Annotated in this window: 209 protein-coding genes, 2 tRNA genes, 1 other RNA gene and 1 riboswitch (2 of these 213 cut by a window edge); of the genes, 152 read left to right on the forward strand and 60 right to left on the reverse strand. The window is 50.6% G+C overall.

Translation table 11 applies throughout. From position 1 onward, the window contains the following. The 4 genes from secD (P1U47_RS00725) to P1U47_RS00740 all read right to left on the reverse strand — a co-directional run. Positions 1–1,875, reverse strand: partial view of a protein translocase subunit SecD gene (secD, locus tag P1U47_RS00725; protein ID WP_301026593.1) — the 5' portion only. Its footprint begins 642 nt before the window's first position; 1,875 of the gene's 2,517 nt are visible here — the first part of the coding sequence; its start codon is at positions 1,873–1,875; its stop codon lies off the left edge, out of view. Positions 1,876–2,428: 553 nt separating this feature from the next. After that, on the reverse strand, positions 2,429–2,734 hold the full coding sequence (locus P1U47_RS00730) for a DUF2149 domain-containing protein (protein ID WP_301026594.1): 306 nt from the start codon (positions 2,732–2,734) through the stop codon (positions 2,429–2,431). Continuing rightward, positions 2,727–3,185: a MotA/TolQ/ExbB proton channel family protein gene (locus P1U47_RS00735; RefSeq protein ID WP_301026595.1), complete on the reverse strand. Its 459-nt coding sequence runs from the start codon at positions 3,183–3,185 to the stop codon at positions 2,727–2,729. Before P1U47_RS00735 ends, P1U47_RS00730 begins: the two co-directional genes overlap by 8 nt. Positions 3,186–3,197: 12 nt before the next feature. After that, a complete protein-coding gene (locus tag P1U47_RS00740) occupies positions 3,198–7,613 on the reverse strand; it encodes a cobaltochelatase subunit CobN (protein ID WP_301026596.1) in 4,416 nt (1,471 codons plus the stop codon). Between the two features lie 127 nt (positions 7,614–7,740). Further along, positions 7,741–8,006, reverse strand: a riboswitch (cobalamin riboswitch). Positions 8,007–8,405: 399 nt separating this feature from the next. Here P1U47_RS00740 and P1U47_RS00745 point away from each other — a divergent pair. The 4 genes from P1U47_RS00745 to P1U47_RS00760 all read left to right on the forward strand — a co-directional run bounded on the left by P1U47_RS00745 (position 8,406) and on the right by P1U47_RS00760 (position 11,614). Beyond that, entirely contained in the window at positions 8,406–8,591 is a 186-nt protein-coding gene (locus tag P1U47_RS00745) for a hypothetical protein (protein WP_301026597.1), read from the forward strand. A gap of 14 nt (positions 8,592–8,605) precedes the next feature. Further along, positions 8,606–9,229, forward strand: a complete 624-nt coding sequence (locus P1U47_RS00750) for a Fic family protein (protein ID WP_301026598.1) — start codon at positions 8,606–8,608, stop codon at positions 9,227–9,229. A gap of 426 nt (positions 9,230–9,655) precedes the next feature. Beyond that, entirely contained in the window at positions 9,656–10,906 is a 1,251-nt protein-coding gene (locus tag P1U47_RS00755) for a hypothetical protein (protein WP_301026599.1), read from the forward strand. A gap of 63 nt (positions 10,907–10,969) precedes the next feature. Beyond that, complete coding sequence (locus P1U47_RS00760) at positions 10,970–11,614, forward strand: hypothetical protein (RefSeq protein ID WP_301026600.1); 645 nt, start codon at positions 10,970–10,972, stop codon at positions 11,612–11,614. 290 nt (positions 11,615–11,904) lie between these two features. Here the strand turns inward: P1U47_RS00760 and P1U47_RS00765 are convergent, their stop codons facing one another. Next, positions 11,905–12,501, reverse strand: coding sequence for a tRNA-uridine aminocarboxypropyltransferase (locus P1U47_RS00765; RefSeq protein WP_301026601.1), 597 nt, complete (start codon positions 12,499–12,501; stop codon positions 11,905–11,907). Positions 12,502–12,513: 12 nt separating this feature from the next. Further along, positions 12,514–12,987, reverse strand: coding sequence for a thioesterase family protein (locus P1U47_RS00770; protein ID WP_301026602.1), 474 nt, complete (start codon positions 12,985–12,987; stop codon positions 12,514–12,516). A gap of 211 nt (positions 12,988–13,198) precedes the next feature. Between P1U47_RS00770 and P1U47_RS00775 the strand changes: the two genes are divergently transcribed. The 4 genes from P1U47_RS00775 to eda all read left to right on the forward strand — a co-directional run bounded on the left by P1U47_RS00775 (position 13,199) and on the right by eda (position 16,979). Beyond that, positions 13,199–14,146, forward strand: coding sequence for an HlyD family efflux transporter periplasmic adaptor subunit (locus P1U47_RS00775; RefSeq protein WP_301026603.1), 948 nt, complete (start codon positions 13,199–13,201; stop codon positions 14,144–14,146). Positions 14,147–14,155: 9 nt separating this feature from the next. After that, entirely contained in the window at positions 14,156–15,085 is a 930-nt protein-coding gene (locus tag P1U47_RS00780) for an ABC transporter ATP-binding protein (RefSeq protein WP_301026604.1), read from the forward strand. Continuing rightward, a complete protein-coding gene (locus tag P1U47_RS00785; protein WP_301026605.1) occupies positions 15,082–16,221 on the forward strand; it encodes an ABC transporter permease in 1,140 nt (379 codons plus the stop codon). The genes P1U47_RS00780 and P1U47_RS00785 overlap by 4 nt, the downstream gene beginning before the upstream one ends. Positions 16,222–16,352: 131 nt before the next feature. After that, the gene (eda, locus tag P1U47_RS00790; protein WP_301026606.1) at positions 16,353–16,979 is read left to right on the forward strand and encodes a bifunctional 4-hydroxy-2-oxoglutarate aldolase/2-dehydro-3-deoxy-phosphogluconate aldolase; all 627 of its coding nucleotides are present in this window, start codon (positions 16,353–16,355) and stop codon (positions 16,977–16,979) included. Between the two features lie 4 nt (positions 16,980–16,983). Here the strand turns inward: eda and edd are convergent, their stop codons facing one another. Genes edd through zwf form a run of 3 tightly spaced genes read right to left on the reverse strand, consistent with a single transcriptional unit; the run spans position 16,984 to position 20,964 of the window. Continuing rightward, complete coding sequence (gene edd / locus P1U47_RS00795; protein WP_301026607.1) at positions 16,984–18,816, reverse strand: phosphogluconate dehydratase; 1,833 nt, start codon at positions 18,814–18,816, stop codon at positions 16,984–16,986. After that, positions 18,816–19,511, reverse strand: coding sequence for a 6-phosphogluconolactonase (gene pgl, locus P1U47_RS00800; protein WP_301026608.1), 696 nt, complete (start codon positions 19,509–19,511; stop codon positions 18,816–18,818). The genes edd and pgl overlap by 1 nt, the downstream gene beginning before the upstream one ends. Further along, entirely contained in the window at positions 19,504–20,964 is a 1,461-nt protein-coding gene (zwf, locus tag P1U47_RS00805; RefSeq protein ID WP_301026609.1) for a glucose-6-phosphate dehydrogenase, read from the reverse strand. The genes pgl and zwf overlap by 8 nt, the downstream gene beginning before the upstream one ends. Before the next feature lie 331 nt (positions 20,965–21,295). On the opposite strand from zwf, the gene P1U47_RS00810 reads away from it, so the two are divergent. Further along, on the forward strand, positions 21,296–21,928 hold the full coding sequence (locus tag P1U47_RS00810) for a GNAT family N-acetyltransferase (RefSeq protein WP_301026610.1): 633 nt from the start codon (positions 21,296–21,298) through the stop codon (positions 21,926–21,928). Between the two features lie 28 nt (positions 21,929–21,956). Here the strand turns inward: P1U47_RS00810 and flgN are convergent, their stop codons facing one another. The 3 genes from flgN to flgA all read right to left on the reverse strand — a co-directional run bounded on the left by flgN (position 21,957) and on the right by flgA (position 23,509). After that, entirely contained in the window at positions 21,957–22,373 is a 417-nt protein-coding gene (gene flgN, locus P1U47_RS00815; RefSeq protein WP_301026611.1) for a flagellar export chaperone FlgN, read from the reverse strand. Between the two features lies 1 nt (position 22,374). After that, entirely contained in the window at positions 22,375–22,674 is a 300-nt protein-coding gene (flgM, locus tag P1U47_RS00820) for a flagellar biosynthesis anti-sigma factor FlgM (protein WP_301026612.1), read from the reverse strand. 103 nt (positions 22,675–22,777) lie between these two features. Next, positions 22,778–23,509 (reverse strand): flagellar basal body P-ring formation chaperone FlgA, encoded by a 732-nt coding sequence (gene flgA / locus P1U47_RS00825; RefSeq protein WP_301026613.1) that lies wholly within the window; start codon positions 23,507–23,509, stop codon positions 22,778–22,780. A 341-nt stretch (positions 23,510–23,850) separates the two neighbouring features. Here flgA and flgB point away from each other — a divergent pair, with 341 nt between their 5' ends. The 27 genes from flgB (at position 23,851) to P1U47_RS00960 (ending at position 51,897) form a co-directional block, all read left to right on the forward strand. Next, on the forward strand, positions 23,851–24,267 hold the full coding sequence (gene flgB / locus P1U47_RS00830) for a flagellar basal body rod protein FlgB (RefSeq protein ID WP_301026614.1): 417 nt from the start codon (positions 23,851–23,853) through the stop codon (positions 24,265–24,267). Between the two features lie 3 nt (positions 24,268–24,270). Continuing rightward, positions 24,271–24,672, forward strand: coding sequence for a flagellar basal body rod protein FlgC (gene flgC, locus P1U47_RS00835; RefSeq protein WP_301026615.1), 402 nt, complete (start codon positions 24,271–24,273; stop codon positions 24,670–24,672). Between the two features lie 11 nt (positions 24,673–24,683). Continuing rightward, positions 24,684–25,349 (forward strand): flagellar hook capping FlgD N-terminal domain-containing protein, encoded by a 666-nt coding sequence (locus P1U47_RS00840; RefSeq protein WP_301026616.1) that lies wholly within the window; start codon positions 24,684–24,686, stop codon positions 25,347–25,349. 57 nt (positions 25,350–25,406) lie between these two features. Beyond that, positions 25,407–26,624: a flagellar hook protein FlgE gene (flgE, locus tag P1U47_RS00845; RefSeq protein ID WP_301026617.1), complete on the forward strand. Its 1,218-nt coding sequence runs from the start codon at positions 25,407–25,409 to the stop codon at positions 26,622–26,624. Between the two features lie 38 nt (positions 26,625–26,662). After that, the gene (locus P1U47_RS00850; protein WP_301026618.1) at positions 26,663–27,406 is read left to right on the forward strand and encodes a flagellar basal body rod protein FlgF; all 744 of its coding nucleotides are present in this window, start codon (positions 26,663–26,665) and stop codon (positions 27,404–27,406) included. Between the two features lie 13 nt (positions 27,407–27,419). Beyond that, positions 27,420–28,205 carry a flagellar basal-body rod protein FlgG gene (gene flgG, locus P1U47_RS00855; RefSeq protein WP_301026619.1) on the forward strand — a complete coding sequence of 262 codons (786 nt, stop codon included), beginning with the start codon at positions 27,420–27,422 and terminating at the stop codon, positions 28,203–28,205. Between the two features lie 27 nt (positions 28,206–28,232). Continuing rightward, positions 28,233–28,937 (forward strand): flagellar basal body L-ring protein FlgH, encoded by a 705-nt coding sequence (gene flgH / locus P1U47_RS00860; protein ID WP_301026620.1) that lies wholly within the window; start codon positions 28,233–28,235, stop codon positions 28,935–28,937. A gap of 11 nt (positions 28,938–28,948) precedes the next feature. Continuing rightward, positions 28,949–30,079, forward strand: a complete 1,131-nt coding sequence (locus P1U47_RS00865) for a flagellar basal body P-ring protein FlgI (RefSeq protein WP_301026621.1) — start codon at positions 28,949–28,951, stop codon at positions 30,077–30,079. A 13-nt stretch (positions 30,080–30,092) separates the two neighbouring features. Further along, positions 30,093–30,539: a rod-binding protein gene (locus P1U47_RS00870; RefSeq protein WP_301026622.1), complete on the forward strand. Its 447-nt coding sequence runs from the start codon at positions 30,093–30,095 to the stop codon at positions 30,537–30,539. A gap of 18 nt (positions 30,540–30,557) precedes the next feature. Then, entirely contained in the window at positions 30,558–32,447 is a 1,890-nt protein-coding gene (gene flgK / locus P1U47_RS00875) for a flagellar hook-associated protein FlgK (RefSeq protein ID WP_301026623.1), read from the forward strand. Positions 32,448–32,528: 81 nt separating this feature from the next. Then, positions 32,529–33,722, forward strand: a complete 1,194-nt coding sequence (gene flgL, locus P1U47_RS00880) for a flagellar hook-associated protein FlgL (RefSeq protein WP_301026624.1) — start codon at positions 32,529–32,531, stop codon at positions 33,720–33,722. 312 nt (positions 33,723–34,034) lie between these two features. Next, positions 34,035–36,734 carry a polysaccharide pyruvyl transferase family protein gene (locus tag P1U47_RS00885; RefSeq protein WP_301026625.1) on the forward strand — a complete coding sequence of 900 codons (2,700 nt, stop codon included), beginning with the start codon at positions 34,035–34,037 and terminating at the stop codon, positions 36,732–36,734. Positions 36,735–37,123: 389 nt separating this feature from the next. Beyond that, positions 37,124–38,614 (forward strand): flagellin, encoded by a 1,491-nt coding sequence (locus P1U47_RS00890; protein ID WP_301026626.1) that lies wholly within the window; start codon positions 37,124–37,126, stop codon positions 38,612–38,614. A 140-nt stretch (positions 38,615–38,754) separates the two neighbouring features. Further along, the gene (locus P1U47_RS00895; RefSeq protein WP_301026627.1) at positions 38,755–39,297 is read left to right on the forward strand and encodes a flagellar protein FlaG; all 543 of its coding nucleotides are present in this window, start codon (positions 38,755–38,757) and stop codon (positions 39,295–39,297) included. A 149-nt stretch (positions 39,298–39,446) separates the two neighbouring features. Then, complete coding sequence (gene fliD, locus P1U47_RS00900; protein ID WP_301026628.1) at positions 39,447–40,802, forward strand: flagellar filament capping protein FliD; 1,356 nt, start codon at positions 39,447–39,449, stop codon at positions 40,800–40,802. Positions 40,803–40,937: 135 nt separating this feature from the next. Continuing rightward, the gene (gene fliS / locus P1U47_RS00905) at positions 40,938–41,366 is read left to right on the forward strand and encodes a flagellar export chaperone FliS (protein WP_301026630.1); all 429 of its coding nucleotides are present in this window, start codon (positions 40,938–40,940) and stop codon (positions 41,364–41,366) included. Between the two features lie 94 nt (positions 41,367–41,460). Continuing rightward, positions 41,461–41,811 (forward strand): flagellar protein FliT, encoded by a 351-nt coding sequence (locus P1U47_RS00910; RefSeq protein WP_301026631.1) that lies wholly within the window; start codon positions 41,461–41,463, stop codon positions 41,809–41,811. A 460-nt stretch (positions 41,812–42,271) separates the two neighbouring features. Further along, positions 42,272–43,306: a sigma-54 dependent transcriptional regulator gene (locus P1U47_RS00915; protein ID WP_366943103.1), complete on the forward strand. Its 1,035-nt coding sequence runs from the start codon at positions 42,272–42,274 to the stop codon at positions 43,304–43,306. A 342-nt stretch (positions 43,307–43,648) separates the two neighbouring features. Further along, entirely contained in the window at positions 43,649–43,831 is a 183-nt protein-coding gene (locus P1U47_RS00920) for a hypothetical protein (protein WP_301026633.1), read from the forward strand. Beyond that, positions 43,824–44,813: a sigma-54 dependent transcriptional regulator gene (locus P1U47_RS00925; RefSeq protein ID WP_301026634.1), complete on the forward strand. Its 990-nt coding sequence runs from the start codon at positions 43,824–43,826 to the stop codon at positions 44,811–44,813. The genes P1U47_RS00920 and P1U47_RS00925 overlap by 8 nt, the downstream gene beginning before the upstream one ends. 12 nt (positions 44,814–44,825) lie before the next feature. Next, on the forward strand, positions 44,826–45,170 hold the full coding sequence (gene fliE / locus P1U47_RS00930) for a flagellar hook-basal body complex protein FliE (protein ID WP_301026635.1): 345 nt from the start codon (positions 44,826–44,828) through the stop codon (positions 45,168–45,170). An 87-nt stretch (positions 45,171–45,257) separates the two neighbouring features. Then, positions 45,258–46,913 carry a flagellar basal-body MS-ring/collar protein FliF gene (fliF, locus tag P1U47_RS00935; protein WP_301026636.1) on the forward strand — a complete coding sequence of 552 codons (1,656 nt, stop codon included), beginning with the start codon at positions 45,258–45,260 and terminating at the stop codon, positions 46,911–46,913. 1 nt (position 46,914) lies between these two features. Continuing rightward, positions 46,915–47,922, forward strand: coding sequence for a flagellar motor switch protein FliG (fliG, locus tag P1U47_RS00940; protein WP_301026637.1), 1,008 nt, complete (start codon positions 46,915–46,917; stop codon positions 47,920–47,922). 46 nt (positions 47,923–47,968) lie between these two features. Further along, positions 47,969–48,757: a FliH/SctL family protein gene (locus P1U47_RS00945; protein ID WP_301026638.1), complete on the forward strand. Its 789-nt coding sequence runs from the start codon at positions 47,969–47,971 to the stop codon at positions 48,755–48,757. Between the two features lie 38 nt (positions 48,758–48,795). Continuing rightward, positions 48,796–50,097: a flagellar protein export ATPase FliI gene (gene fliI / locus P1U47_RS00950; protein WP_301026863.1), complete on the forward strand. Its 1,302-nt coding sequence runs from the start codon at positions 48,796–48,798 to the stop codon at positions 50,095–50,097. Between the two features lie 15 nt (positions 50,098–50,112). Then, positions 50,113–50,574: a flagellar export protein FliJ gene (gene fliJ / locus P1U47_RS00955; RefSeq protein ID WP_301026639.1), complete on the forward strand. Its 462-nt coding sequence runs from the start codon at positions 50,113–50,115 to the stop codon at positions 50,572–50,574. Positions 50,575–50,652: 78 nt separating this feature from the next. Further along, complete coding sequence (locus P1U47_RS00960) at positions 50,653–51,897, forward strand: flagellar hook-length control protein FliK (RefSeq protein WP_301026640.1); 1,245 nt, start codon at positions 50,653–50,655, stop codon at positions 51,895–51,897. Positions 51,898–51,983: 86 nt separating this feature from the next. On the opposite strand, the gene P1U47_RS00965 is transcribed toward P1U47_RS00960, so the two are convergent. Then, positions 51,984–53,126: an acyl-CoA dehydrogenase family protein gene (locus P1U47_RS00965; protein ID WP_301026864.1), complete on the reverse strand. Its 1,143-nt coding sequence runs from the start codon at positions 53,124–53,126 to the stop codon at positions 51,984–51,986. Between the two features lie 133 nt (positions 53,127–53,259). Here P1U47_RS00965 and P1U47_RS00970 point away from each other — a divergent pair, with 133 nt between their 5' ends. Both P1U47_RS00970 and trmH read left to right on the forward strand, forming a co-directional pair. Then, positions 53,260–53,679 carry a hotdog fold thioesterase gene (locus P1U47_RS00970; protein WP_301026641.1) on the forward strand — a complete coding sequence of 140 codons (420 nt, stop codon included), beginning with the start codon at positions 53,260–53,262 and terminating at the stop codon, positions 53,677–53,679. A gap of 228 nt (positions 53,680–53,907) precedes the next feature. Beyond that, positions 53,908–54,603, forward strand: a complete 696-nt coding sequence (trmH, locus tag P1U47_RS00975; protein ID WP_301026642.1) for a tRNA (guanosine(18)-2'-O)-methyltransferase TrmH — start codon at positions 53,908–53,910, stop codon at positions 54,601–54,603. Positions 54,604–54,726: 123 nt separating this feature from the next. Here trmH and P1U47_RS00980 read toward each other — a convergent pair whose 3' ends face one another. Continuing rightward, on the reverse strand, positions 54,727–55,611 hold the full coding sequence (locus tag P1U47_RS00980; protein WP_301026643.1) for a LysR family transcriptional regulator: 885 nt from the start codon (positions 55,609–55,611) through the stop codon (positions 54,727–54,729). 200 nt (positions 55,612–55,811) lie between these two features. On the opposite strand from P1U47_RS00980, the gene cysC reads away from it, so the two are divergent. Together cysC and sat are read left to right on the forward strand one after the other, a co-directional pair. Then, positions 55,812–56,423 carry an adenylyl-sulfate kinase gene (cysC, locus tag P1U47_RS00985; RefSeq protein WP_301026644.1) on the forward strand — a complete coding sequence of 204 codons (612 nt, stop codon included), beginning with the start codon at positions 55,812–55,814 and terminating at the stop codon, positions 56,421–56,423. 107 nt (positions 56,424–56,530) lie between these two features. Beyond that, positions 56,531–57,727, forward strand: a complete 1,197-nt coding sequence (gene sat / locus P1U47_RS00990) for a sulfate adenylyltransferase (protein ID WP_301026645.1) — start codon at positions 56,531–56,533, stop codon at positions 57,725–57,727. 92 nt (positions 57,728–57,819) lie between these two features. On the opposite strand, the gene P1U47_RS00995 is transcribed toward sat, so the two are convergent. Next, positions 57,820–58,800: an AraC family transcriptional regulator ligand-binding domain-containing protein gene (locus P1U47_RS00995; RefSeq protein WP_301026646.1), complete on the reverse strand. Its 981-nt coding sequence runs from the start codon at positions 58,798–58,800 to the stop codon at positions 57,820–57,822. A 171-nt stretch (positions 58,801–58,971) separates the two neighbouring features. Between P1U47_RS00995 and P1U47_RS01000 the strand changes: the two genes are divergently transcribed. After that, on the forward strand, positions 58,972–61,116 hold the full coding sequence (locus P1U47_RS01000) for a molybdopterin oxidoreductase family protein (protein WP_301026647.1): 2,145 nt from the start codon (positions 58,972–58,974) through the stop codon (positions 61,114–61,116). A 121-nt stretch (positions 61,117–61,237) separates the two neighbouring features. Here P1U47_RS01000 and P1U47_RS01005 read toward each other — a convergent pair whose 3' ends face one another. From P1U47_RS01005 to P1U47_RS01015, 3 genes are all read right to left on the reverse strand, one after another. Beyond that, positions 61,238–61,561, reverse strand: coding sequence for a VF530 family protein (locus tag P1U47_RS01005; RefSeq protein ID WP_366943093.1), 324 nt, complete (start codon positions 61,559–61,561; stop codon positions 61,238–61,240). After that, complete coding sequence (locus tag P1U47_RS01010; protein ID WP_301026648.1) at positions 61,494–61,799, reverse strand: RNA-binding protein; 306 nt, start codon at positions 61,797–61,799, stop codon at positions 61,494–61,496. The genes P1U47_RS01005 and P1U47_RS01010 overlap by 68 nt, the downstream gene beginning before the upstream one ends. Positions 61,800–61,892: 93 nt before the next feature. Continuing rightward, the gene (locus P1U47_RS01015) at positions 61,893–63,326 is read right to left on the reverse strand and encodes a M48 family metalloprotease (protein WP_301026649.1); all 1,434 of its coding nucleotides are present in this window, start codon (positions 63,324–63,326) and stop codon (positions 61,893–61,895) included. Positions 63,327–63,484: 158 nt separating this feature from the next. Here P1U47_RS01015 and P1U47_RS01020 point away from each other — a divergent pair, with 158 nt between their 5' ends. The 10 genes from P1U47_RS01020 to P1U47_RS01065 all read left to right on the forward strand — a co-directional run bounded on the left by P1U47_RS01020 (position 63,485) and on the right by P1U47_RS01065 (position 79,977). Beyond that, positions 63,485–63,715 carry a sulfurtransferase TusA family protein gene (locus tag P1U47_RS01020; RefSeq protein ID WP_301026650.1) on the forward strand — a complete coding sequence of 77 codons (231 nt, stop codon included), beginning with the start codon at positions 63,485–63,487 and terminating at the stop codon, positions 63,713–63,715. Positions 63,716–63,751: 36 nt separating this feature from the next. Further along, on the forward strand, positions 63,752–64,834 hold the full coding sequence (locus tag P1U47_RS01025; RefSeq protein WP_301026651.1) for an AI-2E family transporter: 1,083 nt from the start codon (positions 63,752–63,754) through the stop codon (positions 64,832–64,834). Positions 64,835–64,879: 45 nt separating this feature from the next. Beyond that, a complete protein-coding gene (locus P1U47_RS01030; RefSeq protein ID WP_301026653.1) occupies positions 64,880–67,717 on the forward strand; it encodes an insulinase family protein in 2,838 nt (945 codons plus the stop codon). Between the two features lie 384 nt (positions 67,718–68,101). Next, complete coding sequence (aceE, locus tag P1U47_RS01035; protein WP_301026866.1) at positions 68,102–70,747, forward strand: pyruvate dehydrogenase (acetyl-transferring), homodimeric type; 2,646 nt, start codon at positions 68,102–68,104, stop codon at positions 70,745–70,747. Between the two features lie 21 nt (positions 70,748–70,768). Further along, on the forward strand, positions 70,769–72,403 hold the full coding sequence (aceF, locus tag P1U47_RS01040) for a dihydrolipoyllysine-residue acetyltransferase (RefSeq protein ID WP_301026654.1): 1,635 nt from the start codon (positions 70,769–70,771) through the stop codon (positions 72,401–72,403). 334 nt (positions 72,404–72,737) lie between these two features. Further along, on the forward strand, positions 72,738–74,225 hold the full coding sequence (locus tag P1U47_RS01045; protein WP_301026655.1) for a circularly permuted type 2 ATP-grasp protein: 1,488 nt from the start codon (positions 72,738–72,740) through the stop codon (positions 74,223–74,225). Further along, positions 74,222–75,154, forward strand: a complete 933-nt coding sequence (locus P1U47_RS01050) for an alpha-E domain-containing protein (protein WP_301026656.1) — start codon at positions 74,222–74,224, stop codon at positions 75,152–75,154. The genes P1U47_RS01045 and P1U47_RS01050 overlap by 4 nt, the downstream gene beginning before the upstream one ends. Before the next feature lie 221 nt (positions 75,155–75,375). Then, positions 75,376–77,907, forward strand: a complete 2,532-nt coding sequence (locus tag P1U47_RS01055; RefSeq protein WP_301026657.1) for a circularly permuted type 2 ATP-grasp protein — start codon at positions 75,376–75,378, stop codon at positions 77,905–77,907. Next, a complete protein-coding gene (locus P1U47_RS01060; RefSeq protein WP_301026658.1) occupies positions 77,904–78,971 on the forward strand; it encodes a transglutaminase family protein in 1,068 nt (355 codons plus the stop codon). The genes P1U47_RS01055 and P1U47_RS01060 overlap by 4 nt, the downstream gene beginning before the upstream one ends. 250 nt (positions 78,972–79,221) lie before the next feature. Beyond that, a complete protein-coding gene (locus P1U47_RS01065) occupies positions 79,222–79,977 on the forward strand; it encodes an SDR family oxidoreductase (protein ID WP_301026659.1) in 756 nt (251 codons plus the stop codon). Between the two features lie 38 nt (positions 79,978–80,015). On the opposite strand, the gene P1U47_RS01070 is transcribed toward P1U47_RS01065, so the two are convergent. Continuing rightward, positions 80,016–80,492 carry an Lrp/AsnC family transcriptional regulator gene (locus P1U47_RS01070; protein WP_301026660.1) on the reverse strand — a complete coding sequence of 159 codons (477 nt, stop codon included), beginning with the start codon at positions 80,490–80,492 and terminating at the stop codon, positions 80,016–80,018. Positions 80,493–80,847: 355 nt separating this feature from the next. Here P1U47_RS01070 and P1U47_RS01075 point away from each other — a divergent pair, with 355 nt between their 5' ends. From P1U47_RS01075 to P1U47_RS01090, 4 genes are all read left to right on the forward strand, one after another. Then, complete coding sequence (locus tag P1U47_RS01075; RefSeq protein WP_301026661.1) at positions 80,848–82,365, forward strand: DUF3336 domain-containing protein; 1,518 nt, start codon at positions 80,848–80,850, stop codon at positions 82,363–82,365. Between the two features lie 219 nt (positions 82,366–82,584). Continuing rightward, positions 82,585–83,025 (forward strand): YeeE/YedE family protein, encoded by a 441-nt coding sequence (locus P1U47_RS01080; RefSeq protein ID WP_301026662.1) that lies wholly within the window; start codon positions 82,585–82,587, stop codon positions 83,023–83,025. Continuing rightward, positions 83,022–83,432 (forward strand): DUF6691 family protein, encoded by a 411-nt coding sequence (locus tag P1U47_RS01085; protein WP_301026663.1) that lies wholly within the window; start codon positions 83,022–83,024, stop codon positions 83,430–83,432. The genes P1U47_RS01080 and P1U47_RS01085 overlap by 4 nt, the downstream gene beginning before the upstream one ends. Positions 83,433–83,527: 95 nt before the next feature. Further along, entirely contained in the window at positions 83,528–84,004 is a 477-nt protein-coding gene (locus P1U47_RS01090) for a DUF2505 domain-containing protein (protein ID WP_301026664.1), read from the forward strand. Positions 84,005–84,028: 24 nt separating this feature from the next. Here P1U47_RS01090 and P1U47_RS01095 read toward each other — a convergent pair whose 3' ends face one another. After that, positions 84,029–84,997 carry a tRNA-dihydrouridine synthase gene (locus tag P1U47_RS01095; RefSeq protein ID WP_301026665.1) on the reverse strand — a complete coding sequence of 323 codons (969 nt, stop codon included), beginning with the start codon at positions 84,995–84,997 and terminating at the stop codon, positions 84,029–84,031. A 128-nt stretch (positions 84,998–85,125) separates the two neighbouring features. Here P1U47_RS01095 and P1U47_RS01100 point away from each other — a divergent pair, with 128 nt between their 5' ends. The 16 genes from P1U47_RS01100 (at position 85,126) to glpK (ending at position 99,386) form a co-directional block, all read left to right on the forward strand. Continuing rightward, positions 85,126–85,890, forward strand: coding sequence for a hypothetical protein (locus tag P1U47_RS01100; RefSeq protein ID WP_301026666.1), 765 nt, complete (start codon positions 85,126–85,128; stop codon positions 85,888–85,890). 167 nt (positions 85,891–86,057) lie between these two features. Further along, positions 86,058–86,231 carry a rubredoxin gene (locus P1U47_RS01105; protein WP_301026668.1) on the forward strand — a complete coding sequence of 58 codons (174 nt, stop codon included), beginning with the start codon at positions 86,058–86,060 and terminating at the stop codon, positions 86,229–86,231. A 92-nt stretch (positions 86,232–86,323) separates the two neighbouring features. Then, positions 86,324–86,494 (forward strand): DUF3012 domain-containing protein, encoded by a 171-nt coding sequence (locus P1U47_RS01110; RefSeq protein WP_301026669.1) that lies wholly within the window; start codon positions 86,324–86,326, stop codon positions 86,492–86,494. Between the two features lie 177 nt (positions 86,495–86,671). Beyond that, on the forward strand, positions 86,672–87,544 hold the full coding sequence (gspC, locus tag P1U47_RS01115) for a type II secretion system protein GspC (RefSeq protein WP_301026670.1): 873 nt from the start codon (positions 86,672–86,674) through the stop codon (positions 87,542–87,544). Beyond that, positions 87,541–89,688 (forward strand): type II secretion system secretin GspD, encoded by a 2,148-nt coding sequence (gene gspD / locus P1U47_RS01120; RefSeq protein WP_301026671.1) that lies wholly within the window; start codon positions 87,541–87,543, stop codon positions 89,686–89,688. The genes gspC and gspD overlap by 4 nt, the downstream gene beginning before the upstream one ends. A gap of 1 nt (position 89,689) precedes the next feature. Further along, positions 89,690–91,174 carry a type II secretion system ATPase GspE gene (gene gspE, locus P1U47_RS01125; protein ID WP_301026672.1) on the forward strand — a complete coding sequence of 495 codons (1,485 nt, stop codon included), beginning with the start codon at positions 89,690–89,692 and terminating at the stop codon, positions 91,172–91,174. Then, positions 91,161–92,381 carry a type II secretion system inner membrane protein GspF gene (gene gspF, locus P1U47_RS01130; RefSeq protein ID WP_301026673.1) on the forward strand — a complete coding sequence of 407 codons (1,221 nt, stop codon included), beginning with the start codon at positions 91,161–91,163 and terminating at the stop codon, positions 92,379–92,381. The genes gspE and gspF overlap by 14 nt, the downstream gene beginning before the upstream one ends. Before the next feature lie 15 nt (positions 92,382–92,396). Further along, a complete protein-coding gene (gene gspG / locus P1U47_RS01135) occupies positions 92,397–92,864 on the forward strand; it encodes a type II secretion system major pseudopilin GspG (protein ID WP_301026867.1) in 468 nt (155 codons plus the stop codon). After that, complete coding sequence (gspH, locus tag P1U47_RS01140) at positions 92,839–93,363, forward strand: type II secretion system minor pseudopilin GspH (protein ID WP_301026674.1); 525 nt, start codon at positions 92,839–92,841, stop codon at positions 93,361–93,363. Before gspG ends, gspH begins: the two co-directional genes overlap by 26 nt. Next, on the forward strand, positions 93,360–93,725 hold the full coding sequence (gene gspI, locus P1U47_RS01145; RefSeq protein ID WP_301026675.1) for a type II secretion system minor pseudopilin GspI: 366 nt from the start codon (positions 93,360–93,362) through the stop codon (positions 93,723–93,725). The genes gspH and gspI overlap by 4 nt, the downstream gene beginning before the upstream one ends. Further along, positions 93,722–94,348 carry a type II secretion system minor pseudopilin GspJ gene (gspJ, locus tag P1U47_RS01150; RefSeq protein ID WP_301026676.1) on the forward strand — a complete coding sequence of 209 codons (627 nt, stop codon included), beginning with the start codon at positions 93,722–93,724 and terminating at the stop codon, positions 94,346–94,348. The genes gspI and gspJ overlap by 4 nt, the downstream gene beginning before the upstream one ends. Beyond that, on the forward strand, positions 94,345–95,364 hold the full coding sequence (gspK, locus tag P1U47_RS01155; protein ID WP_301026677.1) for a type II secretion system minor pseudopilin GspK: 1,020 nt from the start codon (positions 94,345–94,347) through the stop codon (positions 95,362–95,364). Before gspJ ends, gspK begins: the two co-directional genes overlap by 4 nt. Beyond that, positions 95,361–96,554 (forward strand): type II secretion system protein GspL, encoded by a 1,194-nt coding sequence (gspL, locus tag P1U47_RS01160; RefSeq protein ID WP_301026678.1) that lies wholly within the window; start codon positions 95,361–95,363, stop codon positions 96,552–96,554. Before gspK ends, gspL begins: the two co-directional genes overlap by 4 nt. Continuing rightward, positions 96,551–97,033: a type II secretion system protein GspM gene (gene gspM / locus P1U47_RS01165; RefSeq protein ID WP_301026679.1), complete on the forward strand. Its 483-nt coding sequence runs from the start codon at positions 96,551–96,553 to the stop codon at positions 97,031–97,033. Before gspL ends, gspM begins: the two co-directional genes overlap by 4 nt. After that, the gene (gspN, locus tag P1U47_RS01170) at positions 97,030–97,752 is read left to right on the forward strand and encodes a type II secretion system protein N (protein ID WP_301026680.1); all 723 of its coding nucleotides are present in this window, start codon (positions 97,030–97,032) and stop codon (positions 97,750–97,752) included. Before gspM ends, gspN begins: the two co-directional genes overlap by 4 nt. Positions 97,753–97,904: 152 nt before the next feature. After that, positions 97,905–99,386 carry a glycerol kinase GlpK gene (glpK, locus tag P1U47_RS01175; RefSeq protein WP_301026681.1) on the forward strand — a complete coding sequence of 494 codons (1,482 nt, stop codon included), beginning with the start codon at positions 97,905–97,907 and terminating at the stop codon, positions 99,384–99,386. Between the two features lie 42 nt (positions 99,387–99,428). On the opposite strand, the gene P1U47_RS01180 is transcribed toward glpK, so the two are convergent. The 4 genes from P1U47_RS01180 to P1U47_RS01195 all read right to left on the reverse strand — a co-directional run bounded on the left by P1U47_RS01180 (position 99,429) and on the right by P1U47_RS01195 (position 104,741). After that, positions 99,429–102,269 (reverse strand): GGDEF domain-containing phosphodiesterase, encoded by a 2,841-nt coding sequence (locus tag P1U47_RS01180; protein ID WP_301026682.1) that lies wholly within the window; start codon positions 102,267–102,269, stop codon positions 99,429–99,431. Positions 102,270–102,271: 2 nt separating this feature from the next. Further along, positions 102,272–103,429, reverse strand: coding sequence for a hypothetical protein (locus tag P1U47_RS01185; protein ID WP_301026684.1), 1,158 nt, complete (start codon positions 103,427–103,429; stop codon positions 102,272–102,274). A gap of 3 nt (positions 103,430–103,432) precedes the next feature. Then, a complete protein-coding gene (locus tag P1U47_RS01190; RefSeq protein WP_301026685.1) occupies positions 103,433–103,873 on the reverse strand; it encodes a hypothetical protein in 441 nt (146 codons plus the stop codon). Between the two features lie 124 nt (positions 103,874–103,997). After that, positions 103,998–104,741, reverse strand: coding sequence for a DUF1499 domain-containing protein (locus P1U47_RS01195; RefSeq protein ID WP_301026686.1), 744 nt, complete (start codon positions 104,739–104,741; stop codon positions 103,998–104,000). 327 nt (positions 104,742–105,068) lie between these two features. On the opposite strand from P1U47_RS01195, the gene ung reads away from it, so the two are divergent. Beyond that, positions 105,069–105,776 carry a uracil-DNA glycosylase gene (gene ung, locus P1U47_RS01200; protein WP_301026687.1) on the forward strand — a complete coding sequence of 236 codons (708 nt, stop codon included), beginning with the start codon at positions 105,069–105,071 and terminating at the stop codon, positions 105,774–105,776. Here the strand turns inward: ung and P1U47_RS01205 are convergent. Further along, positions 105,766–106,599 carry a MerR family transcriptional regulator gene (locus tag P1U47_RS01205; RefSeq protein ID WP_301026688.1) on the reverse strand — a complete coding sequence of 278 codons (834 nt, stop codon included), beginning with the start codon at positions 106,597–106,599 and terminating at the stop codon, positions 105,766–105,768. The two genes, ung and P1U47_RS01205, sit on opposite strands and share 11 nt — an antisense overlap. A gap of 259 nt (positions 106,600–106,858) precedes the next feature. Here P1U47_RS01205 and P1U47_RS01210 point away from each other — a divergent pair, with 259 nt between their 5' ends. The 6 genes from P1U47_RS01210 (at position 106,859) to P1U47_RS01235 (ending at position 114,494) form a co-directional block, all read left to right on the forward strand. Continuing rightward, the gene (locus tag P1U47_RS01210; protein WP_301026689.1) at positions 106,859–109,333 is read left to right on the forward strand and encodes a TonB-dependent receptor; all 2,475 of its coding nucleotides are present in this window, start codon (positions 106,859–106,861) and stop codon (positions 109,331–109,333) included. A gap of 62 nt (positions 109,334–109,395) precedes the next feature. Next, positions 109,396–110,058, forward strand: coding sequence for an START domain-containing protein (locus P1U47_RS01215; protein WP_301026690.1), 663 nt, complete (start codon positions 109,396–109,398; stop codon positions 110,056–110,058). A 173-nt stretch (positions 110,059–110,231) separates the two neighbouring features. Beyond that, positions 110,232–111,098, forward strand: coding sequence for a metal-dependent hydrolase (locus P1U47_RS01220; RefSeq protein WP_301026691.1), 867 nt, complete (start codon positions 110,232–110,234; stop codon positions 111,096–111,098). Further along, the gene (locus P1U47_RS01225; RefSeq protein ID WP_301026692.1) at positions 111,095–112,084 is read left to right on the forward strand and encodes an alpha/beta fold hydrolase; all 990 of its coding nucleotides are present in this window, start codon (positions 111,095–111,097) and stop codon (positions 112,082–112,084) included. The genes P1U47_RS01220 and P1U47_RS01225 overlap by 4 nt, the downstream gene beginning before the upstream one ends. 14 nt (positions 112,085–112,098) lie before the next feature. Further along, positions 112,099–113,631 carry an NAD(P)/FAD-dependent oxidoreductase gene (locus tag P1U47_RS01230; RefSeq protein ID WP_301026693.1) on the forward strand — a complete coding sequence of 511 codons (1,533 nt, stop codon included), beginning with the start codon at positions 112,099–112,101 and terminating at the stop codon, positions 113,629–113,631. A 23-nt stretch (positions 113,632–113,654) separates the two neighbouring features. After that, complete coding sequence (locus P1U47_RS01235; RefSeq protein ID WP_301026694.1) at positions 113,655–114,494, forward strand: SDR family NAD(P)-dependent oxidoreductase; 840 nt, start codon at positions 113,655–113,657, stop codon at positions 114,492–114,494. Between the two features lie 3 nt (positions 114,495–114,497). Here the strand turns inward: P1U47_RS01235 and P1U47_RS01240 are convergent, their stop codons facing one another. Beyond that, entirely contained in the window at positions 114,498–115,535 is a 1,038-nt protein-coding gene (locus tag P1U47_RS01240) for a folate-binding protein (protein WP_301026695.1), read from the reverse strand. A 134-nt stretch (positions 115,536–115,669) separates the two neighbouring features. Here P1U47_RS01240 and P1U47_RS01245 point away from each other — a divergent pair, with 134 nt between their 5' ends. Both P1U47_RS01245 and P1U47_RS01250 read left to right on the forward strand, forming a co-directional pair. Continuing rightward, complete coding sequence (locus tag P1U47_RS01245; protein ID WP_301026696.1) at positions 115,670–115,930, forward strand: succinate dehydrogenase assembly factor 2; 261 nt, start codon at positions 115,670–115,672, stop codon at positions 115,928–115,930. Then, positions 115,902–116,339 carry a protein YgfX gene (locus tag P1U47_RS01250; RefSeq protein WP_301026697.1) on the forward strand — a complete coding sequence of 146 codons (438 nt, stop codon included), beginning with the start codon at positions 115,902–115,904 and terminating at the stop codon, positions 116,337–116,339. The genes P1U47_RS01245 and P1U47_RS01250 overlap by 29 nt, the downstream gene beginning before the upstream one ends. Here P1U47_RS01250 and nadB read toward each other — a convergent pair. Next, on the reverse strand, positions 116,336–117,928 hold the full coding sequence (nadB, locus tag P1U47_RS01255) for an L-aspartate oxidase (RefSeq protein WP_301026698.1): 1,593 nt from the start codon (positions 117,926–117,928) through the stop codon (positions 116,336–116,338). The two genes, P1U47_RS01250 and nadB, sit on opposite strands and share 4 nt — an antisense overlap. Positions 117,929–118,144: 216 nt before the next feature. On the opposite strand from nadB, the gene rpoE reads away from it, so the two are divergent. The 10 genes from rpoE to recO all read left to right on the forward strand — a co-directional run bounded on the left by rpoE (position 118,145) and on the right by recO (position 126,430). Continuing rightward, entirely contained in the window at positions 118,145–118,741 is a 597-nt protein-coding gene (rpoE, locus tag P1U47_RS01260; protein ID WP_301026699.1) for an RNA polymerase sigma factor RpoE, read from the forward strand. Beyond that, complete coding sequence (locus P1U47_RS01265; RefSeq protein ID WP_301026700.1) at positions 118,738–119,316, forward strand: RseA family anti-sigma factor; 579 nt, start codon at positions 118,738–118,740, stop codon at positions 119,314–119,316. The genes rpoE and P1U47_RS01265 overlap by 4 nt, the downstream gene beginning before the upstream one ends. A gap of 1 nt (position 119,317) precedes the next feature. Then, positions 119,318–120,271, forward strand: a complete 954-nt coding sequence (locus tag P1U47_RS01270; protein ID WP_301026701.1) for a MucB/RseB C-terminal domain-containing protein — start codon at positions 119,318–119,320, stop codon at positions 120,269–120,271. Then, positions 120,268–120,759 carry a SoxR reducing system RseC family protein gene (locus tag P1U47_RS01275; protein WP_301026702.1) on the forward strand — a complete coding sequence of 164 codons (492 nt, stop codon included), beginning with the start codon at positions 120,268–120,270 and terminating at the stop codon, positions 120,757–120,759. Before P1U47_RS01270 ends, P1U47_RS01275 begins: the two co-directional genes overlap by 4 nt. A gap of 89 nt (positions 120,760–120,848) precedes the next feature. Beyond that, the gene (gene lepA / locus P1U47_RS01280; RefSeq protein ID WP_301026703.1) at positions 120,849–122,648 is read left to right on the forward strand and encodes a translation elongation factor 4; all 1,800 of its coding nucleotides are present in this window, start codon (positions 120,849–120,851) and stop codon (positions 122,646–122,648) included. A gap of 14 nt (positions 122,649–122,662) precedes the next feature. Beyond that, on the forward strand, positions 122,663–123,718 hold the full coding sequence (gene lepB, locus P1U47_RS01285; protein WP_366943095.1) for a signal peptidase I: 1,056 nt from the start codon (positions 122,663–122,665) through the stop codon (positions 123,716–123,718). An 18-nt stretch (positions 123,719–123,736) separates the two neighbouring features. After that, positions 123,737–124,108, forward strand: a complete 372-nt coding sequence (locus P1U47_RS01290; protein WP_301026704.1) for a DUF4845 domain-containing protein — start codon at positions 123,737–123,739, stop codon at positions 124,106–124,108. Continuing rightward, complete coding sequence (gene rnc / locus P1U47_RS01295; protein WP_301026706.1) at positions 124,105–124,788, forward strand: ribonuclease III; 684 nt, start codon at positions 124,105–124,107, stop codon at positions 124,786–124,788. The genes P1U47_RS01290 and rnc overlap by 4 nt, the downstream gene beginning before the upstream one ends. Beyond that, positions 124,785–125,714 (forward strand): GTPase Era, encoded by a 930-nt coding sequence (gene era / locus P1U47_RS01300; protein WP_301026707.1) that lies wholly within the window; start codon positions 124,785–124,787, stop codon positions 125,712–125,714. The genes rnc and era overlap by 4 nt, the downstream gene beginning before the upstream one ends. A gap of 2 nt (positions 125,715–125,716) precedes the next feature. Beyond that, positions 125,717–126,430 (forward strand): DNA repair protein RecO, encoded by a 714-nt coding sequence (recO, locus tag P1U47_RS01305; protein ID WP_301026708.1) that lies wholly within the window; start codon positions 125,717–125,719, stop codon positions 126,428–126,430. A gap of 1 nt (position 126,431) precedes the next feature. On the opposite strand, the gene P1U47_RS01310 is transcribed toward recO, so the two are convergent. Continuing rightward, positions 126,432–129,029, reverse strand: a complete 2,598-nt coding sequence (locus P1U47_RS01310; protein WP_301026709.1) for an ATP-binding protein — start codon at positions 129,027–129,029, stop codon at positions 126,432–126,434. A 209-nt stretch (positions 129,030–129,238) separates the two neighbouring features. Here P1U47_RS01310 and cysM point away from each other — a divergent pair, with 209 nt between their 5' ends. The 3 genes from cysM to mazG are packed head-to-tail and all read left to right on the forward strand — an operon-like array spanning position 129,239 to position 133,233. Then, positions 129,239–130,144 (forward strand): cysteine synthase CysM, encoded by a 906-nt coding sequence (cysM, locus tag P1U47_RS01315; RefSeq protein WP_301026710.1) that lies wholly within the window; start codon positions 129,239–129,241, stop codon positions 130,142–130,144. A 39-nt stretch (positions 130,145–130,183) separates the two neighbouring features. Then, entirely contained in the window at positions 130,184–132,421 is a 2,238-nt protein-coding gene (relA, locus tag P1U47_RS01320; RefSeq protein ID WP_301026711.1) for a GTP diphosphokinase, read from the forward strand. Between the two features lie 2 nt (positions 132,422–132,423). Further along, positions 132,424–133,233, forward strand: coding sequence for a nucleoside triphosphate pyrophosphohydrolase (mazG, locus tag P1U47_RS01325; RefSeq protein ID WP_301026712.1), 810 nt, complete (start codon positions 132,424–132,426; stop codon positions 133,231–133,233). 97 nt (positions 133,234–133,330) lie between these two features. On the opposite strand, the gene P1U47_RS01330 is transcribed toward mazG, so the two are convergent. Beyond that, positions 133,331–133,666, reverse strand: a complete 336-nt coding sequence (locus P1U47_RS01330) for a type 1 pili tip component (protein ID WP_301026713.1) — start codon at positions 133,664–133,666, stop codon at positions 133,331–133,333. A gap of 460 nt (positions 133,667–134,126) precedes the next feature. Here P1U47_RS01330 and adk point away from each other — a divergent pair, with 460 nt between their 5' ends. From adk to P1U47_RS01345, 3 genes are all read left to right on the forward strand, one after another. Continuing rightward, complete coding sequence (gene adk, locus P1U47_RS01335) at positions 134,127–134,774, forward strand: adenylate kinase (RefSeq protein ID WP_301026714.1); 648 nt, start codon at positions 134,127–134,129, stop codon at positions 134,772–134,774. A gap of 109 nt (positions 134,775–134,883) precedes the next feature. Further along, the gene (gene hemH / locus P1U47_RS01340) at positions 134,884–135,879 is read left to right on the forward strand and encodes a ferrochelatase (RefSeq protein WP_301026715.1); all 996 of its coding nucleotides are present in this window, start codon (positions 134,884–134,886) and stop codon (positions 135,877–135,879) included. A gap of 67 nt (positions 135,880–135,946) precedes the next feature. Further along, entirely contained in the window at positions 135,947–136,906 is a 960-nt protein-coding gene (locus P1U47_RS01345; protein WP_301026716.1) for a hypothetical protein, read from the forward strand. A 59-nt stretch (positions 136,907–136,965) separates the two neighbouring features. Here the strand turns inward: P1U47_RS01345 and mobA are convergent, their stop codons facing one another. Next, on the reverse strand, positions 136,966–137,565 hold the full coding sequence (mobA, locus tag P1U47_RS01350) for a molybdenum cofactor guanylyltransferase MobA (RefSeq protein ID WP_301026717.1): 600 nt from the start codon (positions 137,563–137,565) through the stop codon (positions 136,966–136,968). A 98-nt stretch (positions 137,566–137,663) separates the two neighbouring features. On the opposite strand from mobA, the gene tsaB reads away from it, so the two are divergent. The 4 genes from tsaB (at position 137,664) to P1U47_RS01370 (ending at position 141,439) form a co-directional block, all read left to right on the forward strand. Continuing rightward, positions 137,664–138,347 carry a tRNA (adenosine(37)-N6)-threonylcarbamoyltransferase complex dimerization subunit type 1 TsaB gene (gene tsaB, locus P1U47_RS01355; RefSeq protein WP_301026718.1) on the forward strand — a complete coding sequence of 228 codons (684 nt, stop codon included), beginning with the start codon at positions 137,664–137,666 and terminating at the stop codon, positions 138,345–138,347. 24 nt (positions 138,348–138,371) lie between these two features. Next, on the forward strand, positions 138,372–139,172 hold the full coding sequence (locus P1U47_RS01360; RefSeq protein WP_301026719.1) for an undecaprenyl-diphosphate phosphatase: 801 nt from the start codon (positions 138,372–138,374) through the stop codon (positions 139,170–139,172). Positions 139,173–139,244: 72 nt separating this feature from the next. Then, the gene (locus P1U47_RS01365) at positions 139,245–140,123 is read left to right on the forward strand and encodes an NAD(P)-dependent oxidoreductase (protein WP_301026870.1); all 879 of its coding nucleotides are present in this window, start codon (positions 139,245–139,247) and stop codon (positions 140,121–140,123) included. A 14-nt stretch (positions 140,124–140,137) separates the two neighbouring features. Continuing rightward, positions 140,138–141,439 carry a M18 family aminopeptidase gene (locus tag P1U47_RS01370; protein WP_301026720.1) on the forward strand — a complete coding sequence of 434 codons (1,302 nt, stop codon included), beginning with the start codon at positions 140,138–140,140 and terminating at the stop codon, positions 141,437–141,439. A gap of 49 nt (positions 141,440–141,488) precedes the next feature. Here P1U47_RS01370 and P1U47_RS01375 read toward each other — a convergent pair whose 3' ends face one another. Next, positions 141,489–142,280, reverse strand: coding sequence for an enoyl-CoA hydratase-related protein (locus P1U47_RS01375; RefSeq protein WP_301026721.1), 792 nt, complete (start codon positions 142,278–142,280; stop codon positions 141,489–141,491). A 113-nt stretch (positions 142,281–142,393) separates the two neighbouring features. Here P1U47_RS01375 and P1U47_RS01380 point away from each other — a divergent pair, with 113 nt between their 5' ends. Then, positions 142,394–143,515, forward strand: coding sequence for a DUF3524 domain-containing protein (locus tag P1U47_RS01380; protein WP_301026722.1), 1,122 nt, complete (start codon positions 142,394–142,396; stop codon positions 143,513–143,515). A 127-nt stretch (positions 143,516–143,642) separates the two neighbouring features. After that, entirely contained in the window at positions 143,643–144,650 is a 1,008-nt protein-coding gene (locus P1U47_RS01385) for a tryptophan--tRNA ligase (protein ID WP_301026723.1), read from the forward strand. Positions 144,651–144,682: 32 nt separating this feature from the next. On the opposite strand, the gene P1U47_RS01390 is transcribed toward P1U47_RS01385, so the two are convergent. From P1U47_RS01390 to P1U47_RS01400, 3 genes are all read right to left on the reverse strand, one after another. Continuing rightward, positions 144,683–144,976: a hypothetical protein gene (locus P1U47_RS01390; protein ID WP_301026724.1), complete on the reverse strand. Its 294-nt coding sequence runs from the start codon at positions 144,974–144,976 to the stop codon at positions 144,683–144,685. A gap of 135 nt (positions 144,977–145,111) precedes the next feature. After that, positions 145,112–147,160 (reverse strand): TonB-dependent receptor, encoded by a 2,049-nt coding sequence (locus tag P1U47_RS01395; RefSeq protein WP_301026725.1) that lies wholly within the window; start codon positions 147,158–147,160, stop codon positions 145,112–145,114. Positions 147,161–147,472: 312 nt separating this feature from the next. Next, a tRNA-Leu gene (locus tag P1U47_RS01400) sits at positions 147,473–147,557 on the reverse strand. Positions 147,558–147,725: 168 nt separating this feature from the next. On the opposite strand from P1U47_RS01400, the gene queA reads away from it, so the two are divergent. The 5 genes from queA (at position 147,726) to P1U47_RS01425 (ending at position 151,065) form a co-directional block, all read left to right on the forward strand. Beyond that, positions 147,726–148,793, forward strand: coding sequence for a tRNA preQ1(34) S-adenosylmethionine ribosyltransferase-isomerase QueA (queA, locus tag P1U47_RS01405; RefSeq protein WP_301026872.1), 1,068 nt, complete (start codon positions 147,726–147,728; stop codon positions 148,791–148,793). After that, positions 148,790–149,965, forward strand: coding sequence for a tRNA guanosine(34) transglycosylase Tgt (gene tgt, locus P1U47_RS01410; protein WP_301026726.1), 1,176 nt, complete (start codon positions 148,790–148,792; stop codon positions 149,963–149,965). The genes queA and tgt overlap by 4 nt, the downstream gene beginning before the upstream one ends. Further along, entirely contained in the window at positions 149,958–150,269 is a 312-nt protein-coding gene (locus P1U47_RS01415) for an NGG1p interacting factor NIF3 (RefSeq protein WP_301026873.1), read from the forward strand. Before tgt ends, P1U47_RS01415 begins: the two co-directional genes overlap by 8 nt. A gap of 68 nt (positions 150,270–150,337) precedes the next feature. Continuing rightward, complete coding sequence (locus tag P1U47_RS01420; RefSeq protein ID WP_301026727.1) at positions 150,338–150,874, forward strand: gamma carbonic anhydrase family protein; 537 nt, start codon at positions 150,338–150,340, stop codon at positions 150,872–150,874. Further along, a complete protein-coding gene (locus P1U47_RS01425; protein WP_366943097.1) occupies positions 150,871–151,065 on the forward strand; it encodes a DUF1289 domain-containing protein in 195 nt (64 codons plus the stop codon). The genes P1U47_RS01420 and P1U47_RS01425 overlap by 4 nt, the downstream gene beginning before the upstream one ends. Positions 151,066–151,077: 12 nt before the next feature. Here the strand turns inward: P1U47_RS01425 and P1U47_RS01430 are convergent, their stop codons facing one another. Together P1U47_RS01430 and ccsA are read right to left on the reverse strand one after the other, a co-directional pair. Then, positions 151,078–152,346 carry an HlyC/CorC family transporter gene (locus tag P1U47_RS01430; RefSeq protein ID WP_301026728.1) on the reverse strand — a complete coding sequence of 423 codons (1,269 nt, stop codon included), beginning with the start codon at positions 152,344–152,346 and terminating at the stop codon, positions 151,078–151,080. Between the two features lie 84 nt (positions 152,347–152,430). Beyond that, positions 152,431–153,216 (reverse strand): cytochrome c biogenesis protein CcsA, encoded by a 786-nt coding sequence (ccsA, locus tag P1U47_RS01435; protein WP_301026729.1) that lies wholly within the window; start codon positions 153,214–153,216, stop codon positions 152,431–152,433. A 212-nt stretch (positions 153,217–153,428) separates the two neighbouring features. Between ccsA and ffh the strand changes: the two genes are divergently transcribed. The 6 genes from ffh (at position 153,429) to P1U47_RS01465 (ending at position 158,323) form a co-directional block, all read left to right on the forward strand. Then, positions 153,429–154,802, forward strand: coding sequence for a signal recognition particle protein (gene ffh, locus P1U47_RS01440; protein WP_301026730.1), 1,374 nt, complete (start codon positions 153,429–153,431; stop codon positions 154,800–154,802). A gap of 326 nt (positions 154,803–155,128) precedes the next feature. Next, the gene (gene rpsP, locus P1U47_RS01445; protein WP_301026731.1) at positions 155,129–155,377 is read left to right on the forward strand and encodes a 30S ribosomal protein S16; all 249 of its coding nucleotides are present in this window, start codon (positions 155,129–155,131) and stop codon (positions 155,375–155,377) included. Then, positions 155,378–155,923 carry a ribosome maturation factor RimM gene (rimM, locus tag P1U47_RS01450; RefSeq protein WP_301026732.1) on the forward strand — a complete coding sequence of 182 codons (546 nt, stop codon included), beginning with the start codon at positions 155,378–155,380 and terminating at the stop codon, positions 155,921–155,923. It begins immediately after the preceding gene. A gap of 66 nt (positions 155,924–155,989) precedes the next feature. Beyond that, positions 155,990–156,745, forward strand: coding sequence for a tRNA (guanosine(37)-N1)-methyltransferase TrmD (gene trmD, locus P1U47_RS01455; protein WP_301026876.1), 756 nt, complete (start codon positions 155,990–155,992; stop codon positions 156,743–156,745). 48 nt (positions 156,746–156,793) lie between these two features. Further along, the gene (gene rplS / locus P1U47_RS01460; protein ID WP_301026733.1) at positions 156,794–157,156 is read left to right on the forward strand and encodes a 50S ribosomal protein L19; all 363 of its coding nucleotides are present in this window, start codon (positions 156,794–156,796) and stop codon (positions 157,154–157,156) included. A gap of 396 nt (positions 157,157–157,552) precedes the next feature. After that, positions 157,553–158,323, forward strand: a complete 771-nt coding sequence (locus tag P1U47_RS01465; protein ID WP_301026734.1) for a DsbC family protein — start codon at positions 157,553–157,555, stop codon at positions 158,321–158,323. Positions 158,324–158,383: 60 nt separating this feature from the next. Here P1U47_RS01465 and mltF read toward each other — a convergent pair whose 3' ends face one another. Next, positions 158,384–159,835 carry a membrane-bound lytic murein transglycosylase MltF gene (gene mltF / locus P1U47_RS01470; RefSeq protein ID WP_301026735.1) on the reverse strand — a complete coding sequence of 484 codons (1,452 nt, stop codon included), beginning with the start codon at positions 159,833–159,835 and terminating at the stop codon, positions 158,384–158,386. Between the two features lie 141 nt (positions 159,836–159,976). Between mltF and purL the strand changes: the two genes are divergently transcribed. The 3 genes from purL to secF all read left to right on the forward strand — a co-directional run bounded on the left by purL (position 159,977) and on the right by secF (position 166,799). After that, positions 159,977–163,864 (forward strand): phosphoribosylformylglycinamidine synthase, encoded by a 3,888-nt coding sequence (gene purL / locus P1U47_RS01475; RefSeq protein ID WP_301026736.1) that lies wholly within the window; start codon positions 159,977–159,979, stop codon positions 163,862–163,864. A gap of 127 nt (positions 163,865–163,991) precedes the next feature. After that, on the forward strand, positions 163,992–165,866 hold the full coding sequence (gene secD, locus P1U47_RS01480; RefSeq protein WP_301026737.1) for a protein translocase subunit SecD: 1,875 nt from the start codon (positions 163,992–163,994) through the stop codon (positions 165,864–165,866). Positions 165,867–165,875: 9 nt separating this feature from the next. Continuing rightward, positions 165,876–166,799: a protein translocase subunit SecF gene (gene secF, locus P1U47_RS01485; protein WP_301026738.1), complete on the forward strand. Its 924-nt coding sequence runs from the start codon at positions 165,876–165,878 to the stop codon at positions 166,797–166,799. 83 nt (positions 166,800–166,882) lie between these two features. On the opposite strand, the gene P1U47_RS01490 is transcribed toward secF, so the two are convergent. After that, the gene (locus tag P1U47_RS01490; protein WP_301026739.1) at positions 166,883–167,686 is read right to left on the reverse strand and encodes an inositol monophosphatase family protein; all 804 of its coding nucleotides are present in this window, start codon (positions 167,684–167,686) and stop codon (positions 166,883–166,885) included. A 186-nt stretch (positions 167,687–167,872) separates the two neighbouring features. On the opposite strand from P1U47_RS01490, the gene P1U47_RS01495 reads away from it, so the two are divergent. The 11 genes from P1U47_RS01495 (at position 167,873) to rpoS (ending at position 178,006) form a co-directional block, all read left to right on the forward strand. Next, a complete protein-coding gene (locus P1U47_RS01495) occupies positions 167,873–169,498 on the forward strand; it encodes a CTP synthase (RefSeq protein ID WP_301026740.1) in 1,626 nt (541 codons plus the stop codon). Between the two features lie 51 nt (positions 169,499–169,549). Further along, positions 169,550–170,401, forward strand: a complete 852-nt coding sequence (gene kdsA / locus P1U47_RS01500; protein ID WP_301026741.1) for a 3-deoxy-8-phosphooctulonate synthase — start codon at positions 169,550–169,552, stop codon at positions 170,399–170,401. Between the two features lie 39 nt (positions 170,402–170,440). Then, on the forward strand, positions 170,441–171,724 hold the full coding sequence (eno, locus tag P1U47_RS01505) for a phosphopyruvate hydratase (protein WP_301026742.1): 1,284 nt from the start codon (positions 170,441–170,443) through the stop codon (positions 171,722–171,724). 85 nt (positions 171,725–171,809) lie between these two features. Further along, positions 171,810–172,088: a cell division protein FtsB gene (gene ftsB, locus P1U47_RS01510; protein ID WP_301026743.1), complete on the forward strand. Its 279-nt coding sequence runs from the start codon at positions 171,810–171,812 to the stop codon at positions 172,086–172,088. Positions 172,089–172,131: 43 nt separating this feature from the next. Then, entirely contained in the window at positions 172,132–172,848 is a 717-nt protein-coding gene (gene ispD, locus P1U47_RS01515) for a 2-C-methyl-D-erythritol 4-phosphate cytidylyltransferase (RefSeq protein ID WP_301026744.1), read from the forward strand. Continuing rightward, entirely contained in the window at positions 172,841–173,332 is a 492-nt protein-coding gene (ispF, locus tag P1U47_RS01520) for a 2-C-methyl-D-erythritol 2,4-cyclodiphosphate synthase (protein WP_366943098.1), read from the forward strand. The genes ispD and ispF overlap by 8 nt, the downstream gene beginning before the upstream one ends. Beyond that, positions 173,322–174,347, forward strand: coding sequence for a tRNA pseudouridine(13) synthase TruD (locus tag P1U47_RS01525; protein ID WP_301026745.1), 1,026 nt, complete (start codon positions 173,322–173,324; stop codon positions 174,345–174,347). The genes ispF and P1U47_RS01525 overlap by 11 nt, the downstream gene beginning before the upstream one ends. A 77-nt stretch (positions 174,348–174,424) precedes the next feature. Beyond that, complete coding sequence (locus P1U47_RS01530) at positions 174,425–175,063, forward strand: protein-L-isoaspartate(D-aspartate) O-methyltransferase (protein ID WP_301026746.1); 639 nt, start codon at positions 174,425–174,427, stop codon at positions 175,061–175,063. Between the two features lie 51 nt (positions 175,064–175,114). Beyond that, positions 175,115–176,020, forward strand: a complete 906-nt coding sequence (locus P1U47_RS01535) for a DUF368 domain-containing protein (protein ID WP_301026747.1) — start codon at positions 175,115–175,117, stop codon at positions 176,018–176,020. Between the two features lie 163 nt (positions 176,021–176,183). Next, complete coding sequence (locus tag P1U47_RS01540) at positions 176,184–176,945, forward strand: peptidoglycan DD-metalloendopeptidase family protein (protein WP_301026748.1); 762 nt, start codon at positions 176,184–176,186, stop codon at positions 176,943–176,945. 71 nt (positions 176,946–177,016) lie between these two features. After that, a complete protein-coding gene (rpoS, locus tag P1U47_RS01545) occupies positions 177,017–178,006 on the forward strand; it encodes an RNA polymerase sigma factor RpoS (RefSeq protein ID WP_301026749.1) in 990 nt (329 codons plus the stop codon). A gap of 80 nt (positions 178,007–178,086) precedes the next feature. Here rpoS and fdxA read toward each other — a convergent pair whose 3' ends face one another. The 3 genes from fdxA to P1U47_RS01560 all read right to left on the reverse strand — a co-directional run bounded on the left by fdxA (position 178,087) and on the right by P1U47_RS01560 (position 182,046). Continuing rightward, a complete protein-coding gene (gene fdxA / locus P1U47_RS01550) occupies positions 178,087–178,410 on the reverse strand; it encodes a ferredoxin FdxA (RefSeq protein WP_301026750.1) in 324 nt (107 codons plus the stop codon). A 164-nt stretch (positions 178,411–178,574) separates the two neighbouring features. After that, positions 178,575–181,157: a DNA mismatch repair protein MutS gene (gene mutS / locus P1U47_RS01555; protein WP_301026752.1), complete on the reverse strand. Its 2,583-nt coding sequence runs from the start codon at positions 181,155–181,157 to the stop codon at positions 178,575–178,577. 166 nt (positions 181,158–181,323) lie between these two features. Beyond that, positions 181,324–182,046, reverse strand: a complete 723-nt coding sequence (locus P1U47_RS01560) for a hypothetical protein (protein WP_301026753.1) — start codon at positions 182,044–182,046, stop codon at positions 181,324–181,326. A gap of 242 nt (positions 182,047–182,288) precedes the next feature. On the opposite strand from P1U47_RS01560, the gene recA reads away from it, so the two are divergent. Further along, positions 182,289–183,323, forward strand: a complete 1,035-nt coding sequence (recA, locus tag P1U47_RS01565) for a recombinase RecA (protein WP_301026754.1) — start codon at positions 182,289–182,291, stop codon at positions 183,321–183,323. A gap of 59 nt (positions 183,324–183,382) precedes the next feature. On the opposite strand, the gene P1U47_RS01570 is transcribed toward recA, so the two are convergent. Together P1U47_RS01570 and P1U47_RS01575 are read right to left on the reverse strand one after the other, a co-directional pair. Then, positions 183,383–184,555 (reverse strand): PilT/PilU family type 4a pilus ATPase, encoded by a 1,173-nt coding sequence (locus P1U47_RS01570; protein ID WP_301026755.1) that lies wholly within the window; start codon positions 184,553–184,555, stop codon positions 183,383–183,385. A 134-nt stretch (positions 184,556–184,689) separates the two neighbouring features. Then, a complete protein-coding gene (locus P1U47_RS01575; protein ID WP_301026756.1) occupies positions 184,690–185,784 on the reverse strand; it encodes a phosphatase PAP2 family protein in 1,095 nt (364 codons plus the stop codon). Between the two features lie 1,137 nt (positions 185,785–186,921). On the opposite strand from P1U47_RS01575, the gene P1U47_RS01580 reads away from it, so the two are divergent. After that, complete coding sequence (locus P1U47_RS01580; RefSeq protein ID WP_301026758.1) at positions 186,922–188,073, forward strand: hypothetical protein; 1,152 nt, start codon at positions 186,922–186,924, stop codon at positions 188,071–188,073. An 81-nt stretch (positions 188,074–188,154) separates the two neighbouring features. Here the strand turns inward: P1U47_RS01580 and P1U47_RS01585 are convergent, their stop codons facing one another. The 11 genes from P1U47_RS01585 to P1U47_RS01635 all read right to left on the reverse strand — a co-directional run bounded on the left by P1U47_RS01585 (position 188,155) and on the right by P1U47_RS01635 (position 197,828). Continuing rightward, positions 188,155–190,119: a pilus assembly protein TadG-related protein gene (locus P1U47_RS01585; RefSeq protein ID WP_301026759.1), complete on the reverse strand. Its 1,965-nt coding sequence runs from the start codon at positions 190,117–190,119 to the stop codon at positions 188,155–188,157. A 5-nt stretch (positions 190,120–190,124) separates the two neighbouring features. Further along, on the reverse strand, positions 190,125–190,394 hold the full coding sequence (locus tag P1U47_RS01590) for a DUF3613 domain-containing protein (RefSeq protein WP_301026760.1): 270 nt from the start codon (positions 190,392–190,394) through the stop codon (positions 190,125–190,127). Next, positions 190,391–191,092: a hypothetical protein gene (locus tag P1U47_RS01595; protein ID WP_301026762.1), complete on the reverse strand. Its 702-nt coding sequence runs from the start codon at positions 191,090–191,092 to the stop codon at positions 190,391–190,393. The genes P1U47_RS01590 and P1U47_RS01595 overlap by 4 nt, the downstream gene beginning before the upstream one ends. A 16-nt stretch (positions 191,093–191,108) precedes the next feature. Next, positions 191,109–191,978 (reverse strand): type II secretion system F family protein, encoded by an 870-nt coding sequence (locus P1U47_RS01600; RefSeq protein ID WP_301026763.1) that lies wholly within the window; start codon positions 191,976–191,978, stop codon positions 191,109–191,111. 10 nt (positions 191,979–191,988) lie between these two features. After that, positions 191,989–192,849, reverse strand: coding sequence for a type II secretion system F family protein (locus P1U47_RS01605; protein WP_301026764.1), 861 nt, complete (start codon positions 192,847–192,849; stop codon positions 191,989–191,991). A 19-nt stretch (positions 192,850–192,868) separates the two neighbouring features. Then, positions 192,869–194,122: a CpaF family protein gene (locus P1U47_RS01610; RefSeq protein ID WP_301026765.1), complete on the reverse strand. Its 1,254-nt coding sequence runs from the start codon at positions 194,120–194,122 to the stop codon at positions 192,869–192,871. A gap of 21 nt (positions 194,123–194,143) precedes the next feature. Beyond that, entirely contained in the window at positions 194,144–195,454 is a 1,311-nt protein-coding gene (locus P1U47_RS01615) for a type II and III secretion system protein family protein (protein WP_301026766.1), read from the reverse strand. Between the two features lie 38 nt (positions 195,455–195,492). Further along, the gene (gene cpaB / locus P1U47_RS01620; RefSeq protein ID WP_301026767.1) at positions 195,493–196,422 is read right to left on the reverse strand and encodes a Flp pilus assembly protein CpaB; all 930 of its coding nucleotides are present in this window, start codon (positions 196,420–196,422) and stop codon (positions 195,493–195,495) included. Between the two features lie 179 nt (positions 196,423–196,601). After that, the gene (locus tag P1U47_RS01625; protein ID WP_301026768.1) at positions 196,602–197,093 is read right to left on the reverse strand and encodes a TadE/TadG family type IV pilus assembly protein; all 492 of its coding nucleotides are present in this window, start codon (positions 197,091–197,093) and stop codon (positions 196,602–196,604) included. A gap of 57 nt (positions 197,094–197,150) precedes the next feature. Then, on the reverse strand, positions 197,151–197,606 hold the full coding sequence (locus P1U47_RS01630) for a prepilin peptidase (protein WP_301026769.1): 456 nt from the start codon (positions 197,604–197,606) through the stop codon (positions 197,151–197,153). 18 nt (positions 197,607–197,624) lie between these two features. Then, positions 197,625–197,828, reverse strand: a complete 204-nt coding sequence (locus tag P1U47_RS01635) for a Flp family type IVb pilin (RefSeq protein WP_301026770.1) — start codon at positions 197,826–197,828, stop codon at positions 197,625–197,627. Positions 197,829–198,015: 187 nt separating this feature from the next. Here P1U47_RS01635 and P1U47_RS01640 point away from each other — a divergent pair, with 187 nt between their 5' ends. Further along, positions 198,016–198,444 carry a regulatory protein RecX gene (locus tag P1U47_RS01640; protein ID WP_301026771.1) on the forward strand — a complete coding sequence of 143 codons (429 nt, stop codon included), beginning with the start codon at positions 198,016–198,018 and terminating at the stop codon, positions 198,442–198,444. A gap of 187 nt (positions 198,445–198,631) precedes the next feature. Then, positions 198,632–199,072 (forward strand): Spy/CpxP family protein refolding chaperone, encoded by a 441-nt coding sequence (locus P1U47_RS01645; protein WP_301026772.1) that lies wholly within the window; start codon positions 198,632–198,634, stop codon positions 199,070–199,072. 93 nt (positions 199,073–199,165) lie between these two features. Here P1U47_RS01645 and P1U47_RS01650 read toward each other — a convergent pair whose 3' ends face one another. The 3 genes from P1U47_RS01650 to mnmC form a co-directional block, all read right to left on the reverse strand. Further along, the gene (locus P1U47_RS01650) at positions 199,166–202,144 is read right to left on the reverse strand and encodes an insulinase family protein (RefSeq protein WP_301026773.1); all 2,979 of its coding nucleotides are present in this window, start codon (positions 202,142–202,144) and stop codon (positions 199,166–199,168) included. 82 nt (positions 202,145–202,226) lie between these two features. Continuing rightward, complete coding sequence (locus P1U47_RS01655) at positions 202,227–203,087, reverse strand: glutaminyl-peptide cyclotransferase (RefSeq protein WP_301026774.1); 861 nt, start codon at positions 203,085–203,087, stop codon at positions 202,227–202,229. Positions 203,088–203,162: 75 nt separating this feature from the next. Then, the gene (mnmC, locus tag P1U47_RS01660; protein WP_301026775.1) at positions 203,163–205,223 is read right to left on the reverse strand and encodes a bifunctional tRNA (5-methylaminomethyl-2-thiouridine)(34)-methyltransferase MnmD/FAD-dependent 5-carboxymethylaminomethyl-2-thiouridine(34) oxidoreductase MnmC; all 2,061 of its coding nucleotides are present in this window, start codon (positions 205,221–205,223) and stop codon (positions 203,163–203,165) included. A 74-nt stretch (positions 205,224–205,297) separates the two neighbouring features. Here mnmC and P1U47_RS01665 point away from each other — a divergent pair, with 74 nt between their 5' ends. The 14 genes from P1U47_RS01665 (at position 205,298) to P1U47_RS01730 (ending at position 222,399) form a co-directional block, all read left to right on the forward strand. After that, on the forward strand, positions 205,298–206,911 hold the full coding sequence (locus P1U47_RS01665) for a peptide ABC transporter substrate-binding protein (protein ID WP_301026776.1): 1,614 nt from the start codon (positions 205,298–205,300) through the stop codon (positions 206,909–206,911). Positions 206,912–206,914: 3 nt separating this feature from the next. After that, positions 206,915–207,865: an ABC transporter permease gene (locus P1U47_RS01670; RefSeq protein WP_301026777.1), complete on the forward strand. Its 951-nt coding sequence runs from the start codon at positions 206,915–206,917 to the stop codon at positions 207,863–207,865. Continuing rightward, positions 207,865–209,175, forward strand: coding sequence for an ABC transporter permease (locus tag P1U47_RS01675; RefSeq protein ID WP_301026778.1), 1,311 nt, complete (start codon positions 207,865–207,867; stop codon positions 209,173–209,175). The genes P1U47_RS01670 and P1U47_RS01675 overlap by 1 nt, the downstream gene beginning before the upstream one ends. Then, the gene (locus P1U47_RS01680) at positions 209,172–210,155 is read left to right on the forward strand and encodes an ABC transporter ATP-binding protein (RefSeq protein ID WP_301026779.1); all 984 of its coding nucleotides are present in this window, start codon (positions 209,172–209,174) and stop codon (positions 210,153–210,155) included. Before P1U47_RS01675 ends, P1U47_RS01680 begins: the two co-directional genes overlap by 4 nt. Then, positions 210,152–211,135: an ABC transporter ATP-binding protein gene (locus P1U47_RS01685; protein ID WP_301026781.1), complete on the forward strand. Its 984-nt coding sequence runs from the start codon at positions 210,152–210,154 to the stop codon at positions 211,133–211,135. Before P1U47_RS01680 ends, P1U47_RS01685 begins: the two co-directional genes overlap by 4 nt. 75 nt (positions 211,136–211,210) lie before the next feature. Further along, the gene (locus P1U47_RS01690) at positions 211,211–211,690 is read left to right on the forward strand and encodes a hypothetical protein (protein ID WP_301026783.1); all 480 of its coding nucleotides are present in this window, start codon (positions 211,211–211,213) and stop codon (positions 211,688–211,690) included. Positions 211,691–211,804: 114 nt separating this feature from the next. Beyond that, on the forward strand, positions 211,805–213,511 hold the full coding sequence (locus P1U47_RS01695) for an AMP-binding protein (RefSeq protein ID WP_366943099.1): 1,707 nt from the start codon (positions 211,805–211,807) through the stop codon (positions 213,509–213,511). A 66-nt stretch (positions 213,512–213,577) separates the two neighbouring features. Next, the gene (gene hrpA, locus P1U47_RS01700) at positions 213,578–217,516 is read left to right on the forward strand and encodes an ATP-dependent RNA helicase HrpA (protein WP_301026784.1); all 3,939 of its coding nucleotides are present in this window, start codon (positions 213,578–213,580) and stop codon (positions 217,514–217,516) included. Positions 217,517–217,656: 140 nt separating this feature from the next. Then, entirely contained in the window at positions 217,657–218,178 is a 522-nt protein-coding gene (locus P1U47_RS01705; protein ID WP_301026785.1) for a hypothetical protein, read from the forward strand. A gap of 43 nt (positions 218,179–218,221) precedes the next feature. Further along, complete coding sequence (locus P1U47_RS01710) at positions 218,222–219,094, forward strand: DUF692 domain-containing protein (RefSeq protein WP_301026786.1); 873 nt, start codon at positions 218,222–218,224, stop codon at positions 219,092–219,094. Further along, positions 219,094–219,840, forward strand: a complete 747-nt coding sequence (locus P1U47_RS01715) for a putative DNA-binding domain-containing protein (RefSeq protein WP_301026787.1) — start codon at positions 219,094–219,096, stop codon at positions 219,838–219,840. The genes P1U47_RS01710 and P1U47_RS01715 overlap by 1 nt, the downstream gene beginning before the upstream one ends. An 83-nt stretch (positions 219,841–219,923) precedes the next feature. Then, on the forward strand, positions 219,924–220,643 hold the full coding sequence (locus tag P1U47_RS01720; RefSeq protein ID WP_301026788.1) for a VacJ family lipoprotein: 720 nt from the start codon (positions 219,924–219,926) through the stop codon (positions 220,641–220,643). Positions 220,644–220,724: 81 nt separating this feature from the next. Beyond that, positions 220,725–221,906 carry a PP2C family protein-serine/threonine phosphatase gene (locus tag P1U47_RS01725; protein ID WP_301026789.1) on the forward strand — a complete coding sequence of 394 codons (1,182 nt, stop codon included), beginning with the start codon at positions 220,725–220,727 and terminating at the stop codon, positions 221,904–221,906. A 4-nt stretch (positions 221,907–221,910) separates the two neighbouring features. Continuing rightward, on the forward strand, positions 221,911–222,399 hold the full coding sequence (locus P1U47_RS01730) for an STAS domain-containing protein (RefSeq protein WP_301026790.1): 489 nt from the start codon (positions 221,911–221,913) through the stop codon (positions 222,397–222,399). Here the strand turns inward: P1U47_RS01730 and P1U47_RS01735 are convergent. From P1U47_RS01735 to dusA, 3 genes are read right to left on the reverse strand one after another with little or no spacing between them, the layout of a single operon-like run. Next, complete coding sequence (locus P1U47_RS01735) at positions 222,396–222,839, reverse strand: TerB family tellurite resistance protein (protein ID WP_301026791.1); 444 nt, start codon at positions 222,837–222,839, stop codon at positions 222,396–222,398. The two genes, P1U47_RS01730 and P1U47_RS01735, sit on opposite strands and share 4 nt — an antisense overlap. Then, positions 222,832–223,788: a transaldolase gene (gene tal, locus P1U47_RS01740; RefSeq protein WP_301026792.1), complete on the reverse strand. Its 957-nt coding sequence runs from the start codon at positions 223,786–223,788 to the stop codon at positions 222,832–222,834. The genes P1U47_RS01735 and tal overlap by 8 nt, the downstream gene beginning before the upstream one ends. 27 nt (positions 223,789–223,815) lie before the next feature. Continuing rightward, complete coding sequence (gene dusA, locus P1U47_RS01745; protein ID WP_301026793.1) at positions 223,816–224,799, reverse strand: tRNA dihydrouridine(20/20a) synthase DusA; 984 nt, start codon at positions 224,797–224,799, stop codon at positions 223,816–223,818. Positions 224,800–224,931: 132 nt separating this feature from the next. Between dusA and gltX the strand changes: the two genes are divergently transcribed. From gltX to dnaX, 7 genes are all read left to right on the forward strand, one after another. Continuing rightward, a complete protein-coding gene (gltX, locus tag P1U47_RS01750; protein ID WP_301026794.1) occupies positions 224,932–226,425 on the forward strand; it encodes a glutamate--tRNA ligase in 1,494 nt (497 codons plus the stop codon). A gap of 149 nt (positions 226,426–226,574) precedes the next feature. Further along, a tRNA-Ala gene (locus tag P1U47_RS01755) sits at positions 226,575–226,650 on the forward strand. A gap of 195 nt (positions 226,651–226,845) precedes the next feature. Further along, the gene (locus P1U47_RS01760; RefSeq protein WP_301026795.1) at positions 226,846–227,124 is read left to right on the forward strand and encodes a polyhydroxyalkanoic acid system family protein; all 279 of its coding nucleotides are present in this window, start codon (positions 226,846–226,848) and stop codon (positions 227,122–227,124) included. Between the two features lie 117 nt (positions 227,125–227,241). Beyond that, a complete protein-coding gene (locus P1U47_RS01765; RefSeq protein WP_301026796.1) occupies positions 227,242–228,645 on the forward strand; it encodes a DegQ family serine endoprotease in 1,404 nt (467 codons plus the stop codon). 31 nt (positions 228,646–228,676) lie between these two features. Beyond that, positions 228,677–229,297 (forward strand): DUF4136 domain-containing protein, encoded by a 621-nt coding sequence (locus P1U47_RS01770; protein ID WP_301026797.1) that lies wholly within the window; start codon positions 228,677–228,679, stop codon positions 229,295–229,297. Between the two features lie 113 nt (positions 229,298–229,410). Further along, an RNA gene (ffs, locus tag P1U47_RS01775) (signal recognition particle sRNA small type) lies at positions 229,411–229,507 on the forward strand. 112 nt (positions 229,508–229,619) lie between these two features. Then, positions 229,620–230,686 carry the 5' portion of a DNA polymerase III subunit gamma/tau gene (gene dnaX / locus P1U47_RS01780; protein ID WP_301026798.1) on the forward strand. Its footprint extends 961 nt past the window's final position, so 1,067 of the gene's 2,028 nt are visible here — the first part of the coding sequence; the start codon lies at positions 229,620–229,622; its stop codon lies beyond the right edge, outside the window.

The raw sequence follows: 230,686 nt of genomic DNA on the forward strand, positions 1-230,686 counted from the left end.
GTCAATTTCGTTGGCGCTTAATTGCTTGTCGCCGCTATGCGCGGGTAGCCGAACCAGAAACTGCTTGTCGTCACCAAACTCCTGAATGCTTGCCCGATCAAAGTCGTGGGCCAGCAGATTGCTGCGCAAACCCTGTACCGAGAGTTGCTCAGTTTTCACATTCACCAAGGTTCCGCCAGTGAAGTCGACGCCATAATTTAGGCCTGCGCCAAAAAATAACGCCACCGAGCCCAGCGACAATATTGCGGACAAGGCCAGGCCCATAAACCGGCCACCGAGGAAGTTTGTATTGCGTTTGCTAAGCCGGTCCAGCATCGCAAAGCCAGAGAAAGACAGCACATCTCTTTGGCGCTTGCGTATATGCCATTTAATCAATACGCGAGTCACCGCAATAGAGGTAAACATTGATGTGACTAAGCCAATGGCAATTGTCACTGCAAAACCGCGAACAGGGCCATTGCCGAACATAAATAACAGGCTAACCGCGATAAGAGTGGTGACGTTGGCGTCGATAATCGTTGCATAGGCTTTATCAAAACCGGCGTTGATGGCGGCCATTGCGCGCTTGCCGCGTGCCGATTCCTCGCGGATGCGCTCGTTAATCAGAATATTGGCATCAACGGCCATGCCGATGGTTAGAATAATACCGGCAATGCCTGGCAGGGTGAGTGTGGCGTTTAGCAGGCTTAATATGCCGAAGATTAGGCCAATATTAATGGTCAGGCTCGAGCAGGCAATTAAGCCCCAGCCACGGTAGATGACCGTCATAAATAGTAAGACCAAAGCGGCGCCGAGCACGCCGGTGAATAAGCCCATTTGAATGGCATCGCTGCCAAGGTCTGGGCCAACGGTGCGCTCTTCAACAACCGCCAAGGGCGCAGGTAAAGCGCCTGCGCGGAGTAGCAGGGCAAGATCGCTCGCTTCACTGGATGTAAAATTGCCCGTTATTTCACCGCGACCGCTGCCAATAACACCTTGTATTACCGGTGCCGTAATCACCTCATTATCAAGGACGATTGCCAGTGCTCTACCAATATTTTTGCGGGTCATGTCGCCAAAGAGTTTGGCGCCGACATTGTCGAGTGCAAAGGTGACTACTGGCTCGCCGGTATTTTGGTGAAAGCCCAAACTCGCGTCGCTAATATGCTCGCCTTTCATGGCGACTTGTTTTTCTAAGGTATAGGCTTGCTGGTCTTGACTGCTTAGCACGGTCATTGTCGGTATTGTGCTTTGCGGGCGCGCTACCCAGTGAAAAGACATTTGCGCCGTTGTGCCCAATAGTTGGCGGATATAAGCGGGGTCGCTGACACCTGGCATTTGAATTAGCACGCCATCGTCGCCTTGCTTGCTAATACTTGGCTCAACCAAGCCGGTTTCATTAAGCCGCCGCCGAACCACTTCTAGGCTGCGGTCTAGGGCGTCTTTTCTGATTTGCGCAATATATTCTTCCGTTAGTGTGATGCTCAAGGTATTTTCTTGGCCAGCGACTTTAAACATTCGCACGCCGGCGGGGGTTCTATTGTGCTCAGTGGCCAGTGCCTTGGCTTTTTCTAAGTTTGCAGCATTGCGCAAACTTAGCTGCCAGCGTGTGCCGTCGGTCTGTGGCTTTGCATAGGCAATCTTGTTTTCTCGCAGCTGCGCCAATAGCTGCTCGGCAGCGCGCTCTACCGCGCCGTTAATGAGTGGGGTGGTATCCGCGCTCATAAGCAGGTGTGAGCCGCCCTGCAAATCTAAGCCCAGTTTTAAGGTGTTGTGCGTGAACCACGCTGGTAAGTTTTCTTGCGCCTTGGCATTTAAAAAGTTAGGCGCCGCGCTGCACAAACCAAGCAGTATGAGCAGCAAATAAATTACCGCCCGTGTATTAAAGAATCGCATGAATAATCCTTTCAAATTAATGAAATAAAAATCGAAGTACAAAAATTAAGGAGGATTATTTAAACGGGGGTGCGCGCAGGGGCGGTCGCAGATGAACTAGCGTTTGTAGTGCGGGAGCCCAGTTAGCCGCTGATTGTACAAGGCCAATAAAGCGCCAATTTAGTTGGCTAGTAGTAAAAACATTCGCGCTTGGTGTATGAAAGCGATGATCATTGTCATCACGCCCAGATAAAAGGGCGGCATTGCTGCCATTGGAAAAAACGAAAACCTGAGCCGAGTCATGCTTATTAAAATTTTTGTCGGTATCCAGCGCTGCGGCTTGTAAGTTAACGCCAGTGGCGAGCATCCCAATAAGTGCAAAAAACCAAGCAAGCATTGGCGGTGCCGCGCGCTTGTCTAGTTTTGTACAAAGTGACGGGGTGAGCATGGTGTTTAAATACAGTGTCTGCAGTTCGCGGATTATTGGGGCGAATCAATCTTTAATCAAGGCAAATAATACAGCTTCTATTGAGCGGCCTATTTGAGTGGCAATAGGCCGCTGGGGGGTGTGAACTTAGCCACCAATCAAGATCAATTTTCCGGTTTTGGGGTCGCGGTAGACCTGCCCCAGCGCCTCGTAGCCGTCACCATTTTGAATTTGTTGCTGAACAGTCGTTGGCACACTGGGCAGTTCTTTGCCTAGGGAAATATCCTGCTGTTGTGGCTCGGCCTTAAAATGTTGCTGTAGGTCGGGGCTCATTGATACCAAGGCGGCAATTAAGCCGCAGGCAAACACCAAAATAATATCGACCAGATTGGCCATGGGGCCGAGGGGGTCGTCGTTATTGTCGAGAAATTCACTGTCGCGCCACTTATCCATGTTGCGTAGTTTCCAAGGCGGCAAGCTGGTGCAGAGCTTGGTCGTACCAGCGGCGGCGCAGGCGGGCGAGAACAAAGCCGATCATTCCAGCGAGCAGGCCAATCACTGTGGTGTCGAAGGCCACGGTCATAGCGGTGGTGAGAATGCGCAACTCGCCTTCGCCAAGTGCCGCTAGGCCTGGCCCTAGCGGAATTAAGGTACCCATCAAACCCAGCATGGGGGCGAGGCGGGTAATAAAGTCGGCGCGCTCAATACGGCGTTTACCGGCGAGTACCAGTGCGTCGCGGTTGCCAAGGTCGCGGAGTTTTTTAATGCCACTCCAGCGCTCGCCAATGCAAATGCCCACCTCGTAAATGGCCAGTGCGACAAAAAATAATAATGCCCAAATCACCGGCTCTAAGAGCAGTGAGGTGATCTGGTGCATTAGCCCTTGAGATAATCCAGTAACCATAGTGAACTCCATTTAGAATTTAGGCTGACGACCGCGCCACAGACCGCTGACGAGCAGTAATATCCCAGCCCCGAATAGCCAGGGCAGATAGGGGCTAATGGCGCTGGCTGATGTTTTTTGTTCAGCTGACGCTGCTTCTGATTCCTGCTTAGACGCGGTCGCCTGTTTGCTAATTTGCGCTGCAGTATTCGCGTCTAGCTGCACTTCCTGAATATGGCTTGGCGAGCTAGTGTTTGGCGCTTCCGGCGTAACTCGGCTCTTGGCCAACACTGCCTCAAGTTGCTGGGCGCGCTCGGGGCTGAGCTGCTTTTTTACCAGCGCATACATGGGGTGATTGGCGTGGGTGTGGCCACTGCCAGGGTTGCCGTGGTCAATAATATTGTCGCTAAATTGCGCGGCCAATTGTTTAACGGTGGCAGCGTCGGCTTGCCAAAAGCCTTTGTCGATGGCGACCAGCATCACCGCCAGAATATTGCTCTGCACATAGCGGTTATTGTCTTGAGCCAAAAACTCCGCCAGCCCGAGCTGCATGGCATCGTCCACGTAAATGGCTTTCACTTCTTCCCACACGCGGTCATTGATTATGTCTGGGCTAGTCACCTGCCAGCCCCAGAGGTATTCAATAAATTCGCTGCCCATGGTGCGGGCGCCGGAATAGCCTTCGTCCATAAGGGGTTTAATCCACTGGGGATTAAAAAAGCGGCCACGCAATTCCGACAGTAGGGCCTCGGGCAGGGTGTCGATGTGCAAATTGCGGTTGTCGGCGTGGTTGATCACCGCGCTGGCGGGCACCTTGCCGCTCACGGTTTCCACCGCCAAATTAAAACCGCCGAGGTAGTCGAAGGCGTCGTTATTGTCGATTAAACCGTAAAGATGGCTGGCGCGGCCCAGATAGGTTTGCGATACCCCCGTGAGCTGGCGACGGAACAGGGTTTGCGCAGATTCGCCCTGCAAACCCACTCCGTAGGCGTGGCCCATGCGCTTAACAAAGACCTCGGCCAATTCACTGCGGTCCTGCCACGAGCCGCTGCGTTCAACCATGCGGTTAACCCCTGCGCCGTAAGCGCCTGGCGCAATACCAAATACCCGCACACTGGCTTGGCGGCCAAGGTCTTGGGCCGAGATTGCGGGGCTGGCGGCGAGTAATTCCCGCGCCTCGTTCACCCAGTTATTGGCAACTTGGTTTTTGTCCAGCGGTTCGCTGCCGCCTTTGTGAGGTTCGTCTAGGGGCGCTAGCGCAGCGTTTAGGGCCAAACTCAATGCGGGGTAGTCGCGACGAATTAAGTCGCGGCTGGCATCCAATGCGAGTAATCCCGCTTTGTCGAGCAGTAGTAAATGTTGTCCGTAGAGATCGCGGAATAAGCCCGAGGTGGTAAAGACCACATCGAAACGGCGGGGCTGGTCGGGGCCAAGGGGCAGGCGCTCTAAACCTTTAATAATGCCGCGACTATTCCAAATGGGCCGCACGCCGAGCAGCTTCATGCCAAAGGCAATCATCGCGCCCTCGTCGCGCACGGCGTCAGAGGCCCATAAAATAATGCCCTGCTTATTATTGGCGATATCGGTATTGGCAAGGGCGACCCCAGACTCGCCAGCCAGTACTTTCGCGGCCAGTGCCGTGCCGACTTCAACCCCAACGCGGGTGGGTAAGAGGCTGCCGTCCAGTGCATAAAAATTGCGGCCGGTGGGCAGGGCCTCTGGGGTGCGAATGGGGTCATTGCCTTTGCCGGGCGCCACAAACTGGCCGTTAAGGCCGTTGAGCAGGGCGCGCATTTCGGCGGCGGGTGAGGCGCTGAGTTTACTCAGCCAGTCGCTGCGTTTGCTGCTGTCGGCGGTTTCGCCCTGCAACATTGAATTGAGCATGGTGTCGATGGCCTTGGGCTGCCAGTCGCGGCCAAACACATGCAGGCCCAAGGGCATAAATTGCTCTTGGAGCTTGGTGAGGTAGTGGCCAATTTCGTGGAGCAAAAAGTCGTCGTCAATCTCATCAAAGCCCACGCCGCGCACTTGCAGCTCTTCGTCCATGCTGGCGATAAGTTCGTCGCGTAAATTAAACTCATCTACCTTGCGGCGCAGGGTTTCTATGGCGCGGGCTTTGGTGCTGCCATCGCTAGCCGCTTCGGCGCTTTCAATTAATTGCCGCAGTTCGAGCAGCTTGTCGTATAGCTCGGTGGCAGCAAGCGGCGGCGTAAGGTGATCGACCATTACCGCTAAGCCCCGGCGCTTGGCCTGAATGCCTTCGCCAACGCCGTCGACAATATAGGGGTAAATGCCAGGTAAATCGCCTGCCGCAATACTGGGGTAGTCACTGGCAGAAAGCCCCACGCTGCGTTTGGGCAAAAATTCATAGGTAGAGTGGCGACCAAGGTGAACAAGGGCGTCGGCTTTAAACACGTCCTGCAAATAATGGTAAAAAGCCAAATACTGGTGGGGCGGCGGGAACGACATATTGGCGTGCAGCAGTTCTTCGTTTAACTCCCAGCCCCGCGGTGGCTGGGGGCCAAGAAAAACATTGCCAAACTGCACGCCGGGAATCAGCACCTTGTTATTCCAGACCATTACCTTGCCGGGCGCTTTGCCCCAGCCGCGAATACCTTCAATAGCCATGTCGATTAAGGCGCGGTTGAGTTCTTGGCTGGCTTGCCAGTCTAGGCTTTGGCCGCTGGCCGCCTGTGCTAATAGCGTTTGATATTCGTCGCCCAGCTGGGCGAGTAAATCTAAGGCGCGGCTGCGGCCAGTGTGGCGCACGCCATCTAAGGCGTGGTGTAAATCGGTGAGGGTGTTTTCCATACGGGCGCGAATTAGCGCTAACTGATCTTGGCGCTCGGTAACCGAGCTGAGCTCGGCCAGCGCGGCCAATTGGGTCTGTAAGCTTTGCTGTAATTCCCCGAGCGGGCCGTTGACCATTTCTGCGCGCACCGCTGGCGGCAGGGTGTTAAACCACTGCTGGTAGGCGTGGCTAGAGACGGAATTAATTTGCCCAGACATGGCTTCTAGCGCTGCGGCGTCTTCGGGTAAATTCACGCCTTTGGCTTGGAGTAGGTCGAGTAGTGCTTCAGCATCGGCGGGCAGTTCGCCGGTGTTATAGCCTGCCGTGCGCAGGGCTTGGAGTATTTCGAGCAGGCTCTCTGGCACATTGAGATTGTCGGCGCCAATATTGTGACGGCCAGGGGGGTGGTTGTAATACACCACGGCAATGCGTTTGTCGGCATTGGGTTTTTCTTGCAGGTTTAGCCAGCGGGCTAGCCGCCGTGTTTGGCGCTGGATTTCATCGGCAAGGGGTTCGCTGCGGTAAACACTGGCGCCGGTGAGCGGGTCGATTTTGGCGGTGGCGGCTAGCGCTAACACTTGGGGTTGCGACACGCCTTGCAGCTCGGGCATGGCGACGCGGTAGTGTACTGAGTCGCGGGGAATACCCTCGGCAGAGAGCTGCCACTGGGCGCTAGACCACTCGCTGATGCGAATGCCTTTTAATATTGGCAGCTTGAGTTCTTCTAAAATCGCGGTTACCGCTTCGCGACCCTCGCCGCCGCCAATCACAAAATCTTGCAGGGCGATAATGGCCGCAGGGCAATTTTTAAGCGGGCCACGCATGGCGGTTTGAATGGTTTCTAACGCCGCGACACTGGCCTTGCCCCAAGCGGCTAACACCGAAATACACTGCCATGTTTGCGCTGCGCAAAGCTGCTGGTGCAAGGCCCAGTCGCCGCTTAAGTCGGCGGTGTCGTGGTCGATAATCCACACGGTGCGCTGCGCGGGCTTGAGTTGAGCATTTAACTCGGCGGCACTGAGCCAGTCGGCGTCATCGCCGTCGTGCAGGGCAAAGCGCAGGGGCGCAACTTCTTCTAGGCGGGGATATTCTGCGCTGCTGTTGGCCAGTAATTGTAAAAGGCTGGCGGCATTATTCACCGAGCGGTTTAGCCAATAGGCGCGTGCTTGTAACCAGTCGGCGAAGCGGGGCGCTTGCTTTTGGCTTTCGGCTAGCGCTATTGCGATTTGCACGCCAGCTTTGTCGCCAAGAATATCCTCTGGCAGACCCTGACTAAATATCTCACCGTGACGATCGCGTTGCAGGGGCATGAGCGCACGATCACTGTGTAACACCGTGCGCAGCTGCTGGGCAGGGTAATTCATGGCCAATAAACGCGGCACGTCTTCGCCAAATATCGCCACTAATAAAAGCCGGTCGCTGGCGCTGATCAAGGTTTGCAGCTCTTCGTCGCTCAGGCTGCTAATTTGTTGAACGGTGCGAATTTGAATTGTTAAATCTTGGCGCTGCTCTAGCAGCTGGTGAGCGCCTGCTATCAGGGTAGGTGCCGAGCGATCTGAAACAATTGCGGTGATATTCATTGCCATAGCACTGGCGGCGTTAAGTAGCAGGAGCAAGGCAAATAGATTTCGGACTAGATTTTGAATACGGCCAGACATAGCATTTCCCCGCCGTAGCTCGCCCGCATACGGCTATTGAACAAGGTGGAAATAAAACGCGGGCAGGGGGCTTGGCAGACTTTTGGCTATGCGCCAAAAAGCGAATCTGGTGTGACACCCCGCCACGTTCTATTCTTGGGTTTCGGGCCGGTCTCCGGACTCACAGAGTGCGTATGAATTACGCAGTGCTATTTATAGCAACTATTCGCCTTCCCACGGTTTACGCAGTGGCTGTCAGCACCTCACTGGCCTGACGGAATAGTGTTCTCTGTTTACCGTTGCGGGGGCAGTACAGGCATTGCTGGTTTAAAAATTGAACGCAGCGCACCTGTTTCCCGTTTAAGTTGCGCGCAGTGATTATGCGACGCAAGCACCTGAAACATCGGTGCCAAGGATACGCGCTAGGGGTGGGGAGTCAAGGTTTAGCCAACATTGTTGGCTGATTGCGCCGAGTGGAGTTTGTTGGTTCACCCATAAACTGGCCAAGCATGTGAAACCTATATTGGCCAAAAACTTGGATATACGCCCTGAGTCTTTATTTTAGGCGATTTTTTATCCAGCAGACGGCTGGAAAGTCACATTACCGGTCAGTCGCTGAATTTGGTACTTTTGATGGCGGCGCTGTGCCAGAGCGCCTGGCTACTCAACAAACGCTTTGGCTACTTTTTGATCATCCTGTCTTTGTATCTTTCTTACGGAACCAGCAACATATTGATATTACTAGACAATCCCGTTGCTTGTGATCCTCGTAGATAAGTAGAGCAGAATAACGATTCGTGCTATGCTTACATCATGAAAAAGTTAAATTTGACAACAGAATTCCGTGTAACTCAGGCCGTAGGTTCATTGGCGATTGAGGGTATTCGTGTGTCTCCCGAGCTACGAGCAAACATGACTCGGGTCATTAATGGCGAGGTTAAAGGCGAAGACCTACGTCGCGAGCTTGTGAAACGCTATCGCCAGCGCGTCGCCATATAAGAACACCCTCAAAATTGTCCTACGATAATTATGACCCTTCCGAACTCGACCCATACTGTATCCCAGGCTCGACCTGTCTCAGCAACAAACTTGGCTTTACCGATACGCAAGCTCTAAATGAGGCTGAGGCGGAGATCAGCTCTATTGCCATGGCTGAGCTAGAGATCAATCCATTATTCGGCGCCTACGATCTAACCCACTTGAAAGCCATTCATTATTATCTATTTAATGACGTATATCAGTGGGCCGGTGTTGAGCGCCAGACTGAAATCAGTAAAGGGGGGCAGCTATTTCTTCCTTACAAAGAAATCCCTGGGAAGGCTGCGGAAGTTTTTAGTGAGTTCCACGCAGAGGCAAATCTGGTCGGCCTACCTAAATCGGAATTCGTCGAAAGAGCAGGATACTATTTCGGCATAATTAACTGCATACACCCCTTCAGGGAAGGTAATGGACGGGTACAACGCATTCTGTTCAATCAGCTCGCAACTGATGCCGGTTTTGCCATTCAGTGGTCTGCTATATCAAGCGAGGCCATGGCGAATGCATGCCGAAAAGGCCGGACAACGACGCCTGACTACCGCGATTTAATTAAGCTTTTTAGGCTTAATACCATTGAGCCAGATTCCATGCCCGACTAACCCCTGAGCGTGAACTGTAGTGGCATAGTGAATTTGGCCATCTGATCAGAGGTGATATGATCGCCTCTAAAGCAACCTACGACCTACATCGGAATGCGTGTGTTTGGCCGTCCGCTTATTACCAGATCAGGAAGCGGCCCTTAGATACTGGGTGTGTTTGGCTCTAGCGTCACAATAGCGGACATACAAAACTGATGCTCCGCGCCCCTAAAGAGCCATGTCGGGTGAATTTTAATACGCTTTAGGCACTTATAAGACTCAGGGATGACACCATGCTGTTGATTTGCACTTAGTACATCCCCTGGCTCCCAATTCAGTGCAATTCAACATGTTAATAAAGTTTATTGTTGAAAAAGACGCTTTAGGGCTCTCTAAAGCCTGTTCTCCAATTGTGACGTAAAGCGGCATCATTACTGGAGGAATAAAATGGCAATACGGTATAACAATCCAACATTACCCTGCCGTGCGATTCAGTGGGATGGACTTCAGAAGGAGTTAATTCTCGACTGGAGTATCCCCAAGGGGCGAAAAAGATATCAAACGCTATCTTCGTGGGATCAGGGCCTCAAATCGCGGTATAACCGAGACGAAAAATTAGTATACCAAGCTGGAGCTATACCGGGTGATTGGTTGTATCACTCAGAGCTTGAGCCGGTTAATGCCTGGAAAGAGACTATTCCAACGAAGGTGCGTCGGTTTGTTGAGTGCGTGCCGACGGGGAAAATGAAGATCCTTAAATTAACATTCAAGTGTCCGCCATTTGCGGATGTGCTCCAGATCAACCCAAAACTTGCTTGGATGATCTTTGTCCACGGCAAGCGGAATAAACTAGATATCTCCCAAATCGAGGCGCTGTGCAGCTTAAAGCAACATATCATTCTCGGCGAGCTGGGATTCTGTGGCTCAAAAAGCATTGTGCGAATTTTAAGAAAATTTTCGGAATGTAATGCCCGTCCTGAGTATATTTATGGTCTTGTGGAGATGCTGGCAGCTCCTGAGCCAAGAAAGTTCTTTTCACATGTTAAATACATGTCGGGTGAGCAACTTTCTCTATTCCTAAATATTCCTTGGTTGTTAATGGTGCCATTTGGAAAACTCGTGTCAACGCTTGATTCTAGCTGGGAAATAAGTCGTGTAAAATTTTTGTATGAGAAATACGCAAGCTTCGACATGCTCCCCTTTCTAGGAAGAGTCAAGTCAATCCCTGAAATGAATGCACGGTATGACGCATTCTTCAATTGTGATGCGGATAAATCTAGGAAGACCCTGACTCGAATGTGGGGGTTAGAGAGGCTGTTGAATTTACCACTTCCTGAGGGACGATATGTGAAAGCATTGCGGACGTTGAAGGCGATAGATACACAATCTATGAAAGGTGGTCTCTGTCTTAGGCTTTACACTGTAGACTCAATTAACGGTACTATTTCGTTTTATGTAATTCCAACCACACCGACGCCGTTAACTATAAGCGTAGTTAAGCATGATGGTGGGGAACTAAGGATTGGAGATGCAAAGCATTTCAATAATGTTTTGCCTAGTGAGGAAGAATATGCCTACGTCCAAACATGGTTTAAAAGTGCATTGGAGCTTAAAAAGCATGGAAGTTGTGATGCAGATCTCGCGAGTGTCATTGTCAGTGAGGCGCAGCTATGCTCAATAGCGAGGGGAGATACCTGAAATGTCGTTTTTAAACTGGTAGTAAATTATATTCTGTTATTCAAAAATACGGAGAGACATAAAATGAAAATGGAGCTTGAAGGTCTTCTTAGAACGCTCGAAGCGATATATCCACATACTCAAATAGCTCGTTTCTGTGCAGAAAATGGTGAAGAATGGTACTACTCGCTTTGCCAGACAAATCTTCAGCGACACGGTACTTTAATTGTCGGATTCAACTGGGGTGCTGGAAAGAATGTAAAATATAGTGCCCAAGAGCAGATTACGAAAACAGATTTTTATAGTGAAGATGTGGGTTCTCTTTCGAGAACATTTAGTTACTTAGATAAGTATCTGGGAATTGTAGCCCGCAATAATGTCTCGCAAACTAACTATTGTTTTTTTAGATCGCATACAGAGTCGCAGATTTCACCTCAAGATATTGAAGTTTGTAAGCCAATATTTGAGGAGCTGATATCCATCCTTAAACCAACGAATATAATATGTCTTTCTGCAACTTTGCGTGATTATTGGCTGAGTGGAAACGAGCTTCTTGACCAAAAGCGTAAGGATATAGTTTATCCATTTGGCGAGGGTTGCCGGACAAGTTATGTAGTGAAGGGTATGTTGTATGGCAATACTGCTACTTATTGCCTACCGCATCCAAATTCCAAAATACCCGGTCGAGTGAGAGATGAAGCGTGGGAGTTTTGTTTTAGTGATCAGTAGCTTGGCTACGATTGATTTTAATGGTTTATTAGTTAAATGCCCGCAGCATGTATGTGCTAGTGGTATAGTAAACTTGGCCTCCTGACTAAGGCGGATATGGGGGTTGAGCCTGCATAAAAGCCTACGGCCTTCGTCGGATTACGTTGTTCTGAACGTCCGCTTTTTACCAATACCAGCCCTCGGCCGCGCATTCAAAAAGCGGCTATGTCATTATGTGGTCAGTGCGAATTAATACTGTTGTTAGATTTTTGTTTTAAGACTGAAGTGAGGGTTTCGGTTTTTGCGGGAGTTCAGCGCTTGCTATAGTTGTTATTGAATGTTTCTGGTCCCATGGCCGAAATTTGTAGATCAATCATTTTATTAAATGCCAATAAAATATTTGAGAAATCCTCCGGCGTTTGTAATTCATTTAGCGCACAGACTCCCGCTTCTATTGTCGATAAGCCGTCTGCGCGGGGCGAGCGTCTTATTTTGTATTGGCTATTATTATTGGCGGCAATAGCAAAACGGGGGAGGGTGTTCAGCCACGGATTTATGTGCATCAAGCGCGCAACCTTTCGCCAGGTACCGTCTAGCAAAATAAGATTTTTAATCTTGCATTGGCGCATGTCGGCGACTTTTAGGCTGTTGTCACTCGGAAAAATTAACACGCTATTGGTTTGCCAGTCGCTGCCGAGGATTTGCTCCGGCGCAAAAATCTCACCAACAATAAGTTCGGCGCCCGCAATCGATTTGGCAAGTAGTGGCGCAGACGACAGTGCATGCTTGGCCTCTTTGGGGTCTTGCAAAATTACTAGGCGGTAATCGCAGTTGCGGACCACCATTACATCGCATAGACAGGTGCGCTGGGGGCGGTCGCAGTGCAGGCAATGTTGTCGTTTTGTCATGGCGTGGGCTGGTTAATTACTGGCAATTGGCTTGTTGGTGAAATCGGCAATACGCTGCAACTCAAGCTTTTGGCGCATATCGCTGGGAATGGTGGTAGGTTTGCCATGCAAAGTGTAAATCATTACGGTTTCGCATAAGCCGATGCAGTGGCTATGTTGAAACAGTGCTTGGTATAGGTGGTAAGCGCTATTGCCAATATGGCCTATGCCGGTGCGGATCTCGACCGGCTCTGGGTAGTGGCCTTCGGCGAGGTATTGGAGGCGAGCTTCGATTAAGAGCATTTTATCGGCAGCATCAGGTTTGAAAAAATCTTTGCGACCAGTAATGTCGAGCTGGATACGGGCGCGGGCACTCTCATAAAAGCGGGCTATTGCGAGGTTGTTGAGGTGGGCGTAGGCGTCCATATCGCCAAATTGAGTATCTATGTTCAATACAAAAGGGTAGGTTTCTGCTTGCAGCAACCTCGGGTCGGGTTTTTTCGCCATAGTCAGAGTGTGCTCGTCGGTAAAATTTAATGGGGCAATTTTACCCTGACTGAGACATATAGCTATGCCGATTTTAAAATGGCTACTTGTTATATAATTTCTGCGTTAGGGCGGTTTAGGTGTGATATACGCTAGAATTGTTTGCGGTTGCGCGATCTTGTTTATTGGATGCTAGTTGGCAGCTTGCGCACAAACAATAAGGAGTGACACGGTGATAAAACGTGAAAGCGTGCTTGTGCTGTTTGCAATGTTACTTTTCGGATGCAGTGGCGGCAGCGCGCAAAATGGCCTTACCGGATATGTAGAGGCTGAGTATGTTTATATTAGCGCCCTAGAAACCGGCTGGATTATAAGCAGTGCGGTAAACGAAGGTGATCGCGTAAGCGCCGAGCAAGTACTGCTGAGCTTAGACAGTGAACGACAGACGCTTGACGTGGCAGAAGCTGCTCAGCGTGCGGCGGCGGCGCAAGCTCAATGGCGAGATTTACAGCGCGGCGCGCGTCCAGAAGAGCTAAATCGTTTGCAGGCTCAGCTTGCAGAAGCCAAAACCAGTTTAACGCTCGCTAATCTAGAGTTGCGCCGCCAGCGCGATTTGCGAAGTAAAGGCGCGACGTCTGAAGCGGCGCTCGACAGGGCCAATGCTGAGTATTCGGCGGCCAACGCGCGGGTAGAAAGCGCTGCGGCAAGTATTAGCGTTGCTAAGTTAGCCGCCCGTGAAGAGATGCTAAATGCTGCCAAAGCGGCTGCCGAGGCTGCCGAGGCGGTATTGGCAAAGGCGCAGTGGCGTTTGGCGCAGCGTAGTCTCGTTGCCCGCCAAGCAGGTTTAGTTACAGCGCTATATTATCGCCAGGGAGAGCAATTACCCGCAGGCGCGCCAGCGCTGTCGCTATTGCCAGATGACGCATTAAAAATTCGTTTCTTTATTCCCCAGTCGCGCGCCGCTGAGTTTGCGCCAGGCACTACCGTGAGTATTCATCAAGACGGCGGCGCTGAGACGGTTAACGCGACGGTGTCGTATTTGGCGGAGCAAGTAGAATTTACGCCACCGGTAATTTACAGCGTTGCCAACCGCGAGAAGCTGGTGTTTATGGTGGAGGCGCGTCTGCCCCCCAATAGCCATTTACACGCTGGGCAGCCGGTTGATGTGAGCTTGCTATGAGTTGCTGCCATGAGTGAATTGGCCATCGATGTGCGGGGCTTAAGTAAGAATTTTGCCAACAAAGCCGCGGTGAGCAATGTCGATTTACAAATGCCCCGTGGTCAAGTCTGGGGCTTTTTAGGCCCCAATGGCTCCGGTAAAACCACCACCATTCGCATGCTCTGTGGCTTGTTAAAACCCAGTGCCGGTGAGGGTACTTGCCTTGGTTTTGATTTGCGCCGCGACGCCGAAGCCATTCGCCGTCAAACCGGCTATATGACCCAGAAATTTTCTTTTTGGGCCGATCTTAGTGTGCGTGAGAACTTAGATTTTGTCGCCCGTATCTATCAGCTCGACAATCGCCGGCAGTGCGTAGATGAAACCTTGGCAGTGCTAGGCCTTACCCATCGTCAGCACCAATTGGCGGGCGCCTTGTCGGGCGGCTGGAAACAGCGCTTAGCGCTGGCCGCCGTTACCATGCATAAACCCAAGTTATTACTTTTAGATGAACCTACCGCTGGGGTAGATCCGCAGGCGCGGCGGGATTTTTGGGATCAAATTCATCGCTTGTCTAACGAGGGCATGACGGTGCTGGTGTCTACCCATTATATGGACGAGGCCGAGCGCTGTGATCATATTGTGTATTTGGCTCACGGCAAGTTAATTACCGAGGGCAGCGTGCCAGATATTATTGACCAGTCGGGCTTGCTGAGTTTTAGGGCCGAGGGCAAGGGTGTGCGAGTATTGGAACCGCTAATGGCGGGCCAGCAGGGAATTGAACACGCCGCTTATTACGGGGCGGCGCTGCATATTAGTGGTCACGACCGCGCCGCGCTGGAAGCGGCGGTGGCCAAGGTTGCCGACCAAGGCTATAGCTGGCAGGAAGTTAAGCCCAGTTTAGAAGATGTGTTTATCGCGTTAATGGAGCAGAGCGGTGGCGACAAGAGGGCCCACGGATGATGCGTTTGGGCCATAGACTGGCGCGGATTAACGCGGTATTTATAAAAGAACTCATTCAAATGCGCCGTGACCGGCTGACCTTTGCGGTGATGCTGGCAATCCCCATTTTAGAGCTAGTGTTATTTGGCTATGCCATTAATACCGACCCCAAACATTTGCCCACCGCCGTGCACGCCGAAGAGTATACTCCGGTGGTGCGCAGTATTCTTAGCGGTTTGGAAAACTCCGAATACTTTGATGTGAGCACTAGTCATAGCGACCCCCGCGCCAGTGACTATTTGTTGGCCAGCGGAAAAGTGGTGTTTGTTGTTGAAATTCCGGCGGGCTTTACCCGCCAATTAATTCGCGGTGAGCGGCCGCAATTATTGGTGTCGGCGGATGCGACCGACCCCGTTGCGGCGTCGAATGCCTTGGGGCGATTAAGTACCATTGTTAATCAGGCGTTGGCCAAGGATTTGACTGGCCCGTTGGCGCATTTGCGGGCCGGTAAAGGCGCGGTAGATTTGGTGGTGCACCCCCGCTACAACCCCGAGGGCATAACCCAATACAATATTGTACCGGGCTTGCTGGGGGTGATTTTAACCATGACCCTAGTGATGATTACCGGTATGGCGATGACCCGCGAGACGGAGCGGGGCACCATGGAAAATTTGCTCGCTATGCCGGGTTCGCCCTTTGAGGTAATGATTGGCAAAATTTTACCTTATGTTGGGGTGGGCTTGGTGCAAACCGTGGTTGTGTTAGTGGTGGCGCACTGGCTGTTTGCGGTGCCCTTTATTGGCAGTATCGCCTTGCTGGTGTTAAGTGTGGCAATTTTTATTTTGGCTAATCTCGCCTTAGGTTTTACCTTTTCAACCATTGCTCAATCGCAAATTCAATCTATGCAGCTGACCTTCTTTTTTTTCTTACCGTCCATTTTATTGTCTGGCTTTATGTTCCCATTTCGGGGTATGCCGCACTGGGCGCAAATGATTGGCGAGGTGCTGCCACTAACGCATTTTTTGCGGGTGGTGCGGGGTATTATGCTTAAAGGCGCGGGCTTGCAAGAATCAGTTTACGACTTGGCGGCAATCTTGGCGTTTATGCTGGTGGTGAGCACTGTGGCGATGCTGCGCTATAAACGTACTCTTGATTAGCCGGCGAGGTGTTGTATATTTTTGGCCTTTTTTATATTGGTCTCGTGCTTTAATTCAGCATCGACCCTAGCTCAGTAGGCGTGTAGAGTATTAATACGCTTAGCAATACAGCTGTAAAAGGGACGCGCTAGATGAACAATGCACTGACCATAGTTAAAAAAACCGCGCCGGTGATGCCGGTAGCGCAGTTTAAATCACTGGATCACGCCAAAGCCTGCGCAGAATTATTTGCCGAAGCGGGGGTGCCAGCGGTAGAGGTGACACTGCGTCATGCCGACGCGTGGCAAATGGTTAAAATTTGCCGAGACCTAATGCCCAATGCACGTATTGGCGTGGGTACCGTACTCACTCGCAGGCAGATGCTGCGCGCCGCCGACGAGGCCGATTTTGTTATTAGCCCTGGGTTCTCGCGGGAGCTGTCGATGCTGGCCAACAAAACCCTCACCACCTATATTCCCGGGATTGCGACCGCCACCGAGTTAATGGCGGCAATGGCCGAAGAGCACCGCGTATTTAAATGTTATCCGGCAGAGGCCATTGGCGGAGTGGCGCTGTTAAAAGCGCTGTCTGGCCCTTTTCCCGAGGCGGTGTTTTGCCCCACGGGTGGGCTCACCGAGGCGAATTACCAAGAGTATCTGGCTCTGCCCTGCGTGCATTGCGTGGGTGGCAGTTGGATTGTGCCCAGCGAAGAGGCCTTGGCCAAGGATCGCGCAGGTTATTTGGCCGCCTTGAAAAGCCTTTATCAGCGGCCACTTTGATAGGTTAATTTCCTAAAAACGTCGCAGCACCTTCTTCCGCCGTGCTCACATTGGCGCGCATGCCGCCAAATAAATCTCGGCCATAGCTGTCGGTGATGGATTTTGGCGAGTAGCTGGCGGGGCTGCGTTGCTGCCACTCTTTCTCATCAATCAAAATATCCAATAGATGGTTGTCGGCATCGAGAATGAGCATGTCGCCGTCTTGTATTTTTGCAATGGGGCCACCGGCGATGGCTTCGGGGTAAAGGTGAATAGCCGCGGGGATTTTACCCGAGGCGCCAGACATTCTGCCATCGGTGACAAGGGCGACTTTAAACCCGCGCTCCTGAAGAATGCCAAGATAGGGCGTGAGTTTGTGCAACTCGGGCATGCCGTTGGCCTTGGGACCTTGGAAACGCACCACCGCAATAAAGTCGCGTTCTAATTCACCGCGCTCAAACGCCGCTTGCACATCTTCTTGTTGCTCAAATACCACGGCGGGCGCTTGCACAACGCGATGTTCGGGTTTTACTGCCGAGACTTTAATAATACTGCGGCCGAGCTTGCCGGTGAGCAAGTTCATGCCGCCTTGGGTGTCGAAGGGTGCGCTGGCGGGGCGCAGCACACTGTCGTCGGCGCTAATGGCAGGGGTGTTTTGCCACTGTAATTGTTGGTGGAGCAAACTCGGCGCGGTAGTGTAGTGATGCAGCCCTTGGCCCCACGCAGTATTTACGTCGCCGTGAATAAGACCGGCGCCGAGCAATTCGGCAATAATAAAGCCGGTGCCGCCCGCTGCATGAAAATGATTAACATCGGCCTTGCCATTGGGGTAAATCCGGCACAGCAGCGGGGTGACGGCAGACAGCTCGGCAAAGTCTTGCCAGTCAATAATAATCCCTGCGGCGCGGGCAATGGCGATCCAGTGAATACTGTGGTTGGTCGAACCACCGGTGGCCAGCAAGGTGACGATGGCATTCACTAAACTGCGTTCATCAACAACATCGCAGAGCGGCGTGTAGTGGGGGCTGAGGGCAGTGATTTTACAAATCTGCTCAGCGGCGGCAACCGTGAGCTGTTCGCGCAGCGCGCCATTGGGGGGAACAAAGGCCGTGCCCGGCACGTGCAGGCCCATGGCTTCCATTAACATTTGATTGCTATTGGCGGTGCCGTAAAAGGTGCAAGTGCCTTCGCCGTGGTAGGCGCTGGCTTCGGCGTCGAGCAGGGTTTCGCGGCCCACTTTGCCCTCTGCATACAACTGCCGAACGCGGGCTTTGTCGTCATTACTCAAGCCGCTGCTCATGGGCCCAGCGGGCACCATAATCATTGGCAGGTGGCCAAAACTCAGGGCGCCAATTAATAAGCCCGGTACAATTTTGTCGCACACGCCAAGGCACAATACGCCGTCAAACATATTGTGGCTCAGGGCAATGGCGGTGCTCATGGCAATGGTGTCGCGGCTGAATAAACTCAGCTCCATGCCTTCGGCGCCTTGGGTTACGCCGTCGCACATGGCGGGTACACCGCCAGCAAATTGTGCGGTGCAGCCCATGTTTGCCGCCGTTTTCCGAATCAGCTCGGGGTAGTGCTCTAGCGGTTTATGGGCCGAGAGCATGTCGTTGTAGGCGCTAACAATGGCGATATTACCCGCTTCTTGTAGGCGGATGCGGTCTTTGTCTTCGGGGCCGCAGGCGGCAAAGCCGTGGGCTAAATTACTGCACGACAAATGCCCTCGCAGCGGGCCCTGCTCGCGCATGCTCTGGCACTTGGCCAGGTAGCTGGCGCGGCTGCTAACACTGCGCTGTTTGATGCGTTCAGTTACTTGCTTAACAGTGGGGTGTAGCGGAATGGCTTTGCTCATTACGGGGCCCAGTATATGTCGACGGGTACGCGCTGCTGGTGCAGTACCAATGAAATGGGAAAGTCGGCGTCTTTCGCCAGTGCGGCTTCCAGCACATCGCGCTTGGCCTTGCCAAAAATCTGAATCACAATTCTTTCGCTATTCAATACCGCTGCAGGGGTGAGCGAAATACGGGAGTAAGGCGTGGCACTGGGGTGAACGGCGGTGCAGTGCTGTTCGTGGGCAGCGGTTAGCATTGGGTATTCGGGGGCGTCGTGAAACCACGAGGCGGTGTGGCCGTCGTTGCCCATGCCAAGGTGAACAATAGTCAGTGGCCACGCCAGCTCGGCAAGCTGTTCTTCGCAGGCGTATTGGCCATCATTCACATCGGCGGCCTCGTTTTTTAGGGGCAGGTAGCGGCTATTGGCGGCAAGGCCGCTAAATAAGGTTTTGTTGAGCATGGCTTGGTTGCTGTCGCTGTGGTCGGCATTTACCCAGCGATCATCAACCAGCAGGGTTTGAATTTTGGCCCAGTCCAAGTTTTGCTTGCCTAGTAGGGTGAGCATCTCGGCAGGGCTTGAGCCGCCAGATACCGCAAGACTGGCGGCGCCTTGTTTAGTCAGTGCGGTCGTTAAATATTTGGCAATATCATTGTTTAATACTGTGTTTAGTTCGTCGCGATTGGGTAATAAAATCAGGGTGGGTTTATTATTCATGCCAGCTTCTCCCGTGTTTTTCTGGTAGCGCTAGGGCGGCATTTGGCCCCATAGAGCCGGCCGCGTAGGTCTTTGGCTTAATGCCGGCTTCCTGCCAAGCGCTAATAATACTGTCTACCCACGCCCAACAGGCCTCCACTTCGTCGCGGCGCATAAACAGGGTTTGGTCACCTTCTAATACATCTAATAATAGTCGCTCATAGGCTTCGTGGGCCTGTAGTTCATCGTGTAAGTCGGCATCCAAATTTAACTCAACTTGCTCCAGCTTTAACTGGCGGCCTAAGCCTGGCTTTTTGTTGACCTTGTACAGGGTAATGTTTTCTTCTGGCTGCAGGCGTATTACCAGCTTATTGGGCAGGTCGTTGGGGTCGCCCTCAAATAAGCTAAAGGGATGCTTTTTAAGCTCTACAATAATTTCTGAAAAGCGGCGGCTCAGGCGTTTTCCTGTGCGCAAATAAAAGGGCGTGCCCTCCCAGCGCCAGTTGTGCACATCGGCTTGCAGGGCAACAAAAGTCTCGGTGTTTTCGCTGTCTTCAAAACCCGTTTCGTCAAGAAAGGCGGCGACGGGGGCGGAGTTTACGGCACCGGCTAAATACTGGCCGCGCACGGTTTTGGCCTTTACATTGGCGGCGGTGATGGGCCGCAGGGCTTGCAGTACTTTGACCTTTTCATCGCGAATCGTATCAGCACGCAAATTTGCTGGGGGTTCCATGGCCACCAAACACAACAGCTGCAACATATGGTTTTGCACCATGTCGCGCAGGGCGCCAGTTTTGGCGTAAAAGTCGCCACGGCCCTCAACGCCAATATCTTCGGCCACGGTAATTTGAATATTGTCGATATATTGGCTATTCCAGAGCGGGCCAAATAGGGCGTTGCCAAAGCGCAGCACTAGTAAGTTTTGTACGGTTTCTTTACCAAGATAATGGTCTATTCGAAAAATGTTTTTCTCGGGAAAGACTTGCAGCACTTCGTGGTTAATCTCGGTGCAGCTGGCTAGATCGTGGCCGAGTGGTTTTTCTAAAACAACTCGGGACTGGGGACTAACAACGCCGATGCTGTGCAAGTTTCGGCAAATGCTGGTGTATAAGGTAGAGGAGGTTGCCAGATAAAAAACCGTGGTCGCCGCCGCGTACTGCTTAACCGCGTCGCTAAGGTGGTGATAATCTTTGAGGGTGTTCACGTCTAAGCTGACAAAGCTGAGCTTGGCGGCAAAATCTTGCCAGTGTTGTTCATCCCAAAAATGCGCAGGCAAAAATTCGCGCATTTTTGTTTTTACCAGTTCGCAGTAGTCTTCTCGGCTGCTGTGGGCGCGGCCCAGCGCAACAATAGAGCAGACATTATTTAAAAAGCCTTCGCGCTGTAATTTGTAAAGGGCGGGTTGCAGCTTGCGCAGGGCAAGATCGCCGGTGCCGCCAAAAATCACGAGCTGTGCAGTTTGGTTTTGGGTCATTCGCAACACTCTTTAATTGGGCTTAGGTCAATTAATAACAGTTTCAATAGACGGTAGCTTGAATAAGGCTGAGCGAATTTTCCAGGCTGACACTAAATAAGCGGTGGCAGTGATATTGGAAAACTTGCCGTGGCGCGGAGTATCTTGGTGTTTTTAGCATAGAGCTTTTTAAGGGGCATTCATACTGCTAGTGAGCCTTAAAACCGACGTGCGCTCGGTAAGTATGGTATGGAAGGAGCCGATTCACCCATAAACGGATAAAGTTGCTAGTTTGTGACTGAAATTATAAAAGCGACCTTGCTAGGCTTGGCCCATATTGTTGGAGAGTAAAATGGCAAATACAGCGGTAAGTAAAGCGGGTATAAGAGCAGCGCAGAGTGGCGATAGCGCAGACGCCGCAGGATTGGTTTTTTCGTCGGGGCCAGTGGCCTTTAACCATATTTTTAATTGCACCCATGGCCCAGATATCCGCGATTTTTTAGCCGATCAATTTGCAAAAGCAGCGACAATGTTTAGCTATCGCCATCATTACGTTTACGAACAAGCGGGACAGGTGATTGCCACCATTGCAGGTTTTGATAAACCTAGTCACAACACTACCTTCATTGGCAATGCTAAGGCTATTTTTAGTCACTATGGATGGCGAGGGATTGTAAAAGGCCTACGCTTTGAAATGAGTTTGGTGAAGCCGCCTCGTAAACGTTGCTATTACTTGTGCCATATCGCTGTTGATCCGCAGTGGCGGGGCCGAGGCATAGCTGCGCAGCTTATAAATTTTATGGCGGCCCGCGCTAAGGCTCAGGGATACTCGGTTTTGAGTTTAGATGTGGCAGAATCGAATGCTGCGGCTTTGCACTTGTATCAGCAGATGGGTTTTAAAATTGTTAAGTGCAATCGAAGTTACAACGGGATTTTAGATAACCACCTTTATATGGAAATGTCTCTTATAGAGGGTGTGTGCTAAAACCGGTGTATGAAACGAGTAGTGCAGCTCAGGCCTTGCCGAGCCGCTGGCCACCGAGCGCGCTGGGGGTTTCGCCGCCGGCGCTGTAAATAGGGGTGTCGTTATTGCTCGCGCCAAGAATTTCTAGCGCACGTTTGCCGTATCTCGACTGGCTGGCAATATCGGCGCCAGCTTGAGAATTAAGTGCTTGGCAGCGGCTGAGGGTGTTCAGGGTTTCCTGCCACAGCGTTTCATTGTGCGCAGCACCGCTGGCGCTTAATTGCCGGCGGCGTAATTCCAGTAGATCGAGATTCTGAACCAAGTCCATTTTTTGCTGCACTACCGCTTCCAGTCGCTCGGGTTCCCTCGCTAACTTTAGAATTTGGGTTTCTTCGCCCAGCAGTGATTCTAAGCGCAGGGCTTCGCTGTGAATGGTTTGCAGTACTTCGCTCAGTTCATCACTCATATTAGCTGCCGGTTAGGGCTTCCATATTGACCAGTGCCGCCGCCACTTTATTGGCGTCAATGGTGAATTCGCCATTGCGAATTGCGGTTTTAATGGCCTCGACCTTTTGACGGTCAATACCGTCGCTGCTATTTACTTGGGCGCGGGTTCGCTCCAATAGTGGGGTTTCCACCTGTGGCGCTTTCGCGGTGTTGGCAGCAGCAGGGCTGGCTACGGTGCTGTCTGATTTGCTGGCACCGGTACGCCCACTGTCTAGCTTGCGGGCCTGACTCAGAGACGAGCCATCTATACGGTCAACCATCTTTATATCCTCTTTAAATAGCTTTCGCCTGTTATATCGACACTATCTAGCAAAACTTTAGCACGATTTTACTTTGTCGCGCATGGGGCTTATCCCTATGACGTTAATTCAATACCACGCTGTTTTCGGATGTTACTACACCCTCTAGCTGCTTACCGGAATTGAGGTTTTTAACCAGTATCCGGCTGCCGAGGGCGCCGCTTTGCAGGGCGATCCCCATCATGCTCACGCTAACGGGGCCATCGCTACTATTAAGTTGAACGCGCTGGCCTTTATTAACAATGCTGCTGGCGCTAACCATATTGGGGGTGAGCACGGCGCCTTGGGCAATACTCTGGCGGCTTTGGTAGCCGCCGTTATCGCCTAAAGACTGCAAATAGCCATAGCCAAGACTGGTGATGTCGCGTTTTCCCCAGCTTACATCGTTGGCGCTAATGGTGGTGCCCGGCGCAATAGGGTGGCGGGCAACCATTACTTTGGCGTAGGCCTCTACGGTAACAGGCAAATAAATTTTCCACGGCTTGGCGCCTGCGGTGCAGCGCACGCCAACGGTTGTTCTGCGCTTGATCTTGGCACCGTTTGATAAAAAGGCTTCGAGCTTACCTGGACAGCTGCTGAGCTTGGTGCGGGGGTCGAGCTTTTGCACGGTGATGGTGGTGCTGAGCTGCTGCCAAGGATGACGGCTGGCGATATAGGCTTTGGCGGTAGCGGCAATTCGGCTGTGGCTTTCGGTAGACGCACTGGCACTCGTCGCACTGAATACACTTAGTGCAGCGCTAAGCAGCACAAATTTACTCAAGGCGGCATTTTTGCTTAAGGCAGTGCGTTTGCGCATGACTTTACTCGCGTCAAAGATTTGTCGGTAAGGCGGTAACTGCAATGCTTGTGCCAGTCTTGTTTGCGGTGTGCGCTACTAAATTGGGGCTTACATAGAGGGGTAGGCTGCGGGGCTGAAATAAATAAGGCGGATGGGGGCTGCCGGATTTTTGCCGATCAGCGGCAAAGGCTTGCCGTTATTTTGGCGGTGGCGCAATTTGATGGTTTTAACTTATTGAAAAATAACAATTTAATTAAGTGGCACGGCCTTTGCCTTGATCCATTGCAAAAGCGGCACAAAGCCTAGCTTAAACCGATTAGCGGCTGCAAACCGAATAACTTTAGCGAAATGGTAAGAAAATGGCGATTAATTTTGATAAAGCCTTAGGCGTTCACGAGCAAGCACTGCTGTTGCGGCAAAAGCGCAATGAAGTTTTGGCCGCCAATATTGCTAATGCTGATACCCCTGGCTACAAGGCGCAGGATATTGATTTTCGCACGGCTTTATCGAATTCAGCGGCAGCGGGTGACCAAGCTATGCTCGCGCTTAAAGTGACCAGTGCTGGCCACCAGCACCGCGCCGATGGCAGCGCAGATGCCTTGTCGGCGTCTTTGAAATATCGCCAACCTTATCAGCCATCGCTCGACGGTAACACGGTAGAAGCTCATATCGAACAAGCCGAGTTTGCCGACAACGCCATGCGTTATCAGGCTACGTTGTCATTTTTAGGCAGCCGCCTCAGCGGGCTTAAATCCATTCTTCAGGGAGGCCGATAGATCATGGCTAATCCACTCGACATCGCCGCTTCGGCAATGAATGCGCAAATGCTGCGCCTCAATACCGTGGCCAGTAATATGGCCAACGCCGACTCGGTGGCGGGTAGTGAGGCCGAGGCCTACCGCTCGCGTCAAGCGGTGTTCTCTACGGTAATGGATCAGCAGCGCGAAGTGGCGGGGGTGGCGGTAACTGGCATCGTTGAAAGCAATGCGCCGGTGATGAAGCGCTACGAACCCGGTCATCCCCAAGCGGATGTAGACGGTTATGTGTACGCCTCTAACGTAAACACCATGGAAGAGATGGCCAATATGATGTCGGCGTCGCGCTCGTTTCAGAATAACGCCGAAGTTTTTTCTACCACCAAAACCCTGATGCTGCGCACCCTGCAGCTTGGCCAGCAGTAGGAGTCTGACTAATGGAAATACGGACGCTTGAGCAGTTACAAACACAAAACGCAGCGAGTGCGGCAAAGAAAGATGCGTCGTCCTTAGACCAAAACGATTTTATGAAATTGATGCTGCAACAGCTAAAAAGTCAGGATCCGTTTAAACCAACGGACAATACTGAATTCATCAGCCAAATGGCCCAGCTAACCTCGGTTAGCGGCATCAGCGAGATGAACGAAAATCTCAGCGCACTGACCGGTTCACTGTATTCGGCTCAGCTTCTAGATTCTTCTTCGTTGATCGGTAAAGACGTGTTGGTGGAATCCAGTGTTGCGGCCCTGCCTAGCAGCGGCAGTGTTCGCGGCCAGGTAAATCTGCCTACCAGTACCACCGCCTTAGATATTGAAATTTTGGCGCCCAGCGGCGAGGTCATTGGCAAAGTGCCAATGGGGCCTCAAGCTGCGGGCACCAGTGCTTTTGAATGGAATGGTATTGGTTTGAATGGCGAGCGGATGCCGCCAGGCACCTACCAAATCCGCGCCAATTATTTGAACGGCACTAAAGTTGAGGCCTTGACCACTGAAATGCGCAGTCCGGTATTAAGTGTGAGTGTGCCCGTGGGCGGTGGCAGCCCGCAGGTGCAAATACAGGGGCTGGGCAGCGTTAGCCTGTCACAAATTAAAGAGATTAGCTGAGTTGCGATTGCGCTATTCAGACAATGACAACACTCAATCCTTAGCAGGAGTTACATTATGAGCTTTCGTATCGCACTCAGTGGTTTAAACGCAGCGCAATCGCATTTGGACGTGACCGCGCAGAATATTGCCAACGTCAACACAACGGGCTTTAAAAGCTCGCGTGCCGCATTTGCCGATGTATACGCCACGGCGAATAACGACGTGACCAAAACTACGCCAGGCGCCGGTGCGCGTCTTGCCACCATTACCCAGCAGTTCTCCCAGGGCAATGTTGATTTTACCGACAACAACTTAGACCTTGCGGTAAGCGGCGAAGGCTTCTTTACCATGAAGGGCTCAGGTGGCGTAACGTACACCCGCGCTGGGGCGTTTAGCGTCGACCGCGAAGGCTTTGTGGTAAACAATAATCTGGAGCGTCTGCAGGTGTTTCCACCAACAGGCAATGGCGACTTCTCCACTGGTTCGCTAAGTGATCTGCAATTGGAAGTTAATGAAAATGCGCCCAAAGAAACTACGCGTGGCGATATTGGCATCAACTTGCCTGGTAATGCACCGGTGCCAACGGTAACGCCCTTTGATCCAAGCTTGCCCGCGAGCTACAACCACGCCACCTCAATGACCGTGTACGACTCACTGGGTACCCAGCACACCGCTACGATGTACTTTGTGCGCGACGCGGCAGCAAACACGTGGAATCAGCAGCTTTACGTCGACAATAACGCCGTAGGCGGCCCCAACGCACTGTCTTTTAGCAATGCTGGGGTATTAACCGTACCGGCGAATGGGCTAGTAACGTACCCAGCTTACGACCCCGGTACTGGCGCGGCCGATATGAATTTGTCCTTCGACTTTAATTCTAGCACCCAGTACGGCCAAGAGTTTGGGGTGAATAGCCTTCAGCAAGACGGTTTTACCACTGGCCGCTTGACGGGCATTGAAGTGTCGTCAGCCGGTGTGGTGTCGGCGCGTTACACCAATGGTCAGTCTACCCAGCTGGGTAAAATTGCCATGGCCAGTTTCACCAACCCCAATGGCTTACAGCAGCAGGGCGACACTTCTTGGGCAGAGACGTTCTCGTCTGGCAGTCCACGAGTTGGCGAAGCGGGCACCTCTAACTTTGGCTTGCTGCAATCTGGCGCCCTAGAGAGCTCCAACGTGGATTTGACCGAGCAGTTGGTTGAGATGATTACCGCGCAGCGTAACTTCCAGGCCAATACCCAGATGATCTCCACCGCCGACGCGGTAACCCAAGCGATCATCAATATCCGTTAATTGAGGGCGGCTTGGGCCGCCATTAATCGGGAGTTTTTATGGACAGATTACTGTATATCGGCATGACAGCGGCGAAGAACACGCAGCTGGCCCAAACCACTAATGCCAATAATTTGGCTAACGTGAGCACGGCGGGTTTTCGTGGCGATTTTCAGAATGTTCTGTCTCAGCAGGTTGAAGGCCCTGGTATGGCCACCCGTTTTAACTCGGTGTATCAGGGCGAAACCTCCGACTTTTCCGTTGGCTCCATTATGGCCACCGGCCGCCAACTGGATGTTGCCATTCGCGGCGATAAAGGCTGGTTTGTGGTAACCGCGCCAGATGGCAGCGAAGCCTATAGTCGCCGCGGTGATTTTCACATTACCAGCGACGGTATGCTGCTCAACGGCGCCGGTCAGCCAGTGATGGGTGACGGCGGCCCAGTAGCGATTCCCGAACACGAAAGTTTGATGATTGGCGAAGACGGCACGGTCTCAATTGTGCCGCTGGGGCAGGGCTCTGAATCACTGTCGACGGTAGACCGAATTCGCTTGGTCGACGCCGCGCCGAATCAGCTGCAGAAGGGCGAGGACGGCTTAATGCGCATGCGCAATGGTGGCAGCGCGCCAACTTCCTCAGATATCCGCATCAGCTCCGGCAACTTAGAAGCATCAAACGTGAATAGCGTCGACGCCATGGTGAATATGATTTCACTGGCGCGGCAATTTGAAATGCAGGTCAAGGCCATGAGCACCGCCGAAACGGTTGCTGAAACCGGCAGCCGCTTAATGCGCTTGGAATAACAAGGGGTTATTTATGAATTCATCACTATGGGTCGCTAAAACTGGTCTCGATGCCCAACAAACCCGGATGCAAGTGGTAAGTAACAACCTTGCCAACGCCAATACCACTGGTTTTAAACGGGATCGGGCGTCGTTTGAAGACTTGCTCTACCAAAATATGCGGCAAGTGGGTGGTCAGACTTCCCAGCAAACCCGGTCACCCAGTGGTATGCATGTGGGTACTGGTGTACGGGTAGTGTCCACCGAAAAAATACATCAGCAGGGCACCTTGAATCAAACCAATAACTCCTTGGATGTTGCCATTGAAGGTAAGGGTTTCTTTCAGGTGCAAATGCCCGACGGCAGCATTGCCTACACCCGCGACGGTTCCTTTCAGCTCGACGACCAAGGCCAGATTGTTACCAATACCGGCAATGTGGTTGATCCGGGCATGACCGTACCCCAAGGCACCTTGAGTATTACTATTGGTTCTGATGGCGTGGTAAGTGCAGTTTTGGCGGGCGGCGCCGCGCCAGTGCAGGTTGGTAGCTTTCAGCTTGCCGACTTTGTAAACCCATCGGGCCTCCAAGCCCGCGGCGAAAACCTGTATATGGAGTCTGCCTCTAGCGGTTCACCGCAAACCGGCACACCGGGCTTGAGTGGCTTGGGCAGTATTCAGCAGGGCGCCCTCGAAGGTTCTAACGTTAACGTAGTGGAAGAGCTGGTGAATATGATTGAAACCCAGCGCGCCTACGAGATGAACTCCAAGGCCATCGCCACCAGCGACCAAATGATGCAGTACGTGAATAACAATCTGTAATTCGCGATTTAGAGCAGGATAACGTTTATGAACATTCAACAGACCCAAGGCCTCAACCATATCAAAACTGCATTTGCAGTATTGATGGTGGCGCTGCTGTCGGCGTGTTCATCGGCGCCTGTAAAAGACACCTCTGCTGATTATGAATCTGCCGCGCCGCCAGTGGCGGCCGACGACGGCCAGAATATGGGCTCTATTTACCGCTCGGGTTACGGCATGACTTTGTTTGTAGACCGCCGCGCGCGTCAAGTAGGCGACATTATTACCGTCACCCTTGAAGAAAAAACTGACGCCAGCAAATCTTCCAGCACGGCCACCGGCAAAGAAAGCAATATCTCAGTGCCAACCGTAACCTTGTTTGGTCGCGGTGTAACCAGCGGCGGAACGCCAATTCTCACCACTGGCGTATCGTCTGATCAAGATTTCTCTGGCAAAGGCAGCAGCACCCAGAGTAATAGCTTAACCGGCAGTATCACCGTGACCGTGTCAGAGGTGCTCCGCAATGGCAGCCTGCGAGTGCGGGGCGAGAAGTGGGTCACTATCAATCAGGGCGAAGAGTTTATTCGGATTAAGGGCATTATCCGTCCCGAAGACATTGGCGCCGATAACGCGGTGCCGTCTTACAAGGTCGCCGATGCCCGTATTACCTATAGCGGCAAAGGTGCGCTGGCCGACGCTAATTCCATGGGTTGGCTGGGGCGTTTGTTCCAGTCTGTGTTGTCACCCTTTTGAGGACGGCTGCAATGTCAGTGTTTAAATCTAATTCATTCTTGCGCAAAATCGCCGCTGTTTGCAGTATTGCGCTGTTCGCCATTGCGCCGCTGGCTCAAGCTGAGCGGGTTAAAGACCTTGTTAACGTTGCCGGTGTGCGTGAAAACCAATTAGTGGGCTATGGCTTGGTGGTTGGTCTTAGCGGCACGGGAGACCAAACCAGTCAGGCGCAATTCACCATTCAAAGTATTCGCAATATGCTCACCGGCTTTGGGGTGCGTATTCCCGATAATGTTAGCCCCCAGCTTAAAAACGTGGCGGCGGTAACTGTGCACGCCAGCTTGCCTGCCTTTGCCAAGCCCGGCCAAACCCTAGATGTCACTGTGTCGTCGATTGGTAACTCCGCCAGCTTGCGCGGTGGTAGCTTGTTGATGGCGCCAATGATGGGGGCAGACGGACAAGTTTATGCGGTTGCCCAGGGCAGCTTACTGGTTGGCGGCTTAGGCGTGGCCGGCGCCGATGGCTCAAAGGTGACGGTTAATATCCCCAGCGCGGGCCGTATTCCCAATGGCGCGATTATTGAGCGGGCAGCGCCAAGCGCAATGTCGGCTAATGGCGAAATTATGCTGAATTTGAAAAAAGCCGATTTCACCACCGCCCATCGCTTGGTAGAAGAAATTAACAGTAAATTTGGCGCCGGTACCGCCAGTGCTATGGATTCTGCCACCGTTAAGGTGCTTGGCCCCAGCAATGCCGATCGCAGTGTTACGTTTATCTCGATGTTAGAGACCTTAGAAATCACCCCCGCCGAGGCAATTGCGAGGGTGGTGGTTAACTCGCGCACCGGCACCATTGTTATTGGCGGTAACGTGCGGGTTATGCCGGCTGCAGTGACGCATGGCTCCTTAACTGTCTCTATCACTGAGCGGGTCGATATTAGCCAACCTGGTGCCTTTAGCGGCGGCCAAACTGTAGCGGCACAAGAGTCGAGTATTGACGTGCAGGAAACCGGCTCGCGGATGTTCTTGCTAGATGCTGGTGTAACCTTAGAAGAAATTGTGAAAGCCATTAATAAAGTTGGCGCCGCGCCCAGCGACTTAGTGGCTATTCTCGAAGCCCTAGACCAAGCCGGTGCCCTGCGCGCCGAGCTGTTAGTGATCTAACGGAGCGACGGCAATGGATATTAAAGCCAATAGCAATTACCACGACTTTTCAGGCTTGGCCTCGTTGCGCAAAGAAGCTAGCGAAAACGCCGAAGAAGCGATTGCGCCCGTTGCCAAACAATTTGAAGCACTGTTTTTGCAAATGATGCTAAAAAGCATGCGCGCTGGGGTGCCAGAGGGCGGCTTATTCTCTGACGAAAGCACCAAAATGTACGAAGAAATGCTCGACAGCCAATTGTCGGTGACCCTTGCTGAGCAGGGTGGTATTGGCATGGCAGAGTCAATTTCGGCGCAGTTGCGCGGGCCAGATGCCGCCGCCGCCAAAGCTAATGGCCTTGATAGTGGCGGGGGTGGCATGAGTGGCGAGGGCGCAGCCCTGCGCAGCAAGCTCCAGCAACTTAGCAAGCAAAACCACAGCAATAGCATTCAAGATTTCAGTTTGTCTGCCGATAAACTGTAAATGATTAAGGGGTAACACATGGGTGACATGCTAGGTAATGCCCTGTCGGCGCTAGTCTCGTATCAGCGCGCGCTGGCCACCACCAGTCACAATATTGCCAATGCCGACACTGAAGGCTATAGCCGTCAGCGGGTCGATTTCGCCACGCGAACGCCCCAGCAATTGGGCAGCACCACAATTGGCTCGGGGGTAAAAGTTTCCTCGGTAAGCCGCGTGTACGACAACTTTACCGCTGGCCAATTGCGCAGTGCTCAAGCGGCGTTTTCGGCGGTGGACAATAGCTACCAATTGGCATCCCAGCTAGACAACGCGCTGGCCGATCCTAATTTGGGCTTGGGCGCGGCGCTGTCGCGCTACTACAACAGCATTCAAGGCGTGGCCGATGATCCATCGTCAATCTCGTCGCGCCAGCTTATGTTGGCCGAAGCCCAAGGTTTGGGCGACCGCTTTGCCGATTTGTCTGCCCAGCTTGATGGGCTCAGCCGCGAAGTAAACGTGCGTATCAGCACCTCGGTGAGTGATATTAACGATTTGGCCACCCAGATTGCCGATATAAATTTGTTAATCAGCGAATCCGAAGGCAAATTTGGCACTACTCCCAACGACCTGCTCGACCAGCGCGATCAAGCGCTATTGTCGCTCAATGAATTAATTGGTGTTAAATCGGTAGAGCAAGACGATGGCACGGTAAGTGTGTTTGTTGGCAATGGCGAGGCCTTGGTGTTGGGCGATCGCACCATAAAGATGAATGCGGTATCGAATGTATTTGAGCCTGGCCGCATTGAAATTGCCATGGATTTGGGTGGTGGTCAGGCGGTGATTAGCGGCAGTCTCAGCGGTGGTAGCTTGGGTGGCAGCTTAAACTTTCGCGACGGCCTGCTCAATGAAACCCGCAATGAACTCGGCCGCATCACCCTAGCGGTAGCCAGTTCAATGAATGAACAGAACCGCGCCGGTATTGACCTGCGCGGCAATCAAGGCGCAGATATTTTTTCGGTGCCAGAGCCTGTAGTGCATCGCAGTATAAACAACACCAGCGCGGCCCAAATGACCGCAGAAATTACCGACTTGTCGCAAGTTACCGGCAATAACGTATTAATGCGTTTTAACGGCAGCAGCTGGTCATTTTTTGACGAAGCCAATGGCGCGCCAGTGACTGGCGTAACAGGCAGTGGCAGTGTTGCCGATCCGTTTCAGCTTAGTGGTGTGCAATTTAGTCTAAACGGCGCCGCAGCGGCGGGGGACCAATTTGTGTTGCGGCCCACCGAAGGCGCCACCGCCGGTCTTAACATTGTACTAACTGACCCCGCCGGCATTGCCGCAGCGGCCGCTACGCGCAGTTCAGCGGCGGGTAGTAATATTGGCTCGGGCAGCATCAGCCAGACCGAAGTAGTGAACAGCAGCGATCCCAATTTGCTGAGCAATGTCGATATTGAGTTTTTAACGGCCACCACCTATCAGATCAACGGCAGTGGCAACTTTACTTACACGCCCGGCGCAGAGCTGAATATCAATGGCAATAAGGTTGTTATTAACGGCAGCCCAATAGTGGGCGACCAATTTTCGATTGGCGCTAACACCAATGCTGTGGGTGACAACCGCAATATTCTAAAACTGGCCGGCGCTGAAAACCTCAAAATGCTCAATGGCGGCACGGTGAGTGTGCAAGACGCCGTTAACGGCTTGGTCGGTGATATTGCGGTTGCCACCCGCAGCGCCCAAATTAACAAACAGTCCCAAGAAAACTTGCTCACCCAAACCCGCGCCCGTTACGAGAGCGTGTCTGGGGTGAATTTAGACGAAGAGGCGGCCAACCTGCTTAAGTTTCAGCAGGCTTATCAAGCTGCTGCCCAGGCCACCAGCATTGCCAATGATTTATTTCAGACCTTGATGGGCGCGTTTCGCTAATAGTTAGGCTAATCGCTCGGTAAAAATATTGATAAATTCGGTGCGTGGCGGGGCAGTGCAAATGACACAGAGAGTAGACGTATGAGAATCTCAACCAGTCAGATCTACGCCAATGGGGTCAACAGCATGTTGAACCAACAGGCCAAACTGGCTAAAACCCAGTTGCAGGTCGCCACTGGTCAAAAGATCCTCACGCCCTCAGACGACCCCGTTGGCACCGTGCGCAGTTTAGAACTGACTCGCGCTCAAGAAAAAACCGAACAGTACGAGCGCAATGGCAATCTGCTCGACAGCCGTCTGCGCTTAGAAGAAAGCATAGTTGGCAGTAGCGTTGACGTATTGCAGCGGGTGCGGGAATTATCTATTCAAGCGAATAACGCCAGCCAGAGCAATGAGTCGCGCCAGTCTATTGCCTCGGAGCTGCGCCAGCAGCTCGACAGCTTGCTCAGCTACGCCAATACCAAAGACAGCAGCGGCCACTTTATTTTTGGCGGCTACCAAGAGAACAGCTCGGCGTTTTCTAAGACCACTGGCGGCTATGTATATAATGGCGACGATGGCCAGCGGCTATTGCAAGTTGGCCCCGCGCGCAGCCTGCCAGACGGCGACCCTGGCTCTGAAGTGTTTATGAATATTCTCAACGGCAATGGCAAATTTCAAACTGCAAGTAACCCAGCCAATACCGGCGGCGCGGTCATTGATGCTGGCACCGTGACCGACCTCAGCCAGTTTAATCGCGAGTCGTTTACGATTCGCTTCACCAGCGACAGCCAATACGACGTACTTGACGGGGGTGGCGCCGTGGTGAGCAGCGCCGCTTACCAAGACGGCGGCGACATTACCGCGGGTGGCATGTCTGTAAAAATTAAAGGCCCTGCGGCCACCGGCGACGAATTCACCATCGCTCCCGCCCAGCGCCAAGACCTGTTCTCGATGGTAGAGGCGCTCGCGGTCTCGCTAGAAACCCCACGCAATAGCGGCAGTGGTCGCGCCCTGCAAAACAGCGAAATTAACACGGCGATTAGCAATATAGATCAAGCCATGGACCACCTTATTAACAAACAAACCGCCATCGGCTCGCGTTTACAGTCTTTAGAGCGCCAAACCGACATTAACGCTGGCGCCAGCCTACAAATTGCCGAGAGCCTGAGTTTGGTGAATGACCTAGACTACGCCGAAGCGATCTCGCGCTTTAGTCAGCAGCAAGCGGCATTGCAAGCGGCTCAGCAGGCGTTTAGCAAGGTGCAGGGCTTGTCGCTGTTTAATTATCTTTAAGTGCGAGTTGGACGTCGGGTGTCTGAGGTCGGGCGTGGCGGTGCTTGATGCTTCCCGCCCGCTCGTCATACCTGCGCAGGCAGGTATCCATATGAGCGAAGCGAATGCCTTTAAGCATCTGTCGTCAGACACCCAGTATCAGACTTTCCAACGCAGACCCTCACTTTCCCAAGGGCGACAATGGTGAAGCGCCGTGCTAAATTTCTGTCATACCTGCGTAGGCAGGTATCCAAATGAGCGATAGCGAATGCCCTTAAGCATCCGACGTCAGACACCAGACCTCCCACTCAATAAAAAACTCAGGAATCACCAGTGAGTAAAAAGCCCAAAAAATCTGGTAAAAAAAGCATCAAGAACGCAGTCGTTCTCCCCCCCGAGCTCCAATCAGTTTTTAACCAAGCCCTCGCCCAACACCAACAAGGCCAGCTACAACAGGCAGTCGACGGCTACAGCCAAGTGCTAAGCCATGAACCTAATCACGCTGATTCATTGCACCTTGTGGGTCTGGTCTTCCAAAGTAGCGGTGATCTTTACCAGGCTAAGGAGTTTATAAGTCGCGCAATTGAACTAAAGCCTAACGTCGCCGGTTATCACTACAATTTTGGCGTAGTGCTGCAGGGTCTTGATCAGCACAGCGAGGCAGTTGATGCCTACCGCGCTGAAATCCGCTTAAATCCTAATAACGCCAAGGCCTATGAAAATCTGGGGGTGGCCTTACAGGACCTCGATAATTTGAAAGCGGCATTGCCGGCCTATCAGCAAGCGTTGGCGCTAAATCATAAGTCTTTAATCGCTCTAACTAATCTCGGTACCCTATATTTCAAAAATGGCAAAACTGTTGAGTCGCTAAACTGTTTTGATAAGGCTTTAGTATTAAACCCTGCCGATCCTGAATTACATATGAAGCGCTCGGGTAGTCTTTTGCGTATGGGCCAGTGGGCAGAAGGCTGGCAGGAATACCGCTGGCGTTTCAATGCGCCAACATTTCTGGAAGCAAACCCAGTTCGCTCCTTTGGCTTGCTGCATGCTGAAATGGATGCAATCGCTAATCAACGCGTTTTAATTAGTTGTGAGCAAGGCCTCGGCGACGAAGTGATGTTTGCCTCTTGTGTCAACGATGTCATTGAACGAGCAAAGGAATGTACCGTAGAGTGTGATCCCCGCGTAGTGCCGATGTTCTCTCGCTCATTTCCCAAGGCAAAGGTGGTTGCTAAAAATGACTTTGTTGCCAATAAATTAGATAGCCATATACCCGCAGGTGATTTGCCATACTATTTTCGGAATATTGACTCGGACTTTAAAGGCGCGGCCTATTTATTTGCCAACGCTGAGGCGCGAGGTGTTTGGCGTGGACGCCTTGCTACTTTGCCACAACCTCTGAGCATTGGTTTTTCATGGCGCGGCGGTGCCGAAACGCGGGCAGTCGCCGCACGGAGTATTGATCTTAAATATTGGAAGCCTCTGTTTAAGTCGGTAAATGCGAATTTTGTGAATCTACAGTACCGGACGAGCCCCTATGAACTTACAGAGCTAAACGAAATAGCCGGTGAATCCCTATGTCATTTCGACGATCTAGATACCTTTGGTGATATAGAGGGATTGGCTGCACTGATTTCAGAATTAGATTTGGTTATCTCAGCAGACAATGCCACAGTCCATCTGGCTGGCGCGCTAGGGGTGCCAGTGTGGATATTGCTACCCGAAGGCCCAGAGCGGCGCTGGACCGATGGCCGAGATGATAGTGTTTGGTATGATTCTGCGCGAATATTTCGTAGTTCGGTGACAGGGAGCATGGGTTGGCCTAAGGTTTTTAAATGTATTATTGAAAAACTCAATAATTTTCAGCCAATAGTTTTAAGGGATATTGATGTTGCTGGGCAAATGCCAGAAGCGCTGCACTCAGTTTCGCAAAATGGCTGCTCTGGTAAACGCGCAGTACTTTTAAATGATACTTCTGATTGGTATCACTGGGGATGCAGCGGCACCAGTCATGCCGTTCACTCGGCCTTGCGTGAAAGAAATTACTCGGTGCGGGGTATTCCTATTGCGCAAACCTGCCGACTTGAGGGGTTGCCGATCAGTGCTGCTGACTTTGAGCTTGACGAGGTTTATACAAACTTCCGCACTTTAAATTCGACGCTATGTGATGAGCTTAACGCTGCCGACGTTGTTGTAATTAATGGTGAGGGTAGCTTACACGGTCAAAATGCGACTTCGATAGGTTTACTCTACTTAGCGCATATCGCTAAAACACGTCACAACAAGCCGGTACACATTATTAATCACTCCTGCTACCCAGATGAGGGCGTAGGAAATAAAGAATCACCTATTTCTGGTCTGTATGCGCTGGTGTATCAGGAGCTGGATTTTATTGCGATTCGTGAAGGAGTTAGTTTTAGGCAGGTGCGTGAGTTGGGGGTCGAGTGCGAGCAATCGTTTGACTGCTTGCCACTCTTTATAGAAGCCTCAGGTATCGCGCAAAACAATTTAAGCGGTGATGGGCCAATAGTACTGGCGGGTTCGGTGGTTTGGCAGCGTAGCATGGGCGCTGAAATAGTCGATTTCATTAAAACGCTACACGAGCGTGGCCACCGAGTGCAATTGCTTGTGGGAGCAAGTGCATACTTGGCAGCTGACGACATTAATTTTGTGCAGTGGATACAGGGGCAGGCACCTGGCTGTACAGAGCTTTACTATACCGCGACCGAGGCAGAGTGGTTGTCTGTTATTGCCAACGCCTCGGTGCTGGTATCTGGACGATTCCACCACAGCATTGCGGCGGCTTTTTTGGGTACGCCCTTTGTGGTGTGTGAGAGTAATACGCCGAAAATCGCTGGATTATTGGAAATGCTGGAGATGCCAGTGGCTCTGGCCCAAAACCGTAAGGGTTTAAATAAGCATTTAATGGCAATGGTGGTCGAGCGCGAATCTGAGCCTAGCGCCTTCCTACTTAAAGAAGAGGTGCGGGAAGCACTATTAGTGGCGGCGAGGAATAATTTTTCGAAGTTGTAGCGGATGGTCGTATTTCTTTTGCTGGGATTAATACTTGTACACCGCAGAATGCTTGACGGGAGACGATAGACGCAAAGGCAAGTTAAGCGCTACGCTCCCGACGGAGTCATACCCGCGACGGCGATCATTTTGTGAGCGACAACGAATACAAGTGTCCCCCGTCTAGCATCTAGCGATTCTGTCGTCCATAGGAGCAGCACTTAGCAGCAGAGTCCGACGCCCGACTCCAGGTTTGCTTTTATAAGTATTTACCGCAAAGAGCAAAAAAATCTTAAAGTTCTCCCAAACGCAGCCGTTAATTGGATTGAAAGCAAACTACAGTCACTTTGACTGGTGCTTAATCAAAGACTTAGGTCTTTATACCGCATAGAGTGGAAAGGAGAATTACCATGGCACTTAGCATCAACACCAACGTTGCCTCTTTGAATGCCCAGCGCAATCTGCAAAAGTCGCAAGAAACTTTGAACACTTCGCTGCAGCGCCTTTCTACTGGTCTGCGTATTAATAGCGCGAAAGACGATGCCGCCGGTCTGGCCATCTCGACTCGCTTTACCACCCAAATCAATGGTTTGAACCAAGCGGTTCGTAATGCCAACGACGGTATTTCACTGGCGCAAACCGGTGAGGCCGCGCTGGACGAAATTACCAATAACCTGCAGCGTATCCGTGAATTAGCGGTACAGTCTGCTAACGCGACTAATTCGACCTCTGACCGCGCAGCGCTAAATGCGGAAGTGTCTCAGCGCTTAGCTGAAATCGACCGGATCGGCGGTCAGACTAGCTTTAACGGCCAGAAAATTCTCGATGGTACATTCGGTAATGCTGCCTTCCAAGTTGGTGCGAATGTTGGCGAAACCATTAACGTAAACTTGAGCACAGGTGTGAAAGCCACCCAGATTGGTCAAATTGCAACTGGTACTAGTCTGCAGGTTTTAGGCCGGGATACATCTGCGGCTCTTACGCAAGGTGGTCTATCTATAACGCTAGGTACGGGTAGTGCGACGACAGTTGGTGCTAGCGTAGCTGGTACTGTGACTGGTGGCACAAACGGTGGGCAAGCTGCATCTAGTGCTTTCGCTAAAGCGGCAGCCATTAATTCCTCCGGTATTGAAGGCTTGACAGCGACGGCGACAACTACTACAGATCTCGCTTTTACAGCTGTTGCGGCAACAACAGGTAGCTATGATCTCGCTATCAATGGAACGACCATCTTTTCTGGAGCCTCCGCGGGCTATACAGCGCAACAAACGGCAGATGCTATAAATCAGCAAGCTGGAACAACAGGAGTTAGAGCAAGTAATAACGCTGGTGTGCTAACCCTGACAGCTGAAGATGGTAGCAATATCGAAATTGTGCAGACTAGCGGTGTCGATGGTGAAGGTTTTGACGATACTGATGTTCAATATGATGGTACCGCCTCAGATTATAGTGGCACATCTGCGACTACACATGTATATGGCGGCACGTTGACACTTTCAGCTGCTGAAAATATCGTTTTGTCTGGGGAGACCACGGCCATCGGTTTTGATTCTGCTGATGCAGATGTCACCATTACTCTTGACACAACCACATTGTCATCTGTCGGTGTTGATACTGTTGCTAACTCAAACGATGCCATACAACGTGTGGATGCTGCTCTAAAAACCATCAGTTCTCTACGCAGCGACTTCGGTGCGGTGCAAAACCGCTTCGAGTCTACGATCACTAACTTGCAGACAATTTCTGAGAACTTGTCAGCATCACGTGGTCGGATATTGGACGCTGACTTTGCGGCTGAAACTGCCAACCTAACCAAGGCGCAGATTCTGCAACAGGCAGGCACCGCGATCTTGGCCCAGGCCAATGCATTACCACAGGCCGCTCTGAGTCTGCTGCAGTAATTCGCAGCCCGCTAGCACCCGCGCCCATCGGGCGCGGGAATTAACGGCCCAGACAGGGAGTTAACGGGAAAGACGACGGGGCCTAAAGGCTCTGTTCGTGTTTCTGGTATAACTGTTTGATCGGGTGAGTAGGTTACATTATGGATACGAGCTTATCATTACAATCGGTAGCACCTAGCTACCCCAAGCCCGCGGCAAAGAGTGCTGGGGCGGCGGGCGCAGCTACCCAAAATTTAAGCCCAGCGGTGAGCGCAAATGCCGGTGCGGCAAATCAATCAGGCGGCAGGTTTGTGCCGGTGCCGGGTGGCAAGGCATTGCCGACTACCTCTAATTCTTCCCAAGCGGCGCCCAGCCGCACGGCACAAGATGCGGCAAAGGCACGGGGCGAAGAGGCCAAACCGTCTTCTGAGCTTAGCCGTTTGGCGGTGGCCTTGGTGGCAGAGTTTGACTCTACGAGCAATATTGAGAAAACCGCCCAAGCAGTAGCTAAACTCAATGAAGTCCTTAAAGACCGTGAGCGCGACCTAGAGTTTTCGGTAGACGATACCACTGGCCGGACTATACTCAAGGTAATACACGCCGAGACGGGTGAAGTAATACGGCAAATTCCGCCGGAAGAATTATTGAATATTGCCCGCACCTTTATTGAAGGCACCGGCAGTTTAATTGAAGATCAAGCTTAATTGGCGTGTAACGTGCATTGTTAAGTTTGAATGGCTAAATCGTTCACGCTTTTGCGTGGCAGAGTAACAACAGGCCATTAGGGTTTGCAGGGGTGCTATTTTAGCCTTTGTAAAGAATTTGGTCGCGCACCTCGGGTGCAGGAGACAGTATGGCATCGGTAACAGCATCAGGTATTGGATCAGGGCTGGATATCACGAGTATTGTCTCGCAGCTAGTTAACGCGGAACGCGCCCCCCAAGAAAATCGCTTAGCCTCTAAAGAAGCCCTTATTCAGGCCCGTTTGTCGGCCTATGGCTCGCTAAAATCGGCATTGTCTACTTTTCAGTCTAGCCTGAGTTCCTTGAAAAATGCCGAAACCTTCACCAAACGGTCGGCTACCTCCTCTGATACGGCGGTTTTTACTGCAACGAGCACGGCAGCAGCTGCCGCGGGCACGTACTCTGTACAAGTAGAGCAATTGGCAACCAAACACAAAGTTGCTACTGATACAGGCTATGCAGATAGCGCTGCTGTGGTTGGTAGTGGCGACCTAAATTTTACCCAGAATGGCGAATCGTTTTCGGTAACTATAGGTGCTGCAAATACGCTTGCTGATATTCGCGATGCGGTTAATGGCGCTGAGGGTAACACTGGGGTAACGGCGAGTATTGTCACCGATCAAGACGGCGCTCACTTAGTGTTCTCGTCAAGCAAAAGTGGTTTGGATAATGCTGTTAACGTGGTTGGCACCGGCGATTTACTCGCTGTTACGTCTGATTTAGTAGAAAAAGCACCAGCGCTGGACTCTAAAATTATTGTTGACGGTTTTACCCAAACCAGCGCCAATCTTAAGTTTGAAGGCATGATCGAAGGCGTAACCATCGATCTGAAAACCGCCAAGCCCGGCGAGAGCCTGAGCTTAGCGGTGAAGCTCGATACTGCCTCGGTGAAAAAAAGCATCGAAGGTTTTGTTACCAGCTATAATACGCTAATCACCACCTTAAATGATTTAACTGCTTTTGATGCAGAGGCTAATACCGCTGGCTTATTACAGGGCGACTCTGCCACCCGCACAGTTGCCAATCGTATTCGTCAAGAAATGGGTACGATTGTTGGTGGCTTGGGGGTGGAGTTAGATTCCTTGGCCGAGCTAGGTATTACTACTGGCGACAAAGGCAAAATTAAAATAGATGCTGCCAAGCTTAGCTCGGTACTGGACACTGATTTTGCCAATATCGCTGGGGTGTTTTCTGGTGACAAGGGTTACGCCACACGCCTAGATTCGGTGATAGGTAATATCACCGCTGGTGGCGGTATTTTAGACAACCGCACCGAAGGCCTGAAAAAGCAGGTTGAGCGGATTGCAGAACAACGCGAAACATTGAATCGGCGCGTGGCGTCGATTGAGGCTCGTTATCAGGCGCAGTTTTCGGCCTTGGATACTTTGTTGGGCCAACTAAATAGCACGGGTACATTTTTAACCCAGCAGTTGGATAATTTACCGGGCGCCGTGTTTAAGAAGTAAGTGATGTTTTTGTAGCGATGCAAGTAGGTATTTTCCACCGTAAATCGCTGTAAATAAAAGCAAAAATAGCTAAAGAAAAGCCATGAAAAGCCGTCAATTAGGGTAGGCATACAGAGCTTACCAAGAGGAAAAACAATGAGCTATTCAGCAGGTAGAGCGACCCAGGCATACGCATCCGTTGGCGCCCAATCTCAGGTGTCGGCCGCGAGTCCGCACCGTTTAATACAATTGCTAATGGATGGGGCTTTAGACCGTTTATCCGTGGCCAAGGGATATATGCAGCGCAAAGACGTGCAGCGTAAGATTGTTGCGATAGATCGGATTATGTCGATTGTCGACGGTTTGCGGATGAGTTTAGATCACAGCGTGAACGCTGAGATGACCGAAAATCTTGAAAATCTCTACGATTATATGAATCGCCGGCTGCTATTGGCCAATATTAATAATGATGAAGATGCCTTGGATGAGGTCGCGTCGCTACTTAAAGAGCTAAAAGAGGCGTGGGATGCAATCCCCATGGCGGCGAGCGAAGCTACTGCAAATTATCAGGCAGAGACGGTGTAGAATCAGTTATTGAAATACTCTGGGCGGGCTAAAGCGGCCCGCCGTGCTCGATTTGTGCTGTGCGGGTGCGATACCGCTAACAATTAGGTGATTGATGAATATTGATATGCTGCGGAATTCTGAGGTGCTAGGTGCCCGTCAACGGCAGCTTCGTGACATCTTATTGATTAGTGAAAGTATTCAGGAGCTGGCCAACAATAACGACTGGGCTGAGGCGGTAGCGCAACAAACTCGCCGTCGCGCTTTAATGGATGTGTTTTTTAGCCAAGAATGCTCGCCTTCAGAGAGCCAGCAAGTGGCCGAGGTTATTGAGGCCATCTTGGTAATAGATCAAAACGTAGCTGACGTTTTATACCGGCAGCGCAGCGCAATGCTAACCGATGCCAACCAATCCCGCCAAAATGTTCGCAATGTAGATGCCTATTTAACGCACAGCCTCGCGTAGAACCTATTCTTTAGTCTTAATACTGCCTTATTCGGCACCGCTAAATCAGTGTCTTGAACTGCGTGGTTTTATGCCCTGTGCTAGGGGAGTGATTGCTCTTAATGCGGCGTTTTCTTAAAAAATGCTTGCGCAATCAAGGGCTTAAATTTATCATTCTGACTATATTGATTAGTGGTAGGGTGTTGTTTTTTAATACGAGTGTAGCCCTTAATTAAGCGGGAATACTGGGTGGTTGATGCTTGACGACCTGGGGCTTTCCCGTATTCCTTCCACTGAGCCACTTCCGCATCATAACGAGCATACTATTTTCATTTTTTGCTTCGTTAATTTTGTATTTGTCATATTGCACTGCTATACAAATACAATGCTTGTGAAAAGGTTCAGGGACGTCATGACCGCTTCCGCACAAAAAAAAGATAATTTGATTCCAAGTAGGTGTTTTATCGCTGTTCCTAAAGTGATGGAGTCTGAACCCATGCAAGCCCTTGATGAGCTAATAAATCAGGTTTCGGGTTTCAATACATTGGTTCTAATTCGGGGTGAATCCGGCAGCGGCAAAGAAGTGGTTGCCCGCCGGATTCATGCTTCGTCGTCGCGCGCTACTAAGCCATTTGTGCCGGTAAACTGCGGCGCTATTCCTGCCGATTTATTAGAAAGTGAATTGTTTGGCCATGAGAAGGGCGCTTTTACTGGTGCGGTCGCAACCCGCAAGGGCCGCTTTGAGATGGCTGAAGGCGGCACCCTCTTTTTGGACGAAATAGGCGATATGAGCCTGCCAATGCAGGTAAAATTGTTGCGAGTTTTACAAGAGCGTTGTTTTGAACGGGTTGGCAGTAACGACACCCAGTATTGCGATGTTCGTATTTTAGCGGCGACCCACCGCAATTTAGACGATATGGTGATTGATGGCAGCTTCCGCCAAGACCTGTTTTATCGTTTAGATGTATTTCCCATCGACGTGCCTGCATTGCGAGATCATCCCCAAGATATTTCGGCGTTGATGAGCTTGTTTATGTCTAAGCTCGAAGCTAAGGGCATGATTCCCCCAAAATTTTCTAGCAGTGCCATGCGCGCTTTGCAGCAATATCCTTGGCCAGGCAATGTTCGCGAACTGGAAAATTTAATGGAGCGCTTGGCCATTACCCACAGCACCAAGCTGGTTAAGGCGCAGGATCTACCGTCTAAATACCAAACACTTGGGGTTGTAGATGCTGATCTAGAGCCCAATCGCGATGATCAAGATGCTTTGATGGCATCGCTCACGGCCTATCATGCCGATGACGATGATGTCGCATTAGAATTACCTAATGCGGGTGGGCGGCCGCCACTGCCAGACGAAGGTATTGATCTTAAAAGTTACCTACTTGAGATTGAGCAATGGTTTATTAGCGAGGCCTTGCGCAAAGAAGACGGCGTGATTACCCGCGCCGCTCAACTCTTGGGTTTGCAGCGGACTACGCTTGCCGAGAAAATGAAAAAGCTTGGGGTGTCGTAGTGCCGCTACATGCTGAACGGGAGACCATCCTATCGTCTCCCATCAAGCGTTATGCAAGCCCACGTCCGATACGATTAAGATATTCGCTTAGCTCACAGATACCGGCTTTCGGGGGTATAACTCCCTAGGATGGATGCGCCTTTGCGTCTCCCATTTCCCGTCAAGCGCTATGCTAGCCCACGTCCGACCACTCTTACTCCCTCGCTCCGCCAAAATTCTATCGCCAAAAAAATGGCTATTTCTCCTGTTGAGCATCTAACTTACTGTATTTAAACAATTTATTGTTGTGGCACAGTGTTTGCAAACTCAATGCAAAAGCAGTTAAAAAGAGAGTTAGTGCCAATGATTAAGCGTAGCGATACTGACCATCATAGTGAGAACCGCAAATCCCTAACGGCAGATTATTACCGCGACCTGTGTCGCCGAGAGCTGGCGCTGAGCGGGCAGCAATTACGTGGCATTTTGGCGGGCCTAGGTAAAGTGGCTACTAGTGGTATGCCAGCGGGAGGTGCGCGTCATGACTGAGTTAATTGTGGCAGATACGGCTTCTAAAGCGGTAAAGGATATGGCAACGCGGGTGGCATTAACCGATGCCACGGTGTTAATAAGCGGCCAGAGCGGCGCGGGTAAAGAGGTGTATGCCCGCTATATTCATGCAAACTCTCATCGTAGCAGCGGCCCGTTTGTGGCCTTGAACTGCGCGGCGATTCCCGAAAATATGTTGGAAGCAATGTTGTTTGGCTATGAGAAGGGGGCGTTTACCGGCGCTATTAATAGCCACGCCGGTAAATTTGAGCAGGCGCAGGGCGGCACTTTGCTGCTAGATGAAATTTCGGAAATGGAGCTTGGCTTGCAGGCCAAGTTGTTGCGTGTACTTCAAGAGCGCGAGTTAGAGCGTTTGGGCAGCCGTAAAACTTTAAATTTGAATGTGCGGGTGATTGCCACCAGCAACCGTGATTTACGCGAAGTGGTGCGAGCCGGCATGTTTCGTGAAGATTTGTTTTACCGCTTGAATGTATTCCCTTTGCATATTCCTGAGCTAGCGGCGCGGCGTGGTGATATTTTGCCCCTAGCGCTGAGTTTTTTAGCCCGCGACAGCAGCGTTCGCTGCGCTGAAAAAGTACTCACCGAGGACGCGCTTGAAAAGCTGATGCACTACCGCTGGCCAGGCAATGTTCGTGAACTGGATAACGTTATTCAACGCGCCTTAATTTTACGTCAGACCGATGAAATTACCGATCGTGACATTCAATTTGAAACGGGAATGAGTTTTGTTGGCGAGCAGGTTTATGGGCATGTGATGCCTTCGCGCGACATGGATGACCGCGATTCTAGTGGGGTTAAAGTACTAGACGGCTTTATGCGCGATCAGGAGCGCAGAATGATTAGTGATGCGCTGCGCCTAGGCCGCTCGAAAAAAGAAGCCGCAGAAATTCTTGGTATTAGCCCGCGAACACTGCGCTATAAATTAGCGCGGCTGCGCGAACAAAGTTACATCACGGGTTAAGGGAGAATTATCATGTCAGACGGTATGAAGGTTGATCAGATATTGACCCAAATTCGGGCTCTGCAGGAGCAGACTAGCGTTAGTCGGCCGGGAATGATCGAGGCCGACAGCTTTTCGGTTAACGCCCCCGCCAATGTTAATTTTGGCGCTATGCTTAAGGACTCGATTAATGCAGTGAATAGCACGCAGCAAAGTGCGAGCGCAATGTCTGCGGCGTTTGAGCGCGGTGATCGCGACGTGAGTTTGGCCGAGGTTATGGTAAATCTGCAAAAATCTGACGTTGCGTTTAAGGCGGTGGTTGAGGTTCGCAATAAATTTGTGGATGCGTACCAAGAAGTAATGCGGATGTCGATGTAATGGCTTTATTAGATGGTGCGCCATGTCATTTGCTGAATCACATTGTGCGTTTGGTGCTACAGTTTGTGTTGAGGGTGGATAATCATAATGGCTGAAGCAAAAAGCAATCCGCTGACGAGTTTACTCGCTGACCTCGCAAAAAATGATGTGTTGCGTCAGTTATTGATTTTGGTGGGTATTGCCGCCAGCGTGGCAATTGGGGTGGCGGCGGTAATGTGGTCGCAGGGCACTGATTACCGTACTTTGTACGCCAATGTTGCACCTGAGCGCGCTGCGGGTGTGATAGATGCGCTAACCGCTGCGGGTATCCCCTATAAAATTCAGGAGCCAACTGGCTCTATTATGGTTCCCTCAGAGAATATTCACGACGCGCGAATTAAATTGGCGGGTCAAGGCGTGATGCGCGACGGCACTGGTATGGCCATTCTGGAGCAGGAGCAGGGTTTTGGTGTTAGTGAATTTATGCAGTCTAAGAAGTATCACTACGCCTTAGAGCAGGAGTTGGCGAGCACCATAGAAAGTATGCATCAGGTGCGTAAAGCGCGGGTGCATTTAGCCATTCCTAAGCAGTCGGTGTTTGTGCGTGATCGCAAGCCCGCTAGTGCGTCGATAATGTTAGATGTTTTTCCTGGTAGCACTATCGATAAGCAAAATGTGAATGCCATTATGAATTTGGTGGCATCGAGTATTACCGGGTTGGCGCCAGAGCAGGTAACCGTTGTTGACCAACAGGGCAACCAGTTGTCTGAGCAGGGCGACAAAGACGATTTGGGTTTGAGTTCGCGTCAGTTTAGCTACCGTCAGCGCATAGAAAGCGCCTATGAAGACAGCATAGAAGATTTACTTCGTCCTCTTGCCGATGCTGGCCGAGTGCGAGTTAAGGTTTCGGCAGATGTCGATTTTTCTACTGGCGAAGAAAGCCGCGAGAGCTGGAACCCCGAGCGCCAAGTGGTGCGTAGCGAACAAATTAATGAACAGGGCCGCGCTGCAGTGGGTAATGCTGGCGCAAAAGGTATTCCCGGCGCACTGACCAACGAGCCACCGAGTATTGGTGGTCAAAGCACAGAAGGTAGTCTTGGCGACGGCGGTGGTAGCCGTTCTATTGTTCGTAATTATGAAATTGGACGGGTGTTGAATCACACCACTACCCCCACGGGATTAATTAAGAAATTGTCGGTGGCTGTGGTGGTGGCAAATCGCAGTACCCCAGTTGAAGGTGGTGAACCCACGGTGGTAGAAATTAGTGCTGCGGAACTGGAGAAGTTAAACCTACTAGTACGCGACGCCATTGGCTTTGATGCTGATCGCGGAGATCGTGTTACCGTGGTGTCTGCCGACTTTCAACCGCAAAATAGCTTTGACGATGACATGTCGGCACCGGGCTTTTGGGAGCAACCTTGGTTTGCAAATTTGATCAGGCAGTCTTTTGCGGGACTGGCCGTGCTTATTATTGTGTTTGCGGTGCTTAAACCTGGTATGCGCAGCTTGATGCATAGCAATAGCGCGAGCGCTGGCCCAGCGGGAGCACTGCCGGCTGGCGCTGAAGTAGACGGCGTAACCGGTGAGGTTTTACACCCCGCAATTGCCGCCTTAGGCGGGCCACAAATGGCGCCGCCGCAGTTGGGTGGCCGTATGGGTTTTGAAGAGAAAATGACAGAAGTGCGTTCGGTGGTGAATGAAAGCCCCGAGCGTGTTGCGCAGGTCATGAAAAAATGGGTGTCGGAAGAACATGGTAAATCCTAATATGGCAGCAAGTTCGGGTGGTAGCGGCAGCGAAAAAGCGGCTTTATTTCTTTTGATGCTGGGCGAAGAGCAAGCGGCTAAAGTCCTTAAGTTTGTCGACCCCCATGAGGTTGAGCTGATTGGCACCGCGATGGCGGCTATTCGCAGTGTTGATAATGAGCGCGCAGAGGCTGTGGTAGATGATTTTAGAATGGCAATGCAATCAGAAACCTCTTTAGGGGTTGGCGTGCATGGCTATGTGCGCAAGCTGTTTACCTCTACCTTGGGCGAGCAAAAGGGCGCGACCCTCGCGGATCGTGTGCTTGGCGATGAAGAGTCTCAAGAGATGAATTCATTGCGCTGGCTTGAGCCAGATGCGCTGCTGCACATGTTAAAAGATGAGCATCCCCAGCTTATTGCCATCACCATGGCGCATATGGATCAGGAACAGGCGGGTGCGGTGCTAAAGCAAATGGCGCCCGACTTACAAGACGATATTGTGATGCGTATAGCCAATATGCAGACCATACCCCAAGCCGCAATGCGTCAGTTGCAGGCAGTGTTAAAGAAAAAACTGTCGGTAACCACTACCTTTAAAAATCGCAAAATAGACGGCGCCTTAACCGTGGCCGGCATTATGAACGGCTTAGACCCCGAGGCAGAGACGCGAATTTTAGAGTCGGTGGCCAAGAAAAATGAACCGCTGTCGGAGAAGATTCAAGATCTAATGTTCTTGTTCAGCAATCTCATCAATATTTCTGACAAGGGCATTCAGTTACTGCTGCGCGAAGTGAGTTCCGATATTTTGCCAATGGCACTGAAAGGCGCCGATCAAGCCGTGCGCGACAAAATTATGGGCAATATGTCCAAGCGTGCTCGTGAAATGTTAATTGAAGACATGGACGCTCGCGGGCCAATGAAACTAAGCGATGTTGAAGCAGCGCAAAAAGATATTCTCGCGGTTGCCAGAAAATTGGCGGATGCGGGGCAGATCGACTTGGGTCGCGGTGGCAGCGACGATTACGTGTAAAGTAGCAGCATAATTAAGCAGGTAAATAGAGAGTAAAGAGGCTGTTATGGCGGATGTGTTTCAGGTGTTTGTGCCACGGGTAATTGAGAATGACAGCGATAGCGATGCACCTGCGGTAGCCGATATTAGTGACAATCCGCAGGGCTACCAAAGCTGGCGGCCTCCTGAGGTCTCTGCGGCCAATGTTCAGCGGCCCCACGCGGCGCCTAAATCGCAAAGCGTTGAGTCGGTGGTGAATGAACCGCACGTGGTTGCAGATGCCACAATTGCTAAAGATGTTTTAGAAGAACAGCGCAAGCAGGCCTATGATGCGGGCTTTCAACAAGGCATGAACGACGCTAAGCAGGAGTCTCAGCGCCTACTGGCCGAGCAAAGCCAGCAACTGCAGCTGGCTATAGCGACGCTGCGTGAACCGCAAAAATGGATCGACAGCGAGCTAGAGCGCGAGCTGTTTTTAATGACGGTGGCGATATCAAAACAATTATTGCGCCATGAGCTGAGTGTGCGGCCCGAACTTATTGAAAGCCTTGTTCACAAAGCCGTTGCAGCACTGCCTTTGAGCGATAGCGGCTTTGAAATTTTTCTAAATCCCGACGATGCTGAGGTGCTGCGCGGTTTACACGAAGACCGTAACGAGCCCTTAGACCCAACTTGGCGATTAATTGAAGATCCCGCAATCAGTCGTGGCGGCTGCCGAATTAATGGCGACCACTCACGTATTGACGAACAGTTAGAGACCCGTATTGAGCATGTGGTGGCCGAAATGCTGGGCGAGACTATGGTGCCTCAGCGCGCAGCTGACGACGATGCTAATGAGCATGGGAATTCGCGGTGAGTAATCATTCTAGCGAGGAGTTGCAACAACGGTTTGCAATGTATCGCCAGCGCCTTAGTGGCGGAAATAAGCCAATTGTAGAAGGCCAGCTCAAACGGGTGGTGGGCACTATGTTAGAGGCCGTGGGTTGTAAGGCGCCGGTAGGCGGCTACTGCCTAGTAGAGGCCGCTGACGGCGATTGGCTGGAAACCGAAGTGGTGGGCTTTGCTGGCGATAAAATCCTGCTTATGCCGACGGGGGAGTTGCGTGGGGTAATGCCCAATGCTCGGGTGATACCTATTGCCAAGGGCTCAGATTTTCCTGTTGGCGACGAATTATTAGGACGGGTGCTCGACGGCGCCGCTAAACCCCTCGACGGCAAAGGTCCTTTACACTGCAAGCAAACCCGCTCAATTAACGGCACGCCGATAAACCCGCTATTGCGCCAACCTATTCGCGAACCCTTAGACGTCGGTGTGCGCTCGATTAATTCCTTACTCACCGTGGGTCGCGGTCAGCGTCTTGGTCTGTTTGCTGGCAGCGGGGTGGGTAAAAGCGTACTGCTGGGCATGATGACCCGCTTCACCGAGGCCGATGTGGTGGTGGTGGCGCTAATTGGTGAGCGAGGTCGCGAGGTAAAGGAGTTCATTGACAGCATTCTTGGCACCGAAGACATGAAGCGGGCGGTGGTCATAGCGACCCCCGCAGATCACCCGCCGCTGATGCGGATGCGCGGCGCATGGCTGGCCACGTCTATTGCTGAGCATTTTCGCGATCAGGGCAAGCAAGTGTTATTACTAATGGATTCACTTACCCGTTTCGCGCAAGCTCAACGTGAGGTTGCTTTGGCCACTGGCGAGCCTCCGGCCACCAAGGGTTACCCGCCCTCGGTGTTTGCTCGCTTGCCGGCACTGGTGGAACGCGCCGGTAATGGTGCGGTTGGCGGTGGCTCGATTACCGCGTTTTACACGGTGTTGGCCGAGGGTGACGACCAAAACGACCCAATTGTGGATTCGGCGCGGGCTATTCTCGACGGCCATATTGTGCTGTCGCGAGCCTTGGCCGATGCCGGTCATTTTCCGGCGATTGATGTTGAGCGCTCGGTTAGCCGCGCAATGAACGATATTACCGATAAGAGTCACCAAGAACAGGTGCGTTATTTTCGGCAAATGTACTCGCTCTACCAGCAAAATCGCGATTTGATTACCATTGGCGCCTACCAGCGCGGTAGCGATACTCGTTTGGATCACGCCGTGGCGCTTTGGCCAAACATGGTGAAATTTCTGCAACAGGCCTATGATGAAGCAGAGTCTTTTGACAGTTCGCTTGATCAGCTGAATATTTTGTTAGACGACGCATAAGCTAAAGGAGGCTTTATGAAAAAATCCCAGCGTATGCAAACCGTAAATACTTTGGCCGAGCGCAAGGAACAGGAGCAGGCCAAACGTTTTGCGAAAAGCCAAAAGCACTACGACCATCAACAAAAAAAATATGATGAGTTACAGCAGTATTATCGCGAGTACGCGGATGCCAGTCACAACCAGACTGCCCAAAAATTAGATTTAAGTCGCTTACAAGAAACTCGCCAATTTATGAGCAAACTCGCCAAGGCTATTGCACTGCAAGCCGAAGCCGTTGAGCGCGCCGAGCTTAATCTTAGCAATGAGCGTCAAAACTGGATGGACAGCCGCTGTCGCGCCATGAGTTTAGAAAAGCTGACCGATCGCTACCGCGCGCAGGAACAGCAGCAGCTCAATACCGAAGAACAGCGTCAAGCAGATGACCTCAGCAGTCAGCGTTTTGTGTGGTCGGCCCGTCAGTCCAGCGATATGGCATAGGCCTTGCTCTAATCCTAATATTGCCGGAAATTTGCCTAGGGCCTGCCGGCGCTAATTAATTTATATAGGTTACAGACTATGCCGTCTAGCTCACTGCCCGCGCTGAGTAGCAGCGACGTAAATCAACAGAGCCGCGCTTCTGTAAAGGCGGCAAATTCGAGTGATTCCGCCTCGCAATTGCCCTTTAATCAACTACTTGCCGGTAAAATGGGCGATGCTGCTAATCCTCAATCAACTGCGAACGCAGCGGTAGATACAGACCAAACTCAGGTAGCGGCCAGCGACGCCGACGATGCCGCGAGTGTATTATTGCTCAATGACGCTAATGGCAAGGCCTTGCCGCTTACCGGCAAAGAATTGCCGATTATTACACCGCTAGTAACTGCTGGGAATGAGCTCACTGATGCCGGCGCAGATCTCGACGCAGAAAATGCCCTAGTGAATTGGCAGCAAGTGCAAATCGACTGGTCGCGTACCCAGCTTGGCACTGGTAAAGGTCTTGATGATGCCAGCTTGAGCGCTGGCAATCGCGGCCAGCAGGCGGTAGATCAATTGTTATTGCAGCAGGAAAAACTGCTCCAAGGCGAAAACCAAGCTAAGTCGAATCTGCTCTTGGCTGGTGTTAATAGTCAGGGCTCCCAGGCAGCGCCGGCAGGCGGCTTCGCTGCGGCACTGCAGGGCGCGGTTGCCGCCGGTGAAGGTCTTGGCTTGGCGCAGGCAAAGGGCCAGCAATCCGAAAGTTTTAGTGTAGATGAAGACTTTGCCGACTTGGCGGCCTTGTCGCAATTAAAAGGCACCCTAACTAGCGCCAACGGCGCGGCGCCACGGGCGGCAGTGACTTTAACAATGAATCAGAGTTTGGTCGACAACCCTGCGTGGGGCCAAGCTATGGCGGCACGCATTGGCATGATGATGAATAATGGCGTGCATACCGCAACCATGCAGTTGAACCCTGCCGAACTGGGCAGTATTCATATTCAGTTGTCCATGCACGGCGACAACACCTCGGTGCAGTTTCAAACCCAAAATGGCGACACCAGTGATTTGATTGAGAAAATGTTACCGCGCTTACACAGCGGTCTGGAACAACAGGGTTTGCGCTTGGACGAGGTGAAAATCAGCCACAACCCAAACTTGGGTAACGGCACCGCAGCCAATGGCAATCAGCAGTTTGCTGGCGAGTCTGCGGGGCAGGGTGAGGCTTCGTCGCGAGGTAGTAATTCAGGTTTGGCCAATAGTGGTGGCCACGATGATGAGTTGGCCGCACCACTCGATATGTCGACGCTCGGTGCTAGTAAGCTAGCGGTGGACTATTACGCTTAAGGCTAATCTAGGATAAGAGATATACACAAAAAGGGGCTTAAATAGCCCCTTTAATTTTCCTATTGAAAACGGCTTTGTTGGCCGACTTATTTTAGCAAGTCGCGACCAATTATTAGCTTCATTACCTCGTTTGTACCCGCGTATATGCGCTGTACCCGTGAGTCGGCAAACGCGCGCGCCACGGGGTATTCCCACATAAAGCCGTAACCGCCGTGCAATTGCAGGCACTCATCAACTACTTTGCACTGTAAGTCAGTGGTGAGTAGCTTGGCCTTGGCGGCCATTACAGAATCAAACTTGTGTTCAATATGCAATTCTAGGCAGCGATCAAGGAAGACTCTTGCCGCGCTTACTTGGGTTTCCAGCTCGGCCAGCTTGAACTGGGTGTTTTGGAAAGTGGCCACGGTTTTGCCAAAGGCGTTACGCTCTTTAACGTAGGCAATGGTTTGTTCAAGAATGGATTCCGCGCAGGCAATGGCCAGTATCGACACATTCAGGCGTTCTTGGGGTAGGTCTTGCATCATATAGATGAAGCCCATGCCTTCTTCGCCCAGCAGCTGATCTTTAGACACGCGTACGTCTTGGAAGAACAGCTCAGAGGTGTCTTGAGCCTTAAGGCCGATTTTTTCTAAGTTAGTGCCTTTGCTAAAACCGAGGGTGCCCGCTTCAAGCAAGAATAAACTAATACCCTTGGCGCCGGCGCTAGGGTCGGTTTTGGCAACCACAATCACGAGGTCTGCGAGCTGGCCGTTGGTGATAAAGGTTTTAGAACCGTTAATGATGTAGTCGTCACCGTCTTTAACAGCGGTGGTTTTAATACCTTGTAAATCAGAGCCAGCAGCGGGTTCGGTCATGGCGATGGCCATGATGATTTCACCGGTAACGCATTTAGGCAGGTATTTTTGCTTTTGGGCTTCGCTACCGTAACGCTCAATGTAGGGCACGGCGATGTCTGAGTGTAAGCCCCAGCCAATACCGGTTAGGCCTGAACGGCCACATTCTTCGTCAACAATGGCGTTGTAGCGAAAATCGACGCCAACACCGCCGTATTCTTCGGCAACACTCGGCGAGAGAAAACCCTGCTCTCCAGCTTTGGTCCAGAGCGCGCGATCGACCTGGCCGTCTTTCTCCCACTGGGCGTGGTAGGGCGCGGCTTCGGTTTCTAGAAACTTGCGGACCGAGCCGCGAAACAATTCATGCTCTTCTTCGTAAACAGTTCTTGGGATCATCGCCATGGGGTATCCTCCGAAAGATAAGGTGGTTATTATTCTACCTATGTTAGCACAGTAAACTTGTAATGCCAGTGGATATTTTCTGCTGTAATTTACGGTCTGCTTTCCCCATGTGCTGTTGAGGATTGATATGAGTATTTGGAAAAACACCCTTAGTTTAGACCAAGCGAATGCAACGATGGCTAATACCCTTTGCGAGGTATTGGATATTAAGATTACTGACATTGGCGCCGATTATGTTGCTGGCACCATGCCCGTTGATAAACGCACCCACCAGCCTTTTGGCATCCTCCACGGCGGTGCGTCGGTGGTATTGGCTGAATCGCTGGGCAGCTTCGCGGCTAATTTAGCCTGTGAGTCTGGCTTCGTCTGCGTGGGTTTAGACATTAACGCCAACCACATTCGCTCGGTACGCAGCGGTTTAGTTACCGGTGTAGCCAAAGCCGTGCATGTCGGCCGCCGCACCCAAGTATGGGAAATTCGGATTGCCGATGAAGACGATAACACCGCGTGTGTGTCGCGGCTGACAATGGCGGTGATAGAAGCTTAGTCGGAGGTCGGGTGTCTGACGTCAGACGTGAAAGCACGGCATTGTTAGCGTCTACTGCTGCTGGCTGTGACAGCGTAATGCTTGACGGGAAAGGGGAAGCGCTTAGGCAAAAATCAGTGCGCGGTTTGGTTTTGCGTCTGATGTCTCCCATCTAGCATCTCCCCAGTATTTCCCCGAATGCTTGTGCTGCTGTAAGCTAACGGCCCAATTTATTTTGAGGCCACAACAATGACCGCAGCACGCTTCCAACGCCTGCGTCAGGTTTTAGAATTCCGCCAGCCGGATCTTACGATTGTTACTGACAATGTTCACAAAAGCCGTAATCTCTCGGCGATTGTGCGCACCGCCGATGCGGCGGGTATTGGCGGTATGCATTGTGTTATTCCCGACAAAGACTACAAGGCCTTTCGCGGTACTGCTATGGGTTCGCACAGCTGGGTTAAGGTTGCGCGCGAGACCGATGTAACAGCTGCCTTAACGCCGTTTAAAGCACAGGGTTATCAAGTGTTGGCTGCGCATTTAGGCGAGGGCGCGCTTGATTTTCGCGAGCCGGATTACACGAAACCGACAGTAATTTTGATGGGCGCAGAAAAACTAGGCGTGAGCTCCGCAGGCTGCGAGTTGGCCGACGCATTTATTACCATTCCGATGATGGGTATGGTGCAGTCGTTTAATGTTTCGGTAGCGGCGGGAATAATCTTGGCTGAGGTACAGCGCCAGCGGCAGTTGGCGGGGCTTTACAAGCAGCGTCGTCTCGATGATGAAGTTTATCAGCGCACTTTGTTTGAATGGGCGCAACCGAAGATAAGCGAGTACTGCCGCGCCAATGGTTTGGCATACCCACCTTTAGATGAGGATGGTGAATTGCTCGATGGCTTAGGCTGGCAGTTGGCTGTGCGGGAAGGGCGGGCGTTGGATGTCTGAAATCGTGTTGCGGTATGCTTGACGGAAGATGACAAACGCTAAAGGCGAGTCGGATGTCTGACGTTCAGTAAGCGGCTAAGAACATTCTTTTGCGTCTCCTATCTCCCGTCAAGTATTGCGCGATTACTCTCCCATCTTGCTACACAAATTTATCCAAAATTCGACGGCAGCTTTGTTGTGGCGTTGCTTGGGCAGGGCAAAGTAAAACATTCGTGTCATGTCGCGATTGGCGAGCTTTAAGGGCACTAAATCGCCATTGCGAAAATCATTTTGCAATACCACTTTGGACAGACAGCCTATGCCGAGGCCGGATTCCACGGCGCTTTTTATGGCTTCGTTGTGTTTGAACTCACGGTAAATTTCAATTTCTGGCAGCAGGCCAGTGAGGGCGCGGTCGAAGGTGTGGCGCGCGCCGGAGTCGGGTTCCCGCAAAATCCAACGGGCGGCTTTAATATCGTCGTCATTGAGAATACCTTTTTGCGCCAAGGGGTGGGTGGCACTGCAAAATGCCACTAGCTCGTCCTCCTTCCAAGGGATGAGTTCTAGTTCGCGGTGCTGTACTTCGCGCTCGATCATGCCTACGTCGACCTCGTAATTCAGTACTTTGGCAACCACGTCGGGGGTGTTGGCAGTGTCGAATTGCACGTCAGCGTCGGGGTATTGGTTCAGGTACTCGGCGAGGTAGCGCACCACCAAATGGTTGCCGATGGTAAAACTGGCGCCCACCCGCAGGTGGCCAATTTCGCTGTGGAGCTTGAGGGCGTCGTCAAACTGCTGGCAGTGGGCAAAAAGGGTTTCGGCTTTTTTGCGCAGGGTGTGGCCAATGGCGTTAAGTTTAATCTTGTTGCCTTGGCGGTCGAAGAGGGTGACACCATAGGCTTTTTCCAAGCTTTGCAGGGAGGCGCTGGCGGCTGATTGCGAGAGGTGTAGCTGGTCGGCGGCCTTGGACACGCTTTGAAATTTGGCAACGCTGAGAAAAATCTCTAATTGGCGAATAGTGAAATTCATCGGTATCTGACCTTGGTGATGGCGAATAGTCAGTATCGACAAAATCGATACTGACTATAATAATATCCTGTTTTACTTGTGATAAAAATGCTTTTACTATGGCGCCTTCAGAGTTAAGCGAGCTAGGTAGACCCACGCTTAGTTTAAGACAGGTTTTCGATAAATAATTTGATGATCAGCAGCCCAGCGGAGTTGAATACATGACTGAAGTTAAAGCAACCAATGTACATTGGCATGACGGCGAAGTGAGCCGTGAAGACCGCAATGCCTTGTTAAAGCAAAAAGGCGCCACCTTGTGGTTTACCGGCCTGTCTGGCAGCGGTAAAAGCACTGTTGCCGTTGCATTAGAAAAAGCCCTGATGGACAAAGGCCATCTTTGCTATCGTTTAGACGGCGACAATATCCGCTTGGGCATTAACAAGAATTTGGGTTTTAGCGCCGAAGACCGCACTGAAAATATCCGCCGCATTGGCGAAATTTCTAAGCTGTTTGTCGACACTGGCGTTATCGTATTGTCTAGCTTTGTTAGCCCTTACCGCGCCGATCGCGATATTGTTCGCGACCTGCACGTGGCTGGCGATATGGACTTCATCGAAGTTCACGTTGATGTACCCTTGGAAGTAGCGGAAGAGCGTGACCCTAAAGGCCTGTACAAAAAAGCCCGCGCCGGCGAAATTAAAAACTTCACCGGTATTTCCGATCCCTATGAAGCGCCACTTAAGCCTGAGCTGGTATTAAACAGCCACGAGCAGAGCTTGGAAGAAGAAGTGGCAGTGCTGTTGGAAATGTTGGCAGCGCGCGGACTTATTTAAAGCAGGTCTGGCGTCGGAGGTCAGAAGTCTGACGTTCACGCTGTATTTATATTTTCGTCCGACGTCAGACACCCGACGTCGGACTAATTAATCAATGGAGTTCCAAAATGATCAAACCCCATGGCGCCGAAGAACTTAGCCCTTTATTTGTATACGACACTGAAAAACACCATGCCCTGAATGCCGAAGCGGAGACCCTGCCGTCACTGCTGGTTAGCTCTGCTGCTGCCGCTAACGCGGTTATGCTGGGTGCCGGTTACTTCACGCCCTTAAAAGGCTATATGAACCTTGCCGATTCACTGGCGGTGGCGAAGGACCTGTGCACTACCGACGGTCTTTTCTGGCCCGTACCGATTGTTAACCTGACTAAAGATGCCCAGGGCATTACTGCTGGTCAGCGTATTGCTTTGCGCGACCCGAACGTTGAAGGCAATCCTGTATTGGCGATCATGGACGTTGACGCGGTTGAAGTGGTTAGCAGCGAACAAATCGACTTTATGGCCGAGAACATCTTCGGTACCTTGGATGACAAGCATCCCGGCGTGCAGACCTTTAAAGCGCAGGGCAACACCATGTTGTCTGGCCCGATTCAGGTGCTGAACTTCTCTTACTTCCAAGCTGATTTCCCAGATACCTTCCGCACTGCGGTTGAAATTCGCAATGAAATCGCTGAGCGTGGCTGGGAGAAGGTGGTTGCTTTCCAAACTCGTAACCCAATGCACCGCGCTCACGAAGAGCTGTGCCGTATGGCCATGGAAGGTCTGGGCACCGACGGTATCTTGATCCACATGCTGTTAGGTCAACTGAAACCAGGCGATATTCCAGCTCATGTTCGCGATGCGTCTATTCGTAAAATGGTTGAAGTTTACTTCCCCAAAAACACCGTGATGATCACCGGTTACGGCTTTGATATGTTATACGCTGGCCCCCGTGAAGCGGTGCTACACGCACTGTTCCGCCAGAACTGTGGCTGTACTCATCTGATTGTTGGTCGCGACCACGCTGGTGTTGGCGATTACTACGGCGGCTTTGACGCCCAGACTATTTTCGACGAGAAAGTACCTGCTGGCGCCATGGATATTGAAATTTACCGCGCCGACCACACCGCTTACTCTAAGAAATTAGACAAAGTGGTGATGATGCGCGATGCGCCAGATCACGACAAAGAAGACTTTGTGTTGCTGTCGGGCACTAAAGTGCGTGAAATGTTGGGCAATGGCATTGCGCCACCACCCGAGTTTTCACGTCCAGAAGTGGCTAAAATTTTGATGGAATACTATCAAATTGAAGACGCTAAAGCGTAAAGATCTACCGCCTGCCTAGCTGCTCTTGAGTGCTAGGTAGTGAGCTTAAAAAAACCGGCGCATAAATGCGCCGGTTTTTTTTGATCTGGTGTTTATATATCTGCTTTTAATAAGGCCGTTAAGCGCGCTTCGTTGTCTGGCATCAGCGCCGATACAATAAGTTTGTGAGGCGCTTTGAATTCGCTTAAATAATAACGTGCTTTTTCTGCAATTTGTTGTTCGAGCAATAGTTCAAAGCTGATATTAGATTTCGCTAGTTCAGCGTTTAGTTGGTCTTCTGTAACGGCCATATAAAACGCGAGTTCATTTTGGCTGCAGCCGGCAAAGCTCAGGCGTTGGTCAATAATTAAGCGGGCGCGACCGATAAAGTCGCGGTTCTCTTGGAGGCCCTGTTGCAATATTTTAATTTGGGTTTCCATGCCGCGCATTAAATTTACATCGCAGGTGGCGACGCTGAATTCTAATGCGTCAATTGGAATGTGGATGGCATCATAGGCTTGCTCAAAAGCGAGCTCGCATTGGAAAAACTGTTGGAAAGTATCCGAAAAACGTCCCCCGAGGCTTTTACTGCTAAAGCTGATTTTACTTGGTCGCCAAAGCCTGCCCGACATATTTTTTAGCAGCATAAACATTTGTGCAATGCCAAATAAATTGCGCTGGCGCCAGTGCTCGCAGTTGGAACGCGTGGAGGTTTTAAATAAGATCAGCTGGTCGTTGTCGATTTTATGCTGCCAGTGGCTGGTGTCTTGATAAAAAGCGCTATATAGATGCGCTTTATCTAAACCGCTACGCAGGGTGGTGCTAAGCGACATAAGGCGAGCGGCTAGGCCCAGTTGTGGTGCTTGTAATTTGCGGGCAACGTGCAACGCGAGATCGTGGCAGTGATAGTCTCGTGCTATAGCCTCTAAGATGCAGCCAAATAATAAACTGGGAACGAGTTTGCCAGGTGCTAGTAGCAGCGAGGGCGATAAGCCGAGCTTGTGCATCGTATCTTTAAGATCAATGCCTAGTGCGTTGCAGGCTTCTTCTAGGGCGTTAAGAATATCGCCATCTTGGGTAAGAATGTGTTTCATCGCATCTACTTAGTCATTATTCATAGTTAATTGCGTAGCAAATTATGTGCCTAGTTATATAGTGGCAGTTCTTGCTCGCTTTGGGAATAAAGAGGTAAGTTGGTGTAATCGCTGATAACATTGAGTCGGTAAGCCCTAATCAATAACAATAGCCGAACCGAGGGTATCTGTATGTCTGCCAGCAAAACCCATTTCCGCACCTGTAATTTATGTGAAGCCATGTGTGGTATTGCAATTAAGCTTGAAGACGGTGTTATCACCTCAATAAAAGGTGACGAGGACGACAGCTTTAGCCGTGGTCATATATGCCCCAAGGCCATTGCCCTTAAAGACTTATATGAAGACCCAGATCGCATCCGTCGGCCGCTGCACAAAGTCGACGGCGAGTGGCAGGAGCTGAGTTGGGAGGATGCGTTAGACAAGGTCGCCGCGCGTATCGCCAGCCTACAGGCTGAGCACGGTCACGATGCACTTGGTGTGTATCTGGGTAATCCCAATGTTCATAACACTGGCTCGCTGCTAATGAGCGGCGGCGTATTGCGGGCTTTAAAAACCAAGAACAAATTTTCGGCGACCTCGGTAGATCAGCTGCCTCACCATATTGTGTCGTGGAAATTATTTGGTCATCAGTTGCGGATTCCAGTACCGGATATTGATAATACCGACCACTTCTTAATGTTTGGCGCTAATCCGCTGGCATCTAACGGCAGCATTATGAGTGTGGCGGATGTTAAACAACGGCTTAAAGATGTGCGTAAGCGTGGCAAATTGGTGGTGGTTGATCCTCGCCGCACGGCGACGGCAGAGCTGGCCGATGCCCATTATTTTGTGCGGCCCGGCAGTGATGTGCTGGTGCTGCTTGCCATGCTCAATGTGCTGTTTAGCGATAATTTAGTGGATACCGGAAGTTTGGCGGAACAGCTCGACCAGCTTCCCGCCGACCTTGCACCGGTGTTCGCAGAATTTAGTCCAGAAAAGGTGGCGCCGCTGACCGGCATGGGCGCCGAGGTTATTCGGGGCATGGTGCATGATTTTTGCGCTGCGTCGCAGCCTGTGATGTACGGTCGGCTGGGGGTGTCGGTGCAGGAGTTTGGCACCTTAACTCAGTATCTCATCATGCTTTTTAATATATTAACAGGGCGGCTAAACAGTGTTGGTGGGCTGATGTTTACCAAGCCCGCGGTGGATATTTTGGCCCAGAGTGGTCGTGGCAATATGGGCCGCTACCACAGCCGCGTGCGTGGGTTGCCAGAGTTTAATGGCGAGCTGCCAGTGGCGACCCTGGCCGAAGAAATTACCACGCCAGGCGCGGGCCAAATAAAAGGCATGGTGCTTATAGCCGGTAATCCGGTGTTGTCGACGCCCAATGGTGAGCAGTTGGATAGGGCGTTTGCCAAATTGGACTTATTGGTGGCAGTTGATTTTTATATTAATGAAAGCAGCCGTCACGCCGATTTTATTTTACCGCCGGTTAGCCCCTTAGAGCGCGAACATTACGATGTGATTTTTAATGTACTGGCGGTACGCAATAACGCCCGTTACGCCGAAGCACTATTTCCTCGGCCCAAAGATGGCCGCCACGACTGGGAAATATTGCTGGATCTGCAGGACCGGCTTCAGCCGCCGCACAGCCTCAAAGACAAGCTAGCTCGTAAAGCAGTTAGGCGTATGGGGCCGTCGGGTTTACTGGCCGTATTGTTGCGCAAGGGCCCCTACGGTGGTGGCCGCAACCCCTTCGCGGGGCTGAGCTTGAGCAAGCTTAAAAAATCTCCGCATGGTATCGATTTAGGGGCATTAAAACCCGCGCCAGCAGGGGGTACCTATCATCGTGATGGCAGGATTCATTTGGAAACGGAATTTTTCCTAAAGGACTTAACGCGGGTAAAAACCCGATTCTTTAACCGTGAAGCGGGCATCGATAAATATTTGTTGATTGGCCGGCGCGATGTGCGCAGCAATAATTCTTGGTTGCACAATAGCCATCGCCTCGTTAAGGGTAAGGATCGCTGCACGGTTTTGATCAACCCCGAAGATGCAATGCACCTAAAGGTGGAAGATGGGCAGCAACTGCGGGTTAGCTCGCGGGTAGGCAGTATTGAACTTGCCGCGGCGATCAGCGACGAAATGATGCCAGGTGTGATTAGTATCCCCCACGGCTGGGGGCATCATCGCAGCGGTACGCAATGGCTTGAGGCCGAGGCCCACGCTGGCGTGAGTGTGAATGATTTAACCGATGAAATGCATATTGATGAGCTGTCGGGCAATGCGGTTTTGAATGGGGTGCCGGTAACGTTGCAGGGCTTGGGCCGATCCTGAGCTTGGCTAAACGCTTGACGGGAGACGCTTTTATTCGCTTCGCTCACTAAGCCGCTTAAGAGCATTCTTTTGCGTCTCCCGTCGTCCATCAAGCGTGGCTCGCGACACCAGACTTCCGACGTCAAGCCTTTTTCGTTGGCCGTTTACTGCGAATATACAGCGCCTCTACCTTTTGCCGCGCCCATGGGGTGCGGCGTAAAAACTTTAGGCTAGATGCTACGCTGGGCTCGTCGGTAAAACATTTAATTTTAATGCGCCGTCCCAGCTCCTCCCAGCCAAATTGCTGCTCAAGCTGAACGATTATCATCTCTAGGGTCATGCCGTGCATAGGGTCTTTTGAACCCGATTTGGGCGCTGGCGCGGCACCTTTGGCAGACTCAGTCATTGTTGTTGAGGTCAGTGTCTGGCGTAGTTTCAAGGTCATCGCTTGTAGTTTCTTCAGCACGGACTTCTGCTCGTTTAACGCGGATTTTAAAGCCGCCGATAATTTTTCCATTGATGTTTTGCATGGCGATTTTGGCTTCGCCAGCTTTGGGCATGTTTACAAAGCCAAAGCCCTTGGACAGGTTTGCGTCTTCATCTCTGACCAGTTGCAGAGATTGCACTGCGCCGTACGCTTCAAACAGATCGAGTAGCTCGGCTTCGGTGGTGGTGCGGTTGAGGTTGCGAATCAGTAATTTCATGGTGTGGCCGTTTTAGTGATATGCGCGAAGTATAGCGTTTATAGGCTTTAACTGCGCGTTAAAGCCCGCTGCAAACCGTGAAAATGGCCTAATTCACAGGTTTTTTAATTTCTCTTCCATATCGGCGATGTCGCGCAGGCGCTGTTTGATGCGACCCTGCTGAATTTTATTGTTTGCTGTTAATTCGTAGGCGTAGCGCAGCTGCATTTTGGCCCGTTCAAATTGGGCCTGCAAAATAAAGTATTCGGCGCGGGCGATGTGTACACCAAGAATGTTGCCCGCAAGTCCCCGCACTTCGGCCAATTGATACCAGAGATTAGGGTCTTCTGGGCGCTCTCGCGACTGGCGGCTCAGCACTTGGTCGGCTTCAGTAAAGCGATTGGCGCGCTGCAGGGCATCGCTGAGTTTAATGGTGTAGGGGTAGTTGTTGGGGGCGAGCGCCAATTGATTTTGCAGAAGCTCAATGGCTGCGTCGTAGCGCTTTTGGCCTAGCAACACGTCGGCTTTGGCCAGTTGGTAGGCAATGCGGCCGCTGTCATCTTTTAGTAGTGGTGCCAATTGTTCATCGGCCTCTGCCCAGCGATTTAATTCTAGCAGGGCAATCACTGCGCCGTAGCGATATGCCTCGCCATTGATACCCGTATGGTTTTGCCAAGTTTTGAGTAAGTCTTCGGGTTTGTTGCTGTGTTGCAGAGCGGCGCGCATCCGCATTAACTGGAAATTAAGGTTGTCGGTGTACACCTTGCGGGGATATTGGCGGGCGCGGTTGGCACTGTCGCTGATCCGATTGTCGGTGAGGGGGTGGGTTAATAAGAACTCAGGCGGCTTTGAACGCGCATAGCGCATATTGGCATTCATGTTAACGAACATGGAGGGAATGCCATTGGGGTCCATATTTGCCCGCGATAGGGTTTCCATGCCGAGTCTGTCAGCTTCTTGTTCGTGTTGGCGGCTAAAGCGCAGCTGGCTGTCGAGTGCGGCCGCTTGGGTGGCCGTAATGGCAGCCATGCCGGCGTCGGCCCCCGCAGTGGCGGCTAACACCACGCCTGCGAGCAAGCCGGCGAGGGTTGGAATGGTGCTCTGTTTGGCATTGTCCAAAGAGCGGCTAAAGTGGCGCTGGCTAAGGTGGGCAATTTCGTGGGCCAGCACGCCGGCGAGCTGCGCTTCGTTGTCGGTATACAGGAATATACCGTTGTGAACACCAACCACGCCGCCAGGCACCGCAAAGGCATTTATACTGGCATTGTCGACAATAACGGTCTCTAGACGGCGGTCTTTGAGCTCACTATTAGAGGCAAGGCGGTAGAGTAAGCCTTCGAGATACTCTTGCATTAGCGGATCGTTAACTGTTTTTACGCTACTGCGGAACATTTTCAGCCACATCCGGCCCAAGTCGTGCTCTTGCTGTGCTGAGTAACGGGAGGCGGTGACATCGCCAAGGTCAGGAAGGTTGTCGCTGGGTGTGTTGTCGCCAAAGACGAGACTGGCGAAGACAAAAAGACTGATACCAAAGGCACGTTTGAACACAGAGAATCCTTACCCAGCTGCAAAGGAATGAGATGATGTGGCCCTTGATAATACAAGAGCATTGGCAGTATGACCCCATTATCACCTAAAAGTGCTGGCTTGGGCCACGATGCCGCGCAGGCTATACTAGCGACAATCTCTTATTGCATATTGAATTTATGACGCTTATTGATATCTATTTAGACGCCTGCAGCTTAGATTGTCCGCTGCCATTATTAAAGGCCAAACAAGCCTTAAACCGTATGGAATCTGGCCAAGTGCTAGAAGTGCTGGCAACGGATGTTGGCTCGTGGCGAGATTTCGAGGTATTTGCCCAGCAAAGTGGCAATACTTTGCTGCTCAGCGAAGAGCAGGATGCGCGTTACCGTTATTTGTTAAAAAAGAAGTAGAACCCCTCCCTCGTACTATTTTGTAAGGACCGCTTCATGCTGGGTATTGTTCGTTCGTGGTTTGATCGACTATTTGCTGAGGAAGAAACAGTCGTTCTGCTATTGCTCATCGTAGCGGTGTTGGTGTTAATGCTCACCTTGGGCAATGTGCTGGTGCCGATTGTGGCCAGTATTGTTTTGGCGTTTATGATGCAGGGTATTATTGCGCGCTTAAGTCGCGCGGGCGCCCCGCAATGGCTGGCTATCACAGTGGCCTACGCAATCTTTGTAAGTGTGTTTTTCGGGGTTTTGGTGGTGCTGCTACCACTGGTTTGGCAGCAGCTGATTAATTTGTTTCAAGAGCTGCCAACCATGCTGCGCAAGCTTCAGCATTTATTGCTGGTCTTGCCTGAGCGTTCTGAATTTGTCACCGAGCAGCAAATACGCGAGTGGATGGCCATCGCCAGTAAAGAGCTGGGGTCTGCGGGGCAATACCTGCTAAGTTTCTCATTAGCTCAGCTGCCCAACGTTGTTGGCTTATTGCTGAATATCGTGTTGATTCCGATTTTGGTGTTTTTCTTTTTAAAGGACAAAGTCGCCATCATAGGCTGGCTGTCGAGTTTCTTACCTAATCGCCGGCCTTTACTGAGCGCGGTATGGTCAGAGATGAATGTTCAGGTTGCCAATTACGTGCGTGGCAAGGCAGTGGAAATTGTTATTGTCGGCGTGGTGTCTTACATCTGTTTTGAAGTGATTGGCTTAAATTATCCGGCGCTTTTGGCGTTGTTGGTGGGCTTGTCGGTGGTGATTCCTTATATAGGCGCCGCGGTAGTCACCTTGCCAGTTTTGTTGGTGGGTTACATTCAGTGGGGTTGGGGCGGGGAGTTTTTTACCCTGTTCATGGTCTACAGTGTGATCCAAGGTTTAGATGGTAATGTACTGGTGCCGTTATTGTTTTCGGAGGCGGTAAATATGCACCCCGTGGCGATTATTGTTGCGGTTCTGGTGTTTGGCGGCATCTGGGGAATATGGGGGGTGTTTTTTGCCATCCCGTTAGCGACTTTGGTTAAAGCCATTTTATACGCATGGCCTCGTCCAATGCGTGCGGTGACACGTGAAATCGACCCACCTGCTGCGTAATAGCGGCAGCTGGGTGCTAATTTGTACTTTTAATAAGGAAGCTTTGTGAGATATTTGAAATCGGCATTTTTGCTTGTCCTCGTATTTCAGTTTTCAGCCTGCACGTGGTTAGACAGCGCAAAGGAGCCGGTAGTTGTTGCCAAGCCGCTCAGCGATCAACGTGAGTATCGCTACACGGAATTGCCGAACGGCCTCAAAGTTTTATTAATTTCAGATGCTGGCGCCGACAAAGCAGCGGCTTCGCTCGATGTGAATGTTGGCAGCCGTCAAGATCCCGAAAATTATCAAGGTCTCGCCCATTTTCTTGAGCACATGCTGTTTCTTGGTACCGAGAAATACCCAGATGCCGGCGCATACCAAGCCTTTATCACCGCGCACGGCGGTAGCCATAATGCGTTTACCAGCTTTGAAGACACCAATTATTTTTTCGACATTAGCGCCGATTCACTGGAACCTGCGCTAGATCAATTTGCACAGTTCTTTGTGGGGCCGCTGTTTAACGCCGAGTATGTGGGGCGGGAAGTGAAGGCGGTTAATTCTGAGTACCGCGCGCGCATTAAAGATGATCGCCGTCGAGAACTGGCCGTGATTAAGTCGCAGGTTAATCCCGCGCATCCCTTTGCCAAATTTTCGGTGGGCAATTTACAAACCTTACACAGCAATGATGAGCAGGCTCTGCGCGAGCAGCTGTTGGCTTTTTACCAGAAAAACTACTCTGCCAATATCATGAGCTTAACGGTAATAGGTAGGGAGTCTCTGGACGAGCTTGAGGCGATGGTGTTGCCGAAGTTTGCCGCGGTGCAAAATCAGCAGCGTGAACTTAAGCCGATTACCGCCCCCTTATTTAAAACTGGTGATTTACCGCGGTGGATTAATGTTGAGCCGGTGCAGAACCGCCGTGCGCTTTCGGTTAATTTTCCGGTGGCAGATGCCGAGTCTCACTGGCGTAGTAAGCCGTTAAATTATATTGGCAATATCCTTGGTCACGAAGGTGAGGGCAGTTTGCTGTCGCTACTCAAAGCCAAGGGCTGGGCCGACAGTTTAAGCGCCGGCGAGAGTTTGAATTACCAAGGCGGCGCGATGTTTGGTATTGAAGTGGCGCTAACTGAGGCCGGTTTAAACCATACTGACGAAATTGTGGCGCTGATTTATCAGAACATTGCCCAGTTGCGGGAGGGCGGTGTTGAGCGCTGGCGGTTTGCTGAGCAGGCGGGACTGGCAATTCAAGGTTTTATGTTCCGCGCCCAACCAGCGCCAATCAATGATGTTGTGCAATTGTCGATGGCTCTGCAAAAATACCCTGCGGCAGAAGTGATGCGCGCGCCATTTTTGATGGACGATTACGAACCTAAATTACTGGCGAAATTTTTAGCGGCGATGAAACCAGAAAACAGTTTTATCACTTTGGTGGCGCCTGGCGTAAAAACGAATATTGAAATTCCTCGCTATCAAGTAGCGTATGGGCTGCGGACGGTGACAACGGACGAACTCGCTGCCTTGAATGCAGAGGCTTCTGGTGCCTTGAGCCTGCCGGTTAAAAACAAATTTGTGGCCTCGGATTTTAGTTTAAAGACAGGTAAAGGTAGTAATAAACCGGTGCAGATAGCCGATGCGCCGCTTGAATTGTGGTTGAACACCGATGATGTCTTTGAATTACCTAAGGGCCGTTTATATCTATTATTGTCTTCTGCAGAGGCCAGTAGCGATGTTGCGGCTTTGGCGAAGACGGAAATGTGGCTGCGTATGGTTAAAGATCAGCTCAATGAGCTGACGTATCCCGCCCAACTTGCCGGTTTGGATTTTGATATTGGTGTGGATTGGCGCGGGATTGAAATTAGCATTGGCGGCTTTAATCAGAAGCAAGGCGAATTGCTTGAGCAAATTTTACATGCGCTTAAACAGCCGGTATGGCAAGAGAGCCGTTTTGCGCGCCTACACGCGCAGCGTTTGCGGCAGTTTGAAAATGCCTCAAGGCAATCGCCCTACCAACAATTAATTGGTGAGTTGCCGCGGCTGTTAAATCGCCAAACCCCGAGTTTAACCGCCCATGAAGCGGCTACTCGCAATTTGACCATGCCAGCGGTAGCCGCACATGTTACTGAAGTGCTGAAGTCGGTGCAGCTGCGAATGTTGCTCGACGGTAACTTCGATCGGCAAGAAGCCTTAGATCTTGCGGCAGTGGCAAATAAGGTCTTAGTCCAAAGCCAGCAGGGCCAAGCACCGTTGCAGTATATTAGCCATTTGCCGGTGGCGACCTCCCTGCGTGAATTACCCGCCGAACACGATGACAGTGCCGCGTTATTGTATTTGCAAAGCGCGCAAACGGGTAAGCAGGCACGGGTGGCGATGGGCTTAACAGCGCAGATACTCAGCGCCGATTTTTACCATCAGCTGCGCACCCGCAAGCAGTTAGGTTACGTGGTGAGCGCCAGCGTATACCCTCAGCGCGAGGTGGGTGGTTTAATGTTTCTAGTGCAGTCGTCGGTGGTGGATTCTGCTACCTTGCAAAAAGAGATAAACAATTACTTGAAAGAGTGGCTGCAAGCGGGCGTTGATCAAGCCACTTTTGAACAGCATAAAGCAGGACTAATTAAGCGCTTGGGTGAGCAGCCTGAAAATCTTTGGGAGTCGGCGGGGCGTCACTGGCAGGATTTGCTAGAAAACTACCTCGGTTTTAACAGTCGAGACTTGCTGGTTGCGGCATTGACGGACTTAAGTTATAGCGATTGGTTGGCGGCGGTGAAGCGTGACTTAGCGCCAAGCTCCCAGCGCGGTCTGCTAATTTATGCGGCGGGAAAATGGCCAGCAGCGCGTCCACAGGGTGACGTAATTGATAATGGCGAGCAGTTTAAGGCCGAATTGCCTGCCTATTCGTTTAAATAAAGGATGCGATCAAAGCAATGTATTATCAAGGCTGGGTATGTCATTGTTTTTGATGGTTTCGTCATAAATTATTCATATAATAAATAGCAGTATTTTGTTGATTTATGGCTGCGAAACTGCAAAAATCTCATGCCTTAAGCTGCTGTAAACCAGTAGCTTTGGAGAAAATAAATCCTATTATTCGGGTATTCGCTGACTCAAAAGGTTGGCGTTTAGCCCAGCCGGGCCAGGTGATAACCGTCACCAACGGGCAGAATTCAAACACCTCGAGCTGATCGCTCGGCGGTGCGCCAGTTGTAAACGGAACACTCCCAAGCTTGATGCTTGCTGGTCTGGACAGCCCACTGTTACTGCTAAGGACTGTGTATGTACCAAGACCAAGATTTGCGCGAAGACCTAGATCCCCAAGAAACCCAAGAGTGGCTCGAAGCCCTCGATGGCGTATTAAAAAACGGTGGCCGTGCCCGCACCGCATTTTTAATGAAACGCTTGGCTAAGCATGCCACACGTGCAGGGACTCAGTTACCCTCGGCAATTACTACTTCGTTTCGCAATACTATTGAGCCTAGCGATGAACGGCGCATGCCTGGCGACTTATTTATGGAGCGTAAAATCCGCTCGATGATTCGCTGGAATGCCTTGGCAATGGTGATGCGTGCCAACGACAATAATGAAGGCTTGGGTGGTCATATCTCCAGCTTCTCGTCGTCGGCGACCCTCTACGACGTGGGTTTTAACTATTTCTTTCGCGGCGGTGAAAAGGCCGATCTAATCTACTACCAGGGCCACAGCTCGCCGGGTATGTATGCGCGTTCTTATCTTGAAGGGCGAATCGATGAAACCCAGCTCGATAACTTCCGTCGCGAAGTTGATGGCGGCGGCCTGTCGTCTTACCCCCACCCGTGGCTGATGCCAGATTACTGGCAGTTTCCCACGGTGAGTATGGGTCTAGGTCCTATACAAGCAATTTATCAAGCTCACGTAATGAAGTATCAGCACAGCCGCGGTCTGGTTGATCACGGCGACCGCAAAGTGTGGTGTTTTATGGGTGACGGCGAGAGTGACGAGCCGGAATCCTTGGGTTCGATTGCTTTGGCGGGCCGCGAAGGTCTCGATAATCTGGTGTTTGTGGTGAACTGTAATTTGCAGCGCCTCGACGGCCCAGTGCGGGGCAATGGCAAGATTATTCAAGAGTTAGAGGGCGTATTCCGCGGTGCCGGCTGGAATGTGGTTAAGGTTATATGGGGCCGCCACTGGGATAAATTGCTGGAAAAAGACAAGACCGGTTTATTGCGCTTGCGCATGAACGAGGTGGTTGACGGCGAGTTGCAAAACTATAAAGCCAATGGCGGGGCGTATACCCGCGAGCATTTCTTTGGCAAATACCCCGAGTTGCTTGAGTTAGTTAAAGACCTGTCTGACGACGATATTATGTATCTCAATCGCGGCGGTCACGATCCCTATAAAGTTTATGCAGCTTACGCTAAAGCAATGGAAACCAAGGGTCGGCCGACCGTGGTCTTGGCAATGACCGTAAAAGGTTATGGCTTGGGCGAGGGCGGCGAAGCTCAGAACGAAGCTCACTCGGTGAAAAAGCTCGATTTAGAAGAGTTGAAAAAATTCCGCGATCGCTTTGGTGTGCCAATCAGTGACGAGGATTTGAAATCGGTTCCCTATTACCGGCCCGCCGAAGATAGCCCAGAGATGGTCTATATGCGCAAGCGTCGAGAAAAACTCGGCGGCTTCCTGCCCGCACGTCAGGCTGATTTTGAAGCCTTGAAAATTCCAGAGCTAGACAGCTTTAGCGCTCAGCTTAAAACCACCGGTAAACGTGAAATTTCCTCGACTATGGCATTTGTACGAATGCTGTCGAGCTTAGTGAAAGACAAAGACATTGGTTCGCGCATTGTGCCGATTGTGCCCGATGAAGCGCGCACCTTTGGTATGGAAGGCATGTTCCGCCAGCTCGGGATCTACTCCTCTCAGGGGCAGCGTTACACCCCCCACGATTCTGACCAGATCATGTACTACAAAGAAGATAAACAGGGTCAGATTCTGGAAGAGGGTATTACCGAAGCGGGGGCCTTCTCAGCGTGGTTGGCGGCGGCGACGTCGTATAGCAATCATCACTACCCGATGATTCCATTTTATATTTTTTACTCCATGTTTGGTTTTCAGCGGATTATGGATTTGGCTTGGGCGGCGGGCGACTCCCAAGCGCGGGGCTTCTTGCTGGGTGCAACCGCTGGTCGCACTACCTTGAATGGCGAAGGTCTGCAGCATCAAGATGGCCACAGTCATTTGATGGCGAATATGATACCCAACTGCGTGTCGTATGACCCAACCTACTCCCACGAACTGGCGGTGATTATTCAAGACGGTATGCGCCGCATGTATCAAGACAAAGAAAACGTCTTTTACTATGTAACGGTAATGAATGAAAATTACGCTCATCCAGATATGCCAGAAGGCAGCGCCGACGGCATTATTAAAGGTCTGTATTGCCTTGCGCCAAGCGCTGTTAAAAAGCCAAAGCTAAAAGTTCAACTAATGGGCAGCGGTACCATTTTGCGTGAAGTAGAAGCCGCAGCAGCAATCCTCAAGGCCGACTATAAGGTCGAGGCCGATGTGTGGAGTGCGACCAGTATTAATTTGCTGCGCCGCGATGGCTTGGATTGCGAGCGCTGGAATATGCTACACCCAGAGAGTGATGCTCGGGTGCCCTATGTTACTGAGCAGCTGCGGGGTCAGCAGGGGCCAGTTATTTGCGCCACCGACTATATTAAATCTTATGGCGAACAATTGCGGCCTTATATTGAGTCGCGCTATGTGGTTTTGGGTACCGACGGTTACGGCCGTTCAGATACTCGCGCCAAACTGCGCGCCCATTTTGAGGTGGACCGTCATTATATTGTGGTGGCTGCGCTTAAAGCCTTGGCAGATGATGGCTTGATTGCATTAAGTGTTGTTAGCAAGGCCATTAAGGCCTTTGGTATCGACACTGAAAAAGCTAACCCACTGCATCGCTAATTTATAGAGAAGGATTTTTTTGTGGCTAAAGAAACGGTAAAAATTCCTGACCTCGGTGGCGGCAGTGTTGATGTTATTGAGGTGTGTGTGGCGGTCGGCGATGTGGTCGCCAAAGAAGACTCGCTCGTGGTTTTAGAATCAGATAAAGCGTCAATGGAGATTCCGTCACCCATGGCGGGCAAGGTTTTAAGCATTAGCCTTAAAGAGGGCGCGACCGTCGAAGCAGGTGACGTTATTCTTGAACTTGAGGTTGAGGCGGCAAAATCTGAAGCGAAAGAGGAGGCGACTCCCCCTGCGTCAGCCGTCGCTGAAAAAGCAGCGCCAGCACCGGCCCCGCCAGCTAAGCAGGAAAAAAGTTCGGCACTAGAAATGATTAAAGTGCCAGATGTGGGCAGCAGTGACGGCATTGATGTCATCGAAGTCTGTGTTGCGGTTGGCGACGTGATTAGCGAAGGCGACTCATTGGTGGTGTTGGAGTCTGATAAGGCTTCTATGGAAGTGCCGTCGCCGTTTAGCGGCAAGATCACCAAAGTTGTCATGAAGGTGGGTGACAGCGCTAAGTTGGGCGCGGAGATCGCTGAAATTGAGCGGGAAGTTGCGGCTGCTGCCGATGTAAACGAAGCCAAAGTCGAGACAGAAGCGCCAGCGCCAGAAATCTCTAAACCGGCGGCTGCAACTGTGTCGCCTACCGCAACTGCGCCGGTGTCAGCGGCGCTGGCTGCGAAGCCTGAACCTACCGTAATCAGTCATGCCGATGTTTACGCGGGTCCTGCGGTGCGGAAATTGGCTAGGGAGTTTGGTTTAGAACTTGAACAAATGGCGGGCACGGGGCCTAAAGGCCGAATCCTCAAAGAGGATGTGCAGCAATTTGTTAAAGACTTGGCCAAGTCTAAGGTAAATACTGCGGCCAGCGCTGGTTCAGCATTACCACCGCTACCAACGATAGATTTTAGTCAGTTTGGTGAAATCGATACCCAGCCTTTGAGTAAATTACACAAGCTCACTGCCGCGAATATGCATCGCAGCTGGGTGAATTTGCCCCATGTAACTCAGTTCGACGAAGTGGATATCGGCGAGCTAGAAGATTTCCGCTCTGGTCTAAAACGCGAGGCGGAGCAGCGCGGAGTGAAATTAACGCCGTTGCCGTTCTTGCTAAAGGCGGCTGCAGTCGCATTGCGCGAGCACCCCAAGTTTAATGCCTCGCTCAGTGCCGACGGAGAAAGTATGGTGTACAAGAAGTACATTCATATTGGGATTGCCGTTGATACGCCCGCAGGCTTGATGGTGCCGGTAATCCGTGATGTGGATAAAAAATCCCTGTTGGACCTAGCGGCCGAAACCGCCGAGTTGGCGCAAAAGGCCAAGGACCGCAAATTGAAACCGGCGGATATGCAAGGTGGCTGCTTTACGATCTCTAGTCTTGGCAGTATTGGCGGCACGGGATTTACACCGATTATTAATGCGCCGGAAGTGGCAATTATGGGCGTCTCTAAACTGGCGATAAAACCGGTGTGGAATGGCAGTGAGTTTGAGCCCCGCAAAATGCTACCGGTGTCTTTATCCTATGATCACCGCGCTATTAATGGCGTTGATGCAGGGCAATTTTTTACCTTTATGGGTGAATTGCTTGCGGATATTCGACGGCTATTACTGTGAGGCCGTGATAATAGTTTTGCTTTTTAGTGGCAAAGTTTTTAAAACCTTCTTCACTATAGTGAAGAAGGTTTTTTTTGGCCAAATGATTTGATTGACTTGATTCGGGCCGCAGAAAGGGGCTAAGTCAATGCGTGTGGACGTGATTATAAATGAGCCTCCCTATTGTTGTGCGACTTGGCTTAGCTATTGCTAGTCACTATGTAAGTAAATGGGGCAAGTCTATGACTTATCGTGGTTTTTGCTCCTTGGTGTGGCCTTGTAAGACTAGGGAGTGCACCATTATGGCGCTCTCCCAGTTGGGCCATGTGTTTACAATGCTTTGGATACGATGCGAATGAGAGATAAGAAACACGAAGAATCTGACGGAATAGATTGGGATCGTTATCCATCAGGTGATTTTTTTGACGAAATGATTACCGACAAGGGCAAGGCCCGTCCCGCAAGTCGGAAAATAGTTAAACACCTCGGTGAATTTAGCCGCGAAGAATTGGAAAGTCGGCGGGTTGCTGCCGAGCGCACTGTTCGCGATATGGGCGTGAGCTTCACGGTGTATTCTGATGGTGAAAATATCGATAGGACGTGGCCCTTTGATTTAATTCCTCGTGTTATTAGCGCAAAAGAGTGGGAGCACACCGCTAGTGGCCTTAAGCAGCGGGTTAAAGCCCTCAATATGTTTATTAACGATGTGTACCACAAACAGCAAATTTTTAAAGATGGCGTGTTGCCCGCGTACCTGATTAAAGATTCTAAAAACTTCCGGCCAGAGTGTGTTGGTATCAACCCGCCAAAAGGGGTTTGGGCGCATATCTGCGGTTGTGACCTTGTGCGCGATTCAGACGGTAAATTTTATGTGTTAGAAGATAACCTGCGGGTGCCCTCTGGGGTGGCGTATATGTTGGAAAATCGCGAAGTCAGCAAGCGGGTTTTGCCGGAGTTTTTTGAGAATAATAATATTCTGCCGGTCGATGATTACTCAACTAAACTCTTTAATATGCTGGCGTCGGTATCGCCGCGGCGAGTACGCCAGCCAGAAATTGTCATACTTACCCCAGGCATTTATAACTCGGCTTATTTTGAACACGCTTATTTAGCCCAGCAGCTCGGGATTGAACTGGTCGAGGGCAGTGATTTATTTGTGGACGATGACGACTGCGTGTACATGAAGTCGATTTCGGGCCTTGAGCGGGTCGATGTAATCTACCGTCGTATTGACGATTTGTTCTTGGATCCAGAAGCCTTTCTGCCCGATTCTATTTTGGGTGTGCCTGGCTTAATGCGCGCGTGGCGGGCGGGCAATGTGGCGCTGGTAAATGCCCCAGGTGCAGGAGTGGCAGACGATAAAGTGGTCTACGCCTATGTACCTAAGATGATTGAATATTATTTGGGGGAGGAGGCAATTTTACCCAATGTGGAAACCTATCTTTGCGACGACCCCGAACAACTGAAATATGTGCTGGCCAATATAGAGAAATTAGTGGTTAAGCCCGCCAATGAATCGGGTGGCTACGGCATGATGGTGGGCCCACACGCCACCAAAAAAGACCACGAGGAGTTCCGGAAATTGGTGGTAGAGAATCCGCGCAATTACATTGCTCAGCCGACATTAAAACTATCGACGGCGCCAGTTCTTACCGGTCCTGGCGAGGCTGAACCGCGCCATCTCGATTTGCGGCCCTTTGTATTACAAGGTAAAGACTTGGATGTGACCACGGGCGGCCTTACGCGAGTGGCGCTGGTGAAAGGCTCGTTGGTGGTGAATTCCTCGCAGGGCGGTGGCAGTAAAGACACTTGGATTGTGGCTGAGGGGAGGGCTAAATCATGATGTTGTCGCGAGTTGCAGAGCGTGTGTATTGGTTTGGCCGCTATCTTGAACGGGTGGAAAGTATGGCCCGACTAATTCAGGTTTATACTGGTTTGCTCTTTGATTTACCTAGAGATACTGGCATCAGCTGGCATAACCTTGTTATTGCTAGTGGCAGTCACGCCGAATATAACCGCCGCTTTACGGTACAAGACGAAAAGCGTGTAGTGAAATTCTTACTGGAAGACCTCAGTAATCCGAGTTCGCTGGCGTCGTCGTTGCGCATGGTGCGTGAGAATATTCGCACCACCCGCGACATGCTGCCACCAGAGAGTTGGGAGTTAGTTAACGAGTTTCAAATTTACGTAAATGATCATATGGCGCAGGGACTTAGTCGGCGTTATCGCCACGAATTTCTTGGAGAAATCGTAAAAACCTGCCAGCAAATTAATGGCCTAATTGCCGATACCATGCGCCGTGATGCCGCTTGGCATTTTTTAAATATGGGCCGCAGTTTAGAGCGGGCTGATATGACGATTCGTATTCTTGAAGCCGGCGCTAGTATGTCGAGTGACTTTATTGAAAGCGACATCAATCACGTGCTTGATGTGGTTTGGGGCAGCGTATTAGGTACCTTGAATGCCACCATGCCCTATCGGCGCACCATGAAAGTAGCGGTAAATGGCGATGACGCCGCGCGCTTTTTACTGGAAGATGAGTTGTTTCCGCGCTCAGTTCGATGCGGGCTGCTCAGAATGCGAGATTCGGCCAATTTATTGCCTAGTAATGAGCTGGTTATTAAAAGTTTAGCGGCTCTGCTAGATACCGTGGCAAAGGGGAGCGACTATACTGACGTGTCGGCGGCGTTTCCAGCATATCTAACTGCCTTGGAAAAAAGCTCGATAACTCTGCACTCAGCCATACAGGATACGTGGTTTCAGCCCGCCTAATCGAGGTGCGAATAAGTGTATGTCACAGGGCCGAGTATTTGCTCGGCTTGGGTACATGCGGTAATCTTCCGTCCTCGTGATTTGCTGCTGGTGCCGAAGGGGGTTTATTTTGTGGGTAATTAATGTTGCCAGCTGGAGAATAAACTCTAAATAGCGCGGTAGCGGTGTTCCCAGCGTTTGGGAAATCCCTTTCATTGACCTTTGTATTTGGCATCGCATCCATGTTAACTGATCGTTTTGTGTACACCCCTCAGCATGAGCAGTACGATGAGGTTGTCGGTAAAGACGGCCAAATTCGCGAGCACTGGCATTATCCTATGCGGGTGATGAACGCCATGGGCATGGAAGCGCTAATCGAGCGTCAACGCACCGCGAAGCGAATTTTGCGCGATGACGGTGCAAGTTATAGCCCTGGTGGCCAGCTTAACGTCAGTCACACGTGGAATCTCGATTTACTGCCGCTGATCCTGTCTAGTCAAGAGTGGGAGGGCATCGAGAACGCCCTGCGCGAGCGTGCCGAGTTGCTGAATTTAATTCTCAGTGACTTGTATGGCGAGCGCAGCCTGATTACCAATAAAGTCATTCCTCCGGCGGTGTTGTTTAGCCATCCTGGATTTTTGCGCGCCTGCGACGGTATTCGGCTGCCTGGTGAGCATCAGCTAATTTTTCATGCTTCAGACCTTGTTCGCTCGGCAAGTGGCGAGTGGTTGGTGATAGGCGATCGCACCCAAGCGCCCTCTGGCACGGGTTACGCACTGGAAAACCGCACAGTGTTACGGCGAGTTATGCCCAGCCTATTCCGTGATGCTCATGTGCATCGCTTGTCTAACTTCTTTTTGCAGTGGCGCCGTAAGCTGGCGGAACTGAGCCAAACCAAAGATGCACCCTTGGTGGTGTATTTAACCCAAGGCGCGTTTAAAGAAAACTCCTTTGAAGACGCTTACCTAGCGAATTATCTAGGCTATCCCTTGGTACAGGGTCGCGATTTAACTGTGCGCAAAGGCGCGTTGTGGCTGAAGTCGCTCGACGGCTTGCGGCGGGTAGATGTGGTTTTGCGCCGGATTGACGACAGTGTGGCTGACCCCGTGGTGTCGCGGCAGAGTTTTGGTCAGGGAATTCCCGGTTTAACCGAAGTGGCTAGAGCTGGTGGGGTGGTTATCGCCAATCCATTGGGCAGCGGTATTTTGGAAAATCCGGTGTTGGCGAAATATATGCCGGCCATTGCTCGCCACTTTTTGGGACGCGATTTACGATTGAATTCGGTGCCCACGTGGTGGTGTGGCGATGCTAAAGATTTAGAGTACGTTAAAGCCCATTTCGATGACTTATTAATTCGTCACACCTGCCGAGTGCCTGGTCGACACAGTGTGTTTGTTGCCGAGCTAAACGGCGAAGAACGGCTTAGCTTACTCGCTAAAGTTTTAGCCAATCCAGTGGATTATGTTGCGCAGAGTGCGGTTAGGCCCTCACAAACACCGGCCTTAGACGGCAAGGTATTTAGCAGCCGACCCCTAGTTTTGCGCGGTTTCACGGTGGCCAGTGGTAGCTCTTATTCGGTAATGCCCGGCGGGCTGACCCAAATAGGCACCCATACAGACACCCAGCACATTGTTAGTCAGTACGGTGGTGGCAGTAAAGATACGTGGATTTTGGCTTCTGAGCCCGAAATTGAAGACAGTGTTTTTGAACCAGAAAAACTAGCGAGACAGGCGCAAGCGCTGGATCGTAACTTTAGTTTGCCAAGCCGCGTTATCGATAATCTGTTTTGGTTTGGCCGCTATGCCGAGCGGGCAGAATCGGGATTGCGCTTAGTGCGAACGGCCTTTGAAGAGCTGAATAGTATCGAACCACTGTCGCCAGAGAGTCGGCGAGTACTATTGCGCTCGGTAACCCATGTCACCGGTACGTACCCGGGATTCACCGCGAAAGCAGCAGATTTTGACGCGCCAGAGCACGAGCTTTTAGATATTGTTTCCAATCGCGGTCGGCCAGGCAGCATAGCCCACTGTCTGGAAGCCATTCTGCATTCGGCAGATGGCGTTAAGGAGTTGCTGTCAAACGACATGTTGCGCTTAGTAAATGATATTCGCGATGGCATGGAGTTTTTGAACAAAAATTTAGAGAGTAGTTTGCAAGCGGCCCCCGATGAATTGCTTGACCCGCTGATTACCAGCTTGCTGGCGCTGTCAGGTCTTAGCCAAGAGAGTATGGTTAGGGGGCGGGCGTGGCGCTTTATGGAGATGGGGCGTCGTTTAGAGCGAGCGCAGAAGACGGTCGAATTACTTAGCCGGACGCTAGTGAAAAATGTCTCGGATGCTCAAAATGTGTCTCTATTGAAGCCAGTGCTGGCCAGTTTGGAATCACGTATTGTATACAAGCGCTATTATCGCAGCGGTTATCGCTTAGATAAGGGTATGGAGCTATTGTTATTTGATCGTGAGAACCCGCGCTCGGTGATGTTCCAACTCGAAAGTTTGCGTAATCATTTAGACGAGGTGGTTGGCCCCAATAAGAGTATCCAGTTAAGTGAGGATATGCGCTGTATTTTAAGGGCGACCAATACCTTGTTGATGACGCGTTTGGATGAATTGTCGGTGCGCGATCCAAGTACGGGTGAGCACGCCAAATTGGGTGATTTACTCACTCAACTTGACGCTGACCTTAAAGCGGCGTCGCAAGCTTTGGCAGATCGTTACTTCGATCACGCTGCGGGGCCGCAGCCTGTTGAAATGAGCGGCAGGGGATTGGAATGAAATACCGAGTCAGACATTCAACACGTTACGAATACGCCGATCAAGTGAACCAAGGCTATAACGTCGCTTATCTTATTCCGCGCGAGTGTAATGGTCAGCGGATAAATTTTAGCGATATTCGCATAATACCAACGCCGGCCAGCAAGATTAAACGAGTGGATTATTTCGGTAATGTGGTGTGCCATTTTACCGTGGAAAAACCGCATCGTAGCTTGGAGGTCATTGTTGACAGCGAAGTGGAAATTGCGCCCTCTGAGCCGCGCTTACTCAGCGGTGGAATCACTTGTGCCGAGGTTCGCTCGGTGCTGCTCAATGGCAGTAATAGTGAGGATATTAAAGCCTCTGAATTTTGCTTTGATTCTCCAATGATTGGCGCGAGCAAAGAACTGAGTGATTTTGCCCGCGATTTGTTTAGCCCAGAGCGGCCCTTCCTCGAGGCGGTAAGCGCACTGAATTCACGGATTTTTAACGATTTTAAATACGATCCTAGTTTTTCAACCGTGGCCACGCCACTGAAAGACGTGATGGCCAGTCGCCGAGGGGTATGCCAAGATTTTGCCCATTTAGCGATTGGGGCACTGCGGGGGCTGGGTTTTGCTGCGCGCTATGTGAGTGGATACCTTGAAACTCTACCGCCGCCTGGCCAAGTGAAATTAGCGGGCGCCGATGCTTCTCACGCGTGGTTTTCGGTGTATATTCCCGGCGATGACTGGCAAGACTTTGACCCAACCAACGACGTGATGCCGGCCGATCAGCATATCACCACCGCGTGGGGGCGAGATTATTCCGATGTTACGCCCTTAAAAGGGGTTGTCTTTGGCGGCGGCGGTAAACAGGTTTTATCGGTTGCGGTAGATGTGTCGCGGGTTGAATCGCCAGCAGAGCGAGCTTTGTTTGCAGCGAACGCGGGCGATATGCCAGGGAAAAACCAGCAAAATCAGAGTCAGCAAGCGCAAAGCCAGCAGGCTCAGAGTCAGGCAATACAAACATCAACTCAGGTTTTGCAAACTCAAGTTTTACAGACTCAAACCCAATCACAATTGCCACCGCGCAACTTGCTTTAGGGGCAAAGGCTACAGTATTAAGTCCTTGTAGAGCGATTGTAGTTTGCCGTTGTTCACCTTTAAGGCTTGGCCGGCTAACGGCTGCGGCCCTAAATACACGCTTGCATTTAATCTTTAATGCGAAGTGGTGGATAGTTTGCTGTTGGCGACTATTATTCTGAATGAGATGCCTTTCGTAATCAGGTCATTTTGGTGTGACGGCAAGTGTCTAAGGTAATGCGTTGTGGGCGTGGTGAGTGGGGTGGGTAAGATGGCTGTTCTCGAGAATAAAATAGCGGTAATTACTGGCGGTGGTCAGGGGGTTGGCGCCGGTATTGCGCTTGCCCTTGCCGCAGAGGGTGCGGTGGTTGCAGTGCTGGGGCGCAACTTAACAAAGTTGGAGGCGACCTGCGCGGAAATTCACCATCGCGGAGGTGAAGCTCAGGCCTTTGTCTGTGATGTGACGGTAGCCGAGGATATCGACGCGGCGGTAATGGAGATTGTTGATGAGTTTGGCGGCATCGATATTCTGGTGAATAACGCACAAATCATCCCCCTTGGGCGCCTATTGGAAGTGAGTGATGAGGAATATCAAGAAGGCATGGCTTCTGGGCCGCTAGCGACCTTCCGTTTAATGAAAGCTTGCTACCCGTTTTTACGGGGCGATGGTTGTATCGTCAATTTAGCTAGTTCGGCGGCCATGCGTCCCGATTCTGCCGGCTTTGGGGCCTACGCTGCGGCTAAAGAAGCAATTCGTGCCCTGAGTCGCGCTGCCGCCTGTGAATGGGGTGAAGATAATATTCGGGTGAATTGTATTATGCCCTTGGCTATGTCGCCGGCAATGAGCCGCTGGGTGGAGAGTGGCAGCGACGACGTTGAAGAGTTTCTCGGCTCAGTTCCCTTGGGGCGGGTGGGCGATTGTGAAGAGGATATCGGCCGCGTGGTGGTGTTTTTGTGCGGGCCTGATGCCAGTTATATCACCGGCCATACCTTGCCCGTCGATGGCGGGCAGGCATTCATACGCTAATTTGCGTTGCTTAGGCGCTGGTTAAGGCTTGTGGCGCATTAAAGTTGGCTGTGTAGCGGTAATTCAGTGGTGTTCTTGATTTCAGTCACTGCAATATGGGAGTGCAGCTCGCGGATCATACTAAGGGAGAGTAGGCGGTCACGGACAAAACTTTCATAGTTGCGGATGTCCTTAACAATTATTTTCAACATATAGTCCCATATTCCCGTCATGGTGTAGCACTCTAGCACTTCATCAAAATTACTCACTGCATTTTCAAATTCAACTAAATTTTGCCGTCCAGAGGTGGTCAGGTTAACGGTGGCAAATACAACTAAATCCATTCCTAGTGCATGGCGATTTAGCACGGCAACTTTCTTGCGAATCAGACCATCCTGTTCAATACGGTTGATTCGCCGCCAGCAGGGTGATTGCGACATGCCAACAATGTCGGCGACTTCACTGGAGGTTTTGCTGGCATCAGTCTGCAATATGCTGAGAATGTTGATGTCTTGGCGGTTTAAATCGCTACTCATTAGAAACCTTTGGTTTAGGTTGCTAGGTGTGTTCTATACCTATTTAACGTAAATATAGAAGATACTAATTCATTTTTCTTGGTTTTTGATGATTTTTTAGGCGTCCATTCACTTTAGGTGTAAATAGTGATATCGCAAGCTATTTTCATTCGTTTAACACCGTCAATATGCGGCTTTTGCAGTTGAGATGTCGTATTTGTCGGCAAAATTCGTTAATCTTGGTTGCATGTGTGGCACGCTAGCCAGATGGTCGCAATTACTTAGAAACACCTATAGCCAGTGTCGTAATGATTGATTAGAGTGATATTACGATTTATTGATGCTTTAAACAGTATCGAATTGAATAGGACTTAATGTGAAGAAACTGGAAGATAAGCTGCGCCATGCAACTAGCTACGAAGAGTGGAAGGCGCTGGCAAAAGAGCATGATCGCTGTTCCGGTCGCGAGCATTGGAAAAAGGTCGATAAAACCAGTCTTTACGATTACGCCTCAATTCGCTCCCGTTTGGAACGGTTACGGTACTTTCGAGAAAACGACGACAATATTGGCTTACTCTTTTCGTTAAATGAAGGGATTCACGGCAATATGGGCGGTATGGGCAAGCCGGTATTGTATGCGCGCGCAAAGTTCGGCACTAAGCAGTTAGTGCATGACTATGTGGATGCGATTAACGACTCTTTAGATCACCTCGCCCAGCTTGATTCCGATCATCCCAGTTTTCTTGAGCGTTTGGATTTTTTCCGCCGCGCCAATAAATGCTATGGCAAATCGGCGTTAATGCTTAGTGGTGGCGCGGTATTAGGCAATTTTCACGTTGGCGTTGTTAAGGCGATGGTTGAGCAGGATCTGCTCCCAGATGTAATTTCAGGTTCCAGTGCCGGCTCCATGATTGCGGCAGTATTGGGTACCCGTACCGACACAGAGTTAAAGCATTTTCTGGATGCGGATAATTTGCGTAAAGTTTTACTGGCAGAGGTTGAGCTCGTAAATGGCCGGCTTTCGGAATCGTCACCGCGAATTAATCACCAGCTGCTAAAAGAGAAAATTGCTAAATTAATACCCGACGTTACGTTTCAAGAAGCATTTGAAATGACGGGCCGGCATATCAATATTTCGATTTCGCCCTCTGATGTACATCAAACCTCGCGATTACTGAATGCGATTGCGTCACCCAATGTGTATATTCGCAAAGCGGTATTGGCCTCTTGCGCGGTTCCCGGTATATACCCCCCTGTGATGCTTGAAGCAAAAAATGTTCACGGTCACCCACAGCCCTATTTGGCTACGCGGCGCTGGATAGACGGCTCAGTCAGTGACGATTTGCCGGCTAAGCGCTTGGCGCGTTTATATGGGGTGAATCATTTTATTGTTAGCCAAACCAATCCAATTGTACTTTGGGCGCTGCACGACTCGAAGACCGAAAATAGCGGCTTAATAACGGCCCTGCGACAGCTCGGTGGTCGTACTATTAAAGAGGTCTCTAAGGTTGGTAGCAGTGTGGCGCGGAAATATTTTAAAAACTCACCTCGCGTGCGCCGGATGAGTAATATTATCTATTCGGTGATCAATCAAGAATACACTGGCGATATCAACATTATTCCCCGATACCGCTTTTTCGACCCGCGCAAGCTGCTTACCGAGCTAACGCCCAAGGAATTACAGTTTTATATTCTTGAAGGCGAGCGGGCAACGTGGCCTAAGCTTGAAATGATCCGTGCCAGCACCAAGATAAGCCGCAAGCTCGCGAAAATTTTAGAGCTTTATGAAGAGGAGGAGTTTAGTCGTTTATCAAATGGTAAGGCTAAGGCTAAGGCTAGAGCTAAGCCACATCATCTTGGCGCGGAGCTGACTCGACATAATGTTAGCGCGTAGCGTGATGTAATTGTTATTTAAAGCCTGCAATTGCAGGCTTTTTTGTTTTTGGCGGGTATGCATTTGCTATGAGCACGTTTTATGCCTTTATGGCGTTGGTGCGGCGAAAGCATAAGTAGTATATTTATACTGGTAGGGGTATAGTTTGAGGCTGTAAGCGTGACTGAATTCTTCTCATTAAACAGCGCTGAACATTGGGTAGGTTAACGGGTGAGTGATATGGTTGTAAGTACGATGTTTACGCCTTGGCAGGCGATAGGGGGTGGCTGTTTAATTGGTGGCGCCGCGGTCTTGCTGATGTGGTCGATGGGTCGAATTGCCGGTATTTCGGGCATTGTCGCTGGGGCCTTAACTGAAACTGGTGGCGAGCGTAGCTGGCGGTTGAGTTTTTTGGCTGGTTTGTTCTTTGGCGCAATTGTCGCGGCGTATTTTAGTGGCGCGCTTGTCGGGGTGCAGAGCGTGGCATCCATGCCCGTGTTGGTTGCTGCTGGCTTGCTAGTGGGGCTTGGTACGCGAATGGGGGGTGGTTGTACCTCTGGTCACGGGGTGTGTGGTATTTCTCGGTTTTCGCTGCGTTCCGTGGTGGCGACTATGGTGTTTATGGCCAGTGGTGCGGTTACGGTATTCGTGATTCGCCATTTGTTGGGAGAGGGTGTATGAGTCGCTTAATTGTACTGCTTGCCGGTGCTTTATTTGGTGCGGGGATCACTATTTCGGGAATGGCAAATCCTGCCAAGGTACAAAATTTTTTGGATATCAGTGGTAACTGGGATCCGAGCTTAGCTTTTGTTATGGGCGCAGCGCTAGTCATCGCAACACCTGGCTTTTTCTTTGTGCTTAAGGGGCAAAGGCCGCGCTTTGCAGAGGTCTTTGCGTTGCCAACTAAGAAAGATGTCGATGCTAAGCTGGTGTTGGGTGCCGTTATGTTTGGTGTTGGCTGGGGCTTGAGCGGTTTGTGTCCGGCGCCTGCGTTGGTCGCTTTGCTCACCGGTGCCGCGCCGTTCCTTGCTTTTTTACTAGCCATGTTTGCCGGTATGCTCGTGCATCGCTTTGTATTTGAAAGGTAAATTCACTGATAGTCGCCATATCGACATTGGGGTAAGCTAGTCCTCGAAGTGAGCCAGTTAAATAATAAGATTAATAAATACATAGAGGGCGCGATATGGCGGTGAAGTGTCAGTTTGACTGCGAAGTAGACGAAGTTTGGGCCTTGTTGTGCGACCCTGATTTTAGGGTGGAGCGGTGTGTTGCGCTTGGTGAGTTGAGTGCCGACTGTGACGTTGACGAGGGTGACGAGCAAGTTACTGTTCGTATGCACAGAGAGGTGGTTCGCGATTTGCCATCGGTGCTGGCTAGAATTTTTAATGCCAAGCAAACTTTAGACTTTGTTGAAAAATGGCAACGGCAAGCCGATGGTTGGGCCGGTATCTTATCAATTACAATAAAGGGGCAGCCGGTTGAGTTAGGTGCTAAATGTTCGCTATTGGCTACCCCTACTGGCTGTGAGTATGTCGTTGCTCACCACTGTAAGGCTAAAATCCCACTTGTCGGTGGTAAAGTAGAAAAATTCGTTTTGGCACAAACTGACGCTGGCGCTGTTGAAGAGTTTAATTACTTAAAGCGTAAATTGTCTGGCTGATACCCAAAATAGCGTTAAGTAAACTCACGCAGCCATTGCTAAATGGCTGCTGTGTTCTCCGATAGCTGCACTGAGATCAGCTGGAGTGTTAAGTCGCTTGATGCGTTCGAATAGTTGTTGTGCTTCTGGGTATTCACGGCGTAAATAACCGAGCCATTGCTTAATTGGCCCGCCAACATGACGTGGCGCGCAATTCATTAAGCTGTCTTCAAAAAGTGCCTCCACTAGTTTCATTATGGTGCGCCAGTCGTGCCGTTGATAATCTTCGCCGCGCAATCGCGACTTAATTTCGAGCGCGAGGTCTGGCCTAGCCAGCAAGCCGCGGCCAAGCATGACATGGCTGCACAGGCTCTGCTCTTTGCAGCGGGCGTAGTCCGCAGGGCTCCACACCTCACCATTGGCAATAATCGGTATTGTAGTAAGATCGTGTACTTGGGCTAATTGCTGCCAGTGCGCTGGGGGTTTATAGCCATCTTCTTTAGTGCGGGCGTGAATGGTGAGTGCGTTGGCCCCTGCTTCGCTTATGGCTGTGACAATGTCACGCAAGCGGCTGGCATCTTTAAAGCCCAGGCGTATTTTTGCGGTAACGGGAATATTGTCAGGAACCGCCGCGCGCATGGCCTTCACTATTTGGTGTAAAAGTTCAGGTTCGTCGAGTAATACCGAGCCGCCGCGGTGACGGTTAACGCATTTAGCTGGGCAGCCAAAGTTAGTGTCTATGCCTAGGGCGCCTAGACTTGCAGCCCGCGCCGCATTTTCTGCCATAGGCCCTGGTTCGCCGCCAAGTAATTGAATGTACACTGGCACCCCGCTGGGGGTTAGTCCGCCGTTCTCAAGCTCTGGGCAGAGGCGATGAAATACTCTGGGTGGCAGCAATTGATCACTGACCCGAACAAATTCCGTTATACAGCGGTCTATACCACCCACTGCGGTGATTAAGGCGCGCATACGGGCGTTGACAACGCCTTCCATCGGCGCGAGATGTAGTTCCATAGCAGGGTTCGTTGCGCAAAAGCACTATTGTATATCAGTGGTGGCTGCGGTGAAAAATATCTAGGCAGCCACTTACTGCGTAAAGACCTAAATTGGTTAGAATAGCGCGTGTTGAATAGGAGAGTGGTGTGTTGTTTCGAGGGTTGCAAGCACTGGGATTTGGCGTATTAACAGGGGCGCTGCTTGCGCTAATGGCGTGGCAATCGCCAGCGAGAAACGCGGTGAACGAAGAGGCGCTGATTTTTAATGCTGAAAATGCAGATTTATTTGGTGAATACCCCTATATAGAAAGCACACTGAGTTTGCAGACACTTGCGGTCGATGAGGGCGGGCGCTATGCCTTTGTTTATGTCGATGGGGTGCGGCTGCAGGTGCGCGCAGCCGAGCAGCTATTGCCGCCTTGTGTGCGACTGAGTGAGCTATTTGCAGATGCCGTGCTAATCGATAATTGTGGCAGTTACGCGTTATTGAGTTTAGCCGACGCCGCAGTTGGGAATAATGAAATCAATGTGCGGCCAAGTAGTGACGCCGAAATTGGCGTGGGTTCGCCAGCGATAATTGATTTGCGTCAAAACCCTGCGGTGGTGGCGTTGCTTGGCGATTATCGCCACCGCCTCTACACGCGCCCGCTTTCTCTGCGTGGCCGAATAAAGCTAGAAGTTCAAACCGACGTCACTGGTGGGCGACGCTATTACTTGGCGGTGGGCGAGGACAAAGTGTTGTTCAATTTGTTAGCGCTGCAAGCAGGTGATCGCGTAAAGGCGGTGAATGGTGTTGCGCTGTCGGCTGTTGAGGCCTTAACAGACATCTATGCTGATTTGTCAGAGCGAAATCAATTGGCGTTAACCTTAGAGAGAGATGGCCGCGATCGGGTACTATTATTGCGGTATTGAAGTGCTGGATCGATACTTGCTTTAAAATACGCATCTTGTCGACGGTGGCGCTAATAATTCGCCCGTTAATTAGATAGTATACGTCTCGGTTTAGTTGCCAGTCGGTATATTGGGCAGCTTAAGTGGGCGTGATTGGCAGGCGCGAAGGATTTTTGAAGGAGAGTTGTGTGAGCGAATTTAAGCAGTGGGAATGTGTTATTTGTGGTTTGGTGTATGACGAAGCTGAGGGCTGGCCTGATGACGGAATCCCCGCAGGTACTGCGTGGGCTGATGTGCCTGAAGACTGGGAGTGCCCAGACTGTGGTATTGGTAAAATCTATTTTGAGATGGTTGAAGCCTAAGCGCTTTTTCCGACTAATTGAAAGGTGGGTCGTGCTTGCGGGCATGACCCTCTGTTACACTCAGTAAATATATGTGTTACTAGGGATTTGCCATGAAGAAAACAATAACATTATTTGGTTTATTGGTGTCGGTGACCTTGATAACTGCCTGCGCGCCAGAAATTGGTAGTGACGCTTGGTGTGCGGGCATGGAAAACAAGCCGAAAGGCGATTGGACTATGACAGAAACCAAAGATTACGGCTCAAACTGCCTGTTTAAATAGGGTGGGGCTTGTAGTTCACGTGTTTTTTGCTGAAGTACTCATCAAGCGAGTGCTGTTGCGCGGTGTTTAGGCCCTCAATGATTACGAAGGAAGATTGTAAGAAAAATGTCATATAATTCGGCTAGTATTCGGCGCTTCGTGACCTTGATGGGGAAAGTCTGAGACGTGGATCAGTCTGTGACATTAATTAAACTGTTTTCCCCTCGGTTGACCAAATGGTTGACGGCTTTGTTGGCGGCGGTGTTGTTGGCGACGTTGGCAGGGCTTTGCTGGCAATTGGCAGGAATGTTTCGCGAAGTGCGGTTGCCGGTTGCCGGCGCGGTAGATAAGCCAAGTACGAATACTGCTACCCAACAATACGATGTTCAGAGTCTCCTAGCGGTACCATTATTTGGACTTAGGCCGAGCAGCCCAGTTACAGGGGCCGAAATCCAAAAGGACATTCGCCGCAGCGCATTAAAAATCACGGTAACTGGCTTGGTGGCGGGCAATGATGAGCGCGGTGTAGCCGTTTTACGCCATGGCAGCCAAACCAAGGCCTATGCCATCGGCGAGAAAATCGACGTGCCAGGTAGCGTTACTCTTTTGGCGGTATTGGCTGACCACATCATTATTGAAAACAATCGTAAGCAAGAAAAAATAGAGCTGGATCAAAAGGTCGCTGCGGCGGGCTTGCGAGCAGCGGGGGCGGGGGCTCCTCGTGCGAGTTATGCCGAAAACGTGGATTTGACCACGCCGGGTATTCGCGAATTAGTTGGCGACCCGCGTGACACTGTTCAAAATAGTCCCTTGCAGTTAGTTCGGTTTTTTTCAGTGAATCCGGTGATGGACGATGGCAAAGTAACAGGCTATGCAGTAAAGCCAGGCCGAGATGGTCGTTTGTTTTCTCAGCTATCCCTAGAACCCGGCGATGTGGTGTTATCGGTTAATGGGCAATCACTATCCGATATGTCGCCACAAGAATTAATGAAAATGATGGAAAACACCAGTTCCTATGAACTGCTGATAAAACGCGCAGACACCATACTCACCAAAAGATTTGATCTATGAAATCCATGTTTTTGAAAATCAGTATCGCAATTAGTTTGCTTTTTGTCCTGTCGGGCACGGCCCTGGCCGAACGCTTTGAACTGGATATGCAAAATGTCGATATTGGCGAGTTTATTGATACCGTTGCCAAGTTAACGGGCAAAACAATCGTTGTAGACAGCAGGGTGAAGGGCAAAATCACCGTGCAGAGTCACCGCAAACTCGATGCAGAAGAACTCTACCAAATATTTCTTTTGCAGCTTGGTGTCGAAGGGTATTCGGCGATCGAAGTTGGCGACGGCATTCTCAAGGTAATTCCCAACCAAGCTGCAAAAATAGAAGGTATTGAAGTTCAGCTTGGCCGTGGCAATACCGGCCGCAGTGAATCCATCATTACGCGAATTGCCCAGCTACAAAATGCCGATGCCGATGAATTGGTGAAATCGCTGCGGCCGTTGGTCGACAACAAAGTCGGTGTTATTACCAGCTATGCTGACTCCAATATTATTCTTATTACCGATCGTGAATCCAATGTTCGGCGCTTGATGTCGATTATTAATGCCATCAACTCAGTCGATTCACAGCTGATGGAAACGGTGGTTTTAAAGAATTCCTCTGCTGAAGAAGTCGAGCGTGTTCTTAGCAAGGTACTGTCCCAACAGACCCGCAAACGTGGCGCGTCTAAGCCAGTGGTGGCGGCAGATTCGCGTACTAACACCTTAATTCTATTTGGTGACGATGAGGCGCGCAGCTATTTGCGACGCTTGGTAGCTGATCTCGATAGCGAGGTGAGTACCCAGTCTAATATTCGCGTGCAATACCTCAAATATGCAAAAGCAGTTGATTTGGCGCCTGTGCTAAAAAGTATTAGCGATACTATCGTAAAAGGCGATGAGGCCGCTGGCCGTCCCGCCGCAGGTGGTGCTTCCTCGTCATTGATAAATATTGAGGCCCACGAGCAAACGAATTCTATTGTGATGTCAGGCAGCCCCCATATCATTACTGATTTGCTATCGGTAATTCGCGATCTTGATATTCGCCGCGCCCAAGTGTTGGTGGAGGCCATTATTATCGAAGTGTCAGATAATCGCGCCAAAGAGCTGGGTGTGCAGTGGTTATTTAAGGGCAGCAATGGCGGTAATCAACCTGCTGGCGGCATTAACTTTGGCGGTGGTGCCTCAGGTAGTAGCAGTACACCTGGTATTATTAGTCTGTTGGCGGGTGAAGAAGTGGCTGCGGCGGCGGCGAGTGGCGTTCGCGGTGCTGCTATTGGTTTGGGAAAACTCAAAGACGGCGCTTTTAGTTTTGCGACCCTGTTAACCGCCTTGGCCAGCGACTCAGAATCCAATATTTTGTCTACACCTAGCTTGTTGACCTTAGATAACGAAGAGGCGTCTATATTAGTTGGTCAGGAAATTCCTGTAATCACTGGTTCGACGTCCAGCTCAACAAATACCAATCCCTTCCAGACGATTAGCCGTCAAGAAGTGGGTATTAAATTATTGTTCACGCCCCAGATAAATGAAGGCGATGCGGTACAGTTAAATATTGAACAAGAAGTTTCTTCTTTGAGCCCATCAAATGACGCTGCCGACGTTATAACCAATAAGCGCACCATTAAAACCTCCGTGCTGGTTAACGACGGTGCCACCATTGTACTGGGTGGTTTGATCGATGATCAAATTACCGAGCAGTCAGCAAAAGTGCCACTGTTGGGCGATATACCCATTTTGGGTCGCTTGTTCCGCTCAGATAGCACCAGTAAAGTAAAACGTAATTTAATGGTGTTTATTCGCCCCACGATTGTTCGCGATCAGGCTACTTTGTCTGATTTAAGTGCTCGTAAATACAATTTTATCCGGGCCGAACAATTGGTTAAAGCCGAGCAGGGTATTAATCTATTCCCCTTTACCGATCTTGCGGTGCTGCCCGAGTGGACGGGTATGGATGCCTCACCGGCAGATATTCTGCCCCATAAACCTGTTCCGCCGCCGATGACACCGGCTGAAGAAGCAGTAGAAAAACGTGGTAATGCGCCCTTAGATAAACGCAGCGAGATTCAAGGCGAAGACGAGCGTGGCGAACGCACGCTTCATGTGAATTGCGAGGCGGAGGACGATTGTGCCAAGGCAGATTTAGTGAGTGTGACCGAGGCTTCACGTTGATATGTCCCAAGCCCTAACGTATGCCTTTGCCCGCAGTAACCGCGTTCTTGTTGAAGAGAGCGCCAGCGGGGAATTAACACTGCTGTGCTGCAAGCAAACTCCACCCGCTGCGCTTGCCGAAGTGCAACGGGTTATTGCCAAGCCCTTGCTGTTTAGCTTGTGTGAAGAGAAGTTTCTGCAAGACAAAATTAATGAGACCTTTCAGCGTCAGCAGGGCGATGCCATGTCGGCGATGGGTGATATTTCCAGCGAAGTGGATTTAGACCGCCTTGCTGAAGAAATACCCGAATCCCAAGACCTGCTCGACGCTCAAGATGACGCGCCGGTAATTCGCTTAATTAATGCCTTGTTTGGCGAAGCGCTAAAGCGGGACGCCTCTGATATTCACATCGAAACCTATGAAAAAACCATGTCGGTGCGGCTGCGGGTCGACGGTATTTTGCAGGAGGTGTTAACCCCGAGTCACCGTTTGGCGCCGTTGTTAGTGTCGCGGATCAAGGTCATGTCACGGCTCGACATAGCTGAAAAGCGTGTGCCTCAAGACGGTCGGGTGTCGCTGCGAATCGCAGGCCGCTCGGTGGATGTGCGGGTATCTACCATACCGTCTAATTACGGCGAGCGAGTGGTAATGCGCTTACTCGACAAACAAGCTGCGCGTATCGATCTAGAGCAGCTGGGCATGCCGCCGCGCACCCTCGATACCCTCAAAGATTTGTTGCAGCAACCCAACGGTATTATTTTGGTTACTGGTCCAACCGGCTCCGGTAAAACCACGACCTTGTATGCAGGCTTGATGGCACTCAATGATCGACGCCGGAATATTCTCACCGTTGAAGATCCCGTGGAATACGATATTGAAGGCATTGGCCAGACACAGGTTCACGCTAAGGTCGGTATGACCTTTGCGCGGGGCTTGCGCGCTATTTTGCGTCAAGATCCCGATGTGGTGATGCTCGGCGAAATTCGGGACCAAGAAACCGCCGAGATCGCCGTGCAAGCGTCCTTAACTGGTCACTTGGTGTTGTCGACCTTGCACACCAATACCGCGGTGGGCGCGGTGACGCGCTTGGTCGATATCGGCGTAGAACCGTATTTGATCGCCTCTAGTTTGAAAGGCGTACTCGCTCAGCGCTTGGTTAGAAAATTATGCCAAAGCTGCCGTCATCCCATTGTGCTGGATAAATCTGAGGCGCGCTTGCTGGGTGACCCGAGCTTAGAAGGGCGTGACGCTTTCAATGCCGCCGGTTGCGATGAGTGTCAGCAAACCGGTTACCGCGGCCGTCAGGGTGTTTACGAGCTGTTGGTTATCGACCGCGAAGTCGCCGAGCTGATTCATAATCGCGCTGGCGAGCAAGACATTTTGCGTCAGGTTGGCGATCATATGCCCTCCTTGATGGGCGAGGGCCGTCGCTTAGTGTTAGACGGCCAAACCAGTCTTGACGAGTTATTGCGCAGTGTTCGCGAGGGCAGCAATGCCGGCCTTTGAGTACCGTGCCCTCGACAGTGCTGGGGCCAATAAAAAGGGTATGATCGAAGCCGACTCTGGGCGTCAAGCTCGGCAGATGCTGCGCGATCAGCAACTATTTCCCCTCGAATTAAAGCAAACCCGCGACAAAACCCGCGCCGATAATGCGCGCAAGTCCTTTGGTGGCGCGCGGGTCGGTATTGCCGATTTGGCCTTGTTTGTGCGCCATTTGGCAACCCTGATTCAGTCGGGCATTCCCTTGGAAGAGGCGCTGGCCGCCACCGCCAAGCACACTCGCAAGCCATATCTAAAACGAGTTGTACTCGATTTGCGGGCGCGGGTACTGGAAGGTCACTCTCTTGCCGACGGTTTAAATGAACATCCTCGGGTATTTAATCCCGTATTCCGCGCCTTGGTGAGCTCCGGTGAAAAATCTGGTGACCTGGGTTTAATTCTCGATCAATTAGCGGAATACACCGAAGACAGCCAAAAGCTGCGCGGCGTGATTGTGCAGGCGGCCTTATATCCGGTGGTGCTGTGTTTGGTTGCCCTCGCCGTGGTGGGCGCACTGATGAGTTACGTGGTGCCCAAGGTTACAGCGCAATTTGCCCATTACGACCAAGCGTTGCCGACCTTGACTCGGGTTCTGATTACTTTGAGCGACGGTCTACTGGCTAACTGGCTGTATATTTTAATTGGGATTGTTGGTCTTGTGGCTTTCAGCCGCTGGTGGCTGCGCTCTCCCGAGCGGCGCTTGCAGGCCGACCGCGCTATATTAAAGCTGCCGTTGTGGGGCTTGCTAATGCTGGAGTTAGACGCCGCCAGAATGTTGCGGACCCTCGCGATATTAATGTCGTCTGGGGTGCCATTTTTAGAGACCTTAAAAGTTGCTTGCGACACCCTAAGTAATACTCACTTAAAAAAGAGTATGGCACTGGTGCGCGAGCAGGTGCGCGAGGGCAAAAGTTTTAGCCGCAGTCTTCAGGATGAAGCGCAGCTTCCAGCGCTGGCGATTTATATGATTGCCAGCGGTGAAGCGAGTGGTGAGATGGAGGCAATGACCCAGCGCGCGGCTACTAATTTAGAGCGAGAGTTACAGGCGCGGGTGCAGATGTTCGTCAGCTTGTTTGAGCCGCTGCTGATAGTGGTATTGGGTGGCGTGGTTTTATCGATTGTTTTAGCGATAATGCTGCCGATATTACAGCTAAATAATTTGACACAGTTTTAGGAGCTAGTTGTGGACATATTGAAGGTAAAAGCAAATCGAAACGTGGCGTGCGGTGCTAAGCAGCGTCGGCAGTCGGGTTTTACGCTACTTGAAATCATGGTTGTTATCGTGATTTTGGGCTTATTGGTTGCGGTGGTTGCCCCCAATGTTTTGCAAAACCAAGATCGCGCCATGGTCGAAAAAGCGCGGGCTGATATATCGGTGCTAGAGCAGGCTTTGGATATGTATAAACTCGACAACCACGTATACCCCAGTACCAATCAGGGCTTACAGGCGCTGGTGAAAAAGCCTGAGACCGGCAACCAACCAAAAAATTATCGCAGCGATGGCTATATAAAACGCTTGCCCGAAGACCCTTGGGGAACGCCCTATGTGTATATCCAGCCGGGTGAGCACGGGCCATTCGATTTGTATTCTACCGGCGCTGATGGGGAAGAAGGTGGAGAAGATCTCGCCCGTGACATCGTCAACTGGCAGGAGTGAGGCGGGGTTTTCACTACTTGAGTTAATGGTGGTTATTTTTATCATTGGCTTGTTGAGTGGTGTGGCTGCGCTGACTTTACCCTCTAGTGACGGCGGTGCCCTCTTGCAAAAGCAGCGCTTTAAATTGATTGGCAGTTTGCGCAGCGCGCGCGCCGAGGCGGTATTTAGCGGTCACAGTTTAGGGCTGCTATGGCAGCGGCAGCGCGGCGAATTCTATGTACTCACCGCCGACGGTTGGCAAAAAATTGTGCAGGGCGTACTGGCTAAGAATATTGAGCTCGATGAACGCGTGCAAACCGAACTGAGTGTGGGCGGGGAAGTGGTGAGTGAAGATATTGGTAAACCCTCCCGCCTTGATGAAAACGCCAGTGAGCAACAAACTAACCCACAGTTGGTGTTTCTGTCTGACGGCCAAATATCGCCCTTTGAGTGGCGGCTATCTACCAGTGGTGCCGAATCTTTGGCGTTTGACGAGCAGTTGACGGTTGAGCAGCCATGAGCCTAATGTCTCGGCGCCGGCAAAAAGGGTTTACCCTCCTCGAAATTATGGTGGCACTGATGATTTTTGCCACAGCCGCCGTGACCCTAACCAAAAGTCTCACCGAGAGCGCCCGCAATATTGGCGCGCTGGAAGAGCGGCAGTTTGCCGATTTAGTTGCTGGTAATGTGTTAATTGATATTCTGCGTGACGGCTACGGCAATAATAATAGCGGTAAGGAAAGCATGGCGGGATTTGATTTTAAATGGCAGCGCAGTGTGGAGCAAACGCCGCATCCAAGTATCCGGCGCGTGGATATCAGTGTTAGCCTGCAAACCTCCAGCGATGTGCTTGCCACGCGCTCGGCGTTTTTACGTAAATGAAGATGCAAACTGCATCGCGGCCGCAGAGTGGTTTCACCCTAGTCGAGCTTCTCATTGCCATCGGTATTATGGCCTTACTCGGTACCGCGGGTTCACTATTGCTAAATAGCTCCCTTGAAAATCAGGCGCATATTGAACAGCGGCAGCAGAAATTAGAACGTCTGGCACTGGCGTTAACAATTTTCCGCCGTGATATAGAGCAAATTAGTCAGCGTATACCCCGCGATGAGCAGGGCGATGTGTTGCCCGCTAATCTTGTAGCCGAACAGATCGGCGAAGACAGTGAACTGGAATTTGTGCACGGTGGGCGACGAGTATTGCCAGGGCGAGGTCTGGGCAGCACCTTGGAGCGGGTGCGTTATGTAAAGGAAGAGAAAGAGTTAATACGCTACAGCGCCGGGGTAGCCGATCCTGCCGGCAACACCCACTGGCAGCGGCAGGTCTTATTAAATGATGTGTCCAGTTTTGTGGTGGAATTGTATGACGGCGAGCGTTGGTCGACCTTCTGGCCGCCGAGCACTCAGATTAATGCCACTCAGCCCAAAGCGCTGCGCTTAATCAGTAGCGTGGGTTCGTGGCCAGATATTCGCCTAAATGTACTGCTGCCGGAGTCATTACTGTGATTCGCCAAACGGCTAAGCAACGTAAACCGGCAGCGTTGGCTCGTAAAGGTCAGCGCGGCGCCGCGCTCATGATGGTACTGCTGATTGTGGCGGTGATGGTGGTAGTGGCGGTGGGCCTCATTGACGGCGTACGCTATAGCAGTCAGCGCTTGTTAAATCAGCGGATTATGGATCAGGCCTATTGGTATGCGCTGGGTGGCGAGCGAATTGCGGTTTTTGCTCTCGAAGATATCGCTGGCGAAACAGTGGTTAACCTTGGCCAAGATTGGGCGCGCAAAGATATTGTTTTTCCTATTGATGGCGGTTCTATTGCGGGTTTAATAAGTGATGAACAGGCCTGTTTTAATATTAATTCACTGTATAAGCAGGCCTCAGACAGTGGCGATAGCACTGAATTAACTACGGCGGAAAGGGTCTTTACGGGCTTGTTAACAAACTTGGAAATTTCACCTCAACGCGCGGAGTTTATTATTGGCCGCACTCAAGATTGGATTGATGAGGATTTTTCGCCAGAGGGAATATACGGGGCAGAGGACTTAACTTATACCGCTAAAGACTACCCCTATTTGCCGCCAAATAATTTGATAGACTCCACTAGTGAGCTTGGTTTGTTCGCCGAGTTTGAAGATGATGAACAGGCGCGTATAGCCCCTTATCTCTGCGCATTACCCGAGGCGAACACTGTATTGAATATTAATACGGTAACAACGGCGCAAGCGCCATTAATGGCTGCAGCGGTAGGTAATGTGTTGAGTGTTGAGGCGATAAAGGCAGTGTTAGAACGCCGCCCAGAGCAGGGCTGGTCAGATGTTGCCAGCTTTGTTAGCGAGCTGGGTTTGTCTGCGGAGGAGCCATTGCCGACTGTGTTTTTGCAGGGCTTGGGCGTAACTTCGCGGTATTTTAAAGGGCTGGCCGATGTTTTTTACGAGCAGCGTCAGCTGCATTTGTACAGTCGAATGGTATTAAAAAATGGCAAGGCAGTTGTCTATGCCCGTGAGTATGGAGAAGTTTTTTGAGCGCGCTGTTGTTACTCGATTTACCCCTCGATTTAGAGGCTACAGTGCCGTGGCTGCATTGGGACAGTGAACGTCACTGCGTGATAGCCGAAGGCGTATTAGCCAATAGCGGCGAGTTGCCCAGCTTGGCTGAGAGCTGTGGCGCGGTGCCGTGTTATGCCTTGTTGCCGGGCACAGCGATCAGCGCGCATAAGGTGGTTCTGCCTAAGGGCGGACGAGTCGGTATGACTGCCTTGCCGTTTCAGCTAGAAGATAAATTGTGTGCCGATCTTGACGACGTGCATATTGCCGCGGGCACCTTAGTGGCGAGACAAGCCAGCAGCGTATTAATTGCCGATCGCAATTTGGTGCAAAGCTGTTTGGACACCCTCCGCCTCAGCGGTTTACGGGTTAAGGCCCTGTTGCCCGATTATGCGGTATTGCCTGCCAATACTGTGGTGATCGACGAGGAGACCGTGGCAGCGAATATCCATGGCCAGCCTGCAAGTATGCACAGTGCCAATTTTCCAGTGTGGCAGCAAGTGCTCGGTGAGGAGCTTAGTGTTGAGCCTCTGCGGGTTTATTGTGTCGGCGATTGTGACGAGAGTGCGCTGGCGGCGGGCGACCATATTGTTGAACGCAGTAAAACTCGGTTGCAGGCCTTTGCGCAGGGCTTCCAAGCGTGGCCGCTGTCGTTGTTGAGCGGCCCTTATATTCTTCGTGACGAGAGTGGCGAGGCGCTGGGCCGCTTGCGTTGGCCGTTAATATTGGCGGGGGCTTTACTTGGATTGCACTGGCTGAGTTTGGGACTGCAAACGTACAACTTTAACCGCGAGGCTGATGTCTTAAATCAAGGTATGGACACGGTTTACCAGCAGACCTTCCCCGGTGCCAGAGTAGTAAACGCACGGAGCCAAATGCGCAGCCAATTAAATGCCCTTGAGAAGGGTGGCAGCAACGGCAACATGCTGCCGTGGTTAGCCAAAGTGGCGGCCACCAGCAAGCTCAAGCCGGGGGTTACGCTGACCCAATTGAATTATGAAAATGATCCCGCGGTGATGAAATTGATGCTTAAAGCCGCTTCTTATGAAGCGATTGACCAATGGTTAGCCAGCTTAAAGGCGCAAGGCCTGAGTGTGGAGCGCGGCGCCTTTGGACAACAGGATGAAGGTATCGCGGGGCAGATTAGTATCCGAGGTGCCAGCCAATGAAAGCGCTAAATCAATTACTTGAAGGCCGCTCAGAGCGCGAGCGCATTATTTTGATTGCTGGCGTAGTGGTGGCGATACCGTTAATGGTGTGGTTGCTACTGTGGCAGCCGCTGTTAAAGGCGCGTAGCAGTGCTGAATCGCGGGTCGAACAACGCCGTAGTGCCTACGTGTGGATGCAGCAAGCGGCCGAGCAATTTCAAATGGTGCGGGGCCGAGTGCCGCAGGCTAGCTCGGGGGCGGGGTCTCCACAGCAGCAAATTACTGGCGCGGCAGCAGCATTGGCAATTAATGTGAATCGCATTGAACCGCAGTCTTCTGGGCGTTATAGCTTGTGGGTTGCCAACACCGATTACAGTAGTGCCGTGCGTTTAATTGAGGCTTTATCAGTGTCGGGAATGACCGTGTATTCGGTAAATATGAGTTTGTTAGATGTGCCAGGCAATGTTTCTTTGCGGGCATCAGTAGGGAGTGAGGGATGAGGCGTTCACTGTGGATTGTCTGTGGCGGCCTGTTCTTTCTGTTGTGCCTATTAATGGCGAGCCCCGCGTGGTTAGTCACTGACTTTGCCCTTAAAAAACTACCTCAGCTACAACTGGGCAGCGTTAGCGGCAGTGTGTGGCGGGGCAGAGTAGATACGGCTAAATATGGCGATATTACGGTAACCGACTTGCACTGGCATTTGTCATTGCTGGGTATATTTCGTGGTGTGCCATTGGCGATCGACGTTGCTGGCCCAGTTAAAGGCCATGCCGAGCTTGGCGTCGGCGGTAATAATACGCTGCGTTTGCGCAATGTATTGGCGCAGGGCGGTATTGCCGAGTTGATGGCGGTAGCCAATTTACCCAGTATGGGTTTTGACGGCGGCCTGAGTGTCGAGTTAGCGGAGGCCAGCATCACCAATACCGGCTGTGTGGATATAAGCGGTACGTTTACCTTGGCGTCGCTGCTTGGTGATATCGATGGTATTAGTGATATTGCGCCCGTAGCGGCGGCCTTAAATTGTGAGAATGGCCTACTTGTCGCGGTGGTTGATGAAAATAACCCTACACGGGTGCGGGGCAAGGTCCAGCTAATGAACAATGGCCGTCTCAAAGGGCAGCTAATGTTAACGCCAGCGCCAGCAAGTTTGTTGTATAAAAGCTTAAGCCAATTTTTGGGTGCGCCGCGCAATAAAACCGATTTTGTATTGCGTTTTTAAATTGTTAATAGCCTCGTTAAGTCATGGATGAATCTATAAATTAAGTTCTTTCGGCAATTGCAGTCTCGCGCTGTGTAGCGTTTGGACTGGTCTCGCGGGGGAGGCTCTGCCATTATTGTCGCTGTAAAAGTACACAAAGCATCGGATGAAATATGGATACTTATATACTGGCAATTGATCAGGGCACGACGAGTTCGCGGGCGATTGTATTTAATGCGCGCGGCGGAATTTGCGGAGTTGGTCAGCAGGAGTTTAGTCAGCATTACCCACAGGATGCGTGGGTGGAGCACGACCCTGAAGAGATATGGCAAACCACCCTGAGTAGCTGCAAGGCGGCGATCGCCGCAGCGGGTCTTAGCGCTGCTGATATTTCCGGTATTGGCATCACCAATCAGCGCGAGACCACCGTAGTGTGGGATCGGGAAACCGGCGCGGCAATCTACCCCGCCATTGTCTGGCAGGATCGCCGCACTGCCAGTCAGTGTGCGGAGCTAAAAGCACAGGGCCTCGAGGAGCTGGTTGCCCAGCGCAGCGGTTTATTATTAGATCCCTACTTTTCCGCAACCAAACTAACGTGGATTTTAGATAATGTGGCCGGTGCTCGGCAGCGCGCGGAAGCGGGCGAGTTGGCCTTTGGCACTATCGACAGCTTTTTGCTGTGGCGTTTAACAAGCGGTGCCGAACACGCCACAGATGCAACGAATGCGTCGCGGACCTTATTGTTTAATATTCATCGCCAAGAATGGGACGATGAATTACTGGGTTTGTTTAAAATTCCTCGTGCACTATTGCCTGAAGTAAAAAATAGCTGCGATGACTTTGGTCGCTGCGACCCTCAGTGGTTTGGCGAAGAAACCCCGATTTGCGCCTTGATCGGTGATCAGCAGGCGGCAACGGTGGGCCAGGCCTGTTTTAAACCGGGCATGGTGAAGAGCACTTACGGTACCGGTTGTTTTGTGGTGTTGAACACGGGTGCTGAAGCCTTAGCGTCGAAACACCGCCTGCTAACCACGGTAGCCTACAGAATCAAGGGTGAGGTTACTTACGCCTTAGAGGGCAGTATTTTCGTGGCTGGCGCGGCGGTGCAGTGGCTGCGAGACGGACTGCACTTAATAGGCTCTGCGTCGGAAACACAAGCGCTGGCCGAAAGCGTGGCCAGTTCTAATGGCGTGTACATGGTGCCGGCCTTTACCGGCTTGGGCGCGCCATATTGGGACCCAGACGCGAGGGGCGGTATATTTGGGCTCACTCGCGACACGGGTATTGCGCATATCGCCAGAGCAACCTTGGAATCGGTGTGTTACCAAACCCGTGATTTACTAGAAGCGATGCGCGGCGATGGCGCAGACTTTGCGACCCTGCGGGTGGACGGCGGCATGGTAGCCAATAACTGGGTGGTTCAGCGTCTGGCTGATATTTTGGATTGCCGCTGTGAACGGCCAATGATCACTGAAACTACCGCACTCGGCGCCGCCTATTTGGCGGGTTTACAGCTCGGGGTTTACCAATCTTTAGAAGAAATTGCGGCGCTGTGGGAGTACGCCGACGGCTTTGACCCCGTCATGAACGAAGTGGATAGAGCGCGCCGTTACACCGGATGGAAGAACGCCGTGGCACGAGTCCGTACCCAGTAGTAGTACGAGGGCGATTCATTTTTAAATCGCCCAGCGGAGCTGCTAAAGGTCATGAATGCGCAGCGACAGATCTAGTGCGCTAATTGGCATTGGCCGGCACACATAATAGCCCTGTACATACTCCACACCCATGTCGAGAACGATGTCTAGCGCTTGTCTATTTTCAACACCTTCTACAATGACTTTTTTGCCGAGATTGTGGCTCATCTCCACCATGGACTTAACTAGCACTTGATCGCTTTCTCGCTCGTGAATAAAGCGAATAAAGGACTGGTCAATCTTAATGTAGTCAACCGGTAGTTCTCTAACGTATTCAAATGACGTGAAACCAATACCAAAATCGTCAAAGGCGATTTTTGCGCCAACGGCCTTGAAATTATTCAATAGTTTGCGGGCAGCACTCAAGCTTTCTAGTGCGTCGGTTTCAACGACTTCAAAGATTAAACGATCGGGATTTGCACCGGTTCTTTGTAAAATTTCAGTCATTCGCTCTTCGAAATCGGCTTGCTCTAATGTTGGCGCGGTAATATTTATGCTTAGCCCAGTCGTTATGCCGGAATCTTCCCACATACGCTGTTGGCGCATGGCTTTTTCCATTACCGAAAAATCGAGTTTAGGCATTAATCCTGATTCTGCTGCGATGCCAAGAAATTGTGCTGGCGCAATGAATTGGCCTTCGTCGTCTAGCATGCGCACTAAACACTCACAGTGGCTGATGCTATTGGTGTTTAGATCTAAAATTGGTTGATAAAATAAAACCAGTCGATTGCCGCTTAATGCCGCTTGTAATTGTTCTTTCATGCGATATTTTTCGTGGCGGGACACCCGGCTGGTATCGTCGGACTCGGCAGCATAATAGAGACTACCCCGCACCTTGCTTTTTACTTTGGTCATGGTCGATGTGGTGTTAGAGATAAGTTCGTCTATACCACTTAAACCTTCATCGTAGCTATCGACCACAATAGAAATACAAATCTCTTCATTGACACTATTATTGCTGAAGGTATACCGAGTTAAGGTTTCTATGTGGAGGTTTTTAACACTTTTGCCCGACGACAAGGGGTGATGAATGATTGCACAAAATTCGCCGGAGCCGGTACGCGCGAGGGGGCAACCGTCGGGAAGCGCCGCCATTAAATGCGCGGCCAAATCGTTTAGCAAATGGTCGCCAGCGTCGAAGCCAAAACGGTCGTTGAAAATGGCGAAGTCGTCGATGTCGAACATAACGAGTTCAATTAGATCTTGGTCGCGGTGCCGGCCAATATAATCATTGGCTAATTCGGTGAAGCTGCTGCGGTTAAGTAGGCCGGTAATGCGGTCGTGTTGGCCCAGCCAATGTAGGCTTTCGGCTGCCTCCTTACGCTCAGTAATATCGATGCCCATCGATAATATATGGGCTTCGTCATTAACATGCAGGCAGGTATGCGTCCATAAAAAGTAGAGCTTGCGGCCATCGTCAGTAAAGAACGGCATTTGGCCCTGTATTTTTTTTCCAGTGGTGTCGGTAATGCTTTGTAAACTGGCTGACAGCGATTTACTTTGATGTTCGTTTCTAACCCAAGTGTTGATATTGGCGTTAATAGGCGCCTTCAAATTTTGGCCTGTTAGTTCACGGCCCATTTTGTTGATGTTGCGAATATTGCCAGCGCTGTCGTGGATAATGACTGCCAGTGGTGAGGTATCGAGCAGCATTTCGGTAAAAAATTTCGCCTCGGTAAGGGCTTCAATTTTTGACTTTAGCTCGTCGCGGTGCTTGTTGACACTGGCGTCCATTCTTTCTAATGATTCAATCACATCGCCGATGGTGTCTTGGAGAATATCAATTTCATCGGAGTATTTTTCTCGGGAGTGTCGTTGGTTGATTAGACTCTTGGCCTCTTTGAACTGTCCGTCTGGAAGCATAGGTAGAATTTTGGCTAGCCGCATCAGTCGATCAAGTGAGGGCTTTAGAATCAGACTAATAACAATGATGATTAGCGAAAGCGTAATTAAAGTAGAGAAAAAGATATCTTTTATGGCCTGAACTATTAGCGCTTGGATATGAGATTGGTCTTTAATTATGGCGATATAAACAGTGTTGTTGTCACTGCTTAACGGTAGAAATCTGGCGCTATAAAAATTATTGGCGTAGGTGTCAAAAAAGTCGTGAGTTTGGCCGGGACGAATCTCAGTGACATTTATAATATTTGTTAGCAAGGCCTTGATGCTGTTGGCATGGCTGGCGGCAATAAGTTCTTCTAATGCGAGTGACTCGCCGAGTTGGGTCATTGTTAATAGAGCAATGTCAGCACGGGTGATTTCGAAAAAATCTTGAATAAGCAGCGTTGCGGAGCGGTTGATATTGATAACCAGTTCGCGGCCATCATTAGTAATAATTGGAATAAAAACACTTTGAAAGCAATGCTGGCTACAGCTTAACGTGGCGATAGGTCGGTGGTTGCGATTCAATGAGGTCACCGCATGATTAATTTGCGCCATGCTTGGCTTTATTGTTGAGCCGTCTTGAATTGAGGTGCTTAAAATATCGCCTTTGGCAGTGAGGTAGTAAATTGATTCAATACCAGAGAGCAAAGAGGGTGGGGTGTTAATACCGTCGGCAATTTCCTTTTCGCTGGGGATTGGATATTGGTCGGCTAAGCGGAATAGCTCTTTACTAGAGCGGTCACTAATAGCGTTAAAGGTTTCTTCTAGTTGATCCAAGTTTTCCGCAACCGCGGAGCGGTGGGCGTGCACGGTTTGTACGTAGTTTAAATAGCCGCGCGCGCCCATAACAATCGCCACCGCTAGAAATAGCACCGCGCTAAGTTTGCGCTGTAAGCCTAGCTTTACTGGCGAGCTTTTAGTGCCTGAAGCTGGATTTATAAGTTGTTTAATTTTTTTCACGTTTAGAATCGATACCCTACCATAACGGCAAAAATCTCAGTTCGCTCAGCGAGAGGTAAATTGTCAAGGTTGTCGATTCCCGGAATACCTGACACACCCCTGATGCCGTAGATATCGGCATCCACAATCCAGTTGGCGGCAGGGGTCCAGCGTACACCAAACAATAAATTGTGGCTGTCTGTTTCACTGCGGTGGTCGCGATCAAGCACGCTCATTTCATAGCGGCCAGTTAGGGTGATATTGGGCGTCATACGATACTGGGCCTGTACGTATGCGGCTTCGATATCCTGAATTTGGGTACTTGGGCCAGTTTTGTATTCCGCAGTGATTAAACTGTATTCGCTGGTAAAGGTCCACATTGCGAGGTTTTTCTGCGCCGAGAGTACATAGCCATTGGCATCAAGGCTTAGTTCGCCAAGGGCCGCAATAGTAGACTCCATGGCCAAATTTACGTTTAGCATTGATATGGCAAACTTGCTGTCGCCGCCATTTCGCGAATGCTGTATTTGGGCAAAAATTGGGTTTCGTAATTCGCCTTTGTGAATAATAAACGAGCTTTGGCCAAATATATTTTTGATGACATCTGCAGACAGGCTTTTTGACCTGCCCATGGTGAGGGTGAGCGCCGTAGAGTTCTCGTCGGCATCCCAATAGCTATAAAGCTGGGCGCCGTCGGCAGAAAAGAGCAACTCCCGCAGACCATTACCTTCGAAATAGACGGCTTGGGGCATAAGAATACTTGGGCGAGTAAATATAACGTCTCTGGTGTCATTATAAAAACCAAAGGCGTTGCGCACACGGCCCAATCTAAAACCGAGGCCAGACATATCGTTTTCTACGGCTTTGATGTCGGCAAAAAGAAAGTCAATCTTGAGGTCGCCATTGTCGGTATTGCCGGCATCGCGGCTGAGTATTTGCCCTGCAAAGTTTAGAGCGGGTGTGACCCGCCAAGTGCTGTTGATAGCAGCTTCCATATAGTCTGTGCTGCCGTGCTGGCTGTCGCCGTAAAAATTATTGCCGTCACTTAATATATAGGCTTGAGAGAAAAAGCCGTGAAATTGTAGGTCGTCGATGTCTGTCGCCTGACTTAGGCTGGCAATACCCAGCATATATAGGCTGAGTATTGCGCGTTGGTATGAGCTTTTGATTGAATAAGGCATTATTTATTGCTCGCTGCTAGTTCGAAGAACGAACAGATTGGCGGAAGTATTGGGGATTGTGGCGGACTCGGAAATGCTTGTGGAAGCGTAGCCAATGGCGCCGGGTGTGGATTCGATCATTTGCAGTAATTGTTGTTCGCTATTCACTACGGTTGGCGGGATGCCGGTACCGCTGAAAATGAGCCGATCCCATTGTTCGCGCAGCACATAAGGGTAAATTTTGAGTATCGATTTGCAAAATTGTTGATGCAGCGGATTTTGGTCGGGTAGTACAAAAACTTTAATCGGCGTTTTGTCGTCCCAGCTCCGCTTGCGAATGGTGAAAATAGCGCGGAGGTTACTGGTGCTGAGTTCGCCGCTTTGCACATCAGTATTGGTTAGCACCACTACGCCGCTGTCGTTTAACGCGGTATGGAATACCTCGGCATTGCTTGCGCTGAGCATCAAAAATCCCAGGCAAGCGCCTAGGGAAAATTTTGTTAGCCAAAAGCGGGTGCTGAATTTTGCTAAATTCCGTGTCTTCACTAATCGTCCTGTGACGAGTGCATCCGTCATATGTCTGCCACGTTTAGAATTGTGTTGGCGTTGCTGCTTTGGCGATGTCAGTTTGCTCATTTAGGCTGAATGTTTCCAAAAAGGCAGTAATTCGTTGTGCATTTGCGCCGAAGTCTCCCTTACCAAGCCGAGACGCAGACCGCAAGTCGATGAGCGCTCCGGCATCGTTAGCTTGTATTTGGATGACAATGTCATCGATAAAACCAAACCAAAAGCTGCGAGTTTGCGCTTCAATATGCCCTTTCTGTTGATAATAGACCAGCCATCCCATTTCGCTAGCAATTTTAAAACTTAGATTTTGCGATTCGACTAGAGATAAAGGGCTTTGGTAGGTTTTTATGTGGGGGTAGGCCTGCTCTTGGAGTGCTATATTCGTACCCATGTAAGTGAGACTGTTATCCGCTGGGCCGCGTAAATCGGGCGCTTTAAGAAATTTTGGAGGCTGCTGGGTGTTGGTGCTGACGTCATTTATTAGTGGTGCACCAGCCCCGCGAAATAAGCTAAGGCTAAGAAACAGAATTGCTGGTAAGGCGATAAAGGCAGCGCTATTTAATTTGCGGCGGCCTTGCACGCTTGTGGTGCGGCGGGTAAATAGCGCTGAAGCACCGATACTAATCAGGCTGAGTAAGCCCGCAAAACTAAAGAGGGTTAAGCCAATTTGATAGTTAATCAGTTCGTAGCGAACGGTGGCGGTACTGAAGCCGAGAAGCAGAAGCGATATAACTGCAAGATTGAGGGTAAGGCTGGGAATACTCATACTGATACCGATGCTGTTTTTGTAATCTTATCAAAGGGTAACAGGATGTTGCTATTTATTTAGTAGGTGTTGATTATACCTAGGTGGGTATCTTTAGTGCGGGCTTTAATTGACAAACTGACGGAATCTGACGCAAAACACAGCCATTAAGTCATATGCTGGCGATGAATGTCTATTTTGCGTGAAGTGAGTTGGTAAAAGGGGACACAAATAAGGTGTTACAGCTTAGCCAGTTATGAAGTTTTCAAGAGTGGTGCATATAATGCGGGAGAGTGGTTGTATTGTGTTTAATATGCATGCTAACAAGTGTTTAAAAAGTGGTAAATCATGGTAGAGCAGTTGGATACATCTTGGCGAATGCAGCTTGGTGACGAATTTAACGCCAGTTACTTTAAGGCCTTAATGCGCTTTTTACAGGAGCGTGAAGAGGCTGGGGCCAAGGTATTGCCGCCGAAATCGCTATGGTTTTCGGCTCTATCGCAAACTCGGTTTGCCGACGTTAAGGTGGTAATTCTTGGGCAAGATCCGTATCACGCGGTGGGCCAAGCTCATGGTTTGTGCTTTTCGGTGTTGCCGAACGTGAAAATTCCGCCGTCGTTAAAGAATATTTACAAGGAGCTTGAGCGTGATCTTAAAATGCCAATACCCATGCACGGGTGTTTAGAAAGCTGGGCTGCGCAGGGGGTGTTACTGCTTAATACCGTGCTTACTGTAGAAGAGGGGCAGGCGGGCGCTCATCAAAATCGCGGCTGGGAGCATTTTACTGATGCGGTTATCGAAGCCATAAATACCGAGCGCGAGAGGGTGGTATTTATGCTGTGGGGTGCTCAGGCGCAAAAGAAAGGCGCGAATATAAACGCCCAGCGTCACTTGGTGTTGCAAGCTCCGCATCCCTCGCCCTTGTCTGCTCATCGGGGCTTTCTGGGCTGCGGCCATTTTTCGGCGGCTAATGCTTACTTGGTCAGCAATGGCGTACAGCCGATAGACTGGCAGCTCATGCAACCATCTGAGCCCGAGTTTCAGCTTACTCCTTAGGCATATCCACCATAATGGCTTCCAAGGTGTCGGCCAAAAAGCGGCTTGCGGCAATTTCCATTGCGCGACCAAGCTCGGCATCGACGACTTTTTCGGCGAGTGGCCTAAGACGCCAGATTAGCTCGGCAATTTTAGGAAGTTCTTCCTTTGGTGGCAATTTCTGCTCTGCGTAGGGTTCCAGTACGTGTTGGGAAACCAACTTAACAAACTCATCGGCAACCCTTTGTACATTTCCCCGCATCATTCGCAATATATCCAATAATTCATCTAGTGGAATACCGGTGGCGCAGAGCTCCTCGGCAACTTTAAGGGTGCTCATGCTCGAAATGCGCATTTGAGTGCCAGAGACGCTGAATAAGCCGAGGTCGTGGGCACTTTTAATCGCCGACGGGGTGAGTTTGGTACCAAACATCTTGGCGAGTTCAGTCATGGCTAAGGTAGTTGGCGCTTCATTGGTCCAAGGCGAGTTAACCGCGGTTTCTATGCCCAGTATTTCACTAAGACCTACACCTTCTTCTAAGGCGGCGAGTAATTCCCGAATAGAAGACAGGGTATAGCCTCTGTCTAGTAAATTGGCAATGAGGCGCAATCGCGATAAATGCTGGTTGTTATATACCCCCTTGCGGCCATTTAATGCTGGGGGAGGTAGTACGCCGCGGTCTTGGTAAGCGCGTATATTGCGCACGGTGGTATTGGCAGCAATAGCTAATTCTTCAACCGAATAGTCGCGCTGCGCTTCCGGTTCGGGGCTTGTCTCGGCAATAGGGCTAACCTGAGGCAGGAGCTGTGCCATGGTTGTGATGGTTTCTTCGGGGAATTTCATTGTCGTTGCTATTGCCGTCTCCGCAGTGGTGGGGCTGCAAATGATTGTTGAGGGCTTTGATTCTCACTAAAGCCTGCGCCAATTGCAATTAGTGGGGTGATTGACATCGTTAATATGTCGAATCAGCCAATGTTACAGGGCGTTAATGGTGTCAGTGTAAACAAAAAGCTTGACCCAATTATAGTCTAATATTATTGTTCCATTAATTAATGTTACATAAAATTGCGTCTTATAAGAATAATTGATTAGAGGTTTGTGTATGAGTGCTCGCGCCATCTCAGCAGTGTGCTGGCCGTTTATTGCATTTACTTTGCCATCGCTAGTGAATGGGGCAATGTTAGAAGAGGTTGTAGTTACGGCCCAGCACCGTACTCAAAGCTTGCAAGATGTCCCTGTGTCGGTAAGTGCGATTGGTGGCGACAAAATGATGGAAGCTGGCATTAATCGCATGGAGGATTTGCAGGCATATGTTCCCAATTTAACCGTTACCGAGAGTGGTATTAGCACTGATATTTATATTCGGGGTATTGGCACCGGGATGAATCAGGGTTTTGAGCAATCGGTTGGGATGTATGTTGACGGCATTTACTATGGTCGTGCACAGCTGGCTCGGGCGCCCTTTCTTGATTTGGCAAGGGTTGAGGTGTTGCGCGGCCCGCAGAATATATTACACGGTAAAAATAGTATCGCTGGCGCGGTTAATTTGATTACCGCAGACGCGAGCGAGTATTTTGAAGGGTTATTGTCGACGTTGTACGAACCCAGCTTTGATGAAAAAGTATACGACCTAATGTTGTCTGGTCCATTGACTGACAATGTGGGTATGCGCTTCGCTGCGCGTGTTCGAAACTACGGCGGTTTTATGGAGGATTTATTCCAAAATATAGATGGCCCGCAATACGATCAGGAAACCTATCGCTTAAAGATTAATTGGCAGGCGTCGGAGGCTACGAAAGTTGCATTGAAAATTGAGCTTGGAAGTTTTGACTCGCTAGGTCGCCAAGGTGAGATAATTAATGATGAGCCCTCGACATCAGGTGTGTTTTTGTTTACTGGGCGCACAGAGGCAGAAATTTTAGATAATAGCCAGTTTCCTGGTGTTGTTAATGTGGATACCGACGAGTCAGTTCGCAATAATTATCAGGATTATAGAACGGCCACTAATGGTAATTACAGTAATAATGACACCACCAATTTAACATTAAACCTAAGCAATATTACTGAGGCTGGTCACGAATTTACGGCAATTACCGGCTATCTGCATTATGAGTACAATGATCTCTGTGATTGCGATGCCACGCCGGCTGAATTATTCAAGCTTGAGTTGGCTGAAGATTATTCTCAGCTGAGTCAGGAGTTACGTTGGGTTTCGCCAGCGGGTGAAAATATTGAATATATTGGTGGTATTTATTTGCAGCGCAATGAACTCGATTTTCGCGACAAACTGATACAAGATTCTGATGTGGTTGTTCAACTACTTAATGCTGCAGACTATCTAGAAGCTGGTGCTCGAGGTGATATTGACCCTAATCCGCTAGGTGGTTCGCCTGCTGAGATTCTCGGTATTGGTGATGCTGGCAATGCGGTGGAAAATATTACCGCACCCCGAACATTTTTAAGCACCTCTAATATTTTTTCGGCGTTTTTACAGGCGACGTTTCATTTTGGTGATGATTGGCGCATGACCTTGGGTGGTCGCGAAACGCTTGAGAAAAAGACCGGTCGCCGCAAGCTGGATTTGGCAGATCTAGACGGAAATTCTCTGCCCGCGGGCGAAGTTGATACTGTGGCCGGTATAACCTTTTCAGCTGAACGGCACGACCTGCGCGGCAAGCGCACAGAAAGGTCATTTTCGCCCTTATTGAATTTTCAGTGGGATTATTCTCCAGACGGCATGGCTTACTTTACCGCTACCAAAGGCGTTAAGGCGGGGGGCTTTGATGCGCGCTCAAATATGTCGCCCAGTGCAGAGCCCACTGCGCGAAATCCCGGTGCGGTAGTTGCAAATCAGAGCGTCTTAATAGGCACTTTTGAATATGAGGAAGAAGAGGCAACGAGTTTAGAATTGGGTTTGAAAACGGGATTGCTCGATGGTGCGGCTGAGATAAATATTGCGGCATTTTATACCCAGTACCAAAATCTGCAGATTAGTATTTTTGACGGAACCCTCGGCTTTAATGTGGGTAACGCCAAAGAGGCCGTAACCATGGGGCTAGAAGTGGATGGTCGCTGGCAACTAACAGATTATTTGAGTTTGGGCGGCGCGCTTGCGGTAATGGATTTTGAATTTACTGATTTTGAAAATGGTCAGTGCCGGCAAGATCAAGTGCCAACATCGGATAATGGTGTGAACTGTGATTATACTGGTATGAGTAATCAGTACGTTGCCGATTGGTCGGGAACCTTTTTAATCGGTTATGTAAGGCCTATTAGCCAAACCTTGGGTATTGGTATGGGCTTAGATTTTGTATTCACCGACAAATACAATCCGTCTTCAAATTTAGACCCCCGCGTTGAGCAAAGTGGGTTTGTTAAGGTGAATGGTCGTTTGGGTATTGGGGCTATAGATAAGCACTGGGAGTTGGCGCTGGTTGGTAAAAATCTCACTGACGAAGTGATTATTGTTTATGCCGCCGATACGCCTTTGTCTAAGACTATTTTTGGCGCTACTAGTCATACGGGCTTCTTAGAGCCGCCTCGCTCAATAGCTATGCAGTTTACCTATCGTATGTAAGTTGGCGCAGTGCTGCTAGTCAGCGCTGTTGCTCTCGAATTAAATTGATTGGTGCTGAATTAATGTTAAATCCAAAAAGTATTTTATTATACCTCGGTTTGGTTTTTTTCGCGGGTGTTGCTCATGCTGCCGAATGGGAACTTGCCAAAGACGCGGATAATATAAAGGTCTTTACTGCGGTGATCGCGGGCTCGGACTACAAGGCTTTTCGTGGTGAAACCATTATTAAGGCGGAGCTTAATCAGCTGATGGCGGTATTGGATGATACCGCTAATTTTGTGCAGTGGATGTATAACTGCAGGGCGCCGAAACTGCTTTATAAAGCAAGTCTATTGGATCGCTACCAGTACCTGCAAAATGACTTTCCATGGCCTGCCAAAGACCGCGAGATGATTTTGCGTAATGAAATCAGTCAAGACCCGCAGAGCCGTGTTACAACTGTGAAGTTAAGTTCGGTCGTCGCTGATAAATTGCCACTGGCGGCCCAGCAATCGCTGCCAAGCGTTGACGGTGTTGTGCGTATGGGTGAGGTTAACGGTTTTTTCGAGTTGACTCCCCTGGGCGCTAATCAGACCAAGGTGGTGTTTCAGCTGCATTTAGATCCGGGTGGTGGCTTGCCGTCGGGCTTGGTGAATAGTCAAATTGTCGACAACCCTTACGAAACGCTCAAGGCGCTGCGCACGCAAGCGGCACGGCCAAAATACGCTAATTTCAACCCCTTCTGAATAGCTCGCCTCTAATAGCCGCGGTGGTGTATTTCGCTATAGCGGCCATTTACTCAACACCTAATTATTTGCTCAATATTCAACCAGAAACACCTTGACACTAATTGATGTCGCATATATGATATGCATCATATAATGTCTCATAATAAAATGGTTTTAAAAGGGAGTGTGTTATGGAAGGTCGCAACAAAACAATAGTTCAGCCCGTGCGTCGTAATCTAGAATTTAACCTACCTAAAGAGCGTATTGGTGATTGGCACGCTGGTGGTGCTCATATCACCCACTTTTTTAATGCCTTATCTATTTTTTTCCCGGACGGGGAGCGATTTTTTATCGACAGTGTTCGCCACTACCGAGGCCGTATTCAAGATCCCGAATTAAAAGAATCAGTGCGCGGATTTATTGGGCAAGAAGCTATGCACGGGCGCGAGCATGAAGAGTATAACCAAGCGCTGGTTGATAAAGGCCTGCCCGCAGATCGCTACGGTCGAATTGTTGTGCGTCTACTCGGCTTTTTTACCCGTTTTACACCCAAAATATCGCAACTTGCTGGAACAATAGCGCTTGAGCATTTAACTGCGATTTTAGCCAATATGGTGCTTAGTGAGCCTCGTATTCTGAAGAACGCTGAGCCACGGTTTGCCGCGCTGTGGAAGTGGCATGCACTGGAAGAAACCGAGCACAAAGCCGTTGCCTATGATGTGTTTCAACAGGTAACCGGTGGTGGTTTATTGGCATACATTCAGCGCTGTACTGCGCTGTTAACGGCAACATTTATTTTTTGGTTGATGGTGATTCCTTTTCATGTCGGTCTCGTGCGTAAAGAGGGGCAAGCGCTTAATTTACGTGGTTGGCTTGGTGTGATTAATTTTCTATGGGGCTCGCCGGGGGTCCTGCGTCGTACTATTCCCGATTGGCTCGACTACTTTAAACTAGGTTTTCATCCTTGGGATCACGATAATGCCCACTTCCTTGCAGGTGTCGATGCCTTGGTCACGGAAGTTGATGCTTATGGCGCAGTCGCGGGTGCGGCAGCATGACAGGTGCTAATGCCCAAAGGGAAGAAAATGACGCGGCGCTTGTGCTGTTTAAGGAGCTAAGTGAACAGTTTCACAAAACCCCGCTAGGCACAGTGGATCCCGCTTTGGTGCGGGCGTGGCGTTCTAGGACCAGTTTGTGGCAGCGTATGCTGCCATTGTTTGCACTGCAGGCTGGGCTTAAAACGGAATATAGTCAGGTTGATGGTCATCAATTGCATTATTGGGTGGGTGGTCTTTTGTCAGGTCCGGTGGTGGTGCTACTGCATGGCTTTGGCTCTAATAAAGAAAATTGGGCATTTCTTACCGGTAAATTAGCTAAGAATTACCGCCTGTTGGTTCCGGATCTTCCTGGTTTTGGGCAAAGCGACTTTGTGCCCAGTGCCGATTACCATCTTGCTGCACAAGCCGACAGGGTGGCCGCATGGTTGAAGGGCTTAGGTATTGAATGTGCACATTTCGTGGGTAGTTCTATGGGCGGCGCAATCGCTGCGCAAGTTGCAGCTCGGCACCCAAGTTTAGTCGAGAAGTTGTGCTTAATGAATGCGGTGGGCGCCCCCGGCAAACATCTTACCCAATTGGAAAGTGGGCTTGCCGCTGGGGTGAATTATTTGGCGCCGACCCGTGCTAAAGACGCGTGGCAATTATTTGCGATTGTCCTGCACCCCCAGCGGCGCTTGCTTGGTCTGCTTTTTTCATTATTGATGGGCGGGGTAATGAGTCAACGCAAAATACCCAATGATTTTTTGTTTTGCAAATTGGTCGACTCTTTTGCGGATACTTACCGCCAGTTGCCATCGATCTCTGCGCCAACTTTGGTGTTGTGGGGAGGTTCCGATCAAGTGTTAGATGCGAGCTGTGCCGAGGTGTTTTGCGAACGGATTGCAGGCGCCAAAGCCATGGTTTTACCTGCAGTTGGTCACCTTCCTATGTTGGAGGTGCCAGGCATTACCGCCCGAGTATTGCACGATTTTTGGCGCGCTAATTAGAAGCGAGAATGACGATGTCTAATAATAATGATGCCACCGCTGTGCGGGAGGTCGCCATCATTGGTGCCGGATTCGGCGGTATTGGTTTAGCGATCTGCTTGCAGCAGCAAGGTGTTCAAGATTTTGTGATTTATGAACAAGCGGCAGATGTTGGCGGCGTATGGCGCGACAATATTTATCCTGGTGCCGCTTGTGATGTGCCATCGCATTTGTATTCCTTTTCTTTTGAGCCCAACCCAGATTGGGGGCGCAGCTACGGCCCGCAAGAAGAGATACATCGCTATTTGCAGCACTGCGCTACGAAGTATCAGTTAAACAAGCATATTAAGTTTAGCACCGCGGTGCGTGCACTCGATTTTTGTGAAAACACTGGCTTGTGGAAAATTACCTTGGCGAATGGCCAACACGCCAAGGCGCGTGCGGTGGTGCTGGCGATAGGCGCGCTAAATATACCTCAATACCCAGAAATAGAGGGCATTGAAAAGTTTGGCGGCAAAATTATGCACACCGCTGAGTGGGATCCCGATTATGCGCTTGAGGGCAAGCGCGTTGCGGTGATCGGTACCGGTGCTAGCGCTATTCAGGTGGTGCCGGCGATTCAGCCTGAGGTCGCGTCACTTGCTTTGTTTCAGCGCACGCCGCCATGGGTTATGCCAAAATTTGACCGTCCCCAGAGTGCGGCCCGGCAGTCTCGGCTGCGGCGTTGGCCAGTTCTGCAAAAAATGATTAGAAGTCTGCAATATTTACTGGCCGAAAGTGTGGTGCCGGCGTTTATGTGGGACAGTTTCCTGACGCGGTTTGGCGAGTCAATGGGGCGGCGTTATTTGCAGAAGGTCGTCGCTGATCCTCAGCTTAGAAAACAGCTTACGCCGAATTATGCGATGGGCTGTAAGCGAGTGCTGTTGTCTGATAATTATTATCCAGCGCTGACGCAAAAGAATGTGAGTTTGCTGAGTGCAGGGGTTAGCCATCTTGATGAATCTGCGATTTACAGTAGTGACGGTTACCGTCTAGAGGTGGATGCTATTGTGCTTGCCACGGGATTTAAAGTGCCAGTGTCCGGCGCGCCGATGCCAGTGCGCGGCTTGGCTGGGCGGGAACTTAATGATGATTGGGCGACTGGCTCCCAGGCGTACAAGGGGATGGCGGTATCTGGCTATCCAAATTTGTTGTATATCATGGGCCCGAATACGGGACCGGGAAATACCTCGGTTATCTTTTATATCGAGTCGCAAATTCATTATATTTTGCAGTATTTACGGGTCTTGCGCGCCAACCCCAATGAATATATGGATGTAAAGTCTGAGGTCCAAAAGAACTTCAATGACGATGTGCAGCGCCGTTTCAAGGGCACAACGTGGACCTCTGGCTGTAATAGTTGGTATTTAACTGCCGACGGTAAAAACACCACTTTGTGGCCGAGCTTCTCGTGGCAGTATCGCTTGCGCACTCGTCATTTTGCGAGTGTGGAATACGAATTTATAGAGGTAGGCAGCGCGAGTGCTTGTGAATCAGAATCTGGCGACGAGCTAGCGGCGCTGGGTTAGCGATGTAGTGCAAGGGGGTACGGGTGAAAAATTTTAAGAATAAAGTCATCGCAGTTACGGGTGCGGCGTCGGGTATCGGCCGCGCCTTAGTTGAAGGTTTACTTGCCGGTGGCGCAAGAGTTGCAGCTTCTGATGTTGATGATGCTAATTTGCAGAGATTGCGAGAATTTGGCGTGGCAGCCGACCTGCTGCTATCCAAGGTTGATGTCAGTGATCAGGCTGCAATGCAGCGGTGGGTTGTAGAAATTAAGGGCCATTTTGGCGCGGTCGATGGGGTGATTAATAATGCAGGGGTGGCGCTAAGTTGCCATGCGGCAGATCAACCTCGGGCGCAAATGGAGTGGTTGTTTAATATTAATTACTGGGGGGTGATAAACGGCGTCGAAGCTTTTTTGCCGGAGCTGTTACGTCGCCCAGAGGCCTGTATCGTCAATATTTCATCGCTGTTTGGCTTGATGTCGGTGCCGTCGCAGTCTGCTTATAATGCGGCAAAATTTGCGGTGCGCGGCTATTCTGAATCACTAAGGCAAGATTTGCGGAACACCTCGGTAAGCGTGGTGACGGTGCACCCTGGTGGGATTCAAACCAATATCGCCAATAACGGTCGGCATCTGCACTCGATAACCGGCAAGGCTGAGGATCGCGAAAAAACCGCTGCTTTATTTAACAGCATTGCGGCGACTAGCCCAGAGCAGGCTGCTAAAAAAATCATGCGCGGTATGCAGAAGTCTAAGGCGCGAGTGTTGATCGGTAGCGATGCGTGGTTGTTAGATAAAATTCAGCGCCTGTTTCCCGCTTGCTATGACCGTTTGCTCGTGCCGGTGATGAATATCGGCACGCGCATGGCCTTAAAGCGAGTTTGAGGCTTAGTCTTTGCTGGGGATGGCGTAGGGTAGTTCAGTTACCGTGAGTAGCGTTGAGCTGTCGGAAAAATGAATTTGCTTACCGGCCACGGCGTCTTCAGTTAGCACCGCCAAGAGCGCACTGCTCTGATCGCCACCGACCATGCTCACTAAATTGCCGATACTTTGCTCGGCGTCGCCACCAAATAATTCCGTTCCCGCTGGGTAGTTAAGCCCACTAGCGGAAACTGTTGCTTTATAAAGGCGGCGCTTGAGTTTGCCGCGGTATTGCATGCGGGCAACCACTTCTTGGCCGGTGTAGCAGCCTTTGCTAAAGCTGACCCCGCCAATCACTTGGTAGTTCAGCATTTGCGGAATAAACATGTCTTGGCTGCTAGCGCAGACCTCGCCGATACCGGCTGCGATATTAAGCGACTCCCAGTAGTCTGCATTGCAAATTTGAGCAGTTGGGCTGAGTTGCTGCCACATATCGGTCGCTTGGTCGCAGAGCCCCCAGTATTCAAAGCGCTCACCAGCCTCGTCTAGCTGCACAACAATACCCTTGTCGCTGCTGACCTGTGCCATTGCTTTATTCGGTAGCTGCTCAAAAATAGCCTGTAAATTTTGACGGGCCGATTTACCGCTAATACCGATGGCAACGCGCTCGTCGCTGGCATTGCGGATCTTGGCTTTGGAAAAAACAATGTATTTGGCGAGAGTGTCGCGGCCGCTGTCGGCGGTGTCGGCACTTAGCCGCAGCAGTGCTATTTCTGGGCTGGCCATGCCGGCAGTAAAGCTAATGACCATGCGGCCCTTGATATTGCAGTAGCTGCCTAGCGAGGCTTGCTCGGTGCTTATTGTTCGCCAGTCGCAGGTGGTTTGGCCCTGCAAAAACTTACTGCAATCTGGGCCTTCTATGGCGAGAAAGCCATATTGACTGAGCGGACTGAGTTGTAGCAGGTCTGGATTTATTTGCGGCTGAACGTCGGTTTGCCAATAGCGACCGTCTCGGATTTCGCTGGCTGGGTGCTGGGTGCTGAGGTACTGCCAAAATGTGTTCATAGTGTCTCAATGGTATCGCTGTCGAGATTAAATGCGTGGCTGAGTTGCACTGCTGTGTGCTGAGCGCAGATTGACGCTATAATACGCGTTTTGCGCGCAGTTAGCTTAAGCGGGCAGTGACGTAGTGGAAAATAATGGTTTCGGAAAACGAGTTCAAGCGAATTTGCTGGGCCTGCCGTCGTGGCATGCTGGAATTAGATCTGGTTATGGAGCCCTTTGTACAAAAGCGCTTTCGTGACCTTGATGAGGAGGACCAGCAGCGCTTTATTAAGCTGCTAGAGTGTGAAGACACAGAGCTGTTTAGCTGGTTTTTGGGCCGCGTTGAGCCCGAGGATCCAGAGCTGGTGAAAATTGTAAGAATGATCAATGCGTACGCCAAAGCCTCTGCTTCTTGAGTTAAAGCCCTCGCGCGGGCTTGCCGTTTATCTATTACTGGTGCACGGTTTGGCGGGCGGGGTTTTACTGGTGATTCTGCCAAGTGCGCTAGCAGCGCTCGGCTTGCTTGCTGCAGTTTTCAGCGGCCGTTACTATTGGCGGCGGTATATTGATTTTGCCGTTCCAGAGGCCGTGCCCCTGCTAAAATTTGCAGATAATCGCTGGCAGGTTTTATGTTCAGGCGCGCAAAAATTTGAAAGTGTGGAATGGTTGGATGCTACGATTCTGCGCTATTTGGTGGTGCTGCGTTTTCGCGATTTGGCGGGGCGGGGCGTAAATGTCTGTATTTTGGCTGATCAGTTAGACCCCGAGGTTTTTCGTCGCTTGCGTCAAGTAGCCGGCTTTGCGCGGCTGTCTCATCCCCTTTAGTTGCTCACCTTTCGGTAATTTTTGGGGGTGAGAATGGTGTCTACTGGAGTGTCGAGGGTCTCGGGGTAGTCAAGCGTAAAGTGTAGGCCGCGGCTTTCTTTGCGCTCCATAGCTGAGCGAATAATCAACTCGGCTACCACTGCAAGGTTGCGCAGTTCAAGCAAATCATTGCTTACTTTGTAATTGGAATAATACTCGTCAATTTCCTGCTGGAGCAGGGCGGCGCGGTTTAAGGCGCGCTGCAGGCGTTTATTGGTGCGCACAATCCCCACGTAATCCCACATAAAGCGGCGCAGCTCATCCCAGTTGTGAGATATGACTACGTCTTCGTCGGAGTCGGTGACTTGGGATTCATCCCACGGCAGCGCTATTTCGGGTAATGGCAGGTTATCGAGCTGCGTCTGAATGTCCTTGGCCGCCGATGTGCCGTAAACAAAACATTCCAGCAGCGAGTTGCTGGCTAGGCGATTGGCGCCGTGCAGGCCGGTGAAAGAAGTTTCGCCGATGGCGTATAGCGCAGGGATGTCGGTGCGGCCGTTTTGGTCGACCATTACACCGCCGCAGGTATAGTGGGCTGCCGGTACTACCGGTATTGGTTCGCGACCAATATCAATGCCGAGCTCAAGGCAGCGGGCTTTGATGGTAGGGAAGTGCTCAAGCAAAAATTCTGAGGACTTATGGCTGATGTCTAAATAGACGCAGTCGCTGCCGAGGCGCTTCATCTCATGGTCAATGGCCCGTGCCACTACGTCGCGGGGCGCTAGCTCGCCGCGTTCGTCGTAGCGGAACATAAAGCGTTCACCCGTGGCAGACAGCAGTTTGCCGCCCTCGCCGCGAATGGCTTCGGTTATCAAAAAGGATTTTGCCTTGGGGTGGTAGAGGCAAGTTGGGTGAAACTGATTGAACTCCATATTGGCAATTCGACAGCCCGCGCGCCATGCCATGGCAATACCGTCGCCGCTGGCGCCGTCGGGGTTGCTGGTATAGAGATAGGCTTTGTTAGCGCCGCCAGTTGCTAAAACAACTACTTTGGCGTGGAACAATCCGACGTGGCCGCTGTCTCTATTGAGCACATAGGCTCCGTGGCAGCGATTATTGCGCACCACTAAGTCGATGGCGACATGTCCGGTGAAAATCTCAATGTTTGGATTTTCTTGGGCGCGCTGGGTCAGTGTTTCTGAAACAGCGCGGCCGGTGGCATCCGCTGCGTGAATGATTCTACGCTGGCTGTGACCGCCTTCTCTGGTAAGATGAAAGGCGTCGCCGTGTTGTTCGTAGCGACTAAATTGAACACCTTGGGACAGCAGCCATTTAATGCTGTCACTGCTATTTTTAACTGTAAAGCGCACGCTGTCTTCGTGACAGAGCTGAGCGCCAGCGATGAGGGTATCGCTTACATGTGCGTCAACGGTGTCGCCGTCGTGGAGAACGGCGGCAATCCCGCCTTGTGCCCAGTAGGTCGAACCCGCGTTGACGTCGCCTTTGCAAATGATCGCAATGCGCGCGCTGGCGGCAAGATGCAGCGCCAATGTAAGACCTGCGGCACCGCTGCCTACCACCAATACATCGTGGGAGTGGTAATGGTTCATGACTGGTATTTGCTCCTGCCGCAGTGCGGCTATAATATGCCGCTGGGGTGTGAATTGGCGCAAAGTATACTGATACGCCGTCGCCTTACCAATATTTGCCTGCAGTTTGGCCGCATAAAAAGGCTTAACTGCCGAAAAGGGATACGATGACAGAACTTCTTTTGACCATCACGGTCTATTCAACAGATGCTGCCGAAGGGCTGACGGTGAGCAAATATGGCCCAGCCTAAACAAACGGATCAGCAACTGGTAGAGCGAGTACAAAAAGGCGATAAGCGTGCTTTTGACCTTCTTGTTCTTAAATACCAGCATAAAATTTTTGGTTTAATTTCACGCTATGTGAAAGATAACGATGAGATTCAGGACGTCGCCCAAGAAGCCTTCGTTAAGGCGTATCGGGCTCTGCCCAAGTTTCGTGGAGACAGCGCGTTTTATACTTGGTTGTACCGGATAGCCATTAACACGGCAAAAAATTATCTGGTTGCTCGCAACCGCCGTCCACCGGGTGTTGATGTGGATGCCGCTGATGCAGAGTATTTTGACGGTCCTTCTGCCCTCAAAGATATTGAAACGCCGGAGAACCATCTTTACGGTGAAGAGCTTAAAAAGGTGGTGCAGGACGCGATTAAAGCACTACCCGAAGATTTGCGTTCGGCGTTGAGCTTGCGTGAGTTTGATGGTTTAAGTTACGAAGATATTGCATCGGTCATGGACTGCCCGGTGGGTACGGTTCGGTCGCGAATTTTTCGCGCCCGAGAGGCAGTGGATGTGCGAATTAAGGCCCAGATTAGTGGCGAAGAGGTGGAAGTATGAGCGATACCGTTAGAGAATCACTATCAGCGTTGATGGATGGTGAGACCAACGAGCTTGAGTTGCGGCGTATTCTTAGCGCGGACCAAAATTTGATTCGCCGAGAGTGGGCTGATCTGCATCGCTGCCAAGATTTAGTTAAAGGCACTGATGAGCGTTTTTCAGGCTGGGATATTTCAGCGCGCGTGATGTCTGAAATTGCTGATGACCAAGTGGCGAAAAGTGGTGTGGCAAGCTGGAAACAAGTGATTTCTGGGTTGGCGGTTGCTGCCAGCGTCGCCACAGTGGTTGTGGTGGGGTCAATGGGTGGCGATATGTTTGGCAGCTCAGCGCCAAAACTGGCCGACAACAACGGTATGAGTGGCCGGGTGTATCCCGCTACTGCTTCTGCGGCGGTTGGTGGTGTTGCGGTGAGTGCGCAGGCTCAGGGTTCACCTGCTGGTCCGCTGCTCAATGACGATGCCGAGGCTCGCAAGCGCTTTGAAGCGTATTTGCGCAAGCATACGGATCGGGCCGCGTTTAACAATGGGCAGGGCATGGTCTCTTATGCTCGCGTTGTGTCTCAGGAGTCTAAATAGCGTGAGATTGCGGCTTGCTGTTGTTGCGATGAGTTTGATGTTTGGTAGTGCCTATGCCCTGAGCTTGGAGTCTGAAGCTGAAAGTCAGGAATCTAATGCTGAGGTGGGCAGCGATTTACTTAACCAGATGACGCACAGTCACCGCGAGCTTAATTATCGCGCAATTGTTAGTTATCAGGTTGGAGATCAGCTAAATAGCTATCGTATTACTCATACTGTTCGTGATGGCAAAGAGTTTGAATCACTTGAGTCTCTTGATGGCAGTCATCAAGATTTAGTTTACCACGGGCACGATATCAACTGTGTCCACCCTGGTCCGCAATTAATTCGCCTGTTTAGCGGCGAAGAGGAGCAGGGCTTTTATCGTTATTACGACCTCGATGTAAAAGGCGCTGCGCGGGTTGCGGGTCGCGAGGCCGTTACGCTCATGATTCGTCCCCGAGATGTTTATCGTCTAGGCTATAAATTATCCCTCGATAAAGAAACTGGTTTGCTTTTGCGGTCAGATATTGTCAATCAACAGGGTAAGGTTTTAGAACGATTTCAATATGTTATGCTGGATTTAAATATTCCTGCTGACGAGCCGGTAGTTGCCGATGCAAGAGAAGTGCAGCACCGAGATATGAAGTCTGATGGGGCAGCGATACAAGCGTTGGCTAGACGCTGGCGGCCAAATTGGATTCCCGCAGGATTTACCTTGGCGCAATCCGAGAATAACGACGAAGCCGCGATGACCTATACCGATGGTCTGGCAGTAATGTCGGTGTTTGTCGAGCCGTTGGTAAACACCGAGGCTGGGCAAACTGTTATTGCCGAGGGCGGCATGCGCCGCGGCGCCTCGGTAAGTTATACGGTTGCTTTTCCAGACCAAGGCCGTTTTGCCACGGTGGTTGGTGAAGTGCCCATGTTAACGGCCAAGCAGGTCGCAAAATCCCTAACGTGGACAGTGCAGTGATTAGTGAAACCGGGCGTGTTGTAGGTATCGATCACGATGCCCTGTGGGTGGAAACCATTCAGCGCAGTACCTGTAGTAGCTGCAGCGCGCAAAAAGGTTGTGGTCAGGGCTTGATGAATAAAGCGCTGGGCGGCCGGCGCAACCAGTTGCGGGTGAAGCTTGGTAATCAATCTGCGGATGACTTTCAGTTAGATGACCAGCTTGAAATTGGCATTCCAGAGCGCGCCTTAGTCGGCGGTGCCATGGTGGTGTATTTAGTGCCTCTATTCACTATGTTGGTCGCGATGGCAGGGGTTAGTCATTTCATTGCGGGCGACGTTGCCGCGGCGGCAGGCGCATTGTTTGGTTTTGTGGCTGGGATGGCAATATTGAGCTTGCACGCACGTTGGATTCGCGATAATCCTGATTATCAGCCGCAGATATTGGCTAAAAAGCCGTCATTGGCTGCTCAGCCGGTGTCAGTATTTGATTCCCCCTATTCAGTTTAAGTCTATTCATAGCTTACAGCCCTGCCTTTGCGCTACAATCGCGCCCCTGAATTTCCATTATTTCTGTAGCCCTGAGGTATAAACCGAGCGTGCCTAGTCTCGATTTGATTCGTAATTTTTCTATTATTGCCCATATTGACCACGGTAAATCGACCTTAGCGGATCGTTTTATACAGACCTGTGGCGGTTTGACGGAGCGTGAAATGTCCGCTCAGGTTCTCGATTCAATGGATATTGAACGGGAGCGGGGCATCACCATTAAGGCCCAGTCAGTCACCCTTAATTATCTGGCCGATGATGGTAATACTTATCAGTTGAATTTCATCGACACGCCTGGCCATGTCGATTTTTCCTATGAGGTGTCACGCTCGCTAGCCGCTTGTGAAGGTGCGCTGTTGGTGGTTGATGCGGCTCAGGGCGTTGAAGCTCAGTCGGTGGCCAACTGTTACACGGCGATTGAGCAGGGCCTAGAAGTATTGCCGATTCTGAATAAAATGGATTTGCCCCAAGCCGACCCCGATAAAGTAAAGCACGAAATTGAAGAAATTATCGGCGTTGATGCCTCCGAGGCCGTCGCGGTGTCGGCAAAATCGGGCATGGGTATCCACGAGGCGCTGGAGCATCTCGTTGCCAAAATACCTCCGCCAGTAGGTGACACAGAGGCCCCGTTGCAGGCGCTGATTATCGACTCTTGGTTTGATAACTACCAAGGCGTAGTGTCTCTCGTTAGGGTGAAAAACGGTACGCTGAAGCGCGGCGATAAAATCATTAGCAAAACCCTGGGCAAACCTCAGATTGTTGACGTAGTGGGTATTTTTACGCCCAAGCAAACCTCGACCGGTATTCTTAAAGCGGGCGAGGTGGGCTTTATTATTGCCGGTATTAAAGACATTCACGGCGCGCCAGTGGGCGATACTTTTACTCATGCTTCAACACCCAATGTGCCAGCCTTACCAGGCTTTAAAAAGGTAAAACCGCAGGTTTATGCCGGTCTATTTACAGTTTCGACCGAAGACTATGAAGATTTTCGCGATGCCCTCAGTAAATTAACACTGAACGATGCCTCCTTGTTTTATGAGCCAGAAAGCTCAGATGCGTTGGGTTTCGGATTCCGCTGCGGTTTCCTCGGCACCCTGCACATGGAAATTATTCAGGAGCGCTTAGAGCGCGAATACGATTTAGACCTGATTACCACCGCGCCAACGGTTATTTATGAAGTCCTAAAGAAAAACGGCCAAATAGTGATGGTAGATAATCCCTCATCTATGCCAGATCCAGGTGAGCTGGAAGAAACCCGAGAACCGATTGCACGGGTAAATATTTTGGTACCACAGGAGCACTTGGGCAATGTAATAAGTCTGTGTGCGTCAAAGCGCGGTATTCAAAAAGACATGCAGTTTTTAGGGCAGCAGGTATCGCTTAATTGGGAAATACCCATGAGTGAGGTTGTGCTGGACTTTTTTGACCGTTTAAAATCAGTAAGCCGAGGTTTTGCTTCCTTGGATTATAGTTTTGAGCGCTTTGAAGCTGCTAATCTTGTAAAGCTGGATGTATTAATAAACGGTGACCGAGTTGACGCACTGGCGATGATTGTGCATCGTGATATCGCCCAGAGCCGCGGTCGCGCGCTGGTAGAAAAAATGCAGGAATTGATTCCACGACAAATGTTTGACGTGGCCATTCAGGCGGCAATTGGCGGGCAAGTTATTGCTCGGCAAACGGTGAAAGCGCTACGTAAAAACGTGACGGCAAAGTGCTATGGTGGCGACGTGTCTCGTAAGCGCAAACTGTTAGAAAAACAAAAAGCGGGTAAAAAGCGTATGAAGCAGGTGGGTAATGTTGAAATCCCCCAGTCAGCGTTTTTGGCTGTGCTCAATATTGATGGTTAAAGGAAAATAGCCGCATGGTAAATTTGATTCTGATCTCTGTTGCGGCGCTATCGTTAGTCGTATGGTTATGCCAAGAAACTAAGGGCCGCCGCCAAATGCAACAGGCTTTGCAGTGGTGCTCTGAAAAGCGCACGGCAAGTGATGCTGCTAGCCTGCGCCAGCAAGCCTTGCCGAGCTGGCTGGAGTGGAGCTATAGATTAGTGCTCCTTGGCTGGTTTGCCTGGATTGCCAGCGTGGTGATGATAAAGGACGGCGACTTTGCCCTAGCATTGGTGGTACTAACCATTATTGCGGGTATTATTGGCGGCCTTGATCGTTTTGTTTTTGAAAAAGCCCGCCAAGCCTATGTCAACGCCGGTAATGTGGCGGTGTATATCACCTATTTTATTAAACAAGATCAAGAATCGCTCAAAGCCGACTTTGGCGGGGCATTGCCCATTGCGGAAAATGCGCGATCATTCTTCCCTGTGTTACTAGTGGTTTTAGTACTGCGGTCTTTTGTAATAGAACCTTTCCAAATTCCGTCAGCATCAATGGTGCCGAGCTTGGAAGTGGGCGATTATATTCTCGTTAATAAGTTTAATTACGGTTTGCGTTTGCCGGTTGTGGGCACCAAAATTTTTGAAGTGGGCGAGCCTAAGCGCGGTGATGTTATGGTTTTTTTTCCGCCCAATGATACGCGCTATTTTATTAAGCGGGTGGTGGGTTTGCCTGGTGATGAAATTCGTTATATTAATAAGCAGCTTTATATTAACGATGAGCCAGTTCAGCAGACCTTGTTGGCCGAAGTACCGCCACTACAGCCTGTGACCCAAGTATTAAAAGAGCAGCTGGACAATGTGGATCATTTGATTCACCACGATAAGCGAATTTATCGCGGTGATTTTGTTACCACAGTTAAGCCAGGTCATTACTTTATGATGGGTGATAATCGCGATAATAGTAGTGACAGTCGGGTGTGGGGCCAGGTGCCAGAACAAAATATTGTCGGTCAAGCCTTTGCGATTTGGATGCACTGGCAGTCATTTAATGATTTACCAAACTTTAATCGCGTGGGCCGGATACGCTAGCGAGAGTAGGGACGGATTATGAAAAGCAAACAGCAAGGTATGAGCATGCTCGCCGCCTTATGCGTGTTGGGCGTGGTGTTGTTTTTTGCCACAATAACCGTGCGGCTGGCGCCAATTTATGTGGATTACTGGACTTTAAGCCGCATTATTAAAGACGTCGCAGCGGAGAGCCGCACTAGCGACGCGACACCGGCGGGCATTAGAAAAGAATTGTCAGGCCGCTTTATTACCAACCGTATTGAATCGGTATCGCTAAGGGATATTAAAATTAGCGTTGATAAAAAAGGGGTGCTTATTGACGCTCGCCATGAAAAGCGAGTGCCCCTGATATTTAATATTGACGCCGTGGTGCGCTTTGATGAAGCTCAGTTCTTGGTACCCCACACTTGAGTTTAACTAGCCTCAATCAGCTCTGCCAAAAAATAGGCTACGAGTTTACAGATACCGATTTGCTGACGATGGCGGTGACCCATCGCAGTTTTAGCGCCGACAATAATGAGCGAATTGAATTCTTAGGCGATTCGCTCTTGAACATGATCATTGCTGAAGCCCTATATCACCGGTTTCCTAATATTGATGAGGGTGATCTCAGCCGAATTCGCTCAGTTTTGGTAAGCGGTAAAACCCTTGCCGCGATTGCGCTTGAATTTGATCTTGGACGCTATTTACGTTTAGGCGCAGGTGAAAAAAACAGTGGCGGCCAGCGCCGCGCCTCGACCCTAGCGGATGTGGTAGAGGCTTTGATCGGTGCTATTTATTTAGAGTCTGGTTTTGATGTGTGTAGGGAGCGGGTGCTGGCTTGGTTTGCACCGCGCCTATCGGCCTTAAACCCTGAGTCTAGCCACAAAGACGCCAAAACGCGGCTGCAAGAATTATTGCAAGCGCGCAAACAACCTTTGCCGAATTACCAACTGATTGAAACGGCTGGTGCTGACCACCAGCAAACTTTTGTGGTGGCCTGCTCGGTAAGCTTATTAACCTCGTCGGTTTCTGCCTCTGGCAGTAGTCGGCGCAAAGCCGAACAGGCAGCTGCCGAACAGGTGCTGTTGGCATTAAAGGAAGTAGAATGAGTGCTAGTGGAGAGAATACCGAGATGAGCGTACAGCGCTGTGGCTATGTGGCTATTATTGGCCGCCCCAATGTCGGTAAATCGACCTTGCTGAATCATATACTGGGGCAAAAGCTTAGTATTACCTCACGCAAACCCCAAACGACACGCCATCAAGTGCTCGGCATTAAGACCGAAGGGGAGGTGCAAGCAATTTATGTTGATACCCCCGGCATGCACTTGAAAGAAGAAAAAGCCCTTAATCGCTATATGAATAAGGCGGCGAGCTCAGCGATTAAAGATGTCGATCTCATTCTGTTTTTAGTGGATCGCGATCGCTGGACAGATGACGATGATCTGGTGCTAAAAATACTTGAAAATGCGCGCAGCCCCGTTGTGTTGGTGATTAATAAGGTCGATCGGTTGGACGATAAAGGTCAGCTATTGCCTTTAATTACTAATTTGCAGAGCAAATACAAATTTGCCGACGTGGTGCCTGTGTCGGCGCTGCAGGGCCATAACCGCGAAGAGCTTGAAAAAGTAATTGCTCGGTTTTTGCCTGAAAGTACGCACATGTTTCCAGAAGATCAAATTACCAACCGCAGCGAGCGCTTTTTGGCAGCGGAGCTGGTCCGTGAAAAAATTATGCGTCAGCTAGGTGAAGAAATACCCTATTCGATGACGGTGGAAATTGAAGAGTTTACCGAGTCGCCACGCTTACTTGAAATCAGCGCTTTGATTTTAGTTGAGCGCGATGGTCAGAAAAAAATCATCATTGGCGAAGGCGGTAGTCGGCTTCGGCAAATTGGCACCGAGGCCCGTAAGGACATGGAGCGGGCGTTCGATAACAAGGTAATGCTACGCCTGTGGGTTAAAGTTAAATCCGGTTGGTCAGACGATGAGCGCGCCCTGCGCAGCCTTGGTTATACCGATATTAATTTAAAGTAATTATGAATCGTGTCGAAGGCGAACTGTGTTTTGTTTTGCATATTCGCCCCTATCGCGACACCAGTGCCTTAGTTAATTTATTTAGCCCAAACTACGGGCGTTTCACTTGCGTGGCCAAGGGCCTGCGCGGGGCTGGCCGGTCCCGTCAACCTTGGCGCGCGGCACTGCAAGCCTTTAATCTTGTTGGTGTAAGCTGGCAAGGGCGAGGTGAATTAAAATCCTTAATCGATGCCCAGCATCAGCAGAGCTATAACTTACAAGGTAAAGCGCTATTTTGTGGCTTGTATGTAAATGAGTTACTAGAGCGCCTGCTGCATCAGCATGACCCCCAAAGCGATGTTTTTGTCTTATACACTCAGTGCCTTACCCAACTTGCGGTTGGCGAAGAGCTTGAGACGACCCTGCGCCGCTTTGAATTTGGTTTATTAGACGCTTTGGGTTACGGATTAAATTTTTCGGTTTGCCATCGTACCGGTTTGGCGGTAATGGCGGAGCAAACTTATTGTTTTCAGCCGGCAGAGGGCTTGGTGTTAGCAGACCAAGACTGTGGCCTCGTGTTCTCTGGCGAGGTGCTATTAAAGCTCGCGCGCGGTGAATTTAATCACCAAACCTTACCTGCCGCGAAGCGACTTAGCCGCTTGGCACTGCAAACCTTGTTAGGCGGTAAACCTTTGCGCAGCAGGGCACTGTTTGCACCGGCCGCCACGGCCGATTAACTTAGCTGTCAAAAACTGCGTCGAGCTCGTGTTCCTCTTGCCATTGTAATAACTCATCTATCGCTGTAACTAAATTAACAACGTCTGTGTTGGGGGTTTGGTGGTCGCCGAGGCTTTGTTCAAGTTGTAAAACCTTGGCTTTTAATACGGGTGTGCCGGTATAGCAGCACGCCCCCTTAAGGCTGTGATTGATGTCTGCGATGGTGTCGCGGTCATTCAGCTCTAGGGCCTGAAGTAAGGCCTGTTTGTGCTTGGGCAGACTGCTTATTAGCATGCCCAACATTTCTGCCGCTAAGGTGGCGCGGCCTTTGGCTAGCTTTAAACATTGTGAAATATCGACAGGGCGAGGTGGCGTGGCGGTGTTCTTTTCGCTGAGGTAGCGATTGAATAATTCGGCGAGCTGATGTTCGGTAATTGGTTTGCTCAGGTAATCATTCATTCCCGCTTCGCGCAGCTGTGCAGGGTTTTCCGGTGCTAAATAGGCTGATAGCGCAATAATTGGGGTGTCGCGATTTAAACCACCGCTACGAATTTGGCGGCTAGCTTCAATGCCGTCCATATGTGGCATCTGGATGTCCATAAAAATAAGGTCAAAGCACTTTTCTTGGCAGCGCTGAATTGCGTCAACACCACTTTGCGCCGTTGTAGTGGCGGCGTTTAAATCGGTTAAAAAGCTAGCAAGGATATGTAAGTTAGAGGGGTTGTCATCTACCGCCAATATTGATGTGGCTGGGAATTGCTGCGCTTTACGGAGAGCGGCGGGCTTTATTTCTCGGTTTAGTGCATCGAATAATTTGATGTGTGAAATAGGCTTGCTTAGGTAGCGGTGTTCTTGGTGCTCGTCCGCATCGTGGTTATAGGGGCAGAGGAGTATTGCAGAGCGGTCTAAGTTGCAAATGAATTGGCTAATGGCTTCGTCTTGCTCGTCGCTGCTTATAAGGAGGTAATCACAATCGGTATTTAGCTCTGTAATATTTGTGCAGTGAATAGTAGTAAGTCCCCAGTTGTCGAATAGCATTTGTAATGAGTGGGCATGAAGGGGGCTGGGGTCGTAAAGCGCGATGTGTTTGCCGCGCAGGGCATTAAAGTCGCGTATGCGAATGGCATTGTTGACGACGGTGAAATTAATCGTAAACCAAAAGGTGGCGCCTCGGCCTAGCTCGCTTTCAATACCAATTTCGCCGCCCATTTGCTCAATTAGGCCTTTGACAATAACTAATCCGAGCCCAGTGCCGCCATACTCCCTCGTTATTGATGCATCGGCTTGGCCAAAATCTTTAAAAATTTTCTTTTGTTGGTCTTTCGATAAACCAATGCCAGTGTCGCTGATTTGGATGGTTACGGCGGCATGTTGCTCGTCATGGCTATTGCTCTGAACATTGATAAGGATGTGACCCGCAGGCGTAAATTTAATAGCATTATTAATTAGGTTTGTGAGTATTTGTCTAAGTCGTAATGCGTCGGACAAGACGGTTTCCGGTGTGCCTTTCTGTATTGTGAGTATCAGCTCAAGCTGCTTGCCTGCACTGTCGGGGGCGAGCAATTGCAGTGTGTCTTCTATGACTTCACGAAGGTTTACCGGCGCACTGTCGAGGACTAATTTTCCGGCTTCGAGCTTTGAAAAATCCAGGATGTCGTTAATGATAGCGAGCAAGCTGTTGGCTGAGCTATTAATGGTTTCAATGGCTTCACGTTGGCGGGTTTCAAGTTCGGATTTCAATAAAATCCGGCTGAAACCAATAATGCCATTGAGGGGCGTGCGAATTTCATGGCTAGTATTGGCTAAAAACTCCGATTTAACTCGGCTGGCATTTAGGGCTTCGCGGCGGGCCAAATCGAGTTCTATGTTTTGTACTTCAACGGTTTCTAGGGTCTCTCGTAAATCGGTATTACTCTGCTCAATGTTGCGTTGCAAGTCCTGTAATTCATTTTGGTGGGCGCTATTCAATAAATTCAATTCTTCGGCAATCTCACTAAATTCATCATTACCAGGAATGTGGGCATGGAAATTTTTGGCGCCGTTGGTCATGCGCCGAACTGCTTGGCGAAGCGAATTTAAATCTCGTGTTAGGATTTGGTTGATATAGCTACTTAAAGTAACGCAAATAATAAATGCGCAAATCATAAAGGTGGCGCCAATCAGTAAGGTTTGATATTGGCGGATTTCTAAATGTTGCCAGTTAAACTGCATGGCGACCCAGCCGATGGGGGCGGGTTTTACGTCGTTTTGCTCGCTTGGTTTAATGATGGGTTGCAGAATAAATAAACCATCTTGTGAAAAGTAAAGCTGGGCGCTGGGGCTTTTCTGAGCAATCTGTGCTTGCGGTAAATTTGACCGCGGGCCAGCTTGAGCAAGGAGATCTAAATTGGCATTGTAAATACCGACTGCACGGACTGCTGGCTCTTCTAACGCCGTGGTTGAAATTTGTTGAAGTGCGTCGCCGTGATTACTTGCCAGCATGTGTTCGGCAACAATTGCGAGGTGTTCGCTGGAGGTTTTGGCGCGCTCGGTCATCATGCTGCGCAATTCGTGAATCTGGGTGTACATTAAATACGCGCTCAGGCCAATAGATAGTGCCAGCACGGGCAACAAGACCATAACCAATATTAATTTTCTAATTCCTAAGCGCCTGGGCATTGCTTGGTGGAGCCTTCTGGGGTTGGAGTGGTATTATCATGACCGAAAAACATGGGCGCTGCTATTATTGTGCAGAGTAATCAGTGCTGCAATGACGCTGGGGCAGATGAGTGAAATTACTGGACTAGCGTGGTGGTGCGTCAAGCTATAAAGAGGTTTAAGTCCTTGTTATGAAAGACTTTCCAACAATAGATCAATATATTGGCAATACCCCCTTAGTGCGCTTGCAGCGGCTGCCGGGTAAGACCTCTAATACTATTCTGGTCAAGCTAGAAGGGAATAACCCTGCCGGCTCGGTTAAAGATCGACCGGCTATGAGTATGATAGAGCATGCCGAGCAGCGTGGGGTGATTACGCCGGGCGATACTTTAATCGAGGCCACCAGCGGTAATACAGGTATCGCACTGGCCATGGCGGCGGCAATAAAGGGTTATAAGATGATTCTTATTATGCCCAGTCATATGAGCGTGGAGCGCAAATTGGCGATGGCGGCCTATGGTGCGAGTTTGCTTGAAGTGTCCCAAGAGGCTGGAATGGAAGGGGCGCGGGATTTAGCCCTAGAAATGCAAGCTGCGGGGCAAGGCAAGGTGTTGGATCAATTCTCCAATAGCGATAATCCCCAAGCCCATTACGACGGTACAGGGCCTGAAATTTGGCAGCAAACCGACGGTCGAGTGAGTCATTTTGTTAGCTCCATGGGCACAACGGGCACCATTATGGGAGTGTCGCGTTATTTAAAAGAACAAAACCCCGCAATTGAGATCATAGGTCTGCAACCGGATGGTTGTTCTAGTATTCCGGGTATACGACGTTGGCCAGAAGCGTACCTGCCGAGTATTTACGATTCGGTACGGGTGGATAAGGTCATTGATATGGACCAAACAACAGCAGAGACCACGATGCGTGCATTGGCCGCGAACGAAGGTATTTTTTGCGGAGTGTCGTCTGGTGGCGCGGTAGCTGGTGCGCTGCGGATTAGCGAAACAGTAGAAAATGCCGTTATCGTCGCTATTGTTTGTGATCGCGGCGACCGGTATTTATCGACCGGAGTTTTTGATGCGGCCCTAAAATACTAGTGTCTCAGAGCGTGTCTAAGCTGCAATTGGTGGGAACTCATGGTTAAAGTAAGGGAAGATTTTCCGTTATTAAAGGATGGTCGAGTCGACATAGATAGCTGGATTGCCAGACTTCCTATCGATGTTCAGGTAATTGACCGTGTTCAATTACATCGAGCGATGAGCGTTGCCGAAGCGTGTGCAGCGTTGCCCACGCCGATTGATGCGCCAAAGGCAGAAGGTTTAAGCAGTTTTTTTACCGCATTGGAAATGGTGGAAATTCTCGCCGATTTACATCTCGATCAAGACAGCTTAATTGCCGCGACCCTGTTCAGAGCGGTGCGTGAGAACCGTCTTAGTTTGGCCGAGCTAGAACGGGATTTTGGTCGCCCAGTTGCAAAATTGGTAGATGGCGTGCTTGGAATGGCGGCGATTTCCAAGGTTAATGCCGAGTTAGACGCACCCGTGCTTGGCCAATCTGAAGCCCAGAGTGAAACTATTCGCAAGATGCTGGTGGCATTGGTAGATGATGTTCGTGTTGCACTCATTAAGCTCGCGGAGCGAACCTCGGCAATTCGCGCAGTAAAAAACAAACCAGATAAACGCTATCGGGTTGCGCGCGAGGTGGCCGATATTTACGCACCCCTAGCGCATCGTTTGGGCATAGGCCATATAAAATGGGAGCTCGAAGACCTTTCTTTTCGCTATTTGCAGCCGCTTGCCTATAAGAAAATTGCCAAATTACTCGATGAGAAGCGCCTTGATCGTCAACACTATATTGACGACGCTATTGCGATGTTAGAGAAAGCGCTAAAGGACGATAATATCCAAGCCGATATCGCCGGTCGCGCAAAACATATTTACAGTATTTGGCGCAAAATGCAGCGAAAAGGTATCGGTTTCTCTCAGGTTTACGATATTCGCGCCGTGCGAGTATTGGTGCCAGATACCAAGTCTTGTTATGCAGCTTTGGGCTTGGTACACGGGCTGTGGCGCAATATTCCCAATGAGTTCGACGACTATATTGCCAACCCCAAAGATAATGGTTATCGCTCCTTGCACACCGCAGTCATTGGCCCCGATGGTAAGGTTTTAGAAATCCAAATTCGCACCCGTTCAATGCATGAAGAGGCTGAATTTGGGGTGTGCTCACATTGGATGTACAAAGGTACCGACAAAAGCGCCAAAAGCACGAATAGCTATGATGAAAAAATTGCGTGGTTGCGCCAAGTTTTGGATTGGCACGAAGAAAGCGGCAGCAGCAGCGACGTAGCCGAGCAATTTACCCACACCCAAGATCGGGTTTATGTTTTTACCCCCGACGGGCATGTTGTGAACCTGCAAAATGGCGCTACGCCACTGGATTTTGCCTACCATATTCATACTGAGGTGGGTAACTGTTGTCGCGGGGCCAAGGTGAATGGTCGTATTGTTCCGCTTACCTATACGCTAAAGACCGGAGAGCGGGTAGAAATTCTAACCGGCAAAGACAGCGAACCGCGCCGCGATTGGTTGCAAAGTAATCTTGGGTATCTAAAAACCTCGCGGGCCAGAACCAAAGTGCAGCACTGGTTTCGATTACAGGCCAAGGAAGACAATATTGTTGCTGGCAGGGCGTTGCTAGATAAAGAATTTAAACGCCTAGCATTGAATAGCATCGACTATAAATATTTGGCCGATCAAATGCACTGCCCCAGTGTTGACGATATGTACGCCTCAGTTGGTGCCGGAGAAATAAGCACCTTCCAGCTGATAAAAGCGGCGCACAATCTTGCTGGACGAGAGGGTGATGCCAGTCAATCGCTCGTTAAATTGCGGCCGCCGAGCACCAAAAATAATGATGGCAGTCAAATTCGAATCAGCGGTGTAGGCAATTTAATGACCTATTTCGCGCGCTGCTGTAAACCGCTGCCTGGCGAGGCGATAGCTGGGTATATTACCGTGGGTAGGGGCGTTAGCGTGCATTTGCAGGACTGCAACAAGCTGCTGCAATTGCAGAGCGTAGAGCCCCAGCGAATTATTGCGGTAGATTGGGCCGACGCCCAAATTGAAACCTATCCCGTCGATATCGAATTAGAGGCCTATGATCGCCAAGGGTTGTTGCGGGATATCACTCAGCAGTTGGCCACCGAGAAAGTGAACGTTATCTCAATGAGTACCGTTACTGATACCGCTCATCATATGGCAACCATGAACATTCGTCTTGAAATTCGCGATCTGGCCACCTTGTCAGACTTATTTAACCGTCTCAATGGCCTTCCGAATGTGGTGGCGGTTAGACGAATTAGAGAAAACTAGTCGTGAGCTACACTATTGCGGATTTACAGTACCTAATGAGTCGCTTGCGCGACCCAGAAACCGGTTGTCCTTGGGATTTGAAACAGACGTTTTCAAGTGTGGTGCCTCATACCCTTGAGGAGGTTTACGAGTTAGTTGATGCCATCGAGCAGGGTGATAGCGAACAAATACGCCAAGAGCTGGGTGATGTTCTATTTCAGGTGATTTTTTACAGCCAGTTAGCTACTGAGGCAGCGGATTTTAGTTTTGCGGATGTGGTGAATGATATTGTTGAAAAGCTACTGCGCCGTCATCCCCATGTTTTCCCCGATGGTCAGCTGACGTCAGTGCGGAATGCCGATGCGCCGGCAGACGCAGCCATTAACGCGCGCTGGGAAGAAATTAAGCAGCAAGAGCGCGAGCAAAAATCCCAACTCAGCGCGATGGATGATGTTCCCCAGGCTCTGCCCGCGCTCACTCGCGCGGCAAAACTGCAAAAACGGGCTTCCCAAGAAGGTTTTGATTGGACGGAATTGCGGGATGTTGTCGCCGCGCTCAGAGCGGAAATCGATGAATTGGATGCGGCAATTGCACTTGCCGATCCGGCTGATATTGCTGACGAGATGGGCGATGTTCTGTTTTCGGCTATTAATGTTGCCCGTCACTTAAAGTTGGACGCCGAAGCCGTGACGCGCGGCGCTTGTCGTAAGTTTGAACGTCGCTATCGATTTGTTGAACAGCGCTGTCGTGAAACCGGTCATATCGCGGTGAAAGGACAAGAAAATAGTCAGCTAGAGTTGTTTTGGCAAGAGGCGAAGGCAACTGGACTTTAGCTTCCCTGGCAGTTGCGTATTGCGCGGTGGAGCTTTAACAATAGTAGGCTGGCCTTTTGTTAACCGAGGCCAGCCATTTGGCTTTAAGTTTTAACAACTAATGGTTTTCGTGATGTTTGTAGCGATTAAGATGCTTTTCCATTAAGGAGAGGTAGCGGGGGGTGGGGCCGATATCTTCGTATAGCGGGTCGCCCAGTTCATCTGTGGAAACTATTTTAGAACCCTGCTGGTAGGGCATTACGCTTTCCATCTCGTCTAGCGCTGCGCCTAATAAATCGGTAATAAGCTCCTCTATATTGCGGCGCGGGTAGAGTTCGGCCAAGGCATTGAGCCGTGCGGCGTCTTTAATGGATAAGCGAACCTCGTAGCAATCTGCAGTGAGCGTGCCACTAGCGGTTTCTTCCCAGAGAGATAACAATTCTCGTACTTTCATAATGCGGTACCTGTCATCTGGGGGCGGAACTGAAAATAGCCGCCCATAAATAAATAATACCTATGTACGAGGCTTTTTTGCTAGCATTATCGGTGTAAATACTATCCCTAATTGCAATGGAACTCTTTGGAGGTAGAGAGACTGCTCTTCGGTCGTAGCATAAGGTAGGTGTTAAGTGTGGCCTAGGCTTTTGACTTGCGTAATGCAGCTTTGTCTCTTGTTTCTTTGCGATAGCAACTATTTAAATCGTGTTGAGTTTGGACCATTAGAATGCGCAGGTATTTTTGCGTTTACATGTATAAATTGGATGATTTGCAGGGGCTGCGGTCTTGTGCTTTGGTCGTAGAAAGCGCCATAAGTCTTGTGTGCTGGGCCATTGCTGTGTATCGTTGTGCGCTTTTGCTGCGGCGGCCCCTACGGCGCAGGCTATGAATTTGTTACTATTGGGGAGTTTCCCGCTATGCGCGTTATATTATTGGGCCCTCCGGGGGCAGGTAAAGGTACTCAAGCACAGTTTATTTCCGAGAAATTTGCTATTCCGCAGATTTCTACTGGCGATATGTTGCGCTCGGCCGTCAAGGCTGGCAGTCCACTGGGTCTTCAGGTAAAAGAAGTGATGGCTTCCGGTGGTTTAGTGTCGGATGAAATCATTATTGCGTTGGTTAAAGAGCGTATTACTGAAGCCGATTGCAGTAACGGCTTCCTGTTTGATGGTTTTCCCAGAACTATTCCTCAGGCTGAGGCGCTTATCTCTGCTGGTGTGAATATTGATAAAGTGCTTGAAATCGCCGTTGCCGACGAAGAAATCGTGACTCGGATGAGTGGTCGTCGCAGTCATGAAGGCTCCGGACGGACATACCATCTTGTTTATAATCCACCCAAGCAAGAAGGGCTGGATGATATTACCGGTGAAAAACTGGTTCAGCGTGAAGACGATCATGAAGATACGGTGCGTAATCGCCTAAACGTATATCACGAGCAAACCAAGCCGCTGGTCGCATTTTACAGCAGCTTAAGCGGTGACAACGCGCCGCAATACTCGCGGATCGAAGGCGTGGGCTCGGTTGATGAAATTACACGTAGAGTGTTCGCCGCGCTAGCAGACTAATTTTTATCATAGTCTTTAAAAAGGGCGCCTGCGGGTGCCCTTTTTTTATTGTTAATATTTAATCAGGCTCTATTCCCCCTTCTTCGTTATGTTAAAAGTGAGTGAACACATGAAGTCAGGAATCGTTTTTGTAAATTTAGGTACGCCGACGGCACCGACCCCAGCAGCCGTTCGGGTATTTTTAAAACAGTTTCTTTCCGATCGCCGCGTGGTGGAAGTTCCCCGACTTATTTGGCTGTGTATCCTTTATTTGATTATTTTGCCGTTTCGGGCGCCGCGAGTGGCACGGGCATACCGCCAAATTTGGATGAACGATATTTCACCGCTGCGTTACTTTTCTCAGCGTTTGGTAGACGGCGTCGCTAAACGGGTCGCGGAGCACTATCCCGAACAGGATATCGAATTTCGTTTGGCTATGACCTATGGTCAAATCTCAATATCGGTCGCAATTGAAGAATTGCTAGCCTCTGGGTGCGAGCGTTTGTTTTTCCTGCCCTTATTTCCACAATATTCGGCGACAACGACGGCGGCGGTGCACGACGAAATTAATAGGGTTTTTTCTCGCTATCGCGATATTCCCCAGTGGTCGTGGTTGCGCAGTTATCATGATCACCCAGTTTACATCGAAGCTCTGGCGCAAAGTGTTAAAAAGCATTGGGCTGAGTCAGGCCAGGGCGAGCGTTTATTGATGTCTTTTCACGGTATTCCCAAACGCAATGTTGATTTGGGCGACCCCTACCAACAGCATTGCGAAGAGACCGCGGCGGCGTTGGCAAAGGCATTGAATTTGAATGCTGATCAGTGGCAATTGAGCTATCAATCTCGTTTAGGAAAGGCTGAGTGGTTGCAACCCTATACCGACAAAACCGTTATCGCTTTGGCGCAATCCGGATTGAAAAAAATAGATGTAATGTGTCCGGCTTTTGCCGTTGAATGTTTGGAAACACTAGAAGAAATAGATGGCGAAGTGCATGAATATTTTATAGAAAATGGCGGGGAAGCATTTCGTTATGTCGCTTGTCTCAACGACAGCGAGTCGCATCAAAAACTAATGATTTCTCTCTGCAAGTCGTTTATTGAAGAAAAAAACCAATTATTTTCGTAAAAAAGTAAGAATTTGTACGTAAATCAACGACTTTTTTTTGCGTTGGTTATTTTATGTGCTATTTTTATTGCAATTAAATCAGCATCGTCGTCGCCAAGGAGAATTAATGATGCCAGCCGCTAAAAAAGCCCGCGTTAAAGCAGCCCCTGCTCAACGTAAACCAAGAAGTAAAAATGTCGCTTTAGTAAACCCACTCGTTATCAAAGCAGAGGAAGGTTTAAAGAAAGTTGAGGCTATGGTCGCCAATGAAAGACGCGCTCTAGCCGCGGCAAAAACTAAAATTGAAGCTGCTCGTGCTAAGGCGAAAAAAACCGCTCGCGCCGCAGACAAAAACGCAGTTAAGCGCGCTGTTGCCGCTGCTGAAAAAGTAAATGAAAAACTGAAAGCAGCGCGCACAAAAGCTGCCGCCGGTAAAGTTGATCTAGCAAATGTAAAAGCCGTTGCCAGAATCAAAGCTTCAGAAACAGCGATTACACAGAAAGTGGCTGAGCGTTCGCAAGCCTTGAGCAGTAAAGCCGATGCCGATTTGGCAAAAGCAGTTAAATTATTCGAGCAGCGTTTCAAAAAGAAACGCGCAGCAGCCAATAAAGCAAAAATTGCTTTAATTGAGAAGAAATTACTCGCCAAGCACAAATTAGCTGTTAAGCAATTAAGCGCTAAAATTAACGGCAGCAAGCCTAAAAAGGCGGCCGTTAAGAAAGCGCCAGCGGCAGCCGCTGTTAAAGCTGCTCCCGCTGTGAAAAAAGCGCCTGCCAAAAAGACAGCAGTTGCCAAAACAGCAGCGAAAAAAGTCGCTGCTAAAAAAGCGCCAGCTAAGAAAGTCGCAGCGAAGCCCGTTGTTGCAAAAAAGGTCGCTGCTAAAAAAGCCGCGGCGCCAAAGGCCGCTAAAGCAGCTACAGTTAAAGCGCCTGCCGCACCCAAAAAGCCTCGCGTAAAACGCGCTCCAGCTAAAGCGAAAGCTACGGCAGCCGCGCCAGTCGAAAGCCCAGTAAGTGCACCAGCTGCAACTGAAACGCCAAACAGCTAATTTACACTTTGCTGGTAAACAAAAAGGGAGGCCTAGCCTCCCTTTTTTGTGTCTGGGTTTTAAGCTTGTGGCGTGATATCGCCGACGGTATTGAAATTTCGAAACGCGTGTTGTTGACCACTAAAGTCGGCGCTGACGGAATTAAGTTGGCGATACCACTGATTGACACTGCGCCCACCGCTTGCGAGGTAGTCGCCCAAGCTGTTGGTCAGCTGGGTGTTGAGCAGGGCAAACAAATACTGGCCGCGTTCGCCGTCGTTGGCGTAGGTGATGTCGGCGTGATGTTTGTGATGCGCTTGGTATAGTTTTGCTAGTAGATCCGGAGGTGGGCAGGGGCTGTCGCAGGGCAAAATAAAGGCGTAGGGCGTACTTGCCGCTTGCAGTGCGGCATAAATTCCCGCAAGGGGCCCTTGGAAGCCGCTGATGCTGTCTGTAACGGTGTTGGCGTAATGCCGATACTGTTCTTGGTTCCGATTACAGCTAATTAATATGTGCTGTATTTCTGCCGGTACGGCCGTTAAAACATGTTCAATAAGTGGGGCGCCGTGCCATTGCAGCAAACCTTTATCTTGATTATTCACGCGTCGGCCAGCGCCACCGGCGAGAATGACGGCGGTGATTGATGCGGGGTCGTAATTGCGGTATTCGTTTATCGCCATTATTTTTAATACTGCGCTAATTTATGAAGCGCATAATCCCAATGTGGTATGATTCTGAGCATTCATTTTACTCTGATTTCTCCAGTGGTTTTTTCTTCATGAGCAGTTTACTCGCGATAGAGGCTTCAACAGAAGCGTGTTCGGTTGCCTTATTGCACCAGGGCAAAGAAATAGAAGATTTTCGAATGCTGCCCCGAGCCCATACCCAATTTTTATTACCCATGGTAGCCCAGATCCTCGCTGAGGCGGGGCTTAATCTTGGCCAAATTGATGCGATTGGTTTTGCCGCTGGGCCTGGTTCTTTTACTGGTTTGCGAGTTTGCGCAGGTGTGGTACAGGGCTTGGCATTTGCACGGGATCTTCCGGTTGTCGGCGTGTCCACTTTGCAAGCGATGGCTCAGCATGCCTTGTTGGAATATCAACTCAGCGACGGCGATGTTGTTTTGCCCACACTTGATGCACGTATGGATGAAGTGTATTGGGGGCAATATAAAGTTGCGGCGGGATTTGCGGATGTGCTGATCGCAGATAAACTGTGCCCACCAGAAGATGTAAGGATTGCAGACGTAGCCGCGCGCCTGATCGGTGTCGGCAGTGGCTGGGGCTATGCCCCACGCTTTGCGGTAAATCGGGCTCCTGTGACAATTGATGAAGAAGTTTATCCTCGCGCCAGCGCAGTGCTGCGTTTGGCTGCGCGGGAGTTTGCCGCTGGCCGCTATAGCACTGCAGAACAGGCCCAACCGGTGTATTTGCGCGACAGTGTCGCTTGGCAAAAATCGTAATTTAAACTGAGGAAGAACACTACAATGGATGCGTTTCGCGCGGTAATACTGGCGGCAATTCAAGGGCTGACTGAATTTTTGCCAATTTCGAGTTCTGGGCACTTAGTGCTACCCCAAACCTTGTTTGGTTGGGAAGACCAAGGCTTGGCCTTTGATGTGTCTGTGCACGTTGGCTCGCTGTTGGCCGTGTTGTGGTATTTTCGAGTTGAGGTTAGGGGGATTTTAGGGGATTGGTTTGGCAGTTTAGTCGGCGGCCAACAAAATGAAAATAGCCGCTTGGGGTGGATGGTTATTGTAGCGACGATTCCTGCCGTGGTAGCTGGGCTTATTTTTAATGATTTTATTGAACTGAATTTGCGAACCGGTTATGTGCTTGCCACCACAACATTGGTTTTTGGCGTTATTTTGGGCGTGGTAGATCGCTACGCGAAACACAGTCGTCACCTTGCTGATATTGGTTTGCGCATTGCGCTGATTGTTGGCTTTGCCCAAGCGATTGCTCTAATCCCCGGCACCTCGCGTTCGGGGATTACCATTACCGCTGCATTGATGATGGGCTTAAGCCGCAGTGATTCGGCGCGCTTTTCTTTTTTATTGTCGATGCCAATCATTGCCGCAGCCGGTTCATACAAATTGTTGGAATTAGTACAGGGTAGCGCCGAGGTGCCTTGGGGGTATTTGTTTATAGGCTTTGTTGTGTCGGCAATTACTGCCTATGCATGTATTCATGTATTTATGCGCTGGGTTGAGCGTATGGGTATGATGCCCTTCGCAATTTATCGGGTGATATTGGCGGCGATTTTGTTTGCGGTGCTGGCCAATTAAATATCACTAGGTAAGGCTGCTGAAAAATCGCAATTATATAATTCGGAGTTCATAGCCTTGGAGACTCAAACAATGCAGGTGTGTTTTATTGGCTTGGGGGCAATGGGCTATCCCATGGCCGGTCATTTGCAAGAGAAGGGTTTCGCGCTGTCGGTATACAACCGAAGTGGAGCCAAGGCTGCGCAGTGGTCTGAACAATATGGGCGTGGGGCCAGCGACAGTCTGGCTGCGGCCGTGGCGGGCGTTGAGGTGGTTGCGCTGTGTCTTGGCGCCGACGAGGATGTGCGCGAAGTATTAACAGGGCCGCAGGGTGTGTTTGCACTTATGCCTGTGGGTGGCGTTATCGTTGATCACACCACTACCTCGGCTGCATTAGCGCGCGAGATGGCGGTTTTAGCCGCTGACTACGGTCATTCTTTTATTGATGCACCGGTATCTGGTGGTCAAGCTGGCGCCGTCAACGGTCGCTTAACGGTTATGGCGGGTGGTGATGCCAGTGCGTTTGCGCGGGTAGAGACGGTTTTGGCCGCGTATGCCGCGCGTTACCAGCTGCTCGGCCCAGCGGGCTCTGGGCAGCTGGCTAAAATGGTCAATCAAATTTGTATTGCGGGATTAGTTCAGGGCTTGGCCGAAGGTATGCATTTTGGCGCTCAGGCGGGGCTAGATATGGCGGCGGTCGTCGATGTGATTGGCGCAGGCGCTGCGCAGTCGTGGCAAATGGATAATCGCGCTAAAACCATGTTGGCGGGTGAATTTGATTTTGGTTTTGCGGTGGATTGGATGCGCAAAGACTTGGGTTATGTGCTCGACGAAGCGCGTCAGCGCAAACTTAGTTTGCCTGTTACGGCACTTGTAGATCAGTTTTATGCGCAGGTACAGAATCTGAATGGCGGCCGCTATGACACCTCCAGTTTATTATTGGCTTTACAGCAGGGCGCAAAAAAGGCGTAAAAGGGTTAGTTTAGATGAGTGATATGCAAAAATTTAATGACGGTTTATTGTCATTTCTAGATCAAAGCCCAACTCCATTTCATGCTGTTGATACGATGCTAAAGCGCTTGCGGGCAGCTGGTTTTGAAGTATTGGACGAGCGCGAAGAGTGGAAGTTAAAGCCTGGTGGTCGTTATTTTGTGGTGCGTAATGGGTCCTCGGTCGTTGCATTTTGCTGCGGGCAGAGCAATTTGCAGCAGCGCGGCTGGCGCATGGTCGGCGCACATACCGACAGCCCCAATCTTAAGGTAAAGCCGAATCCGGAGTTGCATCGTCACGGTTACTTTCAAGTTGGCGTGGAAGTGTACGGCGGCGCTTTACTTAATCCTTGGTTTGATCGAGATCTTGGTTTGGCGGGTCGTGTAAATTACGAAAATGCCAAGGGTGAATTGTGCAGTTGCCTGCTCAATATTACGCGTCCTGTGGGGCTGATTCCGAGTTTGGCGATTCATCTAGATCGCGAGGCGAATAATAGCCATGCCGTGAATCCCCAAAAAGATTTACCTGTTGTGTTGTTGCAGAGTGCAGATAAAGAAGATTTCCGCGCACTTATTGCCACCGAGCTTGCCACGCAAGGTTTTGCAGACGTTGCTAAAGTATTGGATTACGAATTAAGTTTTTACGACTGTCAGCAGGCGGCCTTGGTGGGGTGGAATGGCGACTTTATTGCCAGCGCGCGTTTGGATAATTTGCTGTCATGCTTTGTTGGCTTGCAAGCGCTGTTAAATAGCGATGCCAATAGCCACACGGTATTAGTTTGCAATGACCATGAAGAGGTAGGTAGCCAGTCGGCGGTCGGGGCGCAGGGCCCAATGTTAGAGTCGGTGCTGCGACGCATTGCGGGTGATGAAGTTAGCTGGCAGCGGACAATGGCCAATTCCATGATGATTTCTGCGGATAACGCCCACGGTATCCACCCCAATTTCAGTGACCGCCACGATGCCAATCACGGTCCGCTTCTTAACGCGGGGCCGGTAATTAAAAACAATGTAAATCAGCGTTACGCAACTAACAGCGGAACCAGCTCGCTATTTCGCCGCTTGTGTGGCGATGCAGCGGTACCAGTGCAGAGCTTTGTGGTGCGCAGCGATATGGCCTGTGGCAGCACCGTGGGACCACTGACGGCGGCGGCGATTGGGGTTAAAACCTTGGACGTTGGCGTGCCGACTTTTGCGATGCACTCGATTCGCGAATTGGCGGGCAGTCAGGATGCGTATAATTTGGCTAAGGTATTGACGGCGTATTATGGCCTAGAGAGCGCAGATACCGGCGATTGAGCGGTGCTTACTGAGAGCTCGGCCGCCAGTATCAGTTGGTCGCGCAGCCTTAGTCGCGATTGAAGTCGGCTTTGCGTTTTTCGACGAAGGCGTTGAGACCTTCTTTGCCTTGGCTGCTGCCAACCGCTTTGGCAATGCCGCGGCTTTCTAATTCCAGCTGAGTCTCTAAGGTATTACTGTAGCTCGACAGCAGTAAAGATTTGATTTCACCGTGGGCAATGCTCGGACCTGCCGCCATTTTCCGAGCGAGGGCGTCGGCTTCTGCGGCGAGCTCATCGGCACTGAGGACTTTGGTGAGTAGGCCCCAGTCCAACGCCTCGGCAGCGCTCAGTACACGGTTGGTCAGCATCAGTTCTTGCGCGCGGCGTAGGCCAACAAGGCGGGGGAGGAAATGGGTAGAGCCGCCGTCGGGGCTGGCGCCGATGCCAGTGTAGGCCATGGTGAATTTGGCGGTGTCAGCAGCAAGCACTAAGTCGCCGGAAATAGCCAAACTAAAGCCCGCGCCGGCGGCAGTGCCGTTAACGGCGACAATCAGCGGCGCTGACATTCTGGCAAAACGCGCGTTTGCAGAGTGTAGATAAGCGGTTATTTCTTTGATGTATAAGCCAACATCATCGCCGGCTTGATGGAAACTCATCACATCGCCGCCAGCGCAGAACATTTTGCCACTGGCGGTAAGGATCACAGCACGAATATCTTTGTCTTCGTCGCAGCGCATTGCGGCCAGCATTAGCTCGCGAGTCATTTCTATGTTTAGGCTATTGGCTGCATCGGGGCGGTTTAGGGTGATTTTGGCGACGCCGTCGGCCTGTTCCCACAGCAGGGTATTATAATCGTGCATAATTAGATCTCTGTACTAATGGAAATTGCTGCCAAGAGAGTAATAGAGGCCAGTGCTAGGGTCAATTTGCTTTATTGGTCACTGTCTTATTTGTTAAGGAGTAGAGCCGCTTGATGCGGGTTTTAGTTTTATCGGCCTATCATGCCGACAGTCATCGCAGCTGGCTCAATGGCTTAATGCGCCATATGCCCGATGTGGAATGGACGGTACTCACCTTGCCGCCGCGGTATTTTAGCTGGCGAGTTCGCGGCAATAGTTTGTCGTGGGCTATGTTAAATCGCAATACCTTGGCGGCGGATTATGATCTGGTTTTGGCAACGTCGATGACTGATTTATCGGCGCTGCGTGGACTGGTACCAGAGATTTGCCGCTGGCCAACCCTAGTGTATTTTCACGAAAATCAATTTGCTTATCCGGCAAGTGAGCAGCAGCGCGACTGGCTTGAGCCGCAAATGTTAAATATATACACCGCCTTAGCTGCCGACAAAGTGGTATTTAACAGCGACTATAATCGTCAAACTCTGCTCGATGGCAGTGATCAGCTATTGGCAAAGCTTCCCGATTTTGTACCGCGCGAGCAAGTTCGCGCACAGCTAGCACAGGCGCTGGTGTTACCGGTGGGTATTGAGCCCCTAGCCGAGCCTAGGCAAGTTCGTGTCAGTGGCGACAGGCTTAAAGTGTTGTGGAATCATCGCTGGGAATACGATAAAGGCCCAAGCCGCTTGCTAGCGCTTGTGATGGAGTGCGACAAGCAAGGCTTGGCCATCGATTTTTACTTTGCCGGCCAGCAGTTTCGCCAGCGTCCGCCAGAATTTGAAGAAATTAAAGAGTGCGTGGAAAACAGTGCGTGCTTAGCCTTAAAACAATTTGGTTTTGTCGCTGATGGGAACCGCTACCAAGATTTACTGGGTTCCTGCGATGTGGTTTTGTCGACGGCGATACACGATTTTCAAGGTTTGGCGGTTTTGCAGGCAGTGGCGGCGGGCTGTGTACCCTTGGTGCCGGATCGCTTGTGCTATCCCCAGTGGTTTGCCGAGGACTATCGCTATTTAAATAGCGAGGGTGATGGCGCAGACGCAATTGTCTTGGAAGCGCGGGGGGCAGTGAAAAAATTGGGGCAGTTACTGAGTTGGAAAACTCGTGGCGAACTACCGCTGGTTGATGTGTCGGGGCTAACGTGGCCGGTGTTAATTCCGGCTTATCGGCAATTGCTGCAAAATATGCTGCCCACCTAGCGTACAGAAAGCCGAGTGTAGCCGCTGGGCGCTCCTCTCGGTGACATGCTGGCGGTGAGTCAGTATCATAAGCAGCTTTTATATATAGGGCGAGGCTGCCCTGAATTAAAATACATAGGATATTATTATGGGCAAGCAGCGGGTACTTACCGGCATCACTACCACCGGCACACCGCATTTAGGCAATTACGTGGGGGCTATTCAACCGGCGATTGCCGAGAGCCAGCGCGGTGAATACGACGCGTTTTTCTTTCTTGCTGATTATCACGCCTTAATTAAAAGCCATGACCCCACTGTGGTTCATCAGTCTAGCCGTGAAATTGCCGCAACTTGGTTGGCTTTGGGCTTGGATACCGATGCCACCACCTTTTACCGCCAGTCTGATGTGCCAGAGATCACTGAGCTGAGTTGGATCCTAACCTGCGTGTGCGCCAAGGGGCTGATGAACCGCTCTCATGCGTATAAAGCCGCAGTGCAGGACAATGAGCAGAAGGGTGAAGACGCCGACTTCGGTGTTACTATGGGGTTGTTCAGTTACCCAATTTTAATGGCCGCCGATATTTTAACGTTTAATGCCAGCAAGGTGCCGGTGGGCCGCGATCAGATTCAGCATATCGAAATGGCGCGGGACATGGCGCAGCGCTTTAATCATTTTTACGGTGAAACCTTTGTGTTGCCAGAGGCCGTGGTTGGTGAAGATGCCGCTGTGCTCAGCGGTTTAGACGGTCGTAAAATGAGTAAAAGCTACGGCAATACCATCCCATTATTTTTGCCAGAAAAGAAACTGCAAAAGCATATTAATAAGATCAAAACCAATTTATTGGAGCCTGGCGAGCCCAAAGATCCTGATAGTTCAACCGTGTTTGAGATTTGGCAAGCTTTTGCCAATCCTGAGCAAGTAGCGGAAATGCGCCAAAAATTTGCCGATGGCATTGCCTGGGGACAGGCCAAAAAAGAATTGTTTGAATTGATTAACTCCCATGTGGCGCCTGCTCGTGAGCGTTATGAAACATTGCTACTGGATAGCAGCTTGCTTGAAGCAGAACTGCAAAAGGGCGCCCAAAAGGCGAGGGCGCATGCGGCGCCAATGCTGGCTAAAGTGCGTAAGGCGGTTGGTCTAGCGGCATTTTCATGATGCAGAACTAGACTGTGCAGATATACAAACGCTTAAAATGAGGCGTCAAAAGATAAGCCGGCGGGGCTGAGGCTGAATACTAGCTTGTTACCTTTGCGAAACTGCAATTGTGCCGGCTGGGTGTCGAACTTAAATTTTGTTTCAATTTTTTTTGCCGCCGGCCAAGGGCTGGTGTCTGCGGTTTTTTCACTGCCATTAAAGTGTAAAGCGGCCCACATGGTCGTCAGCGAGCTTAGTTTGCCTTTTGTGGCTCGTTCGGCGTGTGCGAATTGCGCGCTGCCAAAAGATAGAGCGAAGGCGAGTATGACAAGGCTGCTTAAACTCATTGCACAATCTCAGTTTGCCAGTGAATCTTTAATATAACGGCTTAATTAAGTCGTTATATAGGGAGACTGCATAGCTGTGATTAAGATCACACAAAAAGTGTATTTACGGCCCGAACGGGCCGTATTTAGAGTGTTTTAAAAGTCTAAACCCAGTTCAAGGTAGGCTGCTCGGGGTTCGCCAACAAAGTAACGGTAGTTACCAAAGGCATAATCTGCGCGTTCGGCGTAATCTTCGTCACTTACGTTGTTAATTCGCAGTACGGAGTACAGTTGCTGGCTTAACTGCTGGCGCCAACGGAGATTGCCAAGGGTGTGGCCTGGGTAGCGGTAGAGATTGTCGCCGTCTAGGTAGTATCTGCCTTGATACTGCACTTCAAATTCAACAGTGCTGTTGGCGAAGGGCTGCCAGCGCAGGCGGGTGCTTGCTAGTTGACGGGGAGCGGTATCGAGCTCATTGCCTTCTGGTGCAAGCGCATCGTTGCCGTACTGGTGTTTGCTGTAGCTGGCTTGTAGTTGCCATTGCAGGCTGGGGCTGAGCTGCCAGTTAAAATCAGCTTCAATACCGCGGTCTAGGGTTTTGCCATTATTGATATTGCGGCGGTTGCTGTCTTGAATAATAACATCGTCTTTCTGCATCCAATACATGGCTACGCGGTAACTCAAGGTGGGCCACGTGCCTCTAAAACCAGCCTCTACGCTATTAAGTGATTCTTCGTCTAGCTCTGCACTGAGTTGCTGGGCCTGCAAGCGATATAACTCTGCGGCTTGGGGTGCGCGGAAGCCGTGGCTGGCATTGGCGAGAAGGTCAGTGTTGGCGCTGATGCTTTGAATGAGGCCAAGGTTAAATGAGCTGTTGCGAAAGCGTTGCTTGTCGTCAATTGGCCGTGCGTAGCGACAGGTGCCAGACGGACAGGCACTGCCATCGGCGGCGGTATTGCCGCTCAGCATATTGTTCTGGTAATCGTAGAATTGAATGTCGTAACGCGCACCAAAATTAATTTTGGTGCGCTCTGCTGCCTGCCAATCGCCGCCAATAAACCACGCGCTGTATAAGGCATCTACATCGTAGTCGTACTGCTGGCCGGTGGGGAAGGAGGCAAAGCTGGCCTGCGCTTGGGATTGCTCAAGATAGGCCTTAGTCACCTCCATGTCGAAGCCGTTGTAGAGCGTGACGTTTTCACTGTAATTTTGATAAAAAGCGGTTTGCACCCCCACGCTGCGCTCACCATTTTCCTCTAGAGGAGTGCCTGGCAGGAAATGCTGTAAAAATTCCATCTCAGTAGCGCGAAAATAAGGGGTTACAACAAAGCGTGAATCTTTGTCGCCTTCGCGCTCAAAGCGGCTGTAAAAGCGCAGGCTCTTACTGTTGCGAAAGGCTTCGGGGTTAGGATTTTCGCGTTTGCGGCTGTTGTCTTGGTAGGCGTCTTTGCCAATTAAATAACCAGCGGTTTCTTGATTTAAGTTGCTGGCGGCTAGCAGCGATTGAATAGACCAGATATCCCCATGGTAGTCATGGCGGACATTGAGTTTTTGTTGATCAAAGCCCGAATCATCTTTATAGCCACCGTCGTGATTGCCTTGCGCGCTCAGACGGTAGCCGTGTTTGCCGCTGGTGTCGCTGTGGCTGAACTTTACGCGGCCGTATTCATGAGGACCGCCCTCAAGGGATAAATGGGTTTCTGGCTCAGTGCTAGGCGCTGCGCTAATCACGTTGATAACGCCATTTAAAGCATTTGAACCGTGAACTGCAGTGCCTGGGCCGCGAATAACTTCGATGCGTTCGGCTTGCTCAGCGTTAACATCAAAGAGCCCGTTTACATTGCAAAAGCCGGGGGCGCGCAGCGGAATACCGTCTTCAGCAAAATAAAAGGCACCGCAGCTGCCGGTGCCGGTAAGTACTGCTGAGCGAATCGCGGTGAGGTGTTCCTGGCCGTTACCGCGACTAATCCACACGCCGGGCGTTTGGCTGAGAATTTCACTAATGTGGGTGTGGCCCATATTATCGATGTCTTGCTTGTCGATAATACTGATCGCCAAACTCTGCTCTTTAAGTTGCTTTTCAACGCGGTTGGCGGTAACCGATACAAGTTCCGGTTTAGCTTTTGCCGCTGGTTCTGTGGCAAAACTAACGCTAGCAAATGTGCTGAGCGCTAATACTAAAAAAGGTGTAGGTTTAGTAGTCATTCGAAAGCCTGTCCTGTAGCTGCTGCGCTAGTGTTTTTATCGTGCGTAAAAGCAACGTTTGCGAGTTATGTCGGGAAATATCACAATTGCACTCGCCGCGAGTGTGTTGATATCGAGCGCTCTGCGCTTCTAAAACTGCCGACTTGCGGCGGAATTGGTGCGCAAGAGTGTAATAGCAGTGGGCCGTATTGAAAAGTGTTGGTGTGTTATTGGCAAGTAATTAAATTTAGTGACAAGAGACTGAGGCGGTTTTTCCGATTGGAAAACCTTGCCTTGGGGGCTGATATTTAAAATATCGAGGTGTTCTAAAGATGGTACCAGTGGGCGGACTCGAACCGCCACTCCCGAAGGAACCAGATTTTGAATCTAGCGTGTCTACCAATTTCACCACACTGGCATGTGATTGGGGCGCGATTATAGCAAGCTTTTTCGTGGCGTCAATCGACCATTACAGTTTTCTTAATATATCTCGAAATACAGGGCTTATTTACTGAAATTTGGTCGGCGGTGGAGTCCATCGCCAATTTCCGCTAATCTTGCGCCCTTTCTATTGAATACCGACATTATGCAGCGCAGCGATTTCCATTTTGAGCTTCCTGAAGCACTCATTGCCTATCATCCCATGCCTGAGCGTGACGGCAGTCGTTTATTGGTGCTCGGCAGTGATGGGCAGTGTGAACACCAGCAATTTAAGTCTTTGCCAGATTATCTTCGCGCTGGGGATTTGCTGGTCTTTAATAACACCCGTGTTATTCCCGCGCGTTTATTTGCCTGCAAAGAAAGTGGCGGACGGGTTGAGATTTTAATTGAGCGGATTGTTGATGAGCGGCGCGCCTTGGCGCATGTGCGGGCGAGTAAGGCGCCGAAGGCGGGTGCGAAGTTGCTGTTGGCCGCTAACAATGAAGCGCCAGCAGGCAGCGATGTGGTTGCCGTGCAAGGCCGTCAAGACGCGTTATTTGAACTGGAGTTTGCCGAGCCAATACTGGCGGTTTTAAATCGCTTGGGCCATATGCCTCTGCCTCCCTATATAGAGCGGGAAGATGCCGCTGAAGATCGCGAGCGCTATCAGACCGTTTACGCTAGTCGCGATGGCGCCGTTGCTGCACCTACCGCCGGTCTGCATTTTACCGAAGCCTTGATCCAGCAGTGTGTTGATAAAGGGGTCGAGATTGCGTTCGTGACTCTTCATGTTGGTGCCGGTACGTTTCAGCCGGTGCGGGCCGATGATATTCGCGATCATCAGATGCACGCCGAATATATTGAAGTGGATGAGGCCGTTTGTAAGCAGGTTCGAGCGACGCGCGCGCGAGGCGGCAGAGTTGTGGCGGTGGGCACGACCAGTGTGCGCAGCTTAGAGTCAGCTTCGCAGTCAGGCGAGATCGCCGCGTTTGCGGGTGACAGTCGAATTTTTATCTACCCAGGCTATCGTTTTAAAAGTGTTGATTTAATGATTACCAATTTCCACCTGCCAGAGTCAACGCTGATTATGTTGGTTAGTGCGTTTGCTGGGCAGCAGGCGGTACTGGCCGCGTATGATGAGGCTGTGCAGCAGCAGTACCGATTTTTTAGCTATGGCGATGCCATGCTGGTGTACCCCGCCTGCGACGCCGCGACAACAGGAAGCAAAGTATGAGCGAGTGCCGGATGAAGTTTGAGCTAGATACCACCGATGGTCTGGCGCGGCGAGGACGTTTGGATTTTCCGAGGGGTGTGGTCGAAACCCCAGCGTTTATGCCAGTGGGTACCTACGGTACGGTAAAAGGCATGTTGCCGCGGGATATCCATGAGATCGGTGCCGATATTATTTTGGGCAATACCTTTCATCTTAGTTTGCGACCAGGTACCGAGGTGGTAAAAGCGCACGGTAGCCTGCACGATTTTATCGGCTGGAAGGGGCCAATACTAACCGATTCCGGCGGCTTTCAGGTGTGGAGCTTGGGCAAGTTGCGCAAGATCACTGAAGCTGGCGTGTCGTTCAAATCGCCAGTCGACGGCAGTAGTGTTTATCTTGATCCGGAAACCTCGATGCAGATTCAGCGCGATTTGGGTTCTGATATTGTGATGATTTTTGATGAGTGCACACCGTACCCTGCAACCGAGGCCGAGGCGCGCACTTCAATGGAGTTGTCACTGCGTTGGGGCGCACGCAGTAAGGCCGCGCACGCAGGCAATGACGCGGCGCTGTTCGGAATAATACAGGGCGGCATGTACCCTGAGCTGCGCAGGGAATCCCTCGCGGGTTTGGCTGAGGTGGGTTTTGACGGTTATGCCATTGGTGGCCTGTCAGTTGGCGAGCCCAAAGATGAAATGCTGAAGGTATTGGACTCCCTTGCCGATCATTTGCCCACTGACAAGCCGCGCTACTTAATGGGCGTGGGCAAACCTTCGGATATTCTCGAAGCCGTTATGCGCGGCGTGGATATGTTTGACTGCGTAATGCCGACCCGCAACGCACGCAATGGTCATTTGTTTACCTCTACTGGGGTAATTAAAATTCGCAATGCGGCGCATAAAAGCAGCACCGCGCCACTGGATGCGAACTGCGATTGCTATACTTGCCAAAACTTCAGTCGCGCTTATTTACACCATTTGGATAAGTGCAAGGAGATACTCGGTGCGCAATTGAACACCATTCATAATTTACGCTATTACCAAAATCACATGGCGGCGATTCGCCTCGCGATCGAAGAAGGGCGTTTAGCGCAATTTGCGGCGGAGTATTACGCTAGCCAAGAGGTGCGGCCCGACCAAGCTGAGCAGGTCGTTGGGGTTCAGGCAGGTACTGATGATGAGCCCAATGCTTAAATTGGTGTTTTTTGTGCCGGCTAGCCACCTCGATGAGGTGAAGCAAGCGGTATTTGCGGCAGGTGCTGGCCAGCAGGGCAATTACGAGCACTGTTGCTGGCAGGTGTTGGGGCAGGGCCAGTTTCGGCCGATGGACGGCAGTTCGCCCTTTTTAGGCGAGCAGGGGTGCCTTGAGTCTGTTGCTGAGTACCGGGTGGAAACCCTTTGTGCGGCCGCCAGCGCCAGAGCAGTAAAGGCGGCGCTGGTGGCGGCGCACCCTTATGAAGAGCCTGCTTATGAGTTTTCTGCGCTGGTGGCAATCTAAGTTGAGTTTTGTCACTTGCGCGTCGGTGTTAAGCTGCTATTGGGCTGGCGAAAATGAAAGGAATAGCAATGTTATATGAACTGGGTGAGCGCCGAGTGCGACTAGAGGGTGGTGGCCATTTTGTCGCTGACAATGCCACTGTTATTGGTTCGGTGGTGCTCAAAGACGAGGCCAGCATCTGGTTTAATGTAGTCATTCGCGGCGATGTAGATCAGATTGTGGTCGGGGCGCGCAGCAATATTCAGGATGGCTCTGTGCTGCATGTCGACGGCGGTTTTCCAATGCATATTGGCGACGATGTCACGGTGGGACATAAAGTTATGTTGCACGGCTGTACGATTGGCGACGGTAGCTTGATCGGTATTAATTCGGTGATTTTAAACGGCGCCAAAATTGGTAAGGGCTGCTTAATTGGCGCAAATTCGCTGGTTACCGAAGGTGCAGTTATTCCCGATGGTGCCTTGGTTATGGGGGCGCCAGCGAAGGTTAAGCGCTTGTTGACAGGCGAAGAGCAGGCGGCATTGATCCTCTCCGCAGCGCATTACGTGGAGAACGGTCAGCGCTTTAATGCTGATTTACGTCCACAAGCGACGCCAGAAAAATGAGTGTCGAAATTAAAGAGAAGCCGGTCGCCTCACCCTGTGTGTCGGTGTGTGCGCTGGATGAAGAAGACATCTGCATGGGCTGCTATCGGAGCTTACGCGAGATTGGCGATTGGTCTGAGTTAAATAATGCTGCTAAGCGCGAGGTGATTGTGCTTGCTAATCAGCGTTGTCGCGCTAGGTACGGTAGCTAAGCGTGTTTTGCCTTAGTGGCGCGCTTTGGGTTTAACGTAAGCGCGTACCGATTGAATAAGATTGCCCTTCATTTCGATAATTTCAAAGCGGTAGCGGCCGATAGACACGCCAACTGATGCCTCGGGAAAGGACTCTAACTTCTCAAGCAGTAAACCATTGAGGGTCTTGGGGCCATCGGTGGGCAGCTCCCATTTCATGCTTTTATTTATATCGCGAATAGTCGTGGTGCCATCAACCAAATAGCTGCCGTCGGGCTGGTGAATAATGTCTTCGGTGTCGGTGCTGAGGTTGGATGTGAACTCGCCGACAATCTCTTCAAGCAAGTCTTCTAAGGTCACAATTCCCTGCATAACCCCGTACTCGTCAACAACAATGCCGAGCCGGCGTTTCTGTTTCTGAAAATTAAATAGCTGGGTGTTGAGTGGTGTGCCTTCGGGTATGAAATAGGGGTCGCGCACCGATTGCAGTAGGGCATCGCGCTGCACGCGGCCCTGCTCGTCGACGCTGTTGATAATGTCGCGCTGGTGCAAAATGCCAACGATATTGTCGATGTCATTTTGGTAAACGGGAATGCGGGTGAATTCGGCGTCGCGCAATTTTCGAATAATGGCGTCGGTATTGGCATCAATATCGATGCCAAATACTTCATTGCGAGGAATCATAATATCGTCGACGGTGATCTGTTCCAGATCGAGGATGTTCATCAACATCCCTTTGTGGTGCTTGGGTATGAGGTGGCCGGCCTCGCCAACGATGGTGCGTAATTCCTCTAGGCCAATATGTTCTGAGCCGTCATTCTTCTCAATGCGGGTCAGGCGCAACACAAAGTGGGTGACATGGCTGACCAGCCAAATCACCGGAAACAATAAGGTTTTTAGCGGCAGCAAGATATGGCTGACGGTGTAGGCTACGGCTTCGGATTTGTAGGCGGCGATGGTCTTGGGGATGATCTCGGCGAATATTAAAAACACCAAAGTCAGCAATATTGAAGCTGGTACCACGGCGTTGTCGCCGTACATGCGAATGGCAACAATAGTGGCAATAGAGGCGGCCAGATTGTTAACCAGATTATTGCCGATCAGAATGGTGCTGATTAGGCTATCGGGTTCTTCAAGCAGTTTGGAGGCGCGCTTGGCGCCGCGATGGCCTGATTTGGCACGATGACGCAGGCGATATCTGTTGAGGGACATCATTCCGGTTTCGGAGCCGGAAAAGAATCCGGACAGAATGATCAGTGCAGCTAATATGCCAAAGAGAAGACCCAGCGGTGCCTCGTTCAAAAAGCCCAGAACCCCTTAATATGAAATGAGTGCCAATCTTGAAGAAAAATGTGGGGCACGACAAGCGTAATCTCTGCTTCGGTATTAATGAATGATTAGCGAGAGCGCAATTTTGGTGCCAAGGTAGCCTAGCAATAGGCAGGCAAAGGCCCATAGCGTCCAGCGTATGGCGATATTGCCGCGCCAACCAAGGGCGGCGCGACCCCATAATAAAATTGCCAGCAACACCCAAGATAAAACCGAAAACACCGTTTTGTGCAGCAGATGCTGGGCGAGAATATCGTCTACATAGATTGCGCCGGTAACTATAGCCAAACTCAGTAGAATAAATCCCGCCCAAATTAATTCAAACAGCATGGCTTCCATGGTTTGCAGGGGCGGTAAAATACTGGGTAAGCCTTTTAAGCGGTGGTCGCGGAGCATTCTATTTTGCAGGGCGAGCACAATGGCTTGCACGGCGGCAATTGTGAGCATGCTATAGGCGAGTATCGACAGCAGGATATGGCTTAATACCCCAAGGGTTTGGTGATCTAGTAATTGTTGTTTGCTTGGCACCAGTAATTCTGCGGTTAAGCTAATTGCGGCGAGGGGGTAGAGCGCAATCAATAAATTGTGCAGTGGCCTGCGCAGGCTGGCGCTGAGGGTGATAACGCAAATAAGCCAAGTAATGAGGGATAAAACTTGTATAACACCTAGGTCCATTCCTGCCGTGGTCGAGATGGCGGTAAACGCAGCCACGGCATGGCTCAGCGTGGCAAGTAAACCTGGCGCCAGGCTGCGGTAGCTGATTGGCGAATTAATTGAGCGGTATTGAATACTCGCGGCAACAAGATAGAGCGTAATGGCTGCGATGCTGCTGTATAGATTCATAGGTTCGGTATGGCCAATATGTCGTTGATGTGTGCACTGAGCGTTGGGTCTGTCTTGAGACTCGGTTATACTGCTGCGCTATCGTGTAAAGCCTGCGTATTTCTAGGTGCACAAGTGAATAGGATTGTAAGCGGGTTCACGCAAGAATGTCGACTCGAACCGCGATTTCCTTATGCTACCGGCAGAATCTAAGAGATTGAGAGAGTTTAAGCATGTTTGAGAATTTAACGGAACGCTTATCGCAAACCCTGCGCCATGTTACTGGGCAGGCGCGCTTGACCGATGACAATATTAGCGAGGCCATGCGCGACGTGCGAATGGCGCTGCTAGAAGCAGATGTTGCGCTGCCGGTAGTAAAAGATTTTGTTGAAGCGGTGCGCAGCCGCGCTGTGGGCCAGGAGGTGAGTAAAAGCCTAAGCCCCGGCCAGATGTTTATTAAGATCGTTCAGCAAGAGCTGGAGCAGATTATGGGGCTTAAGAATGAAGCCCTTAATTTAGCGACCCAGCCGCCGGCGGTTATTTTGATGGCGGGTTTACAGGGCGCGGGTAAAACCACTTCGGTCGCGAAATTAGCTAAATTCTTGCAAGAAAAGCACAAGAAGAAAGTGATGGTGGTCAGTGTCGATGTCTATCGCCCTGCTGCAATTAAACAGCTAGAAACCTTGGCGACTGATGTTGGTGCGGGCTTTTTTCCGAGCAACAATGAGCAGAAGCCGGTTACTATTGCGCAGGCGGCCATTGCCGAAGCCAAGCTGCGTTTTTACGACGTGCTTATTGTTGATACCGCTGGTCGTCTGCATATCGACACCGACATGATGACCGAGATCAAAGATCTTCATGCTGCGATAAAGCCGGTGGAAACCTTGTTTGTGGTCGATGCCATGACCGGCCAAGACGCTGCCAATACCGCCAAGGCCTTTGGCGAGGCGTTGCCGCTCACAGGGGTTATTCTGACCAAGGCGGATGCTGATAGCCGGGGTGGCGCGGCATTGTCGGTGCGCCATATTACCGGTAAGCCAATTAAATTTATGGGGGTCGGCGAAAAAATCGATGCCCTCGACCCTTTCTACCCAGATCGTATTGCTTCGCGCATCCTTGGTATGGGCGATATTCTGTCGTTAATCGATGAGGCAGAATCGAAGCTCGACAAAGATAAAGCCGAGAAACTGGCCAAGAAGCTTAAGAAAGGCAAGAAGTTTGATCTGGAAGATCTTCGCGACCAGCTCCAGCAAATGCAAAATATGGGCGGCATGAAAGGGTTGCTCGATAAATTGCCGGGCATGGGCAATATGGCGCAAATGGCTCAAAGCCAAATGGATACCAAAATGTTTACCCGCATGGAGGCCATTATCAACTCGATGACCCCAGCGGAGCGTCGCAATCCGGATTTACTTAATGGTTCGCGCAAGCGTCGTATTACCGTTGGCTCAGGTACTGAGATTCAGGATTTGAACCGATTGCTTAAGCAGCACAAACAAATGGCCAAGATGATGAAAAAAATGGGCCAGAAGGGTGGTATGACTAATATGATGCGAGGCATGGGTGGAATGATGCCGCCTGGCGGTGGTCGTTTTCCAGGAATGTAATTTGTCTTGTGGAGTTTGAATTGTTCGCTGCGGTTGGTTTTGATTTAAAACTGGTCGCTTAGCGTTTCTATATTCCACTTTGTAAAAGTAGTTTAACATCTTGAAATAATTATATTTTTTTGGTTTTTATAAGGTCTGGGTGTTAGTGGTTTAACCGTAATAATGTGTAGGCCGCTGCGCTCAGAAGAAAAACTGCGCTAAGTGTTTCATATATCGCTTATTTCCCTTATAATTCCGCGCCTTTATGGCTTCGGCCAGTAAATGCTTCGAATTTTTCGATAAGCAGGCGTTTGTTGCCTGCCCAAATGCTAGGAAATGGAACAAGAATGGTCATTATTCGTTTGGCACGTGGTGGTTCTAAAAAACGCCCATTTTATCATCTGACAGTTACTGACAGCCGCACTTCACGCGACGGTCGTTTTATTGAGCGCGTTGGTTTCTTCAACCCGGTTGCCCGTGGTAATGAAGAGCGTTTGCGTGTTGATAACGCGCGCGTTGAGCATTGGGTGTCTAAAGGCGCGCAATTGTCTGACCGCGTTGCAAAGTTGCTGAAAGACGCACCTGCTGCAGCTTAAATGTCAGCGCTTGCCCCGCAAGGCCGGGTGATAATCGCTAAGATTACAGCGGTTTACGGGGTAAAAGGATGGGTGAAGATACATTCATTCACCGATCCCTTAAGTAATTTTTTTGGCTACAGTGATGTTTACTTTTGCAAGTCTGGAAAGTGGCAGCGCGCCGAGTTTGACGAGTGTCGGCCTCACGGCAAAGGCATCGTCGGCCACTTGGTGGGTGTAGATGACCGCGATGCAGCTGCTGCATTCTGTGGTTTAGAACTGGCTGTAGCTGGAGACGCCTTACCGGCGTTAGAAGAAGACGATTTTTATTGGCATCAGTTGATTGGCCTTAAGGTTAATACGCTGCTGCCCTCCGGTGAAAGCTGTTTGCTGGGTGAGGTGGATCACCTCCTCGAAACAGGTGCCAACGATGTGCTGGTGGTACGTAAGTGCGCGGGCAGTATCGACGATAAGGAACGTTTGATTCCTTATGTGCCGAGACAGTTTGTAAAAGATATCGATCTTGATGCCAAGGTGATATCGGTGGACTGGGATCCTGAGTTCTAATTTTAGGGACTTAGGTTTGCTGGTAAGGGTGCTGGGCCAACAGGGCTGGGCCATAAAGGCTGAGTCATAGGGGACAGTGTCGTGGAAATATCGGTGATTAGCCTGTTTCCCGAGATGTTTGCCGCAGTGCGCGATTACGGCGTTACGGGGCGAGCAGTTCAGAACGGATTGCTAAGTATAACGTGTTGTAATCCGCGGGATTTCACCACGGATCGTCATCAGACAGTGGATGACCGGCCCTATGGGGGCGGCCCAGGTATGGTGATGAAGACTGAGCCTCTGCAGCAAGCAATTGCGGTCGCAAAGGCTTCGGTAGCGCCAGGCGCGACAGTGATTTATCTGTCACCGCAGGGGCGACCGCTAACGCAAGCCGGACTGGCTGAATTGGCGGCAAAGCCTTCGCTAATATTGTTAGCGGGGCGCTATGAGGGTGTCGATGAACGCCTGATTGACAGCGAAGTCGACGAAGAGTGGTCGATTGGCGATTACGTATTAAGTGGCGGTGAGTTGGCTGCCATGGTGATGATCGATGGTTTAAGTCGTTTGTTGCCAGGTGTTCTCGGACACCATCTGTCGGCAGAGCAAGATTCCTTTGCTGAAGGTTTGCTGGATTGTCCGCACTACACGCGGCCTGAGCACTACCGCGATATGGCGGTGCCAGACGTGTTGTTAAGTGGCAATCATGAAGCGATACGACGCTGGCGGCTGAAACAGTCGCTAGGTCGGACATGGTTACGGCGCAGAGATTTACTTGAAAAAGTAGAACTTAGCGACGAACAAAATAAACTGCTGGCGGAATTTATCCGTGAGCTTGACGATTAATTGACATCTAGCTGCGAAGCTACAAACCTTTGAATTTAGGAGCATGCCATGAGCACCAACAAAATTATTGCCGAACTGGAAGCAGAGCAGGCCACCAAAGAGCTGCCGGAATTCAGCCCCGGTGACACCGTTGTCGTTCAGGTTAAAGTCAAGGAAGGTGCCCGTGAGCGTCTTCAGGCTTTCGAAGGCGTTGTTATTGGCATTCGTAATCGTGCCCTGAACTCTGCTTTTACCGTACGTAAAATCTCCCACGGTGTTGGTGTAGAGCGTACTTTCCAGACTTACAGCCCGCTGATTGAAAGCATTCAAGTTAAGCGTCGCGGTGACGTTCGCCAAGCAAAACTGTACTACTTGCGTGAGCTGAGCGGCCGTGCAGCACGTATCAAAGAAAAGCTGGGCGCTAAAGCCTAATTTTTTCTTTGTTCCGCAAGAAGGCAGCCATTGGCTGCCTTTTTTTGTTTTAGCGTGGTGTAAAACGTTTGTACGTAAACCCCATTGGTGGCGCATTTTTTTGAAAAAGTAATCCTGCACCAGGCGAGTTGCTTTTACGTTAAAGCAGGTTTTTACAACATTTTTGATAAATCATGGCGCTCGCTTGCCTGTCGTGCAATTATTATTAGCTTGCCGTTATTGGCATAGTTGGCCGCTTTATATTGTGTGGCTGGGTGTGAGTAAAATCGCGGCTGACTGGCGATTATCCTAGTGCCTTTATTGGGCACAAGCTGTCGGGAAGCGCTGAACTTGTTCGCAGAGTGAGGCTCTTACGTTTTAGTAGGCAGTATTACGATGATATTTTGGAGATCTTGTTTGAATAATTTAATGAAGTATATTGTTGGTCGGTCGCTGTGCGCCTTAGTTTTGGCTGGTGTAATACTGCCGGTGATGCATGCTCAGGCGGCAAGTGTTGTGGTCGACAAAGCGGCAGAAACAGCTATTAAAGCGTCGTTTAAAGCCACTAGGCCAGATATTGTAATTAGCAAAATAGAGGCCAGCCCAGAGTTGCCCGGGGTTTATTTGGTCACAATGCAAAATGGTCCAACAGTTTATGCCAGCGCCAACGGAAAATATTTTATTGTTGGCGATATGTTTGAAATCAGTGCAGCGGGTATCGAAAGCGTTGCCGAGAAAAAGCTTGCTCCGCAGCGTAAGGAATGGCTCAGTGAGATTAAGCGCGAAGACATGATTGTTTTTAGTCCCGCGGGTGAAACCAAGGGAGCAATTTACGTGTTTACTGACGTGGATTGTGGTTATTGCCAGAAACTGCATCAAGAGGTGCCGCAGTTGAACGCAGCCGGTATCGAAGTTCGGTATTTGGCCTATCCTCGGGCGGGTTTGGGTACGCCGACTTACGATAAAATGGTTTCTGCGTGGTGTGCTGATGACCGTAAGGCGGCAATAAATGAATTGAAGACGGGTGGCTTGATCGCGCCTAAAAAGTGCGACAACCCGATAGCGGCGCAATACCAGTTGGGTGCAGCGATGGGTGTCACCGGTACGCCAGCCATTGTTCTGGAAAGCGGTAGTTTAATACCTGGCTATAAGGCGGCGGCGCAGCTCATACCTATGGCCACGCGCTAAACGCGCGATACCTCGGCCATTGTTAAGCAGCAGTTTGTAAAATTTAGCGCAAACTGCTGCTCACATCGCATCAAAACCACGATTGTACTCTGCCGGTAAGTAGTCGGCGGCTATGCGTGGCGGCGGTACTCTATAGCGATTCAACTCATCCCACGTTAGCAGTGAATAATAATCGCGAATATTGCGCACATAACGGGCGGCTTCGTCGCCCCGTGCGTAGCCATAGCGAGTGGATTCAAACCATTTTCGCTGGCGGAGCAAGGGCAGGTTTTCGCGCACGTCATTCCATAAATTGGGGTTGCCACCGTTTTTTTCAGTAATAACTCTTCCGTCTTCAAGGTGGGCTAATCCGATATTGTAGGCGGCGAGGGCAAACCAGCTGCGGTCTGAGGCTTCGATTCCGCTAGGTAGGCGGCTTAATAGCTTCTTGTAGTAGCGAGCGCCACCGCGAAGGCTTTGCATCGGGTCTAGGCGGTCGTCAACATTTAATTCTTCAGCGGTGGCACGGGTGAGCATCATCATACCCCTGACGCCAGTCGGTGACCTCGCCTCGGCATCCCAGTGTGATTCTTGATAGCTGATTGCGGCAAGTAAGCGCCAGTCTAAATTGTATTCAATGGCGACTTGTTCGATCATGCCCTTCACTTCGGGGAGGCGCTCTTCTTTCAGCTGTAAGAAAGTTTGAGTACTAATGAAGCTGCGGCGTTCATTAAAAGTAAAGTGCCGCTCAATCAGGCGAGCTAGTTTGCCATTTTCGGTCATGATCTTAAAAAAATCGGCGATGGCCTTGGTCAACCCTGCATTGCCAGGGGTTGATTGAATAGCCCAGGCGAGTTTGCGGGGTTTACCGGCGCTAAAACCGATGCGAAAGCTGGGGTAAAAAGCGCGGTTTGCATAAAACTCGCTGGAGTTGATGATGGTGGCGTCAATCTGGCCATCGGCGAGTTGTTCGAGCAGGTCGATAGTTTCAAAATCGCGGCTTTCGGCCCAAGTTAAGTCTGGATGTGTTTCTTTTAACTCGTTGAGCACGTTAACGTGGGCGGTGTTGCCTAACACCCTAATTTGTTTGCCAATTAGGTCTTCTGCACTTTTTATGGGTGCATTTAGGTCGCGGTTGTAGATAAAGAACTGCTTAATGCTTAAGTAGCTTGGTCCAAAGATGAGTGTGTCTTGGCGTTCAGTGGTAATGCTTAAGCCGGCAGCGGCAAGGTCGGCGCTGCCGTCGGCCAGCCCGTCAAACACTTCGTCGAGGCCAACCACGGGGATCATTTCTAGCTTAACCCCTAAATGTTCGGCAAAGGCATGGGCTAATTGATACTCAAAACCTGCGGGGGCGCCCTGAGTTTCGTAGTAGGTAGTGGCGCCGTTGCGGGTTAATACCCGTAAAACGCCGTCTTTGCGGATTTGTTGGAGCTTGTCGCTATTTTCACTGCAGTGCGTAAATAGGCCGATAAAAAGCAGTACGAGCAGGCCGCGCAGTAGAAATTGTCGTGTTTTGGGGCAATCTGGCAAGTGTGCTGCTCCGAGTATCTGGGGCTCAATTGTATCGGTAAGCGATTGATCGCACCATAAAGAGTATTTGGGATAAAATTTTCCGCGTATTTCCTTTACAATGGCCGGCTTCAATCCATTCGATCAAGGTTGTCGCCCCGAATGCTCATTATTCCAGGTGCTCCGGCGCTTTCAGATTTTCGTATAGCTAAATTAGTAGCCAGTTTGACAGGTGATATTCCGAGCCTGCGCGGACTGAGCGCTCAATATATTCACGTGGTTGATACCACCCTAGCGCTGGACAGCGAAAGTACGGCAGTGCTAAGTCAACTTTTGCAATATGGGCCGCGCGCCGCATTTGTCGAGGGGAATGGCCTGAGTTTCTTTGTGGTGCCGCGGCCGGGTACTATTTCGCCGTGGTCGAGCAAGGCCAGCGATATTGCCCGCAATTGTGGACTCGATATGATTGCCCGCATTGAACGGGGGGTTTTATACCGTGTCGATCTTGCTGCGCCGCTGCAAGATTCTGAGCGGAGCGTACTGCTTGCCGCAATTCACGACCGCATGGTTGAGTCGGTGTTGAGTAGCCCTGACGAGGCTCAAGTTTTATTTAGCCGTCAGAGCCCTAAACCCATGCAGGCGGTTGATGTGCTTAGCGGCGGGCGAGAAGCCTTAGTGGTGGCCAATAGCGAATTAGGCTTGGCCTTGGCCGAGGATGAAATTGACTATTTGCTGGAAAGCTTCCTGCAATTGGGTCGCAATCCAAGCGATGTTGAATTGATGATGTTCGCGCAGGCGAACTCTGAGCATTGCCGCCACAAAATATTCAATGCCGATTGGACTATTGATGGTGAAGCGCAATCCCATTCTTTGTTTGGCATGATTAAAAACACCTACGAGCTTGGCGGCGAAGACGTATTAAGTGCCTACTCAGACAATGCTGCCGTAGTTAAAGGCCATCGCGCCGGTCGTTTTTACCCAGAACCTGGCAGTGCTGAATACCGCTATCACGAGGAAGATATTCATCTTCTTATGAAGGTGGAAACCCACAATCATCCAACGGCGATTTCGCCCTTCTCTGGCGCTGGCACCGGCTCGGGTGGTGAAATTCGCGACGAGGGCGCGGTGGGCCGTGGTTCCAAGCCCAAGGTCGGGCTCTCTGGCTTTAGTGTTTCCAATTTACGGGTACCTGGTTACGAGCAGCCTTGGGAAGCCGACTACGGCAAGCCCGGTCGCATTGTTTCTGCGCTCGATATTATGCTGGAAGGCCCCATTGGTGGTGCCGCCTTTAATAATGAATTTGGTCGCCCAAATCTTTGCGGCTACTTCCGCAGCTTTGAAGAGAATGCCCTTGGCGCCAATGGCCAAGAGCGGCGTGGCTACCACAAGCCCATTATGATTGCGGGCGGCTACGGCAATGTTAAAGCCGAACATGTTACTAAAACTGAGTTCCCAGCCGGCTATAAGTTAATCGCCTTGGGCGGCCCAGCCATGCTGATTGGTTTGGGTGGTGGTGCGGCGTCGTCGATGAGTAGCGGCGCCTCTACCGAAGATCTCGACTTCGCTTCAGTGCAGCGTCAAAACCCAGAAATGGAACGCCGTTGCCAAGAGGTGATTGACCGCTGCTGGGCCATGGGTGAGGACAACCCGATTGCCTTTATTCACGATGTTGGCGCCGGTGGTTTGTCTAACGCGTTTCCTGAACTCGTTAAAGACGGGGGCTGCGGCGGTGATTTTGATCTGCGCAAAGTGCCGAATGACGAGCCGGGCATGTCGCCACTCGAAATTTGGTGTAACGAGTCGCAAGAACGCTATGTGATGGCGATTGCGCCTAAAGATTTAGCGAGCTTTGAAGCAATTTGCGCCCGTGAGCGTGCCGCCTACGCGGTAGTGGGTGAATCCACCAACGATAAGCGCCTGCGCCTTGGCGACACCTATTTTGACAATAATCCCGTCGATCTGCCGATGTCGATACTATTTGGCAAGCCGCCAAAGATGAACCGGGAATTTAATCGCCAGCGCTTGAGCTTACCGAGCTTTGACCCCGCGGCTATTAAAATAGATGAAGCCTTGGATCGCTTGCTGGCACTGCCGACCATCGCCAGTAAAAGCTTTTTGATCACCATTGGCGATCGCTCAATTACCGGTCAGGTTCATCGCGACCAAATGGTTGGTCCCTGGCAGGTGCCCGTGGCGGACTGCGCAGTAACCACGGTGAGTTACGACTCCTATGCCGGCGAGGCTATGGCGATGGGCGAGCGCACGCCGCTAGCCCTGATTAATGGCCCCGCGTCTGGTCGGATGGCGGTGGCCGAAGCCATTACCAATATTTCTGCCACGCGTATTGAAAAGCTGTCAGATATAAAACTGTCGGCCAACTGGATGTGTGCGGCGGGTTACGGCGGCGAAGACGAAGTGCTGTTTGATACCGTAAAAGCGGTCGGTATGGAGTTTTGCCCAGCCTTGGGAATTACTATTCCGGTTGGCAAAGACTCCATGTCTATGCGCACCACTTGGCGTGACGATGAGGCCGACAAAGCCATTACCGCGCCAATGTCCTTAATTATCACCGCATTTAGTCCAGTGAGTGATGTGCGCAAGACGGTTACCCCGCAATTGCGTACTGATTTGGGCGATACCGCTTTACTGCTGGTCGATCTCGGCGCAGGCAAGCAGCGCCTCGGTGGCTCTTGTTTGGCGCAGGTTTATCAGCAGATTGGTGATACCGCACCGGATATTGACGATCCTAAATTGCTAGCGGGCTTCTTTAACGCCGTGCAGCAATTGCTCGAAGACCAAAAAATAATTGCCTACCACGACCGTTCCGACGGTGGCGCAGCAATCACTCTGCTGGAAATGGCCTTTGCTGGCCACTGCGGTTTGGATGTGGATTTGGGCTCAGCGGGCTCCGTTCACGGCGCCTTATTTGCAGAAGAGGCCGGTGCGGTACTCCAAGTTAAGGTGAGTGATCTTAGCGCTGTAATGGCGGTATTTGCGGAACACGGTCTAGGTGATTTTGTTCAAAATATCGGTCGTGCGGTGGCGGGCAATGACGTGCAGATGCGTTTTGCAGGCAAGGACGTCTTGCGCGGCCAGCGCTTAGAACTGCATCGCAAGTGGCAGGAGCTTAGCTACCGCATGCAGGCGCTGCGGGACAATTCTGAATGTGCGCAACAAGAATTTGATGGTCTTGTTGAAGCAGATCCAGGTTTGAGTAGCAAGCTCAGCTTTGATGCGCAGCTCGATATTGCCGCGCCTTATATTAAAACTGGGGTGCGGCCACGGGTAGCAATTCTGCGTGAACAGGGTGTTAACGGCCAAATGGAAATGGCGGCGGCCTTTGATCGCGCTGGGTTTAGCGCGGTTGATGTACACATGAGCGATATTCTCAGTGGCCGAGTGAGCTTAGCCGACTTTAAGGGCTTGGCTGCGTGCGGTGGTTTCTCTTACGGCGACGTGCTGGGCGCGGGCGAGGGCTGGGCAAAAACAATATTGTTTAATGCGCGGGCGCGTGATGAGTTTGCCGCCTATTTCCAGCGCGAAGATACTTTCTCGCTGGGTGTTTGCAACGGCTGCCAAATGATGTCCAATTTACATTCGCTGATTCCAGGTGCCGAGTTTTGGCCGCGTTTTGTGCGCAACCGCTCAGAACAGTTCGAAGCGCGGGTTGCGCAACTTGAAATTCCAGAATCACCCTCCATATTACTGGCGGGCATGGCGGGTTCACATATGCCTGTTGCGATTGCTCACGGTGAAGGTCGGGCGGAGTTTGCCGATGCAGCTCAGCTTGCTAATTTGCAGCAGGCGGGCAAGGTTGCGTTGAATTATATTGATAACCATTTGGCGGTCACCGAGCAGTATCCTGCGAACCCTAATGGTTCACCAGCTGGTATTGCTGGCGCGAGTAGCGCCGATGGTCGCGTTACAATAATGATGCCGCACCCAGAGCGGGTGTTCCGCACGGTTCAGAATTCTTGGATTGCGGATAACTCAGTGGAGGACAGCGGCTGGATGCGCCTATTCCGCAATGCTCGGGTTTGGGTTGATTGAGTTAATTTAAAAGCAAGAAAGCCGGTTTTTACCGGCTTTCTTATAAGTGTTTAAGTTGGGGTGTTAGGGGTGTCTCGCCCAGTGTTAAACGGACACCGTCGCAACAGGCGGTTTTGGTGGAAATACAATGTTAAATAAATATCCGCTCTGGAAAAATCTGCTGATTGTGGCGGTTTTGGGCTTTGGTTTGCTTTATGCAGTACCTAATTTATATCGCCCAGATCCCGCATTACAGATCTCTGGGGAAAGCAGTGGTGTAATCATTGATCAAGCGCAAATGGAGCGTTTGTCGGCGGCCTTGGATGCCAATGGCATAAAGCACTTTGGCGAAAAGGCGAATGAATCAGGTAAAAGTGGTTTGATTCGCTTATACGATACCGAAGTACAGCTCAGCGCGCAGCGGGTGGTGCAGCGCGCCTTGGGTGATGGTTATATTGTGGCCTTAAATTTGGCCTCGAATACACCGCAGTGGTTGAGTAATTTAGGGGCACAGGCGATGAAGCTTGGCCTTGATTTGAGCGGCGGTGTGCATTTCTTGCTGGAGGTTGATACTGATTCAGCCATCGCGACTCGCCTAGAACATTACAACTCAGGTATTAAAAAGAAATTGCGTGAAGAAGGTGTGCGCGGTTTTATCAGCTTGAGTGACGACGGTGTTATTAAAGGCAAGTTTACCTCGGAGGAGCTTCGTGATTCTGCGCTTTCCTTAATTCGTAAAGAATACACAGAATTAACTGGTCAGCGTCTGGATTCGCCGGCAGGGGATAGCTCGTTTTATCTTAGTGCGTTAATTAGCGAGGCTAAGCGTAAAGAAATTGAAGATTATGCGGTGGGTCAAAATTTAACGACCTTGCGTAATCGGGTGAATGAGCTTGGTGTGTCTGAGCCCTTGGTTCAGCGTCAGGGTCGCAATCGTATTGTGGTTGAATTGCCTGGTATTCAGGATACAGCAGAAGCTAAGCGTATTTTGGGTAAAACAGCCAATCTCGACTTTAGATTAGAAGCCCGCTACGACGCGCCGGTGTCAGATCGTGAGCAATTTGAGTTTCGCAACCCTGGCCCTGGCGAACCGAGCGCGTGGCTAGAGCGCGACGTGGTGATTACCGGTGAGCGTGTTGCCAACGCGCAGGCCAGTTTTGACCAAAACGGTATGCCGCAGGTAAGTATTACTCTCGACAGTGAAGGCGGTACCTTGATGCACCGCATGACTCGCCACAATATCAACCGCCGTTTAGGGGTGTTGTTTATTGAGCGCAAGAGTCGTACTCATTACCAGATGGATGCCGACGGTGTTGAGCAAATCGTTAAAGTGCCTTACGACGAGAAGAAAATTATAAGCCTTGCGACGATTAAAGATGCTTTAGGTGTGCAATTTCGGATTACCGGTTTAGACGCGCCGGGTGAAGCAGCCGAGTTGTCCTTATTGCTGCGCGCCGGTGCACTTGCGGCGCCGATCGACTTTGTTGAAGAGCGCACGGTTGGGCCTTCTTTGGGTGCAGAGAACATTGCCCAAGGTTTTAACGCGGTAAAGATCGGCCTTGGTATGGTTGCTGTCTTCATGGTGGTTTACTACCGTGTGTTTGGTCTTATCGCTGTTGCCGCGCTGGGCTTTAATATTGTGTTGCTCACTGCGTGTATGTCACTGCTGGGTGCCACGCTAACCTTGCCCGGTATTGCCGGTATCGTTTTAACGGTGGGTATGGCGGTAGATGCCAATGTGCTGATTTTCTCGCGAATACGAGAAGAGTTAAAAGCGGGGCTGTCGGTGCAGCATGCTATTGAAGCCGGCTATGGCCGCGCTTTCGTCACCATTATGGACTCCAATATTACGACCTTGCTGGTGGCGGTGATTTTGTATGCGGTAGGCACTGGGCCAGTTCGTGGCTTCGCGGTGACCTTATCGCTGGGGATAATAACCTCAATGTTTACTGCGATTATGGGCACACGAGCCATTGTGAATATGCTTTACGGCGGTCGTCGCGTCACTAAGCTGGCGATCTAGGGGAAACACATGTCTGAGAATGTAAAAATTATTAATTTTATGGGCTGGCGCAAGCTAGCCACCACGGTGTCTGTCAGCCTTGTTTTAGTTGCTGTTGGCTTGCTTGCCTTTAAAGGCTTGAACTTTGGCCTCGATTTTACGGGTGGTACTTTAATTGAGGTGATTTACGAACAGCCGGTAGCGCTTCCTGAGGTGCGGGACGAGCTAAAAGCAGCGGGTTACGCCAATGCGGTGGTGGTTAATTTTGGCTCCGACACCGACGTGTTAGTGCGCTTGCCCCAAGGCATGAGCCCGACTTTGGGCGAAGAAGTGCTGAAAGTACTGAAAGCTGGCACCGCTGGTGAAATAGATTTGCGACGTATCGAATTTGTTGGGCCGCAAGTGGGCGAGGAATTGCGGGAGCAGGGCGGCTTGGCGGTGTTATTAGCCTTGGTCGTGGTGCTGATCTATGTTGCGATGCGCTTCCAGATTAAGTTTTCACTCGGTGCGGTAGCGGCTTTGGGTCATGATGTCATCATAACCTTGGGTGTATTCGCCTTGGTGGGCTGGGATTTCGACCTCACCGTATTGGCGGCCGTTCTCGCGGTAATTGGTTATTCACTGAATGACTCGATTGTTGTTGCAGACCGAATTCGTGAAAACCTGCGAAAGCTGCGCAAACATGACGCGACGGAGGTTATCAATATTTCTCTAACCGAAACCCTAGATCGCACCTTGGTAACATCTGGCACTACCTTGTTGGTATTGGTTGCTTTGGCGGTGGTTGGCGGCGAAATGATACACAGCTTCGCCTTGGCGCTGCTGGTTGGTATTGGCGTGGGTACCTATTCTTCGATCTATATTGTGGCCAGCTTATTAGTGACCATGAATATCAGTCAGGACGATTTGATCGTGCAGGAGAAGGAAGGGGCCGAGGTAGATGATTTGCCATAAAGGCGCTAAATGCTGTACGGGAGGCGGGAGACGCTAGGGCAGGTCTTTTGCCGCTCCCGTCTCCCGTCAAGCCTCTCCCGAGGCTAGCGCAATTTCTCTAAATGCGGGCGCACTGCCTGCAGCAATCCCTTCAAACACTTGGGGTTGGCCGCAACGATATTGCCGCTTTCATAGTAATTGCCACCGCCGCTGAAATCGCTGACCAAGCCGCCGGCTTCACGCACTAGAAGAATACCTGCGGCAATATCCCATTTGCTTAGACCAATTTCCCAGAAGCCATCAAGGCGTCCAGCGGCCACATAGGCTAAATCCAGCGAAGCGGCGCCAGCGCGGCGAATACCTGCGGTTTCTGCGGCTACGGCTTCAAGGCTGCGCATATAGGCAGGCAGGTGCTGAGCGTTATGTGCTTTGAATGGAATGCCGGTGCCTATCAACGCGCCTTCTAGGCCAGGATTCATGGTGACCCGTACGCGGCGGCCATTGAGCTGGGCACCGCGACCACGGCTGGCGGTAAATTCTTCGCGCCGAATGGGGTCGAGAATCACCGCATGTTCAATTTGGCCCTGGAATATGCAGGCAATCGAAATAGCAAAGTGGGGAATGCCGCGCACGAAGTTGGTGGTGCCGTCGATTGGGTCGATAATCCACTGGTAGTCGCTGTCGGCATTGCCTGAGGCGCCAGACTCTTCGCCCAGAAAACCGTGCTCGGGATAGGCTTTTTGCAGGTGATAAATGATTTCCTGTTCGGCCTTGCGGTCGATTTCAGTCACAAAATCATTTTCGCCCTTGGACTCAATTTGGACGCGGTCGAGTTGTTCAGAGGCGCGCGAAATGAGGTCTCCCGCTTTACGGGCGGCGCGCAATGCGATATTCAGCATGGGTTGCATAGTACTAAGGCCTTGAATGTGCAAGCAATTGGAGCCGCATTATAACAGAGACTCGGCGCGCGACAGAGGCCTAATTTCATTGTTTCGCTATGGCCTTCCTGTTAGACTGACGTCCCATCTCAAGGGGCAAAGAAGCACCGCTTTTTCCAGCCCTATATCTTATCGCACTATTCAAAAAGGCATGACATGGCGCGTTTTATATTCGTCACCGGCGGTGTTGTTTCGTCTCTCGGTAAAGGCATCGCTTCAGCATCGCTGGGCGCTATTTTAGAGGCTCGTGGCCTCAAAGTGACCATGTTGAAACTGGATCCCTACATTAATGTAGATCCGGGTACCATGAGTCCATTTCAGCACGGCGAGGTGTTTGTCACCGAAGACGGTGCAGAAACAGACCTTGATCTTGGTCACTACGAGCGCTTTGTGCGCGCCAAAATGGCCAAGGGCAATAATTTCACCGCTGGGCGCGTTTACGAAACGGTATTGCGCAAAGAGCGTCGCGGTGACTATCTTGGCGGCACCGTGCAGGTAATCCCCCATATTACCGATGAAATTAAACGCCGCGTGCTGGCTGGTGCCGGTGATGCCGACATCGCAATTGTTGAAATTGGCGGCACGGTTGGCGACATTGAAGGCTTGCCTTTCTTTGAGGCCGCGCGTCAACTCAAAGTTGAATTGGGCGCCAAGCGTTCAATGCTGATGCACCTTACCTTGGTGCCCTATATTGCCACTGCAGGCGAAACCAAAACCAAGCCCACCCAGCACTCGGTAAAAGAGCTGCGTTCCATCGGCTTGCAACCTGACATCCTGCTGTGCCGCTCAGATCACGAAATTGACCAGAGCAGCCGTCATAAAATCGCCTTGTTCACCAACGTGGAGTCTCGCGCGGTTATTCCGTTGCGCGATGTTGATTCAATTTACCGAATCCCTTCCTTATTAGCAGCCGAAGGCCTCGACGAGCTTGTTGTTGAGCGTTTTGGCCTAGATTGCCCGCCAGCGGATCTCACTGAGTGGGATGCCGTTATCGAAGGCGACTTGCACCAAGACCAAACCGTGACGATTGCCATGGTTGGTAAATACATGGAACTGCTAGACGCCTATAAGTCGCTCAACGAAGCGCTTAAGCACGCTGGCATTCACAGCCGTACCAAAGTAGCTGTTCGCTATATTGATTCTGAAATAATTGAGAAAGAAGGCTTAGGCGTTCTTGAAGGCGTAGACGGTATTCTTGTGCCTGGTGGTTTCGGCAACCGTGGTGTGGAAGGCAAAATTCTCACCGTGCAGTACGCCAGAGAAAAGAAAATTCCTTACTTGGGTATCTGTTTAGGTATGCAAGTGGCGGTGATTGAATTTGCCCGCAATGTACTGGGCATCAGTGGCGCCAATAGTACCGAATTTGATGAGAAATGCAGTGACCCAGTAATTGGTTTAATTACCGAGTGGGTAACGGCAGAAGGCGGCGTTGAACAGCGCAATGAAGATACTGATCTTGGTGGCAGCATGCGTCTCGGCGCCCAGCAGTGCCACCTAGTTGAAGGTTCGGCCGTTAGCGCAGTTTACGGTAGCGAGTTGATTACCGAACGTCACCGTCATCGCTATGAAGTGAACAATAAGTACGTTGAGAATATGCAGGCCCATGGCTTAAAAGTTGGCGGCTGGTCAGCGGACAAGAGCTTGGTAGAGGTGGTGGAAATACCAGATCACCCTTGGTTTATCGCCTGCCAATTCCATCCGGAATTTACTTCTACACCACGTGATGGGCACCCCTTGTTTAGCGGTTTTGTAAACGCAGCATTTGCCCATAGCAAAGCGTAATACACGGTTGGACAGTGTGTTGATCGGAATTGGGATTTAGGAAATACGTAGATGAAAGATAAAGTAGTCAGTGTAGCCGGTATTGATGTGGCGAATGACAAGCCCTTTGTTTTATTTGGCGGCATGAACGTGCTTGAATCCCGCGATATGGCCATGGCAGTTGCCGAGCATTATGTGACTGTTTGCGCAGAGCTGGGTATTCCCTATGTTTTTAAAGCGTCTTTCGATAAAGCCAATCGCTCGTCTGTACATTCCTACCGCGGTCCAGGCATGGATGAAGGTCTGAAAATTTTTCAGGAAATTAAGCAGACCTTTAATATTCCAGTGATTACCGACGTACACGAAATTTATCAGGCCGGTCCTGTTGCTGAGGTGTGTGACGTTATTCAGTTGCCCGCTTTTCTTGCTAGACAAACGGACTTGGTGGCGGCGATGGCGGCCACCGATGCGGTTATTAATATTAAAAAGCCGCAGTTTTTAAGCCCCGCGCAAATGAAAAATATTGTCGAAAAATTTGCCGAATGCGGTAACGACAAAATTATGCTGTGCGAGCGCGGCAGTAATTTTGGCTACGACAATCTGGTTGTCGATATGCTTGGTTTTAAAATTATGCGCGATGTCAGCGGTGGTGCGCCGCTGATTTTTGACGTTACCCACGCACTGCAGTGCCGCGACCCGATGGGCGCAGCGTCGGGCGGTCGTCGCAATCAAGTTGCAGAGCTGGGTCGCTCTGGCATGGCCTTGGGTATTGCGGGTTTATTCCTTGAAGCTCACCCAAATCCCGATCAAGCCAAATGCGATGGCCCCAGCGCCTTGCCTTTGTCGGCGCTTAAAGGCTTCCTAGAACATATGAAGGCAGTGGATGATGTTGTGAAATCCTTGCCGACCCTCGATATTCAATAGATATTTAACGTTATAAAAACTGACACGGAGAAAACTCACATGGCAGAGATTGTCGATATTAAAGCGTATGAGATCCTGGATTCTCGCGGTAACCCCACCGTTGAAGCGGATGTTGTACTAGCATCTGGCGCTGTAGGTAGTGCTTGTGCGCCCTCAGGGGCATCGACGGGATCTCGTGAAGCCCTAGAGTTGCGCGATGGCGATGCCAGCCGTTACTTGGGCAAAGGCGTACTTAAAGCCGTTGCCAATATCAACACCACGATTCGTGATTTGTTGCTGGGTATGGATGCTGAAGATCAGCGCGCTATCGACAATGCCATGATTAAAGCAGACGGTACCGAGACCAAATCTAATTTGGGCGCCAATGCCATTTTGGCCGTGTCTCTCGCCGCTGCAAAAGCGGTAGCGATTGAGAAGGGCATTCCTTTGTATCAGCGTATCGCGCAAATCAATGGCACCGAAGGCCAGTACACCATGCCCGTACCAATGATGAATATCATTAACGGTGGCGAGCACGCCGACAATAATGTCGATATTCAAGAGTTTATGATTCAGCCTGTTGGCGCGCCGACTTTTGCTGAAGCCCTGCGTCAGGGTGCGGAAATTTTCCACTCTCTGAAAAAAGTATTAGTTGCCCGCGGTCTGAGCACTTCAGTGGGCGATGAGGGCGGTTTTGCTCCGAACCTGCCATCGAATGAAGCCGCACTTGAAGCAATTGCCGAGGCCGTTGCCAACGCTGGTTACGAACTGGGCAAAGACATCACTTTGGCACTGGATTGCGCCTCTTCTGAGTTTTACAAAAACGGCAAATATGTATTGAGTGGTGAAGGCAAAGAATTCGATGCCGAGGGCTTTGCGAGCTATTTAGACGAGCTGAGCCAAAAATACCCGATCATCTCCATTGAAGACGGCATGGACGAAAGCGATTGGGACGGCTGGGCAACCTTGACTCGCAAAGTTGGCGACCGTGTTCAACTAGTTGGCGACGATTTGTTTGTAACCAATACCAAAATTCTAAAACGTGGCATTGATAACAAAATTGCTAACTCAATTCTGATTAAATTCAACCAGATTGGTTCGCTAACTGAAACCTTGGACGCGATCAAAATGGCCAAGGATGCAGGTTACACAGCGGTTATTTCTCATCGCTCGGGCGAAACTGAAGACACTACCATTGCTGATCTGGCTGTGGCGACGTCTGCCGGCCAAATCAAAACCGGTTCACTGTGTCGTTCAGATCGCGTCGCTAAGTACAATCGCTTGCTACGTATTGAAGCTGAATTGGGTGCGGCATACCGTGGCCGTGAAGAATTCCGCGCCTAGTTATTCTCTGGGCAGTGAACGCTGCCCCTTGAATTAAATTGCGGGTATTGGGGACCAGTATGGGTGTGAGTGAGGTGGCAGCACAATGACGCGCCGGCGACTGCTTTTATTACTGCTGGTCATCCTAGTTTTGCTGCAATTTAGGTTGTGGACGGGCACCGGAAGCTGGGAGCAAATTACCAGCTTGCGTAGGGATATTGCCCAGCAGAAAAAGGTTAACGAAGATCTTAATTTGCGCAATGAACGGCTTTACGGCGAAGTGCGCAGTTTAAAAAACGATCTTGATAGTATTGAAGAACGCGCCCGTAATGATATGGGCCTAATTAAAAGCAATGAGACTTTTTATCTCATAGTTGAAGAATAGTTGAAAAATAAAAATAGCTCGCAAATAAATAATCGGTTTCATCATGGCGATTAATAAAGCGCCCCCTACAGGGCTTTGGGCAGTGGTGCCCGCCGCTGGTCAGGGCAGTCGCTTTGGCGCTGAACTTCCTAAACAATATCTCAAGCTCAATGGCAAAGCTGTTATTGAGCACAGTCTCGACGCTTTGCTGGGCTGCTGCGAAATTCTTGGTGTGGCTGTTGCGGTAAAAGCAGACGATCCAATATTTGCGGAATTAGCCTTTGCGGCTCATCCCAGAGTGCGGCGCGTAGTCGGCGGTGCTGAGCGCGCCGAGTCAGTTGAACTAGCCTTGGCGAGCTTGAGTGAAGCGCAGGATGACGACTGGGTTTTGGTTCACGATGCAGCAAGACCCTGCCTGAGTGAGCGGGATATACAAATGCTGCTAGCCAAGGGGCGTGCGCATCCGGTGGGTGCATTATTGGCTGCGCCGGTGGTGGATACCATGAAGCGCGCCACCGAGCAGTCTGAAGTCGCCGAAACCGTCGATAGGCAAGTATTGTGGCGGGCGCTTACGCCCCAGTTGTTCCGCTACGGAGCGCTGCGTGACGCGCTCAAATACTGCCGTGAACAGGGCTTGCCGGTTACTGATGAAGCCTCGGCTATGGAGCACTGCGGCTTGCAGCCACTGCTGGTGCAGGGCAGTCACCGCAATATTAAAATCACCTATCCTGATGATCTGTTGATCGCCGAGGTTTTTTTGGCAGGAGCCAATAATGACTAAGATTCGTATTGGCCACGGCTATGATGTACATCAATTGGCAGCGGGCGAGGGTATTCATCTCTGTGGTGTGTGGATTCCCTGTTCATATCACCTAGTTGCCCATTCGGATGGCGATGTCGCCCTGCATGCGCTCTGTGACGCCTTGCTTGGCGCCTTGGCGCTGGGCGATATCGGCAAACATTTTCCCGACACCGACCCACGCTATAAAGGTGCTGATAGCACTGAGCTACTTGCCCACTGCTATCAGCTAATTCGTGCTCAAGGCTATGCGCTGGGCAATGCGGATATAACGATTGCCGCACAAACACCTAAGCTCGCCAGTTTTATTCCCGCCATGCGTGCCTCCATTGCCAAGGTCTTGAACCTAGAAATTGGCCAGATCAGTGTGAAAGCGACCACTACCGAAAAATTAGGTTTTGTTGGTCGCAGCGAAGGTATTGCGGTTGATGCTGTGGTGTTACTGGAGCGTAGCGATGTTGCCTGATTGGCCTCGAGTGCTCGGCACTCCGCTGGTAAACGGGGTATTAAAAGCCCAGCCGGAAGATTTTGTGGTGGAGGAAGTTTTCCCCGTAGAGTTTAGTGACGACGGCGAATTTGACTGGTTGTGGATAGAAAAACGCGGCGACAATACCGAATATGTGGCCAAGCAATTGGCGCGTTTAGCCGGAGTGCAGCCCAAGGCGGTAACGTATTCTGGGCAGAAAGATCGCTATGCGGTCACGCGCCAGTGGTTTTGCGTACATCTGCCAGGTAAAAACTTCCCCGCTTGGGAGGTGCCAGAGTCCGAAACTTGGAAAATTCTGCGCAAGGGCCGTCACCGCCAAAAGCTACGTTTAGGCAGTCATCGTTATAACCATTTCACCCTGTGTTTAAGCGATTTAGCGGGTGATATCGACGATCTTAATCGGCGCTTGTCGACGGTACTTGTACAGGGCTTTCCTAATTACTTTGGCGAACAACGCTTTGGTCATCACGGCGGTAATATCGATGCCTGTCGGCAATGGTTTGCCGGCGAGATAAAACCGGCGCGCTTTGAGCGCAGCATGTATTTATCGGCGGCGCGGTCATTGCTGTTTAACGAATTGCTGGCCCAGCGGGTGCTTGATGGCAGTTGGAATACCGGGCTAGACGGCGATGTGTACGCCCTGCGTGACAGTGGCAGCGTGTTTAGCGCTGAGCGCGACGATGAAACCATCGCCCGTTTGGCCAGTGGTGATATTCAGCCTACTGGGCCTTTGTTTGGCAAGGCTGGGCGGTTAGTGGTAAGTGGCGTTGCGGCGGAAAGGGAAGCGGCTGTGTATACACAGCATTCGAATTTCTGCGCGGGCCTGCTTAAACACGGTTTAAGCTTGGAGCGGCGAGCCTTGCGCTTGATACCCCAAGATTTTCAATGGCAGTTTACAGGTAATAAGTCGCTGGAGCTGAGCTTTTCCCTGCCAAGGGGCTGCTTCGCCACAGCGCTTGTGCGAGAATTAATGAACTACCCACTGGCGAGTTAGTGGCGGCGAGCGCGTCGTTGTTTATTAGTGTTAACAGAGAAAACTGGGTGACAATCTTAAATTTGCAAGGCATTGGGATGACGTCCCAGCGGACCAGAGACCGCTTAATTGAACGCTTGAGTGAGCGCGGGATAACAGACAACGCTGTTCTTAACGTCATTCGCGGTACGCCCAGACACATCTTTCTCGATGAGGCTTTGTCCCATCGCGCCTACGAAGACAGTTCGCTCCCCATTGGCTTTCAGCAAACCCTTTCCCAGCCCTATATTGTGGCGAAAATGACCGAGCTATTATTGGCTGCGGGGCCGCGGGCGCGGGTTTTAGAGGTTGGTACCGGATCTGGCTACCAAACAGCTATTTTAGCGCAGCTGGTGGATCGGGTGTTTAGTGTGGAGCGTATTCGCCCACTTCAAGAAAAGGCCCGTCAGCGCTTGCGTCAGCTGGGGCTGCACAATGTACAGCTGCGCCATGCCGACGGCAGCATGGGTTGGAAAGAGCGCGGACTCTTTGACGGTATATTGTCGGCCGCTGCACCGGCTGAAGTGCCCCAAGAATTATTGGAGCAATTGGCGATGGGTGGCCGGCTGGTCATTCCAATAGGCCCGCAAGGTAAGCAACAAGCCCTTTATGTTTTTGATAAAACTGAAGAGGGCATTAAGAAGCAAATGATTGAACCGGTCCTATTTGTACCCCTGCTGGCTGGTTTGCTGTCGTAATTCTAAAAACTCGCGTTTTCAATGCCGTTGTTTCAATTAATAGGATGTTGTATGAAGGGATTTTACCCCGCGGTATATCTTCGCGGAATGGCCATGGGTGCCGCCGATGTGGTGCCTGGTGTGTCTGGCGGTACCATCGCGTTCATTACCGGCATTTACGATGAGCTGATTGAAAGCTTGAAATCCTGCAATCTGCAAGCGGTAAGCTTATTGTTTAAGGCTGGGCCGGTCGCTTTTTGGCAATATATCAATGGCAGCTTCTTGATTAGTTTAATGCTGGGGGTCGTTACCAGTGTACTGTCCTTGGCGCGGCTGATCTCCTTTGCGCTAGCGCAATATCCAGTTCCTTTGGCCGCTTTGTTTTTTGGCTTGATTTTGGCCTCGGCACTCATAGTTTATCGGCAAATTCCAGGGGCTGGCAAACAGCTGCTGTGGCTATTGTGGGGTATTGGTTTTGCGGTGTTAATTGGCGAAATCCGTCCGGCTGAAATAGAAGCCACGCCGCTGAATTTGTTTTTGTCCGGCGCGCTGGCTATATGCGCAATGATTTTACCGGGCATATCCGGTAGCTTTATTTTGTTGCTGTTGGGTATGTATCAGCCGGTGATTGAGGCGGTGAAAGACATGGATATTATGGCCCTGCTGAGTTTTGTGGCGGGTTGTGGCGTAGGCTTAATGTTATTCGTGCGTTTGCTGTCGTGGTTGATGCATCATTATCGCGCGCCGCTATTAGCCGGCTTAAGCGGTATTCTCGTCGGTTCTTTGAGTATTATTTGGCCGTGGAAACTCGATGCGTCAGGTCGGCTACTGAGTGAGTCATTGGCGCCTGGTTGGCAAAATGTATTGCCTTGGGACTACGCTCAAAGGGCTGACGCTCAATTAGTGCTCTCGCTTATATTGGCTTTAGGCGGTGTGGTATTAGTGCTACTCATAGAGCGGTTTGCGAAAAAAGCCTAATTTGTAAGACTATTTTTTTCTATTACACACACTTTAAAGCTCATATAGTGCTCAAAACCAAGGTAATTATGAACTCCGCTTATGCAAATGGCTGAGTTAAATCGGTATAGGAAGCTCGCCCTAAACGAAAGAGGCTTAACCTTGTGGATTTTCGGTCTTTAATATGATGAGTAAGTTACTGCGATTATTGGCCTTTTATGGCTTGATTTGCGGTTTGATTTCTTGCTCTAGTAATGGCAGTTTTGCGCCTGTTTCTGATCGTTATAGTCCGGCCGAGCGCACCCCTCCATACTATATTGTCAGTGCTGGCGACACTCTGTTTTCGATCGCGTGGCGTTATGGTTTCGAGCTTAACGGGTTAGCGACTGCTAACAGTATCGCTTCGCCGTATACCATTTATCCGGGTCAAGCCATATTGCTGAAAGAGGGTGGCAAGCCGCTTGTAAAGCAGCGTTCACACGCTAAACCGGCGGTGGCGCAGCCCGCCCGTGCCAAGCCTGCCACTACGCCAAAATCTCCCGTAGCCACCACTAAAGCGCCAGCGCTAGCAACGAATGAGCGTTGGCGGTGGCCAGTCAATGGTCCTGTTGTGCGTCCTTTTGTCGCAACAGGGCAAGCGCATAAGGGTGTTGATATAAAAGGTAAAATGGGAGAACCTGTATACGCATCACGCAGTGGCGTGGTTGTGTATGCAGGCAGTGGATTAGTCGGTTATGGCAATCTACTAATCCTGAAACATTCAGATCGATATTTAAGCGCCTACGGGCATAATCGACGTTTAACAGTAAAGGAGGGAGATAACGTTAAAGTGGGTCAGGTGATTGCCGAGTTGGGAGACAGTGGCACTGATTCAGTTAAATTACATTTTGAAGTTCGTGTAGATGGAAAACCGGTTGATCCTTTAAGGTTGCTGCCGCGGCGCTAAATTTACAGACCCGGAAGACACCTGAAGTATCACTTAGTCGAGTAATAACAAACGTATATAAGGATTCGACGATGCGGGTATATGAGAAAGACGGTCACCGCTCAGGTGTGATCGATGTATTAGTAAATGATAATAATAGCGATGACGACATAGAGCGTTCGGTTGCTGACGACAAATCTATAAAAGGTATCAAATTAAGCCGCCCACGACGGCCGTCAAAAGACTTAGATGCCACCCAGCTATACCTCAGTGAAATTGGCTTTTCGCCGCTACTCAGTGCTGAAGAAGAAGTGTATTTTTCGCGTTTAGCCAGAAAAGGTGATGAGGCTGGCCGCAAGCGTATGATTGAGAGCAATTTACGCTTGGTTGTTAAAATATCGAGACGCTATTTGAACCGTGGCTTGAGTCTGTTGGATTTGGTTGAAGAGGGTAACCTCGGCTTAATTCGAGCGGTAGAGAAATTTGATCCCGAGCGTGGCTTTCGGTTTTCAACGTATGCAACGTGGTGGATACGCCAGACCATTGAGCGGGGGATTATGAATCAGACCCGCACTATTCGCTTACCTATTCATGTAGTAAAAGAATTAAATAGTTATTTGCGCGCTGAGCGCGAGCTGACTCAAAAGCTCGATCATTTGCCCTCGCCGGAAGAAATGGCGGTAGCTCTCGACAGGCCAGTGGCGGAAGCTAAGCGGTTATGCGGTTTGAAGAACCGAGTGGGCTCGGTCGATGTACCGGTGGCGCAGGATTCCGATCAGGTGTTACTCGACACCCTTGCCGATACGCAGGCGCTGAATCCCAGTGATATTTTGCAGAGTGAAGATCTCTCTAGCAGCATAGACCTGTGGCTGGGGGAGCTAAGCACTAAACAGCGTGAAGTGGTAGTGCGCCGTTATGGTATGCGCGGCCACGAGCCAGCAACCTTAGAAGAGGTCGGCCGCGAAATTGGCTTAACACGGGAGCGGGTGCGGCAAATACAGGTTGACGCTCTGAAAAGCATGCGTGTTTTATTTGAGGCGAATGGCCTTAATGCCGCATCGCTGTTTTCTGAAAGTGCCTAGCTTGTTTTAGTGGTGAAAAAAGCCCGCATTTAGCGGGCTTTTTTATGTGCTGAATTTTAACTCAGCTGTGCATGATTAACTTAACGCTCAAGATACTGAAGTTTATTAGGCTTGTTAGCCCACTCTTCTGCATCTGCCGGTGCCGGCTTCATTTCGGTGATATTAGGCCACACTTCCGCAAGTTCTGCGTTTAGCTCCAAGAACACCTGCTGGTCTTCGGGGAGTTCATCCTCAGAAAATATCGCATTTACCGGGCATTCTGGTTCACACAGTGCGCAGTCGATGCACTCGTCGGGATGAATGACGAGAAAATTCGGACCTTCGTAAAAACAATCTACCGGACAAACTTCAACACAATCAGTGTGTTTGCACTTAATGCAATCTTCGCCTACAACAAAAGTCATTTTTGGTCAGCCCCTTTTAAATCCTGACTGTGGGTTGGGTTACTCGCAGAGCGCGGTATTGTAACACCAGTGAAAAATATGGGTATAGCTTTCGTCTTACCTTTAATTTAGCTGTGTATTATCGCTTTTACGTATTAAGGGCGCCAGTTTCACTATAAACCTCGCTATTGCAGCTGGGCCTTGAGCTTATACAGCAGCTCATGGGCTTGGCGTGGGCTGAGGTCGTCGGGATTGATGTCGTCTAATTCGCTCAACACTGGGTGGTCGGCGCTTAGCGGCGGAGCAAATAAGTCGGGCTGCGGCCCAGCGGTATTGAGCTGGGTGTGGCCAATTGCCTGAGATTCTAGTTCGCGTAGCTTTATTTTGGCGGCGCTAACCACCTTAGGTGGTATGCCCGCCAATTTAGCGACCTGTAGACCGTAACTACGGTTGGCGGGGCCTTCTTCAACGCGGTGTAAAAATACAATATGGTCATTGTGCTCGGTGACGCCAAGGTGAACATTTGCCGCCTTAGGGTAGGTTTCTGGTAAAACCGTCAACTCAAAATAATGGGTGGCGAACAGCGTGAAGCCGTGAACTCGGTCGGCCAGATCAATTGCACAGGCCCAAGCCAGAGAAAGTCCGTCGAAGGTGCTGGTGCCGCGGCCGATTTCATCCATCAGGATCAAACTTTTGGCGGTGGCATTATGAAGAATATTGGCAGTCTCGGTCATTTCCACCATAAAAGTAGAGCGCCCGCCGGCGAGGTCGTCTGACGAGCCGATACGGGTGAATATTTGGTCCACTAAACTCAGTTTTACCGACTTGGCGGGCACAAAGCTGCCGATGTGGGCCAAGAGTACAATTAGCGCAGTTTGGCGCATATACGTCGATTTACCGCCCATGTTCGGGCCGGTAATAATCAAGGTGCGGCGGTCATCGGCAAGTTTGAGATCATTCGCAATAAAGGGCTCGTCGAGCACGCTTTCTACCACTGGATGGCGGCCTTGCTCAATATCCAATAGCGGACTGTTGCTGAACTCTGGCTGGCAGAGGTCAAGCTGAACAGCGCGCTCCGCCAAGTTTGCGATAACGTCTAGTTCGCATAAGCCTTGCGCCGCATTTTGTAAGCCGGCCAGCGCGGCATTAAGGCTGTCTAGCAATTCGTCATAGAGCATTTTTTCGCGCGCAAGAGCGCGGCTTTTACTGCTCAGTGCTTTGTCTTCAAAAGTCTTTAACTCTGGCGTGATAAAGCGTTCGGCGTTTTTTAAGGTCTGTCGGCGAATGTACTCAACAGGTGCTTGGCCCGCTTGCAGTTTGCTTATTTCAATGTAGTAGCCATGGACCCTGTTATAGCCCACTTTCAAGGTGCTCAGTCCCGTTTTTTCCCGCTCGCGGCGCTCCATTGCCAATAGAAACTCACCGGCATCAGTGCTCAGACTGCGCAGTTCGTCTAGTTCGCTGTCGAAGCCCTCGGCAATCACGCCGCCGTCGCGCAATACCATGGGCGGGTTTTCTGCCACCGCTCGCCCCAGTAAATCGGCAAGTGTAGGGAATTCGCTGATTTGCTCTGCTAAATCCTTTAAATAGGGAATATCAAAGGGTTTTAATTGGCTTTGTAGCGCAGGTAAGGTCGCCAGCGAGCGCTGCAAGCGCGACAAATCTCGCGGGCGGGCCGAACGCAGGCCGACGCGGGATAGAATACGCTCTAAATCGCCGATTTGCTTGAGTGTGGCGCGCAGGGTTTCGAACTGATAATTATCAATAAGGCCGACTACGCCACTTTGACGTGCGCTCAGAATCGCTTGGTTGCGCAGGGGGCGGTGCAGCCAGCGTCGTAGCAAACGCGAACCCATGGCGGTTTGGCAGCGGTCAAATACCGATGCTAGGGTGTTTTCAGTGCCACCACCAAGATTTAGGTCTAGCTCCAAATTGCGGCGAGTCGCGGCGTCCATCGCCACAGCGTCATCACGGTTCTCGTGTTTGAGCTGGCGAATATGAGGCAGGGCAGTGCGCTGGGTGTCTTTAACGTAATGCAGTAAGCAGCCAGCGGCGGAGACACCTTGAGTAAGTTGTTCGCAGCCAAAGCCGGCCAAGTCTTGCACACCAAAGTGTTGGCACAGCCCCCGCGTTGCAGCGTCAAAATCAAACTCCCAGGGCGGAAGTTTACGCAGACCAGGAAACTTGGGCATTTCCTCTACATTGAGATCGTCTGCAACCAGTAGCTCGGCGGGGCGCAGGCGCTGTAACTCGCCAATAAATGCTGTTTGACCTTTTACTTCTAAAACTTGAAAGCGACCGCTGCTCATGTCTAGCACAGCTATGCCGAACAAGCCCGAGTGCCCACAAGCGGCAACAAGTAGCGCGTCGCGACGTTCATCCAGTAGCGCCTCGTCACTGATGGTGCCTGGCGTAACAATACGTGCCACAGCGCGTTCTACTGGCCCTTTGCTGGTCGCTGGGTCGCCGATTTGCTCGCAAATCGCCACCGACTCGCCGGCTTTGACTAATTTCGCTAAATAGCCTTCAACAGCGTGGTAGGGCACGCCACACATCGGAATTGGATTGCCGCCTGCTTTGCCCCTAGCCGTAAGCGTAATGTCCAGTAATTCGGACGCCTTTTTGGCATCCTCAAAAAACAACTCATAAAAGTCGCCCATGCGGTAAAACACCACTTCATTGGGGTGTTCAGCTTTGATTTTTAGGTACTGGACCATCATGGGTGTGTGCTGTGTTTCGGCAATAGTATTGGTAGTGGCTTTGCTCATCATTGCTCTATGTTGGCCTTGTTGGCCTTGTTGGCCTTGTTGGTTAGGCGGTAAATTTGTGGCGTTCGGCGTAAGTTGGCGGACAAAATTAGGGGCTGGCTAGCGGCATTAATGAATTAGGCAAGAATAGCAAAACGTATAAAAAACCACTAATAGCATACTGTTGTTATAGATTGCCTCGGTCGGCGGACTGCCACGGCTTTTGGGCAAGAAAAATAGTGTGGCGGCTGCCTTTGCCAGGGCGTGCGCGAACAGTGTGAATAGTCACCTTAAAGCGGGCTTTTTTAAGGCGAATGGCGAACATAGAGTCGGCGCCCGCCGACCAGATCGCTAATATGCCTTCGGGGCGTAAAGTGTTAAATATTGCTTCTAGGCCAGCCAGGGAATACAGCCAGTTATTGTCGGTTTGCGTTAGTCCTTCGGGGCCGTTATCAACGTCGAGTAAAATGGCGTCGTAGGCGCGGGGATTGTTGTTCATTAATTCGGCAACGTCACCGACGTGAACCTTGGCTCTAGCGTCGCGCAGCGGATTGCCAGCGCATTCACCTAGTGGGCCGCGGTTCCACTCCACCACAGCGGGAATGAGCTCTGCTACGGTAACTTGACTGCTAGCGCCCACACCGCGAAGTGCCGCTGCTAAGGTGTAGCCCATGCCTAGGCCGCCGACTAATATCTCGGCGCCCAAAACCTCTGCGCTGCCGTCACGCACTTTTAGCTGTGCGCAGGCTAGGTCGGCAAGGGCCTCTTCAGAATTGAACATTCGGCTGTTCATTAGCTCGCCGCGCACGCCGGACAGGCGGATAGAAAACTCATCGCCGCGCTGGGATAATTTAAGTTCGCCGCCATTATTGGGGATCTGCGCGGTGCTAAGTTGTTTCCAGGGGATCATGGTGCCTCGGGCTACTGTTTTAAATGCGGCCTGCACTTTAACACAGCCACTTTTAGGGATAATAGTAATGAAATCTCTGCGGTTGATTCATGGCAGGCTAGGGCGGTGGTGAGTGTTAAAGAATTTGGCTTCCGGCATTGACAATGACGCCGATAATACTGATTATATATACAGTTGTGTGACCAGTAGTTCAGTCAGCCATTATTCATTTTAATATCAGCATTCACAAAGGTAGAGAGCATATGGATCCCAATAAGCAAAAAGCACTGGAATCGGCATTGAGCCAGATTGAGCGCCAGTTTGGTAAGGGTTCAATCATGAAAATGGGCGATAGCTCACGGGAAGTGATGCCATCTGTCTCTACCGGCTCGTTGGGGCTGGATATTGCGCTGGGTATCGGCGGTTTACCTTACGGTCGAATAGTTGAAATCTACGGCCCAGAGTCTTCAGGTAAAACTACCCTGTGTCTGCAGGTTATGGCAGAGGCCCAAAAAGCGGGTAAAACCGTGGCTATTGTCGATGCGGAGCATGCTCTAGATCCCCAGTACGCAGAAAAGCTAGGGGTAAACCTAGAGGATCTTTTGGTTTCACAACCCGATACCGGCGAACAGGCCTTGGAAATTACCGATATGCTGGTTCGCTCCGGCTCGGTTGACGTTATTGTTATAGATTCGGTAGCGGCTTTGGTACCCAAGGCCGAAATTGAAGGTGAAATGGGCGACACCCATGTTGGTCTGCAGGCCCGTTTAATGTCGCAGGCGCTGCGTAAGCTCACCGGTAATATTAAAAACGCTAACTGCCTGGTTATTTTTATTAACCAGATTCGGATGAAAATTGGCGTAATGTTTGGCAACCCAGAAACCACTTCTGGTGGTAATTCACTCAAGTTTTACGCCTCGGTTCGCCTAGATATTCGCCGCATCGGTGCGGTAAAAGACGGCGAAGAGGTAGTTGGTAACGAAACTCGGGTAAAAGTTGTTAAAAACAAGGTGTCGCCGCCCTTTAAACAAGCCGAATTCCAAATCCTTTACGGGCAGGGGATTTACCGCCTTGGCGAAGTCATTGATTTAGGTGTAAAGCAGGGCTTGGTTGATAAGGCGGGTGCGTGGTATGCCTATAAAGGCGATAAAATTGGCCAAGGTAAAGCGAATGCCGCTAAGTACTTAGGCGAGCATCCTGAAATAGCCGCTGAAATTGAAGGGCTGCTTCGCGAAGCCTTGCTGCCTAAACCCACCTCAAAAAAAGCGCTTGAAGAGCCAGCGAGCACAGATAAGTAAAGTCTATTGCCTAATCAGCAGCTGGGGTGTTGCTGCTGATTAGGCGTATATAAGTATGCTTATTCCGGTATTTCTTGATCGCCGTTATCCATTTCTAAGCTTAAAGTGAAGGCGGCTGACGATTTGTTCTCGTCTTGGCCTTTATCCTCAATAGCATCGGCGGGGATGCCGCGTTTACTATGTAACTTGATACGTAGACGTAGGTTGTTTGCCGAGTCTGCATTTTTTATCGCTTCCGCAAATGAAATTTTACCTGCCTCATAAAGATTAAATAGGGCGAGGTCAAAGGTTTGCATTCCCACGTTTTCTGATTTGTGCATGATCTCTTTAATGGTTTCAATTTCACCCTTATGAATTGCTTGGGCTACGGTCGGTGTACCGAGGAGAATCTCGATCGCCGCAGCGCGCTTGCCATCTTCCGTTGGCACGAGGCGCTGTGAAACAAAGCATTTTAAATTGAGGGAAAGATCGAGCAAAAGCTGGTTTCTACGTTCTTCGGGGAAAAAGTTAATAATCCGGTCTAAGGCTTGGTTGGCATTATTGGCGTGCAGTGTTGAAATGCAGAGATGCCCCGTTTCAGCAAAGGCCAGTGCGTGCTCCATGGTTTCGCGATCACGTATTTCACCAATAAGAATGACATCTGGTGCTTGGCGCAGAGTGTTCTTTAATGCCTGGTGAAAACTGCGAGTATCCATACCAATTTCGCGCTGATTAACAATACTGCGCTTGTGGCGGTGAAGGAACTCTATGGGGTCTTCAATGGTAATAATATGGCCACTGCTATTGGTGTTGCGGTGGTCGATCAGTGCGGCGAGGGATGTAGATTTTCCTGAACCGGTAGCGCCAACAAACAGTACCAAGCCGCGCTTGGTCATAATGACGTCTTTCAAAATAGGCGGCAGTCCTAGGGCATCGACATTGGGGATCTCGGTAACGATATTTCGAGCAACAATGGATATTTCATTGCGTTGTTTGAAGATGTTCACCCTAAACCGGCCAACACGGGGTATATGGTAGGCAAGGTTCATTTCTAACTCTTGTTCAAACTCTTCTATTTGGCTCGCGTCCATAATGGCGTAGGCGATGTCTTTAATCTCGCCGGGGCTGAAGCTCTCTTTATCAAGCGGTTTCAGTTTGCCGTGGAATTTGGCGCAGGGCGGCGCACCAGTGCTTAAAAAAAGGTCTGAACCATCATTCTTGGCGAGGACGGTGAGGTAGTCATTAAACGTCATGGCTGGCTCTCTTAGGCTGACAGGGTGCGGGCAGCGGTTAAATCAATTGAAAACAGTAAGCGGGTTTAGGGTTAAGCAATGTCTTTAACAAAGGCCTGAACTACAAACGGTGTTTGCCATATTGCAGTGTGTTACTAGCCATCTTTAGCAAGTACTAAATCCCTATGCTTGCCTCGCAGTTCATTATGTTGGCAATCGCTAGCGGAGACAAGATAGGCACTAAACTTCCAAATTAAAGTTGTTGATATAATTGATAAATATCCATCAATGGCATAATGCCAGCCGAGGTGTACCGAGCCCAATAGAATAACGAGAAAAAACACACCGCCGAATAATTTAAGCGCAACATAGTGTGTTCGCCAGCAGGCAAAAACAACCAAACACGCAATGGAAACATGCATGCTCGGCATCGACGAAATACCACTGGCTGTACCAACCTCAGCAACTTGATACCAATCCCAGAGATGCTTCTGAGCCTCCAAAGCCAATAAGGGATAGCTCATATTGGCTGTGTTCAAATATGTCATTAAGCCCTGATACGGATTGTTTATTTCTGGGTATATATTTGAGAAGAATGCTGGTCCAGTCGAAGAAAAAAACAGCGCGAGAATAGTGCCATTGATTGTCCAAGATAATACATAAGTGCTTATAAATTGCTTACGTAATAGCTCATTTTTTGAGATGAAAATAAACCAAATAACAAACGTAAGCATAATGATAAACCAAAACCCGTAAACAGCATCTATTATATGGCTAATGACTGGGTGGCCAAGTAATGGCTGCAGTATTTGCCAAGGCGCGCGGCCCCCATGTAGTAATTGGTCAAAATTGGCGAGCGCAGGATCCCAGCTAAACGGGTTAATTTCTGGGATCAACGATTTAAACGATGTCATTGCGGATAAAAATACGCATATTGCAATATAGATTAAAATGCCTCGGACAAATACATAGCTTGTTAGCCATTCTTTCAGTTTTTCTAAAGTATATGAAAACAGCTTTTTGGGGCGGACTTTAATCATTACATAAAAAATATAGCACGCATAAAAAAGCATACTTACCGGCATAAACTGAATTATTGCTAGCTTCATATACATAAAGATTGAGAAACGATCACTTAGACCGTGGTAATGCACAAAGCCAAATGTACCCGCAACGTAGACCAAAACACAGAGGAAAAAAATCCGGTCTGCGATAAATGACTTTCGGATATACTTTACAAATTTATCCATATCGAATTGCCGTCTATTTTAGTCTTGTATTTTTTAGAGGGTGTGCGGCATCGGGGAAAAACCCAATGCCCAATATACGTATTGGAACATACGGGAAATAGAATAAAAATCGTTATAAGTACGGACTCTATCTATCCAGTATCAATGGGGGTCAGAATCATTGATTTTGTGGTTTAAGCGAGCTAATTTTCCGTCAAGTTTCAATGATGATTTCCCCCTTGGCTCGCTTGCCCAGACTCTATTTGCCCAGTTACCCCCAATATATTATTCAGCGCGGTAATAACCGAGAAGCCTGTTTCATCAAAGAGGCAGATTACAAAGCTTACTTATCGTTTCTCAAAGATGCAGCCAACAAGTAAGAAGTCGCCGCCCATGCGTTTGTCTTGATAACCAACTACGTTCATTTTTTGGTCACGCCCAGCAACGAGCAGGGCGTCAGCCGTATGATGTAAGCCCAAGGTCGCAAGTATGTTTAATGCTTTAATTTCACCTATCCTCGCACGGGAACCTTGAGGGAGGACGCTATAAATCCACAGTGGTGGATACCGAGAGTTACTTGTTAACAGTGCACCGCCATATTGAGTTGAATCCCGTGCGGGTCAGCATAGTGAACCATGCATCGGGATACCCGTGGTCCAGCTATCAGGGCAATGAGCTACACACGCCGCATGCAGCTAGGAAAAGCCAGCGCAGAGCGGCAGAGTGCCTACCGTGAACTGTTTCGAGGTAGGATGCTAGAACGGGATTTGGTGGCTATACGGGGTGCAATAAACAAAGCTTGGGTGTTGGGCAGCGACCGGTTTAAGGCTCAGATTGAAGCTACAGCAGGACGGTGGTCAGTGCCTTTAGCTTGAGGAGCGGATAGAAACTCGGTGATTTTTCGTGAACGGTAAAATCAATGGCTTTGCCCCACTGATTTCTGCTAGGTTTATTTCCTGTCATAATACAGCTCTATTTGGGTGGGGGTTATGGCTACGATCAGGCGGGGGAGTGCGATCAACCCTCGCTTAGCAAATCAGTTCAGATGAATTGATCGACGATTTGCGGAACTTTGGCTAACATCGTCTTGGCGCTTAAAATAGGCCGACATTAAAACCCCGTAAGTAAACTTATTCAGACAAGGGGCATCAATAAGCTATGAGCATATCTGTGCAAGAGGCTAAAAACCCCAAGCGGAAAAAAGGCAGGCAAAGCCTTGAACAACGTTTCAATGCCGCTTGGCAGCGTCTGATCAAGCAGCAGCAAAAAAACATGCATTTACAGGCGGAGATCAGGCAGTTTGCCGAGGAAGTCGAACGCCGGATTGGTGCTCAGGAGCAGCGCTGCAACGCTGCGCAATACCGCCTTATTGAACATCTGATGAAATTCTATACCAGAAAATCGCTGCCCGATTGGCAGCGAGAGGCTTTGTTGGACTGGATCTACGCGCATTTTCAAACGTTGTCCAGCAACCCCTTTGCGGGCGACTTGGACCTTGTTGGCTTGCAGAAAAAGATCGGCGACGTCATTGTACAGATACATCCCGAATTTCTTGAAGACGAATACCAAGAGCCAGATACGGAGCCTAGCCAAGGCCATAAAAATCACAAGGCGCGCGCCGAACGGTCGGGAACAGAGGATATGTTTGCCGATCTTTTTACAGAATTTGATCGCGATGAAGATGACGATGAATTCCTTGAGCAGGAAGAGTTGGATTTAGACGCGCTGTTTGAAGAATTTTTCCAAGAACGGCATTTGGAAGAAGAGCAGGATAGAAAAAATATCAACCAGTTCTTGAAAACCAGCGCAATCAACAAAATGTTTCGCCAAATTGTTAAGGTGCTGCACCCTGATCGAGAACAGGATCCTGAGCAGCGAGAGCTAAAAAATCAGCTTATGGCCGAACTGGTGTCGGCTCGGGACGATAACGACATTCCAAAAATATTTTCCCTTTACCACGATCATGTTGGAGAGTCACCGCTGGGCCAATTAAAAGACAAGGCTGAGCTGGAAAAAGTGACCATGCTGTTGCAGCGCCAGTACGAGTTTCTGCGCGATGACGAGCGACAGATTTTTGCTGACAACCCTCGTGATGGAATTATCTATCAACGTTTTTTTCACAGTAGAAAGGCAAAGGTCGATGCTGGTATTAAACAGCATTTACTCGAAATCGAACAACTATGTGAAGAGCAGGCGTTGTTTGTTACGCAAATAACATCACTGAGCAAACTCAAGCCTTTTTTGGAGGCGCGTTTTAATCAGCAGTATGACGAGGACGACGACGAGGATTGGGACAATGTTCTGTTTTGATATATCAGGATCAATGGGGGTAGGGTCTTTGATCCTGCAAGTATTCTTGCCCTAAAATCAATGATACTGGCCCCATTGATCTTAGTTTATTAACCGAACTTTATCGTTTTCACAGGTTAAGTTTGCTCCAACTTCGGAATTTGCTAGGGAAAGCCCAAGAGTATTAAGTAAAGTATTTAGTAATGGGTCTAGTAGTGGTGAAAGCAAACCATTAATGATTGGGTTTAAAATGCTATTCACTATGTCGAGAGTGCCAGCTGTGAGATTCAAAACGCCCCCAAGACCACCGCCCCCATCGGGTTCGTATGCTTCTAGTTCGATTCCGCCAAGAACGCCAGATAAGCTACCAACAATATCTTCGCCTGAGAAGTTTTTATAAAGAGGTGGCTCCCCGATCAGAGGCGGATCTATGTATTCTTCACTGAACTGTGCGGAAAGAAAACCATCTTCTTCATCTAGGTTAACCATCAGGCCAAGACCGCCTCCTTCAAATGGGCGGCGATTTTGACACGTAGATATCACGGCTAAAAAAACACGACAGGTTTTTACTCCAATATCTACTAATGGGATAGGTGAAACTTCGGGTGGAGCCATAGAACCGAATACATAATTAGGCTCGGTGGGCTCGTCGATATTTAGCTGTCCTATTCGCAAATTGGCTAATGAGGTGGTTCCGTCTACGGTAAGGCTTTTATCTAAGGCTGAGCCGCATTGGTAATCACTCACGTATGCTTCCGAAGCACCTATATCAAGGCTGATATCGATCCGAGTAGTTCCTGGTACGAGTTTGATATCGGTAACTTCGTATGGGATTCCTACTAAAGACCCCACTAGACCTGATAGTGCGCTGACTAAATTCAAATTTAAAAGATCATTTAAAACAGTTGTTATTGGTGCAGTTAAGTCAGTGACAGCATTAGCCAGCCCCGCAATACTACTTAATATTGGGAGATTTACCGATACTAATGCTCGTATTGCAGCTGTGCGTACGTAAATTTCTTCAGATCCGGAATGGTCAGTATCAGCAATGGCGTCTTCTGGGTTCCCAATGGCAGATATTTGTGGGGGTTCAATAACGTTTAAGCGAAGAGTGACTCCTGCCAGCCCGGGCAGATTAATGGCGATATCTGTGCTAACGGTACTTTTGCTATTGGCGAGTTGAATGGCTCCTTGCACCAATTGTAAGGCTTGTAAATTGGTGTCAAGCGCTACTTTGTCTACATCGGGTTGTAATGTGAGTAGCTCACCGAGTTGGATGTCGGGAGTGGTAACTGAAAGAGCTGCAATTTCTAGATTTTCTAATGCATTAACAGCTATGTTGCTTGCGCCTGACGATTCTAATACATCGGCGGCAATGTTAAGTAGTTTTCCTACGCCTACATCTGTCGTTAATAAACTGTCGTAGTTGCCAACGCCTAAACCAAGATCTAGCACTAATGCGTCGAAATAGCTTAACAAGCTTATATTTGTAGAGATTAGACTTTCCCAATCGCCAGTAGTAAGAGAAATATTAGCTCCTAAGAGGCCTCCAAGTATGGGGTTTAATAATGGCGAGTCACTGCTATCAAGAGCTACAATTCCGTTGCTGCGGATGCTTAACTGCGCAGTAGGCTCACAAGCCTTAGCGGTAGCTTGCGCGCTAAGGTTGGTTTCATTGTCGCCGGTGGGCAGTAATTGAGCGAATAGCGATGTGGGAACTTTATGGCTGAGATTAACCGTAATGGCGTAGCCAGCGCGGGTAACGGCAAGGCTGCTATTGGTTGCATCGCCTTTGAAATCATTGCGTGTTGCTGATAGCACTAGCATGTCATCTAAGGTCAGGGATTCCACATCAAGGGTTTGGTCTCGGCAATAGATAAGTGCCGTTTCCATTGCTGCCAAATCCGCATTTTTTTGCAGTGTGCGTTTTTCAAGGTAGAGCCGGCCAGTGTCGGTAACCACAGCGAGAAAGGTGAGTAAACTCAACATCATCAGCACAGCTAAGATGGTGGTAACACCTGCTTGTTGAGTAGGAAGATGGGCATTAACTTTCCGCTGTGGTCGCATGTCGATTACTCTGTTTTGAATGAGTCTTTGCTAAAGCGCTCAGGAATGGGGTGTGAAAAGCTCTTAACATAACGCTCATACACTTCGGTGCTCACCTTACCGCTAAGGTGTTGCTCTTGGGTGCTGGCGTTTTGGCCAGAGCTTTGTTGCTCTAGTAAACGGCTTGTTACTGTTTGGAGCTTGGCGTTCGGAGTGTATACAATTTCCGGCTCGGCCAAGGTTTGCATTGAGGTGGCAATGGCGCTTAGTGCTAAGGCAAGTATTGCGGGCTTCATAGTGGTGCTCCTTGATAGATATTGTTGCTGCCTGCCAGAGCAGGTTGTTTAAAAGCATTGGCTTGACTAAGCAGATATTTAAACTCTGTTGAGTCGATTCCATTATTTTTTGCCATGCGCACCGCAGTGCGGCTGTCGCCATCTAATATCAGGCTGATGACCATATTTCTAATCGCAACGGGATGGCCTGGCTGCAATTGCAGGGCAGTCATAAATTCGCGCTGAGCGTCTTTAAAGTTTTTATGTGCGAGTAAAATAAAGCCGTAGTCGTTGCGAATGTCGGCATTGCTGGGCGCCAATCGGCGCGCCTTAAGCATTTGCTGATGGGCTTGAGGTAAATCGCCCCGCGTAGCTAAAATTTTTGCCATACCGGCGTGGCCGTAGGCAGTCAGGCAGGTCAGGCTAAGATTACGATAGCTTTCGTAAGCCTCGCTGAGCATGCCGGTATTGCGCTGGGCCTCGGCCCTAAGTCTTAATACTCTGGGGTTGGTGTCTGATGCTTTCTCTAAGTACGCGAGTGCAGAATAGTACTGTTTTTCTAAAACTTGCTGTTCAATCAAATCTAGACTGATGTTTTCTTCCTTGCTGGTGGGAACGTTACAGTTACTAGCGGTTTTTTGTTGGCTAGATGGTGTGCTGGCGCAGCCAGCAAGTATCACAACTAGTAAACTTGCTATCGACAGTGTCAGTTTTTTCATACCATACGCTCCTGCGTTATTGTCCTAGGTTGCCCAGTGCCGAAGAAATTGACATTAGCGCTGGGCCAGCGATAACGATTAAAAGGGCTGGGAATAGAAACAACATCATCACTACCGACATTTTCCCTGACATTTTATTAACTTGTTCCTGTAAATCTAATTTTCGGCGGTTTTGCAGTAATCTATACAATTCGTCTAGTGCCTTGTCGATGCTGCCGCCGGTGATGGCTTGTTGACGAATAACAATGAGGTATTCTTTAAACCCCTCTGCATTGGTGCAGCCAATAAGCTCGTAAAGGGCCTCTTCCTGGCTTTGTCCAGATTCAATTTTATTTACGGCCAGCTGGAGTTCTTGGGAGCAGGTGGGGGCGAGGTTGCGAAGTTGATCGCAAATGATCGCCAGTGTTCTTGGTAGTGAAAGTCCCACTCGCCATAGCATCCTTGTGGTTTGAACTAAAATCAGGGTTTCTTGATTTAATTTGTCTTGGCGACTTTGGGCAATTTTTTTAAGGAAAAAATAGGCCAAGTAAACCAGTAAAACAAAACCAAACGTGATGATGAACAGTATCGTCGTTGGTGGCGTACCTTTGAAATATGTATATATACCAAGGCATATAGCGGTCGCGATAATACCGATTAAGGTAATCGTAATCGCGTTGACTTGCTCTTGGGTGTTTAGTAGTCCGGCGCGACGTAAAAGCTGCGACAAGGAGGCAATGTGGGTGTTTTCTTCACGCAATTGCCGCCATATATCTTTAGAGTTAAATTCAAACTCTTGGTGTTTACCCGGTGCGGCTGATTCCACATGGGCTATGGCTAGTAGTATTACCGGTGCAGTGCAGAGAATAACGGCGCCTATAATGTAATAGAGGTGATGTACTTCCATGGTGTTTCCCTCAGTTGCCTATGGTCTTGATCATGCGCCATAGCACGATAACGCCTAATAACTGCATAATAACGGCGGCAATGAGCGTTTGCTGGCCGCCAGCGTCCTGCCACATGTCAGTTAAAAATTTTGGATTGTTGTAGAAAGTATAGGCAGCGATACCTGGCGGCAGTGCCGCTAAGATGGCTGCAGTTACCCGAGTTTCGCCGGTCATCGCGCTAAGCTCACGCTTTCCCGAGTCCTGCATTCTGAGAATATCAACGATATCGTCTAGAATTGAACGTATGCTGCCGCCATACTGCTCGTTAATGCGCAATGCAGTTGCTAGTACGTCAAATTCATTTAACTTATTAACGCGAGCCTCACGTTCAAAGGCTTGATGTAGGTCGTAGCCAAAGTGAACGCGGCGCACTACTCGGCGCATAACGGTGCCGAGCGGGCGCTCCAAGGTTTCTACCGAATCTGCAAAGGCATTTTCTACGGATACCCCCGCAGACAAGCGACGAGTTACTTGGTTAATAAAAGATGGTAATTGGTCAAGCATTTTGGCACGTCGCTGCGCGCCAATGATTTTTACCAGTGAGAGTGCAACTACCACAACAGCAATGGCTGAAATAATATTTATTTTTGCGGGTAGGGCTAATAAACTTACTGCAATGCCTGCTGCTGTTATAGCAATGCCAGCGTAGACGATACTGGGTGGCAGCTCTACGCCGTTACTACCGAGGTAGTTTTCTAAAAATGGGGGAAGTTTTTGGCCTACTTCAGGAATGATTTCATCTTCTGGAGTGGGTTCATTTGACTCGCTGCTAATCATTAGCACGACAAAGGCCAATCCAACCAAGAGCAGAGCTAGTGCAATCCATAACATAGCGTTTTATTCCTTTTGCTCAGATGTGTACTAGGTCTGGAGACCGAGTTACATTGTTGGCGCCGTCAACACGCAAAACCTTTCTGGTGGCATCGTCATAGATGAAGATGTCTTTCAGCGTTAGCTCATTATCAATAACGTGTAGTTCTGCGATCTGGAGCACACAGCGCCGCCCGTCTGCTTTACGACCTATATGAACAATTAGGTCCAATGCGCTGCCAATCATTTTAAGAATTAGGTCGCCGCTACCTTTGAAACCAGAAATCCCCACCATCATTTCAAGACGGGTGATGGCATCGCGCGCGGAGTTGGCGTGAACCGTACTCATAGAACCGTTGTGGCCGGTATTCATTGCTTGCAATACGTCGAGAATTTCGCCGCCGCGGCTCTCGCCAACAATGATGCGATCTGGCCGCATACGCAGCGCATTTTTAACCAGTTCGCGGGCGGTTACTTCGCCGACACCTTCATTGTTTTCTGGGCGGGTTTCGAGGCGCACCACATGGCCATTACGAAGCTGCAATTCTGCTGCATCTTCGATGGTGACGATGCGCTCGGTGTTGGGAATATATTGGCTTAAAATGTTAAGCAAGGTGGTTTTTCCCGAGCCGGTTGCACCGCTGATGAGAATATTGGTTCGATTCGCAACCGCGTTGGTTAAGTATTCGAGCACATCCTCACTGATAGAACCTGTTGCCAATAATTCTTGGGCGGTGAGAGGGTCTTTTCTGAATTTACGGATCGACAGGCACGGCCCGTCTAAGGCTAGGGGTGGAACAATGGCATTGATCCGGCTTCCGTCTTCCAAGCGGCCATCCACTATTGGGCTGGATTCATCGATACGGCGTCCTAATGGTGAAATCATACGACGGATAACTCGCAGTACGTGGCGGTTATCTAAAAAACGCATATCTGCTTTCTCAAGTACGCCTGCGCGCTCAATATAGATATTGCGCGGGCCATTTATGAGTATGTCGTTGATGGTCGGATCGTCTAATAGCCCCTGAAGCGGGCCATAGCCAACGATTTCGTTTAGCATGTGCTTTTCGAGCGATAAGAACGTTTCCCGGTCAATAACCGCCTCGTAAATGCGGCAGTACTGGCGAATGTAGGCGGATATGGCTTCTTCGAGTTTCTTTTGATTGTCGTCGTAGATGATTTTGTCATCTTCAATGCGATCAATAACAAACTTATGTAGCTCAGCTTTTAGTTTTTCATAATCATCGCTGTGCTCAGCTTTGCTCGGTGATGTTCTGCGTTCAATTAATCTCATGGCGCTATACCTGCCTAGTAATTAGTTAGCGAAGCCGACACCGGCGCTTGAAGGCCCAGCATTTGGTGCTTTTGAACCCTTTTGAGGGTCGCCGAACAGCATCGAGGTAAATGTTGGGGTGTAGTCTTGGTAGGTTTCCCCAGGCAATTCTCTAAGTTCGGTGTTTCTCGCCATTGGTTTAACCAAGTGTGGTGTTACAACCATGACTAATTCTTTGTCGTCTTGCTCAAAGCGTGTTGAGCGGAAGAGGGCGCCGAGAATGGGGATGTCGCCAAGGCCTGGGATTTTGTCGGCGTTGTTATAGGTGTTGCGGGTAACCAAGCCACTGATAATAAAGCTTTCACCTGGGGCGAGTTGAATGGTGGTGTCGGTCCGGCGCACGCGCAGTGCGGGCACCGATACGCCGCTGGTTTGCACGCCACTGCTAAAGTCCAAATCACTAACCTCTGGCGCAACTTTTAGCATAATGCTGTTTTCACTTAAAATCGTTGGCGTTAGGCGAAGACGAACCCCGAACTCTTTAAATTCAATTTGAACTTGGCCGTTGCGATTTGACACCGGATAGGGGAACTCACCACCGGCTAAGAAGCTCGCGGTTTGCCCAGACAGGCTCACCAGAGAAGGTTCAGCCAAGGTGTAAGCGTAACCGTTTTGCTGTAATGCGTTCACTGCGGCGCTAAAGTTTTTACCAGCATGGCCAATCAGGATTGAAGAACTATTTCCAGAGGTGACCAGCCCGCCCATGAGTGAGGCGATTTCACTCATGCCCGAGATCGTTGGCAGTAAACCAGCTGCACCCATTGCCAAAGCGGTATCTCCACCGGTATAGGCGAGAGCAGTACCAATTTGTTTTAGCTGAGAGCGACTGTATTCGATGATACGAATATCAGTTTGTACTTGGATCGCGCCCTGCTGAACGGTGTTGTCGACGACACTTTCTCCCGCCGCAGCAAGAAGTTGCGCGTGCTGGCTGAGGGAGTGCGTTTTACCTTGAAGAACAACTTTGTCGCCAGTGGCATCTACCGCGACACCGCTGGTGCTGGAGTTGGGAATGTTAGGTATAACGTCAATTTTAAACGTGGTTGGTTCGCCACCGCCCTGCCACAACAGCAGTTGGGTTGAACCAATTTGCTTTGCAGTAATTAAAAATTGCGTTGAGTTAAGCACTTTTAGGCTGGCGACGCCTGGGTTGCCAATAGCGCTGCGTTTAACGCTGTATTGGGTTGTTAAGGCTTGTTGTTCGCCTAAGGTCATGCGCAAGGTCTTATATGGGGCTGCCTGCACGACACTAACGAGTGTGAGAAGCAAGCCGAAAATAATTCCGTTTTTCATTATGGATACTCCTTTGCCTGAGGTTTCGCTCGCTTTCATTAGTTTTTTACCTTAATGGTTTCTACAGAGTCACCGCTGTATACATAGACGGACTTGGGTGCTGGTGGTGGCTTGAGGCCGGTAACATCGCGAATGAAGGCAGTTTTGTCGGCGTCGCTAATGTGTTTGCTTGCGGCGATGCTGGGGTCGAATGTGCTCGGCTCTGTAGCGTCGTTAGTAGTTTCCGTCAGCATGTCGGTTTCGCCTATGGCAACCAGTCGTAACTCGCCGCTTCCTTCCGCTAAGGTGAGTAGCGAGATGTCGTCGAGTGCTATTTCAAGTACCGCTGAACGACTGCTTTTGCCCGATTCTTTGTCTTCTTTTGCTGTTGAAGATTTTTTACCGTTGGTGACAACAACAGCTTTGTCATCGCGTTCAATGTCGGTACCAAAGGCAAGTAAGCGGATGTTTTTTAGCAAGCGGCGAGACATGCTTTTGTTGTAGGTGTCTTTAGACGCTTTGGTAGTAAAAATTACGTCAACGCGGTCACCTGGTTGTAAAAAGCCACCGGCGCTTGAGGTTTCATTAACTTTAATAGCGAGTGCGCGATAGCCAGGGTTAATGTGAGGAGCAAGTTTACTTTGCTTTTCAAAATGGCTGTGGCGAATGACCGCGCCGACCGGAATTTTGGATTCGAGTTTTTTGTTTATAAGGTCTTCAGCTTTTGTGTAACTGTCCTCAACCAGCAGTGGGTAGGGGATGAGCTGAACATCTTCGGCGCTGATGATTTCACCTTTGGCCATACTGCGGTTAACAATAAACAGCTTTTGGGCGTAGGTGAAATCACTGGGCTCGGATGTTGTACTGGTTTGCGCCACTGAACGACTTTTAGAAACGTCTTCCTGGCTTATTTTATATCCAATTACCCCCATAAACACTGCACTAATAATAAGCAGTGCTGCGATAATTTTTAAAGTCCTTGCTTGCATAGTCGTGTCCCTGAAAGGTGTCGATAACGGTTTTACTGTTCAATGCTGCTGTGTTAATTCAATACTAAGTGCTGTGTCATAGTGTTGCTATTGTGAGTGTTACGTATGATACCTACGGCTTGTACATGCTGGGTTTTACGCGCGGCCTCAAACTAAGGTTATTAGGCAATTCCTTAGCTTTAAAAGAGCAGGCTTGCTTTGCCAGCGAGTTTATTTGGCAGGGAGGGTAGTTTTCCAAAACCCGGCATAGTAATACCGTCTAACAAGGGCGCGGCTGAAATCGATACTTCACATAAAACACCATTCACTGTGACAGCGGCGCCACCACAGGTTGAGCCGTCCTCATCGGCGCAGCATGCTGTTGCGGTCAAATTGTCAGGTCTGAACACCAATAAGCTGGATGTGGAGTCTATAATGGCTAAGCTATTTGCATTTGCCGCTAACTCTAACTGCCATTCTGCGGCGGTTTCACAATCGTCACAGCTAGAAAGCGTCATTCGCAAAACCTCTTCGCTTGAGTAGGTAAAGTTTTGAACGAGCAAGAACGCTAGGCCATAAACAATAATGGCGTAGCAGATAATAAAAAATACGGGGAAGATAAACACAAACTCGATGGCGACAGCGCCTTTTTGCCGTCGCTGCTTAGCGCGAGAAAAATTACGGTTTGCCATTGTGGTGCTCCATGCTGTGCTCGGTGTTACGAAAATGCCACATTGGGTGGCGCTGTCTTAAAAAATACTTAAGAAGTTTAAAGATAGTGCACCTAAAGCAATTGCGCTTCCCAAGGGCAAGCCGCCGTGAAACGGGCTCTGGTGAGTAGCCATAGTTGGGCAATACACTTTTGTTAATGACATTCGCTGCGCGAAATGTAGGAATGTCATTAATAACAGTAAACTGCTGATACCGATTGAAAACACCCACAGTAATTGCAGTGGTGTGTAGAGTGGCGCTAATACCAGCATTAACTTTACATCGCCGCCGCCAAGCACGCCCCTGATATAGCCGGGTAAGGTGAGCGCTAGTGCAATGGTGATATTAATTACTAATGTCGTTAAACCACTGCTTTCTAATACGGCATTTGAGTAAATACCTAGTGCCAATAAAACCAGTAAGTAACTATTGGGTATTCGACGATGCATCCAGTCGATACACCCAATAGCAACGAGAGGGACTATGAAGAGCATTGAACGCTCAGCTACCTACTATGGTGTTGCACTTTCAAGTTTGTCGCCAATTTTGCCAAATGCAGTACCGATACCTGCGGATTCGTTGTTAGAACCAAGCAAGCTAATACCAAACACAATAATGACGACGAGCAACGCGGCCATAATTGCGTATTCAATTGCGCTGGCGCCACTTTCGTCATTTTTCAGGTTGGCCAGTTTGCTAGTAATTTTGTTTAACATGAGTCATTCTCCGTGATTAAAGTAGTAGGTCGAACATCGCAGGTTTCCCTCTCGACCTTGGTAGTTACTTTGTTCTTTACACACTTTGAAAGAAATAAGTAGTTGCCGAAGTTTAGTTAGGGAATTTCGAGGGTTTTATCGCGTTTTGCGGTGTTATTGGGACTTTGATCACATTTTGAGCGAAAACATGTCGAAAAAACTTCGCTATAAGGCGATGGATTTGCTCGCTCGGCGCGAGCATTCACGCAGTGAGTTGGCAACTAAACTTAGTCAACGATTCCCTGATAGTACTGGGCTTGAAGCGGTATTAGACGGTTTAGAGGCTGACGGTTTGCAATCAGATAGCCGATTTGCGGGTTCGTTTTTCCGGCTGCGGGTGCAAGGCGGTTTTGGGCCGCAGCGGATTCGTGCAGAATTGCGCCAGCGCGGGATTAACGATGATTTAATTGCGCAGCAGTTTACTGAACATGAGGTTGACTGGTTTTTGGCAGCGCAAGCCTTGTTTGCCAAGAAATATGCGAACGTGGATATGAGCGAACCGCGACTACGAGCCAAATGTATTCGTTATATGCAGTATAAGGGCTATCAAGCCGAGCATATCAGCGCTTTATTTTGATTGTTTGGGCTATTATATTGAGGTCTGCACGAGTCTAGCGGCGGCTTTCTGGCATTGAATAATACGGAAACTAATGAATGGTATGCCTTGTCAAGCGGCGACCGAATATATTTGTTGCTAGTCTGCGCGTAAAATAAGCATTGTGTATAGATCTCGCGATCATTTTCTTAAATCAGGAATTAAATTCATGAGTCAGGTTAAAAAAATAGTAGGTCTTGCGGTAGTTGGGGTGAGTTTGTTGGTCGGTTTTAGTTCTGCGCAAGCGCAAAGTGTCGATTTTGGCGGTGAACGATTAGACGAGTTAACTATCCGCTTGGGCTTGAGTGTGAGTCAGCAACAGCAAGTGAAAACGCTGTTAGAAAAATATTCAGTCAAAGCGAGTGGTGTTCGCGATGGACTTATACAGGTGCAGCAGAATATCCGCAGTGCAAATTTAAGTCGTTTAGATAACGCTGATATTGCGCGGCTTAGCAATGAAGCGGGTCGCCTATCTGCAGCTCACACCGAAAGCCTGTTAACAACCCAGCGCGATTTTTACCAGCTGCTAACGGTTAAGCAAAAGCAGGATTACAACAAAATGCGTTCAGACGCGCTTGCTGCTCAAGCAGGCCAATTGCCGAATAAGTAGCACTGCGTAAGATCAATTGGTTCAATGTGAAAAATCATATTGATGACCACAGCGCCGGAACAATTGATGTTCGGCGCTGCAATCCTTCCTAGTTCAATCCGTTTCGGTGTGTAATTGTTCAATACTGAAGTTTTGCTCGCTCAGCCAGTCGCTCAGCTCGGCGGCTTTGGCGGCATTGCTCAGCACTGCGACACTGGCATTGCCACTCTGCAAATACAGCGCACAAACCCGCAGTAAATCGGCTGCATTTACCGCCAAAACTCGCTGGCGGAAACGTCGGCGCTGGCTCAGGCTGCGACCAAAGATGGTGCTGTGATAGTCCTGTTTGGCTTCGCCAGCGGGGGAGCCCGGTTTGTCGATACTGCTGACCACCCCTAGTATCGCCTCTTCTAAGCCCTGGGCTGATACTGTGGTGTTAAGCATCCAGTCTATGGACTTGTCGAAATCGCTAAGCGTGTCTTGCAGGCGTGGGTCGCGGTAGGAGTAAAAGCGGAAGGCGGCAATATTCGAGTCTTGCGAGGCTCCGCCGCCGTAGGCGCCGCCTTGCTCGCGAATAACGCGGTGTAAAAAGCCATTTTTCATATAGGTTGCGAGCACGGTGAGTACTGGCGCATCGGGGTGGTCTGACGGTACGGTTGGGTAGGCCTTGGCGCAGAAATTTACCTGCGAGTTGGCAACCCAAAATTCCTTTTTACATTCTCTCACCGCAGGCTGCTTGAAGTGGCTTAGCGTGGTGGCATTAAAGTCTTGCCACAGTGGGGCGAGTTCGTTGCACAGCGCGTCGAGCCGGTCGTCTTCCGCCACGATCAGCAGTTGACGCTCTGCACCGAGCATTTTCTGGTGTATGGCGGCTAATTGCTGGGCGAGCGCAGTTAAATTGGCGGGCTCGGTGATGCCTTTGTTTAAACTGTTTAGATGGCGGATGCCGCTCAGGCCGCCAAGGGCTTCGTTGATCTTGGCGACAGGGCTCATGCCGGCGCTGGCCGCGGTCATGGCAAGGCTGTGACCGTTGCCGGTGATGCCAGATTCGCGGCGAGCCGTTAATTGGCTAACCAAGTCATGGATGCGCTCACATTCATCAAAGCGCAGGGTTTCAAGGGTGTCGCGCATTAACTGAGTTTGAGCGGCGGCGTTGCGCAGCAGCGCTTTAGACGACAAGACTAAATACGCTTTTAGGTCTTGCTCATTATTTGTATCGCCGCGCATGGTGGTAAACGCACTTATCCCGCCGCAGACCTGTGCTTGCCGAGCTTGTACTTGTAGGTAGTCTTGATCGCCAAGGCCGAGTTCGGTTAGCACTTGGGTATAAATTGTGAGTAAGGCTAATTCGTTGTCGTTAAGTTCGGGCAGGGTAATTACTAATTGCTGATACACCAGTCCGTTGGTGCCGCGGCCGTAGGTGGTGTAAGGCAGGCTGCCAAATTTGGCTTGCTCGCTATGCAGCGCTGGAATGTCGAGGGGTACATCATCCAGCGTAACCTTGGGCAGAATACTGTCGTCCTCTTCCATGGCTTGGCGTTCGACTAGCGCCGCCGCTTGCTCAATAATGGCTTGTTTTTGCTCGGCATTTAAACTGGCTTTGATGCTGGCTAAGCGCTGTTTTTCGGCCTGCTCGATACGGGTTTGAATGTTTTCGTCGGGGCTCAACACCAAGGTGACGCGATGCGGGTTGTCTAATAGCGCTTGCGCCAGTTGCTTAATGTATTCGGGCTTTGCAGCGCGCTCGCGCAGGGCTTGCAGGGCGGGGTCTAAATTGAGCAACTCAATTGGCTTGCCGCGATGGGTGGCACTGCCTAGTGCTGTTAAAATAAGCTGCAGTCCGTAGGGGTAACCGTCACCGCCAATCTCGCGCTGTTGCAGCTCTAGTTGGTGCAGAACAGCGTCGACATTGTCTTTGGCAATACCGTTCGCAGCAACCTCGCGCAGAGTATCTAAGATTAGCGCTTCAACGTCGTCGACCTTTGCCGCGCTGCTACCTTCTAGGCCGCAGGCAAACACCATTTCGCGCATGGAGTCTTCCAGCCCGCACATGGGGGATGGCGAACTGCCTAGGGTGCTGGTTTCTAGGGCGTGAAGCAGTGGGCTGGCGCTATTGTCGAGTAAAACGCCCGCGAGTAATTGCGCTTCTAACAGGGTTTCTAATTGGGTGCTTTTGCCCAGTAACCACGACACCACAATATGGGTTTTGTCGCCCTTGTTTTGTGCGGCCGGCAGGGGGTAGCTTTCTTGTACGCGAATGGGTGCGTGGTAGCGCTTTTCGTCGCCAACGGCAATGTGGCTGTCGATGGCCTCAAAGCGAGCTAAACCCAGTTCTTCAAAGCGGGCTTGGTGCTGCGCGGCGGGTATATCGCCAAAGGTCATGAATATTGCGTTACTGGGGTGGTAATGGCTCTGGTAAAAGGATTTGAGTTGTTCATAGCTGAGGTCGGGAATTGCCTCTGGCTCGCCACCGCTATTGTAGTGATACGTGGTGCTGGGAAATAAGTATTTGCAGAGCGTGTGCCAGAGCTGGCTAGAAATAGAGCTCATCGCGCCTTTCATTTCGTTAAACACCACGCCCTTAAATTCCAGTTCGGATTCGGGGTTGCCCGGCTCTTTAAATTCAACGCGGTGCCCTTCTTGCGCAAAGTCTAGGGGGTGCAGGCGCGAGAAAAAAACCGCGTCCATATACACCTGCAAGAGGTTTTCAAAATCTTTGCGGTTGCTGCTGGCAAAGGGGTAGGCGGTCCAGTCTGAGCTGGTAAAGGCGTTCATAAAACTGTTCAGTGAGCGCCGAATCATCATAAAGAATGGGTCGCGCACTGGGTATTTTTCGCTGCCACACAGTGCGGTGTGCTCCAGAATATGGGCTACGCCGCTAGAATCTTTAGGCACGGTACGCAGCGCCACTAAAAACACATTTTCGGGATTGTCGCTGGCAATATGGTAGTGGCTGGCGCCGGTTTTGATGTGTTGGTATTCGGCAATGCTTACGCCAAGTGCGGGTATTTCTTCGCTGCTGATTAAGGTAAAGCTCGGGAAGGCTGCGGGTGTAGTGGTATTAGCTGTTGCGACAGGCGCTGCTTGAGTCATGCTTTATCCAAATTCCAGTAGGTGGGGCGGTGTATCAAATGAGTCTAGCATTCTAGCCGCTGAAAAAGGCCTTGCCTATGACTTATCGTACAGCCGCTTTTTGTAGATCCTTGACTTTGCTCAGATCAAATTTAATGCGATAAATTTTTGGCCAGAGTTTGCCGGTGATTAGCCAGCTATCGTCGCTAGGGTCGTAGGCGATGCCATTGAGAACGGCCTCTGGGTCTAGCGTGGCGGACTTGGCGGCATCGAGGGCGAGGGCGCTGAGATCCAACTTGGCCAATACATTGCCAGTAACGGCGTGAATAATGAGTAAATGCGATTTATGCCATTGATTGGCAATAATGTAATCACCATGGCACTCCAGCTCATTGAGCTGATCCACTGGTTGTCCAGCGTCATTAACGTTCACCTTGTGGCTGAGTTTTAGGGTGTTGGCATCAATCCATTGCAGCTGATCGCTGCCATTGCTCATTACCAGAAAATCACCGCGATCTTTATTCACGCTGGCGCATAAGCCCCAGCCTTGGCCCGCGTAGTCAAAGACATCAAGTAGCTTGAAATGGTGGGGGTCGAGTACTAAACCTTTGCCCGCCCGCCACGTGAGCATATACAGTTTGCCGCGATACAAGCTTAAGCCCTCGGCAAATAGGTTGCTGGGTAGCACGGTGCCAGTGATGCTGTCTTCGGCTTTGGGCGGAAAAGCCCGTGACACGACTTTTGAATGGCCATATAAACCGCTGCTTTCAAATAGCCGACCTTGGTAGAGCTCAAGGCCTTGGGTGAATAGCGCGGGCTGGTGTGGGTAGCTTGTTTCCAGGGTGTAGGGTAGCGTTTGTGCTGCCAAGGCTACTAAGGGGCTAAATAGCAGGCTTAAAAAGGCAATTAAGCGCAGGGTGGTTTGGGGAGCTAAACGGCGCAAATGCCGAACTGCATTGATCATGGCGATTTCATTGTCAGGGTAGTATTTCCATCATACAGACTGCACAGGCTTTCGCCAGTAGGTCCTTGATACTCCTTATAATGCTTGTTTACGGATGAGCTTGCGAATAATAAAGCGGGCGGGGGACAGTGCTTGGCAGAGATGCCGAGGCAGCGGTCTTATGTCATTGGCGATATAGCTGGCCAGTAATTCCGCGCACAGCGGGGTCGAGGTTAATCCCCTAGAGCCATGCGCGACATTAACATACAGATTTGGGTAATTGGCCGCCGCAATTGGGATTTTGCTGCGCGCGTCCTTGCCTAGCACCTTGTAATTCTCGGCGAAGGTGGCAAGTTGCGGTACCGCGCCAACAATGGGCATGTAATCGGGGCTGGCGCAGCGGAGCGCGGCGCGACCACCAATGGGCCTTGCATCTTGTTGTAAAAGGTTTGGCGCTAGGGCGCTGAGCTGTTCAAGGTTCCAATCATGATCAGCGCTGCGCAGCTCATTACCTTTGTTAAGAAGGTCAAAGCTGGCACCGACACAGAGTTGCCCGTTAATGGGTGGCGCCAAATAGCCTTCGTGGCAAATAACACACTGGGGCGATTGGCAGAGGCTGGCTTCGGCCAGATAGCTCAACTGGCCGCGAATACTCTTCAGGGGTAGGTAAGCAGTTTGCGCAAAGTGCTTGGCGTCGTTGCTATTGGCGATCACAACCGTGTCTGCACGGACAATACACAGCTGTTGTTCGTCAAGTATCTGCCACTTTAGATCACTGTGTTCTAGGCGCAGGGCACTGGTGTGATTGACAAGCTTTATATTGGGGTGATCAAGCAGGGCGGCGCAGACACTGGGCGGCGATAACCAGCCCGCCTGGCGGTAGAAAAACCCTTGGCCGTCTAGGGCGATGCCCGAACAACGGTGAAGCTCGTCACCACTAAGAAATTGCAGCCAATCTTGATCTCCTAAGATGCCTTTAAGTTTTAAAAATTGACTGATTTCTTTTTGTGTTTTGGCCAGCTGCAATACCCCGCAGAGTTCGCCTGTTACCCGTTTTTGATCGAGTTGCTCGCGATAATGGGCAAGGGAAAATAAGAAGCTGGCCAAAGTAAATTGATTGAGGTCACCAGGGTCTGCCGAGAGCTTGGTGTATAAAATTCCTTGGGGATTACCGGAGGCGCCGCTGGCAGGGGTGTCGCGCTCAATGACGGTAACCTTGTAACCGCGCTGCGCAAGGGCCATGGCGGTGCTGCAGCCAGCGAGTCCGGCGCCGATGATGGCGATGTGCTTAGTTGGTTGTTGGGCAGCGGGACGGTGCCAGGGCACTGCCACGGGCGCTGGCCGAGGGGCATCGCTGGCGACAGAGTGCGTAACTGTGCCTTGCAACATGTCGCGCTTGCGGCCAAACCCTCTTACTTTTGCAACACTAAAGCCCTGAGCACGCAAGCCGCGCTTAACAAAGCCAGCTGCGGTAAAGGTCGCAAAGGTCGTACCGAGCTTACTTAAGGCACCAATGCAGGCGAATAAATCGTCGTGCCACATATCTGGATTAGTCGCGGGTGAAAAACCGTCTAAAAACCAGGCATCTGCACACGGTGTATTCGTGGCGTTAGTGTTAAATTCCGGAGCAACTACAGAATTTGGCGCGTCGAGCAGGGCTGGAAAACAGCTAAGCGCATCGCCAAACAATAAATCCAAGCAAACTTGTGCACTATTCAACAATCTACGATGCTGGCCGAGTAACAGCGGCGGATAATTGTACTGTAGTATAGCTGCTAGAGACGCGAGTTCGGGCCAGCTTGTTTGAGCGCGGCGCAAGTCCTCTGCCTTGAGTGGGTGTTTTTCTACCGAGATGTAGTGAAGCTGCCAGTGTTGAGGTGCAGTTTGCTGCCATAGCTGCCAAGCCAGCAGAAAATTAAGGCCAGTGCCAAAACCCGTTTCAATAATTGTGAATCTTCCCGTGCTTTCTCTGTCCAGAGCACACCAGCGTTCGGCAAGATTATTATGATTTAGAAAAACATGGCGGCTTTCGTCAATGCCGCTCTCTTGGGAAAAGTAAATGTCGCCGTAGTCTGCGGCGCGTGGTGCGCCATCATCGCCCCATTGCAGATTGGCACAGTGAATAGAATAGGGATTATCGTGCTGGCTTGTGGTCATTATAAAGTGGCTGTCGGTACTTGCAGGGAGTGTATTGTAGCAGTGAAGAAGGCCAAAACCTCGGTGTATAAACTTTGTTGATATGGAAAGCGTGGTGTAAAGCGGTTGCGGTCAGTGTTCTCTTGCTGTGGGCGAGTCTGAGCTCAGCTCAGGCGGTAGACGCCGATAAAGCCAAGCTCACCTTGGCCCTTGCTACCGAGCCGCCGACCCTCAATAGTGCAGTGGCCACGGACACGATTGCCAGTTTTATCTTAGCTCATCTAATGGAAGGGCTGCTGGTTTATGGCCCTGATGGTGAACTCGCCCCTGGCGTAGCGCTGCGCTGGGAATTAAATGCCGATGGCGCGCGTTTCTGGTTGCGTGACGACGCCCGCTGGAGTGATGGCAAGCCAGTGACGGCCCATGATTTTGTGTTTGCGTGGCGGCATGCCTTAAGCCCCAAAACAGCCTCGCAATATGCGTTTATTTTTTACCCTATTAAAAATGCTGAGGCGGTCAATCAGGGTGTACTCGCCCCAGGTGAGCTAGGTGTAACTGCGGTGTCTGACACCGAGCTCAAGGTTGAGTTTGCCAATCCCTGTCCGTATTTTCTTAGCCTAACTGCGTTCATGACATTTTTACCTCTGCGTGAGGATGTACTTGCCCAGTGGGGAGGGCGCTACGCCGCCGATGCCGACAAGCTTACGGTGAACGGCCCCTATCTTTTAAATAAATGGGTACACGGCGCGCGCATACAACTGCGTAAGAATCCGCAATATTGGCATGCGGATTCAGTGCAAATTAAAGAAATTGATATGCCCTATATCACCGCCGATCCAAGCGCCCAATTTAATCTGTTCCGCGATCAGCAAATCGCCATGGCGCCGCTAGACACCGGTCTGCTGAGTGAAGCAGTAAAGCGGGGCTTTGATATAGAGTATTTTCATACCGGCTCGCTGTTTTTTTTGGAATTCAATTTCCGCGAAGGTCGCATCACCGCAAATCGCGCTTTTCGTAAAGCCGTTCAGCGTTTGATTGATCCCGCATTACTGGTGAATAAAATTATTGGTTTGCCAGGGATTCAGCCCGCGTACTCGTTGTTTCCGGTCACGGTAAAGGGGCTTAAGGCGGGTTTTCGAGAAGAATATCCTGTTATGCGGGTCACTCCCGACATTGCCGCCGCGCGGACCTATTTGCGCCAGGCTAAGGCCGAACTCGGAATAAGCGAGATTCCGCCCTTGATGCTATTGGCTGGCGATAGCCCAAGAGCCTTGCAAGAGGCGGAGTACTACCAGTACTTGTTTAAGACCGGCCTCGGCATTGAATTGCGTATCGACCAGCAGGTGTTTAAACAGCGTCTAGAAAAAATGCGCCGTGGTGACTTTGATATTGTGGCTGCTGCGTGGGGGCCAGATTACGACGACATTATGACCTTTGCCGATTTATTTGCTTCTTGGAACGACAATAACCGCGGCCGCTACAACAACTCGCTGTACGATCGTTTGATTCGATTGGCGCAAAACAGCAATGACCCCCGCACGCGATTTAATGCCATGGCGCAGATTCAACGTATTGTTGTTGACGATGTACCCATTTTGCCAACCTATGAGAATGGCGCACTCTATGTTCAAAATCCGCGCTTGCGCGGGGTGCGCCGCAATATTTTTGGTGGCGATCCCTTGTTTCGTTACGCATGGATTGAGCGCTAAGCGATGCTAAAATTTATTGCCAAGCGACTTTTATCTGGGGCGATTACCATTTGGTTTATCGCCACCGCGACTTTTTTTGCAATGCACGCTGTTCCTGGCGATCCACTTACCCAAGAAAAAGCCATGTCGCCAGCGGTTAGATCCCAGCTCGAGGCCCGCTATGGTTTAGATAAACCGCTTATTGAGCAGTATCAGCTGTTTCTTAACAATATGTTGCACGGCGATTTTGGTATTTCCTTCACCCAAGAGAATCGCAAAGTTAACGATATTATTCGCGAGCACTTTCCAATATCGGCCATTTTGGGTATTACGGCGGTGTTAATCGCCCTTGTTGGCGGCGTTTCAGCGGGTACCGTTGCGGCGTATTACCGCAATCGATGGCCAGATCGTATGGTGATGGTGGCGGTGATTGCCGCTATTTCGGTGCCCGGCTTTGTGATTGCAGGTCTGGCGCAGCTGACTATTGTGGCAATGAATAATGCCGCAGGTAAAACCCTACTCCCAGTGGCGGGTTGGGGCGGGGTGAATCATATCTGGGTGCCGGCACTGGTCTTGGGCTTGGGCACAATGGCCTACTTGAGCCGGATCATGCGGGCCTCGATGCTCGAGGTGCTCAGCGCAGATTTTAATATGGCAGCCAAAGCCAAGGGTGTACACGGCTGGCGGCTGTTTTGGCACCATCAGTTGCGCAATGCGGTGTTGCCGGTAGTCACTGAGTTAGGGCCGACCATTGCAGGGGTGACCACGGGCGGCTTTGTGGTGGAGTTAATCTTTGCCATTCCCGGTTTGGGCCGCTATTTCGTGCAAGCTGTTCAGCAATTAGATTACACCGTCATTATGGGCACGACGGTTTTCTATGGAGCATTTTTAGTTTTAGTGGTGGTCGTGGTCGATATTAGTTATGGCTTAATTGATCCCCGTATTCGCCTGCACAGTGGCGGGGGTGGCCGCTGATGGAGTTATCGGTATTCCGCTTTGCGCGGCGGACATGGGCGAGCGACGAGCTTGAGCATATCGCGCCGCTGCCCCTGCCCAAAATGGCCACCCCCGCGGTGGTGGTGTCGACCTTGGTGGTAATCGCCTTATTACTGTTTGTGAGTGTTGGCCCCTTGCTGTGGCGCCAAGATCCGTCTCAGCAGTGGTTGTCGCAAATATCGGCGGGGCCAAGTGCCCCTCATTCCGTGCGCTTAATTCTTAATAGTGGGCCATGGCAGCCGCCGGCTGGCGAACCGCCGCAGACCTTAATGGTACACGAGGCCAACACCGAGTTTGTGCGTCTGCAATGGCCCAAGCTCGACGGTGTGAAGCGCTATAGGGTATATCGCGCATCTGCGCACAAAGCTGGGTTGGGTTTGGCGATTGCCGAAACCGATAAGCCCTATTATCAAGATCAGCTGCAGCTGAGTTATCAGATTTACCGCTATACCATTGCCGACGCCGATACGGGACTACTATTGCTAGCACGCGATGTGCGGCCAGATGCGGCCATGTCGCTGTTTGAAGCCCAGTTACAGGGTTTGGTGCCCGTGGGCAAGGTGAATGGTCGCCAGCAATGGCTTACGCTTCCGGGGCATCCGCTAGGTACCGATGCATTGGGGCGCGATATATTGGCCAGATTAATGGCTGGTGGCCGAACCTCACTCTTTGTTGGGGTGGTGGCGCCCCTGTTGTATATCACCTTTGGCTGTATATTTGGCGCCATAGCGGGTTTGGCAGGGGGCTGGGTAGACCAATTAGCAATGCGTTTTGTCGACTTTGTGGTGGCGCTGCCATTTCTGCTATTTATGATTTTGTTTAGGGTCGCCTTTGGGATTGGCCCTGGTGAAAATGGCATTACGCCGCTAATTGTGGCCATGTTAATGCTGAGCTGGCCGGGCAGTGCGCGGCTGATTCGCGGCCAAGTTTTGGCCTTGCGCAGCCAGCCCTTTGTTGAGGCGGCCAAGCTCGCCGGGGTTGGTACTAGTCGAACCATATTGCGGCATATGCTGCCCAATGTGTTGCCCATGATTTTGGTGGCATTTAGCTTTGCTATTCCCCAAGCAATTTTCACGGAAGCCTTTTTGTCGTTTATTGGCATGGGGGTGTCGCCGCCCACCACGTCGTGGGGGGCACTGTGTAATGACGGCATAAAAACATTGCTATCTCACCCTCGGCAATTGCTGCTGCCGGCCTTGTTCATCAGTGTGTCGGTGCTGGCCTTTAATTTACTCGGTGACGCGCTGCGTGATGCCACCGATAGACGTGCGGGGGTGGCCAAGGCGTGAACTTACTAGAACTAGAACGCTTGCAGGTAAGCATAGGCCCTGTGCAGGCGGTGAGAGACGTGTCATTGAGCTTGGCGCCAGGGGAATGCCGTGCGCTGGTGGGTGAGTCGGGTTGTGGCAAATCTGTGACGGCAATGAGTTTATTGAATCTAATGCCGGCCGCTGCAAAGACGAATGCGCTGCGCTGGGACTTTGCCGGACGCGATATGCGCCAGCTGAGCGAGCGCGATTGGCGACAGCTGCGAGGCAATGAGATTGCCATGATTTTTCAAAACCCGATGACAGCGCTGGACCCCACCCAAACGATCGGCAGTCAAATCGCCGAGCCACTGCGCATTCACAAGGGTTTGTCTAAACGCGAAGCGCTAAATAAGGCGATAGCGCTATTAGAACGTTTGGCGATTGCCAACCCCGCCCAGCGCGCAGGGCAATATCCATTTGAATTTTCTGGCGGTATGTTGCAGCGCGCGATGATTGCCATGGCTGTGGTTTGCGAGCCACAACTACTCATTGCCGATGAGCCGACCACCGCGCTGGACGTAACTGTGCAGGCAGAAGTGCTGAGTATTTTGCGGGAGCTGCGTGAATCCAGTGGCACCGCGATGTTATTTATCACTCACGATCTTGGTGTGGTTGCCGAAATTGCCGATTCGGTGTCGGTGATGTACGCCGGCCAAACCGTCGAAACGGGATCGCTCATTGATGTTTTTAGCCATGAGGCTCACCCCTATACTCAGGCTTTGAAACGCGCGGTCCCAGACATGGCGAACCCCCAGCCCTTACAGGCAATTGGCGGAACCCCGCCAGATTTGCGGCATCCCCCGACGGGCTGCGGTTTTGCCGCGCGCTGCGCTGAACGCATGGCGATTTGCGATCAACTGCCGCCTAATTTCGCGTGTAAATCGCGCGCCGAACATTATTCGCGGTGCTGGCTTTGGCACCCAGAGCACCCAGCGCGGTGGCGGGAGGCCGAACAATGAGCGGCGCACTTATTCAACTTCGCGAGTTGCGCTGTCACTTTAGCAGTGGTCAGGGTTTGTTGGCCGCAGTCGACGGTGTAAATCTCGATATTGAGGCGGGTGAGGTTTTGGGACTGGTGGGCGAGAGCGGCTCGGGCAAATCTACACTTGGTCGGATTATTGCGGGCTTGCAGCCGCGCAGTGCGGGCGAGTTGATTATTGCTGGCAAAGCCATGCCCCAGTACTACAATCGCCGCCAATTTAAAACCATGTCCACTCAAGTTCAAATGGTGTTTCAAGACAGCTACGCCAGTCTTAATCCCCGTATGACCATACTTGCCAGTTTGCAGGAGCCGCTGTGGAGTAAGGGGGTGGCGGCAACAACGGCGCGCGCTAAAGCAGCGTACTGGCTGGAGCGGGTCGGTTTGCCGCAGTCGGCGGGGGAGCGCTATCCCCATGAACTTTCTGGTGGCCAGCGTCAGCGCATTGGTATTGCGCGGGCCTTTATCGCCGAGCCGCGGCTGGTGATTTGCGATGAACCGGTCTCGGCACTGGATGTGTCGGTGCAGGCGCAAATTATTAATTTACTGCAAGAGCTGCAAAGTGAACACAATACCGCTATGTTATTTATTGCCCACGATTTGGCAGTGGTGCGTTTTCTGGCCAGCCGCACGGCAGTGATGTACCTTGGTGAAATAGTTGAACTAGGGGAAACGGCGGCGCTGTTTGAGGGGCCGCGACATCCCTACACAACGCGGTTGCTCGCATCGCATTTAGACGGCAAACTTCGTCAGCGTAGTACTACAGCGGTGGTGCCGATGAAATCTCAGGCCCACAAAACGCCATTGGCAACGGACAACGGTTGCCGATTTGCGCCGCGCTGCCCGCTGGCAGAAACCGCTTGCAGTGCTAATCCGCCCTGGTTGCGGCAGACTAGGCTGGCGACGGAAGCGGCTTGTCATCGCTTAGCCGATATCGAAATCGCGAAGCTGCGGCAATAATTTAACGTCCTCAAGGCTTAAACATCGTTAAAGTGCTTGCGGGTAAATAAGAATATTTAATGTGGACTTAAATCGATGAAAGTAAAAATGGATGCGCCCAGTGTGCTGGCAGTTGCCGCTACACTCTTTAAAACCGGTATTCTCGATGCAGGCCGTACCGAGGCTAAACGCTATTTTCGTGAGTTAGAGGCAGGGCGTGAGTTAATTTTGAGCGATATGGCCATGCCAGATAAATCTAAATTGCGCATTAAGCTGCAGTTATTGCCCCAAGAATTTCGCGGAAAGTTGAATTTCAGCGCGTTTAAAGAACATCTGCTATTTTTAACAGCAGAGCTGGCCAAGGTTGTTAAGGCGCAGTCTGAACCCATAGTGATGAGCGATGATAGTGGTGCGCAGCTCTTATTCAATATTCCAGCGCTCACCTATATTGATGGGGTGTTAAATGCATTGGTTTTGGGTGCAGATCTGCGTCGATCAGGCGAGTTGGTGTTGCAGCTTATGTTTATTGATCCGGACCAATATCGAACGGCAGAGATCCAGACTGCGAACGGCTAGTGTTGACACTGAACACAAATGTCGATAGCTTGCCTATCTGAATATGCGTGGCCGGCTTGCCTGAAGACTTGGCTGCGGCGCCAATAACAACAAGCACTATATTAGGGGGCGACTTTGTCAGCAGAAATGGAAAGTATTGCAGCGGTAATCAGTGCAGCACGCGCAAAAGCGGGTATGCCAAGCGATGTTGATCTAACACAACACGCAAACTTGGGGGCAATGTTCGATTATTGCGTGAGTAAATTTGCTGATCTTCCCGCCATGTCTTGTATGGGCGAGACGATTACGTATCAGGATTTAGATCGACTCTCTGCACAGTTTGCGACGTATTTGCAAAAAAATACCAATTTGCGGGTCGGTGATCGTATTGCCTTGCAAATGCCCAATATTCTGCAATACCCCGTGGCCTTGTTTGGCGCAATTCGCGCTGGCCTGATTGTGGTCAATACCAACCCGCTGTATAGCCAGCGCGAGTTAAAGCATCAGCTCAACGATTCCGGTGCGAAGGCATTGGTGGTGCTGGCTAACGTTGCCGAGGCGGCGGCAGCGGTTGTTGATGAAACCCCAGTCGAATTTGTGATTGTGACTGAAATTGGCGATTTGCACCCAATGGTAAAACGGCTATTGATTAATAATGCCGTTAAGCACGTTAAAAAAATGGTGCCTAAGTTTAAATTCAAAAATGCGGTTAAATACCGCAGCGTGTTAATTAAGGGTAAAAACGCGAAATTTACCAAAGCCAACCCCGATGCGGAAGACGTTGCATTGCTGCAATACACGGGTGGCACTACGGGAGTCTCTAAGGGTGCAATGATTAGCCACCGAAATTTGATGGCCAATATCCTGCAGAGTAAAAATCTGTTTGAGAGCTACGGTCTCAATGAAGGCGAAGAAACCTTTCTGTCACCGCTGCCGCTATACCATATTTACTCTTTTATGCTGTCGTTCTGCGTGATGTTGCAGGGCAACCACGGGGTCTTAATTGCCAACCCCCGTGATCTTGGCAGCGTAATAAAAGAAATGAAGCGCTACAAATGGAGCGGCATGAGCGGGATTAATACCCTGTTTGTGCAACTTTGTAATAATGATGATTTCCGCGCCTTAGACTTTTCTTCGGTAAAGGCAACCATGTCGGGCGGTATGGCCTTAACCGCTGGCGCGGCTAAGGAATGGATGGAAGTCACCGGCGCCGAGGTTTACGAGGGTTACGGCTTAACGGAAACTTCTCCCGTGGTGTCTATTAATCCCGGTGGTAATAATCAAATCGGGACTATTGGGATTGCTTTACCGGGCACCGAAATTCGCATAGTTGTAGAAGGTGTCGACAAGGGCGTCGGTGAACGCGGTGAATTGTGTGTACGTGGCCCGCAGGTGATGATGGGCTACTGGCAGCGGCCCGACGAAACGGAAAAAACCATTATTGATGGCTGGTTGCACACGGGTGATGTGGCAATTGTGCAGGAAGATGGCTATATGCGCATTGTCGATCGCATGAAGGACATGATTATCGTCTCTGGCTTCAATGTTTACCCCAATGAAATTGAAGACGTTTTAAGCGGACACCCGAATATTGCTGAATGTGCGGCAATTGGTGTGCCTGACGAGAAGTCTGGGGAAGCCGTTAAAATCTTTGTCGCGGCTAAAAAAGGCGATATTGATGTGACCGAGCTAAAAGCATTTTTGCGTGAACGCCTCACCGGCTATAAAATGCCTCGGTATATTGAAGTGCGTGACGAACTGCCTAAGACCAATGTGGGTAAGGTATTGCGCCGCTCGCTTCGCGACGAGGAGCTTGCCAAGCTCGCCAAGGCTAACAAATAATCGTTTAGCTGTTATGTAATAGTAAAAAGGCGCCAAATGGCGCCTTTTTTGTTTTTAATGGAATGTATGTCTGAAATTCAATCGCAAACCAGCACTGCTGCCACCGTATCGCCAAGCCCCCAATCATTGCTGGGGCAGCTGGAAGACTGCTTTTTAGCTGAGCGTTTCGCGCTGGGTCGCAGCTGTCGTCAATTGCAGCAACTGGCGGCGGGGGGCGCAGACATAAGCCCAAAATTGGCAGCACTGACTGAGCGCTTTGCTGCCTCGCAGGCGCGGGTTCTGCAGCGCCGCGCGAGCTTGCCGAGCGTAGTCTACCCGCCAGATTTACCGGTAAGCCAGCGGGTAGATGATATTCGCGCGGCCATTGCTGGGCATCAGGTGGTAGTTGTGGCGGGTGAGACCGGTTCGGGTAAAACCACCCAGATTCCTAAAATCTGTTTGGATATGGGGCGTGGGGTAGCGGGGACTATTGCTCACACCCAGCCGCGGCGCTTGGCGGCGCGGGCGGTAGCGCAGCGCTTGGCCGAGGAGTTAAACACCACCTTGGGTGAGGGTGTGGCTTTTCAAATACGTTTCCAGGAAGTGAGCTCGCCCAATAGCCATATTAAATTAATGACCGACGGTATTTTGCTGGCGGCTATTCAGCGCGACCGTTTTTTGAGCGAATACGATACCATCATTATTGACGAGGCCCATGAGCGCAGCCTAAACATCGATTTTTTGCTGGGTTATTTAAAAACCCTGCTGCCTAAACGCCCCGATTTAAAGCTGATCATCACCTCGGCCACCATTGATGTGGCACGCTTCTCTGAACACTTTAATAATGCGCCGGTTATTGAAGTGTCTGGTCGGAGCTTTCCCGTTGAATATCGCTATCGTCCCCAAGAAGAACTGAGTGCCGACAATGATATTGGCGAGGCAGTTGAAGCCGTACTGCGCGAATTAATCGCTGAAGGCGCGCAGCGCAGCGGTGATACCTTGGTGTTTCTCAGTGGCGAGCGGGACATTCGCGATGTGACCCGCCATTTGCGCAAAGCGGATTTGCCTGGCGCAGAGGTATTACCACTGTACTCACGTCTTAGCACCGCCGAGCAGCAGCGCATTTTTGATTTACGTGGGCGACGGGGCTGGCGGGTGGTGCTGGCGACCAACGTCGCGGAAACCTCACTGACCGTGCCGGGCATTCGCTATGTAATCGACGGCGGCACTGCACGGATTAGCCGCTATAGCGTGCGCAGCAAGGTGCAGCGTCTGCCGATTGAGCCAATCTCCCAGGCCAGCGCCAATCAACGGGCTGGTCGCTGTGGGCGGGTCGCTGCCGGTATTGCTTATCGCTTGTACAGCGAGGCCGATTATTTAAGTCGGCCGGTGTATACCGAGCCAGAAATTCAGCGCACCAATCTCGCTGCCGTTATTTTGCAAATGCTCCAGCTCAAGCTGGGGGATATCAGTGCTTTTCCCTTTGTGGATGCGCCAGATAATAAATTTGTGAATGACGGCTTTGCCTTGTTGGCAGAATTGGGCGCCGTTAAAGACGGCAAACTCAATAAACTCGGTCAGCAACTGGGCCGCTTTCCTGTTGATCCTCGGATAGGACGCTTGCTATTGGCCGCTGCTGACGGCGGCTGCCTGCGGGAAATGCTGATTATCGCCAGCGCGCTAAGTATTCAAGATCCCCGCGACCGGCCAGCAGATAAGCAGCAAGCTGCCGATGAAAAGCATCGCCGTTTTTGGCAGCCAGATTCCGATTTTATGGCCTTTGTTGGCCTGTGGGACTACGCCGAGGAGCAGCGCCAGGCATTGTCGGCAAGCCAGTGGCGTAAGCTCTGTCAGCGGGAATTTTTATCGTGGACGCGGATGCGGGAATGGCGCGAGGTTCACCATCAAATCACCCTGATGTGTCGGCAGTTGAAGTTGCCGGTCAATCGCGAGCCCGCTGATTTTGACAGTATTCACCGCGCCCTGTTGCCGGGCTTTTTGGGCCAGATAGCCAGCAAAGACGAAGAGCGAGAGTATCTCGGTGCTCGCAACCGCAAACTGCGGATATTCCCTGGCTCCTCGTTATTTAAAAAAGCACCGAAATGGATTGTGGCTGCCGAGCTTGCCGAAACCACCCAGCTCTATGCCCGCTGCGTCGCTAAAATCGATCCAGAATGGGTGTTTGGCATTAATGACGAACTGTTAAAACGCAGCTATTACGAGCCCCATTGGCATAGCCGCAGTGGCCGAGTGATGGCCTTTGAGCAAACCATGCTCTACGGTTTGCTGATTCGCGATAAAAAGCGGGTGCATTACGGGCCGATATCGCCGGTAGAAAGCCGCGAAATTCTGATTCGCCAAGCCTTGGTTGAGGGACGTTACTTCGGTAAGGCAGAATTCTTTCGCCACAACCGTAAACTTATTGACGAGATTGGCGAGCTGGAAGACAAGGCCCGCCGCCGCGATATTTTAATTTCCGACGATGAGCTATTTCGTTATTACGACGAGCGTATTCCCGAGGGCATCATTACCGCCGCCCATTTGGAAAGTTGGCTAAAAAGCACCGCAGCGCCACGGACTTTATTTTTAAGTCGTGGTGAGTTAATGCGTCATGCGGGCAGTGATGTTACCGAGCAACAGTTTCCCGACACCTTGCACTGCGCCGGTATGATACTGGCGCTGAGTTACCACTTTGAGCCTAATCATCCTGCAGATGGGGTTAGCGTGTCAGTGCCGCTGGCAAATCTACCAAAGCTGCCAGAAGGGCGTTTGGAGTGGCTGGTGCCTGGTCTGCTGAGGGATAAGTGCATTGCGCTGTTAAAAACCTTGCCTAAAGTCCAGCGCAAACAACTGGTGCCGGTGCCGGATTTTGTCGACAAGGCGCTGCCGATGTTGTCGGTAAATGACGTGGGCCTATTGCCGAGCTTGGCCGACGCACTGCGCAAGATTAGCGGTCTGCAGATTGATGTGGCCGAGTGGTCGCGCAATAACATCGATAATTTCTACCGCATGAATATTCGGGTGCTGGATAACGCCGGAAAACTACTGGCCCAAAGCCGAGATTTACGGGCACTGTGCGCGGAATTGGCGGTGCAGGTGCAGCAGGGTATAGCTGAAGAACGTGGCAGTGGTTTTGAAACCAAAACACTGACCAACTGGGGTTTTGAACGCCTAGAAGATCGCTATGAATTTAAGCAGGGCGGGGCAACCTTGGTCGCTTACCCCTGTTTGCGGGATCAGGGCGAGAGTGTTGAATTAAGCTTGGCCGAGACTGAAGCCGATGCCCAACAGGCTAATTTGCGTGGTGTGCAGCGCTTGCTGCTATTGCGTTTGGTGCAGCAGTGCAAAACCCTGCGGGCGAGTTTATTTCGCAGCAATACCGCGCAATTGCAATTTTCGGCGGTGGGCGAACAAAAGAAACGCTGGTTGGAAGATTGCCTGCTGGCTGCCGCCCAAAATTGCTTCGCGCTGAGCGAGGAAGCCTTGCCGCGCACCCAGACAGAATTTGAGCAGGTATGGGAAACTGGCCGCGCCGGTTTTGTCGCCGATGCCGAGGCCTGCGCCGAGCTGCTCAACACGGTGCTGGGCAATTACGCCGAGATTCGCCGCAGCCTTAAAAAACTCAATTCGCTAAGCTGGATCCACAGTATTAACGATATTAACCGCCAGCTGGACGCCTTGTTTTTTGAGGGATTTATTACCGCTCTTAATCGTGATGAGCTCAGTCAGTACCCGCGTTACCTGCAGGCTATTTTACAGCGTATTAGTAAACTGGATGGCGCCTATCAGCGCGATCGGCAGTCGACTTTGGCGTTTGAACCTCTGCAGCAGCAGTTTGCTGAGTTTGTAAAAAAATTGCCCGAAAAGCATCGTCGCCATCCGCTCGTGATGGACTACCGCTGGCAATTAGAGGAGCTGCGGATCTCCCTGTTTGCCCAAAATATGGGGACGCGAATGCCGGTGTCGGAGAAACGCTTGAAGGTTCTGTGGAAAGCGTTGGTGCAAGATGTAACATCACTCAATTGAGTGCGTCTAACAAATACATCGAATTTGGCCGTTGCAGCGTATGAGTGGTATCGCTTAAAACTGCTATGCTCAACTTGGTTTATATAGAACAATCAATTTTAATTTAGCCGTGTTACTGACTACCACTTTGGAGAATAACAATGTCTCAGATTAATTTTGCAAAAAAACCGCTGGCAGCGGCGTTTGGCGCTGCCCTGTTGGCTTCGGCGATGAGTCCCGCGATGGCGGGAGAAAACCCCTTCGCAGCCAAAAGTTTAAGCTCTGGCTATGAATTAGCTATGGGGAGTTCAGACAAAGCGGCGAAAGCTGAAGCAAAGATCGATGCGAATAAGACCGGTGGCGAAGCGCAGTGTGGCGCCGACAAAGCAAAAGCAGCGCACGAAGGCAAATGCGGCGAGGCGAAATGTGGTGCCGACAAAGCCAAAGCTGCTCACGAAGGTAAATGCGGCGAGGCGAAATGTGGTGCCGACAAAGCTAAAGCAGCGCACGAAGGTAAATGCGGCGAAGCGAAATGTGGCGCCGATAAAGCCAAAGCTGCTCACGAAGGTAAATGCGGCGAGGCGAAATGTGGTGCCGATAAAGCCAAAGCGGCTCATGAAGGTAAGTGCGGTGAGGGCAAGTGTGGCGAAGCTAAGTGCGGCGCCGATAAAATGGCTAAGTAAATAATCCGTCTCCGGAAGGTGGCCAGCGTGAATGGAAGAGCCTATGACTAGTGAATCAAGCGCACAGGCCGGTTTGGGCTTGCGGCGGGGCTTAATGCCCGAGCTGAAAAGCCTTGCTGGCAGCGAGCTGGATTTTCTTGAGGTTGCTCCAGAAAACTGGGTGCATATTGGCGGCCGTTACGGCCGCTCATTTCGCGAGCTAGCGGAGCGCTACCCGATTTATTTACATGGTTTATCCTTAAACATTGGTGGTTTTGCACCGCTAAATAAGGAGCTGTTAACGGATATTAAACAGTTCATGGCCGATTTTAATTGTCCACTGTACTCCGAACACCTCACTTACTGTGGCGACGAAGGGCAGCTCTACGATTTGCTGCCTATTCCATTTACCGAAGAGGCGGTGTATCACGTTGCCGAGCGGGTTAAACAAGTTCAGGACGTTTTAGGTCAGCGGATATTGTTGGAGAATGCGTCCTACTACGCAGCACCAGCGCAGGCCATGAGCGAAAGCGAATTTATTAACGCGGTATTGGCTGAGGCGGACTGCGATTTGCTCCTAGACGTAAATAATATCTTCGTGAATAGCGTAAACAATCGTTACGATCCCGTTCAGTTTTTACATTCATTACCCTTGGCAAGAGCCCGCTATATCCATATAGCAGGGCATTTTGACGAGGCGGAAGATTTACGAGTAGACACCCATGGGGCTGATGTAATCGATCCGGTATGGGCGCTGTTAGATGAAGCCTATCGCCTTTGCGGGCCGCTGCCGACCTTGTTGGAGCGAGATTTTAATTTTCCACCCATGGCCGAATTGTTGTTAGAAATTGGGCAAATCCGCCGCGCACAAGCCCATGCCAATAGCCAAGGTATAAGTCATTTCTCACCGTTAAATGCACGCAAGCGAGCTGGCTGATGAAGCCATTTCAGCAAGTACAGCAAAGTATGACAGCCTTCGTTCGCGACCCAGATGCTTGCGTTGGACCGGAAGGCATAGAAACGCGGCGTTTAGCGATTTACCGTGATCTTTTCTTTAATAATATCGAAGGTTTTCTCAGTAATGGCTTTCCGGTGTGTCGGAGCTTATTTAGCGATGACGACTGGCATGCACTGGTGCGGGATTTTATGCGCCAGCACCGCTGCGAAAGCCCCTATTTTTTGCGTATCGCCGAGGAGTTTCTCAGCTATTTAGCCGAGCAAGGCGACGCTCGGGACGATCCGGCGTTTCTAATGGAATTGGCCCATTATGAATGGGTTGAGCTGGCGCTAGACATAGCAGAAGATGAGTTCCCTGAGTCAGCGCCGTTTAGCGATGTTCTGGCGGCTCGCCTGAGCGTGTCGCCATTGGCGTGGTCTTTGGCGTATCAATTTCCTGTACAGCATATTGGTCGCGATTATCAGCCCGCTGAGCCGAGCGCTGAGCTAAGCTATATTGTTGTTTATCGCAATCGGCAGGATGCAGTGCAGTTTTTGGAAATTAACGCCGTCACCGCTCGCTTATTAGCGCTGCTTGCCGAGTTTCCAGCATTAGAGGGGGCGGCACTGTTGAGTACAATCGCTCAAGAACTCAATGTTGAATTGGCTGCGCTTGCGGATTTTGGACGCGATATTTTGGTGAAATTACTGGATCTGGACATATTATTTGTGAACAAGTGGTCATGATCGAAGTGGTGCCAAATACGTGGGTATTAGGTATAGTGTTGACCAGTTTTAAGCTTAAAGAGTAATTGGGGTTGATGATACCAATGCAAAGAAAAGTCGGTGCCTTATTCGTGCTGTTATCTGTGCTTGGAATAAGTAATGTTTTTGCCGAGAATGATGGCGATCCGCGTGACCCGTGGGAAGGTTTCAATCGGGGGGTATTTGCTTTTAACGATACCGCTGATGAATACCTTGTTCAGCCCATTGCCCGAGGTTATCGCAAGATAACCCCAGCTATTGTCGATCAAGGCATAGCCAATTTTTTCAATAATATTGGCGAGATCAAAAACATGGGCAATGACCTGCTGCAAGGCAAGGCGAGCGATGTACTGGTCGATGGTGGTCGTTTTATTATAAATACTACCGTTGGGGTAGTCGGTTTTTTTGATGTTGCTAGTTATATTGGCCTGAAGCGAGAGTCCGAAGATTTTGGCCAAACCCTCGCCGTGTGGGGTGTTGGCTCTGGGCCTTATCTGGTGTTGCCATTTTTAGGGCCAAGTAGTGTTAGGGATGGCTTTGGCACAGGTGTTGATTCCTACGTGTCGGTAACTGGGGCTATTGATCCAGAGTACGCGCGCTACGCCATGAGCGGCCTAGATTTATTGCAGACCCGTGCTAGCTTATTAGGTACTGAGGCGCTAATGTCCGGTGATAAATACACTTTTTTGAAAGATGCCTACCTGCAGCGCAGAGAGTACCTAATTAATGACGGTCAGCTTAAAGATGACTTTGGCGATGAAGACTTTGAGTCTTTTGACTTCTGAACAAACCGCTACTGAGCCGCTTGTAAATTCTCCACATAATTCCCTATTGTGTGTGCTGCGGGATGCGGGTAAAAAGGCTTGATGAATATCACTCTTCCCCATCGCATTCTGCTCGTTCAACAGGTAGATGCAACCCACCCCCAACTTGTTAGTTCCCTAGAAGAGCTAGGTATGGAACTTGTGCATGTTGCCGATTGCGCCACGGCCATGCCAAGTTTTCGGGAAGAGGATATTGATATCGTGATGGTCGATATCGATTTTCCAGAAGACCGAGGGATTGATTTACTGGGTAGAATGGCTGCCGACCCCCGCGAGCTGCCGCTAGTTGGCCTTTCTCGGCGTAAAAGTTTGGCTGATGTGCTGTCTGCGGTACGTCACGGCGCTACAGATTATTTGATGCTGCCGCCGGAAAATCTCGACGTGATAAAGCACGTCGTAGACCGCGCGTTGGAGCGGGGCGCCTTAAAACGTGAAAACTTGGCGTATCGCACCAAGCTTGAAAATGCCAATCGGGATTTGCTGGAGAGCCTAACGCTATTGCAGCAGGATCAGCAGGCAGGTAAACATGTTCAGCAGCTACTGCTGCCGGATACCCCCAAGCAAATCTCCAACTATCAGTTTTGCCACTTTATTTTGCCGTCGCTGTACCTCAGTGGTGACTTTGTCGATTACTTTGTGGTGGGTGAAGACCACGCGGTATTTTTTGTGGCCGACGTTTCCGGTCACGGTGCCAGCTCCGCGTTTGTAACGGTGTTTTTGAAAAACCTTTTTGCCCGCAAGCGTAGCGATTTTTTGCATCGGGGTTCAACGGCGATTTTGTCACCTGCCAAAATGCTGGCTATAGCCAATCGTGAATTATTGGAAATGGGCATCGGCAAGCATGTGACCCTGTGTGTGGGCGCTTTTGATTTAAAATGCAATCAGCTGTGTTACTCGGTCGCGGGTCATTTGCCAGCGCCGGTTTTGGCCTCTAATGGTCGCGCAGAGTTTTTGCCGGAACATGATATGCCGGTGGGCTTGTTTGCTGATGCCCAATTTAGTGACCATATGATCACTTTTCCGCCGGGGGCTGTGCTGACCCTGTTCTCTGATGGTATATTAGAGGTCTTAGACAGTGACACCCTAGAGCACAAAGAACAGCGCTTGCTCGATTTATTGAAAGAGGGGCAGAGCTCGTCAACACAGCTGGCCGAGGCCTTTGGACTTTTTGATATGGACGAGGCACCGGACGATATTGCAATTTTAGTAGTATGTAGGTTATAGGCAAATGCAGCCTGGTCGAATTTTAGTAGCAGGACAGGATGGTGCCTTCGTTATAAAGCTGGTTGGCGATGTGCGGCTAACCCTTTGTACAACACTGGACGAGTTTTTTGATGAAATGCTCTCGGTTGAGGGTTTTGCCAGTGTGGTCGTGGACTTATCAGATGCTATCAATGTCGATAGCACTACTTTGGGTTTGCTCGCTAAATTGGCGATCAAAGCCAAGGAAAAATTTCAGTTTGTGCCCCTCATTTTATCGACGAACCCCGATATTACGCGGGTGCTGCAAAGCATGGGATTTGATCGGGTGTTTAGGATTCGTGAAGAGCCTTTGCTAAATGATGAAGACCTTGGCGAGCTACCCGTGCTTGACGCCAGTGAAGAGGGTGTGCGAAACCGAGTGCTAGAGGCCCACCGCACCTTGATGGGTTTAAGTGAGAGCAACCACGCCAAGTTTCGCGAATTAGTCTCCCTTCTAGAAGGGCAGTGTTTTTAGTTTCCGTCGCCAATTACACTTAATTTTGCCCGAATAAACTCGCTGTGCGGCAAATAGATAAGGTCTGATATTTTGCGAATCAGATGATCTTCGTATTTGTCTATACGCCCATCTTCTTGAGCCACTTCCCAAAGTGCCAGTACCAGTTGGTATTTCTCAATATTATTGCAGTTATCATTGATATAGCGGGTAAATGGGTAGAGATCGGTTCGTTCTTCGGTGGTGTTTCGAGCTTGGGCCATAAACGCATCAATGTCGCTGCTGGAAATCGAAAAGTGCGCAATGAGTATTTTTCGGATTTTGTCTATTTCAGCGGGATCTTCTTGGAAGTCTGATTTACAGACTTCCAGCAGCAAGGCTGCGGTAACTAATTCTAAGGTCATTTTGTCGTCGCTAGCGCTGTTTTCTACCGTGAACAGCTGTTTTAGCCTCTCAAACATGCGAATTCCAACCCCGTAATAGCGCTTCTAGTTTCACTTGATCTGCTGCAAAGGCGCGAATGCCTTCGGCTAATTTTTCGGTCGCCATGGCGTCTTCATTCATCGCCCAGCGAAAGTCAATTTCATTGATGCCGATTTTGCTTTGCGGCGCAAATTCCATTGTAGGGGAAAGGCGGCGGGGCAGAGCACCACAGTCGTCTTTTAATTCACTGAGCAGGGCAGGGCTAATGGTGAGGCGGTCGCAGCCAGCCAAGGCCTCGATTTCACCGCAATTTCGAAAGCTTGCGCCCATCACAATCGTTTTGTAATTGTGTTGTTTGTAGTAGCTGTATATGGCGCTAACCGATTGTACGCCAGGGTCTTCGTCGGCATTGGCTGGCGTGGCGCCATGGGCAACATGCCAGTCTAAAATACGGCCAACAAAAGGCGAAATCAGAGTGGCGCCGGCTTCGGCGCAAGCTGCTGCTTGGATCAGGCTAAAAAGGAGGGTTAGGTTGCATTCTATACCTTCTTGCTCAAGGGCTTTGGCGGCTTCTATGCCTTCCCAAGTAGAGGCGATTTTAATCAGAAGGCGATCCTTGTCGATGCCTTTGGCTTGGTAAAGTTCGACAATCCGCCGGCCCTCGTGAATCATTGCCGTGGTGTTGAACGAGAGTCTAGCATCGACTTCGGTGGAAACTTTGCCAGGCACAAGCTTGCTTATTTCTGCGCCAATTTCAACGGCGAGCTGGGTGGCGGCTTGCTGGAGTTGTGAGGCATCGTCCCGATTGCTGAGCTGGGCAACCACCTTGCTAATCATTGCCTCATACTGAGGAAGAGCGGCGGCTTTTAAAATGAGTGACGGGTTGGTCGTGGCATCTTGGGGGCTGAAGCGGGCGATGGCTTCGATATCGCCGGTGTCGGCAACCACATCGGTAATCGCCTTTAGCTGATCAAGTTTACTGCTCATTATAGTGCTATTCCTTTATGTAATTTACTACCAGCTGCGCTCGACAAAGGCCAGCGCGTCACTGAGTACCTCTAGGCCCGCGCCGGGGCGATGAGCGTGCTCGCTAATATGACGCCGAAAGAGCCGACCGCCAGCTTGGCCGTTAAACAGGCCTAATATATGGCGCGTTATATGATTGAGCCGCGTGCCTTTGGCAAGTTCCGCTTCAATATAAGGAAACAAGCCGTGGATGACGTCGCGACGAGTTTTGCTTATGGCGGCCTGTTGGTAAAAGCGTTCGTCTACCTCTGCCAATAAATAAGGTGTTTGGTAAGCGCTGCGGCCCATCATAATGCCATCGACATATGACAAATGCGAGCTGGCGTCGTCAAGGGTTTGGATGCCACCGTTTATGATAATTTCTAGGTCGGGGAATTCCTGTTTAAGCTGGTATACCAAATCGTAATTTAAAGGTGGTATCTCGCGATTTTCTTTTGGGCTTAAACCCTGCAGCCACGCTTTACGGGCGTGAACGATAATCGCATCGGTACCGGCCTCGGCAATGGCGCCAACAAATTCCTGCAGCGGTCCGTAACCCTCCTGCTCATCAATGCCAATGCGGTGTTTGACGGTGATAGGGAGCCCGCAGGCGTCTTTCATTGCTTTGACGCAATCGGCGACCAATTGTGGGCGAGACATTAAACAGGCACCAAAAAAGCCGTTTTGAACGCGGTCGGAAGGGCAGCCGCAGTTCAGGTTAATCTCATCGTAATTCCATTGCTCCGCCATGCGCGCTGATACTGCCAAGGCTTCGGGATCGCTGCCCCCTAATTGCAGTGCCACAGGGTGTTCAATATCACTGAAATCAAGATGGCGCTCTTGATCCCCATGAATTAAGGCACCAGTGGTGATCATTTCGGTGTAAAGCACGGCGTGACGGCTAAGCTGGCGCCAGAACACGCGACAGTGTCGGTCAGACCAGTCGAGCATCGGGGCGACGCAGAAGCGACGGTCGAGAACTTTTTTACTCATCGGCGCTGAAATACCTCTGCGGATGGATGAATCTTGGTGGTATCGGCACGTATAATGGCCGCTGCATTGGCCTGCTGCCGTAATCGGTGGCAGGCTAAAACCCTATTGTATTCAAATGGTAATAAACACTCCATGACTGTTCGCACTCGTATTGCCCCGTCTCCTACTGGTGACCCACACGTGGGTACGGCCTATATCGCCCTTTTTAACTACTGTTTCGCCAAAAGTCAGGGTGGTCAGTTTCTATTGAGAATTGAAGATACCGATCAGCAGCGCTCCACTGCGGCGTCTGAGCAGGCGATTTTTGATTCGTTGCGTTGGCTGGGTTTGGATTGGGATGAGGGCCCAGATGTGGGTGGGCCCCATGGCCCCTATCGGCAGAGTGAGCGCAGTGAGATTTATCGTGAGCACTGCGAGCAGTTGATTGCAGCGGGGCATGCGTTTCGCTGTTACCGCACCCCAGCTGAGCTTGACGCTCTGCGCGAAACCCGCCGCGCGGCGGGTGGACATACAGCGTTAAAGTATTCTGATTTAAAGCTGGACGATGCCGAGCACGCGCGTCGTGAGGCGGCGGGTGAGTCATATGTTATTCGGATGTTTGTGCCCGAAGATGATGGTCATTGCGAGATAGATGACATGCTGCGGGGCAAGATTGAGCTGGAGTGGGGGCAGGTCGACGCCCAAATCCTGCTGAAATCCGACGGCTTGCCGACCTACCATTTGGCGAATGTAGTAGATGACCATCTAATGGAAATTACCCACGTACTGCGGGGCGAGGAGTGGATTAACTCGGCGCCTAAGCACAAGCTGTTATACCAGTATTTTGGTTGGCAAATGCCAGTGCTGTGTCATTTGCCGCTGCTGCGCAACCCAGATAAAAGCAAGCTGAGTAAGCGCAAAAATCCTACCAGTATTAATTATTATAAGCGTATGGGATTTTTGCCCGAGGCGATGCTCAATTACTTGGGTCGTATGGGTTGGTCCATGCCTGACGAGAGCGAAAAATTTAGCCTGCAAGCCATGATCAATAATTTTGATATTACGCGGGTGAGCCTAGGAGGGCCGATTTTTGATGTTGAAAAACTGCGTTGGCTGAATGGCCTCTGGCTTCGGGAAGATTGCAGCCCTGAACAATTAGCTGATCGTCTGCAGGAGTGGGTATTAAACCGCGAGATGCTGATGAAGGTTATTCCCCACGTGCAATCTCGGATTGAGGTGTTTAGCGATTTGGCGCCACTGGCCAGCTTCTTTTTGTCGGGTATGCTGCCGCTAACACCCGAGAGTTTTGCTGCGTCGAACCTCGACGAGGAAGAGTTGCTGACCTTGTTGCAGTGCGCGGCGTGGCGCTTAGAGGCCTTGGATGACTGGCAGCGCGACAATATTTTTGCAGCCATTAAATCTCTTGCCGACGGCTTGGGTATTAAATTAAAAGATTTTATGCCGCCGCTGTTTGTTGCTATCGCAGGCACAACGTCATCGATTTCCGTTGTCGATTCGATGGAGGTGTTGGGCGCAGATATGAGTCGGGCGCGCTTGCGTCACGCGGTTGAAGTGCTTGGTGGGGTGGGTAAAAAGCGCCTTAAGAAACTCGAGAAACGCTACCAGCAAGCTTGCGAGCTAGTTTGACAATAAGAGGGGCTGTCTCAGGCCAGTGATATTGCTTTGATGGGGTATCGCTGAGCCAATAAGGTGCGGTGGAAAATAATTTAACGAGATTTTTCATCAACTTGTTGACAAGGCTTAGGGTGATCATTAATATGCGCATCCTCTGCTTTGGGGCTATAGCTCAGCTGGGAGAGCGCTTGCATGGCATGCAAGAGGTCGGCGGTTCGATCCCGCCTAGCTCCACCAAAGTTTTGAAAAACCGCTGAAAGGCGGTTTTTTTTCGCATTGAAGAAAGTAGCTGGCGCTAATCTGCGTAGGGCTCGCTCGACTTATACGCTACAGTTCATTGATTTCATTGCAATTGCACGCGGCTGACCTATTATTAAGGGTATTGGTACGCAAAATATTCTGTTTTAGTTTGCTTATAGGGGTTCGCGATTCGTGTCGACTATTTCTCTTCGTCAAAACCATAATAAAGATCCGGAAGAACTGCGTAATTTGATTAAGCAGTTGACGGTTAAATTGGAAGATAAATATCAGCTTACGGCGCGGTGGCTGAATAACGATGAAGTCGAGGTGCAGCGTTCTGGTATAAAAGGTCTAATCTCCCTTGCGCCAGCCGAAGTGCGCGTTGAGATTAAGCTCGGCATGCTGATGCGGGGATTTAAGTCGACCATTCAAAGCGAAATTTCGCGGTCGATGGCTGAAAAGTTGGGTTAAACTTTAATTAGCAAAGACCTTCTTAAGAAATCATACAGTCGTGGAATTTTTTTACCCTAAGTGTGCTCTAAAGCTCATTGCGAGTGACCATTCTGAGTAAGGGAGTTCAGGGGACTTATGAATAGATTGAATCATCGCGCGTATCAGCGCACCCAAGTACTGATAAAAAGTGTTTTGCTATGTTGTTTAATGGGCTTGGCGCAAAGTAGTTTTGCGCTGTTTCCTCAGCAGGACGGTGAGGGCCGAGCGCTGCCCAGCTTGGCGCCCATGCTCAAAACGGTTAATCCAGCCGTCGTCAATATCTCAACCTATACCACTCGTAACGTGCAGCAAAACCCCTTGCTGAACGACCCCTTTTTCCGTCGCTTTTTTAATGTTCCTGAACAGCAAATGCGGCCCCAGCAGCGTCGCACCCAAAGCGCTGGTTCTGGGGTGATTATCGATGCTGAGGCGGGCACGGTGCTCACTAATCACCACGTTATCAATGGCGCAGATGAAATCACGGTTGCCCTAGAAGATGGTCGCAGTTATACCGCCACCTTAATAGGCTCTGATCCGGATGTGGATATTGCGGTATTAAAAATTGATGCCAAAGACTTGCGCAGTGTGACATTAGCCGACTCGGAAAATCTCGAGGTAGGTGACTATGTGGTGGCCATTGGCAATCCCTTTGGCCTTGGTCAAACAGTTACCACGGGTATTGTCAGTGCGCTGGGGCGCACGGGCTTGGGTATTGAGGGCTATGAAAACTTTATTCAAACAGACGCCTCTATCAACCCTGGTAACTCCGGCGGTGCGCTGGTGAATTTACATGGGGAGTTGGTGGGCGTGAATACGGCAATTCTCGCGCCGGCCGGCGGCAACGTGGGGATTGGTTTTGCGATTCCCATTAATATGGCCAAGGTGAGCATTGATCAGATATTGGAGCATGGCGAAGTCAAACGCGGCCAGTTAGGCGTGGTGATTCAGGACCTTAGTCCTGAGCTTGCGGATGCATTTAAGCTTCCCAAGCACCAGCGTGGCGCCGTTATTGCGGAAGTGCAAGAGAAGTCGGCAGCGGATGAGGCGGGTATTAAACCCGGTGATGTGGTGGTCGCCGTAGAGGGGAAAGAGGTCTATAGTTCTGCCCAGTTACGCAATGCGGTTGGCTTGCGCCGCATTGGTGATAAGGTGGCCATCACGGTGCTGCGCGATGGTAAATCCAAAATCTTGCATGCCCGCTTAAAAGCCACGCCAGCACTTAAGGTGGCAGCGGATGCGCCAAATAGTGATGTGAGCAATTTGTTGAAAGGTATTGTGCTCCGCGACGCGCCTGATGGGCGCGGCGTGGTGGTGGCCGACGTGGCCAGCGATGCCGAGGCGGCCACTAAATTGCAGGCTGGCGATTTAATCGTATCGCTGAATCAGCGGCGAGTGCAAAATGTTAAGGAGTTTAGTGCGGTGTTGTCGGCCAGCAAAGGCGGTTTGCTAATTCGCGTATTGCGCGGTCAGATGGCGCTCTGGATAGTGTTGCAGCCTTAAGGCTGCATTTTTTGGCTGGGGGAGTGGGGAAATGAAAAAGGCGGGTGTTGCGCTGCTAGTTGTGTTGCTGTCGGCCTGTGCTGGGGTGCCGGTGAGCACCGATTACGCACTGGATTATGATTTTGCAGCGATCTCTACCTTTGCTTGGCTGCCGGCGCCCACGCCAGACGCAAAGGGCAGGGCGAAAGATGCTAGCCTCGACAATGATTTGGTTAGGGAGCGAGTGCTTGATGCGGTCGACGCCGAGTTAGCGGCCAAGGGCTTAAGTCTTGCGGCGGAGGGGGTGCAGCCATCGGTGCTGGTGACTTACCATCTAGGCAAAGAAGATAAAGTCAATTTCAATAGCTTTGGTTCGTGGTATACCCATTTCGCTTATTACCCTTGTTATTACTGCGATTACCAGCCTGGTTATGGACGCGGTTATTTTGGCCACGGTCATTTTTATGACGACGATATATGGGTGCGCAGCTACGAAGAGAGCAGCCTCATGATTGATATTATTGATCCGGCGACGAAAAAGCTGGTGTGGCGGGGTACGAGCAAGCGAGTAATGCCGAGTTTGACTACGCCAGAGGAGCGTCGTCAGTATATTCGCGAGACAGTGGCGGCGGTATTGGCTAAGTTTCCACCAGCTGCGCCTGTAGCGCATTGATAAACTGGGAAATTAGCGGAATATCTGTCTGCGCGGCTTGCATGTCTGAGGTCTTTGGCCGACAATAGCGCCCGCGTTAAGGCAGTGCCTAAACGCGTTTTCTGCGGTAGTCCTTCCGGTCCCCCCGCAACGAGAGATAGCGAACTCCGCCAGGCCTGGAAGGGAGCAACGGTAGTTATCACATCGTGTGCCGGGGTGTGGCTGGTTGGACTGCCACCAAAGCTTTAAACCTTCCTTCTGTATTCAAATCTGTTCGCTTTCATTAGTTTATGTCCTTGCAGGGCTGGTGTATCCTTGCCGCTTCCACGTCAGGAATTATTCGATGAGCTATCAGGTGTTGGCGCGTAAGTGGCGCCCGAAAACCTTCCGTGAAATGGCAGGCCAAAATCACGTGCTTAAAGCACTGATTAATGCGCTCGACCACGACCGTCTGCACCACGCCTATTTATTTACCGGTACTCGCGGGGTGGGTAAAACCACAATCGCGCGTATTCTTGCCAAATGCCTTAACTGCGAGGCTGGCGTTAGCTCCGAACCCTGCGGGCAATGCAATGCCTGTGTCGCGATTAATGAAGGCCGCTTTGTCGATTTGCTCGAAGTGGATGCGGCCTCGCGCACCAAGGTAGAAGACACCCGCGAAATTCTCGACAATGTTCAATATACACCCAGTCAGGGCCGCTACAAGGTTTACCTCATCGATGAGGTGCATATGCTCAGCAGCAGTAGTTTTAATGCGCTGCTGAAAACCCTAGAAGAGCCGCCAGCCCACGTTAAGTTTTTATTGGCGACCACTGATCCGCAAAAATTACCCGCCACCATTTTGTCGCGCTGCCTCCAGTTCAATCTTAAAAATTTAACGGCAGAGCGGATTGTTGAATATTTGAAAACCATTCTTGAAAAAGAAATGGTGCAATACGAAGAAACCTCGCTGTGGTTGCTAGGCCGCGCCGCCGACGGCAGTATGCGCGATGCCTTGAGTTTGACCGATCAGGCGATAGCCTTTGGGTCTGGGAGCTTGGGTGAAGCCGATGTGCGGCAAATGCTTGGTACCATCGACCATGGCTCGGTTTATCGGCTGATTTCTGCGCTCTCTGCTAGCGACGGCGCTGCGCTGTTATCGATAGTGGCTGATTTGGCTGAAATGGGAGCCGATTTTGCTGGAGTGGTGAGCGAATTACTGGTGGTCTTGCATCGCTTGGCGGTAGCTCAAACTGTTGCCGAAGGTTTGGATAATAGCCTGGGTGATCGGCAGCGGATTATTGATCTGGCGGCGAGTTTGAGCGCTGAAGATGTGCAGTTTTATTACCAAATGGGCTTGGCCGGGCGCCGAGACATGGGCTTGGCGCCAGATCCCCGTGCGGGTTTGGAAATGCTTTTGCTGCGGATGCT

The sequence above is a fragment of the Zhongshania sp. genome, assembly GCF_029212375.1.
Taxonomy (GTDB): Bacteria; Pseudomonadota; Gammaproteobacteria; order Pseudomonadales; family Spongiibacteraceae; genus Spongiibacter.

What these genes read in the sequence shown, in the direction of transcription:
- mnmC (WP_301026775.1), bottom strand. Translation starts at nt 205,223, where the DNA reads ATGACCACAAGCCAGCACGATAATCCCTATTCTATTCACTGTGCCAAT.
- P1U47_RS01490 (WP_301026739.1), bottom strand. Translation starts at nt 167,686, where the DNA reads ATGCAACCCATGCTGAATATCGCATTGCGCGCCGCCCGTAAAGCGGGA.
- P1U47_RS01675 (WP_301026778.1), top strand. Translation starts at nt 207,865, where the DNA reads ATGGAGTTATCGGTATTCCGCTTTGCGCGGCGGACATGGGCGAGCGAC.
- P1U47_RS01370 (WP_301026720.1), top strand. Translation starts at nt 140,138, where the DNA reads ATGAGTGATATGCAAAAATTTAATGACGGTTTATTGTCATTTCTAGAT.
- flgN (WP_301026611.1), bottom strand. Translation starts at nt 22,373, where the DNA reads ATGAGTGATGAACTGAGCGAAGTACTGCAAACCATTCACAGCGAAGCC.
- P1U47_RS01635 (WP_301026770.1), bottom strand. Translation starts at nt 197,828, where the DNA reads ATGTTAAACAAAATTACTAGCAAACTGGCCAACCTGAAAAATGACGAA.
- eno (WP_301026742.1), top strand. Translation starts at nt 170,441, where the DNA reads ATGGCAGAGATTGTCGATATTAAAGCGTATGAGATCCTGGATTCTCGC.
- sat (WP_301026645.1), top strand. Translation starts at nt 56,531, where the DNA reads ATGATCAAACCCCATGGCGCCGAAGAACTTAGCCCTTTATTTGTATAC.
- flgM (WP_301026612.1), bottom strand. Translation starts at nt 22,674, where the DNA reads ATGGTTGACCGTATAGATGGCTCGTCTCTGAGTCAGGCCCGCAAGCTA.
- mutS (WP_301026752.1), bottom strand. Translation starts at nt 181,157, where the DNA reads ATGAGCAAAGCCACTACCAATACTATTGCCGAAACACAGCACACACCC.
- P1U47_RS01080 (WP_301026662.1), top strand. Translation starts at nt 82,585, where the DNA reads ATGGTTGTAAGTACGATGTTTACGCCTTGGCAGGCGATAGGGGGTGGC.
- fdxA (WP_301026750.1), bottom strand. Translation starts at nt 178,410, where the DNA reads ATGACTTTTGTTGTAGGCGAAGATTGCATTAAGTGCAAACACACTGAT.
- P1U47_RS01575 (WP_301026756.1), bottom strand. Translation starts at nt 185,784, where the DNA reads ATGGATAAATTTGTAAAGTATATCCGAAAGTCATTTATCGCAGACCGG.
- hrpA (WP_301026784.1), top strand. Translation starts at nt 213,578, where the DNA reads ATGTCTGAAATTCAATCGCAAACCAGCACTGCTGCCACCGTATCGCCA.
- P1U47_RS00740 (WP_301026596.1), bottom strand. Translation starts at nt 7,613, where the DNA reads ATGTCTGGCCGTATTCAAAATCTAGTCCGAAATCTATTTGCCTTGCTC.
- P1U47_RS01610 (WP_301026765.1), bottom strand. Translation starts at nt 194,122, where the DNA reads ATGAGATTAATTGAACGCAGAACATCACCGAGCAAAGCTGAGCACAGC.
- P1U47_RS01650 (WP_301026773.1), bottom strand. Translation starts at nt 202,144, where the DNA reads ATGACTCAAGCAGCGCCTGTCGCAACAGCTAATACCACTACACCCGCA.
- P1U47_RS01535 (WP_301026747.1), top strand. Translation starts at nt 175,115, where the DNA reads ATGAAGGGATTTTACCCCGCGGTATATCTTCGCGGAATGGCCATGGGT.
- gspE (WP_301026672.1), top strand. Translation starts at nt 89,690, where the DNA reads ATGTCCCAAGCCCTAACGTATGCCTTTGCCCGCAGTAACCGCGTTCTT.
- P1U47_RS00960 (WP_301026640.1), top strand. Translation starts at nt 50,653, where the DNA reads ATGCCGTCTAGCTCACTGCCCGCGCTGAGTAGCAGCGACGTAAATCAA.
- ispD (WP_301026744.1), top strand. Translation starts at nt 172,132, where the DNA reads ATGGCGATTAATAAAGCGCCCCCTACAGGGCTTTGGGCAGTGGTGCCC.
- mobA (WP_301026717.1), bottom strand. Translation starts at nt 137,565, where the DNA reads ATGGCGATAAACGAATACCGCAATTACGACCCCGCATCAATCACCGCC.
- P1U47_RS01225 (WP_301026692.1), top strand. Translation starts at nt 111,095, where the DNA reads ATGACAGGTGCTAATGCCCAAAGGGAAGAAAATGACGCGGCGCTTGTG.
- ispF (WP_366943098.1), top strand. Translation starts at nt 172,841, where the DNA reads ATGACTAAGATTCGTATTGGCCACGGCTATGATGTACATCAATTGGCA.
- P1U47_RS01065 (WP_301026659.1), top strand. Translation starts at nt 79,222, where the DNA reads ATGGCTGTTCTCGAGAATAAAATAGCGGTAATTACTGGCGGTGGTCAG.
- P1U47_RS01050 (WP_301026656.1), top strand. Translation starts at nt 74,222, where the DNA reads ATGATGTTGTCGCGAGTTGCAGAGCGTGTGTATTGGTTTGGCCGCTAT.
- P1U47_RS01055 (WP_301026657.1), top strand. Translation starts at nt 75,376, where the DNA reads ATGTTAACTGATCGTTTTGTGTACACCCCTCAGCATGAGCAGTACGAT.
- rplS (WP_301026733.1), top strand. Translation starts at nt 156,794, where the DNA reads ATGAGCACCAACAAAATTATTGCCGAACTGGAAGCAGAGCAGGCCACC.
- P1U47_RS01220 (WP_301026691.1), top strand. Translation starts at nt 110,232, where the DNA reads ATGGAAGGTCGCAACAAAACAATAGTTCAGCCCGTGCGTCGTAATCTA.
- pgl (WP_301026608.1), bottom strand. Translation starts at nt 19,511, where the DNA reads ATGAATAATAAACCCACCCTGATTTTATTACCCAATCGCGACGAACTA.
- recA (WP_301026754.1), top strand. Translation starts at nt 182,289, where the DNA reads ATGGATCCCAATAAGCAAAAAGCACTGGAATCGGCATTGAGCCAGATT.
- P1U47_RS01640 (WP_301026771.1), top strand. Translation starts at nt 198,016, where the DNA reads ATGTCGAAAAAACTTCGCTATAAGGCGATGGATTTGCTCGCTCGGCGC.
- P1U47_RS00755 (WP_301026599.1), top strand. Translation starts at nt 9,656, where the DNA reads ATGGCAATACGGTATAACAATCCAACATTACCCTGCCGTGCGATTCAG.
- era (WP_301026707.1), top strand. Translation starts at nt 124,785, where the DNA reads ATGAGTGCTAGTGGAGAGAATACCGAGATGAGCGTACAGCGCTGTGGC.
- P1U47_RS01630 (WP_301026769.1), bottom strand. Translation starts at nt 197,606, where the DNA reads ATGCTCTTCATAGTCCCTCTCGTTGCTATTGGGTGTATCGACTGGATG.
- P1U47_RS01580 (WP_301026758.1), top strand. Translation starts at nt 186,922, where the DNA reads ATGAGCATATCTGTGCAAGAGGCTAAAAACCCCAAGCGGAAAAAAGGC.
- fliG (WP_301026637.1), top strand. Translation starts at nt 46,915, where the DNA reads ATGGCAGCAAGTTCGGGTGGTAGCGGCAGCGAAAAAGCGGCTTTATTT.
- P1U47_RS01615 (WP_301026766.1), bottom strand. Translation starts at nt 195,454, where the DNA reads ATGAAAAACGGAATTATTTTCGGCTTGCTTCTCACACTCGTTAGTGTC.
- P1U47_RS01525 (WP_301026745.1), top strand. Translation starts at nt 173,322, where the DNA reads ATGTTGCCTGATTGGCCTCGAGTGCTCGGCACTCCGCTGGTAAACGGG.
- P1U47_RS01380 (WP_301026722.1), top strand. Translation starts at nt 142,394, where the DNA reads ATGCGGGTTTTAGTTTTATCGGCCTATCATGCCGACAGTCATCGCAGC.
- gspM (WP_301026679.1), top strand. Translation starts at nt 96,551, where the DNA reads ATGAAAGCGCTAAATCAATTACTTGAAGGCCGCTCAGAGCGCGAGCGC.
- P1U47_RS00920 (WP_301026633.1), top strand. Translation starts at nt 43,649, where the DNA reads ATGATTAAGCGTAGCGATACTGACCATCATAGTGAGAACCGCAAATCC.
- ung (WP_301026687.1), top strand. Translation starts at nt 105,069, where the DNA reads ATGGTAGAGCAGTTGGATACATCTTGGCGAATGCAGCTTGGTGACGAA.
- flgE (WP_301026617.1), top strand. Translation starts at nt 25,407, where the DNA reads ATGAGCTTTCGTATCGCACTCAGTGGTTTAAACGCAGCGCAATCGCAT.
- P1U47_RS00915 (WP_366943103.1), top strand. Translation starts at nt 42,272, where the DNA reads ATGGAGTCTGAACCCATGCAAGCCCTTGATGAGCTAATAAATCAGGTT.
- P1U47_RS00945 (WP_301026638.1), top strand. Translation starts at nt 47,969, where the DNA reads ATGGCGGATGTGTTTCAGGTGTTTGTGCCACGGGTAATTGAGAATGAC.
- flgL (WP_301026624.1), top strand. Translation starts at nt 32,529, where the DNA reads ATGAGAATCTCAACCAGTCAGATCTACGCCAATGGGGTCAACAGCATG.
- rimM (WP_301026732.1), top strand. Translation starts at nt 155,378, where the DNA reads ATGTCAGCGCTTGCCCCGCAAGGCCGGGTGATAATCGCTAAGATTACA.
- gspI (WP_301026675.1), top strand. Translation starts at nt 93,360, where the DNA reads ATGAGCCTAATGTCTCGGCGCCGGCAAAAAGGGTTTACCCTCCTCGAA.
- P1U47_RS01240 (WP_301026695.1), bottom strand. Translation starts at nt 115,535, where the DNA reads ATGAACACATTTTGGCAGTACCTCAGCACCCAGCACCCAGCCAGCGAA.
- cysM (WP_301026710.1), top strand. Translation starts at nt 129,239, where the DNA reads ATGAAAGACTTTCCAACAATAGATCAATATATTGGCAATACCCCCTTA.
- P1U47_RS01385 (WP_301026723.1), top strand. Translation starts at nt 143,643, where the DNA reads ATGGGCAAGCAGCGGGTACTTACCGGCATCACTACCACCGGCACACCG.
- P1U47_RS01245 (WP_301026696.1), top strand. Translation starts at nt 115,670, where the DNA reads ATGGTTTCGGAAAACGAGTTCAAGCGAATTTGCTGGGCCTGCCGTCGT.
- flgK (WP_301026623.1), top strand. Translation starts at nt 30,558, where the DNA reads ATGGGTGACATGCTAGGTAATGCCCTGTCGGCGCTAGTCTCGTATCAG.
- P1U47_RS00760 (WP_301026600.1), top strand. Translation starts at nt 10,970, where the DNA reads ATGAAAATGGAGCTTGAAGGTCTTCTTAGAACGCTCGAAGCGATATAT.
- flgG (WP_301026619.1), top strand. Translation starts at nt 27,420, where the DNA reads ATGAATTCATCACTATGGGTCGCTAAAACTGGTCTCGATGCCCAACAA.
- queA (WP_301026872.1), top strand. Translation starts at nt 147,726, where the DNA reads ATGCAGCGCAGCGATTTCCATTTTGAGCTTCCTGAAGCACTCATTGCC.
- P1U47_RS01420 (WP_301026727.1), top strand. Translation starts at nt 150,338, where the DNA reads ATGTTATATGAACTGGGTGAGCGCCGAGTGCGACTAGAGGGTGGTGGC.
- recO (WP_301026708.1), top strand. Translation starts at nt 125,717, where the DNA reads ATGAATCGTGTCGAAGGCGAACTGTGTTTTGTTTTGCATATTCGCCCC.
- rpsP (WP_301026731.1), top strand. Translation starts at nt 155,129, where the DNA reads ATGGTCATTATTCGTTTGGCACGTGGTGGTTCTAAAAAACGCCCATTT.
- P1U47_RS00890 (WP_301026626.1), top strand. Translation starts at nt 37,124, where the DNA reads ATGGCACTTAGCATCAACACCAACGTTGCCTCTTTGAATGCCCAGCGC.
- P1U47_RS01230 (WP_301026693.1), top strand. Translation starts at nt 112,099, where the DNA reads ATGTCTAATAATAATGATGCCACCGCTGTGCGGGAGGTCGCCATCATT.
- cysC (WP_301026644.1), top strand. Translation starts at nt 55,812, where the DNA reads ATGACTGAAGTTAAAGCAACCAATGTACATTGGCATGACGGCGAAGTG.
- kdsA (WP_301026741.1), top strand. Translation starts at nt 169,550, where the DNA reads ATGAAAGATAAAGTAGTCAGTGTAGCCGGTATTGATGTGGCGAATGAC.
- adk (WP_301026714.1), top strand. Translation starts at nt 134,127, where the DNA reads ATGCGCGTTATATTATTGGGCCCTCCGGGGGCAGGTAAAGGTACTCAA.
- dusA (WP_301026793.1), bottom strand. Translation starts at nt 224,799, where the DNA reads ATGAGTAAAAAAGTTCTCGACCGTCGCTTCTGCGTCGCCCCGATGCTC.
- P1U47_RS00980 (WP_301026643.1), bottom strand. Translation starts at nt 55,611, where the DNA reads ATGAATTTCACTATTCGCCAATTAGAGATTTTTCTCAGCGTTGCCAAA.
- nadB (WP_301026698.1), bottom strand. Translation starts at nt 117,928, where the DNA reads ATGAACCATTACCACTCCCACGATGTATTGGTGGTAGGCAGCGGTGCC.
- P1U47_RS00870 (WP_301026622.1), top strand. Translation starts at nt 30,093, where the DNA reads ATGGATATTAAAGCCAATAGCAATTACCACGACTTTTCAGGCTTGGCC.
- P1U47_RS01765 (WP_301026796.1), top strand. Translation starts at nt 227,242, where the DNA reads ATGAATAGATTGAATCATCGCGCGTATCAGCGCACCCAAGTACTGATA.
- secF (WP_301026738.1), top strand. Translation starts at nt 165,876, where the DNA reads ATGTCTGAGAATGTAAAAATTATTAATTTTATGGGCTGGCGCAAGCTA.
- ftsB (WP_301026743.1), top strand. Translation starts at nt 171,810, where the DNA reads ATGACGCGCCGGCGACTGCTTTTATTACTGCTGGTCATCCTAGTTTTG.
- P1U47_RS00965 (WP_301026864.1), bottom strand. Translation starts at nt 53,126, where the DNA reads ATGATCCCAAGAACTGTTTACGAAGAAGAGCATGAATTGTTTCGCGGC.
- P1U47_RS00910 (WP_301026631.1), top strand. Translation starts at nt 41,461, where the DNA reads ATGAATATTGATATGCTGCGGAATTCTGAGGTGCTAGGTGCCCGTCAA.
- zwf (WP_301026609.1), bottom strand. Translation starts at nt 20,964, where the DNA reads ATGACCCAAAACCAAACTGCACAGCTCGTGATTTTTGGCGGCACCGGC.
- P1U47_RS01330 (WP_301026713.1), bottom strand. Translation starts at nt 133,666, where the DNA reads ATGAAAGTACGAGAATTGTTATCTCTCTGGGAAGAAACCGCTAGTGGC.
- P1U47_RS01095 (WP_301026665.1), bottom strand. Translation starts at nt 84,997, where the DNA reads ATGGAACTACATCTCGCGCCGATGGAAGGCGTTGTCAACGCCCGTATG.
- P1U47_RS01205 (WP_301026688.1), bottom strand. Translation starts at nt 106,599, where the DNA reads ATGAAATTCCCCGAAGAAACCATCACAACCATGGCACAGCTCCTGCCT.
- P1U47_RS01590 (WP_301026760.1), bottom strand. Translation starts at nt 190,394, where the DNA reads ATGAAGCCCGCAATACTTGCCTTAGCACTAAGCGCCATTGCCACCTCA.
- P1U47_RS01720 (WP_301026788.1), top strand. Translation starts at nt 219,924, where the DNA reads ATGCAAAGAAAAGTCGGTGCCTTATTCGTGCTGTTATCTGTGCTTGGA.
- cpaB (WP_301026767.1), bottom strand. Translation starts at nt 196,422, where the DNA reads ATGCAAGCAAGGACTTTAAAAATTATCGCAGCACTGCTTATTATTAGT.
- P1U47_RS01395 (WP_301026725.1), bottom strand. Translation starts at nt 147,160, where the DNA reads ATGACTACTAAACCTACACCTTTTTTAGTATTAGCGCTCAGCACATTT.
- P1U47_RS01190 (WP_301026685.1), bottom strand. Translation starts at nt 103,873, where the DNA reads ATGCTCAGCGCAAGCAATGCCGAGGTATTCCATACCGCGTTAAACGAC.
- P1U47_RS00745 (WP_301026597.1), top strand. Translation starts at nt 8,406, where the DNA reads ATGAAAAAGTTAAATTTGACAACAGAATTCCGTGTAACTCAGGCCGTA.
- P1U47_RS00995 (WP_301026646.1), bottom strand. Translation starts at nt 58,800, where the DNA reads ATGAAACACATTCTTACCCAAGATGGCGATATTCTTAACGCCCTAGAA.
- P1U47_RS01195 (WP_301026686.1), bottom strand. Translation starts at nt 104,741, where the DNA reads ATGAGTATTCCCAGCCTTACCCTCAATCTTGCAGTTATATCGCTTCTG.
- P1U47_RS01365 (WP_301026870.1), top strand. Translation starts at nt 139,245, where the DNA reads ATGCAGGTGTGTTTTATTGGCTTGGGGGCAATGGGCTATCCCATGGCC.
- hemH (WP_301026715.1), top strand. Translation starts at nt 134,884, where the DNA reads ATGAAGTCAGGAATCGTTTTTGTAAATTTAGGTACGCCGACGGCACCG.
- P1U47_RS01540 (WP_301026748.1), top strand. Translation starts at nt 176,184, where the DNA reads ATGATGAGTAAGTTACTGCGATTATTGGCCTTTTATGGCTTGATTTGC.
- P1U47_RS01210 (WP_301026689.1), top strand. Translation starts at nt 106,859, where the DNA reads ATGAGTGCTCGCGCCATCTCAGCAGTGTGCTGGCCGTTTATTGCATTT.
- flgC (WP_301026615.1), top strand. Translation starts at nt 24,271, where the DNA reads ATGGCTAATCCACTCGACATCGCCGCTTCGGCAATGAATGCGCAAATG.
- P1U47_RS01375 (WP_301026721.1), bottom strand. Translation starts at nt 142,280, where the DNA reads ATGCACGATTATAATACCCTGCTGTGGGAACAGGCCGACGGCGTCGCC.
- P1U47_RS00850 (WP_301026618.1), top strand. Translation starts at nt 26,663, where the DNA reads ATGGACAGATTACTGTATATCGGCATGACAGCGGCGAAGAACACGCAG.
- P1U47_RS00895 (WP_301026627.1), top strand. Translation starts at nt 38,755, where the DNA reads ATGGATACGAGCTTATCATTACAATCGGTAGCACCTAGCTACCCCAAG.
- gspD (WP_301026671.1), top strand. Translation starts at nt 87,541, where the DNA reads ATGAAATCCATGTTTTTGAAAATCAGTATCGCAATTAGTTTGCTTTTT.
- P1U47_RS01655 (WP_301026774.1), bottom strand. Translation starts at nt 203,087, where the DNA reads ATGATCAATGCAGTTCGGCATTTGCGCCGTTTAGCTCCCCAAACCACC.
- P1U47_RS01560 (WP_301026753.1), bottom strand. Translation starts at nt 182,046, where the DNA reads ATGATCCCCTGGAAACAACTTAGCACCGCGCAGATCCCCAATAATGGC.
- gspN (WP_301026680.1), top strand. Translation starts at nt 97,030, where the DNA reads ATGAGGCGTTCACTGTGGATTGTCTGTGGCGGCCTGTTCTTTCTGTTG.
- ffh (WP_301026730.1), top strand. Translation starts at nt 153,429, where the DNA reads ATGTTTGAGAATTTAACGGAACGCTTATCGCAAACCCTGCGCCATGTT.
- P1U47_RS01625 (WP_301026768.1), bottom strand. Translation starts at nt 197,093, where the DNA reads ATGGCAAACCGTAATTTTTCTCGCGCTAAGCAGCGACGGCAAAAAGGC.
- P1U47_RS01735 (WP_301026791.1), bottom strand. Translation starts at nt 222,839, where the DNA reads ATGTTTGAGAGGCTAAAACAGCTGTTCACGGTAGAAAACAGCGCTAGC.
- P1U47_RS00785 (WP_301026605.1), top strand. Translation starts at nt 15,082, where the DNA reads ATGATGCGTTTGGGCCATAGACTGGCGCGGATTAACGCGGTATTTATA.
- P1U47_RS01110 (WP_301026669.1), top strand. Translation starts at nt 86,324, where the DNA reads ATGAAGAAAACAATAACATTATTTGGTTTATTGGTGTCGGTGACCTTG.
- P1U47_RS00730 (WP_301026594.1), bottom strand. Translation starts at nt 2,734, where the DNA reads ATGGATAAGTGGCGCGACAGTGAATTTCTCGACAATAACGACGACCCC.
- gltX (WP_301026794.1), top strand. Translation starts at nt 224,932, where the DNA reads ATGACTGTTCGCACTCGTATTGCCCCGTCTCCTACTGGTGACCCACAC.
- P1U47_RS01710 (WP_301026786.1), top strand. Translation starts at nt 218,222, where the DNA reads ATGACTAGTGAATCAAGCGCACAGGCCGGTTTGGGCTTGCGGCGGGGC.
- P1U47_RS00810 (WP_301026610.1), top strand. Translation starts at nt 21,296, where the DNA reads ATGGCAAATACAGCGGTAAGTAAAGCGGGTATAAGAGCAGCGCAGAGT.
- tgt (WP_301026726.1), top strand. Translation starts at nt 148,790, where the DNA reads ATGAGCGAGTGCCGGATGAAGTTTGAGCTAGATACCACCGATGGTCTG.
- gspJ (WP_301026676.1), top strand. Translation starts at nt 93,722, where the DNA reads ATGAAGATGCAAACTGCATCGCGGCCGCAGAGTGGTTTCACCCTAGTC.
- P1U47_RS01725 (WP_301026789.1), top strand. Translation starts at nt 220,725, where the DNA reads ATGAATATCACTCTTCCCCATCGCATTCTGCTCGTTCAACAGGTAGAT.
- secD (WP_301026737.1), top strand. Translation starts at nt 163,992, where the DNA reads ATGTTAAATAAATATCCGCTCTGGAAAAATCTGCTGATTGTGGCGGTT.
- P1U47_RS00925 (WP_301026634.1), top strand. Translation starts at nt 43,824, where the DNA reads ATGACTGAGTTAATTGTGGCAGATACGGCTTCTAAAGCGGTAAAGGAT.
- rpoE (WP_301026699.1), top strand. Translation starts at nt 118,145, where the DNA reads ATGGCCCAGCCTAAACAAACGGATCAGCAACTGGTAGAGCGAGTACAA.
- P1U47_RS01185 (WP_301026684.1), bottom strand. Translation starts at nt 103,429, where the DNA reads ATGCCTTATTCAATCAAAAGCTCATACCAACGCGCAATACTCAGCCTA.
- flgH (WP_301026620.1), top strand. Translation starts at nt 28,233, where the DNA reads ATGAACATTCAACAGACCCAAGGCCTCAACCATATCAAAACTGCATTT.
- P1U47_RS00770 (WP_301026602.1), bottom strand. Translation starts at nt 12,987, where the DNA reads ATGGCGAAAAAACCCGACCCGAGGTTGCTGCAAGCAGAAACCTACCCT.
- tsaB (WP_301026718.1), top strand. Translation starts at nt 137,664, where the DNA reads ATGAGCAGTTTACTCGCGATAGAGGCTTCAACAGAAGCGTGTTCGGTT.
- P1U47_RS01645 (WP_301026772.1), top strand. Translation starts at nt 198,632, where the DNA reads ATGAGTCAGGTTAAAAAAATAGTAGGTCTTGCGGTAGTTGGGGTGAGT.
- P1U47_RS01530 (WP_301026746.1), top strand. Translation starts at nt 174,425, where the DNA reads ATGACGTCCCAGCGGACCAGAGACCGCTTAATTGAACGCTTGAGTGAG.
- rpoS (WP_301026749.1), top strand. Translation starts at nt 177,017, where the DNA reads ATGCGGGTATATGAGAAAGACGGTCACCGCTCAGGTGTGATCGATGTA.
- P1U47_RS01425 (WP_366943097.1), top strand. Translation starts at nt 150,871, where the DNA reads ATGAGTGTCGAAATTAAAGAGAAGCCGGTCGCCTCACCCTGTGTGTCG.
- trmH (WP_301026642.1), top strand. Translation starts at nt 53,908, where the DNA reads ATGACCGCAGCACGCTTCCAACGCCTGCGTCAGGTTTTAGAATTCCGC.
- P1U47_RS01705 (WP_301026785.1), top strand. Translation starts at nt 217,657, where the DNA reads ATGTCTCAGATTAATTTTGCAAAAAAACCGCTGGCAGCGGCGTTTGGC.
- fliS (WP_301026630.1), top strand. Translation starts at nt 40,938, where the DNA reads ATGAGCTATTCAGCAGGTAGAGCGACCCAGGCATACGCATCCGTTGGC.
- P1U47_RS01045 (WP_301026655.1), top strand. Translation starts at nt 72,738, where the DNA reads ATGAGAGATAAGAAACACGAAGAATCTGACGGAATAGATTGGGATCGT.
- P1U47_RS01290 (WP_301026704.1), top strand. Translation starts at nt 123,737, where the DNA reads ATGAAAAGCAAACAGCAAGGTATGAGCATGCTCGCCGCCTTATGCGTG.
- eda (WP_301026606.1), top strand. Translation starts at nt 16,353, where the DNA reads ATGAACAATGCACTGACCATAGTTAAAAAAACCGCGCCGGTGATGCCG.
- gspF (WP_301026673.1), top strand. Translation starts at nt 91,161, where the DNA reads ATGCCGGCCTTTGAGTACCGTGCCCTCGACAGTGCTGGGGCCAATAAA.
- ccsA (WP_301026729.1), bottom strand. Translation starts at nt 153,216, where the DNA reads ATGAATCTATACAGCAGCATCGCAGCCATTACGCTCTATCTTGTTGCC.
- P1U47_RS01000 (WP_301026647.1), top strand. Translation starts at nt 58,972, where the DNA reads ATGTCTGCCAGCAAAACCCATTTCCGCACCTGTAATTTATGTGAAGCC.
- tal (WP_301026792.1), bottom strand. Translation starts at nt 223,788, where the DNA reads ATGAGCAGTAAACTTGATCAGCTAAAGGCGATTACCGATGTGGTTGCC.
- relA (WP_301026711.1), top strand. Translation starts at nt 130,184, where the DNA reads ATGGTTAAAGTAAGGGAAGATTTTCCGTTATTAAAGGATGGTCGAGTC.
- P1U47_RS01085 (WP_301026663.1), top strand. Translation starts at nt 83,022, where the DNA reads ATGAGTCGCTTAATTGTACTGCTTGCCGGTGCTTTATTTGGTGCGGGG.
- P1U47_RS01025 (WP_301026651.1), top strand. Translation starts at nt 63,752, where the DNA reads ATGCTGGGTATTGTTCGTTCGTGGTTTGATCGACTATTTGCTGAGGAA.
- P1U47_RS01390 (WP_301026724.1), bottom strand. Translation starts at nt 144,976, where the DNA reads ATGAGTTTAAGCAGCCTTGTCATACTCGCCTTCGCTCTATCTTTTGGC.
- P1U47_RS01215 (WP_301026690.1), top strand. Translation starts at nt 109,396, where the DNA reads ATGTTAAATCCAAAAAGTATTTTATTATACCTCGGTTTGGTTTTTTTC.
- P1U47_RS00780 (WP_301026604.1), top strand. Translation starts at nt 14,156, where the DNA reads ATGAGTGAATTGGCCATCGATGTGCGGGGCTTAAGTAAGAATTTTGCC.
- P1U47_RS01415 (WP_301026873.1), top strand. Translation starts at nt 149,958, where the DNA reads ATGCTTAAATTGGTGTTTTTTGTGCCGGCTAGCCACCTCGATGAGGTG.
- fliJ (WP_301026639.1), top strand. Translation starts at nt 50,113, where the DNA reads ATGAAAAAATCCCAGCGTATGCAAACCGTAAATACTTTGGCCGAGCGC.
- P1U47_RS00735 (WP_301026595.1), bottom strand. Translation starts at nt 3,185, where the DNA reads ATGGTTACTGGATTATCTCAAGGGCTAATGCACCAGATCACCTCACTG.
- fliD (WP_301026628.1), top strand. Translation starts at nt 39,447, where the DNA reads ATGGCATCGGTAACAGCATCAGGTATTGGATCAGGGCTGGATATCACG.
- P1U47_RS00840 (WP_301026616.1), top strand. Translation starts at nt 24,684, where the DNA reads ATGGAAATACGGACGCTTGAGCAGTTACAAACACAAAACGCAGCGAGT.
- P1U47_RS01770 (WP_301026797.1), top strand. Translation starts at nt 228,677, where the DNA reads ATGAAAAAGGCGGGTGTTGCGCTGCTAGTTGTGTTGCTGTCGGCCTGT.
- P1U47_RS01600 (WP_301026763.1), bottom strand. Translation starts at nt 191,978, where the DNA reads ATGGAAGTACATCACCTCTATTACATTATAGGCGCCGTTATTCTCTGC.
- fliE (WP_301026635.1), top strand. Translation starts at nt 44,826, where the DNA reads ATGTCAGACGGTATGAAGGTTGATCAGATATTGACCCAAATTCGGGCT.
- P1U47_RS01715 (WP_301026787.1), top strand. Translation starts at nt 219,094, where the DNA reads ATGAAGCCATTTCAGCAAGTACAGCAAAGTATGACAGCCTTCGTTCGC.
- P1U47_RS01070 (WP_301026660.1), bottom strand. Translation starts at nt 80,492, where the DNA reads ATGAGTAGCGATTTAAACCGCCAAGACATCAACATTCTCAGCATATTG.
- P1U47_RS01670 (WP_301026777.1), top strand. Translation starts at nt 206,915, where the DNA reads ATGCTAAAATTTATTGCCAAGCGACTTTTATCTGGGGCGATTACCATT.
- P1U47_RS01090 (WP_301026664.1), top strand. Translation starts at nt 83,528, where the DNA reads ATGGCGGTGAAGTGTCAGTTTGACTGCGAAGTAGACGAAGTTTGGGCC.
- P1U47_RS00970 (WP_301026641.1), top strand. Translation starts at nt 53,260, where the DNA reads ATGAGTATTTGGAAAAACACCCTTAGTTTAGACCAAGCGAATGCAACG.
- lepB (WP_366943095.1), top strand. Translation starts at nt 122,663, where the DNA reads ATGGTAAATTTGATTCTGATCTCTGTTGCGGCGCTATCGTTAGTCGTA.
- flgA (WP_301026613.1), bottom strand. Translation starts at nt 23,509, where the DNA reads ATGCGCAAACGCACTGCCTTAAGCAAAAATGCCGCCTTGAGTAAATTT.
- fliI (WP_301026863.1), top strand. Translation starts at nt 48,796, where the DNA reads ATGTATCGCCAGCGCCTTAGTGGCGGAAATAAGCCAATTGTAGAAGGC.
- P1U47_RS01570 (WP_301026755.1), bottom strand. Translation starts at nt 184,555, where the DNA reads ATGACGTTTAATGACTACCTCACCGTCCTCGCCAAGAATGATGGTTCA.
- edd (WP_301026607.1), bottom strand. Translation starts at nt 18,816, where the DNA reads ATGAGCAAAGCCATTCCGCTACACCCCACTGTTAAGCAAGTAACTGAA.
- P1U47_RS00765 (WP_301026601.1), bottom strand. Translation starts at nt 12,501, where the DNA reads ATGACAAAACGACAACATTGCCTGCACTGCGACCGCCCCCAGCGCACC.
- flgB (WP_301026614.1), top strand. Translation starts at nt 23,851, where the DNA reads ATGGCGATTAATTTTGATAAAGCCTTAGGCGTTCACGAGCAAGCACTG.
- P1U47_RS01685 (WP_301026781.1), top strand. Translation starts at nt 210,152, where the DNA reads ATGAGCGGCGCACTTATTCAACTTCGCGAGTTGCGCTGTCACTTTAGC.
- P1U47_RS01250 (WP_301026697.1), top strand. Translation starts at nt 115,902, where the DNA reads ATGCGTACGCCAAAGCCTCTGCTTCTTGAGTTAAAGCCCTCGCGCGGG.
- P1U47_RS01010 (WP_301026648.1), bottom strand. Translation starts at nt 61,799, where the DNA reads ATGAAATTACTGATTCGCAACCTCAACCGCACCACCACCGAAGCCGAG.
- P1U47_RS01605 (WP_301026764.1), bottom strand. Translation starts at nt 192,849, where the DNA reads ATGTTATGGATTGCACTAGCTCTGCTCTTGGTTGGATTGGCCTTTGTC.
- glpK (WP_301026681.1), top strand. Translation starts at nt 97,905, where the DNA reads ATGGATACTTATATACTGGCAATTGATCAGGGCACGACGAGTTCGCGG.
- P1U47_RS01595 (WP_301026762.1), bottom strand. Translation starts at nt 191,092, where the DNA reads ATGAAAAAACTGACACTGTCGATAGCAAGTTTACTAGTTGTGATACTT.
- P1U47_RS01060 (WP_301026658.1), top strand. Translation starts at nt 77,904, where the DNA reads ATGAAATACCGAGTCAGACATTCAACACGTTACGAATACGCCGATCAA.
- P1U47_RS01495 (WP_301026740.1), top strand. Translation starts at nt 167,873, where the DNA reads ATGGCGCGTTTTATATTCGTCACCGGCGGTGTTGTTTCGTCTCTCGGT.
- fliF (WP_301026636.1), top strand. Translation starts at nt 45,258, where the DNA reads ATGGCTGAAGCAAAAAGCAATCCGCTGACGAGTTTACTCGCTGACCTC.
- P1U47_RS01730 (WP_301026790.1), top strand. Translation starts at nt 221,911, where the DNA reads ATGCAGCCTGGTCGAATTTTAGTAGCAGGACAGGATGGTGCCTTCGTT.
- P1U47_RS01690 (WP_301026783.1), top strand. Translation starts at nt 211,211, where the DNA reads ATGAAAGTAAAAATGGATGCGCCCAGTGTGCTGGCAGTTGCCGCTACA.
- P1U47_RS01585 (WP_301026759.1), bottom strand. Translation starts at nt 190,119, where the DNA reads ATGCGACCACAGCGGAAAGTTAATGCCCATCTTCCTACTCAACAAGCA.
- purL (WP_301026736.1), top strand. Translation starts at nt 159,977, where the DNA reads ATGCTCATTATTCCAGGTGCTCCGGCGCTTTCAGATTTTCGTATAGCT.
- P1U47_RS01265 (WP_301026700.1), top strand. Translation starts at nt 118,738, where the DNA reads ATGAGCGATACCGTTAGAGAATCACTATCAGCGTTGATGGATGGTGAG.
- P1U47_RS01360 (WP_301026719.1), top strand. Translation starts at nt 138,372, where the DNA reads ATGGATGCGTTTCGCGCGGTAATACTGGCGGCAATTCAAGGGCTGACT.
- P1U47_RS01310 (WP_301026709.1), bottom strand. Translation starts at nt 129,029, where the DNA reads ATGGTCTTGTTGCCCGTGCTGGCACTATCTATTGGCCTGAGCGCGTAT.
- P1U47_RS00865 (WP_301026621.1), top strand. Translation starts at nt 28,949, where the DNA reads ATGTCAGTGTTTAAATCTAATTCATTCTTGCGCAAAATCGCCGCTGTT.
- P1U47_RS01020 (WP_301026650.1), top strand. Translation starts at nt 63,485, where the DNA reads ATGACGCTTATTGATATCTATTTAGACGCCTGCAGCTTAGATTGTCCG.